At 42.4% G+C, this 230,686-nt stretch carries 227 protein-coding genes and 2 tRNA genes (1 of these 229 cut by a window edge); 128 read left to right on the forward strand and 101 right to left on the reverse strand.

All coding sequences use genetic code 11. The features are described from left to right. From dnaA to ureG, 18 genes are all read left to right on the forward strand, one after another. The gene (dnaA, locus tag Q91_RS00005; RefSeq protein ID WP_015004814.1) at window positions 1-1,326 is read left to right on the forward strand and encodes a chromosomal replication initiator protein DnaA; all 1,326 of its coding nucleotides are present in this window, start codon (window positions 1-3) and stop codon (window positions 1,324-1,326) included. A 172-nt stretch (window positions 1,327-1,498) separates the two neighbouring features. Beyond that, window positions 1,499-2,599: a DNA polymerase III subunit beta gene (gene dnaN / locus Q91_RS00010; RefSeq protein WP_015004815.1), complete on the forward strand. Its 1,101-nt coding sequence runs from the start codon at window positions 1,499-1,501 to the stop codon at window positions 2,597-2,599. A gap of 24 nt (window positions 2,600-2,623) precedes the next feature. Next, a complete protein-coding gene (gene recF, locus Q91_RS00015; RefSeq protein ID WP_015004816.1) occupies window positions 2,624-3,703 on the forward strand; it encodes a DNA replication/repair protein RecF in 1,080 nt (359 codons plus the stop codon). Beyond that, window positions 3,704-6,118, forward strand: a complete 2,415-nt coding sequence (gene gyrB, locus Q91_RS00020; protein ID WP_015004817.1) for a DNA topoisomerase (ATP-hydrolyzing) subunit B — start codon at window positions 3,704-3,706, stop codon at window positions 6,116-6,118. Between the two features lie 652 nt (window positions 6,119-6,770). Then, on the forward strand, window positions 6,771-7,931 hold the full coding sequence (locus Q91_RS00025) for a hypothetical protein (RefSeq protein WP_015004818.1): 1,161 nt from the start codon (window positions 6,771-6,773) through the stop codon (window positions 7,929-7,931). A gap of 35 nt (window positions 7,932-7,966) precedes the next feature. Continuing rightward, the gene (urtA, locus tag Q91_RS00030; RefSeq protein WP_015004819.1) at window positions 7,967-9,253 is read left to right on the forward strand and encodes an urea ABC transporter substrate-binding protein; all 1,287 of its coding nucleotides are present in this window, start codon (window positions 7,967-7,969) and stop codon (window positions 9,251-9,253) included. A 140-nt stretch (window positions 9,254-9,393) separates the two neighbouring features. Next, window positions 9,394-11,004, forward strand: coding sequence for an urea ABC transporter permease subunit UrtB (gene urtB, locus Q91_RS00035; protein ID WP_238538334.1), 1,611 nt, complete (start codon window positions 9,394-9,396; stop codon window positions 11,002-11,004). An 18-nt stretch (window positions 11,005-11,022) separates the two neighbouring features. Next, a complete protein-coding gene (gene urtC, locus Q91_RS00040) occupies window positions 11,023-12,114 on the forward strand; it encodes an urea ABC transporter permease subunit UrtC (protein WP_015004821.1) in 1,092 nt (363 codons plus the stop codon). After that, on the forward strand, window positions 12,111-12,941 hold the full coding sequence (urtD, locus tag Q91_RS00045) for an urea ABC transporter ATP-binding protein UrtD (protein WP_015004822.1): 831 nt from the start codon (window positions 12,111-12,113) through the stop codon (window positions 12,939-12,941). Before urtC ends, urtD begins: the two co-directional genes overlap by 4 nt. A 2-nt stretch (window positions 12,942-12,943) precedes the next feature. After that, window positions 12,944-13,639: an urea ABC transporter ATP-binding subunit UrtE gene (gene urtE, locus Q91_RS00050; RefSeq protein ID WP_015004823.1), complete on the forward strand. Its 696-nt coding sequence runs from the start codon at window positions 12,944-12,946 to the stop codon at window positions 13,637-13,639. After that, window positions 13,636-14,484 carry an urease accessory protein UreD gene (locus Q91_RS00055; RefSeq protein WP_015004824.1) on the forward strand — a complete coding sequence of 283 codons (849 nt, stop codon included), beginning with the start codon at window positions 13,636-13,638 and terminating at the stop codon, window positions 14,482-14,484. The genes urtE and Q91_RS00055 overlap by 4 nt, the downstream gene beginning before the upstream one ends. Window positions 14,485-14,495: 11 nt before the next feature. Then, window positions 14,496-14,798 carry an urease subunit gamma gene (ureA, locus tag Q91_RS00060; RefSeq protein ID WP_015004825.1) on the forward strand — a complete coding sequence of 101 codons (303 nt, stop codon included), beginning with the start codon at window positions 14,496-14,498 and terminating at the stop codon, window positions 14,796-14,798. Between the two features lie 24 nt (window positions 14,799-14,822). Next, window positions 14,823-15,140, forward strand: a complete 318-nt coding sequence (locus Q91_RS00065) for an urease subunit beta (RefSeq protein ID WP_015004826.1) — start codon at window positions 14,823-14,825, stop codon at window positions 15,138-15,140. Further along, on the forward strand, window positions 15,137-16,840 hold the full coding sequence (ureC, locus tag Q91_RS00070; RefSeq protein WP_015004827.1) for an urease subunit alpha: 1,704 nt from the start codon (window positions 15,137-15,139) through the stop codon (window positions 16,838-16,840). The genes Q91_RS00065 and ureC overlap by 4 nt, the downstream gene beginning before the upstream one ends. Further along, window positions 16,840-17,289 carry an urease accessory protein UreE gene (ureE, locus tag Q91_RS00075; RefSeq protein ID WP_015004828.1) on the forward strand — a complete coding sequence of 150 codons (450 nt, stop codon included), beginning with the start codon at window positions 16,840-16,842 and terminating at the stop codon, window positions 17,287-17,289. Before ureC ends, ureE begins: the two co-directional genes overlap by 1 nt. Before the next feature lie 15 nt (window positions 17,290-17,304). Further along, a complete protein-coding gene (locus tag Q91_RS00080) occupies window positions 17,305-17,487 on the forward strand; it encodes a hypothetical protein (RefSeq protein WP_015004829.1) in 183 nt (60 codons plus the stop codon). A 3-nt stretch (window positions 17,488-17,490) separates the two neighbouring features. Then, window positions 17,491-18,168, forward strand: a complete 678-nt coding sequence (locus Q91_RS00085) for an urease accessory protein UreF (RefSeq protein ID WP_020931757.1) — start codon at window positions 17,491-17,493, stop codon at window positions 18,166-18,168. Window positions 18,169-18,190: 22 nt separating this feature from the next. After that, window positions 18,191-18,805: an urease accessory protein UreG gene (ureG, locus tag Q91_RS00090; protein ID WP_015004831.1), complete on the forward strand. Its 615-nt coding sequence runs from the start codon at window positions 18,191-18,193 to the stop codon at window positions 18,803-18,805. A gap of 130 nt (window positions 18,806-18,935) precedes the next feature. Here ureG and Q91_RS00095 read toward each other — a convergent pair whose 3' ends face one another. From Q91_RS00095 to glyQ, 4 genes are read right to left on the reverse strand one after another with little or no spacing between them, the layout of a single operon-like run. After that, the gene (locus Q91_RS00095) at window positions 18,936-19,685 is read right to left on the reverse strand and encodes a 1-acyl-sn-glycerol-3-phosphate acyltransferase (protein WP_015004832.1); all 750 of its coding nucleotides are present in this window, start codon (window positions 19,683-19,685) and stop codon (window positions 18,936-18,938) included. Then, on the reverse strand, window positions 19,657-20,205 hold the full coding sequence (gmhB, locus tag Q91_RS00100) for a D-glycero-beta-D-manno-heptose 1,7-bisphosphate 7-phosphatase (RefSeq protein WP_015004833.1): 549 nt from the start codon (window positions 20,203-20,205) through the stop codon (window positions 19,657-19,659). The genes Q91_RS00095 and gmhB overlap by 29 nt, the downstream gene beginning before the upstream one ends. 10 nt (window positions 20,206-20,215) lie before the next feature. Next, window positions 20,216-22,282 (reverse strand): glycine--tRNA ligase subunit beta, encoded by a 2,067-nt coding sequence (glyS, locus tag Q91_RS00105; RefSeq protein ID WP_041230461.1) that lies wholly within the window; start codon window positions 22,280-22,282, stop codon window positions 20,216-20,218. After that, a complete protein-coding gene (gene glyQ, locus Q91_RS00110) occupies window positions 22,282-23,262 on the reverse strand; it encodes a glycine--tRNA ligase subunit alpha (protein WP_015004835.1) in 981 nt (326 codons plus the stop codon). Before glyQ ends, glyS begins: the two co-directional genes overlap by 1 nt. Before the next feature lie 95 nt (window positions 23,263-23,357). On the opposite strand from glyQ, the gene Q91_RS00115 reads away from it, so the two are divergent. The 7 genes from Q91_RS00115 to ntrC all read left to right on the forward strand — a co-directional run bounded on the left by Q91_RS00115 (window position 23,358) and on the right by ntrC (window position 30,653). Further along, a complete protein-coding gene (locus Q91_RS00115; RefSeq protein WP_015004836.1) occupies window positions 23,358-24,398 on the forward strand; it encodes a tRNA (5-methylaminomethyl-2-thiouridylate)-methyltransferase in 1,041 nt (346 codons plus the stop codon). After that, the gene (locus tag Q91_RS00120; protein WP_015004837.1) at window positions 24,395-24,619 is read left to right on the forward strand and encodes a sulfurtransferase TusA family protein; all 225 of its coding nucleotides are present in this window, start codon (window positions 24,395-24,397) and stop codon (window positions 24,617-24,619) included. The genes Q91_RS00115 and Q91_RS00120 overlap by 4 nt, the downstream gene beginning before the upstream one ends. Window positions 24,620-24,636: 17 nt before the next feature. After that, complete coding sequence (locus Q91_RS00125) at window positions 24,637-25,761, forward strand: cation diffusion facilitator family transporter (RefSeq protein ID WP_223253200.1); 1,125 nt, start codon at window positions 24,637-24,639, stop codon at window positions 25,759-25,761. Window positions 25,762-25,936: 175 nt separating this feature from the next. Then, entirely contained in the window at window positions 25,937-27,346 is a 1,410-nt protein-coding gene (gene glnA, locus Q91_RS00130; protein ID WP_015004839.1) for a glutamate--ammonia ligase, read from the forward strand. Between the two features lie 107 nt (window positions 27,347-27,453). Next, window positions 27,454-27,954, forward strand: coding sequence for a DUF4124 domain-containing protein (locus Q91_RS00135; protein WP_015004840.1), 501 nt, complete (start codon window positions 27,454-27,456; stop codon window positions 27,952-27,954). Between the two features lie 146 nt (window positions 27,955-28,100). Further along, window positions 28,101-29,171 carry a nitrogen regulation protein NR(II) gene (gene glnL / locus Q91_RS00140; protein ID WP_015004841.1) on the forward strand — a complete coding sequence of 357 codons (1,071 nt, stop codon included), beginning with the start codon at window positions 28,101-28,103 and terminating at the stop codon, window positions 29,169-29,171. Between the two features lie 69 nt (window positions 29,172-29,240). Further along, a complete protein-coding gene (ntrC, locus tag Q91_RS00145) occupies window positions 29,241-30,653 on the forward strand; it encodes a nitrogen regulation protein NR(I) (protein ID WP_015004842.1) in 1,413 nt (470 codons plus the stop codon). On the opposite strand, the gene Q91_RS00150 is transcribed toward ntrC, so the two are convergent. Continuing rightward, window positions 30,650-31,579, reverse strand: a complete 930-nt coding sequence (locus Q91_RS00150) for a dihydroorotate dehydrogenase (RefSeq protein WP_015004843.1) — start codon at window positions 31,577-31,579, stop codon at window positions 30,650-30,652. The genes ntrC and Q91_RS00150 overlap by 4 nt on opposite strands. 62 nt (window positions 31,580-31,641) lie before the next feature. Between Q91_RS00150 and Q91_RS00155 the strand changes: the two genes are divergently transcribed. Further along, entirely contained in the window at window positions 31,642-32,100 is a 459-nt protein-coding gene (locus Q91_RS00155; protein WP_015004844.1) for a tRNA (cytidine(34)-2'-O)-methyltransferase, read from the forward strand. Window positions 32,101-32,103: 3 nt separating this feature from the next. Here Q91_RS00155 and Q91_RS00160 read toward each other — a convergent pair whose 3' ends face one another. The 4 genes from Q91_RS00160 to Q91_RS00175 are packed head-to-tail and all read right to left on the reverse strand — an operon-like array spanning window position 32,104 to window position 34,373. After that, entirely contained in the window at window positions 32,104-33,114 is a 1,011-nt protein-coding gene (locus Q91_RS00160) for an NAD(P)H-dependent glycerol-3-phosphate dehydrogenase (protein WP_015004845.1), read from the reverse strand. 11 nt (window positions 33,115-33,125) lie between these two features. Further along, entirely contained in the window at window positions 33,126-33,587 is a 462-nt protein-coding gene (gene secB, locus Q91_RS00165) for a protein-export chaperone SecB (protein WP_015004846.1), read from the reverse strand. A gap of 21 nt (window positions 33,588-33,608) precedes the next feature. Next, window positions 33,609-34,034 (reverse strand): rhodanese-like domain-containing protein, encoded by a 426-nt coding sequence (locus Q91_RS00170; RefSeq protein WP_015004847.1) that lies wholly within the window; start codon window positions 34,032-34,034, stop codon window positions 33,609-33,611. A gap of 30 nt (window positions 34,035-34,064) precedes the next feature. Then, on the reverse strand, window positions 34,065-34,373 hold the full coding sequence (locus tag Q91_RS00175; RefSeq protein WP_016390261.1) for a helix-turn-helix transcriptional regulator: 309 nt from the start codon (window positions 34,371-34,373) through the stop codon (window positions 34,065-34,067). 118 nt (window positions 34,374-34,491) lie between these two features. On the opposite strand from Q91_RS00175, the gene gpmI reads away from it, so the two are divergent. From gpmI to Q91_RS00195, 4 genes are read left to right on the forward strand one after another with little or no spacing between them, the layout of a single operon-like run. After that, the gene (gene gpmI / locus Q91_RS00180) at window positions 34,492-36,030 is read left to right on the forward strand and encodes a 2,3-bisphosphoglycerate-independent phosphoglycerate mutase (protein WP_238538379.1); all 1,539 of its coding nucleotides are present in this window, start codon (window positions 34,492-34,494) and stop codon (window positions 36,028-36,030) included. A gap of 23 nt (window positions 36,031-36,053) precedes the next feature. After that, window positions 36,054-37,220: a murein hydrolase activator EnvC gene (locus tag Q91_RS00185; RefSeq protein WP_015004850.1), complete on the forward strand. Its 1,167-nt coding sequence runs from the start codon at window positions 36,054-36,056 to the stop codon at window positions 37,218-37,220. Window positions 37,221-37,243: 23 nt separating this feature from the next. After that, window positions 37,244-38,533: a S41 family peptidase gene (locus Q91_RS00190; RefSeq protein ID WP_015004851.1), complete on the forward strand. Its 1,290-nt coding sequence runs from the start codon at window positions 37,244-37,246 to the stop codon at window positions 38,531-38,533. A 35-nt stretch (window positions 38,534-38,568) separates the two neighbouring features. After that, the gene (locus Q91_RS00195; protein ID WP_041230462.1) at window positions 38,569-39,336 is read left to right on the forward strand and encodes a divergent polysaccharide deacetylase family protein; all 768 of its coding nucleotides are present in this window, start codon (window positions 38,569-38,571) and stop codon (window positions 39,334-39,336) included. A gap of 78 nt (window positions 39,337-39,414) precedes the next feature. On the opposite strand, the gene Q91_RS00200 is transcribed toward Q91_RS00195, so the two are convergent. The 3 genes from Q91_RS00200 to Q91_RS00210 form a co-directional block, all read right to left on the reverse strand. Further along, window positions 39,415-40,905 carry a choice-of-anchor I family protein gene (locus tag Q91_RS00200; protein WP_015004853.1) on the reverse strand — a complete coding sequence of 497 codons (1,491 nt, stop codon included), beginning with the start codon at window positions 40,903-40,905 and terminating at the stop codon, window positions 39,415-39,417. 184 nt (window positions 40,906-41,089) lie between these two features. Next, window positions 41,090-41,542 carry a DUF934 domain-containing protein gene (locus tag Q91_RS00205; protein WP_015004854.1) on the reverse strand — a complete coding sequence of 151 codons (453 nt, stop codon included), beginning with the start codon at window positions 41,540-41,542 and terminating at the stop codon, window positions 41,090-41,092. Next, the gene (locus tag Q91_RS00210; protein ID WP_015004855.1) at window positions 41,529-43,172 is read right to left on the reverse strand and encodes a nitrite/sulfite reductase; all 1,644 of its coding nucleotides are present in this window, start codon (window positions 43,170-43,172) and stop codon (window positions 41,529-41,531) included. Before Q91_RS00210 ends, Q91_RS00205 begins: the two co-directional genes overlap by 14 nt. 114 nt (window positions 43,173-43,286) lie before the next feature. Between Q91_RS00210 and Q91_RS00215 the strand changes: the two genes are divergently transcribed. From Q91_RS00215 to Q91_RS00225, 3 genes are read left to right on the forward strand one after another with little or no spacing between them, the layout of a single operon-like run. Continuing rightward, on the forward strand, window positions 43,287-44,426 hold the full coding sequence (locus Q91_RS00215) for a homoserine O-acetyltransferase (protein WP_015004856.1): 1,140 nt from the start codon (window positions 43,287-43,289) through the stop codon (window positions 44,424-44,426). Next, window positions 44,423-45,037 (forward strand): methionine biosynthesis protein MetW, encoded by a 615-nt coding sequence (metW, locus tag Q91_RS00220; protein ID WP_015004857.1) that lies wholly within the window; start codon window positions 44,423-44,425, stop codon window positions 45,035-45,037. Before Q91_RS00215 ends, metW begins: the two co-directional genes overlap by 4 nt. Further along, entirely contained in the window at window positions 45,027-45,467 is a 441-nt protein-coding gene (locus tag Q91_RS00225; protein ID WP_015004858.1) for a DUF4426 domain-containing protein, read from the forward strand. The genes metW and Q91_RS00225 overlap by 11 nt, the downstream gene beginning before the upstream one ends. A gap of 39 nt (window positions 45,468-45,506) precedes the next feature. Here the strand turns inward: Q91_RS00225 and Q91_RS00230 are convergent, their stop codons facing one another. Then, window positions 45,507-47,054 (reverse strand): MFS transporter, encoded by a 1,548-nt coding sequence (locus Q91_RS00230; protein ID WP_015004859.1) that lies wholly within the window; start codon window positions 47,052-47,054, stop codon window positions 45,507-45,509. A gap of 2 nt (window positions 47,055-47,056) precedes the next feature. Continuing rightward, window positions 47,057-47,833 (reverse strand): exodeoxyribonuclease III, encoded by a 777-nt coding sequence (locus tag Q91_RS00235; protein WP_015004860.1) that lies wholly within the window; start codon window positions 47,831-47,833, stop codon window positions 47,057-47,059. A gap of 148 nt (window positions 47,834-47,981) precedes the next feature. On the opposite strand from Q91_RS00235, the gene rpmE reads away from it, so the two are divergent. From rpmE to Q91_RS00250, 3 genes are all read left to right on the forward strand, one after another. Further along, the gene (gene rpmE / locus Q91_RS00240; protein WP_015004861.1) at window positions 47,982-48,188 is read left to right on the forward strand and encodes a 50S ribosomal protein L31; all 207 of its coding nucleotides are present in this window, start codon (window positions 47,982-47,984) and stop codon (window positions 48,186-48,188) included. 81 nt (window positions 48,189-48,269) lie between these two features. Then, a complete protein-coding gene (locus tag Q91_RS00245) occupies window positions 48,270-49,721 on the forward strand; it encodes a M48 family metalloprotease (protein WP_015004862.1) in 1,452 nt (483 codons plus the stop codon). A 95-nt stretch (window positions 49,722-49,816) separates the two neighbouring features. Next, complete coding sequence (locus Q91_RS00250; protein ID WP_015004863.1) at window positions 49,817-51,109, forward strand: citrate synthase; 1,293 nt, start codon at window positions 49,817-49,819, stop codon at window positions 51,107-51,109. A 75-nt stretch (window positions 51,110-51,184) separates the two neighbouring features. On the opposite strand, the gene Q91_RS00255 is transcribed toward Q91_RS00250, so the two are convergent. Continuing rightward, window positions 51,185-53,671: a penicillin-binding protein 1A gene (locus Q91_RS00255; RefSeq protein ID WP_041230463.1), complete on the reverse strand. Its 2,487-nt coding sequence runs from the start codon at window positions 53,669-53,671 to the stop codon at window positions 51,185-51,187. A gap of 259 nt (window positions 53,672-53,930) precedes the next feature. Between Q91_RS00255 and Q91_RS00260 the strand changes: the two genes are divergently transcribed. From Q91_RS00260 to Q91_RS00315, 12 genes are all read left to right on the forward strand, one after another. Beyond that, window positions 53,931-54,992: a pilus assembly protein PilM gene (locus tag Q91_RS00260; RefSeq protein WP_015004865.1), complete on the forward strand. Its 1,062-nt coding sequence runs from the start codon at window positions 53,931-53,933 to the stop codon at window positions 54,990-54,992. Beyond that, window positions 54,992-55,546, forward strand: coding sequence for a PilN domain-containing protein (locus tag Q91_RS00265; protein WP_015004866.1), 555 nt, complete (start codon window positions 54,992-54,994; stop codon window positions 55,544-55,546). The genes Q91_RS00260 and Q91_RS00265 overlap by 1 nt, the downstream gene beginning before the upstream one ends. Next, window positions 55,547-56,131 (forward strand): type 4a pilus biogenesis protein PilO, encoded by a 585-nt coding sequence (locus Q91_RS00270; protein WP_015004867.1) that lies wholly within the window; start codon window positions 55,547-55,549, stop codon window positions 56,129-56,131. Further along, window positions 56,128-56,661, forward strand: coding sequence for a pilus assembly protein PilP (locus Q91_RS00275; RefSeq protein ID WP_015004868.1), 534 nt, complete (start codon window positions 56,128-56,130; stop codon window positions 56,659-56,661). The genes Q91_RS00270 and Q91_RS00275 overlap by 4 nt, the downstream gene beginning before the upstream one ends. A 44-nt stretch (window positions 56,662-56,705) precedes the next feature. Then, a complete protein-coding gene (gene pilQ, locus Q91_RS00280; RefSeq protein ID WP_050999764.1) occupies window positions 56,706-58,847 on the forward strand; it encodes a type IV pilus secretin PilQ in 2,142 nt (713 codons plus the stop codon). A gap of 135 nt (window positions 58,848-58,982) precedes the next feature. Next, window positions 58,983-59,501 (forward strand): shikimate kinase AroK, encoded by a 519-nt coding sequence (gene aroK, locus Q91_RS00285; protein WP_015004870.1) that lies wholly within the window; start codon window positions 58,983-58,985, stop codon window positions 59,499-59,501. Continuing rightward, window positions 59,498-60,601 carry a 3-dehydroquinate synthase gene (gene aroB / locus Q91_RS00290; protein WP_015004871.1) on the forward strand — a complete coding sequence of 368 codons (1,104 nt, stop codon included), beginning with the start codon at window positions 59,498-59,500 and terminating at the stop codon, window positions 60,599-60,601. The genes aroK and aroB overlap by 4 nt, the downstream gene beginning before the upstream one ends. Then, on the forward strand, window positions 60,591-62,030 hold the full coding sequence (locus Q91_RS00295) for an SPOR domain-containing protein (protein ID WP_015004872.1): 1,440 nt from the start codon (window positions 60,591-60,593) through the stop codon (window positions 62,028-62,030). The genes aroB and Q91_RS00295 overlap by 11 nt, the downstream gene beginning before the upstream one ends. Window positions 62,031-62,209: 179 nt before the next feature. Beyond that, window positions 62,210-66,679, forward strand: coding sequence for a glutamate synthase large subunit (gene gltB / locus Q91_RS00300; RefSeq protein ID WP_015004873.1), 4,470 nt, complete (start codon window positions 62,210-62,212; stop codon window positions 66,677-66,679). A gap of 29 nt (window positions 66,680-66,708) precedes the next feature. Further along, the gene (locus tag Q91_RS00305; protein ID WP_015004874.1) at window positions 66,709-68,127 is read left to right on the forward strand and encodes an FAD-dependent oxidoreductase; all 1,419 of its coding nucleotides are present in this window, start codon (window positions 66,709-66,711) and stop codon (window positions 68,125-68,127) included. 61 nt (window positions 68,128-68,188) lie between these two features. Continuing rightward, window positions 68,189-69,247, forward strand: a complete 1,059-nt coding sequence (gene hemE / locus Q91_RS00310; RefSeq protein WP_015004875.1) for a uroporphyrinogen decarboxylase — start codon at window positions 68,189-68,191, stop codon at window positions 69,245-69,247. Between the two features lie 39 nt (window positions 69,248-69,286). Next, window positions 69,287-69,583, forward strand: coding sequence for a SelT/SelW/SelH family protein (locus Q91_RS00315; protein WP_148271117.1), 297 nt, complete (start codon window positions 69,287-69,289; stop codon window positions 69,581-69,583). Between the two features lie 32 nt (window positions 69,584-69,615). On the opposite strand, the gene Q91_RS00320 is transcribed toward Q91_RS00315, so the two are convergent. Continuing rightward, window positions 69,616-71,583: a tetratricopeptide repeat protein gene (locus tag Q91_RS00320; protein WP_050999765.1), complete on the reverse strand. Its 1,968-nt coding sequence runs from the start codon at window positions 71,581-71,583 to the stop codon at window positions 69,616-69,618. Window positions 71,584-71,911: 328 nt separating this feature from the next. Further along, window positions 71,912-72,622, reverse strand: coding sequence for a transposase (locus tag Q91_RS00325; protein ID WP_041230464.1), 711 nt, complete (start codon window positions 72,620-72,622; stop codon window positions 71,912-71,914). A 113-nt stretch (window positions 72,623-72,735) separates the two neighbouring features. Here Q91_RS00325 and Q91_RS00330 point away from each other — a divergent pair, with 113 nt between their 5' ends. Both Q91_RS00330 and Q91_RS00335 read left to right on the forward strand, forming a co-directional pair. Further along, a complete protein-coding gene (locus tag Q91_RS00330) occupies window positions 72,736-72,999 on the forward strand; it encodes a type II toxin-antitoxin system PrlF family antitoxin (RefSeq protein WP_238538335.1) in 264 nt (87 codons plus the stop codon). Continuing rightward, window positions 72,971-73,336 (forward strand): type II toxin-antitoxin system PemK/MazF family toxin, encoded by a 366-nt coding sequence (locus tag Q91_RS00335; protein WP_238538336.1) that lies wholly within the window; start codon window positions 72,971-72,973, stop codon window positions 73,334-73,336. Before Q91_RS00330 ends, Q91_RS00335 begins: the two co-directional genes overlap by 29 nt. A gap of 121 nt (window positions 73,337-73,457) precedes the next feature. Here the strand turns inward: Q91_RS00335 and pilV are convergent, their stop codons facing one another. From pilV to Q91_RS11680, 4 genes are read right to left on the reverse strand one after another with little or no spacing between them, the layout of a single operon-like run. Then, window positions 73,458-75,464: a type IV pilus modification protein PilV gene (pilV, locus tag Q91_RS11395; RefSeq protein ID WP_015004881.1), complete on the reverse strand. Its 2,007-nt coding sequence runs from the start codon at window positions 75,462-75,464 to the stop codon at window positions 73,458-73,460. Between the two features lie 28 nt (window positions 75,465-75,492). Further along, window positions 75,493-76,806 (reverse strand): PilX N-terminal domain-containing pilus assembly protein, encoded by a 1,314-nt coding sequence (locus tag Q91_RS00345; protein ID WP_041230466.1) that lies wholly within the window; start codon window positions 76,804-76,806, stop codon window positions 75,493-75,495. A 5-nt stretch (window positions 76,807-76,811) separates the two neighbouring features. Beyond that, window positions 76,812-77,471 (reverse strand): PilW family protein, encoded by a 660-nt coding sequence (locus Q91_RS00350; protein ID WP_015004883.1) that lies wholly within the window; start codon window positions 77,469-77,471, stop codon window positions 76,812-76,814. Next, the gene (locus Q91_RS11680) at window positions 77,462-77,986 is read right to left on the reverse strand and encodes a GspH/FimT family pseudopilin (RefSeq protein ID WP_015004884.1); all 525 of its coding nucleotides are present in this window, start codon (window positions 77,984-77,986) and stop codon (window positions 77,462-77,464) included. The genes Q91_RS00350 and Q91_RS11680 overlap by 10 nt, the downstream gene beginning before the upstream one ends. A gap of 174 nt (window positions 77,987-78,160) precedes the next feature. Here Q91_RS11680 and Q91_RS11820 point away from each other — a divergent pair, with 174 nt between their 5' ends. Beyond that, entirely contained in the window at window positions 78,161-78,559 is a 399-nt protein-coding gene (locus tag Q91_RS11820) for a type IV pilin protein (RefSeq protein WP_015004885.1), read from the forward strand. Between the two features lie 243 nt (window positions 78,560-78,802). Here the strand turns inward: Q91_RS11820 and Q91_RS00365 are convergent, their stop codons facing one another. Together Q91_RS00365 and Q91_RS00370 are read right to left on the reverse strand one after the other, a co-directional pair. Next, a complete protein-coding gene (locus Q91_RS00365) occupies window positions 78,803-79,930 on the reverse strand; it encodes a PilT/PilU family type 4a pilus ATPase (protein WP_015004886.1) in 1,128 nt (375 codons plus the stop codon). Window positions 79,931-79,954: 24 nt separating this feature from the next. Then, entirely contained in the window at window positions 79,955-80,992 is a 1,038-nt protein-coding gene (locus tag Q91_RS00370; RefSeq protein WP_015004887.1) for a type IV pilus twitching motility protein PilT, read from the reverse strand. 123 nt (window positions 80,993-81,115) lie between these two features. On the opposite strand from Q91_RS00370, the gene Q91_RS00375 reads away from it, so the two are divergent. From Q91_RS00375 to Q91_RS00390, 4 genes are all read left to right on the forward strand, one after another. Then, the gene (locus Q91_RS00375) at window positions 81,116-81,805 is read left to right on the forward strand and encodes a YggS family pyridoxal phosphate-dependent enzyme (RefSeq protein ID WP_015004888.1); all 690 of its coding nucleotides are present in this window, start codon (window positions 81,116-81,118) and stop codon (window positions 81,803-81,805) included. A gap of 33 nt (window positions 81,806-81,838) precedes the next feature. Then, window positions 81,839-82,666: a pyrroline-5-carboxylate reductase gene (gene proC / locus Q91_RS00380; RefSeq protein WP_015004889.1), complete on the forward strand. Its 828-nt coding sequence runs from the start codon at window positions 81,839-81,841 to the stop codon at window positions 82,664-82,666. After that, entirely contained in the window at window positions 82,666-83,220 is a 555-nt protein-coding gene (locus Q91_RS00385; protein WP_015004890.1) for a YggT family protein, read from the forward strand. The genes proC and Q91_RS00385 overlap by 1 nt, the downstream gene beginning before the upstream one ends. A gap of 234 nt (window positions 83,221-83,454) precedes the next feature. Further along, window positions 83,455-85,386 (forward strand): dynamin family protein, encoded by a 1,932-nt coding sequence (locus Q91_RS00390; RefSeq protein WP_015004891.1) that lies wholly within the window; start codon window positions 83,455-83,457, stop codon window positions 85,384-85,386. Here Q91_RS00390 and trmB read toward each other — a convergent pair. Genes trmB through Q91_RS00405 form a run of 3 tightly spaced genes read right to left on the reverse strand, consistent with a single transcriptional unit; the run spans window position 85,379 to window position 88,161 of the window. Beyond that, window positions 85,379-86,077, reverse strand: coding sequence for a tRNA (guanosine(46)-N7)-methyltransferase TrmB (gene trmB, locus Q91_RS00395; protein ID WP_015004892.1), 699 nt, complete (start codon window positions 86,075-86,077; stop codon window positions 85,379-85,381). The two genes, Q91_RS00390 and trmB, sit on opposite strands and share 8 nt — an antisense overlap. Window positions 86,078-86,090: 13 nt before the next feature. Then, window positions 86,091-87,065, reverse strand: a complete 975-nt coding sequence (gene thiS / locus Q91_RS00400; protein WP_015004893.1) for a sulfur carrier protein ThiS — start codon at window positions 87,063-87,065, stop codon at window positions 86,091-86,093. Between the two features lie 16 nt (window positions 87,066-87,081). Further along, on the reverse strand, window positions 87,082-88,161 hold the full coding sequence (locus Q91_RS00405; protein ID WP_015004894.1) for a 3-deoxy-7-phosphoheptulonate synthase: 1,080 nt from the start codon (window positions 88,159-88,161) through the stop codon (window positions 87,082-87,084). 147 nt (window positions 88,162-88,308) lie between these two features. Here Q91_RS00405 and Q91_RS00410 point away from each other — a divergent pair, with 147 nt between their 5' ends. The 8 genes from Q91_RS00410 to Q91_RS00445 all read left to right on the forward strand — a co-directional run bounded on the left by Q91_RS00410 (window position 88,309) and on the right by Q91_RS00445 (window position 98,022). Then, window positions 88,309-89,151, forward strand: a complete 843-nt coding sequence (locus Q91_RS00410; protein ID WP_015004895.1) for an HDOD domain-containing protein — start codon at window positions 88,309-88,311, stop codon at window positions 89,149-89,151. Window positions 89,152-89,236: 85 nt separating this feature from the next. After that, a complete protein-coding gene (locus Q91_RS00415; protein ID WP_015004896.1) occupies window positions 89,237-91,132 on the forward strand; it encodes an AsmA family protein in 1,896 nt (631 codons plus the stop codon). A 23-nt stretch (window positions 91,133-91,155) separates the two neighbouring features. Further along, window positions 91,156-92,205 carry an A/G-specific adenine glycosylase gene (gene mutY / locus Q91_RS00420; RefSeq protein WP_015004897.1) on the forward strand — a complete coding sequence of 350 codons (1,050 nt, stop codon included), beginning with the start codon at window positions 91,156-91,158 and terminating at the stop codon, window positions 92,203-92,205. Between the two features lie 13 nt (window positions 92,206-92,218). Then, window positions 92,219-92,479 (forward strand): oxidative damage protection protein, encoded by a 261-nt coding sequence (locus Q91_RS00425; protein WP_015004898.1) that lies wholly within the window; start codon window positions 92,219-92,221, stop codon window positions 92,477-92,479. 68 nt (window positions 92,480-92,547) lie between these two features. Next, window positions 92,548-92,623, forward strand: a tRNA-Phe gene (locus Q91_RS00430). A gap of 212 nt (window positions 92,624-92,835) precedes the next feature. Then, window positions 92,836-93,414 (forward strand): YceI family protein, encoded by a 579-nt coding sequence (locus Q91_RS00435; RefSeq protein ID WP_015004899.1) that lies wholly within the window; start codon window positions 92,836-92,838, stop codon window positions 93,412-93,414. Between the two features lie 125 nt (window positions 93,415-93,539). After that, a complete protein-coding gene (hrpA, locus tag Q91_RS00440) occupies window positions 93,540-97,436 on the forward strand; it encodes an ATP-dependent RNA helicase HrpA (protein ID WP_015004900.1) in 3,897 nt (1,298 codons plus the stop codon). Between the two features lie 148 nt (window positions 97,437-97,584). Next, window positions 97,585-98,022 (forward strand): OsmC family protein, encoded by a 438-nt coding sequence (locus tag Q91_RS00445; RefSeq protein ID WP_015004901.1) that lies wholly within the window; start codon window positions 97,585-97,587, stop codon window positions 98,020-98,022. A gap of 173 nt (window positions 98,023-98,195) precedes the next feature. On the opposite strand, the gene Q91_RS00450 is transcribed toward Q91_RS00445, so the two are convergent. Next, a complete protein-coding gene (locus Q91_RS00450; protein ID WP_015004902.1) occupies window positions 98,196-98,492 on the reverse strand; it encodes a DUF2288 domain-containing protein in 297 nt (98 codons plus the stop codon). Between the two features lie 121 nt (window positions 98,493-98,613). Between Q91_RS00450 and Q91_RS00455 the strand changes: the two genes are divergently transcribed. Both Q91_RS00455 and Q91_RS00460 read left to right on the forward strand, forming a co-directional pair. Continuing rightward, on the forward strand, window positions 98,614-99,042 hold the full coding sequence (locus Q91_RS00455; RefSeq protein WP_015004903.1) for a YeeE/YedE family protein: 429 nt from the start codon (window positions 98,614-98,616) through the stop codon (window positions 99,040-99,042). Window positions 99,043-99,044: 2 nt separating this feature from the next. Then, window positions 99,045-99,455 carry a YeeE/YedE family protein gene (locus Q91_RS00460; protein ID WP_015004904.1) on the forward strand — a complete coding sequence of 137 codons (411 nt, stop codon included), beginning with the start codon at window positions 99,045-99,047 and terminating at the stop codon, window positions 99,453-99,455. Here Q91_RS00460 and Q91_RS00465 read toward each other — a convergent pair whose 3' ends face one another. Continuing rightward, a complete protein-coding gene (locus Q91_RS00465) occupies window positions 99,456-100,256 on the reverse strand; it encodes a sulfite exporter TauE/SafE family protein (RefSeq protein ID WP_238538337.1) in 801 nt (266 codons plus the stop codon). It abuts the gene before it with no gap. Between the two features lie 57 nt (window positions 100,257-100,313). On the opposite strand from Q91_RS00465, the gene Q91_RS00470 reads away from it, so the two are divergent. Further along, window positions 100,314-101,540: a multifunctional CCA addition/repair protein gene (locus tag Q91_RS00470; RefSeq protein ID WP_041230467.1), complete on the forward strand. Its 1,227-nt coding sequence runs from the start codon at window positions 100,314-100,316 to the stop codon at window positions 101,538-101,540. 74 nt (window positions 101,541-101,614) lie between these two features. On the opposite strand, the gene Q91_RS00475 is transcribed toward Q91_RS00470, so the two are convergent. Next, entirely contained in the window at window positions 101,615-102,307 is a 693-nt protein-coding gene (locus Q91_RS00475) for a hypothetical protein (protein WP_015004907.1), read from the reverse strand. Between the two features lie 53 nt (window positions 102,308-102,360). Here Q91_RS00475 and Q91_RS00480 point away from each other — a divergent pair, with 53 nt between their 5' ends. After that, entirely contained in the window at window positions 102,361-103,095 is a 735-nt protein-coding gene (locus Q91_RS00480) for a pteridine reductase (RefSeq protein ID WP_238538338.1), read from the forward strand. Here Q91_RS00480 and folK read toward each other — a convergent pair. Genes folK through tsaD form a run of 3 tightly spaced genes read right to left on the reverse strand, consistent with a single transcriptional unit; the run spans window position 103,092 to window position 104,985 of the window. Beyond that, entirely contained in the window at window positions 103,092-103,583 is a 492-nt protein-coding gene (folK, locus tag Q91_RS00485) for a 2-amino-4-hydroxy-6-hydroxymethyldihydropteridine diphosphokinase (protein ID WP_015004909.1), read from the reverse strand. The genes Q91_RS00480 and folK overlap by 4 nt on opposite strands. After that, on the reverse strand, window positions 103,580-103,939 hold the full coding sequence (gene folB, locus Q91_RS00490) for a dihydroneopterin aldolase (protein WP_015004910.1): 360 nt from the start codon (window positions 103,937-103,939) through the stop codon (window positions 103,580-103,582). Before folB ends, folK begins: the two co-directional genes overlap by 4 nt. Window positions 103,940-103,950: 11 nt before the next feature. Next, the gene (gene tsaD / locus Q91_RS00495) at window positions 103,951-104,985 is read right to left on the reverse strand and encodes a tRNA (adenosine(37)-N6)-threonylcarbamoyltransferase complex transferase subunit TsaD (protein WP_015004911.1); all 1,035 of its coding nucleotides are present in this window, start codon (window positions 104,983-104,985) and stop codon (window positions 103,951-103,953) included. Window positions 104,986-105,199: 214 nt separating this feature from the next. Between tsaD and rpsU the strand changes: the two genes are divergently transcribed. The 6 genes from rpsU to Q91_RS00525 all read left to right on the forward strand — a co-directional run bounded on the left by rpsU (window position 105,200) and on the right by Q91_RS00525 (window position 112,527). Continuing rightward, window positions 105,200-105,427, forward strand: coding sequence for a 30S ribosomal protein S21 (gene rpsU, locus Q91_RS00500; RefSeq protein WP_015004912.1), 228 nt, complete (start codon window positions 105,200-105,202; stop codon window positions 105,425-105,427). A 26-nt stretch (window positions 105,428-105,453) separates the two neighbouring features. Further along, window positions 105,454-105,912 carry a GatB/YqeY domain-containing protein gene (locus Q91_RS00505; RefSeq protein WP_015004913.1) on the forward strand — a complete coding sequence of 153 codons (459 nt, stop codon included), beginning with the start codon at window positions 105,454-105,456 and terminating at the stop codon, window positions 105,910-105,912. A 168-nt stretch (window positions 105,913-106,080) separates the two neighbouring features. Continuing rightward, entirely contained in the window at window positions 106,081-107,805 is a 1,725-nt protein-coding gene (gene dnaG, locus Q91_RS00510; RefSeq protein WP_015004914.1) for a DNA primase, read from the forward strand. A gap of 85 nt (window positions 107,806-107,890) precedes the next feature. Continuing rightward, on the forward strand, window positions 107,891-109,693 hold the full coding sequence (gene rpoD / locus Q91_RS00515; RefSeq protein ID WP_015004915.1) for an RNA polymerase sigma factor RpoD: 1,803 nt from the start codon (window positions 107,891-107,893) through the stop codon (window positions 109,691-109,693). Window positions 109,694-109,699: 6 nt separating this feature from the next. After that, window positions 109,700-109,776: transfer RNA gene (locus Q91_RS00520), tRNA-Ile, on the forward strand. Window positions 109,777-110,016: 240 nt separating this feature from the next. Beyond that, complete coding sequence (locus Q91_RS00525) at window positions 110,017-112,527, forward strand: RND family transporter (protein WP_015004916.1); 2,511 nt, start codon at window positions 110,017-110,019, stop codon at window positions 112,525-112,527. Window positions 112,528-112,558: 31 nt separating this feature from the next. Here the strand turns inward: Q91_RS00525 and hemN are convergent, their stop codons facing one another. Continuing rightward, window positions 112,559-113,944, reverse strand: coding sequence for an oxygen-independent coproporphyrinogen III oxidase (hemN, locus tag Q91_RS00530; protein WP_015004917.1), 1,386 nt, complete (start codon window positions 113,942-113,944; stop codon window positions 112,559-112,561). 334 nt (window positions 113,945-114,278) lie between these two features. Between hemN and Q91_RS00535 the strand changes: the two genes are divergently transcribed. The 7 genes from Q91_RS00535 (at window position 114,279) to Q91_RS00565 (ending at window position 121,379) form a co-directional block, all read left to right on the forward strand. Further along, a complete protein-coding gene (locus Q91_RS00535; protein ID WP_015004918.1) occupies window positions 114,279-115,670 on the forward strand; it encodes an MBL fold metallo-hydrolase RNA specificity domain-containing protein in 1,392 nt (463 codons plus the stop codon). Between the two features lie 176 nt (window positions 115,671-115,846). Next, window positions 115,847-116,464, forward strand: a complete 618-nt coding sequence (locus tag Q91_RS00540; RefSeq protein ID WP_015004919.1) for a 2-hydroxychromene-2-carboxylate isomerase — start codon at window positions 115,847-115,849, stop codon at window positions 116,462-116,464. Further along, window positions 116,464-117,102, forward strand: coding sequence for a glutathione S-transferase family protein (locus Q91_RS00545; protein WP_015004920.1), 639 nt, complete (start codon window positions 116,464-116,466; stop codon window positions 117,100-117,102). Before Q91_RS00540 ends, Q91_RS00545 begins: the two co-directional genes overlap by 1 nt. Before the next feature lie 66 nt (window positions 117,103-117,168). Further along, window positions 117,169-118,311: an efflux RND transporter periplasmic adaptor subunit gene (locus Q91_RS00550; protein ID WP_015004921.1), complete on the forward strand. Its 1,143-nt coding sequence runs from the start codon at window positions 117,169-117,171 to the stop codon at window positions 118,309-118,311. Further along, complete coding sequence (locus Q91_RS00555) at window positions 118,304-118,963, forward strand: ABC transporter ATP-binding protein (RefSeq protein WP_015004922.1); 660 nt, start codon at window positions 118,304-118,306, stop codon at window positions 118,961-118,963. Before Q91_RS00550 ends, Q91_RS00555 begins: the two co-directional genes overlap by 8 nt. Window positions 118,964-118,965: 2 nt before the next feature. Beyond that, entirely contained in the window at window positions 118,966-120,189 is a 1,224-nt protein-coding gene (locus Q91_RS00560; RefSeq protein WP_015004923.1) for an ABC transporter permease, read from the forward strand. Next, window positions 120,186-121,379 carry an ABC transporter permease gene (locus Q91_RS00565; RefSeq protein ID WP_041230468.1) on the forward strand — a complete coding sequence of 398 codons (1,194 nt, stop codon included), beginning with the start codon at window positions 120,186-120,188 and terminating at the stop codon, window positions 121,377-121,379. The genes Q91_RS00560 and Q91_RS00565 overlap by 4 nt, the downstream gene beginning before the upstream one ends. Here the strand turns inward: Q91_RS00565 and Q91_RS00570 are convergent, their stop codons facing one another. From Q91_RS00570 to Q91_RS00665, 21 genes are all read right to left on the reverse strand, one after another. Continuing rightward, on the reverse strand, window positions 121,380-122,555 hold the full coding sequence (locus tag Q91_RS00570; RefSeq protein WP_041230469.1) for an MFS transporter: 1,176 nt from the start codon (window positions 122,553-122,555) through the stop codon (window positions 121,380-121,382). It abuts the gene before it with no gap. Beyond that, window positions 122,552-123,478 (reverse strand): AEC family transporter, encoded by a 927-nt coding sequence (locus Q91_RS00575; RefSeq protein WP_016390320.1) that lies wholly within the window; start codon window positions 123,476-123,478, stop codon window positions 122,552-122,554. The genes Q91_RS00570 and Q91_RS00575 overlap by 4 nt, the downstream gene beginning before the upstream one ends. Before the next feature lie 5 nt (window positions 123,479-123,483). Next, window positions 123,484-125,001, reverse strand: a complete 1,518-nt coding sequence (locus tag Q91_RS00580; RefSeq protein WP_041230470.1) for an MFS transporter — start codon at window positions 124,999-125,001, stop codon at window positions 123,484-123,486. A gap of 142 nt (window positions 125,002-125,143) precedes the next feature. Then, window positions 125,144-126,223, reverse strand: a complete 1,080-nt coding sequence (arsB, locus tag Q91_RS00585; protein WP_015004928.1) for an ACR3 family arsenite efflux transporter — start codon at window positions 126,221-126,223, stop codon at window positions 125,144-125,146. Window positions 126,224-126,470: 247 nt separating this feature from the next. Continuing rightward, window positions 126,471-126,665, reverse strand: coding sequence for a DUF3147 family protein (locus Q91_RS11700; protein WP_020931813.1), 195 nt, complete (start codon window positions 126,663-126,665; stop codon window positions 126,471-126,473). 64 nt (window positions 126,666-126,729) lie between these two features. Then, on the reverse strand, window positions 126,730-127,170 hold the full coding sequence (locus Q91_RS00595) for a YqaA family protein (protein WP_015004930.1): 441 nt from the start codon (window positions 127,168-127,170) through the stop codon (window positions 126,730-126,732). Between the two features lie 54 nt (window positions 127,171-127,224). Continuing rightward, window positions 127,225-127,905, reverse strand: a complete 681-nt coding sequence (locus tag Q91_RS00600) for a hypothetical protein (RefSeq protein ID WP_015004931.1) — start codon at window positions 127,903-127,905, stop codon at window positions 127,225-127,227. A 76-nt stretch (window positions 127,906-127,981) separates the two neighbouring features. Beyond that, a complete protein-coding gene (locus Q91_RS00605; protein WP_015004932.1) occupies window positions 127,982-128,641 on the reverse strand; it encodes a YoaK family protein in 660 nt (219 codons plus the stop codon). A gap of 57 nt (window positions 128,642-128,698) precedes the next feature. Continuing rightward, entirely contained in the window at window positions 128,699-129,313 is a 615-nt protein-coding gene (locus Q91_RS00610; protein ID WP_015004933.1) for a MarC family protein, read from the reverse strand. 169 nt (window positions 129,314-129,482) lie between these two features. Beyond that, window positions 129,483-130,178, reverse strand: a complete 696-nt coding sequence (locus Q91_RS00615; protein WP_015004934.1) for a type 1 glutamine amidotransferase — start codon at window positions 130,176-130,178, stop codon at window positions 129,483-129,485. A 72-nt stretch (window positions 130,179-130,250) separates the two neighbouring features. After that, window positions 130,251-130,730 (reverse strand): hypothetical protein, encoded by a 480-nt coding sequence (locus Q91_RS00620; protein ID WP_015004935.1) that lies wholly within the window; start codon window positions 130,728-130,730, stop codon window positions 130,251-130,253. A 234-nt stretch (window positions 130,731-130,964) separates the two neighbouring features. Then, window positions 130,965-131,678: a ZIP family metal transporter gene (locus Q91_RS00625; RefSeq protein ID WP_015004936.1), complete on the reverse strand. Its 714-nt coding sequence runs from the start codon at window positions 131,676-131,678 to the stop codon at window positions 130,965-130,967. Window positions 131,679-131,724: 46 nt separating this feature from the next. Next, a complete protein-coding gene (locus Q91_RS00630; protein ID WP_238538339.1) occupies window positions 131,725-132,345 on the reverse strand; it encodes a GGDEF domain-containing protein in 621 nt (206 codons plus the stop codon). Between the two features lie 37 nt (window positions 132,346-132,382). Continuing rightward, complete coding sequence (locus Q91_RS11705) at window positions 132,383-132,655, reverse strand: PAS domain-containing protein (RefSeq protein WP_238538340.1); 273 nt, start codon at window positions 132,653-132,655, stop codon at window positions 132,383-132,385. Between the two features lie 318 nt (window positions 132,656-132,973). Continuing rightward, entirely contained in the window at window positions 132,974-133,261 is a 288-nt protein-coding gene (locus tag Q91_RS00635) for an encapsulin-associated ferritin-like protein (protein WP_015004937.1), read from the reverse strand. A 77-nt stretch (window positions 133,262-133,338) separates the two neighbouring features. Continuing rightward, on the reverse strand, window positions 133,339-135,495 hold the full coding sequence (gene katG, locus Q91_RS00640; RefSeq protein ID WP_015004938.1) for a catalase/peroxidase HPI: 2,157 nt from the start codon (window positions 135,493-135,495) through the stop codon (window positions 133,339-133,341). 364 nt (window positions 135,496-135,859) lie between these two features. Next, the gene (locus tag Q91_RS00645; protein ID WP_015004939.1) at window positions 135,860-136,570 is read right to left on the reverse strand and encodes an NYN domain-containing protein; all 711 of its coding nucleotides are present in this window, start codon (window positions 136,568-136,570) and stop codon (window positions 135,860-135,862) included. 90 nt (window positions 136,571-136,660) lie between these two features. Then, on the reverse strand, window positions 136,661-136,969 hold the full coding sequence (locus Q91_RS00650) for a hypothetical protein (RefSeq protein WP_015004940.1): 309 nt from the start codon (window positions 136,967-136,969) through the stop codon (window positions 136,661-136,663). Window positions 136,970-137,267: 298 nt separating this feature from the next. Next, window positions 137,268-137,927, reverse strand: coding sequence for an NADPH-dependent FMN reductase (locus Q91_RS00655; protein WP_015004942.1), 660 nt, complete (start codon window positions 137,925-137,927; stop codon window positions 137,268-137,270). A 170-nt stretch (window positions 137,928-138,097) separates the two neighbouring features. After that, window positions 138,098-138,598, reverse strand: a complete 501-nt coding sequence (locus Q91_RS00660; protein ID WP_015004943.1) for a hypothetical protein — start codon at window positions 138,596-138,598, stop codon at window positions 138,098-138,100. Window positions 138,599-138,933: 335 nt separating this feature from the next. Beyond that, window positions 138,934-139,515, reverse strand: coding sequence for a YqaA family protein (locus Q91_RS00665; RefSeq protein ID WP_015004945.1), 582 nt, complete (start codon window positions 139,513-139,515; stop codon window positions 138,934-138,936). Between the two features lie 381 nt (window positions 139,516-139,896). Here Q91_RS00665 and Q91_RS00670 point away from each other — a divergent pair, with 381 nt between their 5' ends. Both Q91_RS00670 and Q91_RS00675 read left to right on the forward strand, forming a co-directional pair. Then, window positions 139,897-140,286 carry a DUF6627 family protein gene (locus Q91_RS00670; RefSeq protein ID WP_015004946.1) on the forward strand — a complete coding sequence of 130 codons (390 nt, stop codon included), beginning with the start codon at window positions 139,897-139,899 and terminating at the stop codon, window positions 140,284-140,286. A gap of 6 nt (window positions 140,287-140,292) precedes the next feature. Beyond that, window positions 140,293-141,261, forward strand: a complete 969-nt coding sequence (locus tag Q91_RS00675; RefSeq protein WP_015004947.1) for a PA2778 family cysteine peptidase — start codon at window positions 140,293-140,295, stop codon at window positions 141,259-141,261. A gap of 278 nt (window positions 141,262-141,539) precedes the next feature. On the opposite strand, the gene Q91_RS00680 is transcribed toward Q91_RS00675, so the two are convergent. The 3 genes from Q91_RS00680 to Q91_RS00690 form a co-directional block, all read right to left on the reverse strand. After that, a complete protein-coding gene (locus tag Q91_RS00680; RefSeq protein ID WP_015004948.1) occupies window positions 141,540-141,839 on the reverse strand; it encodes an antibiotic biosynthesis monooxygenase in 300 nt (99 codons plus the stop codon). A 137-nt stretch (window positions 141,840-141,976) separates the two neighbouring features. After that, window positions 141,977-143,068 carry a DNA cytosine methyltransferase gene (locus Q91_RS00685; protein WP_015004949.1) on the reverse strand — a complete coding sequence of 364 codons (1,092 nt, stop codon included), beginning with the start codon at window positions 143,066-143,068 and terminating at the stop codon, window positions 141,977-141,979. Next, window positions 143,065-143,907: an NgoPII family restriction endonuclease gene (locus Q91_RS00690; RefSeq protein ID WP_015004950.1), complete on the reverse strand. Its 843-nt coding sequence runs from the start codon at window positions 143,905-143,907 to the stop codon at window positions 143,065-143,067. Before Q91_RS00690 ends, Q91_RS00685 begins: the two co-directional genes overlap by 4 nt. Before the next feature lie 186 nt (window positions 143,908-144,093). Here Q91_RS00690 and Q91_RS00695 point away from each other — a divergent pair, with 186 nt between their 5' ends. The 6 genes from Q91_RS00695 to Q91_RS00720 all read left to right on the forward strand — a co-directional run bounded on the left by Q91_RS00695 (window position 144,094) and on the right by Q91_RS00720 (window position 148,224). Continuing rightward, complete coding sequence (locus tag Q91_RS00695; RefSeq protein WP_148271118.1) at window positions 144,094-144,333, forward strand: hypothetical protein; 240 nt, start codon at window positions 144,094-144,096, stop codon at window positions 144,331-144,333. A 104-nt stretch (window positions 144,334-144,437) separates the two neighbouring features. Next, window positions 144,438-145,460, forward strand: coding sequence for an integron integrase (locus Q91_RS00700; RefSeq protein WP_020161663.1), 1,023 nt, complete (start codon window positions 144,438-144,440; stop codon window positions 145,458-145,460). After that, window positions 145,453-146,262 (forward strand): cobalamin-binding protein, encoded by an 810-nt coding sequence (locus Q91_RS00705; RefSeq protein WP_015004953.1) that lies wholly within the window; start codon window positions 145,453-145,455, stop codon window positions 146,260-146,262. The genes Q91_RS00700 and Q91_RS00705 overlap by 8 nt, the downstream gene beginning before the upstream one ends. After that, window positions 146,255-146,863 carry a DsbA family protein gene (locus Q91_RS00710; protein WP_015004954.1) on the forward strand — a complete coding sequence of 203 codons (609 nt, stop codon included), beginning with the start codon at window positions 146,255-146,257 and terminating at the stop codon, window positions 146,861-146,863. The genes Q91_RS00705 and Q91_RS00710 overlap by 8 nt, the downstream gene beginning before the upstream one ends. A 33-nt stretch (window positions 146,864-146,896) precedes the next feature. Next, the gene (locus Q91_RS00715; protein WP_238538341.1) at window positions 146,897-147,355 is read left to right on the forward strand and encodes an NfeD family protein; all 459 of its coding nucleotides are present in this window, start codon (window positions 146,897-146,899) and stop codon (window positions 147,353-147,355) included. Between the two features lie 20 nt (window positions 147,356-147,375). After that, window positions 147,376-148,224, forward strand: coding sequence for an SPFH domain-containing protein (locus tag Q91_RS00720; RefSeq protein ID WP_015004956.1), 849 nt, complete (start codon window positions 147,376-147,378; stop codon window positions 148,222-148,224). 3 nt (window positions 148,225-148,227) lie between these two features. On the opposite strand, the gene Q91_RS00725 is transcribed toward Q91_RS00720, so the two are convergent. The 4 genes from Q91_RS00725 to Q91_RS00740 are packed head-to-tail and all read right to left on the reverse strand — an operon-like array spanning window position 148,228 to window position 150,432. Further along, entirely contained in the window at window positions 148,228-148,692 is a 465-nt protein-coding gene (locus Q91_RS00725) for a hypothetical protein (RefSeq protein WP_015004957.1), read from the reverse strand. Between the two features lie 57 nt (window positions 148,693-148,749). After that, window positions 148,750-149,241, reverse strand: coding sequence for an LEA type 2 family protein (locus Q91_RS00730; protein WP_015004958.1), 492 nt, complete (start codon window positions 149,239-149,241; stop codon window positions 148,750-148,752). A 55-nt stretch (window positions 149,242-149,296) separates the two neighbouring features. After that, complete coding sequence (locus Q91_RS00735) at window positions 149,297-149,947, reverse strand: glutathione S-transferase (protein ID WP_041230471.1); 651 nt, start codon at window positions 149,945-149,947, stop codon at window positions 149,297-149,299. Window positions 149,948-149,949: 2 nt separating this feature from the next. Then, window positions 149,950-150,432, reverse strand: coding sequence for a peptidylprolyl isomerase (locus Q91_RS00740; protein WP_015004960.1), 483 nt, complete (start codon window positions 150,430-150,432; stop codon window positions 149,950-149,952). A 72-nt stretch (window positions 150,433-150,504) separates the two neighbouring features. Between Q91_RS00740 and Q91_RS00745 the strand changes: the two genes are divergently transcribed. Then, window positions 150,505-151,326, forward strand: a complete 822-nt coding sequence (locus tag Q91_RS00745; protein WP_015004961.1) for a PHP domain-containing protein — start codon at window positions 150,505-150,507, stop codon at window positions 151,324-151,326. A gap of 4 nt (window positions 151,327-151,330) precedes the next feature. Here Q91_RS00745 and Q91_RS00750 read toward each other — a convergent pair whose 3' ends face one another. The 9 genes from Q91_RS00750 to Q91_RS11450 all read right to left on the reverse strand — a co-directional run bounded on the left by Q91_RS00750 (window position 151,331) and on the right by Q91_RS11450 (window position 159,566). Then, complete coding sequence (locus Q91_RS00750; protein WP_238538342.1) at window positions 151,331-151,987, reverse strand: energy transducer TonB; 657 nt, start codon at window positions 151,985-151,987, stop codon at window positions 151,331-151,333. A gap of 18 nt (window positions 151,988-152,005) precedes the next feature. Further along, window positions 152,006-152,689, reverse strand: coding sequence for an electron transport complex subunit E (locus tag Q91_RS00755; RefSeq protein ID WP_015004963.1), 684 nt, complete (start codon window positions 152,687-152,689; stop codon window positions 152,006-152,008). Beyond that, window positions 152,682-153,323: an electron transport complex subunit RsxG gene (gene rsxG / locus Q91_RS00760; protein WP_015004964.1), complete on the reverse strand. Its 642-nt coding sequence runs from the start codon at window positions 153,321-153,323 to the stop codon at window positions 152,682-152,684. Before rsxG ends, Q91_RS00755 begins: the two co-directional genes overlap by 8 nt. Before the next feature lies 1 nt (window position 153,324). Further along, entirely contained in the window at window positions 153,325-154,350 is a 1,026-nt protein-coding gene (gene rsxD, locus Q91_RS00765; RefSeq protein WP_015004965.1) for an electron transport complex subunit RsxD, read from the reverse strand. Between the two features lie 3 nt (window positions 154,351-154,353). Beyond that, window positions 154,354-155,880 (reverse strand): electron transport complex subunit RsxC, encoded by a 1,527-nt coding sequence (rsxC, locus tag Q91_RS00770; RefSeq protein WP_015004966.1) that lies wholly within the window; start codon window positions 155,878-155,880, stop codon window positions 154,354-154,356. Next, window positions 155,877-156,422, reverse strand: coding sequence for an electron transport complex subunit RsxB (rsxB, locus tag Q91_RS00775; protein ID WP_015004967.1), 546 nt, complete (start codon window positions 156,420-156,422; stop codon window positions 155,877-155,879). The genes rsxC and rsxB overlap by 4 nt, the downstream gene beginning before the upstream one ends. Before the next feature lie 3 nt (window positions 156,423-156,425). Beyond that, window positions 156,426-157,007: an electron transport complex subunit RsxA gene (gene rsxA, locus Q91_RS00780; protein ID WP_015004968.1), complete on the reverse strand. Its 582-nt coding sequence runs from the start codon at window positions 157,005-157,007 to the stop codon at window positions 156,426-156,428. 166 nt (window positions 157,008-157,173) lie between these two features. Next, window positions 157,174-159,207, reverse strand: a complete 2,034-nt coding sequence (metG, locus tag Q91_RS00785; protein WP_015004969.1) for a methionine--tRNA ligase — start codon at window positions 159,205-159,207, stop codon at window positions 157,174-157,176. Between the two features lie 182 nt (window positions 159,208-159,389). After that, window positions 159,390-159,566: a DUF3012 domain-containing protein gene (locus Q91_RS11450; protein ID WP_020931845.1), complete on the reverse strand. Its 177-nt coding sequence runs from the start codon at window positions 159,564-159,566 to the stop codon at window positions 159,390-159,392. Window positions 159,567-159,796: 230 nt separating this feature from the next. Between Q91_RS11450 and apbC the strand changes: the two genes are divergently transcribed. Both apbC and dcd read left to right on the forward strand, forming a co-directional pair. Beyond that, the gene (gene apbC / locus Q91_RS00790; RefSeq protein ID WP_015004970.1) at window positions 159,797-160,882 is read left to right on the forward strand and encodes an iron-sulfur cluster carrier protein ApbC; all 1,086 of its coding nucleotides are present in this window, start codon (window positions 159,797-159,799) and stop codon (window positions 160,880-160,882) included. 11 nt (window positions 160,883-160,893) lie between these two features. Continuing rightward, window positions 160,894-161,460 (forward strand): dCTP deaminase, encoded by a 567-nt coding sequence (dcd, locus tag Q91_RS00795; protein ID WP_015004971.1) that lies wholly within the window; start codon window positions 160,894-160,896, stop codon window positions 161,458-161,460. A gap of 15 nt (window positions 161,461-161,475) precedes the next feature. On the opposite strand, the gene Q91_RS00800 is transcribed toward dcd, so the two are convergent. Genes Q91_RS00800 through purM form a run of 3 tightly spaced genes read right to left on the reverse strand, consistent with a single transcriptional unit; the run spans window position 161,476 to window position 163,901 of the window. Beyond that, window positions 161,476-162,210, reverse strand: coding sequence for a DUF3108 domain-containing protein (locus tag Q91_RS00800; RefSeq protein WP_015004972.1), 735 nt, complete (start codon window positions 162,208-162,210; stop codon window positions 161,476-161,478). Window positions 162,211-162,219: 9 nt separating this feature from the next. Further along, window positions 162,220-162,858: a phosphoribosylglycinamide formyltransferase gene (gene purN / locus Q91_RS00805; protein ID WP_015004973.1), complete on the reverse strand. Its 639-nt coding sequence runs from the start codon at window positions 162,856-162,858 to the stop codon at window positions 162,220-162,222. Window positions 162,859-162,863: 5 nt separating this feature from the next. After that, window positions 162,864-163,901 (reverse strand): phosphoribosylformylglycinamidine cyclo-ligase, encoded by a 1,038-nt coding sequence (purM, locus tag Q91_RS00810; RefSeq protein ID WP_015004974.1) that lies wholly within the window; start codon window positions 163,899-163,901, stop codon window positions 162,864-162,866. A gap of 117 nt (window positions 163,902-164,018) precedes the next feature. On the opposite strand from purM, the gene Q91_RS00815 reads away from it, so the two are divergent. Genes Q91_RS00815 through Q91_RS00825 form a run of 3 tightly spaced genes read left to right on the forward strand, consistent with a single transcriptional unit; the run spans window position 164,019 to window position 166,701 of the window. After that, window positions 164,019-165,095: a DUF2066 domain-containing protein gene (locus tag Q91_RS00815; RefSeq protein WP_015004975.1), complete on the forward strand. Its 1,077-nt coding sequence runs from the start codon at window positions 164,019-164,021 to the stop codon at window positions 165,093-165,095. Beyond that, window positions 165,096-165,650, forward strand: a complete 555-nt coding sequence (locus tag Q91_RS00820) for a CDP-alcohol phosphatidyltransferase family protein (protein ID WP_020931848.1) — start codon at window positions 165,096-165,098, stop codon at window positions 165,648-165,650. It abuts the gene before it with no gap. A 1-nt stretch (window position 165,651) separates the two neighbouring features. Continuing rightward, a complete protein-coding gene (locus tag Q91_RS00825; RefSeq protein ID WP_015004977.1) occupies window positions 165,652-166,701 on the forward strand; it encodes an AI-2E family transporter in 1,050 nt (349 codons plus the stop codon). A gap of 44 nt (window positions 166,702-166,745) precedes the next feature. Here Q91_RS00825 and Q91_RS00830 read toward each other — a convergent pair whose 3' ends face one another. The 7 genes from Q91_RS00830 to arsC form a co-directional block, all read right to left on the reverse strand. After that, window positions 166,746-167,318: a superoxide dismutase gene (locus Q91_RS00830; RefSeq protein ID WP_015004978.1), complete on the reverse strand. Its 573-nt coding sequence runs from the start codon at window positions 167,316-167,318 to the stop codon at window positions 166,746-166,748. A gap of 169 nt (window positions 167,319-167,487) precedes the next feature. Further along, window positions 167,488-168,321, reverse strand: a complete 834-nt coding sequence (locus tag Q91_RS00835) for a mechanosensitive ion channel domain-containing protein (RefSeq protein WP_015004979.1) — start codon at window positions 168,319-168,321, stop codon at window positions 167,488-167,490. Between the two features lie 23 nt (window positions 168,322-168,344). Further along, window positions 168,345-169,091, reverse strand: a complete 747-nt coding sequence (locus Q91_RS00840) for a DUF4197 domain-containing protein (protein ID WP_015004980.1) — start codon at window positions 169,089-169,091, stop codon at window positions 168,345-168,347. Window positions 169,092-169,163: 72 nt separating this feature from the next. Continuing rightward, window positions 169,164-169,850, reverse strand: coding sequence for a DnaA regulatory inactivator Hda (hda, locus tag Q91_RS00845; RefSeq protein WP_015004981.1), 687 nt, complete (start codon window positions 169,848-169,850; stop codon window positions 169,164-169,166). Further along, window positions 169,850-170,203 carry a DUF2069 domain-containing protein gene (locus Q91_RS00850; RefSeq protein ID WP_015004982.1) on the reverse strand — a complete coding sequence of 118 codons (354 nt, stop codon included), beginning with the start codon at window positions 170,201-170,203 and terminating at the stop codon, window positions 169,850-169,852. Before Q91_RS00850 ends, hda begins: the two co-directional genes overlap by 1 nt. Beyond that, on the reverse strand, window positions 170,203-170,799 hold the full coding sequence (gene wrbA / locus Q91_RS00855; RefSeq protein WP_016390370.1) for an NAD(P)H:quinone oxidoreductase: 597 nt from the start codon (window positions 170,797-170,799) through the stop codon (window positions 170,203-170,205). Before wrbA ends, Q91_RS00850 begins: the two co-directional genes overlap by 1 nt. Next, window positions 170,800-171,147 carry an arsenate reductase (glutaredoxin) gene (gene arsC, locus Q91_RS00860; protein WP_015004984.1) on the reverse strand — a complete coding sequence of 116 codons (348 nt, stop codon included), beginning with the start codon at window positions 171,145-171,147 and terminating at the stop codon, window positions 170,800-170,802. It lies immediately after the preceding gene. A gap of 121 nt (window positions 171,148-171,268) precedes the next feature. On the opposite strand from arsC, the gene hldE reads away from it, so the two are divergent. Genes hldE through Q91_RS00880 form a run of 4 tightly spaced genes read left to right on the forward strand, consistent with a single transcriptional unit; the run spans window position 171,269 to window position 176,121 of the window. After that, window positions 171,269-172,702, forward strand: a complete 1,434-nt coding sequence (hldE, locus tag Q91_RS00865; RefSeq protein ID WP_015004985.1) for a bifunctional D-glycero-beta-D-manno-heptose-7-phosphate kinase/D-glycero-beta-D-manno-heptose 1-phosphate adenylyltransferase HldE — start codon at window positions 171,269-171,271, stop codon at window positions 172,700-172,702. A gap of 6 nt (window positions 172,703-172,708) precedes the next feature. Continuing rightward, entirely contained in the window at window positions 172,709-173,668 is a 960-nt protein-coding gene (gene rfaD / locus Q91_RS00870; protein ID WP_015004986.1) for an ADP-glyceromanno-heptose 6-epimerase, read from the forward strand. A gap of 4 nt (window positions 173,669-173,672) precedes the next feature. Next, complete coding sequence (waaA, locus tag Q91_RS00875; protein ID WP_020931853.1) at window positions 173,673-174,944, forward strand: lipid IV(A) 3-deoxy-D-manno-octulosonic acid transferase; 1,272 nt, start codon at window positions 173,673-173,675, stop codon at window positions 174,942-174,944. Continuing rightward, window positions 174,916-176,121, forward strand: a complete 1,206-nt coding sequence (locus tag Q91_RS00880; RefSeq protein ID WP_232228506.1) for a YbfB/YjiJ family MFS transporter — start codon at window positions 174,916-174,918, stop codon at window positions 176,119-176,121. Before waaA ends, Q91_RS00880 begins: the two co-directional genes overlap by 29 nt. A gap of 47 nt (window positions 176,122-176,168) precedes the next feature. On the opposite strand, the gene Q91_RS00885 is transcribed toward Q91_RS00880, so the two are convergent. Genes Q91_RS00885 through Q91_RS00900 form a run of 4 tightly spaced genes read right to left on the reverse strand, consistent with a single transcriptional unit; the run spans window position 176,169 to window position 178,870 of the window. Continuing rightward, window positions 176,169-177,503: a TolC family outer membrane protein gene (locus Q91_RS00885; protein WP_015004989.1), complete on the reverse strand. Its 1,335-nt coding sequence runs from the start codon at window positions 177,501-177,503 to the stop codon at window positions 176,169-176,171. Window positions 177,504-177,557: 54 nt separating this feature from the next. Next, entirely contained in the window at window positions 177,558-178,010 is a 453-nt protein-coding gene (gene dtd, locus Q91_RS00890) for a D-aminoacyl-tRNA deacylase (RefSeq protein WP_015004990.1), read from the reverse strand. A gap of 7 nt (window positions 178,011-178,017) precedes the next feature. Continuing rightward, window positions 178,018-178,545, reverse strand: a complete 528-nt coding sequence (locus Q91_RS00895) for a mismatch-specific DNA-glycosylase (protein ID WP_015004991.1) — start codon at window positions 178,543-178,545, stop codon at window positions 178,018-178,020. Between the two features lie 4 nt (window positions 178,546-178,549). Further along, a complete protein-coding gene (locus Q91_RS00900) occupies window positions 178,550-178,870 on the reverse strand; it encodes a rhodanese-like domain-containing protein (protein WP_015004992.1) in 321 nt (106 codons plus the stop codon). A 99-nt stretch (window positions 178,871-178,969) separates the two neighbouring features. Here Q91_RS00900 and thiC point away from each other — a divergent pair, with 99 nt between their 5' ends. Continuing rightward, window positions 178,970-180,835 (forward strand): phosphomethylpyrimidine synthase ThiC, encoded by a 1,866-nt coding sequence (gene thiC / locus Q91_RS00905; protein WP_015004993.1) that lies wholly within the window; start codon window positions 178,970-178,972, stop codon window positions 180,833-180,835. Window positions 180,836-180,970: 135 nt separating this feature from the next. Further along, window positions 180,971-181,801: a sterol desaturase family protein gene (locus tag Q91_RS00910; protein WP_015004994.1), complete on the forward strand. Its 831-nt coding sequence runs from the start codon at window positions 180,971-180,973 to the stop codon at window positions 181,799-181,801. A 22-nt stretch (window positions 181,802-181,823) separates the two neighbouring features. Here Q91_RS00910 and Q91_RS00915 read toward each other — a convergent pair whose 3' ends face one another. Next, window positions 181,824-182,441 (reverse strand): bifunctional 2-polyprenyl-6-hydroxyphenol methylase/3-demethylubiquinol 3-O-methyltransferase UbiG, encoded by a 618-nt coding sequence (locus Q91_RS00915; RefSeq protein WP_015004995.1) that lies wholly within the window; start codon window positions 182,439-182,441, stop codon window positions 181,824-181,826. 136 nt (window positions 182,442-182,577) lie between these two features. Here Q91_RS00915 and uvrD point away from each other — a divergent pair, with 136 nt between their 5' ends. Then, window positions 182,578-184,743 (forward strand): DNA helicase II, encoded by a 2,166-nt coding sequence (gene uvrD, locus Q91_RS00920; RefSeq protein WP_015004996.1) that lies wholly within the window; start codon window positions 182,578-182,580, stop codon window positions 184,741-184,743. 51 nt (window positions 184,744-184,794) lie between these two features. Here uvrD and Q91_RS00925 read toward each other — a convergent pair whose 3' ends face one another. Next, window positions 184,795-186,252 carry an aldehyde dehydrogenase gene (locus Q91_RS00925; protein WP_015004997.1) on the reverse strand — a complete coding sequence of 486 codons (1,458 nt, stop codon included), beginning with the start codon at window positions 186,250-186,252 and terminating at the stop codon, window positions 184,795-184,797. A 386-nt stretch (window positions 186,253-186,638) separates the two neighbouring features. Between Q91_RS00925 and Q91_RS00930 the strand changes: the two genes are divergently transcribed. Next, on the forward strand, window positions 186,639-186,911 hold the full coding sequence (locus Q91_RS00930) for a hypothetical protein (RefSeq protein ID WP_015004998.1): 273 nt from the start codon (window positions 186,639-186,641) through the stop codon (window positions 186,909-186,911). 52 nt (window positions 186,912-186,963) lie between these two features. Here the strand turns inward: Q91_RS00930 and Q91_RS00935 are convergent, their stop codons facing one another. After that, complete coding sequence (locus Q91_RS00935; RefSeq protein WP_015004999.1) at window positions 186,964-188,004, reverse strand: aldo/keto reductase; 1,041 nt, start codon at window positions 188,002-188,004, stop codon at window positions 186,964-186,966. 16 nt (window positions 188,005-188,020) lie between these two features. After that, window positions 188,021-188,509 (reverse strand): TIGR00645 family protein, encoded by a 489-nt coding sequence (locus tag Q91_RS00940; RefSeq protein ID WP_026362537.1) that lies wholly within the window; start codon window positions 188,507-188,509, stop codon window positions 188,021-188,023. A gap of 348 nt (window positions 188,510-188,857) precedes the next feature. Between Q91_RS00940 and Q91_RS00945 the strand changes: the two genes are divergently transcribed. Together Q91_RS00945 and Q91_RS00950 are read left to right on the forward strand one after the other, a co-directional pair. Continuing rightward, window positions 188,858-189,946 (forward strand): TRAP transporter substrate-binding protein, encoded by a 1,089-nt coding sequence (locus tag Q91_RS00945; RefSeq protein WP_015005001.1) that lies wholly within the window; start codon window positions 188,858-188,860, stop codon window positions 189,944-189,946. Window positions 189,947-190,054: 108 nt separating this feature from the next. Then, window positions 190,055-190,498, forward strand: coding sequence for a group III truncated hemoglobin (locus tag Q91_RS00950; RefSeq protein ID WP_015005002.1), 444 nt, complete (start codon window positions 190,055-190,057; stop codon window positions 190,496-190,498). 24 nt (window positions 190,499-190,522) lie between these two features. Here Q91_RS00950 and Q91_RS00955 read toward each other — a convergent pair whose 3' ends face one another. The 7 genes from Q91_RS00955 to Q91_RS00990 form a co-directional block, all read right to left on the reverse strand. Then, on the reverse strand, window positions 190,523-191,080 hold the full coding sequence (locus Q91_RS00955; protein ID WP_015005003.1) for an antibiotic biosynthesis monooxygenase: 558 nt from the start codon (window positions 191,078-191,080) through the stop codon (window positions 190,523-190,525). Between the two features lie 2 nt (window positions 191,081-191,082). Continuing rightward, the gene (gene ovoA / locus Q91_RS00960) at window positions 191,083-193,218 is read right to left on the reverse strand and encodes a 5-histidylcysteine sulfoxide synthase (RefSeq protein ID WP_015005004.1); all 2,136 of its coding nucleotides are present in this window, start codon (window positions 193,216-193,218) and stop codon (window positions 191,083-191,085) included. A gap of 94 nt (window positions 193,219-193,312) precedes the next feature. Continuing rightward, window positions 193,313-194,689, reverse strand: a complete 1,377-nt coding sequence (locus Q91_RS00965; RefSeq protein ID WP_015005005.1) for a TRAP transporter large permease subunit — start codon at window positions 194,687-194,689, stop codon at window positions 193,313-193,315. Then, a complete protein-coding gene (locus Q91_RS00970) occupies window positions 194,679-195,101 on the reverse strand; it encodes a TRAP transporter small permease subunit (protein ID WP_015005006.1) in 423 nt (140 codons plus the stop codon). Before Q91_RS00970 ends, Q91_RS00965 begins: the two co-directional genes overlap by 11 nt. 354 nt (window positions 195,102-195,455) lie before the next feature. Further along, window positions 195,456-196,400 carry a homoserine kinase gene (locus Q91_RS00980; protein WP_015005008.1) on the reverse strand — a complete coding sequence of 315 codons (945 nt, stop codon included), beginning with the start codon at window positions 196,398-196,400 and terminating at the stop codon, window positions 195,456-195,458. Between the two features lie 22 nt (window positions 196,401-196,422). Beyond that, window positions 196,423-196,764: a DUF2782 domain-containing protein gene (locus Q91_RS00985; RefSeq protein ID WP_015005009.1), complete on the reverse strand. Its 342-nt coding sequence runs from the start codon at window positions 196,762-196,764 to the stop codon at window positions 196,423-196,425. Window positions 196,765-196,845: 81 nt separating this feature from the next. Next, window positions 196,846-197,523 carry a TIGR00730 family Rossman fold protein gene (locus Q91_RS00990; protein WP_015005010.1) on the reverse strand — a complete coding sequence of 226 codons (678 nt, stop codon included), beginning with the start codon at window positions 197,521-197,523 and terminating at the stop codon, window positions 196,846-196,848. A gap of 145 nt (window positions 197,524-197,668) precedes the next feature. Here Q91_RS00990 and polA point away from each other — a divergent pair, with 145 nt between their 5' ends. Then, a complete protein-coding gene (gene polA / locus Q91_RS00995; RefSeq protein ID WP_015005011.1) occupies window positions 197,669-200,386 on the forward strand; it encodes a DNA polymerase I in 2,718 nt (905 codons plus the stop codon). 228 nt (window positions 200,387-200,614) lie between these two features. Here the strand turns inward: polA and yihA are convergent, their stop codons facing one another. Next, window positions 200,615-201,217: a ribosome biogenesis GTP-binding protein YihA/YsxC gene (gene yihA / locus Q91_RS01000; RefSeq protein WP_015005012.1), complete on the reverse strand. Its 603-nt coding sequence runs from the start codon at window positions 201,215-201,217 to the stop codon at window positions 200,615-200,617. 157 nt (window positions 201,218-201,374) lie between these two features. Between yihA and Q91_RS01005 the strand changes: the two genes are divergently transcribed. The 5 genes from Q91_RS01005 (at window position 201,375) to Q91_RS01025 (ending at window position 206,220) form a co-directional block, all read left to right on the forward strand. Further along, on the forward strand, window positions 201,375-201,677 hold the full coding sequence (locus Q91_RS01005) for a cytochrome c (RefSeq protein WP_015005013.1): 303 nt from the start codon (window positions 201,375-201,377) through the stop codon (window positions 201,675-201,677). 15 nt (window positions 201,678-201,692) lie between these two features. After that, entirely contained in the window at window positions 201,693-202,304 is a 612-nt protein-coding gene (locus Q91_RS01010; RefSeq protein WP_015005014.1) for a cytochrome c, read from the forward strand. Window positions 202,305-202,392: 88 nt separating this feature from the next. Further along, the gene (locus Q91_RS01015; protein ID WP_015005015.1) at window positions 202,393-204,381 is read left to right on the forward strand and encodes a cytochrome c biogenesis protein ResB; all 1,989 of its coding nucleotides are present in this window, start codon (window positions 202,393-202,395) and stop codon (window positions 204,379-204,381) included. 9 nt (window positions 204,382-204,390) lie between these two features. Next, the gene (gene ccsB, locus Q91_RS01020; protein ID WP_015005016.1) at window positions 204,391-205,566 is read left to right on the forward strand and encodes a c-type cytochrome biogenesis protein CcsB; all 1,176 of its coding nucleotides are present in this window, start codon (window positions 204,391-204,393) and stop codon (window positions 205,564-205,566) included. Between the two features lie 24 nt (window positions 205,567-205,590). After that, window positions 205,591-206,220: a thiol:disulfide interchange protein DsbA/DsbL gene (locus Q91_RS01025; protein WP_015005017.1), complete on the forward strand. Its 630-nt coding sequence runs from the start codon at window positions 205,591-205,593 to the stop codon at window positions 206,218-206,220. Between the two features lie 17 nt (window positions 206,221-206,237). Here Q91_RS01025 and Q91_RS01030 read toward each other — a convergent pair whose 3' ends face one another. Then, on the reverse strand, window positions 206,238-206,687 hold the full coding sequence (locus tag Q91_RS01030; protein WP_015005018.1) for a DUF4124 domain-containing protein: 450 nt from the start codon (window positions 206,685-206,687) through the stop codon (window positions 206,238-206,240). 178 nt (window positions 206,688-206,865) lie between these two features. Between Q91_RS01030 and Q91_RS01035 the strand changes: the two genes are divergently transcribed. The 16 genes from Q91_RS01035 (at window position 206,866) to Q91_RS01110 (ending at window position 223,989) form a co-directional block, all read left to right on the forward strand. Then, window positions 206,866-208,596 carry an acetolactate synthase 3 large subunit gene (locus tag Q91_RS01035; RefSeq protein ID WP_015005019.1) on the forward strand — a complete coding sequence of 577 codons (1,731 nt, stop codon included), beginning with the start codon at window positions 206,866-206,868 and terminating at the stop codon, window positions 208,594-208,596. After that, window positions 208,593-209,087, forward strand: a complete 495-nt coding sequence (gene ilvN / locus Q91_RS01040) for an acetolactate synthase small subunit (RefSeq protein WP_015005020.1) — start codon at window positions 208,593-208,595, stop codon at window positions 209,085-209,087. The genes Q91_RS01035 and ilvN overlap by 4 nt, the downstream gene beginning before the upstream one ends. A gap of 63 nt (window positions 209,088-209,150) precedes the next feature. Then, complete coding sequence (gene ilvC / locus Q91_RS01045; protein WP_015005021.1) at window positions 209,151-210,167, forward strand: ketol-acid reductoisomerase; 1,017 nt, start codon at window positions 209,151-209,153, stop codon at window positions 210,165-210,167. A 110-nt stretch (window positions 210,168-210,277) separates the two neighbouring features. Continuing rightward, a complete protein-coding gene (gene pssA / locus Q91_RS01050; protein WP_015005022.1) occupies window positions 210,278-211,012 on the forward strand; it encodes a CDP-diacylglycerol--serine O-phosphatidyltransferase in 735 nt (244 codons plus the stop codon). Next, window positions 211,009-211,677: a uracil-DNA glycosylase family protein gene (locus Q91_RS01055; protein WP_015005023.1), complete on the forward strand. Its 669-nt coding sequence runs from the start codon at window positions 211,009-211,011 to the stop codon at window positions 211,675-211,677. The genes pssA and Q91_RS01055 overlap by 4 nt, the downstream gene beginning before the upstream one ends. Continuing rightward, window positions 211,677-212,177 carry a ribosomal protein S18-alanine N-acetyltransferase gene (gene rimI / locus Q91_RS01060; RefSeq protein ID WP_015005024.1) on the forward strand — a complete coding sequence of 167 codons (501 nt, stop codon included), beginning with the start codon at window positions 211,677-211,679 and terminating at the stop codon, window positions 212,175-212,177. The genes Q91_RS01055 and rimI overlap by 1 nt, the downstream gene beginning before the upstream one ends. 129 nt (window positions 212,178-212,306) lie before the next feature. Next, the gene (locus Q91_RS01065; RefSeq protein ID WP_015005025.1) at window positions 212,307-212,489 is read left to right on the forward strand and encodes a helix-turn-helix domain-containing protein; all 183 of its coding nucleotides are present in this window, start codon (window positions 212,307-212,309) and stop codon (window positions 212,487-212,489) included. Window positions 212,490-212,496: 7 nt separating this feature from the next. Further along, complete coding sequence (locus Q91_RS01070; protein ID WP_015005026.1) at window positions 212,497-214,506, forward strand: N-6 DNA methylase; 2,010 nt, start codon at window positions 212,497-212,499, stop codon at window positions 214,504-214,506. After that, on the forward strand, window positions 214,503-215,717 hold the full coding sequence (locus Q91_RS11405) for a restriction endonuclease subunit S (protein WP_015005027.1): 1,215 nt from the start codon (window positions 214,503-214,505) through the stop codon (window positions 215,715-215,717). Before Q91_RS01070 ends, Q91_RS11405 begins: the two co-directional genes overlap by 4 nt. Continuing rightward, the gene (locus Q91_RS01080) at window positions 215,714-218,932 is read left to right on the forward strand and encodes a type I restriction endonuclease subunit R (RefSeq protein ID WP_015005028.1); all 3,219 of its coding nucleotides are present in this window, start codon (window positions 215,714-215,716) and stop codon (window positions 218,930-218,932) included. The genes Q91_RS11405 and Q91_RS01080 overlap by 4 nt, the downstream gene beginning before the upstream one ends. 62 nt (window positions 218,933-218,994) lie before the next feature. Continuing rightward, window positions 218,995-219,384: an antirestriction protein ArdA gene (locus Q91_RS01085; RefSeq protein WP_238538382.1), complete on the forward strand. Its 390-nt coding sequence runs from the start codon at window positions 218,995-218,997 to the stop codon at window positions 219,382-219,384. Window positions 219,385-219,710: 326 nt separating this feature from the next. Then, window positions 219,711-220,496, forward strand: a complete 786-nt coding sequence (locus tag Q91_RS01090) for a type IV toxin-antitoxin system AbiEi family antitoxin (protein ID WP_015005030.1) — start codon at window positions 219,711-219,713, stop codon at window positions 220,494-220,496. Then, complete coding sequence (locus Q91_RS01095) at window positions 220,493-221,392, forward strand: nucleotidyl transferase AbiEii/AbiGii toxin family protein (RefSeq protein WP_015005031.1); 900 nt, start codon at window positions 220,493-220,495, stop codon at window positions 221,390-221,392. Before Q91_RS01090 ends, Q91_RS01095 begins: the two co-directional genes overlap by 4 nt. Window positions 221,393-221,488: 96 nt before the next feature. Further along, entirely contained in the window at window positions 221,489-223,075 is a 1,587-nt protein-coding gene (locus tag Q91_RS01100) for a peptide chain release factor 3 (RefSeq protein ID WP_015005032.1), read from the forward strand. Window positions 223,076-223,098: 23 nt separating this feature from the next. Continuing rightward, window positions 223,099-223,803, forward strand: a complete 705-nt coding sequence (locus Q91_RS01105) for an MBL fold metallo-hydrolase (RefSeq protein ID WP_015005033.1) — start codon at window positions 223,099-223,101, stop codon at window positions 223,801-223,803. Then, a complete protein-coding gene (locus Q91_RS01110) occupies window positions 223,804-223,989 on the forward strand; it encodes a (2Fe-2S)-binding protein (RefSeq protein ID WP_015005034.1) in 186 nt (61 codons plus the stop codon). It begins immediately after the preceding gene. Window positions 223,990-223,993: 4 nt separating this feature from the next. Here Q91_RS01110 and Q91_RS01115 read toward each other — a convergent pair whose 3' ends face one another. The 3 genes from Q91_RS01115 to Q91_RS01125 form a co-directional block, all read right to left on the reverse strand. Continuing rightward, window positions 223,994-224,650: a thiopurine S-methyltransferase gene (locus tag Q91_RS01115; protein ID WP_015005035.1), complete on the reverse strand. Its 657-nt coding sequence runs from the start codon at window positions 224,648-224,650 to the stop codon at window positions 223,994-223,996. A gap of 10 nt (window positions 224,651-224,660) precedes the next feature. Then, complete coding sequence (locus Q91_RS01120) at window positions 224,661-226,373, reverse strand: proline--tRNA ligase (protein WP_015005036.1); 1,713 nt, start codon at window positions 226,371-226,373, stop codon at window positions 224,661-224,663. Window positions 226,374-226,464: 91 nt separating this feature from the next. Then, entirely contained in the window at window positions 226,465-227,415 is a 951-nt protein-coding gene (locus Q91_RS01125; RefSeq protein WP_015005037.1) for a sigma-54-dependent Fis family transcriptional regulator, read from the reverse strand. Window positions 227,416-227,622: 207 nt separating this feature from the next. Between Q91_RS01125 and Q91_RS01130 the strand changes: the two genes are divergently transcribed. Further along, entirely contained in the window at window positions 227,623-228,981 is a 1,359-nt protein-coding gene (locus Q91_RS01130; RefSeq protein WP_015005038.1) for an OprO/OprP family phosphate-selective porin, read from the forward strand. A gap of 71 nt (window positions 228,982-229,052) precedes the next feature. Beyond that, window positions 229,053-229,865 carry a substrate-binding domain-containing protein gene (locus tag Q91_RS01135; protein WP_015005039.1) on the forward strand — a complete coding sequence of 271 codons (813 nt, stop codon included), beginning with the start codon at window positions 229,053-229,055 and terminating at the stop codon, window positions 229,863-229,865. Window positions 229,866-229,933: 68 nt separating this feature from the next. Here Q91_RS01135 and Q91_RS01140 read toward each other — a convergent pair whose 3' ends face one another. Next, window positions 229,934-230,686, reverse strand: partial view of a bile acid:sodium symporter family protein gene (locus Q91_RS01140; RefSeq protein ID WP_015005040.1) — the 3' portion only. Its footprint extends 153 nt past the window's final position; only the last 753 of its 906 coding nucleotides appear in the window; its start codon lies off the right edge, out of view; it ends in the stop codon at window positions 229,934-229,936.

A 230,686-nucleotide genomic window follows, 5' to 3' on the forward strand; every position in this document is an offset into this window, starting at 1 on the left:
GTGTCATCTCTCTGGGAGCAATGTTTACAACGATTAGAGGAAGAAATTCCCCCTCAACAAATAAATACCTGGGTTCGCCCTCTTCAAGCTCAAACTAATAATGATGAATTGCTTTTATTTGCGCCAAACAAATTTGTTTTAGATTGGGTTTCAGATAACTATATTGAAAATATAACTAATATAATCAATAAGTTAACTGAAAATAAAATTAAGCTTCATCTAAAAATAGGCAGTTCAAAAGTACAACCTTCGCCCGCTACTGTCAGTAAAAAAACGACGACTAAAGCTAATAACACACCCAGTGTTTCCCATAATCTTAATAGTGCCTTTACTTTTGACTCTTTCGTTATGGGTAAATCTAATGAGTTAGCCAAAGCCGCGGCTATACAGGTATCGGAGAACCCGGGTGTTTCATACAACCCGCTTTTTATCTATGGGGGAGTAGGGCTCGGTAAAACGCATTTAATGCACTCCATAGGCAATGCCATTCTTCAAAAGAACAAAAACAAACGTGTGTCTTTTTTATCATCCGAGCGCTTTGTATCCGGTATGGTCCAATCTTTACAGAAAAACACCATAAATGATTTTAAAAACTACTATCGTTCATTAGACCTATTACTTATTGACGATATCCAGTTTTTTGCAAAGAAAGAAAGGTCTCAAGAAGAATTCTTTCATACCTTTAACACTCTCATTGAAAACAATAAGCAAATCGTCCTAACCTGTGATTGCTATCCAAAAGAGATCAATGGTTTAGAAGAACGGCTTAAATCTCGTTTTGGTTGGGGCTTACCAATTCCCATCGAACCGCCAGACCTAGAAACACGCGTGGCTATTTTAAAAAGTAAAGCCGCGTTAAGTGGCGTTGACCTAGCTGATGAAGTTGCTTTTTTTATGGGCAATAGAATTAAATCCAATGTTAGAGAACTAGAAGGGGCCTTACGCAGAGTTTTAGCAAATGCGAACTTTACCGGTAAACCTATTACCTTAGATTTTACTAAAGAAGCACTCAGAGATTTGATTGCTCTACAAAACAAACGTATTAGCATTGATAACATTCAAAAAACGGTTGCTGAGTACTACAAAATAAGGACATCTGACTTATTGTCTGCTAAACGAACAAGATCAATCGCTCGCCCAAGACAAATAGCAATGGCTCTGGCAAAAGAACTTACTCAATACAGCTTGCCAGAAATAGGGAATCAATTTGGTGGCCGGGACCATACGACCGTTCTTCACGCAACACGAAAAGTAAAAGAGCTAAGAGACTCTGATCAATTGATTGATGAAGATTATATTAACCTGTTAAGAACCCTATCGCATTAATTAGGTGTAAGCTGTGGATAAAATTTGAGATGTTTTTACAAACAAGTTATCCACAATAGTTTTTATATTTAACAACACCTTTCAAAATAACGTAGGTTATTGATTTAAAATGAATAATTAAAAATACTAACCGATTTTTAATTCCTTATAATCATAATAAGTATTAAGAGATATGAAATTAAATATTAATAAAGAAGATCTATTAGAGCCATTACAGAAGGTTTTTGGTGTTATTGAAAGAAGACAGACCTTACCGATTTTATCGAATGTTTATTTATCGATTAACAATGGTACGATCAAATTCACAGGCACAGATTTAGAAGTACAGGTCAGCGCTAAATCCATATTGATAGGGGAAGATAGCTTTAATATAACGATTCCTGCAAGAAAGTTATTAGACATCTGTCGATCTTTACCTGATCACTGTGAATTAAATTTATCTTTCAATGATGGTGTTCTTATTATTAAATCAGGCAAAAGCAGATTTACACTTAGGACACTGCCATCAGATGAATACCCTCTTTTCGATGAATCAAGTTACCTAAATCAAATAAGCATTAACCAAGAGGTTTTATTAAAAGCCTTTAGTAAAACTATTTTTTGTATGGCACAACAAGATGTTCGTTATTATCTAAATGGTTTAATGATGGAAATTGTTGATGGTGAATTACAAACTGTCGCCTCCGACGGTCATCGGCTAGCGCTATCTAAAAATAAAATTGATAATGAAAACCAATCCATTGACCAGGTTATCATTCCAAGAAAAGCAGCCCAAGAACTACTCAGACTAATGGATAAATTTGAAGGTGCTGTTGAGATAAAGATCGCTAAAAACAGTATTAAATTCTCGTTGGGTGATGTTGAACTTAATGCAAAGTTGATTGATGGACGCTTCCCTGATTTTAATAATGTAGTCCCTGAACAAAGTAAACATAGCTTTAATATCAATAAGTTATCTTTTAAATCCGCTTTATCTCGTGTTTCCATTTTATCCAATGAAAAATATAAAGGAATACGTTTAGACTTATCAAACCAATTAATGACTATTAATGCCAATAACCCTGAACAGGATGAAGCCGAAGAAGAAGTAGTGGTTGATTACAATGGTGATGAGATGAGTATGGGCTTTAATTCAAGTTATTTAATGGATGCCCTAAATGTAATTGAATCGGATAATGTGTTAGTTTCTTTTACTGATACAAACAGTAGTTGCTTGCTTGAAAACCCAGAAGATAAGAGCAGTCAATTTATTATTATGCCAATGCGTATATAAACATTTTTACTGTAATTATTTTTCTTGTCTTTAGTCGATGTTCAAATTAAAGATGTTAGGAATATTGAAAATATAATATTCCAACCATCTCCTAAGCTTAATATTATTGTTGGGCCTAACGGGAGTGGAAAAACATCAATTCTAGAGTCGCTTTACATACTAAGTAGGGCGCGCTCTTTTAGAACGCAAAATATTACTAAGGTTCTCTCACATAATAAAGATAGCCTTATTGTTTTTGCCCAATTAGCTTATGTAAACGTTTCTCATAAGATAGCGATTAAAAAAAACAAACATAAAACCATTATCAGGATAAATGCTCGATCAGAAAAAAAATCTTCTGAATTATCCCGTCTGTTTCATGCACACCTTATCAGGCCTGAATCCCAAACATTATTAGAAAATGGTGGGGTTGATAGAAGGGCTTTTATTGATACCGGTGTGTTCCACGTGAAACACTCATTTTTGAATATATCGAAGCAATATAACCACTTATTGAAACAGAGGAATAAGTTATTGAAAACCAAACAATTAGATACATTAACTGTTTGGAATAATAAACTGATTGAATACGGTACAATAGTCAGTCATGAAAGAGAGAAGTATCTTGAATTGTTAGATAAAGAACTTAAAGGTATTGCCTGTCAGTTTATTGGTGATGCAGAGGTTACTTTAAATTACTTAAAAGGCTGGGATAAAAGCTTATCGTTTGAGGATGCGCTTAATAAAGCAAAGGACCGAGATATCTTGTATGGCTTCACCACAGCAGGCGCGCATAAAGCAGATATTAAGGTTCTGGTTAATGGGAGGTTAGCACAGGATTATTTATCCAGAGGGCAGATGAAGCTGCTGGTCATTGCGATGTATTTAGCGCAAATTAAGTTAATGCGTGATCGAGTATCTAAGTCGGTTTGTGTGTTATTGGATGATTTAGGTGCTGAGCTTGATAGGGAGAATGTAAGAAAAGTAATGTTTTTTTTACAGAAACTAAATATACAGACTTTCGTGACGACAACAAATATAGATTTGTTTTTAGAGTTTATTGATGCGAAAGAAACTAAGGTGTTTCACGTGAAACGTGGAGTTATGCAGATAGAGGATAGTTAAGTGAGCGAAGAAAAAAACAATGAGACTTATGATTCATCAAATATACAAGTTCTAAAGGGCTTAGATGCGGTTAGAAAGCGCCCAGGAATGTATATAGGTGATACCGATGATGGTTCAGGCTTACATCATATGGTGTTTGAGGCGGTTGATAATTCTATTGATGAGGCTTTAGCAGGCTACTGCACAGAGGTTGGTGTAATTATTCATGAAGATAATTCGGTTACTATCACAGATGACGGTCGTGGTATTCCTGTTGATATCCATCCCGATGAGGGGAGATCAGCTGCTGAAGTCATTATGACGGTGCTCCACGCAGGCGGTAAGTTTAATGATAACGCTTACAAAGTGTCCGGTGGATTGCATGGTGTGGGTGTGTCTGTTGTTAACGCGCTATCTGACGAATTAGAGTTAACTATAAACAGGGAAGGTAGTCAGCATTATCAGCTTTATAAAAAAGGTGAACCTGTAGAGCCGTTAAAAGTTGTAGGACCAACTGAAAAAACAGGAACAAGTCTGAGGTTTAAACCAAGTATCGGTACCTTCAGTAATATTGAATTTCATTTTGACTTATTAGCAAAAAGGCTACGAGAATTATCGTTTTTGAATTCTGGTGTAAGAATTAGGTTGTCGGATGAGCGCACAGCAAAAGAAGAGATCTTTGAATATGAAGGTGGGATTAAAGCGTTTGTTAATCACCTAAATAAAAATAAATCTCAAATCCATGAAAATATTATTTATATCAACGTAGATAAGAATGATGTGAATGTGGAGGTGGCTTTGCAATGGAATGATTCTTATCAAGAGAATATTTTTTGTTATACAAATAACATTCCTCAGAGAGATGGGGGGACACATTTAGCAGGTTTTAGAGCAGGTCTCACTCGAACATTAAATCAATATATAGAAGGTAGCGGCCTAGCAAAAAAACAGAAGGTGACAACATCGGGTGATGATGCGCGTGAAGGGCTGACGGCAGTCTTATCAGTTAAAGTACCAGATCCTAAGTTTTCATCACAAACGAAAGACAAGTTGGTGTCTTCGGAAGTGAAATCCATTGTTGAATCATCCTTAGCTGAAGCACTACAAGAATTTTTGTTAGAAAACCCAACAGAAGCAAAAGAAATAGCTGGCAAAATGCTAGAAGCAGCCAGGGCGAGAGATGCGGCTAGAAAAGCAAGGGAGATGACACGACGTAAGTCTGCTTTAGATATTGCTGGTTTGCCTGGGAAATTAGCTGATTGCCAAGAAAAAGACCCTGCATTATCAGAAATATTTCTAGTGGAAGGGGACTCGGCTGGAGGCTCAGCAAAGCAAGGCAGAGATCGAAGAACTCAAGCGATATTGCCGTTGAAAGGAAAAATACTCAATGTAGAAAAAGCTCGGTTCGATAAAATGTTATCGTCGGATGAAGTGGGAACCTTAATAACAGCATTGGGTTGTGGTATTGGTAAGGAAGAGTATAAGCCAGAAAATCTTCGTTATCATAAGATCATTATCATGACAGATGCCGATGTGGATGGCTCACATATACGAACATTGTTATTAACTTTTTTCTATCGCCAAATGCCTGAGTTGATTGAGAATGGTAATGTCTATATTGCGCAACCGCCTTTATATAAGGTAAAAAAAGGTAAACAAGAATATTATGTTAAGGATGATAATGAGCTGAATAGTTACCTTCTACAATTGGCTTTACAAAAAGCAAGTTTAGTTATTAATGAGACAACACCAGCTATTACAGGGCTTGCGCTAGAAGAACTTGCAAAAGAACATATTCAAATTGAAGGAATGATTGCGAGACTGGCGGGGCGTTATGATGAGTTGATTTTAAACGAGCTATTGGTTTCTACTGAAATAACAGAATCTGTTAGTGAAGACGAGTTAAATGATTGGTTACAAGACTTAGAAAAAAACCTAAACGGAATAGAAAGTTGCCCAACCCAATATAGTTTGTCATTAAAGTACCAACAAGATAATTGGTCGGTTCACTGTATAACCATGTCTCATGGAGTAGAGAAATCTTTTGAAATGCCACGTCTATTCTTTAAATCAGGTGAATATAAACGCTTAGTCAGTTTTGGTAAAACATTAGTGGGTATGTTTGAGGAAGACACGCACCTTAATATTGCTGATAAGAAACATACTGTGACTAGTTTTAAAGAAGTTTTTGAATTATTAATGAAAGAAGCAAGAAAAGGTCAACAAATCCAGCGTTATAAAGGGCTAGGAGAAATGAACCCAGATCAACTATGGGAGACAACATTAGATGCAGACTCAAGACGTTTATTGCAGGTAAGAATAGAGGATGCCATTGCAGCTGATGGAGTGTTTACAACATTAATGGGAGATGAAGTAGAACCTAGGCGAAACTTTATAGAAAAAAACGCATTAGAAGTAGCAAACTTAGATGTGTAGTTTTTTATGAAAAAATCACACACATAAACCAGAAGGGTTATGAGTCGTTTAAAAGTATCAAAGGCGGAAATTAAATTTCCGCTTTTTTTTGAAAAATCGGAAATGAATTTCACTAAAGGCTTTATCCTTTGCTGTAGAGCTTAAAAATAAAAAACGCATACAAACGGGTTGCTTTATGTGAAAAGGCTTCTTAAATAAGCTTTCAGGAGCTTATTTTTACCCTGGATTTAAAAAAATTTATTGAAGCCGTGTGAAAAACAAATTAAATAATTACAAGATAGGTATATTTAAGGTATGTATTAATTGTCGAAACATCTGTTAGCAGAGGTTTAGATAGTTTGATTCCTTATAAGAAATAAAAGCAATGGTTAGCTTTACCAATATAAGCCTGTATTTATTCATCGAATGATGCAAGATCACAAAGTAAATCAGGTCTAGGTTTGTTTAAGAGAGGGTTCTTTTATTTTAGCGATTAGTTTATATCTGGAAATCGCACCAAATTAATTCATTAATTTTTTTAGGCTCATTTTTATGAGCTTTTTTTGTGCAATAATTCTAAATATATAGTCATTATCCATTAAAAACAAAGGGTTATATTCTGGCATGATATTCGCATTTTAGTACCTTCCATTGACAAGATAAAAGGTAATGAATGATGAAATATTCAGGAAAAGTGACAGGGATTGCGGCATTAATTGCTGCTCAAGTCATGACTGGTTCTGTATTGGCTGGTGCAAAATTTGAAGGTTCAGATGGTAAATGGATAAGTTTCGGTGTGGGCGTGAGAACAAGTTTCACTGCAGTAGAGGATGCGTCGCCTAGTGGGGATGATTGGTCAAATGATTTTAACTTGGATAGCGCGCGAATCTATATTAATGGTCAAATTTCTGAAAATATCGGGTTTGAATTAAATACCGAGACATTTTGGAGTAGTTCTAATGCACCATTTGATGAGGAGTTTGGAATTTTAGATGCTATTGCAAAGTTTAAAATTAACCCTGCACTAAATATATGGGCTGGCCGCATGCTAGTGCCTGCTGATCGTGAAGAAATGAGTGGTCCATACTACGCCAATATATGGAATGCTTTTAAAACCCCATTTGGCCCTGCTGATCAAGGAGAAGATCATGGAAAAGGTAATGCAGGTCTATATGGCCGTGATGAAGGTGTAACGGTATGGGGTCGTTTAGGAGCTGAGGAGCGTTTTACCTATGCTGTCGGTGTTTTTGAAGGCTATGAAAGTGCAGGGATGGGTGATGCGGACCCAGATGATAACTTTTTATATGCAGCGAGGTTCAGTTATAACTTCTTAAATGTTGAAAAAGCACCTGGTTATTACACAGGTAGTACATCATACGGTGCAGCGGGCGATATTTTTACTGTCTCAGTGGCTGCTCAATTTGAGGAAGATGCTACCGGTATTGTTGGTGATTTAGGTGATTTCACAGCCTTATATACAGATGTTTTATATGAAAACGTGTTGGAAAACGAAGGTGTTTTGACCATTGAAGCAGCCTATAAAGACTTTGATTTAGACGGAAAAACAAATGCATTTGGTTTATTTGAAGGTGATTCATGGAAAGCAACAACACTTTACTTGTTTCCAAACAAGTTAGGTATAGGCAAGGTTCAACCATACTTTTCTTACTCAGAAGTAAACCCAGATAACGGCAGCGATTCTGAAACAATTGATGCTGGTTTTAATTATGTTATCGATGGGTTTAACTCTCGAATTTCTGTGGCTTACTCAAGCACAGACAACGGAACCAATGATATGGATGCTTTTGTTATCGGTTATCAATTCCAGTATTAATAATTAGCTCAACACTATTAAATAGGGAAATCAAAATGAATATAAAACGAAAATTAGTTACATCATTAGTTTCAGCAGGTGCCTTAATAGCAAGTAATGTCTATGCGGCAGAAGATACAATTAAGGTAGGGGTATTGCATTCATTATCAGGCACCATGGCAATCAGTGAAACGACCTTAAAAGATACGGTTTTAATGTTAATTGAAGAGCAAAATAAAAAAGGTGGTTTGCTAGGGAAGCAACTAGAACCCGTTGTTGTTGATCCTGCTTCAAATTGGCCATTATTTGCTGAGAAAGCGAAGGAGTTAATTGATAAAGATAAGGTATCAGCGGTATTTGGTTGTTGGACTTCAGTGTCACGTAAATCAGTATTACCTGTATTTGAAGAATCAGATAGCATACTTTTTTATCCAGTACAGTACGAAGGCGAAGAGTCTTCTAAAAATGTTTTCTATACAGGGGCTGCACCTAATCAACAAGCCATTCCAGCGGTAGATTACCTGATGAATGACATTGGTGTTGAGCGTTGGGTATTAGCCGGAACTGATTATGTCTACCCACGAACAACAAACAAAATTCTTGAGGCGTATCTGAAATCAAAGGGTGTTGCAGCAGAAGACATTATGATCAATTACACTCCCTTTGGTCATTCAGATTGGCAGTCAATAGTCTCTGATGTGAAGAAATTTGGTTCAGCAGGGAAGAAAACAGCAGTGGTTTCTACCATTAACGGTGATGCTAATGTTCCTTTCTATAAAGAGCTTGGAAACCAAGGTATTTCAGCTGAAGATATTCCTGTTGTAGCCTTCTCAGTTGGTGAGGAAGAACTATCAGGTATGGATACTAAACCATTAGTTGGCCATTTGGCGGCATGGAATTACTTTATGAGTATTGAAGCTGAGACTAATGATAAGTTTATTTCAGCCTGGCATGATTTTACTAAAGATGAAAAACGGGTAACGAATGACCCAATGGAAGCGACGTATATCGGCTTCAATATGTGGGTTAAAGCCGTAGAAAAAGCAGGCACAACTGATTCAGCGGCTGTACAAGAGGCCATTATTGGCATATCAGTTCCAAATCTTACAGGTGGTTATTCGTCGATGATGCCAAATCATCACATTACTAAGCCAGTTGTCATTGGTGAAATCCAAGATGATGGTCAGTTTGGTACTGTTTGGGAAACATCTGGTTTAGTGGCAGGGGATGCATGGTCAGATTACTTAGAAGGATCGAAAGACCTTATTTCAGATTGGCGTAAACCGCTTTCATGCGGCAATTACAATGTGAAAACGGCAAAGTGTTCAGGTCAAAACTTCTAATCATTTGTAATCGCAAAATTTTTGGCCAGGCACAAGTAAGTTGATGTTGTGTCTGGCCATGTATTTAAATTAAGAGATTAAATTGTACTTAATAACAGCAGACCTTTTCAGAAACACAATAATACATAAGAGTGTGATTCATGACATACGTAACTAGGATGGTCGTACTAATACTAATGGTAATGATACCCATTAGTTCTTCGTCTTTTGCTGATGATGGGGTATCAGCCGATTTTGAAATTGTGTTAGCAGATTTAACATCATCTAAATTTAAAAAAAGGACGCAAGCGATAGAAAAACTCGTCAAAATTAATGACAAACGCTTGCCACTAGTAATTGATGCCTTACTACATAGCCAGCTTCATTACCGAAAAGCAGATAAATTGGTGGCTGTATTAACTGAAAAAACAGGTAAAGACTACGCAAGTGCAGTATTAACAGGTGAATCGCTGGGTGTTGCTATTTCATCAGAGTGGAAAAAAATAATCATCAGTAATCGTTTGCGTACAACGTTACGTGATGCGTTGGCAATGATCCAACTTAATGATGAAAATGCAACGATAAGGAAAACAGCTGTTGATCAGGTGTTAAGTCAAATAGATGTCAAGCAATTAGCCGCATTAGAAAAACGTTATAAGGTAGAGCAGGATGATGACGTTAAAGAAAAATTAAATGTAGCTATTTCAACGCTAAAGCTTAAAAAGAATGAGGGTGATACACGAAACTTGATTGCAAATGTGAAAGACAGTGTTAACCCGAGTGTGCGTCAAGTATTGGCAGAAGTTATAGACAATGTAAACGATAAAGAAACGAAAAATCTTGCGACGAAAACATTAGCCAAGATTGATCAACGAGTTAGCCAGTATGCCAAAGTTGAAACCCTGTTTTTTGGTTTAAGTCTTGGATCAGTGTTAGTACTTGCCGCTATTGGCCTAGCTATAACCTTTGGTGTGATGGGTGTTATCAATATGGCTCATGGCGAATTAATTATGTTAGGTGCTTACACAACATATGTTGTGCAACTTTGGTTTCCAAACCTAATTGAATATTCAGTATTAATTGCTATTCCACTGGCTTTTATTGTTTCAGGATTGGTGGGAATTCTAATTGAACGAGGTATTATTAGGTTTTTATATGGCAGACCGCTTGAAACATTATTGGCTACATTTGGTGTCAGCTTAGTTTTACAACAAGTTGTACGATCAATTTTTGGACCCTTAAATCGAGCAGTAGAATCACCAACATGGATGAGTGGGGTGTGGCAGGTTAATGATGCTTTAGCACTAACGTGGAATCGGCTCTATATTATTGTTTTTGCAATATTAGTGTTTTTCATTTTATTGTTTATTTTAAAAAAAACCACACTCGGTTTAAAGGTAAGGGCCGTTTCCCAAAACCGGACTATGGCCTGTGCAATGGGTGTTAAAGCAAACTGGGTGGATGCAATGACGTTTGGTTTAGGCTCTGGTATTGCAGGTGTTGCAGGGGTAGCACTTAGTCAGTTAACAAACGTAGGCCCTAACTTAGGGCAAGCCTACATTATCGACTCATTTATGGTGGTTGTATTTGGTGGGGTAGGGAATTTATGGGGTACGTTAGTTGCTGGACTAAGCCTGGGTATCACTAATAAATTACTCGAACCTTGGGCGGGTGCAGTGTTAGCGAAAATTATCGTCTTGCTATTTATCATTTTATTTATTCAGAAACGACCTAGTGGGCTATTCCCACAAAAAGGTCGGGCAGCAACTTAAAAGTGGGGGATAAATAAAATGTATATGAAGAAAATTTTAAAAGATGATGTCGGTGGTCAAGTTTTTCTTACTATTTTACTGCTCGTTAGTATTATGGTGCCGCTATTAAATTTAGTTGTACCAGAAGGAAGTGCCTTTCACTTAACAACCTATACAGTCACTTTATTAGGCAAGTATCTTACTTATGCATTATTGGCGATAGCTGTCGATTTGGTTTGGGGAGTGCTAGGCATTTTAAGTTTAGGACACGGGGCTTTTTTCGCACTGGGTGGTTATGCGATGGGTATGTACCTTATGCGTCAGATAGGTGATAGAGGCGTGTATGGGAACCCCGAGTTACCAGATTTTATGGTTTTTCTTAACTGGACTGAATTACCGTGGTTTTGGCAAGGCTTTGATCAGTTTTGGTTTGCAGCGATTATGGTTATGTTAGTACCGGGTTTATTAGCCTATCTGTTTGGCTGGTTAGCTTTCCGTTCTCGTGTAACAGGTGTTTATTTATCAATCATGACTCAAGCATTAACTTATGCACTAATGTTAGCGTTTTTTAGAAACGAGCTTGGTTTTGGTGGGAATAATGGTTTAACGGATTTTAAAGATATTCTCGGTTTTTCACTGCAAAGTGATGCAACTAGAGTGGGTTTATTCTTTGCTTCGGCAGTGGCGCTAGCTTTTGGTTATTTAGCTTGTCGAGCGATTGTACAATCTAAATTAGGTCGCGTTGCAATAGCGGTACGAGACTCAGAAGATAGGCTTCGCTTTATTGGTTACCGAGTTGAAAATGTAAAACTGTGGATATTCACTTTTTCTGCAATTCTTGCAGGCATTGCTGGTGCCTTGTATGTACCACAGGTTGCGATTATTAATCCAGGTGAATTTTCACCATTACTCTCTATAGAAATGGTCGTTTGGGTAGCGATTGGTGGACGGTCAACACTATATGGTGCGGTAATAGGGGCGATTTTAGTGAATTTTTCAAAAACATACTTTACCGGTGCATTTCCTGAGGTTTGGTTATATGCACTAGGCGGGTTATTTATCTTTGCAACCATGTACCTACCGCAAGGAGTAGCCGGCTTATTCAAAAAAAGCAAAGAGGCTACGGTATGAGTACATTAGATATGGTGCGTGATGTATTGCGCCGAGATGAGGTGTTTGATTTATTAAAGCCGGATATAAATCCTAACCTAGAGGTTAGTAAAGACATTATTTTATATATGGAAGATGTCAGTGTGAGCTTTGATGGCTTCAAAGCCATTAATGATCTTAACTTATATATTAATGATGGAGAGTTACGTTGTATTATCGGTCCAAATGGTGCTGGTAAAACAACGATGATGGATATTATTACCGGCAGAACTAAGCCGGATAGTGGAACTGTTTATTTTGGCCAAACGATGAACCTGCTTAGAATGACAGAGCCAGAAATATCGAATGCTGGTATTGGTCGTAAGTTCCAAAAACCAACAATATTTGAAAACCATACTGTATTTGAAAACCTTGAGCTATCGATGAAAGGTGATAAAGGTGTTTGGGCGACGCTATTTGCAACATTAACGGGCGAGCAACGGGATACTATTGACCAAGTACTTGAGAGAATTGGTTTACTTGAAAAAGCAATACTGCCTGCGGGTTTATTGTCTCATGGTCAAAAACAATGGTTAGAGATTGGTATGTTATTAATGCAACGGCCTAGGCTGTTATTAGTGGATGAACCTGTAGCAGGAATGACACATCAAGAAATGGAAAAAACCGGGGAACTACTGACCTCACTGGCAGGAGAGCATTCTGTTGTAGTTGTAGAGCATGATATGGATTTTGTTCGTTCAATTGCACGCAAAGTGACCGTGTTACATCAAGGGCGTGTGCTTTCAGAAGGAACCATGGATGAAGTGCAGAATGATGAGCGTGTTATTGAAGTCTATTTAGGTGCTTAGCGATGTTAAAAATTGAAAAATTAAATCAATTCTATGGTCAAAGTCATACATTGTGGGATTTAGATATAGAAATACCTAAAGGGAAATGTACCTGTTTGATGGGGCGCAACGGTGTTGGAAAAACCACTCTAGTCCAAAGTGTGATGGGAATTTTGCCAACAAAATCTGGAAGCATGATGTTTGATGGTCAAGAGCTATCTAAATTATCTGCGGAAAAACGAGCGAGTTTAGGGATCGGTTATGTACCTCAAGGGCGACAAGTTTTTCCACTGTTAACGGTAGAAGAAAATTTAAAAATTGGATTATCATCACGCCGAGATAAGGTGCGAACAATTCCTGAGTCTATTTATGAAATGTTCCCGGTATTAAAAGAAATGTCACAACGCCGTGGAGGAGACTTGTCGGGTGGCCAGCAACAACAATTAGCTATTGGGCGTGCCCTAGCGCTTGATCCTGTTATGTTAATTCTTGATGAGCCTACAGAGGGTATTCAGCCAAATATAGTTCAAGAAATTGGCGATATTATTAATAAATTGAACAAAGAAGCTGGGTTAACCGTATTGCTTGTTGAGCAAAAGTTACCGATAACTAAAAAAGTTGCTGACCAATTTATCATTATGGAACGCGGGTGCGCAGTAGCTAAGGGTGAAATTGCTGAATTAACGGATGATTTGGTCAGTGAATATTTAACCGTATGAGTTCAGCATTAACGTCAACAATAGAGACAGAAACAGTGTCTGGTTGGGAGGCTCAGCTGGATTTAAAGTTTGCAGTGCAAGTGAATAAAACGGTGTTGTCTGCACGCCAACAACGTGGGCCCTTAGCTGTTCAGCGTGCATTTTATCCCGAAGGTGATGTATGTCACTTGTATATATTACATCCACCGGGTGGAGTGGTAGGTGGTGATCGCTTGTATATAAATGTGAATGTGGGGCAGCAGGCTAATACGCTATTAACTACGCCGGGTGCAACGAAGTATTACAAAAGCCAAGGCGATACAGCACACCAACAACAAAGGCTAACTGTAGATGAAGGGGCAGCATTAGAGTGGTTTCCTCAGGAAAATATTTATTTTCCTGGCGCGAAAGTTCATTTGAGTACTCATATCGACCTTACGCCAACAGCACAATTTATAGGCTGGGAAATGCATTGTTTTGGTTTACCAGCTAATCAACAAAAATTTACCGAAGGTCGCTTGCAGTTGGATTTTATGCTTAGTCGTAATGAGAGACCGCTATTAATAGAAAAAATGAACGTTGAAGCAAATAAATTGGAGTCACCAACCGGTTTACGTAATAATTCGGTGATGGCTATTTTTTTGGCAACGCCTGTAAACTACAGCATGCTAGAGATGGTGCGAACATTATTGACAGATGATAATAACGTATTGATTGCCGCAACCTTAGTCGAAGACTGTTTATTGGTGCGATATTTAGGTGATTCTACGGAGCAATGTAGGAAAATATTCACTCGTCTATGGGGTGAATTAAGGCCATTGGTACTCAAGCGTAAAGCCTGTTCACCACGCATCTGGGCTACTTAGTAGGATTAATTATGAATTTGACCCCAAGAGAAAAAGATAAGTTATTAATTTTTACCGCAGGATTACTAGCTGAGCGGCGCAAAGCGCGAGGTGTAAAGTTAAATCACCCTGAAGCCATTGCTTATATCAGTTCGGCCATACTAGAGGGTGCGCGAGATGGACAAAGTGTATCTGAATTAATGAATTTCGGTCGCACACTATTAACACGAGATGATGTAATGACAGGCATTGCCGAAATGATTCAGGAGGTACAAGTTGAGGCAACATTTCCCGATGGTACAAAGTTGGTAACTATCCATGATCCAATTGTTTAATAAAGTACGACAGGAAGGTGCCTTATGATTCCAGGTGAAGTAAAGGTTCTAGAGGGCTCGATTAAGCTTAACGTTGGCCGTGAAACAGTCCTTGTTAGTGTGGCTAATACGGGTGACCGCCCGATTCAAATTGGTTCTCACTATCACTTTTTTGAAACCAATCCTGCTTTAACATTCGATCGAAAAAAAACCTATGGGTTTAGATTAAATATAGCGGCCGGTACAGCGGTGCGTTTTGAACCAGGGCAAACGCGGGAAGTGGAGTTGGTCGCCTATGCGGGAGATCGAAAAGTGTACGGCTTTAATGCCGAAGTAATGGGTACTTTGGAGACGGACTCATGACCAGTATTAGTAGACAAGCTTATATGGAGATGTACGGGCCCACGACAGGGGATCGTGTTCGATTAGGTGATACCGAGCTTTGGATTAAAGTTGAAGATGACCGAACCATCTATGGTGATGAAGTAAAATTTGGTGGTGGTAAAGTTATTCGTGATGGAATGGGGCAGAGCCAACGTGTAGATGCGGAGGTCGTTGATGTGGTCATTACCAATGCATTAATTCTAGATCACTGGGGTATTATTAAAGCGGATGTTGGTATTAAACATGGACGTATTGTTGGTATTGGTAAAGCCGGTAACCCTGATGTACAGCCCGGTGTTGATATAGTCGTTGGGCCAGGTACCGAGGTAATTGCCGGAGAAGGCCAAATATTAACGGCCGGTGGTGTGGATTCGCATATTCACTTTATTTGTCCTCAACAGGTTGAAGAAGCTTTGATGTCAGGTATCACCACCATGTTAGGTGGTGGTACCGGCCCAGCTACTGGAACTAACGCCACCACGTGTACACCGGGTATTTGGAATATGCATCGAATGCTGGAAGCAGCAGAAGAATTGCCGATGAATATCGGTTACTTAGCTAAAGGCAATGCCAGTAGTGAAGAGCCACTAGTGGAACAAATAACAGCCGGTGCGATTGGCCTTAAATTACATGAAGATTGGGGGACGACACCGGCTTCAATTGACACGTGCTTGTCAGTAGCTGAAAAAATGGATGTACAAGTCGCAATTCATACAGACACGTTGAATGAGTCCGGTTTTGTAGAACATACCTTAGGTGCAATGAAGGGGCGCACAATTCATACGTACCATACGGAAGGCGCTGGCGGTGGTCATGCGCCAGATATTATCAAGGCCTGTGGTGAATCGTTTGTATTACCATCCTCGACGAACCCAACAAGGCCCTATACGATCAATACGGTGGATGAACATTTAGATATGTTGATGGTTTGCCATCATTTAGACCCTAATATTGCTGAAGATGTGGCTTTTGCAGAGTCTCGTATTCGCCGGGAAACCATAGCAGCAGAAGATATTCTGCATGACCTAGGCGCATTTTCAATGATTGCGTCTGATTCGCAAGCAATGGGACGGGTTGGCGAAGTTATTACGCGCACATGGCAGACAGCACATAAAATGAAAGTACAACGGGGTGCATTAGAAACAGATGATGAGTTGTCGGATAACTTTAGAGCAAAACGCTATATTGCTAAATATACAATTAATCCTGCAATAACACATGGCATGTCCCATGAATTAGGCTCAATTGAGGTCGGTAAATTAGCTGACTTGGTTTTATGGTCACCCGCATTTTTTGCCACAAAACCAAGCCTGATTATTAAAGGTGGCATGATAGTAGCCGCTCCAATGGGCGATCCAAATGCATCTATTCCTACACCTCAGCCAGTGCATTATCGAACTATGTTTGGAGCACTCGGCGGTGCACGGCATGCAACTCGTATGACGTTTGTGTCACAAGCTGCAGCGAAAGATGATATTGCAGGCAAGTTAGGCTTAAAAAGCATGATTGGGGTAGTCAAACATTGCCGTGATGTATGTAAGTCGGATATGCTGCTTAATGATTATCAGCCTAATATTCAAGTTGACCCTCAAACCTATCAAGTGTTTGCTGATGGTGAGCAGTTGACCTGTGAGCCAGCAACAGAGTTACCGTTAACGCAACGATATTTTTTATTTTAATGATGCTGAAGTTAGTAAAAAAACTGAAAGAAGCGGCTGATGCGCAAGCAAGCTTAACCCTGCCACTGGCAAGTAGGGTTAAAAGTCGGCTACGATCAACCCTCGATGATGGTCGAGAAGTTGGCTTATTTTTAGAAAGAGGCCAAACTCTTTATCATGGAGACTTATTAGTAAGTACCGATGGGTTGGTTGTTAAGGTCATTGCTGCGGATGAAACCGTGTCGACAGTAAATTGCGATGATTATCTATTACAGGCAAGAGCAAGTTACCACTTGGGTAATAGGCATGTTGCCCTACAGATTAAACCCGGACAGCTGCGCTACCTTCATGACCATGTTTTAGACGACATGCTTAAGGGGTTTGGGTTAACCGTTAAGGTCGAAAAAGCGCCATTTGAACCTGAGCCAGGTGCTTACCAAAGTACTGGATTACATCACCATGAACATTAAGTAGGAGCTTTCTTCATGAATAAATTACTCGTAGTGATCGTCACTTTATTTCCAGCTTTAGCATATGCCCACCAAGAGCATGGGCACAACCTATCAGAAAATATTTCGCATATATTTTCAAATCCAGAACATGTGTGGCCTTTATCGTTGGGCATTGTTTTGATTGTTGTTATTGGAGCCGCTTTTAGTAAAAAGTAATTAATGCTGGAGTCTAATGTTAGTTTAATACGGCTATTACAATTGTGTAGTAGTGCGTTGCCGATAGGCGGATTCACATACTCACAAGGCATAGAATGGGCTGTTGAAGGACACTGGGTGAATAGTGAAAACGATTTGCGAGCATGGTTATTAGATCTCATAAAAACTAATCTGCAACAGCTTGAAATTCCAGTTTTTTTGAGAATGCTTAGAGCGTGTGAAGATAATGACGAATTAGCATTAAAGCGTTGGTCAGATATTTTATTGGCCTATAGAGAAACCAGTGAGCTGAGATTAGAAGAAAATAACCGTGGCCGAGCAATGACGCGATTATTAATAGATTTAGAGGTGGAGGCTTCTATTGATTTACAGTCAACACTGGCGAAAACGCAAACAGCTGGGTTTGCGTTAGCTGTCAATCAATGGGGTATTCCTGTCAATATAGCTGCTCATGGTTTTGCTTGGACTTGGCTGGAGAACCTAGTTATTTCTGGTGTAAAACTAATACCTTTAGGTCAAGTTTCTGGCCAACGTATTTTACGTGATTTAGCAAAGCCGTTAGCTACAGCAGTGGAGCAGGGGTTGGAAATTCTTGATGAAGATATAGGTAGCTCATCGCCAGCGTTGGCTCATGCTAGCGCACGCCACGAAACACAATACACACGATTATTTAGATCTTAACATTTGGGTAAAAAAGAAAATGATGAATAGTTCAAAAAAAATACCTTTACGAGTTGGAGTGGGTGGCCCGGTTGGGTCAGGTAAAACAGCTTTATTGGACTCCCTTTGTAAAGCGATGCGTGCTGATTACCAGTTAGCAGTGGTTACGAATGATATTTATACAAAAGAAGATGCGCAATTCTTAACTAAAAGTGAAGCGCTTGCAGCTGATCGAATTGTAGGAGTTGAAACGGGTGGCTGTCCTCATACAGCTATTCGTGAAGATGCATCAATGAACCTTGCTGCTGTTGAGGATTTGAGTGAGAAATTTCCAGATTTAGATCTAATATTTATTGAAAGCGGTGGTGATAATTTATCGGCTACATTTAGTCCTGAATTAGCCGATATTACAATTTATGTTATTGATGTTGCTGAAGGAGAAAAAATTCCTAGGAAAGGTGGCCCTGGTATTACGCGCTCAGACCTTTTAGTGATTAACAAAATTGATTTAGCACCCTATGTCGGCGCATCATTGGATGTAATGGATAAGGATACGAAGCGAATGCGAGTAGATAAACCTTATGTTTTTACAAACCTTAAGACAGGTGAAGGTCGCGCCAGCATTATCGACTTTCTAGTTAAAGAAGGTATGCTTTAAAGCCGAAACTTTACTCTGGATAGGTCAACTATACCTAATAAAACCTATTGCTAATGGGGTTATTAGTGATCACTTGAAAGCTATAAGAGTTGATTTAATAGCATGATAGTTAAGGGACACTAATAACGTTTTAAGGCGATTTGTTTGTTATTTCTTCCATCTGCCCTTCAATCCAGTTTTCTGCTTGTTGATTGAGCTCTTTGGCAGACATGGCGTTACTGTCGATCATTTTTCCAATTCGAACTTGAATCGTACCTGGGTGCTTTATGAAAGCATTTTTTTTCCAAAACTCGCCGGCATTATGTGCAACAGGAATAACCGGGTAACCAGACTTTTCCGCTAATAAGGCACCGCCTACCATGTACTTTTTTCGTTCACCAGGGGCTGTTCGTGTGCCTTCTGGAAAAATAACAACCCACCGACCAGATTGAAGTCGTTGGCTGCCTTGTTTGATAATTTGTCGAAACGATTTACTCTTTTTTGAGCGGTCTATTGCAATAGGTTGCGTTAGTGCAAGCGCCCAGCCAAATAAAGGGATCCACAGCAGTTCTTTTTTTAAGACCCAGCATTGCTCTGGAAACATGACTTGTAACGCAAAGGTTTCCCAAGCAGATTGATGTTTACAAAAAATAATGCCATTACCTTTTATGTTTTCTAAACCAGTTACCTGAAAATCCAGCTTACAAATAACTTTAAGGCCTTTAATAACCAGTTTAGCCCAGGTGCTAGCTATGGCGTATCTTATGTTATAGGAGAACGGAAAAGACAGTAGAACCAGTGGTGCAAATATAAACAAAGTAGTGACTTGGAATATAAAAAAAACAACCGATCGTAATCCGGGAATTAACAGTTTAAATAAGGATGTTTTGGCTTGCGTCATAAAGTGTCTCAAAAATAGGGTAAGGGAGCTCAGGGTTTTCTTGTTGAGTTTTTTTTCCTTTTCCGGTCAAAACAAGTATGGCTTTTGAACCAACTTCAGTTGCGGCTTGTAAGTCCCTTAGGCTATCGCCAATGACAATAGCGGTGTTTAAATCAATATTGAATTTTAGGGATAAATCATGCAATAAGCCAGGCTTTGGTTTGCGGCAAGTACAATGATCATCAGGTGTGTGTGGGCAAAAGGCTATCCCAGTAATTTCACCGCCGGCTTGATGTATTAAATCGAGCATTTTGTTGTGCATGGCGGTTAAGGTATCTAAGCTAAAGTACCCACGACCTAAACCGGATTGGTTGGTTGCAATAAAAATTCGATGACCTGCTTTGTGCAAGTTAGCAATCGCAAGAATGCTACTTTGAATTGGGAGCCATTCATTAACACTTTTAACGTAGCTGTCACTGTCGATATTAATAACACCATCACGGTCTAAAATAATGTCTGGCTTGTTTATTTTAGTAAGCATTACTGTCTATCTAACAAATTGATATATCAGCTATTTTAATAAAATTAGAGTGAATTTTGTTAAGCAAAGCCAACCGCGAATGTTTAAGCTGTTCATCTTCGGCCATAATAAAAACGTGTTCAAAGAAATCATCGATGGGCGTTTTCAGCTTAGATAATACTTTTAGCGCTTCAATATATTGTTGTTGCTCGATTAATGGCTGAGTCTGTGTTTCGATCAGTTGTAATTGTTCATATAGGTAGATTTCTTGCTGATCGACTAAACGCGAGGCATCAAAAAGCGCGCTGACATTGTCCGGTGCTTTCTTTAATAAGTTTTGAATCCGTTTATTGGCCTCAGTTAAGCTCATGGCTTCGTCTAGTTTAGAAAAATCTTTGACCGCACGAATACGATTCATAAAATCTACAGGTCGAGTACAGTCAACAGAGGCAACGGAAACGAATTGCTCAGGAGAGTAATGATTTGACAAACAATAGCCTTTTAAACGGTCGAGCATAAAATTTAAAACGAGTTCTTTGATCTTATTTGTGTCAAACGTGTGGCTAAATTGCGCACAAGATAGGCTAATGAGTTCTTTTAGGTCAAGTTCGAGTTGACCTTCAATAATAATCCTTAAAATACCTAAAGAGGCGCGACGTAAAGCAAATGGGTCTTTGTCGCCGGTAGGTAATAAACCGACACTGAAAATCCCCACAACGGTATCGAGTTTATCGGTAAGGGCAAGAAGTTGACCTGTTTTGCTGGTCGGTAGCACACCACCCGACTGTTTCGGCCAGTATTGTTCTTGTAAGGCTTCGGCGACTTCATCTGGTTCGCCATTTTCTTTGGCATAGTAACGGCCTATAACGCCTTGTAGGCTAGCAAATTCGCCAACCATATCCGTTACCAGGTCTGTTTTACTGAGAAGTGCGGCGCGTGAGGCTAGTGCTGTATCACGCCCGAGTTGATCGGCAAGTTGAATAGAGAGTTTTTCAACGCGACGAGTTTTTTCACCAATAGATCCCAACTTTTGCTGAAAAATGACGTTATCTAATGAGCTGATTCGTTCAGCAAGTGTCTTTTTCATATCTTGTTGCCAGAAAAACTCAGCATCGGATAAGCGCGGGCGAATAACTCGCTCATTACCATGACTAACAGAGCTTGGGTTGTTGCTATCAATATTACTAATGGTAATAAAGTATGGAAGCAACTCGCCGTTCTCATCCAAAATAGGGAAGTATTTTTGGTTGATTTGCATGGTGGTAATGAGGACTTCTTTGGGGAGTGCTAAAAAATGGTCGTCAAAACTACCTGTTACGGCAACAGGGTATTCTACTAATGCAGTAATTTCATCTAACAAGCTAGGTTCGATGTGCGCTTGACCATTGACCGCGTTAGCAGCTTGAATGGCTTGCTGTTCAATAAGGGCTTTGCGGTCTTCAAAAGAAGCGATCACGTGGGCATTAGCGAGCTTATCATTGTATTGGCTGGCCTCTTCAATGGTAATAGGGCCAGGTGCATGAAAGCGATGACCGAATGAAGTATTTGAGGCGTTAACAGCAAAAAATTGAGTATTAATGACCTCATCACCTAAGAGCAATAATACTGAATGTACAGGCCGTACAAATGCATCGTTAGAATGACCCCAGCGCATACGTTTTGCAATTGGTAAGCGAGTCAAGGCTTTTTCTATAATGCTAGGAATAAGCGCTTTAGCCGATTGACCTTTTTCAAGCTTTTTATACGAAAGCCACTCGCCTTTATCTGTTTTCAGCGTGCCAAGGTCATCAAAACTAGCGCCACAGCCACGTGCGAACCCTAAAGCAGCTTTAGATGGGTTGCCTTCAGCATCATAAGCAGCCGCTATAGCGGGGCCACGCTTTTCAACATGAATATCTTCTTGAGTTGTTTCGAGTTCTTCTATCCATACAGCTAAACGGCGGGGTGTGGCAAAACTATGAGTACGAGTAAAACCTAATTTTGCCTCTTCAAGGCCACTGCATATTGCAGATAGCAGGTGGTCGCGTAAGGTTTTTAATGTTGATGGTGGAAGTTCTTCACAACCGAGCTCAAACAATAAATCTTTTGTTTCGGCCATTACGGTGTCTCCTCAGTTTTTAGCATGGGGAAGCCTAGCGCTTCTCGAGAGGCAAAATATGTTTCAGCGACCATTTTAGAAAGGCTGCGGACACGTAAAATAAAGCGCTGCCGTTCAGTCACAGAAATGGCGTGACGAGCATCTAATAAGTTAAAGGTATGCGAGGCTTTTAAAACTTGTTCGTAAGCAGGCAGTGGCAAACCTTTTTCAATTAAAAGGTTGCAAGCCTGTTCGCATTCATCGAATTGTTTAAACATGGCGTCTATATTGGCATGATCAAAGTTGTAAGCCGATTGTTCCACTTCATTTTGGTGAAATACATCACCGTAAGTAACGACACCCTTATTGGTCTTAGTCCAGACAAGGTCATACACACTTTCAACGCCCTGTATATACATGGCAATGCGTTCTAGACCATAGGTGATTTCGCCACTAACGGGGCGGCAATCTAAGCCGCCGACTTGTTGAAAATAGGTGAATTGGGTGACTTCCATACCATTTAACCAGACTTCCCAGCCTAAGCCCCAAGCACCTAAGGTAGGAGACTCCCAGTTATCTTCAACAAAGCGTATATCATGTTCAAGCATGTCTAAACCAAGATGACTGAGTGAACCTAAATATAAGTCTTGAATATCAATGGGCGATGGTTTGATAAGCACCTGAAACTGATAATAATGTTGTAGACGGTTTGGGTTTTCACCAAAGCGGCCATCGGTTGGGCGGCGCGAGGGTTGTACATAGGCCGTTGACCAAGGTTCAGGGCCTATGGCACGCAAAAAAGTGGCAGGGTGGAAAGTTCCAGCGCCCACTTCAAGGTCTAGCGGTTGAAGAATAGCACACCCTTGGTTAGCCCAATATTCTTGTAAAGCAAGGATAAGGCCTTGGAACGTCATAAGGTCTTGAGTAGATTTTGACACAGTAGTTTCGGCGGTTGTTTGAATAAAAAAGAGAAGTATATCTAATAAGCCTACACTTATCATTAAAGCAAGCTTAAATGCATAAGCTATTTAAGCATTTATACGAAACTTGAGGCCCTTTGGGTATAATGATCAATCAATGTATTTAAGAGAAGATTATGGCAACGCAACGTAAAGCGGTCGCACTGATATCAGGTGGTTTAGATTCACTATTAGCGGCAAAAGTTATGCTTGAGCAAGGGGTTCATGTAGAGGGTATAAATTTTTATACAGGGTTTTGTGTGGAAGGGCATACCCATGCAATTCGAAAAAAAGATAAAGCAAAACCGAAAAGAAACAATGCATTATGGAGCGCTGAAAAGCTAGGCATTAAGCTTCATATTATTGATATTATTGAAGAATATAAAGATGTTTTGCTTAACCCAAAGCATGGTTATGGCGCCAATATGAACCCTTGTTTAGATTGTAAAATCTTTATGGTGGGAAAAGCCAAAGAGTGGGCAGAAGAAAATGGCTTTGACTTTATTATTACCGGTGAAGTTATTGGTCAACGTCCGATGTCACAGCGTAAGGAGACTATGCCGGTAATTTCTGAAGAGTCGGGCGCGGATGATTTGTTATTGCGCCCTTTGTGCGCGCAAAATTTGCCAGAAACGCTGCCCGAGCGTGAAGGCTGGGTTAATCGTGACCAATTGTATGACTTTAGTGGGCGGACACGTAAACCTCAAATGGCGCTGGCTGAAAAATTTGGCTTTGATGATTACGCCCAACCTGCTGGTGGTTGTTGTTTCTTAACCGATAAAGCGTATTCCGTTAAGTTAACTGATTTATGGGCTTCTCGAGGCAAACGAGATTATGAAATAGACGACATTATGTTGTTAAAAGTAGGCCGGCATATTCGACCAAAACCAAACTTTAAATTGATAGTGGCTCGTGAAGAAGGTGAGAATAATTTCTTACAGGGTTATAAAAAGCAGTTTATAACGCTAAGAACCATGAGTCATAAAGGGCCATTAACGTTGCTGGATGGAACGGCCAATGATGAAGACCTTAAACTAGCGGCACAAATTGTCGCACGGTTTAGTCAAGGTAGAGATGCAAAAACTGTTGATGTTGAAGTGACTGAGAACGGGGTTAATAAAAACTTTACCGTAACGCCTTTAAAGGCGGATCAGATTCAAGACGCTTGGCGCGTATGATAGAGCTAGATGCACGCCGGTTAATGTGCCCTATGCCGGTTATAAAAACGCAAAATATAATAAAGACACTGTCTTCAGGTGATAAAGTAAGAGTCAGCTGTACAGATCCTGGTGTTATGCAAGATATTCCTGCTTGGTGTAGAATCAATGGACATACTGTTTTAAGCACAGAAGAAATTGATCACGAATATATCCTAATTATCAAAGTTGGAAGCGATTAAATAATATGTCTCAACTGATGACTGAAACCAGGGCCAAAAAGAATATCACCGTGATTGGTGGCTTGGCTAATTTAGTATTGTCCGTTTTCAAAATTGGTTGTGGTTGGTTCGCTCAATCACACGCATTGGTCGCTGACGGTTTTCATTCTCTGTCCGATTTATTAACAGATGGCTTGGTGTATTACGCATCGCATCATGCCGGCCAAGAGGCGGACGAAAAACACCCGTACGGTCATGCAAGGTTTGAAACATTAGCAACCGTCATTTTAGGTGCTTTGTTGGTGGCTACGGCTGGGGGAATTATTTGGAATGCAATAGCCGGCTTCTTTAATGATGATGTATTGCTGCATGGTTGGTTGGTTATTACTATTGTAATGATCTCTGTCTTATCTAATGAAGTCATGTATCAGCTGACGATGAAAATTGCTCGGGATACAAAATCTGAGTTGATGAAGGCTAATGCGTGGCATCACAGGAGTGATGCGATTTCTTCTTTAGTTGTATTAATAGGTGTTGGTCTTGATATGGCCGGCTTTCAATACTTTGATTCTATTGCGGCAATTATCGTGGGTCTAATGGTGGCAAAGGTTGGGGTTGATCTAGCATTGAATGCGAGTAAGGAGTTAGTCGACACTGCATTGGATGAAGAGGTTGTAGAAAAAATTAAGCAAATCATATTAGACGCCAGTGGCACGAGAGAGCTACATTTTTTACGTACTCGAAAAATGGGGGATACAGCTCTTGTAGATGTGCATATCTTGGTGGACCCTAAAATAAGTGTTTCTGAGGGACATTTAATTAGCGAAAGGGTACGCTTGTCATTAATAAAGGGCGTTGAAAATATTGGTGAGGTGACGGTCCATATCGACCCAGAGGATGACGAGATTTATTCGCCAAGTGTCGATTTACCCTTAAGGCATCGTCTTATAGGTCAGCTTAATGAGTCATGGGAAGGCATTGCTGAAAAAGACGGAGTGTCAAATGTCACCCTTCATTATCTGGATGGTAAGGTAGAGGTTGAAATAGAGCTTCCTTTAGAGGTCATTAATAATATTAGTGAAGCACGGGATGTGTCAGAAAAATTTAAAAAGAAAACGTTAACACTTCCAGAGGTGACGGATGTAAAAGTGTTATTTGTTTAAATTGCCCAAAATTGGTGCGGCTAGTGTAAATGATGCACCAATGTTGGGATTTTAAGCCGTGAAAAAGGTAAATATCCGTAAAATACAACAAGTTATGTTTTGGCATATTATGTGCAGAAAATGTCGAGCTAACTTAAATTTAGAAGCAATCATTTTAAAAACTTTAGGAGTAATCATGTCAGCACAAGATGTATTAGATTTGATCAAAGAAAAAGAAGTCGCTTTTGTTGATTTCCGTTTCGTTGATACTATTGGTAAAGAACAACACGTAACAGTTCCATCACATACGGTAGATGCTGATGTGTTTGAGGACGGCAAAATGTTTGATGGATCTTCCATTCTAGGTTGGAAGGGTATTAATGAGTCAGACATGATTTTGATGCCAGATCCATCAACAGCTGTTTTAGACCCATTTTTTGATGACGTAACGCTGATTATCCGTTGTGATGTTGTTGAGCCTAGCGATATGTCTGGCTATGAAAGAGACCCTCGCTCAATTGCTAAAAGAGCAGAAGAGTATCTTCAGTCAACAGGTATTGGTGACGCGGCTTATTTTGGTCCAGAAAATGAGTTTTTTGTATTTGATGATATTCGTTGGAAAACAGACATGTCGGGGTCTTTTTATAAAATAGACTCTGAAGAAGCGGGCTGGAATTCAGAAAAAGATTATGAAAGTGGCAACATGGGTCACCGTCCTGGTACAAAAGGCGGTTATTTCCCAGTCCCTCCTGTTGATTCTCTTCATGACATGCGTGCGGCTATGTGTTTAACGCTTGAAGAAATGGGTCAAGAGACTGAAGTTCATCACCATGAAGTAGCAACAGCGGGCCAGTGTGAAATTGGCACAGTGTTCAATACATTGGTGAAGAAAGCAGATGAGGTCTTAGAGCTTAAATATGTAGTTCAAAACGTTGCTCACGCCTATGGCAAAACAGCTACTTTTATGCCGAAGCCAATCGTTGGTGATAACGGTAATGGTATGCATGTTCACCAATCAATTTTTAAAGACGGCAAAGCATTATTTTCTGGTGATTTATATGGCGGTTTATCTGAAATAGCCTTGTTTTATATTGGCGGTATTATTAAACATGCTAAGGCAATTAACGCCTTCGCAAATGCTTCAACAAACAGCTACAAACGTTTAGTACCGGGTTTTGAAGCACCTGTTATGTTGGCTTATTCTGCACGTAACCGTTCAGCATCTATTCGAATTCCTTTTGTAGCAAACCCTAAAGGTCGTCGAATTGAAGTGCGTTTTGCTGATTCAACGGCAAACCCATACTTATGTTTCTCAGCCATGTTAATGGCGGGTCTTGATGGTATTAAGAATAAGATCCACCCTGGCGAAGCTATGGATAAAGACCTTTATGATTTGCCACCAGAAGAAGAAGCTGCAATTCCACAAGTAGCGACTTCATTTGATGAAGCACTAGTTGCATTGGATAAAGACCGTGCATTCTTAACTGAGGGCGGTGTGTTTACTGATGATATGATTGATGGCTACATTAAATTAAAAATGGAAGAAGTGACTCGCCTAAGGATGAGCACTCACCCGATTGAGTTTGATATGTACTACAGCTTGTAAAATTGCATTAATGTAATGAAAAACCCCGCTATTGCGGGGTTTTTTTTGCACAAATTTTAAGAAATATGGTCTTATGGTTGCATAGCACAGTCATAAAGGAGCAGGGTATGAAGCGAAGTATTATTTTAATCACAATTTTTTTAGCGGGTTTTGTGCAAGCCGATGTTTATAAATATATCAATAAACAAGGGAAAACAGCCTACTCCGACACACCTGTTAAAGGTGCAGAGAAAGTGATTGTGCCGCCGATTATGACTTATGAGGCACCTAATATTCCTACAAAAAAAATAGTGACTTCAGAAGAGCGCAAAGAGTTAACTGAAGCCAATATTCCTTATGATCATATTAGTATTATTTCACCCATTGAGCAGGGAACGGTTAGGAGTAATCAAGGTATTGTGAATGTTACATATGATTTGCAGCCGGCTTTGCAAGAAGAAGATACGGTTGAATTATTACTTGATGGGGTGGTTCAAGAAGGCTTCAATCTTGAGGGGGTGGAGCGTGGTGCGCATGTTGTTCAGGTGCAAGTAATAGATAAGAATGGTGAGGTAAAAATAACTAGCCCCAGTGTGACTTTTTATTTACAAAGAAGCACAGCATCATAAAGATATAAAGCGTTTAACAATGGGACGTTAAAATAAAAATGCACTGTACTGGTGCATAAAATTTCTGTTAACGAGTATGATGAGACCTATGTTTATTAAAGAGGGCGCCTCATACTACTTGGCGCATTAATTGCTAGGTATCTAGAATGAAAAAACACACCTTTATGCCAAATTCTGTCATGGAACAACTGTCTGTCGGTATATTGCTGTTTAACGAAAAAAATGCGTTAGTTTATATAAACAATGCAGCTGAAGAATTACTTGATATCAGTGAACGTAAAGCAATTGGCGCGAAGGCAGAAAACCTGTTTGAAACCGCACGCTTTGATATCAATAAGGTGTTTCAGCGTAGCCGGCAACTAGGGTCAAAAGTGACTGAGCACTTGGTTCCCATCGGCCACCCCGTTGGAACAAAAAGAAGCGTAAGTTTATCAGCAACACCATTATCAAATAATAGTAATGACGATGAAGAAGAGCTGCTCGTTGAAATCGTTGATTTTAATTACTATTTACAGATCGATCATGATGAAAAATTATTAGCGCAAAATGAACTAGCGACCAATATGTTACGAGGGCTTGCGCATGAAATTAAAAACCCATTAGGTGGCATTAGGGGGGCTGCTCAGTTGCTATCAAAAGAGTTAAATGGTGATTTTTCTGACTATATACACGTTATTATCGAAGAGGCGGATCGCTTAAGAACGCTAGTTGATCGAATGTTGGGTTCATCAGAGTTACCGAATCATCAATACATTAATATACATGTGATTTTGGAACGTGTAAGGCAATTAGTGGAAGCCGAGGTTAATGAAAAAGTCATCATAAGAGCAGATTATGATCCTAGTCTTCCAGATATCAAGGCAGATAAAGATCAGCTTATTCAAGCATTACTAAATGTAGTTAGGAATGCAACGCAAGCAGTTCAAGATGGTGGTGAAATTATCCTTAGAACGCGAATACATCGAAATTTTACGATAGGTGATGAGACTAGAAAGTTAGCGGTAAAAATTGATGTAATTGATGACGGGCCTGGCATCGAGAAAGAGATGCAAACAAAAATTTTCTACCCAATGGTGACTGGGCGAACTGACGGAACGGGGTTGGGCTTATCAATAGCTCAGACAAATGTGCAGCGCCATAGTGGCATTATAGAAGTAGCCAGTGAACCGGGCCACACGGTTTTTTCAACAATATTACCGCTAGAAAAAGCAGGATAACTAGGGAGTGTAATACCTAATGGGTTGTCGAGTAAAACGTAAGCATCAGATAAATGGATAGTATTAATTATGGGTGAAAAGATAAAAGCATGGGTGGTCGATGATGATCGTTCTATTCGATGGGTGTTGGAAACAGCATTAAAAAGAGAGGGGCACCAAGTCACATGTTTTGAAAGTGCAGAGGGTATCCTAAACCTTATGCGTAAAGATAAGCCGGATGTGTTGCTAACTGATATTCGTATGCCCGGCAAAAGTGGCATTGAACTCCTTGCAGAACTACAGAAACATTATCCAGATTTACCTGCGATTGTGATGACGGCTCATTCAGATATGGACAGTGCGGTGTCTGCCTATGATGGTGGTGCTTTTGAATATTTGCCTAAACCTTTTGATGTTGATGAGGTTGTTAATCAAGTTGAACGAGCCTACGAGCACCTTAAAAAGAAAACAAGTGCTGTTGAGCAACCTGATACTCAAGATGAGGCCAGTGAGTCGGGCATTATTGGTAGTGCTCCAGCTATGCAGGTTGTTTTTAGGGCGATTGGGCGCTTGTCAAAGTCTAATATTACGGTGATGGTAAATGGAGAATCAGGCACCGGTAAGGAATTAGTTGCCAAGGCCCTTCATCAACATAGTTTAAGAAGAGATAAACCGTTTATAGCGTTAAATATGGCGGCGATTCCTAAAGATTTATTAGAGTCTGAGCTATTTGGGCATGAGAAAGGGGCATTTACTGGCGCAACGAGTCGTCGAAAAGGGCGTTTTGAGCAAGCCGATGGTGGGACGCTGTTTTTAGATGAAATTGGTGATATGCCAGCAGATATGCAAACACGTTTATTGCGGGTACTGTCAGATGGAGAGTTCTTTTCTGTCGGTGGTCATCAACCAATAAAGGTGGATGTGCGTATTATTGCGGCAACACATCAGGGGCTAGAAAAACTTGTTGAAGAAAAACTTTTTAGAGAAGATTTATTCCATCGTTTAAATGTGGTGCGTATCAAAATTCCTCCGGTTAGAGAACGTCGCGAAGATATTCCATTACTTCTAAAACATTTTTTAGCCAAGGCTGCCAGTGAGCTGGAAGATGATGTGAAGTTGTTGGATGACGAATCCATGCAGTATCTGTCAGGCTTGCCTTGGTTGGGTAATGTTAGGCAAATTGAAAATACCTGTCATTTATTAACGGCAATGTGCCCGAGTAACATCATTCAGTTAGATGACCTACCTGATGAGTTGAAAAATATCACCTCGACAGACACAGTGATGGTTGAGGGTGACTGGTTAGACGCTGCAAAAGCCGATATTCTTAAAAGATTATTAGCAGGGGAAGCAGATGTGGCGAAAAGGGTGGTGGCTTCGATAGAAAAGGTACTAATTATGCAGGCATTGGATGTTACCAAGGGGCGCCGGCAAGAAGCGGCAAAATTACTAGGCCTTGGGCGAAATACTTTAACTCGGAAAATTAAAGGTTTTAGTGCTTAACAGTCGAGGCTACCGATTAATTCAGAAAAATGGTTAAGTTGGTGTGTATCGAGATAATCGACTATCCCATCATTAACTTTTTTACTCAGTAAGGGGTCATAGAATAGCCCTGTACCAAGACCAACTGCGCTAGCTCCAGCAATAATAAACTCAAGGGCATCATTAGCGGTAGTGATACCGCCTTGGCCAATAATAGGAATATTATGTGCTTTGCAGACTTGATAGACTTGATGAACTTTCAATAAAGCAATGGGTTTAATTGCCGGGCCAGAAAGCCCGCCTTGTACATTACCAATAATGGGGGTTCTTGTGTTGGTGTCGATAGCCATGCCCATTAAGGTGTTGATGACTGAAAAGGCATCGCTACCGGCGTCAATACAACGTTGTGCATTGTCAGCAATATTTGTTTGATTGGGGGATAGTTTAGTAATTAGTGGTTTGTTGGTAACGGATCGACAGGCTTCTACCACGCGTGCAGACATGTCAGGATCGTTGCCAAATGTCACACCACCTTCTTTTACATTCGGGCAAGAAATATTAATTTCTATGGCATCAATAGCAGATTGATCAAAAAGCCGTGTTACCTCAGTGTATTCTTCGATGGTGGAGCCAGAAACATTCGCAATAAAACGAGTTTCTTGGAAATTTAGCGAAGGAAGTATCTCATCAACAACCTTATTGGCACCGGGGTTTTGCAGGCCAATCGCGTTTAACATGCCCGATGGGGTTTCGTAAACGCGGTGTGTTGGGTTTCCAGGGCGGGCGCTCAACGTGGTGCCTTTAAGACAAACAGCGCCAATATCTCGATGAGAAAAACCCTCTACGCGGGTGTATTCTTGACCAAATCCAACACAGCCAGAAAGTAAGACAACGGGTGTTTGGAATCGCATTCCACAAAAGTAAGAGGCTAATTTAGGGTGTAACATTTGCTGACTGATAGTGAGATAATATGCTCAATTATACCAGTTAACCTAAGGTTAATATCATCATGATCCATGTCGTTTTATTTGAACCAGAAATTCCTCCTAATACGGGTAATGTAATGCGCCTTTGCGCTAATGCTGGGGTGCGTTTAAGTTTGATTCACCCGCTCGGTTTCGAAATTAACGATAAACAGTTAAGGCGAGCAGGGATGGATTACCGAGACGTGGCGGATGTGAAGGAATATCAAAATTTTGATGAATTTTTAGACGGCGAAAAACCAAACAGGGTGTTTGCTTTTTCTAGGTTTGCAAAAAGTAATTATTCGCAGGTCAGCTATCAAGCTGGCGATGCCTTGGTTTTTGGTCCTGAAACGAGAGGCTTGCCAAAGGCATTTATTGAAGCCTTGCCAGAGCAGCAGCGACTTTTAATTCCAATGAAGGAGGGTAATAGAAGTCTTAATTTATCAAACTCAGTTGCTGTAGCGGTGTATGAGGCATGGCGACAACATGATTTCGAATGGTAAAAACTAGTCTAGCTGAGGTTCGGCCAATTGAGCGCGGCTGAGCAAATATCTAACGGCTACGTCAGGGGCTAATCCTTCATACAAAATTCGGTATGTTTGAATGCAGATGGGCATATCGAGTGACCACTTTTCACAAATAGCATGCACTTCACGAGCAGCATGGATGCCTTCTACTTCTTGGCCAATCGTTTGTTTTGCGTCATCAATTTTTTTGCCCTGTCCAAGCTGTAAACCAAGACGTCGGTTACGTGATTTATTATCGGTACAAGTCAACACTAAATCACCGACACCGGCTAAGCCAAGAAAAGAACTTTCCGAGCAATTATAGACATGGCCGAGTTGTACCATTTCAGTTAAGCCTAGAGTGATTAATGCGGCTCGAGCATTGGCTCCGTAACCTAAACCATCAGAAATACCGGCAGCAATGGCTAAGATATTTTTCATGGCGCCACCTATTTCTGCGCTAGCAAGGTGCTTAGTTGGGAAGGTCAGGAAGTTAGCGTTTCGTATTATATCTGCAACCTCAGTGGCAACCTCGATATCTGTAGAAGCTACTACAACGGCTGTGGGCAGATTATCTGCAACTTCAAGTGCAAAACTAGGCCCAGAGATTAGGGCTAACTTTGTATCCTTGCCTAGGGTTTCTATGACGATTTCATGTGCTAATAGCCCTGTGCCGGTTTCAAAGCCTTTTGTTATCCAGCTCACGATAGTATCTTTTTTAAGCTGAGGCTTACATTTAAGTAGCGTTTGTCTAAATGCATGACTGGGAACAGCAAGCATTAAAAAATCGTGTTCTTCGACGGTTTCTTCCAGCTGATCTGTAACGCTTAAGGTGCTGGGGAAGTCGGTGCCAGGAAGAAATTCAACGTTACTATTATCAATCTTGAGTTGCTTAATATGGCTCGGGTTATGTCCCCATAATGTAATGTGGTGACCTGCTCTGGCCATCATCACAGCCATGGCGGTACCCCACGAGCCAGCACCAAGAACAGCTATTTTTTTAGGGCTCATCTGCGTATTAGTTAATTGGCTTTGGAGATATCGTTTTGTTGGCTATGCTGAGCGTATAAAGCATCAAAGTTAACAGGGTTTAGTAACATTGGAGGGAAGCCGCCTTTGGTGACAACCTCAGAAACCACTTCACGTAAATAGGGAAATAAAACACTTGGGCAAAAGCTACCTAAGAGTGGGCCTAACTCAGGCTCTGAGAAACCTTTAACACCGAAAATTCCTACCTGGGTCGCTTCAACTAAGTAGGCCACGCTGTCATTATTTTTTACGGTGACGGTAACAGTGATTGAGACTTCAAAAAGGTCTTGAGGTGCTTTTTTGGCATTACTGTTTAAGTTTATATCAACATTGGGTTCCCACTTTTCTGTAAAAACAGTGGGTGTGTTAGGCGATTCAAAAGATAGGTCTTTTACATATAGTTTTTGAATTGCAAATTGTTTGTCAGATGAAGCGGTTTGTTCGGTAGAGGCCATATGGATTCCAGATGAAAAGGGTTATTTTTTAACGAGTGGCATGCTGGCGGCTTCCCAAGCTTGGATCCCACCGCTTAAAGCATGCACATTAGTTCTGCCAAGCTTGCTGAGTGTTTTGCAAGCTTCGTCAGAACGTGTTCCTGACTTACAGTAAAGTATTAGCGGGCGTTCCTCGTATTTATTTAACGCATCAGCGTTATCTTTTATCTCAGAGATCGGCATCAATACGGCGCCTGAAATGTGACCACTTTTAAACTCGTCTTTAGTACGTGTATCAATAACGACAGCGTCTTCACGGTTAATCAGGTTGATCGCTTCAGATGGGGAAATGAGTTTATATTTGCGGGTAATGTCGCTAAAAAAAGACTGTAACAATAAAATAATAACAAACAGCAAGGCAATAAAAAGCAGGCTGTGATTGCTGATAAATTCCAAATAAATATCCATCTTAGGGTGAGCCTTAAAGTATTAGATTAATTAGCAGTAGATTTTTTTTAATAAATGTACGACATCTATAGAGGCCTTTTCAGCCACGCTATAGAGGACTTGAGTGGCATTTTTACGGTATTGTAAAACGCCATTATTTCGCATAATTGCAAGATGTTGTGAGACGTTGCTTTGGGTAGAGCCAACACTGTCTAATAGTTGTTGTACAGTTTTTTCGTCATGCCCTAGCTGACAAATGATTTTTAGCCTAATAGGGTGAGAGAGCACTTTAAGAAGATCAGCGGCTTTGTTTATTTCCTCATCACTTTCGATGAGTTTGTCCATAGCTAGGTTGCTCATAGGGCTTGTCTTTGCATATAGTTAAAGTATTAAAAGGGCATATATCGTAAAATGGATGACATATATTAACCCATTATAACAAGCAAACTGTGGAGATAGCATTTTGAAGCAACATTTAATTAAACGCCCTATTGTGTTAATGATTTTAGATGGCTTTGGTTACGCTGAGGCAGGAGAATCTAACGCCATTAATGCGGCGAACACGCCAACCTGGGACAGACTATGGGCAACCAAGCCTAAAGCTTTATTAGATTGTTCAGGCTCGGTAGTGGGGTTACCAGATAGGCAAATGGGTAATTCAGAGGTTGGGCATTTGCACTTGGGTGCAGGACGCTTATTGCCGCAAACGTTTACGCAATTAAATGATGATGTTCATTCGGGTGAATTTAAAAACAATCCAGTACTTTGTGATGTAGTAAAGGATGTGATTGAAGATGATAAGGCGCTACATGTTGTAGGCTTATTATCGCCTGGTGGTGTACATAGCCATGAAGATCACCTTAAAGCAATGATAGAAATGGCTGCTGAGAAAGGTGTTAAAAAGCTTTATTTGCATGCCATCTTAGATGGCAGGGACACACCGCCGAAAAGTGCTAAGGCGTCATTAGAAAAAATGGAGCTTTTATATAAACAGTTAGGTGTTGGCAAAACGGTGTCTTTAGTAGGTCGTTTTTATGCGATGGATAGAGATAATCGTTGGGATAGAGTCCAACTGGCGTATGACCTATTGAGCCAAGGGAAAGCAGAATATTCTGCTGAAGATGCAATTAGTGGATTAATGGCATCTTACGGACGCGAGCAAACAGATGAGTTCGTCTTGCCAACCAGCATACACCCTACCAGTAGCCAGGCTATTAAAATAGAAGATGGCGACAGCGTTGTTTTTATGAATTTTAGATCAGATAGAACACGTGAATTTACCAGGGCATTTACAGAAACTGGCTTCAATGAGTTTGAGCGAGCTGAGGTGCCGTTATTGAATAAATTTGTGTGTTTAACACAGTACCATGAGGATTTTGATTTGCCCGTTGCCTACCCTCCTATAGAGGTAAATAACGGCTTTGGAGAGGTGCTTGCCAGTAAAGGTCTAAAGCAGTTGCGTATTGCTGAAACTGAAAAGTATGCACATGTTACGTTCTTTTTTAATGGTGGTGATGACGCACCAAATGAGGGTGAGGATCGAGTTTTAATTCCATCGCCAAATGTTAAAACATATGATTTACAACCAGAGATGAGTGCGCCAGAACTCACAGATAAATTGGTTGAGGCTGTTTTATCAGAAAAATATGATGCCATTATTACCAATTATGCAAACTGCGATATGGTTGGCCATACAGGTAATTTTGATGCAGCGGTGAAAGCTGTTGAAACGATTGATGCCTGCATTGCAAGGTTGTTGGAAGCACTTGAAAAAGTAGGCGGTGAGGTTTTTATCACGGCGGATCATGGTAATGCCGAACAAATGACGGATCCAGATTCTGGTCAGACGCACACAGCGCATACCACCAACCCAGTGCCCTTTGTTTATGTTGGCCGTTCTGCACAGCTTGATAGCAGCGGTGATTTAGCAGATGTCGCGCCTACGATGTTGGCCGCTATGGGGCTTAGTCCATCAGCCGAGATGAGTGGGCATAGTTTGCTTCATTTAACCAGTTAAAGTAGTACCTCTAGCCAATAAGAATGTTAAAGCAACGACTTATTTTAACGACGCTTATATTAGTTTCTTTACTGGGTTCAGGGTCCTTATTTGCATCGCCTGAGAGTGAGAAAAAGAAACAACTGGCTTTGTTGCGCGAGCGGATGCAATTGGTGGAAAAAAACATCGCTTTAACGCAGCAATCAAAAACTAAAGAGGAAAAGGCGCTTAAACAACTGGATAAACGCTTGGCTGAGTCTTCAAAAAGGCTTCGTTTGCTGAATGAAAAGCTTGATGAAACAGACAAAAAAATTAAGCAATTGCGAGCCCAGCAAGCTAGGCTAAAAGAACAGACTAAGGTGCAAAAACAGTTATTGGCAGAGCAATTAAAGTCGGCGTATTTAATGGGTAAGCAACAGCGTGTGAAGATGTTACTTAATCAACAGCACCCAGATCGGATGAGTCGAGTAATACAGTACTATGACTATTTCAACCAAGCGAGATTGGACAATGTAACGGCACTGGACGCGGGTATTAAACAATTACTCGATGTTGAAGTGGCGCTAGATGATCAGTTGAGTGAGTTAGCCACCTTTATTGACGCAAAAAAAATGGAGAACGAGCAGTTAATGGCGGCTAAGAGTCAACGTAAAAAGGTGTTGGCTCAGTTAGGTAAAGAGATGAAATCAGCGGCCGATGAATTGGCTGAATTAAAAGAAAATGAAAAACGCTTAACAACGCTATTAGCTAGTATTCGCCAAGTCATTATTGATACGCCTGTGTTGGCCCAGCAAAATAAACCTTTTAAGAGCTTAAAAGGTCGATTGCCTTGGCCTATAAAAGGCTCGATACGTAAGCGATTTGGTAGTGCAAGACAATCTGGTCGCTATGACGGGGTTGTTATTGCTGCAAGCGAAGGCACCGCCATTAAGGCTATCTCGCATGGTAGAGTAGTGTATGCGGATTGGTTAAGAGGCTATGGTTTGTTGATTATCGTCGATCATGGTTCAAACTATATGAGTTTATATGCCTTCAATGAAGGGTTGTACAAAGAAGTGGGTGACTGGGTTGAAGCGGGTGAAATGATAGCAACGGTTGGAGTGAGTGGCGGACAACAAAAAGCCGGTCTATACTTCAGCATTAGAAAAAATGGAAAGCCGGTGAATCCTATTCAATGGTGTCGAGCGGTTAAAAAAGGTCGCGTTGGGTAATTTTGTAAGTTAATGGAGTTGATATGAATTTTTTACGTAAAACATTGCCAGTGTTAATGGTAGGTGCTGCACTGGGTATTATGTTGAGCATTGGCGGGACCGTGTTGGCTGAGAAAGAACGGGTTAACAGTTCGTTACCATTAGAGGATTTAAAGGCATTTTCAGAAGTATTTGGCCAAATTAAAGCGTCTTATGTTGAAGAGGTGAGTGATCACGACCTATTAGAGAATGCGATAAAAGGGATGTTAACGGGCTTGGACCCTCACTCAACCTATTTGGATAAAAAAGCCTTTAAAGATTTGCGTGAAGGTACACGTGGGGAATTTGGTGGTTTAGGCATCGAAGTAGGTATGGAAGATGGTTTCGTAAAAGTTATTACGCCAATTGATGATACGCCTGCTTTTAAAGCAGGGATAGAAGCCGGTGATTTGGTGATTCGTTTAGATGAAAAACCAGTAAAAGGCATGACTTTGTCAGATGCAGTAAAAATAATGCGCGGCAAACCAGGGACCGATATTCTGTTAACGATTATAAGAGAAGGTGAGCCGAAGCCACTTAAAATTAAGATCACCCGTGCAGTTATTAAAGTGGTTAGTGTGAAAAATCGTCTTTTAGAACCCGGCTATGGCTATGTAAGAATTGCCAGCTTCCAAACAAGGACTGGAGAAAACCTAAATGACGCGATTTCTGAGTTAAAAAAAGAATCTGAAGGTAATGAGCTAAAAGGTCTGGTATTGGATTTACGTAATAACCCTGGTGGTTTATTAAATGCGGCTGTGTCAGTGAGTGATGCTTTCTTAAGCGATGGTTTAATTGTTTACACAGAAGGCCGTATTGAGCATTCTAAAATGAGCTTTAAAGCAGGCCCCAATGATGTTTTAAAAGGTGCTCCAATTGTTGTGTTGATTAATGGTGGTTCTGCGTCGGCCTCAGAAATTGTTGCTGGTGCGTTACAAGACCATAAGCGTGCAGTGATTATGGGGCAGCAAAGTTTTGGTAAAGGTTCGGTGCAAACGATTTTAGAAAACAATAAAGGCGGAGCGATTAAATTAACCACAGCGCGTTACTTCACGCCATCAGGTCGCTCAATTCAAGCTGAAGGGATCACGCCTGACATCACTTTATCGGCAGTAAAGTTAGAACAATTAGAAGATGATTTTGTTGCAATTAAAGAAAAAGATTTAACAAAGCATTTAGTGAACCCCGAAGGCGAAGAAGAAAAGGAAGAAAAAATAGTAGAGCAAGTGAGTACAGATTACCCCTTGCACGAAGCGCTTAATTTGCTTAAAGGCATCAATATTTTAAGAAAGTAAGCGATAGGCACGAGCGACCGGTGGAAAAGTTAATTATGGCTCGGACTTTTTTATTGATCGCTTGTTTTTTTTTGATAGGGCCCAGCCACGCCGAGGAAGTAAAACCAGAGGCGGTTATCAGTATTATTATTGATGATATTGGTTATCGTTTAGAAGAAGGCAGGCAGCTGATTAATCTATCGGCCAACTTAACGTATGCGGTTTTACCCAATGCACCAAAAGCCAGACAGTTGGCCAATCTTGCGCATCAGCATGGGCACGAAGTTATGCTGCATATGCCAATGCAGTCAACCCTTGGAGAAGCTGCCGAAGAGGGTGCCTTAGCCATTGATATGAAAGAAAAAGAGGTGGAGCAGGCCCTGTTGCAGGCGTTTAATAAAGTACCTCACGCAATCGGTATGAATAATCACCAAGGGAGTTTGCTAACACGGCATCCTGGCCATATGGAATGGGTGATGAAAACAATGCGGCAGGGAAATTATTTTTTTGTTGATAGTCGTACTGCTGGGCAGTCTATTGCCGCGCAAATTGCCGTTGAACAAGGTGTGCCCGTCCTTAGTCGTGATGTTTTTCTCGACCACACTATTGATGAAGAAAAGATTAAACAACAGTTTGATATATTGATTAAACAAGCTTTAGAAAACGGTTATGCCGTGGGCATTGGTCACCCATATCCAGAAACATTAAGTGTATTGCAAGAAATGTTACCCACATTAGCCTTACGGGGGGTGAAGCTTGAGCCTATTTCATATCAGCTTCGGAAAAGATCGGCACAAATGGTAGTGGGTAAGATCATTAACTAAATTGCACGCTGTTTCAGCAATGAACACAAAAAGTCCCTGCTGGTTTTATCAGCAGGGACTTTTTAACAAAGCATTGTGTTAATCAATGCTTATTTCGTAAATACTAATCGTGTTACTAATCTCATTAGTAACAATTAGCCAACCATGAGACTCAGTTTTTTTAATAAAAATTAACCCTTCTGGTCCAATGTCACCTTGCTTCTCAATGTTGATATAACCGGCAGGCTTTGGTTTGCGCGGATTAGAGATGTCATATATAAAAATACCATTAGCTCTTTCTAAGCCAATAAAGGCATAAATTTTACCGCGTAGCTCACCGGTAGTAATAGATTCAGGTTCAGGCCCCTTGTCGTCACTACGTCCTTCTTCCCATGGTTCATTATCAACGTTGTTATCAGCATAGGTGGCTAAGAAGCGTTCAAAGTCAGACCCAGAGTCATAGATTCGAGACCCTTTTTCATCCCAGATAGAAAAAGAGCGTGCGCCATAAGAGTAAATCTTTTCATGTGCCCCATCATTGTTTATATCGCCATTGGCAGTGGTGGTTTTTAATCGCCCCAGGTTCTCTATTTGTTGAAGCTCTCTAGCATTTTCGAATGCGTCAGGGTTTAATATTAGGTCTTCAACGCGCACTTCTTCGCTGTAACCGTCATAGTCTCTAGCATCGCCCTCATTGGCAGATAAAATGAAAGTTGAACCTTTATACTCGAAACTTGCAATAGCATCGGGTTGATACATGCCGTATGTTGGCCATGTTTGAATGTTTATTGCATTATCTTTGTTGCTGGCATCAAAGGCATTTTTATTTTGTTGATGTTTTTTGTAACCTAAGCCATAAATATCGGTGATAGTCGCTGACGCAATGTCTAGTTTTGCTAAAGCATTGTTTTCTTGCAGGCTAATCCAAGCCGTACTGGAGTCGGCTGAAACAGTAATATATTCAGGTTCTAGGTCTTGGGCAATTGACGCATCTGGGCCAAAAATACGCACGTTTTTTAATTTAGTACTGTTAAACGTATTAAAATCAGCCGTTGCAGGCATCCAAGTGTTTGTATTGATAACAGTTACCGTACCTTCAGGGTCATTTTTATACTCATCGTCAGGCTCTCCTTCGTTAGCAACAATTAAAAATTGACCGTTCGGGGTAAATGTCAGCATGTCGGGTAATGCGCCAGCTTTTATGATCCGCTGTAAATTTCCTTCAAGGTCATAGATAAGAACGTTGCCATCATCTTGTTTATTGACAGCCTCTACGGCTACAGCAACCCAATTCCCGTAGGTAGTAACACTGTTTGGGCCGCCACCAATCAAAGTCAGAGTGCTGTGCTCGGAGAGCCAGCCGTTACTATCTACATTAAGAATTTTGAGTTCATTCTCTTCGGCATTGGTGGTGTAAATCCTATTCGACACAGGACTAAAAGCTGAAATCTCGGTGCAACTTTCTTCGCCGCCACATTCCTCGGTATATTGACCTTTTTTAACGATATTAATATCAGCAAAAGAAAGTGTAGAGAATGATATGCCAAGCGTTAAGCTGACGCCGAGAGTGAGCTTTATTAGTGAATCCATTGGATGTCCTTATGCATTGAAACGGGACATCAAATGTACCAACAGGTTATGACGCTTGTGTGACGGTTAGGGGGTGTTTTAGTTACAGCCTGGCAAGGGAGCTAAGAAGCGAGCTAGTGGTGTAATATGTTTTTTTGCGTATCTTGTCGTTATTTTGATAAAAATAACGATAAGGGCAAGGCTGCTAGTTGGTAGCAGCCTGATAGAAAACGCTAAACTCATTTAATTTTTCTAAGGCAAGCGAACCAGCTTCTTTAGTTGAGAATTCAAGTGTATCGAATCCTACACGTGTTAAATAAAGAGCCTGATCGGGGAGGACATCACCAACGGCTCTGATTTCTTTGGTGTAATGGTGCTTTTCACGTAATATTTTCGCTAGTGAGTAACCACGACCGTCAACAAATGTTGGAAAGTGTATAGCGATAAGCTCAAAGTATTGTAAGTCATCTGCAAATTGTTCTGCACTTTCATCGCCTTGAACCCATAAGCCAAGATGTCCTTTGCTAGCGATTAAGGAATCTTTATTGGCATTCCAATAGGCAAGATCGATGATGTTATAGTCTGCTTGTAGAGCTTGCTCTTCGTCTAGCTTGGTCCAACGGTCTTGAACGATTTCGTTGTTTTTAATGAGCGTCATACACTTTATCCTTAAACGGTTGTAATCCGATGCGTTGCAGTGTGCTTGCAAAGTTTTCATCATCTATTCTGTTGGCTTTATAGACCTGAACAATGTCGTCAATAGCATCTACTACACCATCTTTGGCAATGGCTTTTCCAAGCCTGTCCCCTAATTTACTTTGATGGCTATCGGAACCACCTAGAGTTAATTGATACCATTGCTCGCCTTTTTTATCGACACCCAAAATACCAATTTCACCGATGCTATGGTGGCCACAGCCATTCATGCAACCAGACATTTTGAGGCTGATATTGCCAGCGTCAATGGCGCTGTCAGTAAAACGGTCAGTAATACCTTGTGCGATATCAATAGAGCTGGCATTTGCTAAGCTACAAAAATCGAGACCGGGGCAGCAAATCATATCGGTAATCGTGCCAATATTTGCTGTTGCAAGGTCATGCTCGGCTAATTGCTGCCAAAGGGCATATAAATCACTGGATTTTACATCGGTTAATGCAAGGTTTTGGTCGTGAGTGGTTCTGATCTGGCCAAAACTATATTGGTCAGCCAAATCGGCGATGAGTTCCATTTGCTGTTTGGTTACATCGCCCGGCGGACGCTTTGGTGATTTAAGCGAAACAAAGGCAATACGGTAACCGGATTGTTTGTGCGCTTTAGTATTTTGTTGAAACCACTGACGAAAAGCACCGCTATTAGCCAAGTGTTGCTCTAAAGCCTCATCGTTAGCTGTTTCGTAATTTAGTGGTGTGAAGTAACGTTTTACACGTTGAATGTTATCGTCGGTTAGCGTTAATTGACTGTCTCGGATGGAAGCCCATTCTGCTTCGACCTGTTCTTTAAAAGTATCTAAGCCTGTTTCGCGAACGAGTATTTTAATACGGGCTTTGTATTTATTATCTCTGCGGCCAAAGCGGTTATAAACGCGAAGAATCGCTTCAAGGTAGGACAAGAGGTCTTTTTCAGCAATAAAGTTGTTAATTGTTTGACCAATAACGGGGGTGCGCCCAAGTCCTCCACCAACTAAAACTTCAAAACCGATGTTGCCATCAGCATTTTTTTTAAGATGTAGACCAATATCGTGTACTTGCGTAGCGGCACGATCTTTTGGTGAACCGCTTACGGCAATTTTAAATTTGCGTGGCAGGTATGAAAACTCTGGGTGTAAAGTTGACCATTGACGAATTATTTCGCAATAGGGTCTTGGGTCTTCAATTTCATCTGCACAAACGCCGGCTAGTGGGTCTGCAGTCGTGTTTCGGATGCAATTGCCACTACTTTGAATAGAGTGCATTTGCACGCTTGCTAAGTCAGCAAGAATATCGGGCACCCGTTTTAGCTCTGGCCAATTAAACTGAATGTTTTGGCGAGTCGTAAAGTGTCCGTAGTCTTTGTCATACTTATGAGAAACGTGGGCAAGCATGCGAAGCTGTTTACTTGATAATAAGCCGTACGGTATATTGATGCGCAACATTGGCGCATGTGTTTGAATGTATAAACCATTCATAAGGCGTAAGGGGCGAAATTGTTCTTCCGTTAGATCGCCATTTAAGAACCGCTTTGTTTGATCGCGAAATTGTTCAACGCGTTCGTTGACAAGAGTTTGATCAAATTCGTTATACAGGTACATGTTATTATCGTCGCTTAAGGCGCAGTAAATTCATACTAGGCCGGTGAATATAAAGGGTTTTTGATATAATTAAAAATAATATTAACTGATATTATTATAACTTAAAAGAATAAATTGTCTAATATTAAAACAAATTCAGTGGGTATTGTTGAGCCACAAACCCTTCATTTTGACGAGCCGTTATCGTTGGAGAGTGGTAGGCTCATTGAGCAATACGATATTGTTTATGAAACCTATGGCAGGTTAAATTCGGCAGCAGATAATGCGGTTCTAATTTGCCATGCCTTATCGGCAGATCATCATGCCGCTGGGTATCATCATGAAGGCGACTCAAAGCCAGGCTGGTGGGATATATGCATAGGGCCGGGAAAAGCAATTGATACGAACCGGTTTTTTGTGGTCTCGCCCTGTAATTTGGGCCACTGCAGTGGTTCAACAGGGCCGCGAAGTATTGACCCGAAAACCTCGCAAGCTTACGGTCAAGACTTTCCAATAGTGACCGTTGTTGATTGGGTTAACTATCAAAAAAGACTGGCAGATAAGCTCGGTATCAGTCAATGGGCCGCTGTAGCGGGCGGCAGTTTAGGAGGTATGCAGGCGTTGCAATGGGCGATTCAATTTCCAGATATGATACGCCATGCCATCGTCATTGCGTCTGCCCCTAAATTATCAGCACAAAATATCGCCTTCAATGCGGTCGCGAGACAGGCTATTATGAGTGACGCTGATTTTCACGGCGGTCGTTATTATGATCATAATACGGTGCCGGCTAATGGTTTAAAGGTCGCAAGAATGTTGGGGCATATAACCTATTTATCTGATGATGCAATGGGTGATAAATTTGGTCGAGAACTAAAAAACGATCAACTTAAATATGATTACGGTGTTGAGTTTCAAGTAGAAAGCTATTTGCGATATCAAGGAGAATCTTTTGCTAACCGTTTCGATGCGAACACTTATTTATTAATGACCAAGGCGTTAGATTATTTTGACCCTGCTGAAAAAGAGGGGGGCGATTTATCTGCTGTATTTGAGAAAGTTCAAGCAAAATTCTTTTTAGCCTCGTTTACTACAGATTGGCGTTTTTCACCTGCTCGTTCCAAAGAGATTGTCAGTGCATTAACCGAGGCGGGTCGAGATGTTAGCTACTTAGAGTTTGAGTCGAATTATGGGCATGATGCATTTTTAGTGCACAATGACGACTATCTCGATGCATTTGGTGCCTATATGCGAAATATTGAGGTGTCGCCGTGAGTGAACTTAGACCCGAACTAGAAAAAATTTGCGATTGGGTAGAGCCGGGCTCTAGGGTGCTAGATTTAGGTTGTGGTGATGGTGCGTTACTCGATTGGTTGCAAAGAAATCGGCAGGTGACGGGCTATGGGGTAGAGATAGACCAACAGAATGTCTTGAGTTGTTTAAAAAAGAACGTCAATATTATTCAGACAGACTTGGATGCAGGTTTAACTGATTTTGCTGATGGATCATTTGATTACGTGATTATGACCCAAGCATTACAAGCGCTGCATCGACCAGATAAAACACTGGAGGAAATGCTGCGGGTAGGACGAAAAAGTATAGTGACGTTCCCAAACTTTGGTTTATGGCGCTGTCGCCTTTACCTTTCGCTGAAAGGGCGGATGCCCGTTTCTAAGGCTTTACCGGCTGAATGGTACGATACAAAAAACATACATTTATGTACAGTGAGTGATTTTGAACAGTTTTGTCATCAACGTTCAATGGTGATTTCTAAAAAAGGGATCATGGATTATGATCATCGACCAAGTACATTAATGAAGCTATGGCCTAATTTATTTGGCGAAGTGGCACTCTATCAACTTGATGGAAAAAAAGATGCGATTTAAAAAATACTTTTTATTACTTTTATTGTTATGCCCAACATTGAGTACAGCAGAAAATGCTTACGATTTTGGTGATTATATTGTGTATTACAACGCGTTTACTGCTGATACCTTGCCGCCACAAATGGCTACGGCTTATGGCATTTTGCGGAGCCGTTATAAAGGGGTGTTAAACCTGTCGGTTCAAAAGAAGCCCCACCCGGGCCAGTTGCCTCAAACAGTTAATGCAGACGTTAAAGTAATGGCCGTTAATCGTGCGGGTCAGTTAAAGACTCTTGAATCAAGAAGAGTAGCGGAAGGAAAGGCTATTTATTATTTGAGTGAGTTTAGAGTGTCGAACAAAGAAGTGGTGACATTTAATATCAGCCTAAAACCAAAAGGTGTAATAAAACCGCTGGAATTGAGTTTTAAACAACAGTTTTATGTTGATTAGCCAGCTATTCATCAAGGTGCCGTAGTTTTTTACGTCCCTTTAAACGTTTAGTTTAATGTGTTTATTAATCCAACTGATCAGCACAAGGACAGGGACCCCCATTAACGCGGTGATTAGGAAAAATTGTTCATAGCCAAATAATTCAACCATCGAACCAGAGTAGCCACCTAATATTTTGGGTAGCAAGGTCATCAAAGAACTAAAAATGGCGTACTGTACGGCGGTGAATGAAACATTGGTGAGGCTCGATAAAAAAGCAATGAAGGCAGCGCTAGCAAGACCAGCAGACAAATTATCAGCAGAAATCACAAGGTAAAGCATAGGCATATTGTGACCTATTTGTGCTAACAGCATAAAGAGCAAGTTAGTCAGTGCAGACAGTAAGGCGCCGATAAACAAGATTCGTATCACGCCGAAACGTAAAACAAGTAAGCCGCCAATAAAACCGCCCAGAAGAGTCATCAGTAGTCCGAATGTTTTTACCACGCTCGCGATCTCGGGCTTACTGAAGCCAAGGTCTTGATAAAAGATGTTTGAAATGACGCCTAGAACAATATCAGATATTCGATACAAGCCAACCAAAGCCAGTAGCAGCCAAGCGACTGAATAACCATAACGTGAGAAAAAGTCTTTAACGGGTTCTATGTAAGTTTTGGTGACCAGTGTATAAGAAATAAGCCCACTTGATATCAGCAGGCGGGTGACAAGGCTTGCACCTGCCAGTGCCAGTCCAAGGCGGAAGAATTCGACTAAAACACTGGCCAGGGGTCTGTTTGAGAAAAGCGAGGTGAGCTCTGCCTTGAGTTGGTTTGCCGTATCGGCGCTAAAAAAATAAACAGCAATAAAACCCGTAACAGCCAAGGTGAAAAGCGTTAATAGCTGGACATGCTCACGGGTGTCGTGGAAAAAATTGGAGTGAATTTTTTGACGGGGCTCAGATATCAAAAGTGTTGTGATAACGCCAATTAACATGATGCTGGCCATACATAGGTAGGTCCACTGCCATGCACTATAGCTGTAGCTGTCTATACTGGACCCTAAGTGGTTGGCTAGCAATAACGCGCCAGCACCAGAAACAATCATGCCAATCCGATAGCCGGCAATGTAGCTAGATGACATCAGCGCCTGTAGGCTGCTCTCGGCTGATTCAATGCGATAAGCATCAATAACAATATCTTGCGTCGCTGAAGAGAAACCGAGCAAAATAGCGGCAAAAGCCATGAGAACTAGGTCATCTTGGTGCGGATCTATGAACGCCATCAAGCAAATCGAGATGATAATCATTAGCTGTGAAAATAAAATCCAGCTTCGTCGATAGCCGAGCCAAGTGGTTAAAAAAGGCAGTGGTAATTTATCAACCAAGGGTGCCCAAACAAACTTAAAAGAATAGCCCAAAGCAGCCCAACTAAAATAAGTAACAGTAGCACGCTCAATGCCAGCTTCGCGCAGCCATAAGCCTAATGAAGAAAAAATTAATAGGAGTGGAATGCCTGCAGACAGGCCCAAAAATAGCATCGCTATGACGGGTGGTTGGCAGAAGGCACGAATAGAGCCTAGCCAACTTCCTTGGGCGATAGAGATCGGCATAATTAGGCTGTAGGGATGTCGTAATCAACAATCAAGGGGGCATGGTCAGAAAACCGCTCATCTTTATAGATGGATGCATTGGTAACCGTATTTTTTAAGTTTTCTGAAATAACTTGGTAATCTATCCGCCAGCCAGTGTTATTGGCCCACGCCTGTCCTCGGTTGGACCACCATGTATATTGTTCGGCTTCTTGGTTCACAAGGCGAAAGGCATCACCCCAGCCTTCTTTGCCAAATAGCTCGTCTAGCCAAGCGCGCTCTTCGGGTAAAAAACCAGAGTTTTTTTGATTGCCGCGCCAGTTCTTAATGTCTATTTTTTTATGTGCAATATTCCAGTCCCCACAAATAATATGTTGTTTGCCATCTTTTTGTTTTTCTTGTAGCACGGGCATTAATCGATCCATTAAGTCGTACTTAAAGGCTTGGCGGGATTCTTTTGAGGACCCCGATGGCATGTAAATAGATGATACCCTTAGGTTGCCAAAGGCGGCTTCAATAAAGCGACCCTCGGCATCAAAGTCTTCCCAACCAATACCTTTAGTTACATTGTCAGGCTTTTGCTTGGAAAAAATGGCGACGCCGCTGTAACCTTTCTTTTCGGCAGGATGGTAGAAACAATGGTAATTAGCGGGCCAGAAGGTATCGGCAGTTAGTTGATCTTCTTGGGCCTTTATTTCTTGTAAGCACAGTACATCAGCATCGAGTTGTTGTACCCAGTTAAAAAAGCCTTTTCTTTCGCCAGCGCGAATGCCGTTAATATTGATTGAAACAATTTTCATGAGGGGTTTTCTGAACAATTAATAAAATTAGACATCATACCGAACAAAGGTAACAATGAAAGGACTTGCTAAAGGCTAACATTTTTCGTATGATGCGCGACCAAGCTTAAGGACAGTACTGTCCTGCCACAGATTTTTAGAGAATACTATGAAACCAGATACACACCCAGAATATAACGAAGTAGCCGTTACTTGTAGTTGCGGGAATGCTTTTAAAACTAGTTCAACACTCAGTAAGTCTGAACTGCATATTGAATCTTGTTCAGAGTGTCATCCATTTTATACCGGTAAACAGCGTATTGTTGATACGGCTGGCCGTGTTGATAAGTTTAATAAACGTTATCAGCGTGGATAAGTTGACGCTAAAGCGTATAGTTGAAAAAAATGCTACCTTATAGGTAGCATTTTTTTTGCTTAAGTGTTTTAGGGAGGAGGCATGGTAAGTCGTTATAGTATTGTCATAATCGTATTACTCTGTGTTGGCTGCTCGGTTAACCCAGTAACCGGAGAGCGTGACTTTGTCTTAATGTCAGAGCAAGAAGAGCTGGCCTTAGGTCGGCAGCATAGTCAGCAAGTAATGAAGGCATATCGTCGCTATGATGACCCAGAGCTTCAGCAGTATGTGCAATCGGTGGGTGATCGGGTTGCACGTGTTAGCCATCGACAAAACTTAATTTACCGATTTACCTTATTAGATAGCACTCAAGTCAACGCTTTTGCATTACCCGGCGGCTATATTTATATTACTCGAGGTTTATTGGTGTACCTTAATAGTGAGGCTGAGTTGGCTGCCGTGTTGGGTCATGAATTAGGTCATGTCACAGCGAGACACTCTGTTCGTCAGCATAGCCTAGCAACGACAACAAATATCATTGGAAGCCTTATTGCGGCTGCATCTGGGGTGCAGGGGGCTGGACAATTAACGAATATGTTAGGCACGGGCATAGTCAGAGGTTATGGGCGTGAACACGAGTTAGAAGCCGACGGTTTAGGGGTTCAGTACCTGATTAATGCGGGGTATCGTGCCTCTGCCATGCGACAAGTCATCTCAACGTTAAAGAATCAAGAGTTGTTCGATAAAAAACTAGCTATTGAGCAAGGCCGTGAGCCACGAGCTTATCACGGTGTGTTTTCAACCCACCCCGATAATGATACCCGTTTGCAACAAGTGTTAAGTGGAGCAGGGGCTTCATCAGTTGTTTCAGGAACGACTGGTCAAGACACTACGTTTTTAAAAAAAATAGAGAGCTTAACATTTGGCGACAGCGAGAAAGATGGAATCATTCGTGGGCGTCACTTTTATCACCCTGAGATGAATTTTAAACTGACGTTTCCTAGTCAGTGGCTTATTTTGAACAAGCCGAACGCAATTGCTGCATCAACCCCTAACAACGATGCGTTGATGCAATTAACGTTAGAAGATTTAAATAAAAAAATAACCCCTAAGGAGTTTCTAAGAACTCGCTTAGGAATAACAAAAACACTCAGTGAAAAGCCTTTTTCAGTGGGTCAGTTAGCTGGCTATCAGGCGATAGTTAACGGTAAAACACCATATGGGCAAGGCAAGGTTCGAATAGCCGTGGTATTTGATGGCTTAAGGGCGTTTGTCTTTTTTGCGACAACAAAACGAGCTGATAGATTTGTAGAGGTTGATAAGCAAGTGCTTACGAGCATTAAAAGCTTTTCAAGGTTGAATGCTAAAGATAGAAAAGTCGCAAAAGAGTTAAAGGTGGTGTTAGTGAAGGTTGGCCAACATAATAAAAGTATAAAGCTGCTGGCTAAAAACTCGCCGATCACTCACCATGTAGAAGACCAACTGAGGCTTTTGAATGATCTTTTTCCGAATCGTGAGCCCAAACTAGGTGACCTGATTAAGATAGTTCGTTAAAATCATGAGTAAGTTTTCAAATTATTTTTAATGAGTGCATGTTTTTATTGCGCGTAAGTAGTGAGATAGCACTATTTATAGATAGGGAGTTATAGATGTCGTCAAAAAATTTAACGCTAACAGATAATACAACTGGGAAAAGTGTAGAGCTGCCATTACTTGAGGGTACGCTTGGTAATTCAACCATTGATGTTAAAGGGATACCGGGTGAACTAGGGTACTTCACACACGATCCTAGTTTTGGAACAACGGCAAGTTGTGAAAGTGAAATTACGTTTATTGATGGCGATAAAGGCGTGTTGTTGCATCGCGGCTACCCCATTGAGCAGTTGGCTGAAAATAGTAACTATATCGAGACAGCGTATTTGTTAATTCATGGTGAATTGCCAAATGCGGAAGAGTTTGCAACTTTCAGTAATATTATTCGCCGTCATACGATGATTAACGAGTCGTTGAAAAAGTTCTTTGATGGTTTTCGTCATGATGCTCATCCTATGTCCATGATGATGGGTGTGGTAGGGTCGTTAGCGGCTTTTTATCATGATGGTTTAAACATGAATGATGAAGAGCACTTGATGGTTTCGGCGCACAGGTTGATTTCTAAATTACCTACGATTGCTGCGGCTTGTTATAAGCACTCAATCGGTGAGCCAATTGTCTACCCGCGTAATGATTTAGATTATTGTGAAAACTTACTGTACATGATGTTTTCAGTACCTTGTGAGGATTATGTCGTTAGCCCGATTGCAGCAAAAGCCCTGAATCTATTGTTTATTTTGCATGCTGACCATGAGCAAAATGCGAGTACTTCAACAGTTAGGTTGGTAGGCAGTACAGGTGCAAACCCATTTGCTTGTATTTCAGCGGGTATTGCAGCGTTATGGGGGCCTGCCCATGGTGGTGCTAATGAAGGGGTGCTGACAATGCTGGACGAAATTGGCAGTGTGGAAAATATTCCTAAATTCTTAGAAAAAGCCAAAGATAAGAATGACCCATTTAAACTCATGGGTTTTGGGCATCGTGTATATAAGAATTTTGATCCTAGAGCAACGATTATTAGAAAGGTATGCTACGAGGTGCTTGAAGAGACGGGCACGCAAGATCCGATGTTTGAATTAGCAATGAAGCTTGAAGAAATTGCATTGAAAGATGAGTATTTTGTTGAGCGTAAGTTGTATCCAAATGTTGATTTTTATTCGGGTGTTATTTATAAGGCACTTGGTATTCCTGTCAGTATGTTCACGGTGATGTTTGCACTTGCTAGAACATCTGGTTGGGTGTCACATTGGTTAGAAATGATGGCTGATCCAAAAGGTAGAATTGGTCGTCCACGTCAGCTATACAAAGGTTCTCCAAAACGTGATTATGTGTCACTGGACGAACGTTAATAGCCGTAACGTTTAATAATTGCTACAAAAAACGCACTTAAAAGTGCGTTTTTTTTGGTAGTTAGATCACGTGTTTTAGAATAACTCTTCGATGGAGGGTTGTTTTCCTAGGGACGAGTTACTGAATTCATTATTTTTATTATCAGCTGGCGGTGTATTTTCTTCTCGGAAATATTCAAAAATAGCTTTTGGGTTTGAAGGGTTTGTTTTTAACCCTGTCTCAGAGTCAATTAATAATCCAACAATGCCATCGGGCTGTGAGAGGGGGATATTAGGTGTGTTTTTAAGTGCCTCCCTCATAAAGTCAATCCAAATAGGTAAGGCGGCGCGGCCACCTGTTTCTCTATTGCCTAATGGTTTGCCGTTATCAAGGCCAACCCAAGCAACGGCAACCAATGAAGGGTTGAATCCATTGAACCAAGCATCCCTTTGATCATTGGTCGTGCCCGTTTTACCTGCTAGGTCTGAGCGACCTAAAGAAAGGGCTTTTCTCCCGGTTCCTCGGTTGACAACATCCCTTAATAAAGAATTAATAAGAAAGTGAAGTTGTGGGGAAATAACACGAGGAGCTTTTCTAATAGGAGGTTCAACGATGGGGTCAATGGGTGTGTTGTTATCTAATAGCGTAGGCGTTATTAGCGGCGTTGTCACTGCTGAGTCGGCAAGTAGATTTTTGCTTTGTGGCGTTTCTTGCTTGTCGATGATGGCGACAGCTGGATTAGCTTGGAAGAGTATTTCGCCAGAGGCAGAAGTAATTTGTTGGATAAAATAAGGGCTTACACTGAAGCCGCCATTAGCAAAGACAGAATAAGCGGTTGCCATTTTGTATGGGTTAGCGCTACCGCTACCAAGGGACAAGGAGAGGTTGTTTGGTAGTGAGGAGGGGTTAAAGCCAAAACGTCCGGCAAAGTTTCGTACATATTTTGTGCCGATGTCCCGTAGAATTCTTATTGAGACTAGGTTTCTTGAGTGAATAAGCGCTTCACGTAAACGGGTAGGGCCAAAGAACTTGCCGCTATAATTTTCTGGTCGCCATTGCTGTTCGAGGCCTGCATCATCAAAAACGACAGGAGCATCATTAATCAACGTAGCCGTTGTATAGCCTTTAGATAGGGCAGCGGAGTATAAAATAGGTTTGAAGCCAGACCCCGGTTGGCGTTGAGATTGAAAGGCACGGTTAAATTTACTGGAGTAATAATCATAGCCCCCAACAAGAGAAGTGAGAGCACCATCGTTTGGGTTAATTGAAACGAGCGCGCCAGAAACGTTAGGCACTTGGGCAAGCTCAAAAATATCAGTATTAGGTTGCTGACGAACCCGGATAATATCACCAACAGCCAAAATTTCAGCGGCTGAGGTTGGCTTTTTCCCTTGCTTATTTTCGTTGATATATGGCCATGCCCATTTCAGGTTTTCCCAAGTAATTTCGACTAGTACTTTATCTGAGGTGATGGCAGTAACGCTCTTGTCCGTTAAAGCGGTCACAATGGCGGGTTCTGTTTCACCAATTTTTTTATACGATGATAAAGGACTTAAATCTAAGTCGTTGGTGTCGATATTATCTAAGTCAATATGGTCTAAAATACCGCGATACCCGTGGCGCCGATCATAGGCGTGTAAGGCCTTTCTAACGGCATGATTGGCAGCATTTTGGTGAGTGCTGTCGAGAGTGGTGACAACATGCATGCCGTTGGTATAAATTTCATCACCATATATTTCATAAACTTCATTGCGCACCATTTCTGCAACATAAGGTGCTTCAAGTTCCACAGAAGCAGAATGTAAGCGAGCGGTAATGGGTTCGGCAATGGCGGCATTAAACTCCGGTTGACTAATGTAGTTAAGACTTAGTAATCGGTTAAGAACATAGTTACGGCGAAGGAGCGCTCTGTCTGGGTTGGAGATTGGGTTGAAGGCGGAAGGTGCCTTTGGAAGTCCAGCAATCATTGCTTGCTGGGCTAAAGAGAGATCTGAAAGTGTTGAGTCATAATACACTTGAGCGGCTGCTGCTATACCGTACGAGCGATGGCCAAGGTAAATTTTATTTAGATAAAGCGTTAGAATGTCTTGTTTGCTTAGCTCTCTTTCAATAATAAAAGATAAGAGGATTTCACGTATTTTTCTCGAATACGTTTTTTTCTTCGTGAGAAAGAAATTTCTGGCGACCTGCATGGTAATGGTGCTGCCTCCTTGTTTCTTCTCGCCAGTTAATAGAAGCTGGCCTGTGGCACGCAGAAGCCCAATAAAATCGACACCTGAGTGTTGAAAGAAGTCTTTATCTTCAGCGGCAAGAAAGGCATTGATTTGGGTCGCTGGAATGTCTTCGTAACGTGTAGGAATGCGTTTTTTTTCACCAAATTTAGCAATGAGTAAGCCGTCTCGGCTGTAGATGCTCATAGGGGTTTGGAGCTGGATATTTTTTAAGAGATTGACATCAGGGAGGTCGGGTATTATTGAAAACTTGATGTATAAACCGAGGGCACCAATAAAAATCACACCTATCAAAAAAATAGATATGCTGACTTTTTTAAAAAGTGATGAAGAGCTGTGCTGTTGATTCATTCCGTTTTTAGCTGCAAAAGTAGGGGGTGGATTAAGTAATGGTGTACTATTGTATTAGCATTATGAAGAAAATCACATTAACCGTGGCTTAATGGTTTTTTTTTAAAATGAAAACACATATATCTAAAAGTAAGGCTATACTCAAAGAAAACGTTGTTAGTTATTGATTTTATGCTTGATTTTGTTGTTTAGTTGTATTTAAATTATTGAGAGTTCTCTGTGTGGTCACAGGAACGACTAAAGAGAAGGGAAATACAGGATGTCTTTTTTCAAACGTAATAACCCTAATGTTTTGGGTATTGATGTCAGTTCATCAGCGATTAAGCTTATAGAGCTCAGTCGACATGGTTCACGTTACCGAGTGGAGAGCTATGGTGTTGCAGCGTTACCTGAAAATGCGGTTATTGATAATAATTTTGCAGACCTTGAGGCTATCGGAAATACGCTGTCTACCGTTATTGAGCGTTCAGGCACAAAATTAAAGCAAGCTGCGTTGTCGGTTTCTGGCTCCGCTGTTATCACCAAAATTGTTACTATCCCGAAACCTGAAAGTGATGAAGAACTCGAAGCGCAGGTTGAGATGATTGCTGATCAATACATTCCTTATGCTTTGGACGAGGTTAATCTGGATTTTAGTGTTATTGGTCCAAATGAAAGAAATGCAAGCTTAATAGATGTACAGCTGGCAGCGTCAAGGCGTGAAAATATAGACGATAGGGTGGCGGTATTAGATCTGGCCGGGTTGAAAGCCAAAATAGTGGATGTCGAAGCCTATGCGCTAGAAAATGCCTATGGGCTTTTACAAAGCGGACTGCCCGACTATGGCCCCGAGGCAACGATTGCTATTGCTGATACAGGCTCTACGGTAACAACGCTTAATGTTATTCATAAAAATAAAGTCATCTACTCTCGAGAGCAGGGCTTTGGCGGTAAACAATTAACAGAAGAGATTCAACGTCGGTTCGGGCTTTCGTATGAAGAGGCTGGCATGGCCAAAAAACATGGCGGCTTGCCAGACAGTTATATAACAGAAGTGTTAGACCCCTTTAAAGAGGTCATGTGCCAACAAATTGGGCGTTCATTGCAGTTCTTTTTCTCTTCTAGCGCTCAACATAGCGTAGATCACATTATTCTTTCTGGGGGTACTTCATCTTTACTAGGGATTGATGCGTTGGTAGAGGAAAAGCTAGGAACCCCTGCAACGGTAGCAAACCCATTTTCTCAGATGACATTGGCCGGGAAAGTAAAAGCTCAGGCGCTTAGTAATGATGCGCCCGCAATGATGATTGCAACGGGTCTTGCATTAAGGAGTTTTGATTAATGGCTAAAATTAACCTTCTTCCATGGCGCGAAGAACTGCGAAAGCAGCGCCAAATTGACTTTTTAATGTTTTTGGGTATGGGTGTATTGGCATCAATCATCTTGATGGCGACAGTGCACTTTTCGATTGAAGGGCTTATTGAAACTCAAAATAACCGTAATCGATTTATTCAAAATGAGATATCTGTTTTAGATAAAAAAATTAAGGAAATTGAAGCGTTAGATAAGACAAAAAGTAAGCTGCTGGCTCGGATGGAAGTCATACAACGTTTGCAAAGTAGCCGGCCTGAAATCGTACACATGTTTGATCAATTGGCAAAAACAGTGCCTGAAGGTGTGTACCTTACTAAATTTAACCAAAGCGGAAAAAAACTGGCCATCGAGGGTAATGCCCAATCGAACACAAGGGTCTCGGCTTATATGCGTAGTTTGGAGCAGTCGCCTTGGTTGAAAGGGACTGACTTGAATGTGATTCGCTCAAAAGGTGTTGATGCAAATAGTTTTACCCTGAAAGTTGCTCAGGCAAAAGTTGGGGAGCCCACGGAGGGAAAATAAATGAATTTAGATGAGATTAATTGGGATTTTAATGAGGCGGGTAATTGGCCCACCGCTATTAAAATAGGGGCTATTGTTTTAGTAAGTGTTATTTTGCTCGGTGCTTGGGTTTATTTTGACACGCTTGATCAGTGGGATGACTTAAAGAAAGTAGAGCAAAAAGAAACGGCCTTAAAGAAAACGTTTGAGCGAAAACAAGCAAAAGCCGTCAACCTAGATGCCTATAAGCAACAACTTAGTGATATGCAGGAGCAGTTCGGTGCAATGTTGCAGCAGTTACCTAATAAAACACAAATAGCCGATTTATTGGTTGATGTTTCCCAAGCAGGCTTAGCAAGTGGTTTGGAGTTTAGCTTATTTCAACCGTCGGGCGAAAAAAGAAAAGATTTTTATGCTGAAAAGCCGATTAAATTAACCGTAGTGGGAAATTATCACGAGTTTGGAGAGTTTGTTAGTAATTTAGCAGCCTTACCACGTATTGTAACGTTACATAATGTGTCACTAACACCGGCTGGAAAAGGTGGGCAGATGACAATGAATGCAACTGCAAAAACTTATCGTTACTTAGATGAGGATGATAAATGATGGCTCGCTTAAAGCTAAATAAACTGCTGATTCTTATCATGTTGACGCTATTGATGGGGGGCTGTGTTAGCGAGGAATTTGATGATTTAAAAGCCTATATTTCACAAGTAAAGTCTAAACCAGCAACGCCAATTGAGCCGATGCCTGTTATCAAGTCGTATGAGTCGTATAGTTATGTTGCTGATGGCTTGCGTAACCCCTTTGAAAAACTTGATGAGCCTCAGGCTATTGAGAAAATGATGAGTGTAGAAGGGCCTGGACCTGATTTGGAAAGAGAAAAAGAGGAACTGGAAGCTTACCCGCTAGATACATTAAGGATGGTTGGTACGCTGTCTAAAGACAATGAACAGTGGGCCCTTGTAAAGGCAAATGATGGAGTTATACACCGCGTTCAGGCAGGTAATTATTTAGGTCAAAACTTCGGCAAAATTATAAGAATACAAGATCAACAAATTGATCTTGCAGAATGGGTAGCTACAACAGCTGGTAAGTGGCGCGAAAGAGAAGCTTCTTTGGCTCTTGTTGAATAAAGAAGAGAATATTGATAATGAAACATGTAAATAAGGGAAAATTCATGCACAAGTCAAATGCAAGTGGATGGGACATAGCAAAGCAAAAAGCTCGGCTAATAAAAGGAATGTTTGCTATGGCATGTTGGGCTTCGATGTCAATGATGCCTGCGCAAGCAGCCATTCTGAAGGATATTCAATTTTCCGGTTTGCCTGGGAATAAAGTACAGCTTGAACTATCGTTGGATTCTGCGCCAGATCAGTTGAAAAGTTTTAGTACTGATAACCCAGCTAGAATAGCCATCGATCTTATGGGGGTAAGTAATGGTGTTGGTAAAACAACTATTCCAATTAATATCGGTAAAGCCATCAGCGTTAGAGCGTTAGAGGCAGGTGGTAGAACACGAGTTGTGCTTAACCTTAATGATGCTGCGCCTTATGCAACAAAAATAGAGGGGCAGAGTGTCTTTATAACGTTAGGTAATGTGACAAGTGCTCCTGTGATTAGCAGTCCTAGTGCAACAACAGCACCAGCAAAAGCGGCAGATAAATTAGTTAGTGCAGTGGATTTCAGGCGCGGTGAAGAAGGTGAAGGGCGTGTTTTAGTGAGCCTTACAAATACCTCTTCGGTTGTAGATGTTAAGCAGGAAGGTGGTAAAGTCATTGTAGATATTAAAGACACTTCGCTACCCCCAGAGCTTGCTAATAGATTAGATGTATTAGATTTTGCAACACCTGTAAAAACTATTGATGTGATGCCATCTGGTAATGATACAAAGTTATCAATTGCAGCAATTGGCCACTACGAATTTTTGTCATATCAGATGGATGAATTGTTAACGGTTGAATTCAAACCATTAACAAAACAAGAGCAAGAAGAATTGGTAGCTGATAAATTTCCCTATACAGGTGAAAAGTTATCTCTAAACTTTCAAAGTATAGAAGTTCGATCTGTATTGCAACTGCTTGCCGATTTCACAGATATGAATTTAGTGGCTAGTGATTCTGTCGGTGGCAGCGTGACTTTGCGATTGAATAATGTTCCATGGGATCAGGCATTAGACATTATTCTTAAAAGCAAAGGTTTGGCGAAGCGGATTACAGGCAATGTGATGATGGTTGGCCCACAAGCAGAGGTCGCGGCTCAAGAGAAATTAGAACTTGAAGCCAAAAAGCAAGTGGTGGAATTGTCGCCATTATTAACGGAGTTTTTTGAGGTTAGTTATGCCAAGGCTTCTGACTTGGTGACAATTTTAAAATCTACAGGCGGGCGTAGTGGAAATGCTAATTCAAATACAAAGTTAATTTCCAATAGAGGCGGGGTTTCAGTTGACCAAAGAACTAATACTTTATTGGTTCAAGAAACCGCTGAAAAATTGGTTGAAATTCGTAGAATTATTGAGCGTTTAGATCGCCCAGTGCGACAAGTGATGATTGAATCGCGAATTGTGATTGCGAATGATGACTTTACACGTGACTTAGGTGTCAGGTTCGGTTTGTCTGGCATAACGGGTGGTGGCGTTGCTACAGGGGATTCAACAACAGTCGTGGGTGGAGCATTAGAAAATGGAATAACGGTGGGAGCCGGAAATATTTTTGATGTTGGTGGCAGCGAAGGTTTGATGGTTGATTTGCCAGCGGCCAGTCCAGCGGGTGCGATACAGTTTATAATGGGTAAAATTGGAAGCTCTTTATTACAATTAGAACTGTCAGCGTTACAAACAGAAGCAAAAGGTGAAGTTATTTCAAGCCCCCGTGTTATTACGTCTGATCAAATTGAGGCTGAAATCAGTCAAGGTGTTGAAATTCCATTTCAAGAGGCATCCTCTTCAGGCGCTACTTCAACGAGTTTTGAAGAGGCAGAGTTAAAGTTATCGGTGACGCCAAGAATTACACCAGATGACCGAATTAACTTAGAGTTAAATATAACGAAGGACTCGCCAGATTTCTCAAATGTTCAACCGGGTGGTGTGCCAATTAATACACAGGAAGTAGATACGACAGTACTGGTAAATAATGGCGATACAGTTGTCTTAGGGGGTATCTATGAGCGTTCGAAAGACCACAGTGTTCGTAAAGTTCCTTTCTTTGGAGATTTGCCAGGTGTTGGGGTGTTGTTTAAGAAAGACTTTAAGCAAGATAATAACAGAGAGCTTTTATTCTTCATTACACCTAAAATATTAAAAGATAATTTAGCGGTTAATTAAAAACGATAGATTGATAAAAAAACGGGGCTAAGCCCCGTTTTTTTATGTGCTTGTACTTGTTGTAAGCAATACATTGCACGCGCTATGAAATGCTCGTGATATAGTTCTAGCAAATTTCAGAATAAGATAAAGTTCATGCCAGAAAAAAATAATATCTATCTTGTGGGCCCAATGGCAGCCGGCAAATCAACGATTGGTAAACTGTTAGCGCGGCGTTTGAATAAAGCATTTTATGATACAGATGCAGAAATTATTAAATGTACAGGGGTAGAAATATCCTTAATTTTTGAGCTTGAAGGGGAAGAAGGTTTTAGGTCTAGAGAAACCGATAAACTTAAGTTACTGTCGGTATTGGATGGCGCTGTCATTGCAACAGGTGGTGGTATTGTCTTAAGCGAAGAAAATCGTAAAGTGTTAACGGAAACAGGCTGGGTTATATACTTACAATGCTCTGTTGAGCAGCAGTTAAGCCGAACAAAATTTGATACAAAAAGGCCTTTATTGCAAATTGACAACCCACGGAAGAAGCTGGAAGAATTAATGCGACTTAGAGCGCCGATTTATGAATCAATTGCAGACATCGTTGTTAGCACAAACAAAACAAGTAGTAAGAAAGTAATCTTAAGTATTCTTGAGCAACTAAAGAAAAAATGAATAATAAATTAGAGATATTGAATGTTGACCTTGGTGATAGAAGCTACCCTATTTACATCGGTGAGGGTTTATTAACGCAGCCAGCATTCGTTGAAAAGCACATTGTCTCTAACCAAGTATTGATTGTCACGAATGAAACGATTGCACCAATGTATTTAAGCCAGTTGGTCGATCAGCTACCAGTAGGTGTAGACGTTAGAACCGCTATTCTGCCAGATGGTGAACGGTTTAAAACGCTAGAGTACCTAAATAAAATATTTGATTCATTATTAGAAAACAGATGTAACCGGCAAGTCACGTTGATCGCTTTGGGTGGTGGTGTGATTGGAGATATGACCGGCTTTGCAGCTGCAAGCTATCAAAGAGGAGTTAGTTTTATTCAGCTGCCGACTACTTTGTTATCTCAGGTTGATTCCTCTGTGGGTGGAAAAACAGGGGTCAATCATCGTTTGGGTAAAAATATGATTGGGGCGTTTTATCAGCCTAAAGCTGTTTTGATCGATACGACAGTGCTCTCAACATTGCCAGCCAAAGAACTAAGTGCTGGTTTGGCGGAAGTCATAAAATATGGTGCGATAAATGATGTGGATTTTTTTGTCTGGCTGGAAAAAAATATAGAGTATTTATTAGCACAAAAAGCGGACGCATTAATTTATGCAATTAAACGATCGTGTGAGAAAAAAGCTGAGATCGTCGAGAAGGATGAGAAAGAGTCTGGAATACGCGCAACACTAAATTTTGGGCATACATTTGGTCATGCCATCGAGACTCATATGGGATATGGCGAGTGGTTGCATGGTGAGGCGGTAGCCGCTGGAATGTGTTTAGCAGCAGAATTATCTGTGGAGTTGGGTTGGATGAGCTCTGATGAGGCTGCCCGGATAAAGGCCTTATGTATAAAAGCTAGCTTGCCAGTAAAAGCACCTGAAGAAATGGACGGTGCCGATTTTATAAAGCATATGAAAGTCGATAAAAAGAACACCTCAGGTTCTATTCGACTAGTGCTGCTAAAAAATCTTGGTGAAGCCGTTATTTATGACTGCACTGATGAGTCGTTAATTAAAAAAGTGATTGACGGAAAAGACAGAGATGTCTCTTAATCGCCTAAATGAAGAGGTGGGGCTGGAGGAGTTTTTCCCAGCAGAAAGGCAGCAGCGGCTTGATCTAATGCTTCACCTTATTCCAAATACAAGGCAAGCTATTTTATTAAGAGGGCCAGAACAATCAGGGAAGTCTTTTTTTCTTAGGCAATTCGACAAACAAAGGGATAAGCGTTGGCAGTTTTGCTTAATACCAGCGAAATCGCTAATGGATACAACATCTCCATTGGAGGTATTAACTCAAGCTTTTGATGAATTGGAAGGCAATAATAAACAGCTTCTTGTGCGATTGGCAGCCGCGTCAAAAGCAGAAAAAAAAGTCATTATCTGTATTGAAGATACACATCAACTAGGCGAGGCGCAGTTCGATTTTTTGTTTAAATTGGCAGACAGCTATGATTGTTTGCAAGTTTTATTAAGCTCTGCGGATAATCTAGGAGAGGCCGTTGAGTCGCGTTGCCAGTTGATTGACCTAGAGCCATTTACGCAACGGCAGACAACAGAGTATGCGCGAAAGATAATACAAAAAAACGATCCAGGCCTGACTAATTTGGCAGGCCTAGATGAAGTGGTGTTATTTATTGAAACAGGTGGTTTGCCAGGGCGAATAAATGATGTCTTAGCGCAAATGAGCACCTCAGCTATGGGGCATGAAAAGCCTACACTTGTGAAATCAGGATCCGTAATAGGGTTAATAGCACTAGCTATTTTATTGCTGGGTGTTTCAGTTTTTATCTTTTACCCTCAAGAAGAAAGTGAGGAAGTGCCTTCTACTGTTGTGCAGGCTCAGTCGGCAGGGCGGATACATAGCCAAACGCTAGAAACTCCTGCTAAAACAGCGATTACTGAGCAGCCAAGAGTAAGCGGCTTTAGCGAGATAAAAGAGTTCAAAACGCCTTCTTCAACGTTAGACGCTCCTTTAGAGACGGCGAGTAAAACAAAGGTGAGCGGCCTGAGAAATACAGATGAAAAGGTAGAGGCCGTTAAGGTAGAGAGGAGCGTTAATGCTCAAACGGTGGTTCTAGCTAACATCAAAGCAGAGGAGGCAGGTAGCGATAGCAAGGAGGTCGTATCTATAAAAGAAAATAGTAACCCTAGCGCCAAAGCACCCGCAGCATTAACAGCTATTCAGTTGAATCACCAATGGCTTGAAAGTAGAGATAAAAAACATTTCACTTTGCAATTGTTGGGTGTGTCCACAGAAGAGTCTGCAAAAAAGTTTATTCTTAAATATAACACCCTTAAACCATTATATTTTTTTCAACATAAAAGAAATGCAGGGCAATGGTTTGTGGTTATCTATGGTGATTTTGAAAATAAAAAGTTAGCAGAAGAAAAAGCGAATAAGATGCCGGCTTCTTTGACGGGATTAAAGCCTTGGGTTCGTACGTTTGAAGCCGTTCAAAGAGATGTTCTAGTTAAAGAGTGAGCTAGGTGCTAAAAAGCTGATATTCAGTTAAGCGTGTGTCGCGTAGGTCTTGAGAGTATGGTATTTGTTAATAGATATGCTCTTCAAAATTGAAAATAATCTATCTGATTGGTATAATTATTAGCCGACTTGCGTAAGTAAGTTGTCTATTCAATAACTAAGCACATAAGGTTAACCGAGTGAAACATACCTCAATCCCTCAAGCGGGTTTATATGACCCTGCGTTTGAAAAAGACAGCTGCGGATTTGGACTCATTGCGCACATTGATAACAAACCGAGCCACTGGCTGATTAAGACGTCCATCGATTCGTTAGCTCGATTAACCCACCGTGGCGCCATCGCAGCAGACGGCAAGTCAGGTGATGGCTGTGGTTTGCTCCTTAAAACGCCAGAAAAATTCTTTCGTGCAAAAGCACAAGAGCTTGGCGCGACACCGACAGAATTGTTCGCTGTTGGCATGGTTTTTTTAAGCCAAGATGCGTCTAAGGCTGAGCAAGCAAAACAAATCCTTAAAGAAGAAATAGAAAAAGAAGGGCTCACTGTTATTGCTTGGCGAGCTGTGCCAACCAATACAGAAGCATGTGGTGAACAAGCCTTAGCAACCTTGCCTTGTATTGAGCAGGTATTTGTCAATGCCAAAGAGGGGATGAATAATGCAGCAATGGATTGTTGCCTATATATTGCAAGACGTCGTGCTGAAAAGCGGATAGAACAAAACGACGAGATGTTTTATGTGGCGAGTTTGGCTTCAAATGTCATTTCTTACAAAGGCTTGGTAATGCCAGAGTTTTTACCGGTTTTTTACCCAGACTTAAATAATCCAGAACTGGAAAGTTCACAATGTGTTTTCCATCAGCGATTTGCAACGAACACATTTCCACAATGGCGTCTAGCTCAACCGTTTAGGTTTCTGGCACATAATGGTGAAATTAATACTATTCGCGGTAATAGAAGCTGGGCGCAAGCACGTAGCTATACGTTTGAAACGCCTTTAATACCTAATATGGATGATATTCGACCTTGGGTTTCGTCCGTAGGCTCAGACTCAAATAGTCTGGATAATATGGTGGATGGTCTGATTGCTGGCGGCATGGATATTTTCCGTGTTATGCGCCTGCTCGTCCCACCAGCATGGCAAAATGTTCACACTATGGATCCTGAACTGCGTGCTTTCTATGAATATTCATCGATGCATATGGAGCCTTGGGATGGCCCTGCAGCTATTGTGCTGACAGATGGTCGTCATGTAGCGTGTTGTCTCGATCGAAATGGCCTACGCCCTGCTCGTTATGTGATTACTAAGGACCGTCATATCACCCTGGCATCTGAAGTGGGCGTGTATGATTATAAGCCAGAAGACGTTGTGCAAAAAGGTCGCTTAAAACCGGGCGAAATGTTAGCTGTGGATACAGAAAAAGGCGAACTGATTACACCGAAGGAAATTGATGACCGTTTAAAGGCTCGTCAACCGTACAAGGCATGGTTAGCTGAGCACACTAAAAAACTATGTACAGAAAGAGATGATGATCCACTGACTTTGGCGCCATTAGATAAAGCAACTTTACAGGTGCATGAAAAACAGTACCAGTTGACTTTTGAAGAGCGAGATCAAGTACTTAAAGTGTTGGCAGAAGCAGGCCAAGAAGCAATTGGTTCAATGGGTGATGACATCCCCATGCCTGTTTTATCAACTAAAATTCGTAGCTTGTATGATTATTTTAGACAGCAGTTTGCACAAGTAACGAACCCGCCTATTGACCCTTTGCGTGAGCAAGTGGTTATGTCATTGATGACAAGCTTTGGTCGGGAAAAAAATCTATTTGAAGAGTCGGCCGAACATGCGCACCGCTTAGAAGTGGGTTCACCGGTCTTATCAGCATCAAAATTTGATGCACTGCTGTCAATGACAGATTCGTCATATAAAAGCGCGGTTATAAGTTTGCAATATGACTTATCTGTGTTTAATTTAGAAGGTGCTATTCAGCATATATGTCAGCAAGCTGAGGAAAAAGTTCGTGAAGGTAATGTTGTTATTGTCTTAAGTGACAGAGGGTTAGCAGCGGGCTTTTTACCAGTACATGCCTTATTAGCGACGGGTGCTGTACATCATCATTTGGTCAACGTTGGTTTGCGTTGCCAGTCAAATATTGTTGTTGAGTCGGCTACGGTCCGAGATCCACACCAGTTTGCAACGCTTATTGGTTACGGTGCAACGGCTGTTTGTCCGTATCTTGCCTATGAAACGCTGAACGACATGCTGGAAACGGGCGATATAACTGGTATTGAAGAAGATGTGTTGGCTCAGAATTACCGTAAGGGTATCAATAAAGGGCTGTACAAAATACTATCTAAAATGGGTATTTCAACAATTGCTAGCTATCGTGGCTCGCAGTTATTTGAAATTGTTGGGCTGCAATCGGCAGTTGTTGATACCTGTTTCAAAGGAACCACCAGCCGCATTGAGGGGGTTGGTTTTGAAACGCTAGAAAATGAGCAAAAACAACTCTCTAAAGTAGCTTGGAACCCACGAAAAAGTACTGAACAAGGCGGTTTGTTGAAATATGTTCATGGGGGGGAGTATCACGCGTATAACCCAGATGTTGTCAACTCTTTACAACAAGCGGTCCGTTCAGGTGATATTAGTAAATACCGTCTGTATGCTGATGAGGTGAATCACCGTGCACCTGCCTCCATTCGCGATATGTTTAGCTTGAAGTTAGATGAGAAAAAAGCTATTTCTATCGATGAAGTAGAGCCCGCAGAAGGCTTGTATACACGTTTTGATACAGCTGCAATGTCATTGGGTGCGTTGTCACCTGAGGCGCACGAAACATTAGCTATTGCGATGAATCGTTTGGGTGGTCGTTCAAATTCTGGTGAAGGGGGTGAAGACCCTGCAAGATTTGGCACTGAAAAGCTGTCAAGAATAAAACAAATTGCATCAGGGCGCTTTGGTGTAACACCACATTATTTAGTTAATGCCGATGTCCTGCAAATTAAGGTTGCTCAAGGTGCTAAGCCAGGCGAAGGTGGGCAGTTGCCGGGGGATAAAGTTAATAAAATGATTGCAACGCTGCGCTACTCTAAGCCAGGCGTTTCACTTATTTCACCACCACCACACCACGATATTTATTCAATTGAAGATTTGGCTCAGCTTATTTTTGATTTGAAACAAGTGAACCCAGAAGCCCTTGTGTCGGTTAAATTGGTTTCAGAAGCGGGTGTTGGAACGATCGCCGCGGGTGTTGCTAAATGCTATGCCGATTTAATTACGATTGCGGGTTATGACGGCGGTACAGGTGCCAGCCCACTAACCTCAGTACGTTATGCTGGAGCACCGTGGGAGTTAGGGTTAACTGAAACGCATCAAACATTGCTTGCAAATGATCTAAGAGACAAAGTTCGTCTGCAAACAGATGGGGGGCTAAAAACTGGTCTAGATGTTATTAAAGCGGCTATCTTAGGTGCCGAAAGCTTTGGTTTTGGTACTGGCCCAATGGTTGCTATGGGGTGTAAATACCTTCGTATTTGTCATCTTAATAACTGTGCGACAGGCATTGCGACACAAGATAATGTACTTCGCATGAAGCATTATCACGGAGAAGTAGAGTATGTGATGAACTACTTCCGCTTCCTTGCTCAAGAGGTGCGCGAATGGTTAGCGAAACTGGGCTTTAAAAAACTTGAAGACATCATTGGCCGAACAGATTTGCTTGAGCAAATTGAGGGACTAACAGATAAGCAAAGTGGCTTAAAACTACAGCCTATCTTGGATTATATTCCGGGCAATGAAACGAAAGCACAGCACTGCATTACGCCACAAAATGATCCGTTTGACGATGCCGCATTTGCTGAAGGAATAGTGGTAGATGTGCTGCCAGCAATCGAAGCAAAAGCGGGTGGTTCGTTTAGATATACGATTAGTAATATTCACCGGTCTATTGGTGCTCGCGTATCAGGTGAAATCGCGAAACGTTATGGCAATAATGGCATGAGCGATGCCCCTATTGATATTCACTTTAGCGGTTCAGCAGGCCAAAGTTTTGGTGTGTGGAATGCGGGTGGTCTAAATATGACACTTGAAGGCGATGCGAATGATTATGTTGGTAAAGGTATGGCCGGTGGTAAACTGGTTCTAAAAGCACCAGCAAATAGCATGTTCGATAGTCATGATTCAACCATCATGGGTAACACCTGCTTATATGGCGCTACCAATGGTAAATTATTTGCAGCTGGCCTAGCAGGAGAGCGTTTTGCTGTTAGAAACTCTGGCGCAATAGCGGTTGTTGAAGGCATTGGAGACCATGGTTGTGAATACATGACAGGTGGTGTTATTGCTGTCTTAGGAGAGGCCGGCATTAACTTCGGGGCAGGAATGACGGGTGGCTTTGCATTTGTATTGGACGAGTCACGTACGTTTGTCGACAGATATAACCATGAATTGGTAGATATTCATCGTGTGTATACAGAGTCAATGGATGCACATTGTGGCTATTTACGCCGTTTAATAGAAGAGTTTACAGTCGAAACAGGCAGTAAAAGAGGTCAAGATATACTTGATAATTTTGCTGATTATATACAACACTTCTGGCTGGTTGCACCTAAAGCGGCTGACGTTAAATCGCTATTAGATTCAATAACCTCATAAGAAGTTTAACGTAGAGAAACACAGATAAAATGGCTAATAATTTTCAATTTGTTGACGTACCTCGCATTGACCCAATAAAGGTGCCTGCGAATCAAAGAAAACAAGAGTTTAAAGAGATTTATGGTGAGTTAGATGCAGAGCAAGCAGCCGATCAAGCTGATCGTTGCCTACACTGTGGAAACCCATATTGTGAATGGAAATGCCCCGTGCATAATTACATTCCAAATTGGCTTAAACTGATTTCAGAAGGTAAGGTTATTGAAGCAGCCGAGTTGTCGCATAAAACTAATTCATTGCCGGAAATTTGTGGACGCATTTGCCCACAAGATAGGTTGTGTGAAGGCTCCTGTACGCTAAACGATGAATTTGGTGCTGTTACTATTGGCTCTATTGAAAAATATATTTCTGATGAGGCTTTCAAACAAGGCTGGCGTCCAGACCTATCAACGGTCAAACAGACGGGTAAACGCGTAGCGATTATTGGTGCAGGACCGGCTGGTTTAGGTTGTGCCGATATTCTTGCTCGTAATGGTGTAAAGCCGGTGGTTTATGACCGTTACCCTGAAGTAGGCGGACTATTAACTTTTGGGATACCTCCGTTCAAATTAGAAAAAAGCGTGGTGAAAAACCGTCGTGAAATTCTAGAAGGTATGGGTGTTGAGTTTATATTAGAGACAGAAATTGGCAAAGATGTGCCATTTCAGCAATTACTAGACGAGTACGATGCTGTTTTCCTAGGGATGGGTACTTATAAATTTATGAAAGGTGGTTTTCCGGGTGAAAACTTAGAGGGCGTGCATGAGGCACTTCCATTCTTAGTGTCTAATATCAACCGCTTGATGGACTTAGAAGGCGTTAATACCATCATGGGCGATGAGTTCATCGACATGAAAGGGAAACGAGTTGTGGTGCTCGGTGGTGGAGATACGGCGATGGATTGTAACCGTACAAGTATTCGTCAAAATGCACAAGAAGTGACTTGTGTTTACCGTCGTGATGAAGAAAATATGCCGGGCTCTCGTCGTGAAGTAGCAAACGCAAAAGAAGAAGGTGTTAACTTTCTTTGGAATCGTCAACCGGTAGAAATTATTGGTAAGGACAAGGTTGAAGGCATTAAATTAGTGACCACCGAGTTAGGTGAGCCAGATGCACGCGGCCGACGTAGCCCTGTTGTAATACCAGGCACGGAAGAAATCGTACCGGCTGATAGTATTATTGTGGCTTTTGGTTTTCAGCCAAGTCCAATGCCATGGTTTGCAGATTTTGGTATAGATCTTGATGAGCGTGGCCGTGTGATAGCACCAGAGCATAATGAATTTGGTTATCAGACCACCAATGAAAAAGTATTTGCTGGCGGCGATATGGTTAGGGGGTCGGATCTTGTTGTTACGGCTGTTTACGAAGGTCGTGAGGCCGCCCAAGGCATCCTTGATTACTTAAACATATAGTCTTCATTACCCTATTTTAGCAACGCCAATACACGGCTTTTACACTTAAGAGTATTAAATAATGACCACGTTAAAAAATGATTTAATGTTAAGAACATTGCGTGGTGAAAAAACAGAGCGTACGCCCGTTTGGATGATGCGTCAGGCGGGCCGATATTTGCCTGAATACCGTGCGACACGCGCTCAAGCGGGTAGTTTTTTAGATCTGTGTAAAAATGCAGAGCTTGCTTGTGAAGTCACTTTGCAACCGTTGGAACGTTATCCAATGGATGCAGCGATCCTATTTTCCGATATTCTGACAATCCCAGATGCTATGGGATTAGGCCTTTATTTTGAAGAAGGCGAAGGCCCTCGGTTCGAACGTACTGTGCAAACGGCAGCGGATATTGACAAGTTATTTGTACCCGATCCGAATCAAGAACTTCAGTACGTAATGAACGCTGTTTCAACCATTAAAAAAGGGTTGAATGGTGCTGTTCCATTAATTGGTTTTTCCGGTAGCCCATGGACCTTAGCTTGTTACATGGTTGAAGGAAGTGGGAGCAAGAACTTCGCAAAAATTAAACGCATGATGTACGACACCCCCGAGTTGATGCATCGTTTGCTCGACATCGTTAGTCAATCGGTAATAAGCTATCTACAAGCTCAGATTGAAGCGGGCGCACAAATAGTCATGGTGTTTGATACCTGGGGCGGTAACTTATCAACAAAAGATTATGAAACATTTTCTTTAGCCTATAGCCGAAAAATTTCACACGCCCTACAAGCAACAAACCCAAGCGTACCACGATTATTATTTACTAAAGGTGCGGGTGTTTGGCTAGAGACTATGGCGGATGCTGGCTATAACGGCTTAGGAGTTGATTGGACAACAGATTTAAAGCTAGCACGAGAGCTCACGAAAGATAGCGTTGTACTGCAAGGGAACCTTGACCCAACAAGCTTGTATGCTAGCCCAGAAAAAATCCGTCAAAAAGTACGTGACGTATTGGCCGATTATGGTCACGGGCATAAACATATCTTTAACCTAGGGCACGGAATACTACCTGACATTAATCCAGAGCACGTGAAGGCGATGATTGATGAAGTACATCAAAGTAGCCCCGCGTACCATCAATAATATTATTTTTGGTTTATAGTTTACTGACGGGTGACTAAATTGGACTACGACGATAAACCCAGAATAGAAATACAGTATTGCACCCAATGCAGGTGGTTGTTACGTGCGGCCTGGTTAGCACAGGAGTTACTGACAACGTTTGAAGAAGAGCTTGGTGGTGTTACTTTAATACCAGCCAGTGGTGGTACATTTGAAATCACAATCAATGGCAAGCAGTTATGGTCACGAAAATTAGCACAGCGCTTTCCAGAAGCTAAAGAAATAAAGCAGCGAGTGCGTGACGAGCTATGTCCTGATAAGTCATTAGGGCATTCAGATATTAAAAAGCCTAGCTAGACAAAAGGGCCACGGTTAACTGGCAAGTCGTTTTAAGTTTTTTTATTACGTATTAGCCCAATAGTTTGTTTTAATTGAATGATACGCTGAGCGTATTTTGGTACTCGCCCAGCAGAAGACCGTTGAATATTGTCCAACAGCTTTTCAGATTCATCCAATCGGTTTAAGCCAATTAATGCATGGGCTTGCATCAGCACAAAACGAGGGTTGTTCGGGTTAAGTTTAATACCTGTATTAGCGGTTGCTAAAGCATCAGCAAAACGATTTTGTTTCATTCTAATCGCAAACAAATGCACTAACGAATAATAGCGGTGTGCAGATTTACCCTTTGGTTTGTCAATTAAAGCTTGTAGCCAGCTGGCCACATCATTTGCTTTAGATAAACAACGTTCATTACCAGACATCACACACTTAATGGCCACGTCTAAGGCTCGAATGCCCCATGCACCCATTGGTTTTTGATGGATAATGTTAACAATATAATCTGAGCGGGCAAGTTGTAGAGAGTCTAGTTGGGTTTCAAGTTGAGTAAATGAGTCGGGTGTTACCATGCTTAAACTGATTAAAAACCCAGCTTCTTCAGGTGATAACTCAGCAGCGCGTAAGTAATAGGCATAAGCACCCTCAAAGTTTTTTTCGCGTTTACGTAAAATTTCGCCACGCAAATATTGGCTACTTGGTGAGTCGGGGTGATTGACCGCAAGGCTTTCAATTAAGGTAGATTCACTACTCCAATAATGTGCACGCTGGAAGGTACCAAAACCAAGGCAAAAAATAACAAGAAAAATCATGCAGATCCTTAAACCGTTCGGTATTTTGCTTGGTAACGCAAATAACAATAAATAGCTAATGGCTAACAAAGGCCCTAGAGCAGGCAAATAATTTCGGTGTTCATGGATAATCTCTAGTGGAAAAACGCTAGACTCGAGACTATGACCTACTAAAAACCAAAGTACAGCAAAGGCAAACACAGGGAAGCGTTTTCGCCAAGCAATGGATAGTATCAATAAAATAATAATGCCAATAATGCTAGGCAAGGTGGTCCAAATTGAAAATAAATCTGAGCTGAGCTTAAAATCATCATGAAATAAGCCCATGGTTTGTATATCTGGAACAATAATCATTGACAGGTAAAACCATAAAACACGTGGTTCGGTTAATACCCGTTCATAAAAAGTGAAAGGGCGTCCTCCATAACCGCCTGTAATAAAACTGGGATGTTGAAACCAATATAAAAGTCCGGCTAAGATTGGTAAGCCAAGGAAAATAATAAAAAACCAACGGACTTTTTTAATTGTTTGTTGGCTAGAATGTAATTGAGTCAGTAGCGTGAACTCTAAAGCCCCAATATAAACAGGCAGTAACGCAGCATTTTCTTTACATGCTACGCCTAGCACCGTACCAGCAATTAAACCCAGACACATCAGGGATAGGCCCTGTGCAGGTTGTTTCTCGAGCGAGAGACGGCCTACTACATAAAGACAGGTGCCCATCAACATAAACATACTGGCCATACTGGTCATGCGCTGAACAACATATAAAACACTGGTTAGTAAAAAAGCATGTAATGCCCAAATCAATGTGCCGCTAATGGCAAAGGCCACGCGAGGGTTAGATAAGCGGGACTGTTGTGCCCAGCTCGTATGGCAAACACTTGGCCATAATAAAGTGAGTAGCCAGAAGACAAGGCCGGAATTTATGCAGTGAATAGCAATGTTAAACAGCTTAAAGTGAATAGACTTGAAACCATCGGCAAAGTAATAATTTAATCCAAAAGAGAGAGCAGGGATGATGCGCTTTAAAGGCCCGCTTTCATTCGATAACGTTGAGCGAATAATATTTTGTTCGTTGAGATCATGAATAGGAACATTAGGGTTCTCAAGAATATTCAGTTGATCATCAAAAACAAATGGACCATTCCAGCCAGGCGCATATGCTATAAAAATAACCAGGCAACAAATGCTCCATAACACAAGCGGTGAAGCTAAGGGATTAGACATTTTAGTTTTTATGGTGTTCAATTTTCTTGTTTTCTCCGTGAAACGAGAATGCTCTATGTATTAATGTGTCTATACGGTAGTCAAACGATAAGTTTCACTTTTAAAGGTCGCGGTTATTATTTTAGTTGTTTGTTAATATCAAACTGAATAATTAGCCTCATTTTTCATGTGTTTTATATTTTAAAAAAGATCAGATAAAACTGGTGGAGTATGATTTATAGTGCCCTTTAAATAGGTGATTATTCAGTTAGGTGATGAAAAATTACAAGGTATGTGGCAGGGTTAAGAAACAATATAGCGAGCAAAGGACACCTGAAAAATCAAGGGGTCAGCCAGCTTGATTTTTAAAAGATTCACTTTTCCTATCTCCTCCGTGAGTGCTAAGTTTCGTTGTTCTAGAAACTAATGGTCTGATTTTTTTATGAAAGTTTTCGCTGCCATAAGCTTCACCGGCAATAGTTGCTCTCGTGATTTTTTCTTCTTGGTGGGTTATATCGAGTCGATTAAATAATTCTTTATAGCGCTTGCATCGTATATTGGGGTTGTAACCTAACGAGCTATATAAGCTGTGCTCAGTAATTAACTTATCCTCCTCCGCTAATGCATTATGTGAGTAGCTTGACCATCTATAGTCACAAGGGTTGGTCACAATATCCGCTTTAACAGGGTTCATCTCAATGTATTTGTATAAACTAAAAAGATAAGAGTCACTGTCTACTAGGCAAGACTTATAGCGGCCCTCCCATAACGTGCCAGTTCGTTTATGTAACGCATTGTAATAACGAACATACCGGTTAGCCATCGCCTGCATAAAAACAGCTAATTGCTCCTTGCTATCAGGTGTAATTAGCAAATGTAAATGATTTCTCATAATGACGTAAGCATGCAAAGAACAACCTGATTTTTCCAAACCATGGGCAATATCATCCTTAACTCTCAACATATCATCTTCAGAATTAAAAATATCTTGCCGGTTATTACCACGGTGCATAATATGCAATGGTTGATTGGGGATAACGAGTCGAGGAAGTCTTGCCATAAGTTGACTCTAACGGATAAGAGGGTTTAAATCAAGCTGGCTGACCCCTTGATCTCTTGATTACTTGCAAGATTTGATGAATGGATTATAATTAACCAATATAGTAATGGGTAATGCTAGTATTACCAGCAGGCAAAGGAGCTATTATGCAAACAGCGACGAGTAAACTAACAAAGAAATACCAAGCAACAATACCAGAACCAGTAAGAAAGCTACTGCATTTGAAAATGGGTGATGAAATTGCCTTTGATATAAAAAAAGACGGTGTTCACTTACGTAGAGCAAGAGCAGTAGATATAGCCTTCACGCAAAGCCTAGAAAACACATTGAGCGAGTGGATGACGGAAAATGATGAAGAGGCATATAGTGACCTTTAAGGCATTTGATGTCGTCGTTGTACCGTTTCCATTTACAGACCGGACAACAACAAAAAGGCGGCCAGCGTTAGTCCTATCAAATGAAAATACATTTAATCGCAAGGTGGGGCAATCTGTGTTAGCCATGATAACTAGCGCTAATAACTCAGATTGGCCGTTAGATACTAATATTCAAGATTTAGATGCAGCAGGCCTACCATCGGATTCAGTAGTACGAATGAAGCTGTTCACATTAGACGATAGACTGGTTCTTCGTAAAGCAGGGCAATTGAGCAGCAGGGATAAACAAGCAGCTCAAGCGGCTCTTCAAGAATTACTAGATGTTGAGTATAGCTGATGGTTATTACTCCTAAGCATTACCACCATGAGTTAGGCAAGAACCTTAGGATCAAGCTGGCTGACCCCTTGATTCTTTAATTTAGGCCGGCCGACTTTTTTGATTTCCTGTTGCTTGTCCTTTACAAAGGAGGTTGATCACATGCGAAGCTAGCGAAATTATGAGTGGTGTTTGTAGTTAACCCAGAAGCGCCAAAAGCAACAGAAGACCCGCTACACCTCTTGGTTTTTTGTCCTGTTGTGATATTAACAGCTATTTGGATAGTCCCTGTCCATGGGGAATTAAAGGAGCAGGTGTATGTGCTTGGGTTGCCCTGTAAATTACAATCACCAGCAGGACTAATAGTAGGCGAGCCTGTATTGCCTAGTGGGTAAGTGATTTCATAAGTGCCAGAAACTGTAATGGCGCCAGCGCTTGCGCCGACATTGACAGTTAAAGTATCGTCAAGGTTATTTGGAGAGGGTGATGTCGCAACGACTTGTGTTAAGCCGTGGTTATCATCGCGCATAGTTGTTGTAATATCAGCTCCTGGTGTCGCTTGGTTTAACGCTGAAGCCCAGCCACGACTGAATGTTCCGTAATAATCATTGACAGGGTCTACTACTGTATCAGCGTCTTCGTTTGTTACAGTAACATTTGTTGGCGTATCTGATGCCCAAGCGGCTAATAGTGTTAAATTAACTTCAGCAAAAGGGATGACTTCTAAGCGGTCTGTTTTACTGGCGCTTTGTACGTAAGTTAAATAACTGGCTGGATTTGGGTTGCCGCCTACATCATAGACGTTATCAATATAAATACCCCTAGCCTCTAGTTGTTGTTGTGCCCCAAGGGTCATGCTGACGGGTGATCGTAATGCTGGCTTTGTTGGAGTGCCTCCTACAGATGCAACATTGTTAAGTATAAAGTTTTTTTGATAATCAACGTAGTCGGTTTGAAGTTGGTTACCATCAGCCAAGCTTGCTCGATCCATAACGGTGATATCTTTTAAATTCCAATCTTGAAAGGCTCTGAAAACGCCATCGATACGCTTTAACCGGCAGGACTCGACGTATTCTTCTCCTACAGTCGCTATACTTCCATCGGCTTTATAATGTGGGTGGTTACCGCTAGTGGTTCCTTCAACATATTTAATGGGTGATGAGGTGTGATCGTGGTGGTCTCTACAACAAACAACACATAAATTGGTGGCTGCGCTGTCATTATTAGTTTCTGTAGCAGTATCTTTGTTGAGTTGGTTGCCTAGTTGGTCGCTTCGGGTAACACCGTCCCAAAGTGCGTGAGCTGGCGTATAACCTATGCCAGTGCTTAACATGTCAGAGCTGGTGGCATCGGAATTGGTTAATTCACAGTTGCAGCTAGCTGTTATAAACTCTTCTTTGCGGTCTGCAATAAAGTCACTGCCATCTTGGTGGTAAGTGACTACTTCAAATTGTACAAGCGTATTTTCATCGGATACCACGTCAGGCAAAGGTTTGCTTGTTTGACGCAATTTTCCTGTGTCAACATCAATATCGATAACATCTGGCGCACCTAAAGGGTCATATTTAGCGACAGGGCCCGGGGTGCCGGTCGAGGCAGGTGAACCGCCTAAAGCTGTGTTAGTCAAGTCGTAGGCGTGGATAAAGGTATCAAATGACACTACATTATTAGTATCATCACCGATACCATCCCAGCTTACTACAACATGGGCGAGCTTAAATGAAACATCTGGTGCGACAGCGGCTGTTGTGGCAATTTGATTTAAACCATTGTAATAGTAGTTATCTGTTGTCCAGCTTAAATTAAAAACATCGTTTCCACTACTAATGGGGCCAGGTTGTATTCGGCCTCCCTCATTATCGGCAATGTTGTTAAATGCTAATGATATTGGGTATTTTAAGCTAGTGACTGAGTTCACAGTTAAGTCATTCCAGTCGTCTAAGGTGCTTATTTCTACAAAGCGGCGCAAGTCGTCAATCTTTTTTTGAGCAATGTTGGCAGCTATAGAGCGTTTATTGGCATCGCTACCACTTCTGACTAAGCTGGTCTGTAGCTTTGATACGGCTAAAATACCAATGGCAAGTACAAGTACGGCAATCATTACTTCAATTAGGCTAAAGCCACGGCTTTTTGATGTGTGTAAAGTCATAATGTAATTCCTAATCAGGTACTCTTAATTATGGTTGTATATCTGTCCAACTGTATTTTTGTTTAGCTAGCCCAAGGTTAGAGAGGTCCTCTACTATAGAGCCGAGAACAAACTCATCGTAGACTTGTGCATATCCACCAGTCGTAAGCTTTGTGGAGTCTTCAGCTAATAAGGAGCCGTGGACCTTAACACCACCATTTAGTGTAACGTCACTAAGGCCAAGAGCAATGCCGTAAAAATCTGAGTTAGCGTTTATTTTTAAATGACCACTGACAACAAGAATAAGAGGTCCATCTCGGCTACCAATGATAGAGTTCGATGGCATAGTGCAGTCACCATCGACGGTTACAATTTTCGATGTGCTCCAACCGCTGGCAAGTGCTTGGAGTCCAGAGCAGTTTGTCAGTTCTACGTCGGCTATATTTACAACGTCTTGAAATGAATCGAAGTTGGGGAACAGGTAGCTGAGAACAGATGCTGGGAAGTCACCAGGGTCTGCTTGGACAATGTCGTTGTTAACTTTGCCAGGTTCGCTTAGTTTATCGCCATCGCAATCACAAAACTTCCATGAATCGGTGTCATCTAAAGTTTCTGAGCAAATATCACCGCTGTTGTCTAAGAATGCGTCCAATTGGCAAGTCTGCCACGAGCCTAGGCCGCCCGAAGTGTCAAAGGTAGCGACCCATGCTGAAACAGGAACGCCTTTTCCACCTCCGTTGGGGTCAGCAACAATAGTGAAAGTACCGCCCAGCTCAATAATTGGGGTCATAATCGGGGGAACCTCTTCTGAGGTTAGCAGTGTTATTTGAGTATAAGAGATTTGGGCGTAGGCATTACCTGTGCCGTCTAGGCTCTCACCTGTTCCAATGGCGGTCATAACATTGCCTGAATTGGTGTAGGTTAAATACGTGTTTGAAACAACGCCGCTACTCAAATCGACAGCCGTTGGTGTGGCCCCGAGTTGTAAAGGCTCAATGGTTGTTAGCGTTGTTAAGTCGTTATCGTAGGCTAAATTATAAGTGTCACTGCCATTTGTGCAAGGGAAAAGGCTGGTATATCCACCTACGCACTCAACCCAAGGGTAAGTGCCGCCAACAGTACCGTCATATAGCCCTGTATTCTCATTTATAAAGGCTGCAGCTTGCTCTAAAGCGGCATCAGCAGCAGCCTGTGCCTCTTTATGTCTATATTCATTTGCTGATATACGTTGATCCATTACGCCAACTCGTGCTGCAAATACTGTAATGAGTGTCACGCCAATAAGGAGAATAATAGAAACCAGAAGTGTGGCAACGCCTTTTTGGTTATTTAATGAGGGCTGGATCTTGTTGAGTTTCATCATAAGCCTCAGTCTTTAGGGTCTTCATTTCTCACGCGAATGGTTTCGGTGATTGTGCGTCTTGGGTCATTAGCATCGGAACTGTGGGGCAAGTCTGTTGTGCCTGTTAAAGTAATAGTTACATCGTATACGCTAACGCCGCTAGTTGTCGTTAGGGCCGTTATGCCACTGACCCCGTTAGTATTTGCGCTACCGGAAATATCAAAATTCAACGTTGTAATCGTGGCAATATTATTATCTGTAATGGCCTGCCAAGTACCCGTTGCACAACCTGGGGTATCTAAAGTAAGCCCTGTTCCCCAGTCAATCTCATTATCTGTTTCGTCTAAACGGAAACCGAAATGTTCCGAGGTGTCATAAGAACTGTTCGAGTTAATGTCGTATGAATAATTGGCACAGGTGGAGGTGAAATTAGTTTGCTGCATGAAGGTGGGTATGACCGCTGAGGCCGAATACCCGTTTCTTTTTAGCTCGTCGGAAATGAGCGTCATTGCGGCCCTTAATTCCTGATTTAATCGAATCATTTTCATGTTTTCGTTATTGGAACGAACATTCGTCGAAAAGACGGTGATGATAACGGCGGTTACAAACAAGCCTAAAACCATAGCGATTAGCATTTCGATAAGCGTTAAGCCTGTCTGATACCTTGGATTTATTTTTATAGGCATGATTCATACCCCCAAGACGTGACATCAGAACACAGCCTAACTCGTCCCAAAGGTGAAACCGCGGCACCGAGTTGTTTGCTGGATGTGGAGGAAAATTTCAAATGAAGTCCGTTTGCAAACCCGCGTAAGGGGGTAAATGATATGGAGCTGCCATCCAAGGTCGAAGACGCAACGACGTCTACATTTGGGTAATCAAGGTTAGACACGACTTTCTCTACACCATCTATTTGGCAGCTATTTGCTGTTGTGCAGTCACAGGCAATAGTTTCGTTAAGTCCATAACACCAAATAGCCCCAGTGCCGGTTGCGGAGATTGTAACGATTTGGTTTTTTTTGATAGCTTCAGTTTTAGCGAACATCATGTCAACGAATAAATTCTCGGCGGCACCTTTTAATCTTCTGTCGTCGATGAGTTTCCCAAAAGATGGTGCTGCTATAGCCACAAGAATACCCAATATAACCACTACAATTAGCAGTTCAATAAGCGTAAAACCTTTTTGTGTATTTCGATCCATCTACAAAGTTCTCCTAGTTGTGGTTAATTATAGTTGTGATACTTGGGTTGGCAAGGGATATGATATACCGCTTGTCTTGATAAAATAGCCGTTTGTCGCTTTGTGTGTTATTTTTTAAGAAAATCACATACTTTTTATTAAACTACACGCAATTGAATGCACGGGAGCTACGCTATGATTAAAAAACCTTTGTACGGATTCACCTTAATAGAGTTGATGATTGTAGTGGTAATTATTGGTGTGTTGGCAGCGATTGCGTTACCAGCCTACAATGGGTATGGACAAAAGGCGCGGCGCTCAGATGCTAAGCATGCGTTGTTGGATATTCAGTTAGAGCAGGAGAAATGGCGAGCAAATAATATAACGTATTCTTCTTCATTAACAGAATTAAATTGGGCTGGCGGGGAGTCTTTAGATGGGTATTATGATGTAACACTATCTAATATTACCACTAATACTTATACACTTACGGCAACGGTTGATGGGACGGATTTACAAGCGAATGATACAGCTTGTTTGACGATGACGTTAGATCAAAACAATGATAAAACCCCAGCATCTGGCTGTTGGTAGATAAAAAGCTAATTAAGTAGAAGTGCCGCTGCTCTATTTCAATAAATGATGCCTAACAGTATATTTGGTAAGCTCTACAGTGCTTATAAAACATTAATATCGGGTGGCGAGCGAGCCGTAGCAGAGCAGACACGGTTGGCTGCTCTTGCAATGTAAAAATAAGCACCTACGCAGTTATTACTGGGCTCCTTTTATTCTAAAGTTGGCCTACGATAGTAAGTTATTTGTTGGGGAGCAGTCAGGCTAACCGTCATAATTATCAATCAACTCCATACCACTGTCGTTGTCATCATCGGGGTTTTTAGCTTTTGCATCACCCAGCTTGATCATTAAGCGTACCTCGTTGCTGGAGTCGGCGTAATTAATGGCATTTTCGTAGCTGATGTCGCCGCTGGCATAGAAGCCGTACAGTGCCTGGTCAAACGTTTGCATGCCTTGTTCGGTAGAGTTTTTCATCAGCTCTTTTAGTTTATGAATATCACCTTTTCTGATGAAGTCAGAGGCTAACGGTGTGTTAAGCATAATTTCAATCACTGCTTTTCTGCCTTTGCCATCGATGGTGGGTACAAGTTGCTGCGCGATCATGGCCTTTAGGTTGAGCGATAAATCCATAAATAATTGCTTGTGCGCTTCTTCAGGGAAGAAATGAATAATACGATCAAGTGCTTGGTTGGCGTTATTAGCGTGCAAAGTGGACAGGCATAAATGCCCCGTTTCAGCGAAGGTCATAGCGTGCTCCATGGTTTCGCGACTACGAATCTCACCAATTAGGATGACATCGGGTGCTTGACGCAACGTGTTTTTAAGCGCAACTTCATACGATTCGGTATCTATGCCTACTTCGCGTTGCGTAATGACACACCCCGCGTGTTCATGTACATACTCAACAGGGTCTTCAATGGTAATGATATGGCCGGAACTGTTTCTATTACGGTAGCCAACCATCGCAGCTAAGGACGTTGATTTACCGGTGCCGGTTGCGCCCACGAAGATAATGAGCCCGCGTTTTGTCATTGCCAATTCGTCTAAAATTGGTGGAAGGTTGAGTTCTTCAGAGGTTGGGATGGTGGTTTCGATTCGACGTAAGACCATGCCAGCATCGTCTTTTTGTATAAATGCGCTGACACGAAAACGGCCAATATCTGGGCGTTGAATGGCAAATTGGCACTCTTTGGTCTCTTCAAACTCTTTTTTCTGATCATCGGTCATGATGCTTTTTACGATGTCTAAAGACTGGCTAGCGCTTAAGCGTGTTTTTGATACTTGCTGTAGCGCTCCATTGACCTTAATGGTGGGAGCCCAACCAGATGTAATAAATAAGTCAGATGCTTTTTTATGAACAACGAGTTGTAAAAGTGCATCAAAATCCATATTAAATTCTCCTTTATATACTATCTAGCTAAATGCTTTTTTGTCGGCGGCTTTCATTCGGGCATCTTGTCTTGTAATGACACCGGCTTGAACAAGCTCTGTTAAGTGTTGATCGAGGGTTTGCATACCATCTTTACGACTGGTTTGTATGGTGGAATACATTTGTGCAATTTTATCTTCTCGAATGAGGTTTCGGATAGCCGCAGTGCCGGTCATGATTTCCCATGCGGCAATTCGTCCACCACCAATTTTTTTCATTAAGGTTTGTGCAATAACAGCACGAAGTGACTCGGATAACATGGAGCGAACCATGCCTTTTTCACCCTCGGGGAATACATCAATAATACGGTCAATGGTTTTGGCAGCAGAGCTGGTGTGTAAAGTGCCGAAGACCAAGTGGCCTGTTTCTGCCGCGGTTAACGCAAGGCGAATGGTTTCAAGGTCTCGCATTTCGCCGACTAGAATAATGTCGGGGTCTTCACGAAGCGCAACACGTAAGGCTTCACTAAACCCATGTGTATGCTTGTGTACTTCACGTTGATTAATAAGGCATTTTTTACTTTTATGTACGAATTCGATAGGGTCTTCAATGGTGAGAATGTGTTCGTATACATTATCGTTTTTATAATCCATCAAAGCCGCTAGTGTGGTCGATTTTCCTGACCCTGTTGGCCCTGTTACCAGCACAATGCCACGAGGAACATTGATGATTTCTTTAAAAGATTGGGGGCAATTTAAGTCTTCTAGGGTAAGAATATCAACGGGAATAGTTCTAAATACAGCAGCAGCTCCACGGTCTTGATTAAAGGCATTAACACGGAAGCGAGCAGTGCCGGGCAACTCGAAGGAAAAATCGACTTCAAGAAACTCTTCAAAGTCACGGCGCTGTTTATCGTTCATGATGTCATAAATCATCGCATGAACTTCTTTATGCTCAAGCTCAGGCATATTGATTCGTCGAATGTCGCCGTCCACTCGAATCATAGGAGGTAAACCAGCTGAAAGGTGTAAGTCAGAGGCGTTATTTTTGGTGCTAAAGGCTAATAAATCTGAAATATCCATGTGTTAAATCCGTTTGCCCCAGAGAGCTCAGTTATTTGTATAATGAAACGTCTAGAAAATACTACTATCATTAGTGCAAGTAAATCTAGTACGTATTCTAAGTATAGGCACGAATCTTAAATAATGCTTCCTTTATTACAACGATACTATACACAACAGGCGCTGATTGCAGATTTAGAGCAAACGCATTGTTCATCGGTTAAATTATTAGCAGTTAGTAAAACTCGCCCTGCGTGTGATGTAGCAGTGCTGTACAGTGCAGGGCAGCGTGATTTTGGTGAAAACTATTTACAGGATGCGCTGAAAAAACAACAGGTATTAGCGCATTTAGATATTTCATGGCACTTTATTGGGCCTATTCAGTCAAATAAAACTCGCGACATTGCGCGCTATTTTAGCTGGGTACACAGTGTAGACCGGTTAAAAATAGCGACTCGTTTAAATCAGCAGCGACCGGCTTATCTGCCACCGCTTAATATTTGTTTGCAAGTGAATGTTGATGAAGAAGAAACCAAGTCAGGCTTTTATTTAGATGAGTTGTTAGACGTTATTGAACCAATATTATCATTGGAAAACATTCGGTTACGAGGGCTTATGGCTATTCCCAAAGTAGATAAGCCGATAGCTGAGCAGCACGCATCGTTTAGGAAAATGGCACAGGCAAAAAAAGAAATTGAGCAAACATTTGATATTAGCTTGGATACGCTTTCGATGGGAATGAGCGGCGATTTACAGGTGGCCGTTGCAGAAGGAGCAACAATGGTGAGAGTAGGCACCGCTATTTTTGGCGAAAGACTAAAAAATACGGTTTAATGGCGTTTATAAAATTTAAGATTAAGTGAGAGTATGAATACAAAACAGATTGGATTTATTGGCGGTGGCAATATGGCCAGCAGCTTAATTGGTGGGCTTGTTAGTAATGGTTACCCAGCCGATAAGCTAACCGTTGTTGACCTAGATAGTGAAAAACTGAGCTATTTAAACCAAACATTTGGGGTTAATACCTTACAAGACAGCAAAGAGCTAGCCACTAAAGCAGATGTTTTGGTATTAGCAATAAAACCCCAACATATGCAATCGGTTGCACAAGATTTAGGGCAGGCGATACAGGATAAATCCCCTGTTGTGGTATCTATTGCAGCCGGTATCCGAGTGGAGGCTCTTGATCGTTGGTTAGGTGGCCATTTACCGATTGTTCGTTGTATGCCTAATACGCCAGCGCTGGTTAAAACAGGGGCGACAGGGCTTTATGCAAATGCTCAAGTGACGGAAAACCAAAAAGACTTGGTGGAATCCCTGTTACGTGCAGTTGGAGTGACTGTGTGGGTGGAAGAGGAGCATGAGCTGGATGCGGTGACAGCCTTGTCAGGTAGTGGGCCAGCCTACTTTTTTATGATCATGGAAGCGTTGGAGGCGGCAGGAATAAAGGCGGGTTTGAGCCAAAAAACAGCGCAATTATTAACACAAGAAACAGCTCTAGGTGCGGCAAAAATGGCGCTAGAGTCGAGTGAGCCAGCAAGTGTATTGCGTCAACGCGTGACCTCACCTGGGGGCACAACGGAGCGTGCTATAGGTATTTTGGAAGAGCAGGGGCTAAGGGATATTTTGCAGGCTGCGCTGTTGGGAGCAAAAGAACGCTCAATCGAGTTATCTGACGAATTGGGAAATAACTGATGCCAGAAGGATATTTGTCAAACCCATTGATGCTGATTATAAATTCGTTGGTAGGTGCGTATATTTTCGTGTTAGTACTTAGGGTGCTACTGCAATATACAAATGCGGACTCAAGAAACCCGGTGTCGAGCTTTATTATTAAAGCAACACAGGTACCGCTGAAAGTACTAAAGCCGATTTTCCCTACCGTTAAAGGGCTTAACCTATCGGCTATTGTGTTGATGTTGGTTTTGCAGATGCTAATAGGTTTTTTAGCCATGAGAGGGCAACCGGATGTTTGGGTGGTTTTTATTTGGAGTTTGACAGAACTCATTAGCACCATTATTAATGTTTTTATTTATAGTATTTTCGCAACCGTTATTTTAAGTTGGATAAACCCGGGTGCCCATAATCCGGTGGTCAGCTTGTTATATAAAATAACAGAGCCCGTATTGACGCCTTTTCAGCGCTTGATTCCACCAATGGGCGGTATAGATTTTAGCCCGATAGCGGCCTTGTTAGCGCTGCAGGTATTAAAAATGTTACTACTACCACCGCTTTTTGCTTTGATATAGCAAGGGACGCACTTGGGAGAATACGCGCGGCTAGTGCTACTGCCGAGTTGGTACGTGCTTGCCGCTAATGTATCGATTATCTTGGCAGTTTTCCCTCAAGGTATAAAAGATTATTAGCGCAAACGCCCTAGTGTGCATCGGCAGCCATCGTGCTGTCAGAACTTTTCAAATAATCATCTATACTTTTAAGAAAGCTTTATGGAATAAGCCGGCTAAATAAAGGGTGGTTAACAAATGAACCTTGATGCACAACTTCGCAGTTATGACCTATGGAAGCAGTCAATGACTGACTCTATAAAGGTTTATCAGCATTGGTTAGATGAAATGAGTCTTACGGATACAGAGACAGAGTTGATGTTGATTAAAAATTTGCGATTGATAGAAAAAGATACGATTACTATCGCTTTTGCAGCTGAGTTCTCGCGAGGCAAAACAGAGTTAATTAATGCATTATTTTTCTCGTCTGCGGGGATACGTTTATTACCATCGAGTCCAGGCCGGACAACAATGTGCCCGACGGAGCTTTTTTATGACCGCAAAGCGGCACCTTATCTTAGGTTGTTAGATATTGAAACGCGTGCCAACGACACCTCGATAGAAGATTACAAAAGAGACCCAAAACACTGGGTGCATATTGAGCTTGACGACGATTCGCCTGAAAAAATGCAAGATAGTTTTTTGCAGTTATTAAAAACAAAAACGGTGTCAGCAGCACATGCAAAAGAGCTAGGACTGGCGACTGAAGAGGTTGAAGGTGAGGTGACGATTCCTGCTTGGCGTCATGCGTTGGTGAGTTTTCCGCATCCGATATTAGAAAAAGGGTTAACCGTGCTCGATACCCCCGGTCTCAATGCATTAGGCAGCGAGCCAGAGCTAACCTTAAGTATGTTACCGAATGCTCAAGCAATGATTTTTGTTTTAGCTGCGGACACGGGTGTGACACAAAGTGATATGGCGATGTGGAAACAATATGTTCAAGGGTATAGTAATAAGCATCCACATAGTTTGGCGGTGGTGCTGAATAAAATTGATACGTTAAGCGATGAATTAATGAGCGATGATGAATGGACTCAGTCGATTCATAAGCAAACATTGGAAACGGCAGGTTTATTAAATCTAGAAGAGCAAGTCATTTTTCCCCTATCAGCCAAACAAGGGCTGATAGGCAATATTAAAAAAAACCAACAGATGATTTCAGCAAGCGGCATACAAGGCTTGGAAATCTTTCTGTCAGATAGAATACTCAGCTCACAAAAAGAGATTCTTCAGCATAAGGTCATTAGTGATGTTGTCGACAGCATGAAGTTAGCAAACAGTGTACTCACCAGCCGATTACAGCATGTTGTGAACCATACCAATGAGCTGAACGGGTTTTATAGTAAGAGTGAAGAAGCAACGGCGGAATTATTATTAGAAACGCGAAAAGAGCAAACGGCTTATAAGCAAAACTTAGCGCACCTAAAAACCAGCCGGCATATTTTTTATACGCAAATAGCGGACTTATTAGAAGTGGTTAACCCAAAACGTGTGTCGTATCTTATTGATGAAGGACGCGAGCAAATGAGTAAAAGCTGGACCAGTGTTGGTATTCGTCAAGGTATGAAAAGTAGTTTTGAAGGGTTAAATTCGCTGTTGAACGAAACACTGAGTACCACACAAGCGAGTATTAAATTACTGGATGCTATCTATAAGCGTTTTAAAGATGAGCATAACCTCGATGTGGAGCAAGCAGCGCGATTTGATATTAAGGTCTATCAACAGCGATTGGATAAATTGCTTCGAGATGGCTTAGAGTTTAGTAGTAGTTCGGAGGCTGCGTTAACCGAACAAAATACACTTACAAAACGTTTCGTTAATACCGTTGGAGCGCAGGCGATATCAATCTTTGAACAAGCGCAAGCTGATATTAATCGCTGGAAGTCGATGGCGCTGGCTAATTTAATTAGGGAAGTAAGTGAGCAAAAAAAACTGATGGAAAGTAAGTTGGACAGCTTGCGAAGTGTATCGGCAGGAAAAAATGAGCTAGACGACAAGATTGCTAACAACAGAGCATTAGAAACGGAGATAAAGGAACGACAAGCGCAGCTTTTGCATATGATGGATCAAATTAATATATCGGCAGAGAGCTTGGAGGTAGAAAAAAGCGTACGTCAGGAGGCTATTTAAGGGTCTTTGTGATAAAAATCATATCCCACACGCCATGGCCTAAACGTAAGCCTCGGTTTTCAAATTTCGTTAATGGCCGAGAGTCCGGACGTTCAGCATAATTTGGCTCAGTGGAATTAATAAATCCTGGATGAGCGTTTAACGTTTCCATCATGTGTTCGGCATAGTTTTCCCAGTCTGTTGCAGCATGAAATCGCCCGCCTGTTTTCAGTTTAGAGTGAATCAGGGTTAAAAAACTTGTTTGAACAATGCGGCGTTTATGATGCCTTTTTTTGTGCCAAGGGTCGGGAAAAAAAAGCTGCACGCAGTCGAGACTATGGTCAGGAATAGCGTGCTGAAGTACCTCAATAGCATCGGTATCAAAAAGACGAATATTAGTCAGCTTCTTCTCTAAAACGATGCGCAATAAATGCCCAACACCAGGCCTATGCACTTCAATACCGATAAAGTTTCTGTCTGGGTTATTCTCAGCCATGGTGGCTAAGCTTTCACCATTACCAAAGCCTATCTCTAGTGTTACAGGGTGGTTATTAGCAAACAGTGAATTTGGCTCAATAAGAAGGGCCGGGTCCAAGCCATATAATGGCCAGCCTGTTTTAATGGCGCTGTCTTGTCCGGGCGTCAAACGGCCTTCACGTTTTACAAAACTGCGAATGCGGCGTAAGAAGTTGGGGTTGGTTTCGTTGCTCATGAATAAAGCTCGGTTAAATTAAACCATCCAACGGTGAGGAGGCCGACGCATATCGGCGGCGAGGCATACGACCAGCCAAGAAGGCTTCACGTCCGGCCTGCACGGCTTTTTTCATAGACGATGCCATTAGTACAGGGTTATTTGCGTGGGCAATAGCTGTGTTCATTAGAATGCCATCGCAGCCCAATTCCATACCAATGGCAGCATCAGACGCGGTACCGACGCCAGCATCAACAATAATGGGTACCTTAGCATTTTCGATGATGGTGAGAATATTGTATGGGTTACGAATACCCAAGCCTGAACCGATTGGAGCGGCAAGTGGCATAACGGCTACACAGCCCATCTCCTCTAGCCGTTTAGCAATAATAGGGTCGTCGTTGGTATAAACCATTACGTCGAAACCTTCCTTAACGAGAATGTCAGCAGACTCTAAGGTGGCAGTAATATCAGGAAATAGGGTTTTTTCGTCGCCTAATACTTCTAATTTGACCAGTTTATGCCCACCCAATAGTTCACGTGCAAGGCGGCATGTTCTAAGAGCATCTTTAGCGGTATAACAACCGGCTGTATTGGGTAAAATAGTGTATTTATCAGGGGAAATAACATCGAGTAAATTAGGCTCGCCAGGGTTTTGACCAATATTCGTCCGGCGAATGGCTACCGTGACGATCTCAGCGCCGCTCATTTCGATAGCCGCCTGGGTTTCTGCCATATCTTTATATTTTCCCGTGCCCACTAGTAATCTAGAGGAAAAAGATTGGCCAGCAATAACAAGGTCATCGGGTTGACCGCCACCAATGGCTTGTACGACTTCCACAGTATCTCCTTCTTTAAGTTGAATGGTATTAAACTGGTCGGCGGGCTTTATTTCTTCATTCAGTTCAATAGCAATACGCTTGCCGAACAGGCCCATTTGTTGGATCAGTTGCTCTAAGGTTGTTTTATCGTCACAGCTAAAATTTTCGCCGTTAAGTTGAATATTCATCAGCAGTTATCAATGATTAATCGTTTGCACTATCTAGTTTGCTTTTGCGTCTTGAACGCACAGCGGCCGCTAATTCTTCTAGCAACTGCACGCTGCTATCCCAGTCAATACAAGCATCGGTAATGCTTTGGCCATAAACTAGTTCTTGGCCGTCAACTTGATCCTGGCGGCCAGCAACTAAGTGGCTTTCAATCATAACGCCGCTAATACGCATGTCACCACCGGCTATTTGTTTCGCCACATCCTTACCTACAAGCATTTGGCGTTCGTGTTGTTTACTGCTATTGGCATGGCTAAAGTCAATCATCATGTGTAGGTTAACGCCGGCTTTCCCAAGCTCTTTAGCGGCAGCATCAACACTGTCGGCATCATAATTCGGCGTTTTGCCACCGCGTAAAATTAAGTGACAGTCGTCGTTGCCAGCGGTTTGAAAAATGGCCGACTGGCCTTTTTTGGTAACCGATAAAAAGTGATGTGGGCGAATGGCTGCTCCAATTGCATCAATCGCTACTTTAACAGTGCCATCAGTGCCATTTTTAAAGCCGACTGGGCAGGATAGGCCGGATGATAACTCGCGATGCGTCTGGCTTTCAGTGGTTCTCGCACCGATAGCGCCCCAAGCGATCAGGTCGGATACGTATTGTGGCGTGATTAGGTCTAAATACTCCGTGGCAGCAGAGACACCTTGAGAATTAAGGTTTAGTAATAATTCGCGTGCGGTATACACACCTTTGTTGATGTCAAAGCTATTATCAAGGTTGGGGTCGTTAATTAGTCCTTTCCAGCCAACCGTGGTGCGTGGTTTTTCAAAATATACTCGCATCACGATGATCAGATCGTCAGATAAATTATCAATGTAAGGCTTTAAACGGGCGGCATATTCGAGTGCTGCTTTCGTATCATGAATTGAGCATGGGCCAATAACAACCAGTAAACGATCATCTTCGCCATGCAATACTTTATGAATAGCGTTCCGGGTTGAGGCGGTAGTTTCAGCAGCCGTATCTGTAATAGGCAAGTCTTTGTGTAATTGTTCAGGAGAAATAATTTCCTGCATACCAAGAATTCTTGTGTCGTCTGTTTGAATTGAGTTCATGATCAGTCCGTTCTATGCTGACGCTAGTGATAGCCTAAATCAGCAAATTAATAAAAGACTGGAAATAATACATCTAATCGGTTGAATTTGCCTGCCCCTTGACCAAAAATAGATCAAATACTTTCAAATTTACAGGGAAACTTAACGATGGAAGAGGGATATGAAGAATATGATGAGGTTTTTGAAAAAATTCTTGCGAATAAGTCTTTATTGCCCGTAATACCAGATGCTGGCCTGAAAATTTTATCAGCGTTAAATCACCCTAAGGGTAACGCTAAGATGTTTGCGAAGGTTATCGAAAGTGATATGAGCTTGTCTGGGTTTATTCTTAAAACTTCTCGCAGCTTAAGGTATTTAACTCGCGTCCCGCCGAAACGTGTTGAGCAAGCAGTTGCCCGAATGGGGCTGCGTGAAACCTATCATCTCTCACTTAGTTTCTTGTCAAAATCTATTTTTCATTCGTCAAATAAGCAAATTGAAGGGTATATCAAAAAGGCTTATCGGTTTTCTACAAAGGTGGCTGTGATATCGTATTTTTTAGCCGGTAAAACACAAAACTTAGCGCCGGGCGATGCAATGTTGGCGGGCCTGTTTCAAGATATTGGTGTGCCCTCTATTTTAGCGACATTGGATGAATATCCGAATATTTTGCAAAATGACCTGAACAGAACAAAGTGTATTGATGTATTGGCGCCTAGGGTAGGTGCGCTGATCATAAAGAAATGGGGCTTAAACGAAATGCTGGGTGTTGTAGAAAGTCGGAAAAATTGGTGGTTAGATAAGGAACAGCTTGGTTTGGCGGAGTTGGTGTTGATTGCACGTGTGCATGCAACAATTGGCACACCTGAGTTTAGGGCGTGCCCACCGTTACTTGAAATACCTGCGTTTCAAAAGCTTCAACTAGGGGAGCTTGGCCCCGACAACACATTGCAAATACTCAGTGAATCAAAAAATGAATTGGCTGAAATAGAACGCTTGTTGGCCGCTTAGCTTAAATCGATCATTCATACAGTTTTAATAAAAGGCTGATATCATCTAAGGATATAAAACGAATACTCAAGGGGGAGTAAAAGTTATGAGAACATTATTTAAAATTTTGGGTGGTTTAGTATTGTTATTGGTTGTGACTATTATAGTTGCGCCAATGCTGATTGACCCAAATGATTACCGAGAAGAGATTCAGGCGGTTGTTAAAGATAAGACCGGCCGTGATTTGTCCATCAATGGTGACCTTAATTTATCTATTTTCCCTTGGGTGGGCGTGGGTATTAACGAGGTGAGTTTAAGCAATGCAACAGGTTTTAACGCCGAATACTTTGCAGAGATTCAAGAGGCAAACGTTAAAGTTAAGCTGCTACCGTTGTTAAGTCGGCAGGTAGAAGTGAGCACAGTTGTTCTAAAAGGCATGCGGTTAAACCTAGCAAAGGATAAACGCGGCAAAACTAACTGGGAAGATATGATCCAGTCATCGGCTGAGGGCGATAAAAAACCAAGCGATACGAATGCTGATCAAGCATCAGGGGCTGCCTTAGGTGCGATAGCAATTGGTGGTGTGCAAATTGTTGATGCAAGCATCTCATGGGATGATGCCAGCAAGGGTGAAAGCTACAACCTGACTGATTTAGGTTTGAGTACAGATGCGTTATCTTTAGGGTCGCCAATGGGTGTTGAGTTAGCCTTTACCGTAGAAAGTAGTAAACCAAAAGCGACAATACGTTTGAAGCTTGATGGTGATGTGGTGATTAACGAAGGGTTAAATAAATTTGATTTTCAAGACTTAGCGTTAGCAATTGATGCGGCCGGAGAACCTGTTCCAAATGGTGCAATGAAAGTTGATATAGCCACTCACTTGGTGGCTGACTTAGCAAAATCAGGGAGCTTAACGCTAGATCCTATGACGATTAAATTCGATGATTCAACGTTATCGGGTAAGGCATCTGTTAATAATTTTGATAAGCCAGCGGTCACTTTTGATTTAGCGGTAGATACAATAAATATTGATCGTTATCTGCCAAAAACAGCCACAGAGGGGAGCCAAAGCAGCGCAGGTAATAGCACCTCTGTTCCTCCGCCAGCAGCAGTTGCGTTAATTCCTATTCAAACAGTCCGTGATTTAAATATCAATGGTTTGTTTGCAGTGCAATCGCTCATTGTTAATGGTTTAACGGCACAGGAGGCGAGTGTAAAAGTTGTCGCTAAAAATGGTGTTTTAAATTCACAGCAGAGCGTTAAAAAGTTTTATAACGGTAGTTATGAGGGTAAAACAACAGTTGATGCGCGCCAAAATACACCACGTATTAGCGTTAAAGAACAGGTAACGGGGGTTGATATTGAACCGTTGATGGTAGACCTGATGGGAGAGTCTAAGGTGTCTGGCGTGGCGAATATTAAAGCAGCGTTAACCACGCGCGGGAATACGGTTGCTGCGTTTAAGTCGGCATTAAATGGTACTGCGCAGTTTAGTTTCGAAGACGGCACGGTAAAAGGCATTGATGTTGCTGCATTAATTAAACAAGGTGAGGCTGTGCTGAAAGGTGATGTATCTGCGCTGGCAGCTCAAGGCACGGGTGAAACAGCCTTTGCAAATATGTCTGGTACTGCGCAAATAACTAATGGCTTGGTTAACAACCAAGACCTCTTGATGGCCTCACCTTTGATTAATATCAAAGGGGCAGGGACAGCAAATTTAGTCAGTGAGGTGTTGGATTATCGACTAACATTACAGCGGACAAAGGCACTTAGTGAGGCCGAGCAAGCCGATGCTGAAGACCTTAAAAACATGTTAATTCCGGTGAATGTGTCTGGAACATTTGCAAAACCAAGTATTAAGGTTGACACCAAAGCGATCGTACTCGAGACGCAAAAAGAAAAAATTGAAGAAAAGAAAACAGAGCTAAAAGAAAAGCTCGATGAGAAAATTGGCGAGAAATTAAAAGGCCCAGCGGGTGACTTATTAAAAAGCCTATTTTAATAAAGCAACCTCAGCAACTGTCCGTGGGGCCTGAATATTTTCAGGCCCTTGTTTTTAGTTGGTTTGAGTTGTACGGCAGAAAGAGTTTGCCTTGGCAATTACCGCCAGAGCCTTACCGTGTTTGGTTGTCTGAGATCATGTTGCAACAAACCCAGGTAACAACGGTTATACCGTATTTTGAGCGATTTATTCAGCACTTCCCAAGCGTTGAAGCGTTAGCAAAAGCGCCGTTAGATGATGTGCTGCATTATTGGTCAGGTCTTGGGTATTATGCACGGGCAAGAAACCTTCACAAAACAGCAGGCATCATTGCTAATCAGTATGGGGGGCGTTTTCCTCAAACGCTCGCTGAGCTTGTTGAGTTGCCGGGTATCGGGCGCTCTACGGCTGGGGCGATAGCAAGCTTATCAATGGGGCAGTCAGAAGCGATACTTGATGGCAATGTGAAACGCGTGCTCTGTCGTTTTTTTGCGATACAGGGCTGGTCTGGGAATAGTGCCATTTTAAAGCGTCTATGGGCTATTTCAGAGCAGTTAACACCTAAGCATAAGGCTGGTAACTATAATCAGGCCATGATGGATTTGGGCGCAACGGTTTGTAAGCGTTCAAACCCCGACTGCCCGCAGTGCCCATTAAAGGAGGACTGTTTGGCACTAAAGAAAAACTTAGTTTCAGAATTACCGACACCAAAAAAGCGAATGAGTTTGCCGGTTAAAAAGCGGTACTGGTTAGTCTTTAAAAATGCTCAGGCGGTTTTACTCAATCAACGACCGCCAACAGGATTATGGGGTGGGCTATGGGCTTTTCCAGAATTTGAAACGTATGACCAACTGGTTGAGTGGTGTGAAAAAAATGACACTGACATAACTGGGGCGAAAACAATAGCGGAGAAACGTCATACATTTTCTCATTATCATTTGGATTACACGCCTATTGTTTGCTCGACGCCAGCGGTTAGCTCGAAAGTTGCAGAAGATAATAGATCTAGCTGGTATGAAATAAACAGCCGTGTGAAAATAGGTCTCCCAAAGCCGGTGAGTGAATTAATTTCCCAGCTAACGAATGAATCATAAGAAGGTTAATACTATGTACTGCCAAAAATTAAAACGCGAAGCCGATGCGCTAGAAAAGCCGCCTTTTCCGGGTGAGCTTGGTGAAAAAATCGTACAAAATATCTCAAAAGAAGCCTGGCAGATGTGGCTAGCGCAACAAACGATGCTTATTAACGAAAATAGACTAACGCCTTTTGAGCCTGAAGCGCGTGCTTTATTAAAGGCAGAAATGGAGAAATTTTTATTTAGTGATGACGCTCAAGCACCAGAAGGGTACGTTCCGGTCGATAAATAAGGTCATTTCTAACATCTTTCTTGACTAAAGTTGCCTGCCGCTGTTTAATACGCGACCACATCTTAGATGCCCAGATAGCTCAGTCGGTAGAGCAGTGGACTGAAAATCCTCGTGTCGATGGTTCGAATCCGTCTCTGGGCACCATTTGTTATAAAGCCCCAGCTACTATGTAGCTGGGGCTTTTTTATGCGTGAAATAAAATTTAGCCTACCAAACGTCGCGCTTTATGAAAAATAGTGTCTATGAGCTGGGTAGCTTGTTTGGGCGGGTATTTTCAATACCATTGTATGAGGTTCATTAAAGGGTTAAAAGTTTGTTATCATCGGTCGTACATTTAATGCCAAGTGGATATTGTTATGAGAATAAAACAGCTTATTTTACTTATTTCATTATTGTGTTTGTCGCTAGCCGCGCAAGCAGGTTATCAACTGGATAATACCGCCTCATCACTTTATTTCGTTTCCATTAAGAAAAATACTATTGGCGAAGTGCATAGCTTCGACTCTTTGAGTGGTTCTGTTGATAACAATGGCGCTGCAAGCGTTACGATTAATTTGACCAGTGTTAAAACGAATATCGAGATTCGTGATGAGCGTATGAAGTCGTTATTATTTGAAACGGCAGCTTTTCCGACAGCTGAAGTGTCTACGAATATAGAGGTGGACGCGATAACATCCCTAAATATCGGTGAAAGGCTTGTCATGCCAGTGGCGTTGACACTTAATCTGCATGGGCAGTCAGTGGCGGTGCAAACACAGCTACAAGTGATCGCTGTGAATGGCGGAATATCGGTGAGTACAATTAAGCCAATCATGTTGAATGCTATGGATTTTGGCCTAACGGAAGGGGTTAAGGCGTTAATGGAGATTGCAAGCCTTCCCTCTATTGCAACAGCCGTTCCCGTCTCGTTTAACCTTGTATTTAAAGCGGACTAAAGTTAGCGCGTAACGTTGAGAGAGTGATGTTGCACGACTGCTGGGCCTGAAAAAGGTGGCTAGTTGAGTAAACTTTTTTAAAACCACAGGGCTCACGTAAACGTGTTAGAGGCCCTTTAGGTATAATGCCACTTTGCCTAGCGATAGTTTTTATTTACATGCCTTCATCCATTCGCGAGATTCGCGCATTAATCCCTAATTGTTTAACCAAAGACCGGCATGCCTTTCGTACGCAGTTAAAAAGAGCGAGTTTAAAACGCTCGCTAGAACAGCAAGCGCTGCTAGACACGCTGGCTGAAAAAGTAGCAGTGTCTATTAGTCAGGTAGAGCTGCGTGAGGGAAGTTGCCCAACAGTGAACTTTCCTGATTTACCGATTAGTGAGAGACGGGAGGAAATTTCCAAGCTGATTGATAAGCACCAAGTTATTATTCTTTGTGGTGAAACGGGGTCAGGAAAAACCACCCAATTACCTAAAATTTGCTTGGAACTGGGTCGTGGGTTTAAGGGACAAATTGGCCATACACAACCGCGACGATTAGCCGCGATCAGCGTGGCGCAACGCATAGCTGATGAGCTGAAGTCAGAGCTAGGGCAAGCGGTTGGTTACAAAATTCGTTTTCAGGGTAAGGAGAATCAACAAACCCTTGTTAAGTTAATGACAGACGGTATTTTGTTGGCAGAAATTAAGTCGGATCCATTTTTAAGCCAGTACGATACCTTGATATTAGATGAGGCGCACGAACGTAGCTTAAATATTGATTTTCTCTTAGGTTATATGAAATGGCTGCTACCAAAGCGACCAGATTTAAAATTAATTGTTACCTCGGCAACGATTGACCCCGAGCGTTTCTCTAGGCACTTTGATGGCGCACCTATTATCAATGTTTCCGGTAGAACCTATCCGGTTGAAATGCGTTATCGGCCAGTCGGTGTCGATTCGCAGCAAGGCGACGAGGATATCGTTCAGGGGATTGTTAATGCGGCTGATGAATTACATCGCGAGAGAGCGGGTGATATGTTGGTGTTTTTAAGTGGTGAGCGAGAAATTAGAGAGGCGGCAGAAGCGCTTAGGAAACATCACCCAGCAGGCTACGATATTTTGCCCTTGTATTCACGGCTCAGTAGCAAAGAACAGGCGGCTATTTTTAAGCCGCATAAAAAACCACGTATTGTGCTGGCGACAAACGTCGCCGAAACTTCATTAACAGTACCGGGTATCCGTTGCGTGATAGATACCGGCTTGGCACGGATCAGTCGCTTTAGTCAGCGGAGCAAAATACAGCAGCTACCAATAGAAGCTATTTCACAAGCAAGTGCGAATCAACGAAGTGGTCGCTGTGGGCGAGAAGCGGCGGGAATTTGTATTCGCTTGTTTAGCGAAGATGATTTTAACCAACGGCCTGAATTCACTGAACCTGAAATTTTACGTACCAATCTGGCATCGGTTATTTTGCAAATGAAATCGTTGAGGCTGGCAGATATTAATCAGTTCCCATTTTTAGAGCCGCCTGCCGACAAAATGATTCGTAGTGGCGTGCGTAGTTTGCATGAACTAGGTGCGCTAGATAAAAATGAAAAATTAACTCAAATTGGCCGGCGGTTAACGCATTTCCCGCTCGATCCTCAATTTGGCAGGATGTTATTAGCCGCTGAGCAATTTCAATGCTTAGACGAGGTCTTAACCATAGTGTCGGCCTTGTCGATCCAAGACCCAAGAGAACGGCCTGGTGATAAGGCGAAATATGCCGATGAAAAACATAAAGCGTATCAAAATGAGAGCTCGGACTTTCTATCCTTTTTAGTGTTATGGCGTGAAATACAACGCCAGAAAAAGACACTATCGAATAATCAGTTCCGTAAATATTGTCGAGAAAACTTTCTTGCGTATATGCGAATAAAGGATTGGGAAGATATTCGTCGTCAGCTATTAGATTTAGTGAAAAAAAACTTGGCGTTGAAGATAAACAACACGCAGGCCGACGATGATGCGATTCATCAGTCTTTATTGGCAGGCTTGGTGACTCGGATTGGTTTTAAACACGAACAAGCTGAATATTTAGGTGCACGGAATTTAAAATTTTACATTCATCCCGCCTCTACGTTATTCAAGAAGCCGCCAAAATGGTTGATGGCCGCAGAGCAAGTAGAAACAACGCGTGTTTATGGTCGAACGGTTGCGTCAATAAAACCCGAGTGGATTGAAAAAGCCGCTGGGCATTTGATTAAGCACCATTATTATGAACCGCATTGGTCAAAAAAATCGGCGCAAGGGATGGTGCATGAACAACTTTTATTGTTTGGTTTAACGATTAGCAAAGGGCGGAAAGTACCGTTGGCTCGAACAGAACCAGAGCAAGCCCGTGACATGTTTATACGCCATGGGCTGGTTGATAGAGATATGGTTTGTCATGCGGCGTTCTTTAGAAAAAATGAAAAACTGTTGCAGGAGATTGAGTATGAACAGCAAAAAGGCCGCCGTGTAGACCTGCTTGTAGATGAGCAAGCCTTGTTTGAGTTTTATGATCAAAAATTGCCAGCGCAAATCAACAGTTTGGCCGCTTTAAATAAGTGGATAAAAAAGGATGAAAATCAGGCGATTCTTGAATTAACGCCAGAGGATGTTTCTTCGCAAGATGAAACAGCGGTTGATGCAAATAAGTTTCCCGATATGCGTCTGATAAATGGTGTGCCGATAAAATTAAGTTACCGTTTTGAACCAGGCCATAATGAAGATGGTGTAACGGCGCAGATCCCATTGGCGCAGCTGAACCAGCTCACAGATGATGGGTTTGAGTGGTTGGTGCCGGGCTTGTATGCGGAAAAAATACAGGCATTGATAAAGGGGTTGCCAAAAAATTTACGTAAACAGTTTGTGCCTATTTCAAATTCTGTTGAAGCCTGCTTAGAGGAAATGGATTATGCGAATGGGCGTTTGTTAGACAAATTGGCTGCTTTTTTAAATAAAAAATTTGGCTCAACCTTAAAAGCAGCAGATTTTGAATTAGATAAATTATCACCCCACCTGCGAATGAATTTTCATATTTTGGGTAAAAAATCTAAAACTATTGCTGTATCTAAAGATTTTAATGCCTTAAAGCGGCAGTATGCTGAGAAGGCAGGTATGCAATTTCAAACGGCGTTAACCAGTGCGTTATCGTCATCGGGGTCAAAAAATTGGCAATTTGATGATATCCCCGAACATCAAACGATTCAGCATGAAGGTCAAGAACTGAAGGGTTTTCCGGCCCTAGTAGACGAAAAAACTAGCGTAGGTTTAACGCTGATGGACTCTGCCGAAGAAGCGCAAAAAGCGCATAAGGATGGTTTGATACGGTTGTTTCGTTTGAAATTTGCAAAAGAATTAAAAAAATTAAGTCGCCAATCTGCGATAACAACGTCGCAAGCGTTTAGTTATCAGACATTAAAGCCTCATCCTTACATTCAGCGGCATGTGGGTGAGGATGTATTTGATGATTTGGCTCATCAGCTGATGTCTAGTTTTTTTGCAGATCAAGATATTCGCTCTGAAGCGGAGTTTGACCAAGCGGCACAGCAAAATGATGTCTCGCTCTATGCGAAAGGCTACGAACTCTCTGAGACCATAGCAATGCTCTTGTCGTTGTATCAGCAGGTGGTCGTAGAGTTGCAGCGCTGGCAGAATGAAAAGGCGCTTTACGAAGACATCTCAAAACAACTGGCTTGTTTGTGTTTCCAAGGCTTTGTTCGATACGTCCCAGCCGATCAATTAAAGCTTTATACCCGGTATTTAAAAGCGATGAAAATTCGCTTGGAGAAAGTGGGGGGGCAAATACAAAAGGATCTAGATAAAGCGCGACAGGCGCAAAAATTTGAAAAAAAGTTCTGGTCATTTGTGTCATCAACCAATACAGAGCCTGAGACGGAAGCCTTTAGGTGGTTGCTGGAGGAATTTAGAATATCGCTGTTTGCCCAGCAGATTAAAACGAGGCAGCCTATTTCAGAAAAGCGGCTTGAAAAAGCGTGGGCGGCTATGTTGACCTAGATCAAAATCAAAGGCGATAGCTATTAAGCTCTAATGACGAGTTGTGCTAATCACGTTATAAATGCCCTTTTTACGATATTGAAGCTTTGTCTAGCTGGCGTTTTTGGCGCTATTTATAAGCAAATAGTTGAATAAATAAGGAAAGAGAATGGAACAATTACCTCACAGATACACCGTTAACGTGATCAGTGCTCCGGATACGTCATTAAGTGTGTTCTCTAATGATTTGCCGGTTATAAAGGTGGCAGCACCGAAAGAGTATGATGGCCCAGGCGATCAATGGTCGCCTGAAGAATTGTTAATGGCGTCTTTATCAAGTTGCCTTATTTTGTCATTCAAAGCCATTGCGCGTGCCTCAAAACTAGAGTGGGATGACTTACAATGCGACTCGGTCGGAACTTTAGATAAGGTCGATGGGGCGGTGCTTTTTACTAAAATAAATACAAAAGCAACGTTGTTAGTGAACGATAGTAATGTTGTTGAGAAAGCTGAACGGTTATTAAGAAAAGCTGAAACAACGTGTTTTATCAGTCACTCATTGTCTTCGGAATTACATTTTGAATATCAGATAAACATTAAAGCGTAAGTTGTGTTTGATAAGGCTAATACGACAGTGTAGGGCTATTTTGCATCTTCTGACCGTACTTAAACAGCAAGCTTAGTTTGTTGATATCATCATTGTTACTAGGCTCCTTGGTGAGCCTAATGAACCTCTAGCTGGTATAGAGCCGCACAATAACAGCAGTTTGGTCGGCAGAGTTACTGGCGCTGCTGAACTAAAATCCAAGGTAATACAATAACAGACCAAAGGTTGCTATCACCTTTTGACCATAATAAAGCCTCTTCATTTGAAACGGCTGATAAACGGTTCTCAGCGATCCATTGTTCAATAACTGGTTTATTGTCATTAGCCATTTCCACAGCGGCATCCACAAGATTAAGCTCACTGGAAACACGTAATAAATTACCGCGAGCAAAAAAACGCTCTAAGTCTTTCCACTCAATGCTGGCTGTTTCGGCATGTAAGGTATGCCATTGGTCGGTTTTGTTTTTCATGGCGTGTATTTTACACAAGATTTATCTTCTCAGCAGGGTCTAGGGGGTTAATATGTTTTTGATAATATGCTTATAATATTTAATAATATAAATTTATTCATAACATAAGAGAAGTGACACTATGGAGAACTTTACCCCCTATTTATCGTTAGCAGGCGGTGTATTAATTGGTATCAGTGCGAGTATTTTAATGTACTTAAATGGTCGTATTGCAGGCATTAGTGGCATTGTCGCCGGTGTCTTTAATGCGCCTTCGTTTGAAGAAAAGGCATGGCGCTTTGCCTTTGTTGTGGGCCTTGTTTTAGGAGGTGCGGTTTATATGCACTTTTTCCCAATCACAATAGCGGCTAGGGAATCGATGTCTACAATATTATTAATTGCCGGCGGGTTGGTGGTTGGAATAGGCACAGCAATGGGTAGTGGTTGTACTAGGGGGCATGGAATTTGTGGTATTTCACGTTTTTCTCTGCGCTCATTAGTGGCAACAGCGACGTTTTTGTTAAGTGGCATTGTAACAGTGTATGTTTTCAAACAAATTACGGGGGGTTAATAATGCTTAAAATACTCAGTGCGTTAGTTGCCGGTGTTATTTTTGGCGTCGGTTTGGCGTTATCGCAAATGGTAAACCCTAATAAAGTAATCAATTTTTTAGATATCACCGGTCAATGGGACCCCAGTTTAATGTTTGTTTTAGGGGGCGCTGTTTTAACAACAACGCTTGCTTACCGTTTTATTTTTTCAAGAGGTAAACCTCTTTTGGCTGACGACTTTCAATTACCAACCGTATTACAAATAGATCGTCCGTTAATTATAGGCGCAGCGTTATTTGGTATTGGTTGGGGCGTTATTGGTTATTGCCCAGGTCCTGCGGTTGCAAGTTTAGGGTTTGGTTTTCAAGAACCGTTGCTGGTCGTGGTATCCATGTTGGTGGGTATGTTGCTCTATAAGGCAGCTGTTAAATAATTAAAAAATTGCGCTGATAAACATTTTTAAGCCAACAAAAAGCATGATGACGGCAAACGTTTTCTTCATTGCACCGGTAGGGATTGTGTGTGCTAGATGCACACCAATGGGTGCGGCGAATAAGCTGGCTACACTAATGCCCAGAAAGGCAGGTATATTAATATAGCCAATATTGCCTTCCATGGGGATAGTGTTTTTTAGGCCGAGAATAATAAAACTAATGGCACCAAAAATGGCAATAGGTAGGCCAAAGGTGCTTCCAAACGCAATAGCTTTTTTCATCGGTACGTTGTGCAATAACATGTACGGAACAGTAAAAGTACCGCCACCAATACCAATCAGCGTGGAAAGTATGCCTAAAACACTACCGGCGAGACTCAAGGGTAGTGGCGAAGGCAGTTTGCGCTCAGGATTCGGTGTTAACTTTAGTGCCATACGAAGGCCATTCAGTAATAAAAACCCACCAAACACCATAGAGAGCAGCTCAGTCGTCAGGTAATGCACTAAGTGGGCGCCAAAATAAGCGCCAATAGCAATACCTGGGGTGAAATATTTAACAACTTTCCAGTCAATGGCGCCACGCTTGTTTTGCGCATAAATGGCGGAAAGGGAGGTGATAATAATAGTGGCTAAAGAAGTAGCAATCGCAGTTTGCATGCTGGTTTCTACTGGCATACCATGGGGGGGTAATAGCCAAGCTAAAAATGGCACAATAGCAATACCGCCGCCGATACCTAAGAGGCCTGAAATCAGTCCTGTGAAGGATCCAAACAGCAAACAGTACATGAAAATCTCTAACACAATAAAACTTTGGGTTGAAAAAAAGCTTAAAATCATAACATATATTAGACTATGGTAATGGAGATATATCTGGTAGGCGGTGCCGTCAGGGATAAGCTGCTTAACTATCCGTCAAAGGATAGGGATTATGTTGTTGTTGGCTCATCGGTAGATGAAATGCTACAACAAGGCTTTGAGCAAGTAGGTAAGGATTTTCCTGTTTTTCTTCACCCGGATACAAAAGCGGAATATGCCTTAGCAAGAACAGAACGCAAAATTGGCGGTGGTTACAAAGGGTTTGAAGTGCATGCGTCACCGGAAGTAACATTAAAGGAAGATTTGCAACGGCGTGATTTGACGATCAATGCGATGGCACAACGTGCCGACGAATTGATTGACCCATATGGTGGCAAAGTTGATTTAGAAGCTCGAATATTGCGTCACGTGTCTCCACACTTTACAGAAGACCCGTTACGCATCTTGCGGGTGGCACGATTTGCTGCACGTTATGCGCATCTGGGTTTTAGCGTGGCGCCAGAGACCATGAAACTGATGCAAGAAATGGTTAGTAGTGGTGAGCTTGCCTTGTTAACAGCGGAGCGTGTTTGGCAAGAAATTAGTCGCTCATTGGGTGAGCAATCACCAGATATATTTTTTGAAGTATTAAGGCAATGTGACGCCTTAGCGGTTATTTTGCCGGAGTTGGACGTATTATTCGGTGTTCCTCAGCCAGCAAAGCACCATCCTGAAATTGACACCGGTATTCATACAATGATGGTGCTACGTCAAGCCGCTAAGTTATCGGACAGTGCTGTCGTGCGTTTTGCGGCATTGGTGCATGACCTTGGGAAAGGGCTGACGAAAGCGGATAACTGGCCGTCTCATCATGGTCATGAGGAGATGGGGTTAACGGCTTTAAAGAAGATGGCAACACGTTTGCGAATTCCCAATGAATTTGTTGATCTGGCAGAAAAAGTGATGAAATATCATACGCATTGTCATCGGGCATTTGAGTTAAAAGCAGCGACCTTATTGAAAGTGTTGGAGGCATTAGGGGCTTTTCGCCAACCGCAAAAATTAACCTCATTTTTATTGGCTTGTGAGGCAGACGCCAGAGGTCGAAAGGGTTTTGAAAACAAGGACTATCCACAGGCTGATTGGATTAAACAGGCTTACTTTGCAGCGAATGAAGTTGACCCTAAAGAGTTTGTTAAACAGGGTTTAGTGGGTAAGAAAATTGGTGAGGCCATTCATAAACGGCGGCTTGAAGTCATTCAACAATTAAAGCATGCAAGAGCAGACTAAAGTCGTTGGGCATAAAGTCTGCCAATGATGTTGTTGTGTGTATTTTATAATACTGAGCATGCATATTTAGAGGCTTAAACGGGTAAAAAGACAAACCGGGCAGCCGACTGAAAAACATTTTTTATAGTGCGATGGTTTTTAGTCGCAATAACCAGTGCGAGCAGATCCTGTTGACCAATGAGCTTGCCAAATAACCGATCATAACTTCGGTTTGTTGCGGAGAGGCCTTTACCAGAACTGAGTAAAAAAAGTTCTCCATTTTGTTTTCTTTTGGTTTGCAGTAACCACGAAGCGACTTCAATATTGCGTGCGCCGTTATACACTTTTTGAGCATCTAAGCTATCGAATAAATAAAACTGGCTTTTACCGTTATATGACAAAGTAAGCATGCTAGCTAAGCCTGATACATAAGCAAGTACACGGTCACCTTGATATTGTTCGTTAAAAGCGAGTCGAATACTGTCCACGCTACTTTTGCCATTTACGGTTGGAAAGGGTTGTTTAAAAATACGTGCTACAGCGGCTTCTCTTGATTTTAAATTGGTTTTCTTCCATTCTCGTGGGTTACGTTTGTAGAGTTTTGTTGCTAGTAGCCTTAGGTGTTTGATAGTTTGTTTTACGTGGGTGTCAGCGACCATGTCGATATCAGTCTTGGCCATGGCGTTAAGATTAAAGTATTCGTAATGGTAACCTTTTTGGTCGGGGACTTGAGCGCAAGCACTTAATAGAAGGGCCAAAAATAGCAACAAAAAGAATCGGTTTTGCATATGTTATTCAGTAGTATGTTCTCATTGAAAGTCTAGTTTAATTCGAGGGTGGTGTGTCCAAATTGCAGAAAATAGTGTTAATTACTGGTGCGGCAAGGCGAATTGGCGCGCAAATGACGAAAACGTTTCATGCGGCAGGGTACGGCGTTGTGGTTCACTATCGTTATTCACGCAGCGAAGCGGATGAGCTTGTTCAGCTATTAAATAATAAAAGAGAGCACTCTGCGTGGGCTATAAAAGCGGATTTACAGTCGGTGCAGAAAATTGAGCAGATGGTCGATCAGGTGATTGCTAGATATGGGCGTTTGGACGTATTGATTAATAATGCGTCTACATTTTACCCAACGCCAGTTGGCGATGCTAATGAGAGTGAGTGGAATGATTTGATGGGGAGTAATTTAAAAGCCCCATTTTTTGTCAGTAAAGTGGCGTTCAAGGCATTAAAAAAAACCAAAGGTTGTATTGTTAATATTGTTGATATTTATGCTAAACGTTCATTAGTAGATTACCCGATTTATAGCACCGCAAAAGCGGGGTTATATGCGTTAACAGAATCGTTAGCTAAGGAGTTGGCGCCAGGTGTGCGGGTGAATGGTGTATCGCCAGGGGCGATTTTATGGCCAGAAAGTCAGGCAACTGAATTGACCGACAGCATTGTTGAAAAAATTCCTTTGCAGCGACAAGGTGCACCCAGCGATATTGCCGAAACAGTGTTATTTTTAGCCCAAAATGCGGCTTATATTACCGGTCAGGTGATTGCGGTTGATGGCGGTAAAAGCCTCGTCTAATCCCAACTAAAATCAATGCGTTTTTGTACGATGTTAGATTTGTCGAAATGTTGCCAGAGCTGCTGGTAAGAGGTCTGTAAAACAGGATGTTGTAGGTTGCCAGCAATTTCAGCCAGTGGCTCTAAGACGAATGCGTACTGAGTTATTTCACCACGCGGAATATCGAGAAGAGGGTCTTTGCTGATGAAGTTGCCATACAGGATTAAATCTAAATCCAGTGTTCGCGGGTTAAATTTTTTCTGATCAAGGGTGCGGCCATTGTCTTTTTCAATCGTATCAAGAATGGTATCTACTTGTATTGCGGACAGGTCTGTTTCAAAAGCAGCAATTAAATTTAGAAAGGGTTGACCATCAAAACCAACCGCGTCGGACTCATAAACGCTGGATAAGGTGAGGTTGCCGAATTGTTTTTTTAAGGCATTTATACCGGCACGGATATGTTTTTCGCGCTCAATGTTGCTGCCAATGCTTAGGTAAACAGTGGTCATTGGGGTTTTGATCCACGCTCAATAATAATGCCAACGTCATCGGCATGGCGTAATGCTCCTTTCTTGTTCAAGGTTAGCTTTAGCCAAGGGACATTGAAATCATGAATAATCAGTTCGGCAACTTTTTCGGCTAATGTTTCAACTAACTGAAACTCACTTTTTTCGACAAAATCAATCACTGCTTTCGATAGAGATTTATAGTCTAAAGTGTCGTCAATATGATCACTAGCAGCAGCTTTTTTTATGTCCGCGGCCATTTCGATATCAAAAAAAACGGGCTGTTTTACTTTGCGTTCCCAGTCAAAAATGCCAATGATGGCTTCAATTCGTAAGTTTCGTAGAAAAATAATATCCATAAGGTCTTTGTTTACTTTGTTTGAGGCGTATTAAGTGCAGATAATGGCCAGCGAGGTCGAGCTTTAATGCTGAGCTCGTCGAATTCCCCAGCTAATAGACGTTGATAACCAGCGTAAGCGATCATGGCGCCATTGTCAGTACAAAATTCATGGCGGGGATAAAATACCTTGGCGCTGATTTCTTTGGCCATTTGGTCCAGTGTTTTACGTAAACGTTGGTTGGCGCTGACGCCACCAGCAACCACTAGGGTAGAGAGCCCGGTTTGAGTTAAAGCGCGTTTGCATTTAATCGCCAATGTGTCAGCCACGGCATCTTCGAAGGCTCTGGCGATATCAGCACAGGTTTGCTCGTCTAAAGCATGTTGCTGGCTGGTTGTTAAGGCAAAAGTTTTGAGCCCGCTAAAGCTAAAATCAAGCCCTGGCCGGTTGGTCATAGGGCGTGGAAAATTAAACCTTTCCGGATTGCCATTTTTGGCGCAAGCGGCCAAGGCAGGTCCCCCTGGGTAGCCTAAATTGAGTAATTTTGCTGTTTTATCAAAGGCTTCGCCGGCAGCATCATCTAAGGATTCGCCGAGTAGTTGATAGTCACCTATTTGATTGACCTTAATTAATTGTGTGTGCCCACCTGAGACCAATAAGGCAACAAAAGGAAAGCTAGGTGGTGTTGTTTCAAGCATGGGGGCTAATAAATGACCTTCCATATGGTGAACGCCGATAGAGGGGATGTCCCACGCATAAGCCAAGCTTCGAGCAACGCTAGCTCCAGCAAACAGAGCGCCAACAAGTCCCGGCCCAGATGTGTAGGCAACGCCGGACAACTCACGACTAGTTACGCTGGCATTAGCAAAGCATTGTTTAATAAGTGGAATTAGTTTACGGACGTGGTCTCGTGAAGCCAGTTCAGGCACAACGCCTCCGTACTCCGCATGCATGTCAATTTGGCTATACAGCGCATCAGCGAGTAAGCCGCGTTCGCCATACAAGGCAACGCCTGTTTCGTCACAGGATGTTTCAATACCAAGAACAAGTGGTGGCTGGGTAGTCATTGATGGCGATGGTTTAGCAAGGTTTTAAAGCAGGCTATTATACGCAAACAAGGCGCTTTCTGCCTAAACGATATGAAGCTCACGTTAATCATTAACAATAGATTTTCGTTAAAGGTGTTGTTATTAGGAGAGTATGGGTGTTGGCATATGGCTTTGCTGCGTGTATAATCCGCCATCCTTTTACACCATTTAACTTTTAAGAAGAGAGAAATACATGCCTTCAGTTCGCGTTAAAGATAACGAACCATTTGACTTTGCTCTACGTCGTTTTAAGCGTACATGTGAAAGAGCCGGCGTTTTGGCTGAATCACGTAAACGTGAGTTTTATGAAAAGCCAACTGCTGAGCGCAAGCGTAAAGCAGCTGCAGCGGTTAAACGTCATTTGAAAGGGTTGTCTCGCACACGTCGCGCATTGAACAACCTTCGTCGTGGCCGTAGCTAATATTTGCTACTCGCGTCGTTAACATAATGAGCGAACAAGCTACGCCTTTATTGCACCGTATCCGTGAGGATATGAAGTTAGCAATGAAGGCTAAAGAAAAAGAAAAGCTGAGTGTTATTCGTTTAATACTCGCTGCTATTAAGCAAAAAGAAGTCGATGAGCGTATCGAATTAGATGATACGCAAGTCCTCCAATTGCTCGATAAGATGGTCAAACAGCGTCGTGATTCAATAGAGGCGTTTGACAAAGCAGGTCGTGACGATCTATCACTGATAGAGCAAAAAGAAACAAGTATTATCCAGCAGTACTTGCCCCAACAATTAACTGAATCAGAGGTCGATCAACTGATCGATCAGGCGATTACCGAATCTGGTGCGCAAGGCATGAAAGATATGGGTAAAGTGATGGGTATTCTTCGTCCTAAATTACAAGGTCGTGCAGACGTTGGTGCGGCAAGCGGTAAAATAAAAGCCAAGCTTTCTTAATTTGTTTTTATTTAGTGGTCCGCATGATCACTGTATGACAAATTGGTAGGCATGGAGAAGCGCATCAATTTCACTGGGCACTTCCGGCTCGTATAGAAAAGTATTAACGCTTGTTAATGTTGTCTATGCTTCAAGCAAGAATCATAGGGTAAATAAAATACCATAATCATGGCAGGTCGAATCCCCCAGCATTTTATTGATGACTTATTGGCAAGAACCGATATTGTCGAGGTGATTGATAGCTTGCTACCGTTGAAAAAAAAAGGTGCAAACTACTCTGCTTGCTGCCCTTTTCATAACGAGAAAACCCCCAGTTTTACTGTCAGCCAAGACAAGCAGTTTTATCATTGTTTTGGTTGTGGCCAGAGTGGTTCGGTGATTGGCTTTTTAATGGATTACAGCCACTTTAGTTTTGTAGAAGCAATTGAAGAATTAGCAAGCCGCGCTGGCGTGGAAGTTGTACGCGAGCAAGGGTTTGAAACGGAGAAACCGAAACGGGATTTATCGCCACTGCTGCGTATGAATGAGAAGGTGAGTGACTTTTACCAGCAGCAACTGCGACAGCATGGGGCCAGTCATATTGCGACGGAGTACTTGAAAAATAGAGGGCTGACAGGCGAAGTGGCTAAAACCTTCCAATTAGGTTTTGCACCACCAGGTTGGAGTAATTTGCTGTCGTCGTTGGGCCAAGATAACGATTCGCTCCATCAGTTAGGTGAATTAGGGCTTGTGGTGACGAATGAAAATAATAAAACGTATGACCGCTTTAGAGAGCGAATTATTTTCCCTATCCGTAATAAACGTGGGCAAACTATCGGGTTTGGTGGTCGAGTTCTAGATGGCGGCGAGCCAAAGTATTTAAATTCTCCAGAAACGCCGCTCTACCATAAAGGCCGTGAAGTATATGGTTTATATGAAGCGCTAAAATCGTCTACTAAAATACAGCAAATTATTGTGGTTGAAGGCTACTTAGACGTTATTTCGCTTTATCAGCAGGGCGTTACAAATGCTGTTGCTGCCTTGGGTACCGCAATCACTCGCGAGCACGTTGATTTATTATTTCGCTCTGTGTCCACCTTGGTGATATGTATGGATGGTGACACAGCGGGACAAAAAGCAGCATGGCGTGCTGTGACGAATGCTTTGCCAGCTTTGCGCACTGGACGGCAAATAAAAGTATTACTGTTAGCTGAGGGTGAAGATCCTGATAGTTTAATTCGTGAAAAAGGGGCCTCACACTTTGAGCAGTTGGTAGAGCAGGCGACGCCGTTGTCCAGTTATTTTTTTGATTACTTAGGTAAACAGCACCCGTTGACGACAATTGAAGGGCGGGCTGGTTTTATGGAGCAAGCGAAACCATTGCTAGATACATTACCTGCGGGTGCTTTTGCAGAATTAATGAAGAAACAATTAGCACAGCTAACTAAAATGGAAAAGCAAGGTGCGGCTGCTTCCTTCAAACCTCGGTTCGGTGCGCGACAAGTTGTTAAAAAAACTGGGGCCGCCCCCCTTTCGGCTATGAGGCATTTAATAATGCTGATTCTTCATGAGCCTGCGTTGGTGCAAAGAATTAATACACAAGACGCTTGGTTACAATTAAATGTGCCAGGAATGCCGGTATTAAATGAAATTATTTCGGTGTTAAATGGTCATATAGAGGTATCGCCAGCAATGCTGCTAGAACGGTTTCGTGGGCACGAACATGAAAAAATTATTAGAGCATTGTTTGCCGAAGAGCGATTAATCGAAGGGGAGTCGACTGAGCAGGAGTTTTTAGGCGCGATTGAGCGCTTGAAAGAGCAGGCAAAAAAGAGTCGTTATGAAATATTATTGGCAAAAGCAGAAGATTTAAGTGAAGAAGAAAGAGATGAGCTTAGAGAATTAATGAAATAAAAGAACATTCGTAGATAAATTAAGAATATCTGCTAAAATACTCGGTTCAGTTGGCGAAAATTTGTACTTAGTTCACGGGAACATAATGGATAAAGAACAACAGAAAGAACAAACCTCTAAAATCAAAGCATTGATTAGTAAAGGGCATGAGCAAGGTTACTTGACGTATGCGGAGGTGAACGATCACCTACCACAAGACGTGGAGCCAGAGCGTATTGAAGAAATCATTACAATGATTTCAGATATGGGCATTAGTGTCAGCGAAGAGGCGCCAGAGTCAGATACTGTATCCGATGGCACCGTTGCTCAAACGGTTGATGAATCTGCTGCGGCTGAAGTAGCGGCTGTTGCTTTAGCAACCGTTGATAAAGAGTTAGGCCGAACGACAGACCCTGTCCGTATGTACATGCGTGAAATGGGCACGGTTGGCTTATTAACTCGCCAAGGTGAGCTTGATATAGCTAAGCGTATTGAAGAAGGGCAAAACGAAATGTTGGCGGCGATTGTTCGTTACCCAGCTGTTGTGGATCGCTTTTTTGATGTGTTCGAAAAAATTAAGAGTGATGAACTTCGCCTAGCAGACTATATTCCAGATTTTGTTGATTTAGAAGACGACTATGATTACACGCAGCCTGCGGCAGCGAAAGATGAAAGTGCGCCTGAAATTCCAGCATTAACCATCGAAGATGTCGAAGTTCGTATTAACGAAATTGCGGCTAAGTACAAAGAATGTACTAAGGTGATTAAAAAAGAAGGTTATGCCTCAGAAAAAACTCAAAAAGAGTTTGATGAGTTGGCCTTATTGTTTATGGCGCTTAAATTTACACCGCGTTTCTTTACATTGCTTTCAAATGAAATGAAACAATGTGTTGAGTTGGTTAGAGCTCAAGAAAAAACCATTATTGACATCTGCGTTAAACAAGCAAAAATGCCGCGTAAGTTATTTATCGCAGGCTTTGTTAAAAATGAAAGTGACATAACATGGTTAGAAGAGCACTTAAAAACAGACGAGCCATTTGTTGCTGTTATTAAAGAAAATTTCCATGAAATTAAAAAAGCACAAGTTAGGCTGGCTAATGTAGAAAGCGAAAGCTCTTTAGTCACGACAGAAATCAAAGACATTAACCGTCGCTTATCGATTGGCGAAGCCAAAATGCGCCGTGCTAAAAAAGAAATGGTTGAAGCCAATTTACGATTGGTGATCTCCATTGCTAAAAAATACACAAACCGAGGGCTGCAATTCTTAGACCTTATTCAAGAAGGCAATATCGGCTTAATGAAAGCGGTTGATAAGTTTGAATATCGTCGTGGTTATAAGTTCTCTACCTATGCAACATGGTGGATTCGTCAGGCCATTACGCGTTCCATAGCCGACCAAGCAAGAACGATTCGTATACCAGTGCATATGATAGAAACGATTAATAAATTGAATCGTATTTCACGTCAAATTTTGCAAGAAAAAGGTCGAGAAGCATTACCAGAAGAGTTAGCGATAGAAATGGAAATGCCAGAAGACAAAGTCCGCAAAGTACTTAAAATTGCAAAAGAGCCTATCTCTATGGGTACACCGATCGGTGATGATGAGGATTCAAGCCTAGGTGACTTTATTGAAGATGCTAACGCAGTGTCACCAGTAGACTCAGCAACAATTGAAAGCTTGAGAGAGTCAACACAAGACGTACTTGCTGGCTTAACCGCTCGCGAAGCAAAAGTGATTAGAATGCGATTCGGTATTAATATGAATACTGATCACACACTGGAAGAAGTGGGCAAGCAATTTGATGTGACTCGTGAGAGAATACGCCAAATTGAAGCAAAAGCATTACGTAAATTACGTCACCCTTCACGAACAGAGCATTTACGTAGCTTTATAGATACGTCAGAATAGAACAATGGGCCTATAGCTCAGTTGGTTAGAGCAGTGGACTCATAATCCATTTGTCCAAGGTTCAAGTCCTTGTAGGCCCACCATATAAAAAGCCTCAATTCCCGTTTAGGGAGTTGGGGCTTTTTTATTTAAATAAGGTTTTTCAATGCGCTAGATTTACTTTATTCGGTAACCGTATAAAGCCTATAGCGGGTGGGTGATAAAAAGAAGGTGTTGCTGGCCTTTTAAAAAAGCTTTAAGTGAAAAAAATCACAAATTAAATTTAGTAATATGCTGTTTACCCGTATGCTTATAGACAATTCATTAATGAATCTATAAATAATATGTCGACAACATTATTAGCCATTTATAACCGGACCGTTTTAGGTCGACCTATTTTTACAATGGTCGTAATGGTGCTTTTAGTCATTTTTCTGGGGACTCATGCTACTAAGTTTAGACTAGATGCCTCTGCTGATTCGTTAGTCCTAGAAAATGATGAATCATTGGAACTTTATCGGTCAATAAAGGCGCGCTATGGTTCAGATGATAGTTTAATTCTTACCTATACACCTCAGTTGGATATGTTTTCAGATGAGGTGCTACAAGACATAAATCAGTTACGGTCAAAATTAAAAAAGATTGATCGAGTTGAGTCAGTAACTACTTTATTAGATGTGCCTTTAATTAATAGCCCTCCGATGACGTTGTATGAGTTAAGCGAGGAGGTTATTACGTTAGAAAGCCCTATGGTTGATCGTGAGCTAGCTAAGCAAGAGATAATTTCTAGTCCGCTTTACCGTAATCTATTAATCAGTCCTGATGGGGAAACGACTGCCCTGCAAATAACGTTTAAATTTGATGAAAAGTGGGAGAGTTTGCTAAAAAGTCGTGATGCTTTGCGTACCAAGCAGTTAGAAAATAAGCTTTCTGTAAAAGAGGCTAACTTACTGCAAAAAATTTCAGATGAGTTTGATGCTTATAACGCATTGTTACAGGTCCAACAAAGTAAAGATATTGAGACAGTACGTAATATCATGGATCAACACCGAAAGTCCGCGCACTTGTTTTTAGGGGGCGTGCCGATGATTGCCAGCGACTCGATAGACTTTATTCGGCATGATTTATTAACGTTTGGTATTGCTGTTTTTGTGATTCTCATCATTATTTTAAGTGTTATTTTTAGACGCTTACACTGGGTTATTCTGGCCATGATGACCTGTTCAGCATCAGCAATGAGTGTGATTGGTATCTTGGGTCTTTTAAATTGGCCGGTGACGGTTGTTTCATCAAACTTTGTTTCATTGCTTCTTATTTTAACGTTATCGTTATTGGTTCATTTAATTGTCCGGTATAGAGAATTACATCGAACACTGGCAAATTATGATCAGCGAGAATTAGTGCTTGAGACGGTAAAAAGTAAATTTATTCCCTGCTTGTATACATCGATCACCACGATGGTGGCCTTCGGTTCGCTACTGGTTAGCGGTATTCGCCCAGTGATTGATTTTGGTTGGATGATGGTAATAGGTATTGGCATCGCGCAGCTGATGACGTTTACATTATTTCCTGCGGCAGTGGTGTTATTAAATAAGGAAAAGCCGACGCAAGAACATGATATTACCGAGAAGCTGACACAGTTTTTGGCAGATAAGAATAAGCAATATGGTCGTGGAATTATGTTGTCTTTTGTTCTCTTGGCGGTGTTAAGTGTTTGGGGGCTTGCTCAACTGACCGTTGAAAACCGTTTTATAGATTACTATAAAGAGTCGACAGAAATTTATCAGGGTATGGAGCTGATAGACCAAAAGCTAGGCGGTACAACCCCCATGGATGTGGTTATTGATGCACCGGCTTATTTTTACGAAGAAGAGGCTGAAGAAGAAATATATGAGGAGGACGATGAGTTCTTTGATGATGAGTATGGTGATGCTGCTGTTGGAATAACCGGCTCAAGTTATTGGTTTAACAGTCAGATGCTAGGGAAGATTGAGGAGATACATAATTACCTTGATGCCTTTGATGAAACAGGGAAGGTAATCTCCATAGCAACAGCAGTAAGTTTGCTAAAAACGCTCAATGAGGAGATTCTAAATAATGATTTTGAGCTGGCGATTCTTTATAAAAAGTTGCCCCCTGTTATTAAGGAATCGTTAATTGAGCCTTACATGTCTGCCGATGGCAATCAATTACGTTTTAGCATCAGAATTTTTGAATCAGACCCGTCACTACAACGCGGAGAGTTATTGGCAGAAATTAAACAAGGTCTAAACCGTGACCTTGGGATAGATGAGGAGCAAATTAAAGTTACCGGCATGGTCGTTCTCTATAATAATATGCTTCAAAGCTTATTTCGCTCACAAATTTTAACCTTAGGCGTTGTGTTTGTTGCTATTTTGATAATGCTGGCAATACTTTTTCAAAACATACGCTTAGCAGCCATCGCCATCATCCCCAATATAATGGCCGCGGGAATGGTGCTTGGGCTAATGGGCTGGTTAGCAATTCCACTGGATATGATGACAATCACCATCGCCGCTATTTGTATAGGCATAGCCGTCGATGACACGATTCACTATGTACACCGTTTTATAGATGAATATAGCCAACATCAAGATTATTGGTTGGCGGCTCAGCGAAGCCATAGTTCGATTGGTCGAGCAATGTATTACACCTCGTTGACGATTACGATAGGTTTTTCAATTTTAGTATTTTCTAATTTTATACCCACTATATATTTTGGTCTTTTAACGGGGTTTTCAATGATTGCAGCCTTACTGGCGAATATGACGCTCTTGCCATTACTTATTATTCGTTTCAGGCCACTGGGTAATCAACCAAAAATTAATGTTTAATAAGGCTTGTTAGTGTGGGGATTTAAGGGGGCTAAATCACGCTCGAAAAAAGATGTTTAGCTTTTTGTTGGCTATAAAAATCAAATGCCATGCAAATATTTCTAATCAACAACTGCCCAGAGGCTAAGACCTTAATTTCATTAGTATCGTAGCGTATCAACCCATCACGCGAAAATTGATCGAGCTGTGGGTAGGCGTCAGCAAAGTAAGTGGCAAAATTAATATTAAGTTCTTCTTCAATAGTCCTAATATCTAGCGTGAAATGGCAAATAAGCTGAGTGATCACAGCACGGCGAATTTTATCGTCGGCATTCAGAGTAATGCCCTGATAAATAGCTAGTTCATTATGCTTCAAGCTGTTTGCATAGTCGTCTAATGTGCGTTGGTTTTGGGAGTAGGAATCTGCAATACGCCCAATAGAAGTAACGCCAAGGCCAATCAGGTCACAATCTGAACGTGTGGAGTAGCCTTGAAAATTTCGGTAGAGTTTGCCATTGTGTTGGGCAACAGCCAGCTCATCGTCAGGCTTTGCGAAATGATCCATGCCAATGTATACATACCCAGCGCTGGTCAATTGATCAATAGATTGGTGCAGTATTTCTAGTTTTACTTCGGGCGTGGGTAACTCGTCCTTGTTCATTTGGCGTTGAACTTTAAAGCGCTCAGGCATATGTGCATAATTAAAAATAGACAGTCGGTCAGGGTTCGCGCCATGGATGACTTTATCAAGCGTTTGTGAAAAGCTACGAGGCGTTTGATGGGGTAAACCATAAATCAGGTCGAGGCTAATAGAACGAAAATTATTTGCACGGGCGGCATCAACAACCGCCAATGTTTCGGTTTCACTTTGAATGCGATTAACGGCCTTTTGAACAAAGGGGTTGAAATCTTGAACCCCTAAACTGATTCGATTGAAGCCAATCTCTCGTAATAAAGCGATGGTTTTTTCATCGGCTTCACGAGGGTCTATTTCAATGGAAAACTCGCCGTTATTATCATCTGCTAATGTGAAATGTTGGCGTGTAACAGCCATCAGTTCGCGCATTTGTTGATGATTAATAAAAGTGGGCGTGCCACCGCCCCAATGTAGTTGTTCGACGGTGCGTTTAGAATCAAATAAGGCTGCTTGTAGGGCGATTTCTTTGTGTAAATTATTTAAGTAGGGAACAGCATGCTGACGATTTTTGGTAATGATTTTATTGCAGGCACAATAAAAGCAGACCGTGTCACAAAAAGGCAGGTGAAAATATAGAGATAGCGGCCCACCTCGTTGATTGGATAGGTCAACTTGCTGCTGATAACTTTCAGCTGTGAAATTTTCATTAAATTCAACAGCTGTTGGATACGAGGTGTAGCGTGGCCCAGCTTTGTTATAACGCTGAATAAGGTCGAGGTCGAAAGTTACGGTTTGTTCCAAGGCTATAGTGATGTGCAAATGTTCAAGGCACTATAGCACTTCAATATGGGTTGATATGAGGAAATGAAGTCAGATCTGATGCGGATCAAGTTAACGTTATATCAATTAAAGTAGGTGCGATTTGCTGATATTTACGCACCCAAGTTTGTGATAAAACAAGGCAATGGGGTTGCTCGATGATGGCGCATGATATAAGCATTCAAGCCTGTCTGAGCTCGCCAATCGTTTAGAAAGTTGGTACGTAACGCGATGTATTTTTAGATGATATGATGAAGTGCATAGGACTTTATTTTTATCGGCGTGCTCAGAAAAATTTGAAGTTAAAGGAGACAAGTTGAATATTACATTCCACGGTGCTGCAAAGGGAGTAACCGGCTCCTGTCATCTTATTGAATGTGCCGGTCAGCGCATTCTCATTGATTGTGGGCTGTATCAAGGCAGTCGAGAAATTATTGAAGAAAATGCTGAACCGTTTGGCTTTGACCCTGCTTCGATTGATTTTTTATTACTGACGCATGCTCATTTAGACCATTGCGGGCGAATCCCGCTGTTGGTGAAACGCGGTTTTAAAGGGGTTGTTATCACCACGGCAGCCTCATTGGAGTTGGCTCGGTTGGTTATGCTGGATTCTGCTGGCCTACAAGAAGAAGAGGCGCGCTACCAACAGCGTAAAGCAAAACGACAGCAAAATAGTGAAAAGGACATTGAGCCGCTATATAGTATTTTAGATGCGCTCAATAGTTTAGAGTTTTTTGGCAGACAAGCCATTTACGGGCAATCTGAACAGCTAGCAGCGGGGATACAAGCAACCTTTTTTGAGGCAGGGCATATTCTGGGGTCAGCGTCTATTCTTCTGCAGCTTGAAGAGAAGGGCGAGGTTCGACGAGTGCTCTTTTCAGGTGATCTTGGTTACGGTGGACGGGCCATTTTGAACGCACCAGACAGGCCGCCAAAAGTAGACACGGTTATTATGGAAACAACCTATGGTGATAGGGTGCATAAGCAATTACAACCCTCTATTAAAGAGCTTTATGGGGTGATTAATGAAACGATAGGCCGTGGCGGAAATGTCATCATTCCGACGTTTGCGATGGAAAGAGCGCAAGAAGTGCTCTATTTTTTACGAGAAGGTATTCTTAGTAAAAAGATAAAACATTTTATTAATGTGTTTCTTGATTCACCCATGGCAATTTCTGCAACGCAAATTTTTGCGCGGCATCCTGAATGCTATAACACAGAAGCTCTAAACCTGTTTAATGAAGGCAAAGACCCTTTTGGGTTTCCAGGGCTACATTTTACGCGTGAAACGACCGAGTCAATGGCAATCAATCAGGTGGGTGGTGGTGCTGTTATTATGGCAGGATCGGGTATGTGTACGGGCGGACGTGTGCGGCATCATTTGAAACATAATCTATGGAATCGGCGCAGTAGTATTGTATTTGTTGGTTTTGCAGCTCAGGGAACGTTAGCAAGACGTATTATTGATGGTGCAAAAACAGTAAAAATATTTGGTGAAGAGATGCCTGTTCAAGCCAGTATTCATACGATTGGTGGTTTTTCTGCGCATGCTGACCAAACTGAATTAATCGCATGGCATGCAAAAACAGGGAACCCTAAAACGACGTACCTTGTTCATGGTGAAGAGAAAAGCATGAAAAGCTTTGCTGCAAAAATTCAAGCAACAGATGTGAGAATACCAACGCTGCATGAATCGTTTGAACTATAAAGACGAGCATTAGCATTTAGGCTAGTGTATGTATGCGATAGCGATGCACTATAAAACAAACGGTTAATGTCGTTATATCTGCAATACTGCATGCCTGAGCAGTATTTTTAGGGATGTTAATAGCACAATAGTGGTCTATACTAATAAAAAAAATGTAAGTATGGAGGGGTGAGGGGATGAACGATAACACAGCAAGTAATGCGCAGGCAGTGACCAAGGTTAATGTCTATTTTAATTTTAGAAGTCCATATTGTTATTTAGCGTCTAAAAGTATGTTTTCTGTCGTTGATCAATACCGCGTAAAGTTTTTATGGAAACCTTTTGGCGGATGGGCCGGTCGATCATCGCCTGAGCGAGTAAAGAAGAAAATACATTTAGTACGCCAAGACGTAGCACGTAGTTGCAAGAAAATGGGTATTCCATTTTCTCCACCACCGATTGAAACGGACCCAACATTGGCAGGCGCAGTCTCGTTTGCAGCGGAAAAAGAAGGCCTGTTGAAGCCTTATATCATTGAAGTGATGAGGCAAGAGTGGGCAGAAGGCAGTAATATCGGTGAAATAGATACTTTGTTTGAAGTGGCAGAAGTAATAGGTTTATCACATGAATGTGTTGAAGCAGCCAGTAGTGATGAGTCTTATCTTGTTAAAATGGATGAGAATTGGCAAGAAGCACAATCAAAAGGGGTTATTGGTGTGCCATCGTTTACAGTTGACGATCAAATCTTTTGGGGAAATGATCGGATTGATTCGTTGAAAGATCATTTGCATGACCTGAGATTGAGAAATATCTAATGGTAACAACAGAATCGTCAATAACACTTTATCAACGGCCAGATTGCCCCTTTTGTTGGAAGGTACGGTTAGTTGCTTTTGAAACCAAGCTGACCATTAGAGAAATTGTTGTTCAATTGGATAAAAAACACCCTGATGTCGTGTCTTTAAACCCAAATGCGACAGTGCCCGTTTTGGTAGACGGTGATTTGGTGATAACTGAGTCAGCACAGATTATTGAATACCTGCTTGACCAGTGTCCAGAAATACAGCTGATGCCTAGCTCGCCTAAAGCACGTGCGAAGGCCAGACTGCTACATCACTACAGTGATAGCAAATTAGGAAAAGTTCTATTTCCCTATATCAAGCAAAAACGAGATAGCCCAACACACGAAGCCAGTGCCGAGGTTAAGGAATCGACTCGGTTAGCCTGGTTTGATGAGCAGCTCATCTTATCGGAGCAATTGGGTCAGAGTGAGTTTTTTGCTGGGCATTTCTCAGTGGCAGAATGCGCCTTAATACCGCGCTTTTGTTTGGCCATCACACATGGCTTAGCAATCGATGAGTCATTCCAAAACTTGCATGATTGGTATGCACGTTGTGCCGCCCGGTCCTCTTTTCTTAAAGCACTGCCTGAGCAATTTCCGGGGCTTGCTTAGTGCTCTGGTGCGACTTACGTTTCGTCGCTGTTAACATAAGTTTAATGGTTATCTACGAGGGGTTGTATGACAATCCTTAAGGTTATAACGGGTTTAATTTTATTGCTGTTGCTGATATCGGCATGGTTTTATTTCAGTGCTGAAGAGCCAGTGCCGGTACGCTTAGTGTCCGTTAGTAAAGGGCCAGTAGATTTAACGGTTTCTAATACTCGGGCAGGTACCATTAAAGCTTGTAACCGATCACATTTATCATTACCCACCGGTGGGCAAATTGCAGAGTTGTTTGTTAACGAGGGTGACCACGTTAAGAAAGATCAAGTGCTTATTCGACTATGGAATAAAGATCATCAAGCTCGTTTTGAAGAGGCGATTGCCAGAGTGGAGGCGGCCAAACTCACGGTAATTGAAAGCTGCCGTATGGCGAGCCTTAATAAACGTGAACATAAGCGATTAACAGGGTTAGCGGCTAAAAAATTGGTGTCTGTGGAACGTTTGGATGCTGCCGAGACGAAAGAGACTATCTCAGCGGCAAGTTGTAAGAAGGCTCAAGCTAGTAAGGACAGTGCTATTGCCGGTATGAAATTACAACAGGCGATGATAGAGAAAACCGAATTAATAGCGCCCTTTTCGGGTGTGATTGCTGAAATTAACGGTGAAGTGGGCGAGTACATTACGCCATCTCCATCAGGTGTGGCAACGCCGCCGGCCATTGATTTAATTGGCGAAGGTTGTTTGTATGTCCAAGCCCCTGTCGATGAAGTGGATGCCTCTTCAATTCAACCGGGTATGCTTGTGCACGTGACATTAGATGCGTTTCGTGGGGAACGGTTTGAGGGAAAGGTTTCGCGAATTGCACCGTATGTAAAAGAGCTTGAAAAACAAGCGCGTACGGTAGATATAGATGTTAATTTAGTAGATAAAGAACATTATCAAAAAATGCTTATCGGCTATAGCGCCGATGTAGATGTGGTTATTGAGCAGCAGAAAAACACCCTTAGGTTACCGACAGAAACGATTATTGATGGCAATAAAGTATTGGTATATCAGGCATCTAATAAACAGTTGGCCTTAACGGAGTTTACCCCGGGCTTGAGTAATTGGCGTTATACAGAAATTAAGGCGGGCTTAACGGATACTGAGCAAGTGCTGATATCGCTTGATGTAGAAGGCGCTGTGGATGGAGCCTTAGTGACCATAGACGATGATTGAATTAGATCATTTAGAAAAAAAGTTTCAAATCGGTGATCAAGTTGTTCATGCTCTGGACGATGTTTCTTTAAAGATTGAACAAGGCGAGTATATAGCTGTGATGGGGCCGTCAGGCTCAGGTAAATCAACCTTAATGAATATTTTGGGCCTGCTTGATAGGGCTAATTCGGGTGATTATATGCTCGATGGTATTAATGTATCGACCTTAGAGGAAGCCGAGCGGACAACGTTAAGAAGTCAAAAAATTGGTTTTGTTTTTCAGTCTTATCATTTAGTACCCCGACTATCGGCACGAGAAAATATTGAGTTGCCGATGATGTTATCGGGCATCCCAGCGCAGCAACGTAAGCAGGCAGTGGATGATATTCTTGATAAATTGCACCTAATGGATCGAGCGCATCATAGCCCGAATCAATTATCAGGTGGGCAACGACAACGTGTCGCGATAGGCCGAGCAATAGTGATGAAGCCGAGCATTTTATTAGCAGATGAACCGACGGGTAATTTGGACTCAACATCTGGAGAGGGTGTGACGCAGTTGCTCGAATCACTAAACGCAGAAGGTATTACTTTAATGGTAGTAACTCATGACGCCACACTGGGTGCACGAGCGAAAAGGCAGTTGAATATGTTAGATGGGCGTATAGTTTAACGATGTTTTGGTCAGACATTGTGGGGTTTATAACGCATGTCTTAAGTCGACACCGGTTTCGTACGATAACGTTATGGCTTGCCATTGCCATTGGTGTTGTTGCAGTTAACTTGTTAACAGCATTGGGCGAAGGGGCCAAATCATTTGTCCTTAAAGAGTTTAATGTACTCGGCCGTAATACGTTAATTGTTTTACCTGGGAAAAAAGAAACCACCGGTGGTATGCCGCCTCTGACAGGTGAATCACCAAGACCGTTGACATTGAAAGATGCCATATCAGTCTCTCGGCTATCAGGTGTAAAAGCAGTGGCGCCCATAGTGGTCGGTAATATTGAAGCCTCGTATGACGGTAAAATTCGTGAAGTATTAACGATTGGCACGAGCCGAGATTTTTTCCTTATTCGTCAATTAAAGGTATCTCAAGGTCAAATGCTACCGACTTTAGACCTCGATAAAGGCGAAGCAGTGTGCGTTATCGGCAATAAATTACGACAAGAGCTATTTCAAAATAAGCCGGCGCTTGGCGAACGGATACGGCTGGCAGACAGTCGATTTCGAGTAATAGGGGTATTAAACCAAGGCGGTACTAGTTTTGGTTTTGATATGGATGATGTGATTATTATTCCGGTCGCAAATGCACAGTCTGTGTTTAATGTAGAAGGGCTGTTTCGTTTATTTGCAGAGGTGCGGGTTTATCAACAGCTCGATAATATAAAGCAAGCCATTATAGAGCTGTTAAAAGAGCGACATGAAGGTGAAGAAGACGTTACGGTGATTTCTCAAGATGCTATGTTGACCTCGGTTCAAGAAATATTGGATATATTAACAATAGCGGTGGCAGGCATTGCCTCTATCAGCATGTTAGTCGCCGGTATTTTGATTATGAATATGATGATGATAACGGTTTCTCAGCGGGTTAAGGAAATTGGCTTACTCAAAGCATTGGGGGCAACCTCATCAACAGTACGGGTGTTGTTTTTATCTGAGGCTGGGCTGATAGCAGCAGTGGCCTCTATGTCGGGTTTAGCGTTGAGTCAGCTGATTGTTTTACTGGCGAATATATATTTTATAGAGCTCCAATTTCACTCACCTTGGTGGGCGCAAGTGGGTTCTATATTATTGGCGATATTACTGGCGCTTATATTTGCATGGTTGCCAGCTCAGCGAGCATCAATGCTTTCGCCCGTTGAAGCGCTGCAAGGTAAGCAGCAAAAGGAAGTGTCTTGAATTGGGTCGATAGTGGACGCTGGATCTTTAGCTCGGTATTGAGCTATCGGTCGAGAAGTTTATTAACGGCTTTAGGAATGGCCGTTGGCATTGTCTCGGTGACCTTGTTAACGGCTATCGGCGAAGGGGTTCAACAGTATGTATTAGACAGTTTTTCACAGTTTGGCGCTCGAATTATTGCCATTAACCCTGGTTTAAAAGAAACGCATGGCGCTGGTGGCCTGCTGTCTTCAGTGCGACCGTTAACATTGCGAGATGCACAAGCGCTAAAGCAGTTAACGGGTGTTGAAAAGGTGGTGCCTGTGGTTCAAGGCTCGGGCGTTGTAGAGTTTAATAATCTGCAGCGCAGTGGGGTTATTTTGGGTGTCGGGCCGGATATGAGTGATGCCTGGGACTTTAAAGTGGCTCAAGGGAATTTTTTCTCCGGTAATTTGGAAGATGCGCGCTCGACAGCGGTATTGGGTTACACCATGAAAAAAGAATTGTTTGGTGACTCAAACCCACTCGGCCAGCATATTCGTGTGGGTGGTCAGCGGTTTCGGGTCATTGGCACTATTGAAAAAAAAGGCCAGATGCTTGGGGTCGATATGGACGATACGATCTATATTCCAGCGCAAAATGGTTTGCAGATGTTTAACAGAGAGTCGTTGATGGAAATTAATGTAGTGTTTTCAGCAAATGTAACATTAAAGCGCATTGAAACGCGTATTAAGGATCTTATGATTAAGCGTCACGGGCGAGAAGATGTCACGCTAACCACACAAAATGATATGTTGGAGTCAATGGGCAAAATACTCTCTATTTTAAAATTATCGGTGGGTGGGCTAGGCGCTATTTCATTGCTCGTTGGTGCAGTTGGTATTTTGGCGATTATGACAACAACGGTAAGAGAAAGAACAGCCGAAGTGGGGTTGCTCCGAGCGCTTGGTGCGGATAAAAAAACGATATTAATATTATTCTTGGGTGAGGCTGCCGTGTTAGCGTTAATGGGCGGCCTGTTAGGCTTAGTATTGCTGTTTATGCTAACCGGCTTGTTACAGCTTTTTTTACCGGGCTTACCGATAACGTTTAATCTACTTTTTTTAGGGCTGGCATTAGTGATGTCAGCAGTAATTGGCCTAATAGCCGGTGTTGTCCCAGCTGGGCAAGCGGCAAACTTAAACCCGATTAACGCACTTCATGAAGAGTAATTAATGCGCAGGCTGATGTGTCTTTAAGCGCTGAGTGAAGAGAATAATACTGATCGTTAATAGTATGTAAAAAGGATACAGGTTTTGCCAATGGTGATGATTGCCGATTAAAAACCCGGCCAGTGGAGGGCCAAATAATATCCCTGGGCCTTGGCCAGTAATAACAATGCCTATAACACGGCCTGTATCAATCGGCTTATCGGCTAAACGAGGGCTTTGGGCAAAAATAGCAGTGGGTATCATGCCTAAGAAAAACCCCAGTAAAGCCAATAGTATTAAACCCAATTGGTCTGGATAGCTTGTGTGTAGCAGTAGAGTGATTACGATAGTGAGCGCGACGGCGGGGAACGTCAGCATTTTAAACCAAGGGATGCCCCGATGAATGAGAAAGCCGCTGACTAAATTTCCAGGGATAATAAAAGCGGGCAAAATAGTCGTAATAAAAAGTGCGTTGCTCAAGCTAACTTGATAGGTTTCAATGAGGTATGTGGGAAGATAGGTGAGCATGCTAAAGAAGGTGCCAGTGAAACAGGTAAAAATGAGCCCCATAATAATAGCCTTATAGACAACGGACCGAGAGAGTTTCTTATGAACGGTGTCAGAGGCGGTACGTGTTGGGTCAACAAGTTTTATTGATAGTATAAGTAAGGGTAGGGCAAGAAAAAACGCCGTGCCCCACAGCCAACGCCAGTTAAAAAACTCTAAAATCACAGGGGCTAATAAAAAGGTTAGCACACTTCCCGCGGGCATCCAAAGTGCCCAAACACCCATTGTTAAGCCCATATCGGAAGGTTTCGATAAATGTGAAATTAAAGTTGGTGCAGCAACAGACACAAAGATAACTGCGATGCCTTCAATGATACGGCTTAATATTAATTCGTTAGCAGAATTGATAATGATGCTAAAGCCGGCGGTAATAATAATCAGGCTTAATGCGATTTGTAACACTTTTTTGGGGCCGTACCGATGCGATAAGGCGCCAACAAATATGCCCAGTAGGACACTGGCTAAGGCAGCCGAAGACATAATCCAACCAATTTGGATAACACTCAACGGTAACTCTTTTTTTATCTCTAATAAAGCAGGGCTAGCTTTGGTAACAGTAATGGCCGACGCTATACCGGTTAGGAAGCTTAAGCAAACACCACTCCATTGGGTTTTCATAACTGTGTTCATATTAATTGTGTTAAATAATCTGAAAGGCTAGGGGCTATTAAAAGGTAAGCCGCTGTGCCTAAGGTTAATGCGGTACAAAAAAGTGCAGAATCCAGTTTAAATCGATCAGCTAAAGCAATACCAACGATAACGGGGGGGGCAGCGGCTGTAATGCTGGTGATAATTAACACCTCACCGCTTAAGCCAACAGGAACCCCACTACTAAACGCGATGGCTGGGCTAACAATCAGCTTAATGAACATAGCTGGTATTGTCAAAAGAACATATTTAAAGCTGCTTATTTTAAAGTTTACGCCCACCATTAAAAGTAACATAGGCACAGTTGCCAGCCCCATCATTTTAAATGCCTGAATAATGCTTTCGTGCGGGATCCATTGAAAATACCGAAGGGTTAACGCTATAACGATTGCCCAAACGGGCGGCATCAGCAGTAATTCACGACCTAAATGACCACCGGCAATGCGCGTTCCAAAGTGCGCTGCAACCAGCACGGCAATTATCCAAACAAAAGGGACGGTGGCGAGCAGGTCATAAATTAATGGAATGCTGGCCATTTCAGCACCAAATAAGGCCTCAACGGCAGGCAAGGAAATCCCCATGCCATTGCCAAAACTAGCCGCTAAAACTAAAGCACCGGCTTGAGGGCGGGAAATATACCCTGCACGAAGCAGTCCAGAAAATAGGATTAGGCTTAGACCCAAGCACAGGCTGATGGTGATAATGCCGGTCATGGGTACCTGATAAAGCTCTTCTTTTAGTGGCGTTGTAAGAATGATATATAAAATCAGGGTAGGTGCTAACAGGTTAACCACCAAGGCACTTAGGGTGCTTCTTAGTTGTTGTGTTGTAACACCGCCGGGTTCAAATTTATGCCAAGCCACGCCGGTGGCGAGGATTAAAACCATGGGTATTAAGCTACTCATTGAGGTTATGCTTTTCCTGCAATTTGAATGGAAGTGGCCGGTGCTTTTTCACCAACGTGCATGGCCATAACTTGATCACGAATAGACATTTCCGAATAGGTCATTCGGTCTCGTTGACGCAAGACCTCAAACCAGGACTCAGACATATACACTTCAGAAAAAAGCTGGTGGTCATTCGCATCATGAAATATTTGCCAGAAATACGCGCCATTCCTTTTGCGAATAACCCGTAATTTTTTCATTAGAGAGAGAAACTCATCTGTTTTGTCCTGAGGAATACAGTATTGAATAGATACCAAAACGGGGCCTCTATCACCGGGAACTGAGCCTTCATCAATAGCGATGGGCCATTGAGTTGTGGGAGAGGGGTCTAAACTATCATTTGCGATGGCAAAACGGCGGCTTAACAATAAAGTGAGCAGTAGCCCAGTGGAGGCGATGAATATTGAAATGCTAGAGCCATAATGGTCAGATAAGCTCCCCCATACCAAGCTGCCAAACCCCATGCTGCCGCCAAAGGTAAGCATGACAAGAGAAATGGTGCGTGCACGTACCCAGTTAGGTACGATCATTTGAGCAGATAAAATAAAAGATGAAAAACTAGAAATCCACGCGCAACCCAAAGCAACTAAGGTTAAGCCTAAGGTATACAAATTAGGTTTATAAGCGAGCAGTACCAAGGGTAAAGATAAAATGACGGTGGATAATGAAATAATTTGGTTACGTGTGAGTAAACGATGAAACCGCGGTAATAAGAACGCACCCAAAATTGTTCCCAAGCCCACGACAGCCATTGAAATACCGAAACTTTGAGCGCCCATGTTCATTTCACGAATAACAATAATGGGTAATAAAGCCCAAGAAACACTGGCGAAAAAGAAAAACATCGAACTACGGAATAATACGATACGTAATGAACGGACATTTCGTGTGTAGCGTAAACCAGCTTTAAAAGCACCCATAAATCGTTCAACGGGCAAGGCAGACTGATTATCTGGTTTTTTGGGTTTCCAAATAGCTAAGGCCACAATTAAGCCGGTAAACGAAACTGCGTTAAAGATAAAAACCCCAGTTGGGCCAGATTGAAAAATAATAAAGCCACCAATGGCCGGACCAATGGCGCGGGTAACATTGGTACTTAAGGTGTTTAAAGTAATCGCGTTTGGCAACTGTGCTCTGGGCGCAAAATCGGGCACGCTGGCTGCCCAAGCGGGCCTCATCATCGCATTGCCAGCACCTAAGGCAAAAGTAAATAGCAACAAACTTAAGGGCGTAACGGCATCAAAATAAGTACTGATCGCAAGGCCGCTTGCTGTTAGAAACAGCGCGATATGTAGGCCCAGCAACATTCGACGGTGGTCAATTAAGTCAGCCAACGTGCCGGATGGGTAGGCTAAAAATAAAAATGGTAGGGTGATGGCCGTTTGGATTAAAGCGATATAAAGGTCGGATGTTGGCATGGAAGCCATCAGCCAGGTGGTGCCAATTTCTGTCATCCAGGTGCCAACATTTGAGATGGTCATAGCGATCCACATCATCCTGAAAACAGGCGATTTAAAAGGAGTCGTTAACGAAGATGAGTTCAATGATTAGTTTGAGGCAAGTTTTATTAATAGGCGATTATAACAGGTGTTACTTATCATCTTGTTATTCGGTTATTACCGTTTAACGTTGAAATAAATAAGACGTTCTTTTGCATAAGGCAACTAACATTAACATTAAAGGCACTTCAATTAAAACACCCACAACAGTGGCTAAGGCTGCTCCAGATGAAAGACCAAACAGTATAACTGCGGTAGCAATCGCCACTTCAAAGTGGTTAGAGGCACCAATCAGTGATACCGGTGCCGCATCTTGATAAGAGAGTTTAAACAATCGAGACAAGACAAAATAACCTAATGTAAATATGAATACCGTCTGTACTAATAAGGGGATGGCTATCCATAAAATAGTTAAAGGGTTTGAAACAATAACCTTGCCTTTGAATGAAAACAGCAAAACAAGGGTCATTAACAACGCTAAGATGCTCACCGGTGTCAGCCAATGTAAAAACTTTTCATTAAACCAATCCATGCCCTTATGTTTGATGATTAATTGCCTTGAAAAATAACCACTGATCAATGGCAAGGCGACATAGATAGAAACAGAAAAAAGCATCGTTTCCCAAGGGACTGGCATTGCGTTTACATTCAGTAGTACCGTGCCTAATGGCCCATAAAGGAAAAGCATCATGAGTGAATTGATAGCGACCATCACTAATGTTAAGCCGCCGTTTCCTTTGGCTAAGTGGCTCCACATTAAAACCATGGCAGTACATGGTGCAATCCCCAGTAAAATCGTCCCAGCGATATAACTTCGCCATAACTCCACCTCCTCACCATTTACGAGGACTTCTGTACCCGGTAAAAAATCTCTAAATAAGTAGCCTAAAAAGAAATAGGAAATGGCAAACATCGTGAACGGTTTAATAGCCCAGTTTATAAATAGGGTTAATAAAACGGGTTTTGGTGTTTTTGCAGACTTAAGCACCTGAGCAAAATCTATTTTAACCATGATGGGGTACATCATAAAAAACAAGCACACAGCAATGGGGATGGAGACTTGGTAAATAGAAAAGTCATTAAGTACAGTTGCAACGCCTGGCGCAGCTTTACCTAAGAATATGCCACCGCCAATGCAAAGAGCGACCCAGAGACTTAAATAACGTTCAAAAATGGATAGTTTTTTCTCTGTTACATCAGTCACAGTTATCTCCTGATTCATATCGTGAGTCTAATGGCGAGCTAAATGGTGAGGAGTTCGCACGCCGAGCCTAGCTAACAACCCTTATGGTCATTTATAACTTAACGCCATAATGGTTTAGAGCCACCATCATAAGCCAATAACTGCCAATTGTAAGCGCAATAGAAAGGCTAAGGCTGGTGTAAAAATGTAAGCCATACCTTAACAAAAAGGGGAGGGTTATAAATAAAACAAAAGATGGCAAAATAAGCTAAAAAACACTGCTTGATAATGCGCTGACCTTATCCACATCTTTTGTGTCAATGTATAGCCAAATCATTGCTAGTACCGAAATGAGAGGCATAGATGCCAGTAAAGCGCCCATTAAAGAGCTTCGCTTTGCTAGCTCTGAGACAGCTACAATAAGAACTGTTGTGATAACAATTTTTGTTATGTAGTAGATCACTTAAGGTACCTTTATTTTGCCTTTATAACACTTGATTGAATCGATGGTTAAGCATTGTATCAGCTCAATTTACTTGTAATAACATATAACTAACGGCGATATAACGCAGGAGTTTACCTGCCGTAACCAATATAAGAAACCAGAGTAAGTGAACCCTTAAAACACCGGCAATAACGGTTAACGGGTCGCCAATGATTGGAACCCAGGCAAAACATAAGGAAAACAAACCGTATTTAGTAAAACGCTGTTCTGCTCGAATAAAATCAGCTTCCGACATTCGTAACCATTTTTTTATTACAAGCAAGCTAGCCCAGTAGCCTAGGGCATAGTTTGTCAGTGATCCGAGCACATTGCCTATTGTCGCAGTGATAACTAGCGTAGTGGGTGATAAACCGCTTAGTAATAAAGCATTTAAAACAATTTCTGAGCTTAACGGTAAAACTGTGGCGGCTAAAAATGCAGCAATGAAAAGGCCAAGATGTCCGAGTTCTGAAAAATAGTCCATGAGGCTTAACGGTCGAGTTAAGTGACCGCTTTAGTCATGGTAAAGGTTTCTTTGTTAGACATGTTTAACTACCAACATTTCGCTAGCGCCTTTTTGAAACTCATACGGCACGGCACTAAGAGAAACCTCAAAACCAGATTCTTTTAAAGCAGTCATTACTGGTTTTAAATGTGGTGAAACTTGATTATCGCCTAATGAAAGTAATGGATAAACCCGAACCTCGGTGGCTATACGACAAAGCTCTTTCATCGATAGAAGGTGCTGCGCTCGATCGACATGCCCACTGTATAAAAATAAATAATGCGAACATAAGGCCAGCTCAAACGCATGATCTTTAAAAGGCAACATGGGTAGTGCAGAATTTACATAACGGCCGGATTTTTTACCGTGCTCATAGTCGTTTAAGAATATTTGCATGGCACCCATTCTAGTTTTACCCATGGCTTCAACGTTTGCGATGTCTTTCCACACATAATCAATTGTATTGTTGGCAACCTGCTCCATAACCTGCGGGTAAACCGTATTAATTCTTGAGCGTATTTCCTCGGCAGTAAATTGATAGATAGGGTCTATAGACACAACCTGATCATTGGTGCGTGATAATTCGGCATTAAAGCTGGCTGGGCCATCTCCACAGCCAACAATGCTTTTTTTAAGATCAGATTCTGATAACGAAAACATGCCCCTGTATTCGCTTAACGACCTTCCCCATGGGATGACTTCAGAAAGCTGCATTATGATTCCTTTTTTGTATCGAATTTATTTTCGCAGGGTTTGCGTGTAGCAAGAAATAGACAGGTGGTTATTAATATTAATGGTGTTGTTTAGAATATAAACGATAAACCAAAGAAATTAACAGGCAGATACTCGCTGGAAACAATAATGCCATGAAATGGTATTTTAAGAATAGTAATGAGCCTAAGGTACCACCCAATATAAAGCCAATAATGATCGTTAAAAAAAGTTTTGCTTTACGTTTATCCAGTTCGTTACCTTTAACAAGCTCTCCAAGCATGATGCCTAAATCGGTGAAAATTCCTGTTAGGTGGGTGGTTCTAATGATCGCTCCACTATAGGTTGTTGCCAATGCATTTTGTAAACCGCAAGCCATCGAAGCAAAAAAATGGCCATAAAATGAGCCTTTAGTTAGCAGCAATAGGGTTACTAGTAACAAGGCAGACTCTAAAAATAATGCAGTATCGTAATGCTTTCCAAGCTTTAGCGTTGAACCATGTAATAAAAATCCAGCTATCGACGAGCCAAATAGAAATGACAATAAAATACCCAGTAAATGAAGGGTATGTTGAAAGGGCAATGTTAAAAAGCCGGTACCTAATAAGGTAGCGGTGCCTGACAAGTGCGAGACTGATTGATGCTCAAAACTAAGTAATCCGACTGCATTAACAAAGCCTGCTACTAGTGCCAGAATGAAGGCACCAACTTCAACCCATTTTGGTAACGTTGAAATCAATCCTCAAAGTCCTGTGTAGTTAGTGGCTCAAACAATGGCATAAGGCGAGCGAAACTGTCATGACATTGTCTGTACCCAATTTGCGACTCCGATGGCCTCCATAATAAACTCAACCGATAAAGCGGCTAATATCATGCCCATGATTCGTGTTAAAAGAGAGGCGCCGCCGTGGCCAATTATTCTGATGATCCTGCCTGAAAAAAGAAGTAGAAGCAGCGTAATCACCAAAACAACAAGCACCGTTGCTGTAGTCATCATCTGTTCTTGAACGGTGTATATATTATTGTCAGTTATTAGGATAACCGCCAGAATTGCCCCAGGTGAGGCGGTGGTAGGAATCGCCAGCGGAAACACAGATATGTCGTGCATAGGCTCACCTGTTTTTTCGGGCGTGTTATTTGAAAAAACCATCTGTAAACCAAATAAAAATAGAATGACCCCGCCAGAAACCTGAAATGAAATAAGGCTAATTCCCATTGCGCTAAGTAAGACTTGGCCGACCAAAATGGCGCCGACTAAAATTAGCACGGTATAGACAATGGTTTTGTAGGCCGTTTTTATCCGTTCCTTGCTAGAAAGCTTTGCGGTTAGTGCAGCAAAAAGCGCCATTGTGCCTATAGGGTCGATTGTCGCCCAAATAATTAAAAAGTCGTGCAGTAATTTATCTATCATTTGTACTCGGTTTAATTGTCATCATATTTTAAATAGCTGTCGTATCTTTTTGCTTGAGTCGATGTGCTTGAAAGCAATGAATTTAACATGGAAGCGCTAGGCGTACTAAATGCAATTTTAGTGGAAATCAAACGGCATAGTGGTGCGGTTAAGTTAAAGCATACAATGGTTAAGCATGGTTTGTGTGTAAATAGTTAAGCATACGGCCCATTAAGTGGTTGATTGAAAGAAACCGTTCTTCAGGTGCGGATAAAATTGTATCCTCCGTTTGAATGTATTTAGCTTCTACAAGCTCATCACCACAGTTATCGACAAGAGCTTGTGCAGATTGAAGCGTAGTTTCTAGGTGAAATTGCAAACCGATGGTCTTAGTGCCAATTTGAAAAGCTTGGTTTTCGCAAGCTTCACTTTTTGCAATGTGAATGGCAGCTTTAGGTAGCGTAAAGGTTTCGCCATGCCAGTGGAATGCATTAATGTCATCGGGAAATTGGAAAACGGTGCTTAGCTTTGGTTGTATGGCCTTTACTGGAAACCACCCAATTTCTTTTTCTGGCTGTGGATAAACTTTGGCGCCCATGGCGCTGGCAATAAGTTGTGCGCCTAAACAGATACCAAGAACAGGAAGGTCTGATTTAACGGCTTTTTGTATAAATTGTTGTTCCGCTTCTAACCAAGGGTATTGTTGATAGTCGTTTACACTCATTGGCCCGCCCATCACAATAAGAAAGTCAATATCTGTTAAGTCGGGTAATGCCTCAGAATTATAAAGCTGTGTGCTGGATATGTTGTAACCCGCCTGTTGAAGCCAAGGCGCAATACTGCCCAAACCCTCAAATGGAACGTGCTGTAAGTAATGTGCTCGCATGGTGTTGCTTACCTTTTTATGCCAACGTCTTTAAATAAGGGTGAAAAAAAACACGGCGAAGGGGCGTTTAGCTTATCCATCTGCATGAACAGGTGATGTTCCATTATTTTTGCGAGTTAAGTGTAAGAAAACACCCAGTGAAGCGAGTAATAAAGCGGTGCTTGTAATAATCGCTACGGGGTAATATAAATTACCAGCCAGCTCTAATTGGCTATATTTAATCACCATAATCAACGCCTCTAAAGACAGTGCAATACAAACCGTTCCAATAAATCTTGGAATGGTTCTACGTAAACTTTCAACAGCATCTTCATGTTCTTCTTCGCCGGAATACTCTTTATTAATGACCAAGGCGAGTTCAAAAACAGCTAAAGCGATAATCCCTGTATTAACTCCGCTCAAAAATATTTGCATAATATCTTTGCCTGCAAGAATGCCTTGAATAATTGTTTGCGCGAGCGAAAAAATGATAGCTAAAGCCATCCCAAAAAATATAAAAGTAAAGAGTTTTGCAACAAGAAAACGCATGATATGGCTGATGTCTTTTTTCATTTAAAACTTCCTATGACATTTAACGACCGCGCTTAGTGACTGTGCTATGTTGCTTGGTCAGATTAATTTATTGGTGAGTTGGCCCCCATTTATACCGCAGTGTAGTTACTATTTAAATATTGTTAGCATTTTAATAATGCTTATATTGCTTTAAATCGAATGGTCAGATTGTGCAAAAAGGCTCCGTTTAGATAAACACAGCAAGGTGCGATTTTTACAGAGTAACTTCATGGTTTATGTCGTTATCATTAAGCCTAACATACCAAACATAAAGCCCAAAACGGCTCCCATGGGTGGTGCCCAATGTTTTTCTAAAGTCACTTGTGGCGCCAAGTCTTGAAATATTGAATAAAGAATGCCCCCAGAAGCAAAAAGCATAATACCAGCGATAATAATTATTTCGTCAGACAACCAAAGATAACCGCTCACTCCAGCAATCGGGCCAAGCAAGGCCATCACAGCAAAGGTAATGATAATTTTATAAGGCTTATAAATAGCTGTGGCGTTTAATTCGCGATAGGCATTAAAGCCTTCTGGCATATTTTGTAAAGCGATTAAGCCAGCCAGTAACAGGGCGTTGCTACTGCCCGTTGCAAAGGCTGCTCCTAACGCTATGGATTCAGGAATAAAATCAGACAGCATAGCGGCTAATTGACTTGCTGAAGTGTTGGTTTTTTTAAGATAAATATCAAGAAATAAAAAACTGAACCCGCCCATTAGCAAGCAAAGGCAGGCAGACAAAGGGGGCAGTACCTCTATACTTTCGGGGACTAAAACAAAAGCAACTGCGGATAATAATGCGCCTGCTCCAAAAGCGATCACACTGTGCCTGAGCTCTTCTTCTAACCATTTGTTTGCAATTTTTTCAAAGCAGGCAATAGCAGCGCCTAAGGCCATCGCTAGCCCAGCGAATAAAGTTGAGGTAATAACAGTCAGTAAAGAATCCATTCACCAAAAGAGCGAATCTTTATTGCACTGTTTTCTAAACAGCTGATTATGGACGTGCAATGTGCTTAAAAGAAACTTGGTTTCTACCATTGTTCTTTGCAGAGTAAAGAAGTTCATCCGCTTCTTTAATGAGATCGTTCTCGTTATTTTCCTTGTTTGGGTGCATTGTTGATAATCCTATGCTGGCAGTTAAGATAGGAAGCGTTGGTGCTTTTTTATTAGGAATATTTAAAGAAAGAATCTCATCAAGTAATTTACTAAGCAAAACCTGTGCTTTATCTAAACTAGTGTTTCCATACACTATCGCAAACTCTTCACCACCATACCGAGCACATAGATCACTTGGCCTTGTGGCAAAGCTTTTTAGGACTTGGCCGATTGATTTTAAACAGCTATCGCCGGCCTGATGTCCGTAAGTGTCATTTAGTAATTTAAAATGGTCAAGATCAACGATGGCCAGTGAGATGGGCATCCCGAGGCGGCGGCATCGCTTCCATTCACTATCTAGAAATTCATTAAAGTATCGGCGGTTTGGAATATCCGTTAAGCCATCAATACGCGATAAATTGAGAACTTCTTCTTCGGCCAGTTTTCGTTCGGTAATATTTTGGTGTGAAATGACAAAACATTGATCACCCTCTACAGTGAAGGGGGTCACGCGCATCATAAACCAGCGTTCTTCATTAGGGCTATGGCATGGGTATTCAAAGTAAAACTCTTTTTTTATCGGCTGCTATAACCGATCTAATTCCGCTGGCAGCTTTGACGCCAAAGCCATCGCCCATAGCCGCTGCTTTATCACATTCGCTTAAATAATTAACGCCGTTCCATTTTTCGTCTATCAAGCAGGCATTGTTTTGCCCAAACGCGCTCCAACTTTCATTGACAAATAAGATGTTACCTTGGATATCGATCACAACAATGTGTTCTGTAATGGTATCGAGAACAGATTTTAGGAAATCATAGGATTCAATCATCTGTTACCCCTATTTTTTTATAAGATGAAAACCAAATAAGGCATGTCATGTAGCTGCCTTGTTATGCTTTTTTGTTGCTATGTTTCCCGAAATAGTGCCCAGGTAGCGCACCAACGAGTGTCCCTGAAAAAATGAGGCTTATAATGATGGCAAAACCTTTGCGTGATTGCATGATCATGCCTCTAAGTAGTGTGCGTAGTTATGTAGGTGATACTCTTCATTATTCATGTTCGATCATTCCTTAATCAACACGCTGTTTAAATTAACAGACGGCGCATTTTTGCGCCGTCCAAGTTAAATCATCCAGTTAGGCGTTGCCTATTTATGTGCGATGGGTTTGTCGGTAAATAAGTAATCTTTTAGTTCTTTATCCATTCTTGGGTCTTTTCTTCTAATCCATTCAAGAACCATGGCAGCATGCTCTTTCTCTTCATCTCGGTTGTGAGCAAGAATGGCTTTTAACTCTTCATCTTTGCATGCATCAACTCGTTGGTTATACCAATCTACCGCCTCAAGTTCTTCCATAAGGGAGGTGATGGCTCTATGCATATCTCTTGTTTCATCTGTAATTTCACTAATAGGTTCGTGATAGCCTTCATTTGACATATTTTTAATCCTTTTTTATTTCCTTAGTTTATACGGCTCCCCGTTAAGGGGTTTAACGTGGAGCCGCAATATAAATATCACGCTAGATCGAAGCGATCTGCATTCATTACTTTAACCCAGGCCTTGATGAAATCAGCAACAAACTTTTTCTGGTTATCATCTTGCGCATAGACTTCAGCGTAAGCACGCAGAATTGAGTTAGAACCAAACACCAAATCAACGCGTGTTGCTGTCCACTTTACCTCGCCAGACTTACGTTCCTGTATTTCATACAGATTTTTACCCGCTGGTTTCCAGGTATAACGCATATCCGTTAAATTCACGAAAAAGTCGTTACTAAGGGCGCCGACGCGGTCTGTAAACACACCATGTTGGCTATTGCCGTAGTTGGTGCCCATCACGCGCATGCCGCCTAATAGCACGGTCATTTCTGGTGCGGTAAGCCCCATCAATTGAGTGCGATCGAGCATCAATTCCTCAGCGGAAACAGCATAATCTTGTTTCAACCAATTACGATAACCGTCATGAATAGGTTCAAGGTCGGCAAATGAATCCGCGTCAGTCATTTCCTCTGTGGCGTCACCTCTGCCCGGCGCAAAAGGAACAGAAGCCTCTACACCGGCGGCACTGGCAGCCTGTTCAACACCGACATTACCCGCCAATACGATTAGATCCGCAATGCTTGCACCGGTTTCGCTAGCAATTGGCTCAAGCACAGATAGTACTTTATTAAGTCGTTGAGGCTCGTTACCTTCCCAATTTTTTTGTGAAGCAAGGCGAATCCGCGCACCATTGGCACCGCCACGTTTGTCTGATTGGCGGAAAGTACGCGCACTGTCCCATGCTGTTGCCACCATTTCGCTGATACTTAGGCCGCTATCTGCAATTTTTGCTTTAACAGCCTCAACATCGTAGTTGCTGTTGCCAACAGGAACAGGGTCTTGCCAAATTAAGTCTTCTTGTGGCACTTCAGGGCCGATATAGCGTGCTTTTGGCCCCATGTCACGGTGTGTTAGCTTAAACCAGGCACGAGCAAAGACCTCAGAAAAGTAAGCAGGGTCTTGGTAGAAGCGCTCAGATATTTTGCGATACTCAGGGTCCATTTTCATGGCCATATCGGCATCGGTCATAATAGGGTTTAGTCGAATAGAGGGGTCTTCAACATCAACAGGTTTATCTGCTTCGTCAATGTCAATCGGTTCCCATTGCCATGCACCGGCTGGGCTTTTTTTCAATTCCCAGTCGTATTTTAGAAGCAATGAAAAGTAACCGTTGTCCCACTCAGTTGGCTTGGTTGTCCACGCACCTTCAATACCACTTGTGACCGTGTCACGTCCAATACCGCGTGTTGTTTTGTTGTTCCAGCCTAAGCCTTGCTCGTCTACATCAGCCGCTTCAGGTTCCGCGCCCAACAAGGCTGCATCACCGTTCCCATGGGTTTTACCAACGGTGTGACCACCGGCTGTTAAGGCAACTGTTTCCTCATCATTCATTGCCATCCGCTCAAAAGTAACACGTACATCATGTGCGGTTTTTAACGGGTCAGGTTTACCATCGACACCTTCAGGGTTAACATAAATTAAGCCCATCATAACTGCGGCTAATGGGTTTTCTAGATCTCGCTCACCTGAATATCGGCTATTTTCGTTGTCACTAGGAGCAAGCCACTCTTTTTCTGACCCCCAATAGGTATCTTTTTCTGGATGCCAGATATCTTCACGGCCAAAGGCGAAACCAAAGGTTTTTAGGCCCATCGATTCATAAGCAATAGTGCCAGCGTAAGTGATTAAATCCGCCCAGCTTAATTTGTTACCGTATTTCTTTTTGATGGGCCAAAGCAGACGCCGCGCTTTATCTAAATTAACGTTATCTGGCCAAGAGTTGATCGGTGCAAAACGTTGATTACCGGTGCCAGCACCACCACGACCATCAGCTATTCTATATGTACCAGCTGCGTGCCATGACATGCGGATCATCAATCCACCATAATGCCCCCAGTCGGCCGGCCACCATTCTTGGCTATCGGTCATTAACGCTAGCATGTCTTGTTTAAGTGCAGCGAAGTCAAGAGTTTTTACTTCGTGAGCATAATCGAAACTCTCGTCTAACGGGTTTGTTTTGCTGTCATGTTGATGCAATATGTCCAGATTAAGGGCATTAGGCCACCATTTCATATTTGATGTGCTGACCTCTGTTGCACCACCGTGCATGACGGGACATTTATTTTCTGACATAAAGTATTCCTCAAGTTATTGGTTAGTCGTTACCACCTTAGGAGGTGGCGTGAACAAGCATCTAATAAATCCATCTATATGTATAGTCGATTGATTATATGATCACGATAGCTTTTATCTATTTGACGCATTAATTAAATAGATTCCTGCATAACCCAATGTCTTGCATAAGCTTTAATTTACAAGATACGGTTTTCTCCCCTTCGTTTTACAAGAATTTTCAGTCATATATTTACCAGCATAGACCTTTAATTATTTTTTCAACAGTAAAGATACTATTTTTTTTGTCATCCTGTGCGCGTTTAGTCATAATTTTGCAGGGCAATAACACAAGGGCGTTATTGTTTTTAGCCGATTGTTATATTTATTTTTTCTTTCGTAGGTCTTTTACTAAATATGAATTGCCCGGCCCTCGTTTGAGTTGAAACAAATCGATGGCTTTAAGAAGGCTGCTGAGGTTTTTATAACCGTAGTTTCTTGAATCGAATGATGTTTTATTAGAAATATGTGCGCCGACGGGGCCAAGGGCCGCCCATCCATTATCTTCTTCAGTGGCCTCAATGGCCTGCCGAAGTAAATTTATTAACTTGGTGTCAGACTTAATAGTCTTTGTTTTTGTTTGTGCGGTATCGTTGTTATCAGGTTTTTGATCTAAAAATAAAAACTTAGAGCACGCGTTAACGAAAGGAGAGGGTGTTTTTCGCTCACCAAATCCTAATACCACTTTGCCTTCTGCTAGGGCACGAGTAACCATTGGTGTAAAGTCGCAATCAGATGATACAAAGCACATAACATCTATATCTTTCGTATACATGACATCCATTGCATCAATAACCAAGGCTATATCAGACGCGTTTTTTCCTTTCGATAAATCATATTGTTGAACTGGCTGAATAGCATATTCATGTAAAAGGTCCTCCCATGCCTTTATAGAGGTTTTTTTCCAGTTACCATATGCTTTTCTTATGGTGACTACGCCGTATTTAGCAACCTCACTAAGCACATCTTCAAACTTGCTAGCGGGCGCATTATCAGCATCTATAAAAAGAGCAATTTTTTGTTTTGAATCATCCATTCTTTTTACCTTGTTAATAGTTTTTTAATAGCTAGTACTGCCAATAAAGTTTGTTAGGCTTAGTTAGCGTCGTGTAGCAATCGCTTGTCATTAGCGTGTATGCTCGGGAAACAGTATTGGCCAAGAATCTTGAGAACCGGCAAACAAACTTAGGCTGTTTGCTGAGGGTTTTTCGCATGGTTCTGCAGCAAGCTCTTTAGCTACGTGTGCAGACACTGGGGAGAAATAAATGTTCACGTCGCAATGCAGGCGACCTTCCGATTCATGTCGAATAAAGGCAGCCATTTCTTTTGGTTTGCCAGCCTGAGTATACGCTAACAATAGGTGTTGGTTGATTAACTCTAGTTGATCATAGGCCAACATGGCATCACCAAGGTTTTTTTTGAACCAGTTTTTCATAAGGGTCTTGAGGCTAATGTATTGTTGTGCGTTAGGGTTTTAGGGTATACCTTTTCTCTTAAGTTCAGGAGCTTTTGACGTATTGGTAAACTCAATTTTAACGTCGAAAAAATTGGGCCTTTTTAATGCCTGCTTGATAATGGATGAAGGCATTAGCTATGCCAACAAACCTCAAGCAGACGAGGTGGCTCAAATAAAAAAAACTGCATAGCCTTGAAGGTAGTATTTAGCAAACCATTTGTAGTGTTGCTTTAGGTTTTACGGAGAGCGAAGCCAAATACGAATCGAGCCTATCACGTCAAGGAGCGTTTCGCTGTGAAGGTTTTGTTTTGAAATCAGTGATTAAATGATGAGGGTCAATGTAGGCACGTTGTTCCCTTGCGGCTTCGGCCCACCAAACTAATTGTTTGATGGTTCGGTCAAAATAATCGAACCATGAGTTATTATCGACCTCTGCTTGCGCAGCCCCGGTTTTGGTGAAGACTTCTTGTGCTTTAGGTACATGTATCATTGCGGAAACAGGCAAACAGCCCAGTTCTGATAAATACGTACGCATTCCAATGGCTGCACGCATACCACCCCATTGTCCTGCGGAATAGGTAGCGATCGCACTTGGTTTGTAGGCAAACAAAGAGCTGCCAAAGTGATTCAACAGGTTAGCAAGTGCGGGGCTCATAGAATGGTTATATTCAGGGCTAACCATAATAAAGCCATCAGCACTCTCAATTTTTGTCGCTAAATCATTGAGTTCACCAGGGGCCTTGTTTTCTGGGTAAGCAAAATGAGGCTTAAAGATAGTATCAAGCGAATAATCTAAAACATCGATCAACTCTATTTCATGTTTTTCATATCGGCTTTGCAGGCAGGTTAGCACCGCCTTTGCTACTCGAACACCCAAACGCGCAGGCTTCGGAGGCGTGCTATCACGAACTGTGCCTAAAAAAACTAAGAATTTCATATCAACCTCTACTTGATGCTAGCTATGGAGCATAACGCTTGGTTAAACAGGGCGTGCGAAAATCGTTTGTGAGATTATTTAACTTAAACATACAAAAGCATAAGCCGCCAGCGCAACGAGCTGACGGCTTATGTGGTTGCTGTTTTAATCGGGTAGGCTGGTTAACTAGCTTAGTATTTACCCATTTCCAACACGGTGGATGCAGTCACTTTGTCGTCTTTAACTGCTTTGATGGTTACGTAGTATTCATTATTCTTGCCTCCAGAACATGGTGGCATATAAGCGCCTGCTTTATCCCAACTTGGGCTGCGATGCGCTTCGATTAATGTAAACTCTTTAGGGATATCGAACGTATGGCCAAGAACAGAGGGGACTTCCACCTGACTTTTTTGTGGATCAATTATGAATTTCATTATTCCATGTCCACCGTTATCCATTACCTCGTAATTACGATCACTGTACTCCAGAACCAACGCGTTAGATTCCGCAGGGATTTCGCTAACAATTAGCTTAGGTGTTGCTGGGTTAATACCACCAAATTTCTGACATTGTTGCCCTGTAGGCACTGTAACGCCATCCCATGATTCATCAGCAAACTTGGCATCCAGAGCGAATGCGCTAGTGCTGGCTAAAAAAGTGACTGCTAAAGCGTTGAAAAATTTAAATTTCATAATAATGTTTGCTCCTAGTGTTGAGTGTAAAGAGTGCAGAAATATTTTTTTCTGTCTTCTGCCTTTGTGACGCTAACTGCCGAATTTGATGCACCCACTTAAGATAAATGAAATTGTTGCCGCTCCACTTGGTCATTCACAGGCGGCGTGTATTGAGGAGCACCATCAGTTAGGTTTATCACAAAAAAAGATGTGTGTCTACCCATCGTAGTTTGCTGTATAGGCAGTGCTAAGTACTTACGATTAGCGACAGATGAGGTGCACAATGGCGTCCATTAGTAGGCGTAAGCTGACTTAAAACTTCACTTGGAAAATTTTGGAACAGAACAATTATTTTAAACGTTGGATAACCACCACAGCAGTAAAATTACTAGCATGATAGCAATAATGGCTTTCGTTCTATAATGCTTTATAAGCGCTTCAGCTTTATCCCCCGCATAATAAACAACGGCGGCTAAACCAACATATCGTAACGATCTGGCTATTACTGTGGCTAGTAAAAATAAAGCCAGGGAATATTGCATCGCTCCTGCAGCGAGCATGGCCACTTGAAACGGAATAGGGGCAACACCAAGGGACATAACAAACCAAAAACCCTGGGTTTGCATATGTTGTTTTACATTATCGAATTGCTGCTGGTTAAAAAAGGTATCAATAATCCATTGTCCGGCTATATCAAAAAGGTAGTAGCCTAGTGCGTAGCCAAAACAGGCTCCAATAACACAGCCAATAGTAGCCATCAGTGCAATTTTCCACAGCGAATCTCGTCTGGCCTGCATCAATGGCGCCATAACAGCTTCAAGAGGGATAGGCACAATCGTCGATTCTAAAAACGAGGCAAACGTAATGCTTTTAAGCATGTGTTTTGAATCGACTAACTTCTGAGTTTTCTGTTCAACTTTTTTACTAAAAGGCATGTAGTCCTTTATGCGGTTGTATGGAGATCCTTGGGCCTTTATTAATAAAAAGACTAAGCTCTATATAACAATAACACTAAGCTCTATATAACAATAACACTCTAAACCAAAAGGCTCATATCAATTAAAGCTGCTTTATAGCGACCCTTTCATCGTATTTCGTTCGCTAATAGCTATGGTAAAAATACTAAATCTAGGTCATCAATACATAAGCACGAACATCACAAACGTGTTTATTACAGGCGTTTTAATGTTTTGAAACTGAACGAGGTAACACCGCCATGATAAGTGGAAGCTGTAGACACCCCAGAGCCAAATATGTAATAGTAGAAATGCAAAGTCTACAATAATGTAAGACTTAAACAACAAGGTATTTTTATTATGAAAGCACTTAAACGTACGTTTTCACTAATTCTCGCGATTGCTTTAATTGGCATCTCTATTGGCAATGCTCAGGCGTCTATAATTACGAATGATCAAATTATTCATAAGACGGTTCAAGCCAATGATAGGGTTGCTTTAATGCAAACGATTAATCGAGCAGACGTGCAGGCGCAATTGTCTAGCATGGGTGTAAGTTCTGCTGATATAGAGGCTCGTATTGACCAAATGACGAATGAAGAAATTGCACAACTTAATCAACATATAGCTGAGCTACCTGCAGGTGCAGGCATATTAGGCGCGGCTTTGACGGTGTTTATAGTGTTAGTAATTACCGATATGCTTGGTGCAACCGACGTGTTTTCATTCGTTCATTCTATTAACAGATAATAGTGGATGAAAGTATTATGTCTGCTGATCTGTTCGCTTGTACTCAGCAGTTGTGCATCAACACCACAAAGTAGACAGATACGACTGAAGCTAGCGGATTCACTGCCTTCAGCAGTTGAGCTGGTAGATACACCATTTTATCCACAATCAGCGTACCAGTGCGGCCCTGCCGCACTGGCTACACTGTTACAGTTCCATGGCGTTAAACTAACACCAGAAGAATTATCGAGCCAGGTTTATATCCCCGCTCGAAAGGGTAGCCTGCAAGTTGAAATGGCAGCAACAGCGCGACGCCATGAGATGTTGCCATATCAAATAGAACCGCAGTTGCTCGATCTTTTCGCTGAAATAGCAGCGGGCAACCCCGTGTTAGTTTTGCAAAACCTCAGTTTTGACTGGTATCCAACATGGCATTACGCAGTGGTTATTGGTTACGATATGGACCGACAGAAAATCATTCTTCGTTCCGGTACCACACGACGGCGGGTCACGCCCTTTGAGGTGTTTGAACGCACTTGGCAACGGGCTGATTTCTGGGCGTTGGCCATTATGCCGGTTGGCAAAATACCCAAAACAGCAAAGCCTCAACGATACCTGAAAACAGCTTATGCTTTCGAGGAGACAAAACAGTTGAAATTGGCATTAAAAGCCTATCAGTCAGCAAGCGAACGGTGGCCAGACGCGACTGATGCATGGATGGCACTGGGAAATGTAGCCTATCAAAAGCAGGATTGGGCCGAGGCGATTAAAGCATTTAGTACCGCTTCAAGTCTCGAACCAGAGTTGGCCGCTGGGTGGAATAATTTGGCTTATGCGTTACAGGCTTATGGTTGTGGCGACCAGTCTCAGGCGGCTCTACAATGCGGTTTGAAGTATGCGCCTGCAGATAAAAATCTGCAGGACTCATGGCAAGAGCTAACAGCTGACCCTATTAACAACAGTTCTGTCGAATGTCCGGTGGTGCGATGTAATTAGACGTTTGTTTGTCTAAAACATAGGCAAATAAAAAGTGAGCTGGTTAAGCATTTTTAGGTATGTGCGATGGATTTATCTGTAAATAAACAATCATCTAGTTCCTTATTAAATCTAGGTCATCAATACATAAGCACGAACATCACAAACTTGTTTATTGCGGGGGGTTAATGTTTTGAAACTGAACGAGGTAGCAACGCCATAATAAATGGCTATTAATTTTAAGAGTAAAGCGTAAGACAACTAGTTTATGTGATCAATCGAGTCCGATCCCATTGGTTTTAGGCATTGCTAAATACACCTTCGTAATGCTCTACTTCAGGAAGTGGGTCATAAAAATGATGAAGCAATGTACGCCATTCTTGGTATTGCTCAGATTGTCTGAACCCAACTGTGTGATTCTCTAGTTCTTCCCAGTTCACAAGCAGGATGTAGCGGTTGTCTTTCTCAATGCATTTTTGAAGTTGATGCGAAACATAACCCTGCATACTTGAAATTATTTTTTGAGCAGTGCCGAACGCAGCCTCAAACTCATCTATTTGATTGGGTTTTATATTTAGAATTGCGACTTCCAGTACCACTCAAGCCTCCTATGCCTTATAACGCCTTGCTAACTTGCAGCCAACTCAACGCGGTTTTTGTGTGATAATGAGCGGTAGCGAATACACAAAAACCGCGTTGAGTTGGCTGTCAATGTTGAGCAATTTGTTAGGAGTTTTTACGCTACCACTTCCGCTAAGTCAAACTCTGAATAGGTGTTGCTGGCAAGATAACTTGATGCGATTGCTGGTTCTCTTACCTCATATTTCTGGGACTGAATTTTATTGGCAAAAGCTAAATCTGAATATATTTGCTTTGCAAGAAAGTAGGCAAGGTTTGGAGGAACGGCATTACCAACCATTTTATACCCAGCTAACAAAGTTTTATAATAAAAAATGTGATTATCAGGAAATGTTTGAATTCTTGCACATTCTCTAATACTAAGCCGCCTGTATAAATGTTCTTTTTCTGGAACAAAAATCCTTTTATTTTGCTCAATAAATTCCATTTTAGGAGCTTGTGGGTGAATAGGAGCGTGTCGCCCCCCAGCCTGTATAGTAAAAGAATGTTCATCCCAAGCACGTACTCGGTTTCTTGACATATAAATCGATGAAAAACTTCCTGTTAAATACTCATGATTTGGTAAAGTACACTTACTGCCATTTGTATGATTTTTACCAACAGAAGGTAAAGCAGTATCTGCTAGCTCCCAAATAATATCTTTGAGGTATCTTTTTTTCCCAACAGGGTTAGGAAATTGAAACTCCATATTTATATCATCTCGATAACCAATAAAAAAAACTCTTTTTCTATCTTGAGCTACCCAATAATCAGAAGCGTTTAAAAGCTTGAAAGAGAGTGTATAACCGCTCTCTTTAAACAGCTCTTGTATATATTTGATTGCATCACGGTGTCTTGGGGCTAACATACCTGATACGTTTTCAGCCAAGAAAAATTTCGGCTTTTTATCACGCAAAATGCGGATAAACTCGAAAAACAACTGACCTCTTTTGTCTTTTATTCCTCGAAGCTTACCTGCTTCACTCCAACTTTGGCAGGGAGGGCCGCCTATAATTCCATCACACTCTGGAATTTCATCTAATTCAACATCACGAATAGATTTTTTATTTAATTCTGTATGGGGAAAGTTTTTTTCGTAAGTTTCCCATATATCTTTATCGAACTCATTAGCCCAAGTAACATTAAAGCCTGCTTTTTCAAAACCTAGATCTAAGCCTCCTGCACCTGAAAATAAAGAAACAATTTTCATGATACCTCCAATGTTATTAGCTTAGCATTGAGAAGTTTTGCCGGATTATCAGGGTCTTTTATTTCTATATCTTTAATAGCAATGTCATTATGACTATATAAGCTATCTATATCACTTGAGTTAAATGAAAGAAATTTATCTTCTCGTATAATGCAAGCTAGACTAAATGTTTTTGTTTCATTAGCTTCGTAATAATCTTTATATACCTTTAAGGGATTATCAATGTGCCACATTCCCCTTATTCGTAGATTTGTAATACCCAAAGGATCAACACGATTTACCCTGCCTAACTCTTTTGTTTCTGAAAACTCAATATCTTCTATTTCCTTTACACCCTCCTTAATGGTCTTTCCTATCCGAGTATATATCTCACGACTTGCTGCATAACAATCTCCATAAACAAGCCACAAATGCTTTAGGTTTTGATCGCTTGTGACCCCAATGGCATAAATAATATCTTTGGCTGTCCAATCCTCACAATCCCTGCAAGCATCCGTTATTTTTGAATCATCAGAATGTAATTTACTTTTTGGGTAGGAGCTATTTAAGGCAATTGCAGCCCCCTTGCTCTGAATTTTTTTAACTTCTATAGCATCGCCATCTTTTAGAATAATATCTGGAGGATTGTTCTGGTTACCTAGATATGAAAATACTTCATTTATGCGTTCATTTCTTTTTTGAGGGCTTGGTTCACTTATAGTATTCGCAAACGCATCCTGCATGTATGCCTCAAGTGCTTGACCGATGTTATTTATTGTGTTCCTACTCGTATAGCTGTCCCTGAGTTGGACTATTGGTTCATTTGCTATGTTTATGATTGCTTTGATAATATTCGACATCTAATTCTCTTGTCCCATACTCAATAAGTTTTCATATTATTTGGTTGGGTACATGATACCAATAATTATTAAGATAGTCTGAAGAGTTTAGAGGATGAGTGTTTTTTACTCCTAACGCCAAATTAACCGGCGAGCGTAGCGAGTCCGAGTTGACTTGCTTGTTATGACTAATTCGGAGAAAAGACAATGATTACTGTAAGGCGAGACAAAGACAAAAAGGAATTTACTACCGACATGAGTAAGGAGGAAGGTATTTATGAAATGCACTTTTGCACCTCATACACGCAGGTGATGATTCAAGAGCTTGATGAAGACGGCAAACTGACAAGCGGCGAGATTATCTGCCTACCAGAAGGCACGAAACCTAACTGGGTTGATTTGATTGCCACGCAGAACGATGACACTGGCGTATTTGTGCAGGCATAACTAGTTATTAAGGGGAATAAAAACTCCCTGTAATTTCTTTACTTATAAGGAATATAATTCCCTGTAATGCGATAATCAAGAAAAAACAGGAGGTAATTTACGTTATGTCCAATTTCAATAGCCCTTCAGAGAATAAGTCAATTTTTCGACCACAATCCAAACGTTTAATGGATCAGGTTCGAGAAGTTCTTCGGTATCATCATTATGCCTTGCGTACTGAAGAGTCGTATATCAAATGGATCTTAGCTTTTATCCGTTTTAATAATAAAAGGCACCCTAACGAATTGGGTAAGGCTGACATTGAGGCATTTTTGTCAGATATGGCACTGAATAAGAACTATTCGGCCTCTTCTCAGAATCTTGCAATGAATGCGATTGTTTTTTTGTATAAAAAGGTTCTTGATATGCCTGTGGCGGAGAATATTTCGGCGGCACGATCCAAAAAACCAGTGCGAATTCCTGTTGTTTTGAGTAAAGGTGAGGTGGTTGAGCTTTTAAAACATATGCGGGGAGTGAGGGGTTTGATGGCTCGTTTAATGTATGGCGGCGGCTTAAGGGTATTGGAGGTGTCGCGCTTACGGGTACAAGATATAGATTTTGCTAATGGCTATCTTATGATTAGAGATAGCAAGGGTGGTAATGAGAGAAAAACACCTTTGGCGGCTACGGTTGTAACGGATTTAAAGTTACAGCTAGAAAAAGCCAGGTCATTATTTGAGAAAGATCTTGCAGCGGGTGAAGCGAATGTTTACTTACCGGGTGCGTTGGCTAAAAAATACCCTAAGGCAGCTTCAAGTTGGGAGTGGCAATATGTATTCCCATCTAAGAATTTATCAGTCGACCCACGAGATGGTGAAATAAGGCGTCATCACCTTAATGAGTCGGGTATTCAAAAATCTATTCGTGAGGCAAAGCAAAAAGCCAATATCAATAAAAGAGTAACGAGTCATACCTTAAGGCATTCGTTTGCGACACATTTGTTGGAAGCCGGTACAAATATTCGTGTGGTGCAAAAATTATTGGGCCATAAAGATGTTAAAACCACTGAAATTTACACCCATGTATTGCAAGAAAACATGGATGGGGTGATCAGCCCCTTAGAACGTTTAGAGGGATTGAATGAATAGAAAAAACACCGGCGCACAACGCATTGTGTGCCTAACTGAAGAAACCACCGAAGCCTTGTATTTAATTGGTGAGCAACAGCGCATTGTGGGTATTTCGGGCTTTACTGTACGCCCGGCGATTGCGCGTAAGGAAAAACCTAAAGTGTCGGCATTTACTTCGGCTAAAATTGATAAAATTTTGGCCTTAAAGCCGGATTTGGTGCTGGGTTTTTCGGATATGCAGGCGGATATTGCAGCTGAACTTGTTAGGGCTGGTTTGCAGGTGCATGTGTTTAATCAGCGTTCAGTGGCTGAAATTTTTACCATGCTACATACCTTAGGCGCGTTGATTGGTGAGCCTGAAAAAGCGGCGGTGCTGGTGAACCAATACCAGCAAAATATTAAACAGTGTGTTGAGCAAGCTAGTGGTTTTAAGAAAAAACCGAGCATTTATTTTGAAGAATGGGACGATCCATTAATTTCTGGCATTCGATGGGTGTCTGAGCTGGCTGAAATAGCAGGGGGTGTGGATTGTTTCCCCGAGTTATCAAAACAAGCGGGGGGTAAAGATAGAATTATTGCCGACCCTAAGACCGTGATTGACCGCGCGCCGGATATTATTATTGGTTCATGGTGTGGTAAAAAATTTCGACCAGAGCGAGTGGCTGAGCGCGAGGGCTGGGATGTTATTCCTGCGGTAAAAACGAATCAACTGTTTGAGATTAAATCGGTGGATATTTTACAACCCGGGCCAGCTGCGCTGACCGATGGTTTGCGCCAGCTACAAACTATTATTAACAACTGGGTGATGCTATATGGATAAGGTGCTTTATTACGTACACGACCCAATGTGTAGTTGGTGTTGGGCATTTAATAAAACATGGGCCGTAATACAGTCTAGTTTGCCCAGCTCTATTGAGGTGCGTTATTTATTAGGAGGGCTTGCGCCGGACAGCGATCAGCCAATGGCTACCGACTTGCAAGAGAAAATTAGTGATGGCTGGTATCGCATTCAGCAGCATGTTCCAGGTACCGAGTTTAATCACAATTTTTGGACGCTGTGTAAGCCACGTCGCTCAACGTATCCATCATGCCGTGCCTTAATTGCTGCAAGAATGCTGGATAGAGCAGCGGAAAAGCCGATGCTATTGGCGATTCAACAGGCGTATTATTTACACGCTAAAAACCCAGCCGATGACGAGGTGTTAATTGAATGTGCTGGCGAGATAGGGCTTGATGAAAGCGAGTTTTCGGCCTTATTGAATCACTCAAGTACTCAGCAGCAATTATTGATGGAAATAAAATTGGCTAGAAGTATGGGTGCCAGTAGCTTTCCAAGTATCGTGTTACAGCAGAGCGAACAGAACCGGTTGTTACGCTATGACTATAACGACCCACAGGTACTATTAAATCAGTTAAGCTAACACGGTAAAGCCGAATAAATAAAAGGAACAGTGATGATGGAGCTTGAGTTGGTTTATTGGCACTGGTTAGTGCTGGGTATGTTGCTGGTGGGGTTTGAGATTTTTGTGCCCAGTTTTACAGTGCTATGGTTTGGTTTGGGTGCTGTTGTTGTGGCTGCTTTTTTGGCCTTAGTACCCTCGTTAACGCTCGGTTGGCAATTGTTTATTTGGACCATTTTTTCGGTTGTTTTTGCTGCGGGCTGGTTTAAATTTTTGCGCCCCAAAATGATCGATCGTACTAAGGCGGGTATTACGCAAGAAGCGATTGCAGGTGAAACGGGAATGGTGATTAAAGCGCCCAGTGAAGCATCGCGTGGGCATGTACGTTTTACGACCCCTATTTTGGGTGATGATGAATGGGAGTTTATCTGTGAAGACCCTGTGGTAGTCGGCGATAAAGTGATGATTAAAGAAGCCTCGGGTAATACGCTTGTGGTTAACAAAGTAACGTAATTTAAAAAAAGGAGTTAACAATGGAAGGACTTATTGTAGCGGCGGTATTTTTTGGGCTAGTGTTCTTAACGGTTGCGATGGGGGTTAAATTGGTGCCTCAAGGGTCTAAGTTTGTTGTGCAACGCCTTGGTAAGTTTCATAAAACATTAGGGCCGGGGTTAAATTTGGTGGTGCCATACATAGACCAAGTTGCCTATCGTGTTACCACGAAAGACATTGTGTTGGATATTCCCTCCCAAGAGGTGATTACGCAAGATAATGTAGTGATTATTGCTAATGCGGTTGCGTACATTAATATTGTGGCGCCAGAACGTGCTGTGTATGGCGTGGAAGACTATGAGCTAGCCATTAGAACCTTGGTACAAACGTCGCTTAGGTCTATTGTGGGTGAAATGAAGTTGGATGATGCATTAACCTCTAGAGAATTAATTAAAGCACGTTTAAAAGAAGCTATTTCAGATGATATTTCAGACTGGGGGATTACGCTTAAAACCGTTGAAATTCAAGATATTACCCCATCTGGCACAATGCAAAATGCAATGGAAGAGCAAGCGGCTGCAGAAAGGCAACGTCGCGCAACGGTGACTCGGGCAGAAGGTGAAAAAGCCGCTGCCGTTTTGGAAGCGGAAGGTCGTTTAGATGCATCAAGACGAGATGCAGAGGCGCAAGTAGTATTGGCAGAAGCGAGTAAGTTGGCTATTACTAAAGTGGCTGAAGCGATTCAAGATAAGGAATTGCCGGTGATGTATATTCTGGGTGAGAAATATGTCGATGCAATACAAGATATGTCAAATTCAGATAACGCAAAAACCATTTTGCTACCGGCAGATTTGCCGGCAGCAATTAAAGGCATGTTGGGTGGGCGTTAAGGCTTATTGAATAACGCGAACTTTGCCCGAGGCGCTGCGAATCAGTTTGACGTGGTCGCCTTTTCTAAACATAACGTTTTCGTTAACTTCTTGTACAACGGATTGTACTTGGCCGTTATCGAGCTGAATAGTAATTTGCACGCCATTGGCCTTGTTATACATAGCCTCGGCTTTGTTGCCGACAATACCACCGACAACTGTGCCCGCCACGGCTGCGGCAGCACTGCCTCGACCGCTACCAACACTGCTGCCACCAATGCCGCCAATTAAACCACCGGCAATTTTACCGACGGCGTTGCCTTCTGAATCGATGGTGACTGACTGAAGATCAAGGATGATGCCATTTGTGACGTGTAAAGTTTGATTAGCTTCACTACGGGTGTAGCCTTCGCTGGATGGGCCATATGGGTTGGGACCGGCACAAGCGATTAATAGTAAAGATAAGGTGATTGGAAGTAGCAGCTTCATGATGTCTCCTTTTTTTAAAGGCTGTTGCAAGTTGGAGTACAAAGATCTCTGGTTGGTTCATTTCTTTAAGAGCGTATTAAGGTTTAAGGTGCCTTCTTTTACAAAGGGTAAGCTGTACATAGAGGCAGGAATGTTAACGGTGCCATGGCTGACTTTACCGGTTAAACGAAAGTGTAAATCAGTTTTGTTAGTGCCAGAGAGTGTTTCTAGTTGTTTGATTACGCCCAATGTATTGCTGATCAGAGAGACCGTTAGGTAGGCTTCTTGATAAGGTAATATATTGACCGATTGGCTGCTGACCCCGTGCGCAAATTCTGATCCATTAATTTCTAATTGATAACTAAGCCCTTTAATGAAAAACGGGAAGTCGTTTGTATTTTGAATGCGTAAGGTTAATGCGTATTCTTGCTCTAGCAGTTGTGCGTTAACCAGTTGAATATTATTAAGGCTGATTTGCGGTGGTTGTGCATGATAGGTAATACCGGCGCAACCTGCCAAGGTTAGTAGAACTATAAATGGAACTAGAAGTTGGTGTGTAAGGAAACGCATGGTTATCTCCGTGGCGGGTTTTAATCTTATGCTAGGCAGAAGCTAAAAGAAAGGGTTAGAACAAAAGAGTATCTTGGCCTTCTTCCCAAGCTGGGTATTTGTTCATAATGCTAGTAAACAGTTCAGAAGAAAGAAAGTGTTCAAACCAGCGCTGCAAATACGGGTAAGGGGTTTGCTTGAACCAATTAATGTCTACATGCGCAAACTGGCGAATAAAGGGAAAAATGCCAATGTCTGCAATCGAGGGTTCATCGTCCAGTAGAAAAGAATGCGCTGCTAATCGTTGATCTAAAAGGCTAAGAAAAGCCTCAGCTTGTGTACGATAGTGCTCTGCTGAGAAGTCGGGAAACCGATCAGCATATTTATAGTGATCGAGGTGTTGTTTAAATTCATTATCATTCAGCGATACTAGGCGGTTAGCGTCTAAAACCCGCGCCGAAGAACCCCTTAGGGACTGGCTATCGTTTATTGATGTTGCCCAGTGCACAATTTCCCAGCTTTCATCAATGACTTCACCAGTGGGTAACTGAAGCACAGGCACAGTTCCTTTAGGTGAGATCGCTAACATGGCAGGTGGCTTGTTGCGCAAGACAACTTCACGCAAGATCACCTTAATACCAGCGTGCTTTATTGCTAAGCGGGCTCGCATGGCATAGGGGCAGCGACGAAATGAATATAAAATGGGCGTGTTGGCTGTAGAGGTCACGTTTAGTGGTGGTGGCCGCCTGCGCCATGAGCATGCCCGTGTGAAATTTCTTCTTGTGTGGCGGCTCGAACATCAACAATGTCAATGTCAAAGTGAAGCGTTTGCCCTGCTAGGGGGTGATTGGTGTCTACCTTAGCCATAAATTTCCCCACTTTTACGACGTTGACTTGGTGCTGACCTTTTTCAGTTTGCACGGTGGCAATCATGCCTGGACGCCATTTTTTAGCGCCCATTAAATGTTTGACTGGAACGCTTTGAATTGAATTATCTAGACGTTCGCCATAACCATCTTTTGGTTCAACACTGACGCTAAACTTATCACCTGCTTGTTTGCCTTCAAGTGCTAATTGAACACCACGAATCATGCCGCCATGACCTTGTAAATACGCGATGGGTTCTTGAGCCGAAGAGCGCTCAATAATTTCTTGTTCGTCATTTTTTAAGATGTAGTTAAATCGTACAACGGTGTCTTTAGTAATCTGCATGGTTAAAAAGTTTGTGGTCAATAAATAACAATTTTAACATTCAAGTTTGCCTCACGGTGTAAACTTCATGGCATGAAAAAAATTGATCTTCATTCGCATACCCTTATTTCTGATGGGACATTAACCCCCAATGACTTGGTTGAACGGGCGAAAGCAAAGGGTGTTGAGATGTTAGCCATTACTGACCATGATACGGTAGATGCTTATGAGCAATTATCGCCAGCCAGTTATGACGGCTTGAAGATTATTCCTGGTGTTGAACTGTCAACGCAATGGCGAGGGGTGGGTGTTCATGTTGTCGGTTTGAACTTAAGCCTCGATAGTGCATCGATTAAAGAAGGGGTCGCTCGGCAGGAAAAAGCACGGGCTGATCGAGCACAGATTATTGCCAAACGGTTAACTAAACTGGTTGGCCCCATCGATTTTAATCGGGTCAGTGAAATTGCTAACCATAGCCAGATTGGGCGGCCCCATTTTGCACAGCATCTTGTTGAACTCGGTGTGGTTAAGAATACCTCCACGGCGTTCAAGAAATACTTGGGAGATGGAAAGCCGGGCGATGTAAAACAATGCTGGGCAGAGTTACCGAACATTATCGACTGGATAGTAAAGGCAGGCGGGGTGGCAGTATTAGCGCACCCACTGAAGTATAAAATGACATGGACTAAGCGGTCGGCGTTATTGGATGATTTTATTGCAGCAGGTGGTAGAGGGATGGAAGTTGTCTCTGGCCAGCAAAGCAAGCAAGAAACGGACAGATTGGCTAGGCTGTGTGTTGAAAAAGGCTTACTGGCTTCGTGTGGCTCGGATTTTCATCAATCGAGTCAGTGGAGTGATATTGGTGCAATGTCAGCATTTCCAACGGTATGCAAACCGATTTGGCTAGACTGGTAAGCGCTTAGTAACTGTTCAGTCGAAACTCGATTTTTTGCTTATAGGTGGAAAGAGAGTTGAATTTGCTAGCAGGAAATCGCCACGTTTGAATTGTTTTTAAGGCAGATCGGTCAAGGGCAGATGAGCCAGAGCTTTGAATAATAATTGCTCGGGTAACACGCCCATCATTAGCCACTGAAAGATCAAAAATAACCGAACCTTCAACGCCTCTTCGCCTTGCAACGCTTGGGTATTTTGGCTTAGGTTGATAGGTTGGCTGTGGCGACATAAAAAGGGCTGGTTTTTTAACTGGCGATGGCAGGGGAGAAGCGACCTTTTTGGGTGTTACTTTAGGCGTTGCAGCGGGTGCCTTTTTTTTGACCACTTTCTTGGGCTTTGGGCTTACTTTTTTTGCCGTAGCTGCCTTTGTGACAATTTTTTTTGGTGTTACTTTCTTTGGCTTAGGTTCAGGCGGTTTAATGGGTGTTGGCGGAGTAATAGGCGTTGGCACAGCCAAAGAAATACTTATTTTCTTAGTGGCAATGCTGTCAATATCATCGTTTGAAAAAATACCGGTTTGATAGGCAAGAGCCACAACAATGGCATGGGCTATAAACGAAATAAAGACAAATAGCAGCACTGACTTTGGCTTGTAAATAACCGACCCCCATGACTGTGCCACGCTACTCACGAATTATAATCAGGCTTTTTCAGGGTCCATTGATAAAGTGACTGTTTGAGTACTTGGTTTTGCAAGTCGCTTATCAATAACATTTTTTAGCGCAATAAGTAGGCCTAAACCAATAAAGGCTCCTGGCGGTAAAATAGCGAGCAAGAAGCCTTCGTAATCGCGAATGACATAAATGACCATGTCTTTAGCCGCGTCTCCAAACATTAAATGAGCGTTTGCAAATAAAGTTCCAGAGCCAAGAATTTCACGTGCGGCGCCTAGAATAACTAAAGCGGCAGTAAAGCCAAGCCCCATAGCTAAACCATCTACCACGGATGTACCAAGAGGGTTTTTGGATGCAAAGGCCTCTGCGCGGCCAATAATGGAACAATTGGTCACAATCAGTGGAATAAAGATGCCAAGTATGAGGTATAGCTCATAAAAGAAGGCGTTCATGAGCAGCTCAATGGCGGTGACAATGGAGGCAATAATGAGTACAAAAACGGGCAGCCTAATTTCGCTACCCACTTGTCGCCGAATAATAGACACAATAGCATTGGATAATACGAGGGTGAGGGTGGTTGCCAGCCCAAGCCCTAAACCGTTAATAACGGTATTACTCACTGCCAGCAAGGGGCATAGCCCTAGTAGAGCAACGAAGGCTTGGTTGTTATCCCAAAGACCATTTTTTAAAATTTGTTTGTAACTATCCATTGTTAGTTGCTTGGGTAATGGTTGTTAATGTTTCTTGATTGGCTTGATAATATTGTAAGGTTCTTAACACTGCTTTAACGACGGCTCTAGGTGTAATAGTAGCGCCAGTAAATTGGTCAAAACGACCTCCGTCCTTCTTAACCTGCCATAAACGGCTTACAGGGTTGTTTAATGAACGTCCATTAAAGCCGTAGATCCAATCACTCTTGTTGGTATCAATGGCATCGCCTAGCCCCGGTGTTTCGTGATGTGAGACCACGCGAACACCAATTAGTTCGCCATTCGCTCGAATAGCCACCAATAGTTTGATAGAGCCATTGTAGCCATCCGCTGCGGTCGGTGAAGCAATGATGGCCATCAGTTTGTTGTTTTTGATGGCTTTATAAATAGTGACTTCGTGTTTATTTCCAAAGGCACTTGGGTCTACGACTTGAAGTGTATCTGTTAGCAGATCGTTATCATGAAGCGTTTCAGGGACTAGTTCACGTAGGTTTTGTAAAATAAATAAGCGCTCATTATCTGCAATTTTTTCATGTGTTATCGAATAAGTAAGCGAGACAAGCCCAATGCCAATTAGCGAAAACAAGCCGAGCACCCAGCCAGACTTTAGAATTGATGTTTTATTATTAGCCATATTAGTGGTGCCCATAAACGCGTGGAGGCGTGTAATGGTCGATCAGTGGAACGGCCATATTAATAAGGATAACTGCAAAAGCAATGCCTTCGGGGTAACCACCCCATGTACGAATAATGTAAGTGAGTAAGCCAATTAAAACGCCATAAATAAAGCGGCCCTTTAAGGTCGCGGCAGCGGTAACCGGATCGGTAGCGATAAAGAAAGCACCGAGTATGGCGCCACCGCTAAGCAAGTGAAACAACGGTGATGGTGTCACGCTAGGTTCCAGTAGGTAGAAAGCAAAGCTGATGGTGAACAAGCCACTTAACAAACCGACAGGAATATGCCAGCTAATGATTTTTTTAAATACTAATAGAAGGCCGCCCACAAGGTAAGCAATAGACACCCATTGCCAGCCTTCACCTGACAGACTACCAAATATAGATGATGAGCGTATTTCACCGATGGTTTGATTCAGGCTGAGCTGCGTCTTCATTTCATCGAGTGGTGTTGCCGCGGTTATTGCGTCAATTAGTGCTTGTTTAGGTTGTTGATCTAGAATAATGGGTAGTAGATCAGTAAAGCTGCTATCGGCAGGTAGCATTGAATAGGGCAGCATCCAAACGGTCATGCTTTTTGGAAAAGAAACCATTAAGACGGCAAAGGCAACCATTGCTGGATTGAACGGGTTATAACCGAGCCCGCCGTATAAGTGTTTGGCAATAACAATAGCAATAAAAGCACCTATGCACGGAATCCACCATGGTGCGATGGTGGGTAAGGCAAGTGCTAAAAGTACGGCAGTTACTACGGCGCTTAGGTCAGACAGAAAAGGGAGTACAGGCCTGTTACGAAGGTTCAACATGACCGCCTCAGTGATAACGGCGGTGGAAACACAGATAATAATATTGCTTAAAACGCCTAGGCCAAATTGCCAAATCATCGTAATGATGCCCGGCACTAATGCAATAAGAACCCAGAGCATCATTTTCTGAATACTATTTTGCGGTTCAATAAAGGGCGCGTTAGAGGTTAAAAAATGCACAGTTTAGCCCTCGTCTGGTGTTGGGTTTTTCTTGGCTTTTGAGCGACTAACAGCAGCATCAATTTCTTCCTTAGCAGGTTTATTTTTTAACGCTGCTTTCTTTTTGCGAGAACGTTCTGCGCGTTCTGCTTTCTCACGAGCGATACGTTCTTCTCTTGCTTCAAAGCGTTCACGGGCCACATTGGATAAATGCTTTTCATGCTTTTGTACTTTTAAGGCACTTTTTGCATATCGAAAATGTTGTACCAATGGAATATGGCTTGGGCACGCGACATCGCAACAGCCGCACTCAATACAATCAAATAAATTTAGTTTTTCAGCCTTTTCTAGCTGCTCAGAACGGCTATACCAATACAGCTGTTGTGGGAGTAGTGAAACCGGGCATACGCTGGCGCATAAGCCGCAGCGAATACAGGGCATGGCTTGTTTTTCGGTGACTACCTCTTGTTTGCTGGCAACTAGAATACAGTTGGTTGCTTTGATAATGGGGATATCGTCGTTTAACAACGCAAAGCCCATCATTGGGCCGCCCATAATTAAGCGTTCGGCAAATTTTGTGTAGCCATTGCAAATATCAATCAGTGCTTTAATAGGCGTGCCTAATCTAACCTCAAGGTTATGAGGCTTATTAACCCCTTCTCCGGTGACGGTGATAATTCTTGATGTTAGCGGTTTGCCTTCAATAACCGCCTGTTGAACTGCGTAAACAGTACCAACATTAATAGATACAATGCCAATGTCCGCAGGAATTTTGCCGCTGGGAACTTCTTTACCCGTTAGGGTTTGAATCAGTTGTTTTTCGCCACCTGTTGGGTAGATAGTTGGAATTTGAACGGCGCTAATAATGCTGTTTTGGTGCTCGGCTATGGTGCGTTGAACGGTCTTAAACGTGTCGGGTACATTGTCTTCAATAGCAAGAATCGCACGCTTTGCGCCGGTCATATGTAGCAGAATTTCAATGCCTTCTACGATGCGATCGGAGCGCTCTTTTAATAGCCGATCATCGCAGGAGATATAAGGTTCACACTCGGCACCGTTTAAAATTAAAGTGTCGATTTGGATAGCTTTGCTTTGCGTGTTAAGTTTGATCGCGGTAGGAAATGCGGCGCCACCTAGGCCAACAATCCCAGCTTCACGAATCAGTTGAACCAGTTTCTCAGCCGATAACTGTTTGAAGTCAGCCTGAGGTGTTGGTGTTACTTCGGTATCGAGGCCATCAGTTTCTATTGTTATAGAGGGCGCAGAAAAACCAGAAGGGTGGGGGATTAGGTGGTCGGCAATGCTTATTACAGTGCCAGAGCTGCTGGCATGAATCGGTGCGCTGATCATGCCTTGCGCTTCAGCTATTTTTTGTCCACGTAGCACAGTGTCGCCAACGTTAACCAGCGGTTTTGCAGCATTACCAATGTGCTGGCCTAAGGGGTAAATTAAGTGCTTTGGTACAGGTGCTATTTCAATGGGTAAGTTGACCGACTCATTTTTATGGTCGGCAAGCGATGGTAGACCACCTTTAAATGACCATAGTTTCATGAGTTTTTCTCTTCAGAAGATTTAGGTTTTTCCCACTCCCAAAGGGACAAGGTTGTTGCCACAGGCTCCATTGTTATGCACTCAACAGGGCAAGGGGATACGCACAATTCACACCCCGTGCATTCTGCTTCGATAACGGTATGCATATGTTTGGGTGCACCTAGAATAGCGTCTACAGGGCAGGCTTGAATACAGAGTTTGCAACCAATACAGGTATTTTCATCAATAACCGCCACTAAGTTTGCTTTCTCAACGCCGTTTTCTTCGTTGAGTGGTTTGGGTTCAACCCCTAATAAGTCTGCAAGGGCGATAATGCCTGCTTCGCCACCGGGTGGGCATTGATTGATGTCAGCATCACCATTGGCAATAGCTTGTGCGTATGGTCGGCAGCCAGGGAAGTTACATTGACCACATTGAGTCTGTGGTAAGACAGCATCAATTTTATCAACCAGTGGGTCACCTTCTACCTTAAAGCGAATAGCGGCATACCCAAGAAGGATACCAAGTGCGGCGAATAAAATAATGAGTATAAAAAAAGACATGAGTTAGAATTTAATCAAGCCTGAAAAGCCCATAAAGGCAACTGACATTAAGCCCGCAGTGATTAAAGCAATAGCATTACCTTTAAATGGCTCGGGCACGTCAGACACTGTAATGCGTTCTCGAATGGTGGAAAATAACACCAACACCAAAGAAAACCCTAAAGCGGCACCAAAGCCATATAAGCCAGATTCTATAAAATTATGCTCTTCTTGAACGCTTAATAAGGCGACACCTAAGACAGCGCAATTAGTGGTAATAAGCGGCAGATAAATACCTAAAACCTGATGCAGTAAGGGGCTTGTTTTATGGACGATAGCTTCGGTCAATTGCACAACGACAGCAATAACAACAATAAAAGTAATGGTCCGCAAATATTCTAAGCCTAAAGGAGCCAGTAAATAATGATTGGCTAAATAACTGCAAATGGACGCTAGGGTAAGTACAAATGTTGTCGCAAATCCCATGCCCATAGCAGTTTCCAGCTTGTTTGAAACACCCATAAAGGGGCACAAGCCGAGAAATTTCACCAACACAAAGTTGTTGACTAGTATGGTGCTGACTAAAATGAGTAGGTATTCAGACATAGGGTAAATAAAGGGTTTTGACTAGTATATAGCCATTAGTTCAAATCGTATGGTTGATTGTTAGCGCCTCATATAACCAGATAGAATGAAAATTGTATTTAATATTCAATTTAAGAATTATAGGGGCTTTTTATTAAATGCTCAACTTTTTGCACCATACTGGTTTTTATTTAATGCGCATTCCGGGTTTTGCGCCATTGTCTGGCGATAAGATCCATAATTCATCACCACCTGGACCTGCGGCTAGAACCATGCCTTCGGATACGCCAAAGCGCATTTTACGTGGTTTAAGATTAGCGACCATAACAGTGAGTCGGCCTTCAAGTTGCTCAGGCGTATAGGCAGATTTTAACCCTGCTAATACTTGCCGGCTTTCATCACCCAAACTTAGTGTTAAACGAAGTAATTTGTCAGCCTCTTCAACGTGCTCGGCTTTTTCAATAAGGGCAACGCGCAAATCAATATTAGCAAAATCGTCAAACTCGATAGTATTGGCTATCTTTTCAATTTTTTTAGTCGCTGGGCTTTTTGCGGCAGTAGGGGTTGAGAGTAAGTTTTCTTTCGATGCTTCAATTAAAGCGCTGAGCTTATCTGCGTCAACACGGGCCATCAAGGGTTTGAATTTATTGATGGTGTGAGCGGTTAGAGGCGATAACCCATCTGGCCAAGCAAACTCGCCGGCGTTGATAAATGTTTCAGCTTTAGCAACCATCGTTGGTACAACGGGTTTTAAGTAACTGGCAATAACATAAAATAAATTAATGCCGACACTGCAAATGTCGTGTAATTCAGCATCGCAATTGTCTTGCTTAGCAATGACCCATGGCTGTTTTTCGTCAATATACTGGTTGGCTTTATCGGCCAAGGCAGAAATGGCGCGCATGGCTTTGCCGTATTCGCGTGACTCGTACAGTTCAGCAATAGTGTGGTTTTCCTCAACAAATGATTGAAATAGCTCAGGCTCGGAGCACGTAGCGGATAATTCATTATTAAACCGTTTTTTAATAAAGCCACTGCAACGGCTCGCAATGTTTACCACTTTATTTACAAGGTCAGTGTTGACGCGCTGGCTAAAGTCTTCGAAGTTAAGGTCGATATCTTCAACCCGGTTGCTCAATTTTGCTGCAAAGTAATAGCGTAAATACTCAGGGTTTAAGTGCTCTAAATAAGTGCGAGCTTTGATAAAGGTGCCGCGAGACTTTGACATTTTTTCACCATTAACGGTTAAAAAGCCGTGAGAAAATATTGCGGTTGGGGTTCTAAACCCAGCACCTGTTAACATGGCTGGCCAAAATAAGGCATGAAAGTAGACAATGTCTTTGCCGATAAAGTGATAAAGCTCGGTGTTACTGTCTTTACCCCAGTACTCGTCAAAAGCAAGCCCATTTTGGTCGCATAAATTCTTAAAGCTGCCCATGTAGCCAACCGGCGCATCAAGCCAAACATAAAAGAATTTGCCTGGTGCGTTAGGGATTTCAAAACCGAAGTAAGGCGCATCCCGAGAGATATCCCAGTCTTGCAAGCCCACTTCAAACCATTCGTTTAGTTTGTTAGATACTTGTTCTTGTAGATGACCAGATTGAGTCCAGTCTTTTAACATGGTTTCAAATTCGCCCAGTTTAAAGAAAAAATGCTCTGACTCTTTATCAATGGGCCTTTCACCTGAAACAGCTGAAACAGGGTTAATTAAATCGGTAGGGGAATACGTTGCACTGCAGACTTCACAGTTATCACCGTACTGATCGGCGGCACCACATTTTGGGCATTCGCCTTTGATAAAACGATCAGGAAGAAACATTTCCTTAACCGGGTCATAAGCTTGGGTGATGGTTTTGCTGTGAATATGCTGCTTTTCATGTAAGCGGTTGTAGATCAGTTCGGCAAAGTCACGTGTTTCGTCTGAATGGGTTGTATAAAAATTATCGAAACCAATATTAAAGTCTTGGAAATCGGCGTTGTGCTGAGTCCATGTGTCTGCAATTAATTGCTCAGGTGTTATGCCTTCTTGTTGTGCCCTTAACATAATGGGTGTGCCGTGTGCATCATCGGCGCAAACATAATGACAGGTATGTCCTCGCTGTTTTTGAAAACGCACCCAGATATCAGTTTGGATATATTCAACTAAATGGCCAATATGAATAGGGCCGTTAGCGTAAGGTAAAGCACTGGTAACAAGAATTTTTCTTATTTCGTTTGACATAAATAAAGGTGATAGTGTTGAGCAAGTAAGCCTAACAATAAATGGTGTTGTATAGGCGTTGGTTTATTTGGCTGTATTGTCCCATAAAATAAGCACAATGCCTTCGGCATTGTGCTTATTCTTTACACGGTATGTTTTAAGTTTATGAAAAAAGTTGTCCGGTTTGTGAATTTAAAATGACGTTATTTAAAAACGCAGTTTTTTGCAAAATCAGATGTTTGGTTAGCGGTCCAATCAGCTTTAGATTTTTCTTTCATGTCTGTGCACCAAGCGTCACTTCCAACTTCTGGCGTACATGCTGTAAGGGTGAATAATGTGATGACAAGGGCGCTAAGGGCGCTTTTTTTAATGATGCTCATGGGTGTCCTTAAAAGTGTTGATGTTAGACGTGTTGTGAAAACGAGATACGGAGATGCTACTAAAATTAGTCGTGTAGGTGTTAATAATTTTATCAACCCTTGTCGATGATGTGAGGCTGGCTTATAAATGGTTGCTTGGTTTGCGCTTTTAGTCGGTGCCTAAAATTCGCAAAAGTTGCGAATAAACGTATAGAATAGAGTGTTTTATTGCAGGGCTATTTGGAGCACAAATGAGTGAATTGTCAGTAACAGGTATAGAGCAGCACCTAAAAGAATTTATTGACCCGTTAACGGGTAACAGTATCGTGTCTAATAAGGCGTTGAAAAACTTAACACTGGTCAATGGTGAGCTTCGAGTTGAGCTCATATTGGGGTACCCAGCTGCGGGCGTTAAAGAGCAGTTAGAGGCTGAGGTTACGGCGCATCTTCAGCAGCTCGATGGCATTAACAGTGTTGAGGTAACGATTAGCTGGATCATCAAACCACACGCTGTTCAAAAGGGCGTTAAATTAATGAATGGTGTAAAGAATATGGTGGCTGTGGCTTCTGGAAAAGGAGGGGTCGGCAAATCAACAACATCGGTTAATTTAGCGTTGGCGCTTGTTGCAGAAGGTGCACGTGTCGGCATTCTTGATGCGGATATTTATGGCCCAAGTCAACCGACCATGTTAGGTATTAGTGGTCGCCCTAGTTCGCCAGATGGCCGAACCATACAGCCAATGGAAAGCCATGGTCTGCAAGTGATGTCAGTTGGTTTTTTAGTTGACGAAGATACACCGATGATTTTGCGTGGGCCGATGGTTACGCAAGCCTTAGGTCAATTGTTAAATGATACAAATTGGGATGATCTTGACTATTTAATTATTGATATGCCACCGGGAACCGGCGATATCCATTTAACCTTGGCACAAACTGTTCCTGTAACAGGTTCTGTCGTGGTGACAACACCGCAAGATATCGCCTTGATTGATGCTAAGAAAGGCCTAAAAATGTTTGAAAAAGTGGATATTCCAGTGCTCGGAATCATTGAAAATATGAGTCTGCATATCTGTTCAAACTGCCAACACGAAGAAGCAATTTTCGGGCAAGGCGGTGGCGAGGCGATGGCGCAACAATATGGTGTTGAATTTTTGGGAGCGCTGCCGTTGGATATCTCTATTCGAACCAGCACAGATACTGGAACCCCCACCGTTGCGTTAGACCCGGACAGCCAAATTTCTGTGATTTATAGAAAAATGGCTAGGAAACTGGCCGCATCATTGTCAGTAAAAGCAAAAGACTTTAGTGGCAAAATTCCAAACATTGTTATTAATTAATTAGGTTCGCTATGGGTATTAAATCAGACAGCTGGATTCGCCGTATGGCGAATGAAAAAGGGATGATCGAGCCTTTTGAGTCGCATCAGGTGAGACACTCAGATGAGGGGCGAGTTATTTCTTATGGTACATCGAGTTATGGTTACGATATTCGATGTTCTGATGAGTTTAAAATTTTCACGAATATTAATTCGGCAGTGGTTGACCCTAAAAATTTCGATGAAAATAGCTTTGTTGATATTAAGTCGGATGTTTGCATTATTCCACCTAATTCATTTGCCTTGGCAAGAACGGTTGAATACCTAAGGATCCCACGGGATGTGTTGACAATTTGCTTGGGTAAATCAACATATGCGCGTTGCGGCATTATCGTTAATGTCACCCCATTGGAGCCAGAGTGGGAAGGGCATGTTACTTTGGAATTTTCGAATACCACACCTTTGCCAGCCAAAATTTATGCTAATGAAGGCGTCGCGCAAATATTGTTTTTAGGTGCCGACGAAATATGTGAAACATCATATGGCGATCGCGGTGGTAAGTATCAAGGACAAACTGGCGTTACATTACCTAAAGCTTAACGAGGCGTTGTGTTGCTAGTTGTCAAAATGAGCACTTAGCAGGCGCATTTCAAAAGTCCCATAGGTTTTTTTACGTTGTAAAAGAATGGGGAGGTTATGTAATTCCTTTGCGCACCAATAATAGGTAATCAAGGGTTTATCGTCTTTTTTACGCGCAAGTTTAATGGTCTGGTATTGTTTTCCGGCTACTTTAATTTGCTCGTCGCCTAGTTGGGTAAAGGAGTAGGTTTTTAATTTTCCACCATCGGCAACTTGGTAGCTCAACGACTTTTCGGCCGGGTTTTTTAAGTCCTGCATTAGGGCTAATTGTAAAAGCGCTTTATCTAAGACGCCGTTGCTTAGCGTTAGCCTCCAATCGTGCCCTTTTGACGAATTTGTAAGTGTTTTTGTCTGCCAATCAAAGTGCAATTTTATGTTTTTCTTGTCATCGCCAAGAGTTTGTTGGTATTCGTAGGATAAAGGCCTTACTTGCTGTTCAGTGAACTCAAATCGACTGCTTTCAAGTACGATATCGTCACGTACGAAGGCAAGCAAGCCGCTTGTTTCAGTGGATGAGAGAAGCTGATATTGGCCATTGGCTAACATTTTAACGTTTAATGAAACGTGGCCAATTTCAATATTATTATGGCTTAGTTTGTACTCGGCTTTAAAGGTGGGAAGGGTTTGGTCAGCTGCAAAAGTATGAGTAGATAATAGACTAAAAAAAACGACGACAATGAATAGGCTGGTTTTTTTTAGTAATATATTCATCTGCTTACATTACATGTAATCCATGACGACTGGGCCGCTCATTTTTTTTCCATCCATATAGACTTCGTTGCCTTTTAGTTCAATTCGCCCCTCGGCAAGCCAGCTAATGGCGGTTGGGTAAATAAGGTGTTCCTTCGTTTTAATTCGAAGCTCAAGGCTCTCGGGGCTGTCGTTGGGAAGAACCGGTAAGCGTGCTTGCAAAACCACGGGGCCGCCATCGAGCTCAGTATTAACAAAATGTACGCTGCTACCGTGAAGTGGCTCGCCATCGTCCATAACCCGTTGGTGTGTGTGCATGCCTTTGTATTTTGGCAGCAAAGAGGGGTGAATATTGATGAGTCTGCCGTAATAATGGTTCACAAAGTCATCGCTAAGAATGCGCATGAACCCAGCTAAAACCACTAAATCAGGTTTGTATTCATCAATTTGTTGTTGCAAGTCTTGATCGAAGGCTTCACGTGATGAATAAGTGGTGTGATCTAAGACATGGGTTGGAATATTGGCTTCTTTGGCACGGTTAAGTCCCATAACCCCGGGCTTGTTACTGATAACCGCCGAAATAGTGGCGGGTAGGCCAGTATCTATAATCGATTGGAGCGTTGTGCCAGAGCCCGATAGTAAAACGACAATACGATAGTCGGAGTTCATTATGATTAAAGGTAGTTAACCTTGGGTTCGCCCTCGGCTTGGGCAATATCGCCGATGATGAATGCAGACTCTCCGCTTGATTCAAGTTGAGCGAGAACAGCGTCTACATGGTCTTTTGCGACGCAAAGGACCATGCCGATGCCGCAATTAAAAGTTTTAAGCATTTCCTCATCGCTAATATTACCTTCTTCTTGAAGCCAATCGAACAACGCGAGCGTTGGCCAGCTACCTAGTTTTACATTGGCTACTGTATTGTCAGGTAAGACGCGGGGCAAGTTCTCGGTGATGCCGCCACCGGTAATATGAGCGATGGCATGAATGGGTTGTTTGCTGATTAAATCAAGTAGGGTCTTAACGTAAATACGCGTTGGTTCGAGTAAAACATCGGTAAGAGGTTTGTTGTCCAATGTTTGATTTAGGTCGTCTTGTAGTTCGATTACTTTGCGAATTAATGAGTAGCCATTTGAATGTGCGCCTGATGAGGCAAGGCCAATTAATATATCGCCAACGGCAACTTCGGCGCCATCAATGATGTTGTCTTTTTCAGCAATACCAACACTAAAGCCTGCTAAGTCGTAATCTTCGCCATGATACATTCCGGGCATTTCGGCGGTTTCACCGCCAACCAGTGCGGCACCGGCCAATTCACAACCCTTTCCAATGCCTGCAATTACGTCACTGGCCACGTCTACATTGAGTTTGCCTGTTGCGTAATAGTCGAGAAAGAATAAAGGTTCAGCGCCGGTTACGATGATGTCATTGACGCACATGGCAACAAGGTCTATGCCGATCGTGTCATGCTTGTTCAGCATCATAGCCAATTTAAGTTTTGTTCCAACACCATCGGTGCCGGAGACAAGCACGGGCTTTTTATAACGATCGAGTGGTAGCTCAAATAAAGAGCCAAAGCCGCCCAGCCCTGACAGGACGCCTGCGCGCTGGGTTCGCTTAGCAATAGGCTTTATTCGTTCGACGAGTTGTGTGCCGGCATCAATATCAACACCTGCGTCTTTATAGCTTAGGCTATTCTTTGAATCGTTCAAAATAAACTGTATTCGGTTATAAAAAGTTAGATTATATCAGTTGAGTTAATTGTTGGCAGTAATAGGGCTAACTATATTATGCTATAGCTTATTATTAATTAAGGTTGTGTGGGCGTAATGATGCGTTTTTTAGTGAGTATTTTATTGTTACTGTTATCTGTGCCGGCATATGCGGTGCAGCTAGAGGGCCTATACACGGCGCAAGTAGAAGTTGATGACCAGTCTCAGTCTGTGCGTAATCAGGCCATTAAAAAGGCGCTTCATACAGTAGTACGTAAAGTCTCTGGCCGTCGTAGTACATTGAATAATTCGCCGTTACTGGAAGCCTTATCGAATGTTGGCTCCTATGTAGAGCAGTTCCAGTATAAAAAAAGAGATCAAGATAACGGATATTGGTTGATCGTTAGGTTTCAAAAAGCTGCACTAGATCGAACTTTGCAACAGTTTGATGTGCCTGTTTGGGGCGCTAATAGGCCGGATGTGTTGTTATGGTTAGCAGTGGATGATGGTAATGATCGTTATATACTCAATAGCAGCACAGGCAAAGAATTGGCTGATGCGCTGAAACAAGAGTCGTTAGATGCTGGCTTAGCAGTGACCCTACCTTTGTTAGATTTGGCAGATCAAAGAGCCGTTAGTTTTAACGATATACGGGCAGGTTTTTCAGAGCAGATAGCGCTCGCTTCTCAACGTTATAGTACAAATCAGGTAATCTTTGCTCGGTTGTTAAAAACCAACGGGATATGGCAGCTTAACTGGACCTGGCTAAGTGAAGGTCGGCAATACGATGGGGTGGAAAAATCCTCCGGTGTTAGTACTGTTTTTCAGCCGGTATTTATTGAAATGACAGAAAAGCTAGCAGATATTTATGCCCCGATGGGTATTGTCAGCTTGGAAAAAAAGCTGACAATTGAGCTGATTGGAGTTGATGACCTGCTGGCATTTACTCGCGCTACAGGCTATTTATCATCGCTTGATATGGTAAAAAAATTAAACTGGGAGCAATTACAGGGAAATAAGGTGGTGCTGAACCTAGTTATCACAGGTGATGAGTCGGTATTGATACAGACCATTGCATTGAACGATGTTTTGTCACCGGGTAGTTCTCAAAGAATAGTTGCCCCGGTTAGTGCCGATATCAATAGCTTGCCTGCTCAACCATTGGAAAAAGTTCTTTACTACCGAGTCAACTAAATGAATAGGCGCGATATTCCTAACCTGATCAGTGTCATTAGGATTGTATTAGTTTTACCAATCATCTATTTGTTATGGAACAAGCAGTATCAGATGACCTTGGCGCTTTTTATTATTGCTGGGTTGTCAGATGCATTAGATGGTTTTTTAGCTAAGCGATATGACTGGACGAGCCAGTTGGGGTCTTTTCTAGACCCATTAGCTGATAAGTTGCTATTGGTGTCCTGCTTTTTAGTATGCGTCTTAACAGGCTTAATGCCTGCTTGGCTATTTATTGTGATTTTGTTGCGTGACGTCATTGTGTCTTTTGGCGCTCTAGCGTATCACTTGATGATTGAGACGTTTCAAGGCACGCCACCATTTTCTAGTAAGTTAAATACGACATTTCAGATAGTTTATTTGGTGTTGTTAATAGCCAGCCAAGGCATCGTGCCTATACCGCACAGTTGGATTGAGTTTGCGCTTTATTCGGTTGCTGCAACTACTGTCATTAGTGGTTTAGAGTATGTTTGGAGCTGGGGGTTTAAAGCATGGGAAGCGAAGGTTCGGGAGTAGTATGAAAAACGATAACACTAAGTACTATTTAGTTGCCATTGCCTTTATTGGTCTGGCTTACGTGTTATTGCCCATTTTAATGCCATTTGTTTGTGCGGCATTATTAGCCTACTTAGGTGACCCACTGGCAACGTGGCTGGAAAAACATAAGTGGCAGCGATCATGGGCGGTCAGCTTGGTGTTTGTTGTAATCTTTACTCTTTTGGCAGGCGTGACCATTGTGCTTGTGCCGCTGATAGAACAACAGTTTGCTAGTTTGGTTGAAAAAGTACCGGCTATTATCAGTTGGGTAAAAGAAACGGTGCTGCCGTGGCTGCAAGTTCGTTTAAATCACTATGGCTCCGTGAATGTAGATGAAATTCAACAGACTCTGCAAGACAATATTGGCAGTGCAGGTAGTGTCGTGGCAAGCATCTTGAGCTCTGTCAGCTCGTCTGGAATGGCTTTCTTGTCGGCGCTGACTAATCTGCTGTTGATTCCACTCGTCACGTTTTACTTTTTACGCGATTGGAATGCGATATTAGAACGCATTCAACATTCGTTTCCACGTCGGCTAGAAGAGAAGTTAACGGGTATTGCGCACGAAGTTGATGCTGTTCTTGGCGCTTTTTTCAAGGGACAACTTTTAGTAATGGCTAGCCAGTCAGTTATTTACTATATTGGATTAAGTCTAGTGGGGCTGGAGTTTTCCTTGTTAATCAGCTTAATTATCGGGCTGGTCAGTTTTGTGCCTTATCTAGGTTTGATTGTGGGGCTTGTATTGGCCTGCGCTACGTCTGTTTTTCAGTTGCATGATGTCAGTGGTGTTTTGCCAATCTTCGTAGTGTTTGCAGTAGCACAGGTTTTAGAAAGCTTCGTGTTAACCCCTGTGTTGGTCGGCGATAAGATCGGTTTGCACCCGGTAACGGTCATATTTTCGGTGATGGTTGGTGGTCAGTTTTTTGGAGTGACCGGGGTCTTATTGGCTTTGCCGGTGGCGGCGGTTTTATTTGTACTATTGAGACACGTCAATGATCAATATAAAAGCAGTGAGTTATACAAGCAAACATAAAAAAAGGCACCGATTCGGTGCCTTTTTATAATTATGTCTAGTGACTATAGGTTTTGTGCAACAAAATCCCAGTTCACTAATGCCCAAAATTTATCCATGTAGGCAGGGCGAGCGTTACGACAGTCGATGTAGTAAGCGTGCTCCCATACGTCACAAGTTAATAATGGTGTTTGGCCAGCGGTTAACGGTGTGCCCGCATTGCTGGTTTGAACGATTTCAAGTTTGCCATCAGCATTTTTAACCAACCAGCACCAGCCAGCGCCAAATAAATTAACAGACTTGTCTGTAAACTCTGCTTTAAATGCGTCAACAGAACCGTATGCTTCATTGATGGCAGCCAATAAATCACCTGTTGGCTCAGTGCTGTTTGGCGTTAAACAGTTCCAATAAAATGTGTGGTTCCAGATTTGTGCTGCATTATTAAAAATAGGGCCAGAAGAGTTTTTGACAATCTCTTCAAGACTTGCGTTCTCAAACTCTGTTCCAGGGATTAAACCATTTAATTTAGTAACATAGGTTGCGTGATGTTTACCGTGGTGAAACTCTAGTGTTTCTTGAGAGATATGAGGTTCCAATGCGTCAATTGCATAAGGAAGAGCGGGTAATTCATGTGCCATGATAATTGCCTTTGTAGTTAAGTGATGCGCTAAGCGCGTTAAAAAGTACGTACATCACAATAGTAAAGTTTATGATATAAATCAATATTAAATGAGACTTACCGTTATTTTTTTGCAAAAAGCAAAAGGGCTGGTAAACCAGCCCTTTTGGTAAGCGTTTTAAATGACGTTACTTGTCGTCGCTTGTATTGTGTACGTGGAGGTCTTGTTGTGGGTAAGGAATGCTAATGCCTTCGCTATCAAAGCGTAATTTGATGCTTTCGAGTAAGTCGAAATGCACACCCCAATAATCAGCAGAGTTGACCCAAGGGCGTACGGCGAAGTTTACGCTGCTATCGCCTAATTCGAGTAAGCCAATGGTTGGAGCGGGGTCTTTTAAGATGCGTGTTTCATTTTGCATGAGTTCGTCTAATACGGATTTTGCTTTCTTAATATCATCATCATAACCAATGCCAATAACTAAATCTAAACGTCGTGTTGGCTTGGTTGAGTAGTTAACAATATTTCCGCCCATTAAACTGCCGTTAGGAATGATAATGGTTTTATTATCGCCAGTACGCATCACGGTATTGAAGATATGAACCTCTTCGATGATACCTGAAGCGCCAGCACCTTCAATAAAATCGCCTTTTTTGAAGGGACGAAAAATAATCATTAATACGCCAGCGGCAAAGTTTGCTAATGAGCCTTGAAGGGCTAAACCAATCGCTAGACCAGCAGCACCAATGATGGCAATAAATGAAGTGGTTTGTATGCCCAGTTGCCCCAGTGAGGCAATGATGACGAAAGCCAGTAGAGCGGTATAAATAATGTTAGTAGTGAATGAAATAAGGATCGGGTCTGAGCCGCCTTTTTTCATTGCTTTAATGACGCCGGACTTAATCGACTTAGCAATCATCTTACCAATAATAAATATTGCGAGTGCAGCGATGATTTTAAGCCCGTATACGGTGAGTAGCTCTTGAACTTGAAGAAGGGTTTCTTCGGATAATACGTTTTCCATTTTATACCTCGGTTAGTTTTTGGTTAGGGGGTGAAGACTTTTTTTAGTAAATCGGTTGTTCGGGCTGCAGGGTTTTCACGGATGAGCTTTTCTTGCTCGGCAATTCGTAAAAACATAGCGTCAACCGCTTTTTGTGCAACAAACGTGTCAAGATCCGGTGTTTGTGAGGAAACTAATTGGCCGATCGAGCCTGAGTTAGCGATAAGTTGCTTGTAACTGGCGGTAACACCAGCACTATCTGTTGACTGTTTAACAATGGGTAGGAACTTGTTAAGTAATTGCTCGGAGCTGTGTTGTTTGAAATAGTCAGTTGCAGCGGTATCTGATCCATTGAGAATCTGTGCCGCATCATCAATACTCATGTTTTGAATGGTGTTTGCAAAAATAGTAGCCGCTTCAGGGGCTGCTTGTTCGGCGGCCTTGTTGAGCGTGGCTTGGAAGCTGTCTACTAAACGACCTTGGCCAAGCATTTCCAGTGAAGAGGCAATGGGTTGTAAGCTGCTTGGAATGGGGACCTTTACATCCTCATGGTTCAAGAAACCACCTTCTTGGCTTAAATTGTTAACAGCAACGGTCGTGCCTTTTTTAAGGGCTTCTTTTAGTCCTGCAATAACATCAGTCTGACTTAAATTTGCGGGAAGTTGGCTGGATGTTGGAATGCTGAGCTTGCTGGTATCGATGTCTTTAATAAAATCAAAAAGCCCTGCGTTGACAAGAGGTGTTGTTAATAAAGCGATGATAAACGTCGTTTGTTTTAGCCAATTGTTCATGGAAACGTCTCCTTGTTTTTAAAAACGATATCATATTTCCCCGAACTGAACACAGCCTTAATCAATAATGGCTTATATCGATTTTGATAACGTGGACTTTAAAAAAGGAATGGTCAACTTTCGCTGGGCTGCTAGGCTTGCTTTGTCTAATGTGTTAAGCAAGTTCCAGAGCGTATGCAGATTTCTAGGAAAGTGCGTCATTAAATAGTTAGCGGTTTCACGGTTAAGTTCTAAGCCGAGTTTTTGAGCACGTGCTTGTAAGGCTTGTAGGGTGCTTTCGTCGCTAAGAGGGGCCAAGTTAAGTGGAAGGCCGCTATTTAATCGGCTTTGCAAATCGTTAAGGCTGATCTGAAGATGTTGTGGCGATACCGTGGCGCTTACAATTAAACGCCCAGTTTGCTGTTTAATTTGATTAAACAGGTTAAATAAGGCCTCTTCCCAATCAGCCTTTTCACATAGGATGTCGATATCATCTATACAAATTAGGTCGAGGTTCGCCAAGCCCTCCAGTATTTTTGCCGAGGTGCCCAGTAGCTCTTTTGCTGGCAAATAGCTGGCTGTGCCACCTAGTTGGCTTTGGCGTTGGCAAGCCGATTGTAATAAATGAGACTTACCGGTTCCTATGTCGCCCCAAAGAAAAATAAACGGTTCATCGGCATCTTTTAGGGACTTAATGACCAGTTGATTCTCAGTGGCAATAAAGCTCTCAAAGTTAAACGCTTCTTTTAACTTGAAAGGCAGAGGCAGTTGGGGGTGCATTAATGTTTGCTAATGTGACGAATATATAGAGAGGCGCTAAAAAATACCGTTAAGCTGATGACAATTTCAAGAAGGCCAAGCAGTCGAGTAGTTGAGCTTGCAAACGCTTCGGTTGTGCCATGTATAAAGTACAGCAGGCTTAAGTAAGCCGCCCAGTTAACGGGCTTTTCTTTACCATGTAGAACACCCCTTAATGGTAATAATAATGGGATAACACAGGTGATAAGCACCAAGGCTACTGGGAAGGTTTGCGGTGGCGCGAGTAGGGTGATCCAAGCGGTTATGAAGCCAATTAAGCAAAGGTAGCTGAGTAGTTGCAACCAGTACGCTGCTTTTTTACCGGGTAAAGTCATTATGAATTAAGTTTTTTTGCGAGTAGGGCGATTCTTTTGCCAAGAGCAAGGCATAAGTCAGATTCGTGTTGATCTAGTTTTCGCGAGTTATCAGGGCCTGCTAGATGACTGGCGCCGTATGGTGTGCCACCAGATTGTGTTTCTAACAATGATGGTTCAGAGTACGGTAGCCCGGCCAGCAACATGCCGTGGTGAAGCAACGGTAGCATCATTGATGTGAGCGTTGTTTCCTGCCCCCCGTGAAGACTACTGGTTGAGGTAAAAACGGCAGCAGGCTTGCCAATCAGCGCGCCAGATAGCCAAAGGTTGCTTGTGCCATCAAGAAAGTATTTTAAAGGTGCAGCCATATTGCCAAATCGAGTCGGGCTACCCAAGATGAGCCCGTGACAGTTTTTAAGGTCGTCTAAGTTGGCGTATAAAGCACCGTCAGCTGGAATATTGTCTTCAGTTGCTTCACAAACGCTAGAAATGGCTGGCACGGTACGAATTTTAGCTTGTACGCCTTCTATGCTTTCCACGCCCCGAGCAATCACACTGGCCATGTTAGCTGTTGCGCCATGGCGACTATAAAATAGAACCAGGACCTCGGTGTTCATTTATAAAATTTCCAGAACGGTTTCAGGTGGGCGGCCAATTGCTGCTTTGCCATTCGCTAAGACGATAGGCCGTTCAATTAAAATAGGGTTCTCCAGCATTGCTGTGATTAACTGTTCATCGCTAAGGCTGTTGTCCTTTAGGTTTTGTTCTTTATAAATGGCTTCGCCTTTGCGCATTAAGTCGCGTGGCTCCATATTGAGCATGCTTAATATGGATTCTAGTTCGGCTCGGCTAGGTGCTTTCTTCAGGTACTCGATAACGTCTGGTTGAACGCCTTTTTCTTCAAGTAGTTGGAGTGTTTGGCGAGATTTGCTGCAACGTGGGTTATGATAAATTTTAATGCTCAACAGAGTATCCTCATGCGTGTTTTCTTGAATTATAAATTATCTGTTAATTTAGGGCAGGCTTTTTCTGCTTTGTGTGCTGCGTGATATGATGGGCGGTAGATTATTAAATAAGAATTCGAAGATGAAATTACCTGATTTTAGCCAAGCGTCAGTACTGGTTGTTGGAGACTTGATGCTGGATAGAAACTGGCAAGGCGATACCTCGCGTATTTCTCCAGAAGCGCCAGTGCCTGTTGTGCACGTTAAAAATGTAGAAGATCGCCCAGGCGGTGCCGGAAACGTTGCGTTAAATATTGCGGGTTTGGATGCGGCAGTGTCAGTTCTTGGTTATACCGGTGATGATGACGCAGCAAGATCGTTAAAAAGTCAGCTAGAAGAAGCAAAAGTAGTGTGTCAGTTTATGACACTGGCTAATCAGCCAACGATTACCAAATTACGCATTTTAAGTCGTCATCAGCAATTGATTCGTTTGGACTTTGAAGACAGTTTTCATGATTTGCCGGCAGAGGCCTTACTAGAACACTATACAGCGGTACTTGCCTCGCATGATGTGGTGATTTTGTCAGATTATGGCAAAGGAACGCTGGCGTCTGTAACACAACTTATTGCTGCGGCAAAAGCAGCAGGTAAAAAAGTATTAATAGACCCGAAAGGAACAGACTTTAGCAAATACCGAGGGGCCACGTTAATTACCCCAAATTGGAGTGAGTTTCAAGCCGTGGTAGGTGAATGTGAGAGTGATGAGGATGTCGTTATTCGTGGCGCTGCCTTGCTTAATGAGCTAGAGCTGGAGGCGTTATTGGTTACCCGTGGTGACAAAGGCATGACCTTATTGCAGCCGCAACAGCCGCCGATTCATTTACCAACGCAGGCGCAAGAAGTGTTTGATGTGACGGGCGCAGGTGATACGGTTATTTCAACATTAGCAGCATGCTTGGCCGCGGGCTCAAGTTTTTCAGAAGCCACCGTATTGGCTAATCAAGCAGCCGGCTTAGTGGTGGCTAAATTAGGCACGGCATCGATTACTCAGCAAGAGTTGCAGGCGACTTTGCACACCTTAGAAGACATGCCTCGCGGCTATGTTAGTGCAGATGAGTTGTCAGAAGCGATTTCAACAGCGCGCTTGAATGGGGAAAAAATTGTACTAACAAACGGTTGCTTTGATATTTTACACCCAGGACATGTGCGGTATTTGCAGCAAGCAAAGGCGTTGGGTGATCGGTTAATTATTTTAGTGAATGATGATGCCTCGGTGTCTCGCTTAAAGGGCCCTGAGCGGCCGATTAATAATTTAGCAACACGTGCAGAAATGTTGTCCGCATTAGCGTGTGTAGATTGGGTTTGCGCTTTTTCAGAAGATTCACCACGCGAGCATATTTGTCGCATTTTGCCTGATGTGTTGGTGAAAGGTGGCGACTATCAACGAATTGAAGATATTGAAGGACATGATTGTGTTGCCAAGGCAGGTGGTTCTACCTATGTGTTGGATTATGTGGATGGTTGTTCAACGACCAATTTGATAAAAAATATACGCGATACAAGCGATAAAAGGTAAACGAAGATGATAATCGTAACAGGTGGTGCAGGGTTTATTGGCAGCAATATAGTGCAAGGTTTAAACGCTAGAGGTATTAGCGACATCTTAGTCGTTGATGACTTAAAAGACGGCACAAAATTTAAGAACATCGTGGATGGCCGGATTGCCGACTATATGGATAAAGATGATTTCTTAGGCAGTGTATTAGGCGGGGACCTCGACGGGGATAAGATTGAAGCGCTTTTCCATCAAGGCGCCTGCTCATCTACAACTGAGTGGGATGGTCAATTTATGATGGAAAACAATTATGAATACTCGAAAACCCTTTACCATTTTTGCCAAGAAAATAAGGTGCCGTTTATTTATGCATCCAGTGCCTCGGTTTATGGCGGTGGGCGCGTTTTTAAGGAAGACTTATCCAACGAAGCGCCACTGAATGTGTATGGTTATTCTAAATTCTTGTTTGATCAATATGTCAGAGCACAAGAAGCATTGAGCCCGCAAGAGGCTAGAAGTCAAGTAGTTGGTCTGCGTTATTTTAATGTATATGGCCCCCGTGAACAGCATAAAGGCAGCATGGCGAGTGTAGCGTTTCACTTAAATAATCAACTACTTGAAAAAGGTGAAATCAAACTTTTCGCTGGTTGTGATGGTTATGCAGATGGTGAGCAAGTACGTGACTTTGTTTATGTGACGGATGTGGTTGACGTGAATTTATGGTTTTTGGATAACCCAACGGTGTCTGGAATTTATAATTGTGGCACGGGTAAGAGCCAACCTTTTAATGATGTAGCGAAAGGCGTACTGGATTATCACCAAAAAGGCAGCCTAAGTTACATTCCTTTTCCCGACCATTTGATTGGACATTATCAAAGCTTTACAGAGGCAGACTTAACGGCGTTAAGGGCGGCCGGTTGTGATGTTAGATTCAAAACCGTGGCTGAAGGAGTAAAGTGTTACATGGAATGGTTAAACGCCGGTTAGTTTAATGCGACTGGCGTACTCAGTCTTATTGTACTTACTGACCCCGTTTTTTATTTTACGGCTGTTAATCCGTGGGCGCAAAGCACCGGCATACTTAAACCGTTGGGCAGAACGTTTTGGTTGGTATAAAAAAGGTCAGCCGCAAGGGGTTATTTGGTTCCATACCGTGTCTGTCGGTGAGGCAGAGGCAGCTTTTGCACTGATTGATAAAATTGCAGCTGCTTATCCAGATAAGCCAATTTTGGTTACTACAACCACGCCAACGGGCTCCGCGCGAGTGAAGGCATTTTTAGGTTATCGTGTTCATCATGTGTATTTGCCTTACGATTTGCCGGATGCGATGTGGCGCTTTTATCGGTGTTTTAAACCAGCCATAGCGATTATTCTAGAAACAGAAATTTGGCCAAATATGCTTCACCAAGCGCAGAAAAATGCTGTGCCGTCTATTATTGTTAACGCACGACTTTCTGAAAAGTCTGCAAAGGGGTATGCAAAACTAGGTGCTTTTATGGTGCAAACATTGGCGAATATTACGCATGTCTGTGCGCAAACTGAGGCGACCTTAGAGCGGTTCGTTGATCTCGGTTTAAATAAAAATAATATTAGTGTGCCAGGTAATATTAAGTTTGATCTAGAAATGTCAGCCCATCTGTTTGAAGAAGCAGAGGTCATCAGGCGAGATTGGTTTCAACAGCGCCCTAGTTGGATAGCTGCCAGTACGCATGAAGGCGAAGATGAAATAGTATTGGATGCTTTTTCTCAAATAAAAAAACAGTTACCGAATAGCTTGTTAGTTTTGGTGCCTCGGCACCCAGAGCGATTTAACACCGTTGCAAAATTGTGTGAAAAGCGTGGTTATACCGTGACGCGACGAAGCGAGCAAAAATCATCGCCAGTAAAAACAGACGTGTTTTTACTGGATACCTTGGGTGAATTGAAACTGTACTATGCAACCGTTGATGTTGCATTTATTGGTGGTAGTTTCGTGCCAACTGGTGGGCACAATATGCTTGAGGCGGCGGCTCATTCAGTGCCGGTTCTTTTTGGTCCATTTGTACATAACTTCACCGAAATTAGTGAGTGCTTATTAAAAAAAGGCGCTGCGATTCAAGTGATGGGTGCGGACGAACTTGCATTACAAGTGGTTGACTTACTCGAGCACCCTGAGCAACGAGATCAGATGGGAATGAAGGGCCTTCGTTTTGTTGAGCAAAACAAAGGCGCGGTGGATAAAGTGGCAGAGCGTATTGTCAGTATGGTTAATGCGTCTCGTTAGTAGTCGCTTTAAAGTACTTTCATCAGGTATTTTTTGCCTGATCTTAACAATGAGTATCGCGCGTTTTTCCTACACGCCAATGATCCCTATCATGTTTGAACAGGCTGGATTAACCAAGGTGCTAGCGGGTTGGTTGGCGACTATAAATTATCTGGGCTATATGTTGGGTGCGTTAACAGCGACATTAGTTGGAAACCTCGTTGTTAAAGACCGGATTTACCGGCTAGGCTTACTGCTTGCGATTATGACAACAATAATGATGGGGCTGTCTGATAACCCTTGGGTTTGGGGTGTTTCGCGCTTTGTTGCGGGTTTTAGTACGGCCGCCGGGTTGTTAATTGGCGCAGGCCTAATGTTAAATTGGTTGATTAGGCATCACCATCGAAGCGAGATGGGTATTCACTTTTCTGGGATAGGGTTAGGAATAGTACTTGTAGCTTTATTACTTGAATACTCGAAGTCAGTCAGCTGGTCAGCGCAATGGTTGCTGCTCGGTTTTGTTGGGATGGGGTTAGCTATTCCTGCATGGCGATGGTTACCGCCTCCAGCTACAAGCAAGCTAACAGAAAAAGGGCAGCTTCTTGATGATAAACCACCCAGTAAGCGGTTCTTGGGGCTTATGTTGTTGGTGTACTTTTGCGCAGGTTTTGGCTTTGTTATTAGCGCAACGTATATTGTGGCAATAGTCGAGAATCAGCCTGCTTTGAAGGGGCAAGGTGAAATTGCATTTCTTGTATTGGGCGCCTGTGCCGCGCCAGCGTGCATTATCTGGGATTTAATTTCAAGAAAAACGGGTATTTTGAATGCGCTGCTATTTGCATTTTTGATACATGCGGTAGGTATTGTGCTTCCAGCGTTGAGCGATACATTGCTGTTTGCTTTATTAAGTGCTGCTTTGTATGGTTTTACTTTCGTGGGTATCGTAAGCATTGTGTTGACAATGGCGGGCCGATTTTACCCGACAAAGCCGGCAAAGCTGATGGGTATGTTAACGATGAGTTATGGTGTTCCGCAGATTGTAGCGCCCACTATCGCAGGCTATTTAGCAGCATCAACGGGTGATTATAATGCCTCATTATTTATGGCGAGTGGCTGCGTTTTGTTCGGTTCTGCTGTTATTTGGCTGATCAAAAAATGGGCTATTAAAGACATGGCGTTACTTAATGCAACGCCATGATGCTTATGTAGCTAGTGTTCTTTATTACGGCTAATAATGAGCGGTATCTAGTGTGCTAGCCAGTTATTGACTATGCCAAGGTCGGCCTCAGAAAGGGTTCCAGCATTGTTTTTAAGGTTTAAAATATTAAGAATATAGTCTTTTTTCGCAATGCTTAGTTCAAGTTTTGCTCGTGATAAGTTACTTTGCGCATCAAGCACATCAACGATGGTACGGGTCCCTACTTCTAAGCCAACTTCATTTGCGTCTAAAGAGCTTTTGTTTGAAACAATGGCCTGCTCTAAGGCATGGATGCGTTTTAGGTTGGCCGTAACGCCCCTAAATGCGTCACGCGTTTTTCTTAGAGTGGTGCGTTGTAATGATTGTAAGATATCTAACGATTGTTGATGGTTAAACGCTGCTTGCCTTGTTAGTGAGCTGGTTCTTCCGCCCGCAAATAAAGGCACATTTAGTTCTACGCCAATGCTATCGGATTCATTTCTTAAGCCAGTTCCAAAGCTGCCACCGCCGGTTTCAGCATATTGGTGAGAAGCGACTAGATCTACAGTAGGGTAGTGGCCTGCGCGCTGTAGCTCTATTTCTTTTTTAGCAATGTTGACATCGTATTTAGCTACTTCCAGCGATAGGTTTTGCAGGGCAGCAAACTCTTCCCAGCGATTGATATCATTCGGTTCAGGCGCAGATAAGGGGAAACTAGAGGCTAAATGAGCCAGTACTAATTCGTCGGTTTGGATAATCTCTCGAAGTGACTCTTGTGCAGAATACAGGTCATCTTGTGCAGCAATTTGAGTTGCAATAGACAAATCATATCGAGCTTGGGCGTTATGTACGTCAGTGATCGCGATAAGGCCAACTTCAAAGCGAGCTTGTGCTTGCTCAAGCTGACGGGTGAAAGCATTAACATCGTCGTTTGCTAAGTTCAAGGCTACTTCGGCTTGAAGGCTGTTAAGGTAACGTTCGGTTAAACGTAAAATTAGTGCTTGTTGCGCAATTTCATATTCTACTTCGGCTCTAGAAACCTGCTTATTAGCTTGCTTGTAGCGAGTGTAGTTGGCCCAATTAAAAAGAGGCTGTCTTAGGGAAACTGCAAAGCCCTCATCACGGAATTGGTCTGTACTTTTCCCCGTTCCCGAAAAATTACTTTCACTTTCTTGGCGGACATCGTTAGACAGCGCCGATGCGTTAATGCTAGGTAGTAACCCAGCTAAAGCCTGTGGGCTTGCTTCTTTTGAAGATAGCAACTGGTTATAAGCAGCATGAATGTCAGCATCATGTTGAAGAGCACGTTTGTAGGCCGTCATCAAATCGATAGGTTGGGCGATGCTTAAAACAGGGAAAATACAAAGAGCGAGACTTGGAAGAAGTTTTTTCAAAAAAATCATGTTGGTAAAGAGACTAGTAGTAACAGCCAACATTTTAGCATGTTGGGCAGGTTCTTAACCATCTTCATTCCGTGTTTTTAATGTAAATGTGACGGGTCCGTCATTGCATAAAGTAACTTGCATATCGGCAGCAAATTCACCGCATGAAACAGCGGCATATTGTTGTTTTGCATAACGCGTAGTAAATTCGAACAACGGCTTTGATAGTTGAGGTGCTGCAACGCAGCTAAAACTGGGGCGAGCGCCTTTTTTGGTATTGGCCGCTAAGGTGAACTGTGGGATCAGTAATAAACCACCGTTAATATCTTTTAAGCTTAAGTTCATTTTACCGTCTTTATCGGCAAAAATCCGATACGATAAAATACGATCAATCAATTGCTTTGCTTCGGTTTCGCTATCGTTTTCCTTAATGGCGACAAGGGCGACGATGCCTTGGCCAATTTCACCAATGAGGCAATCATTAACGGTAACCTTGGCATAAGTGACGCGTTGAATAACGGTTAGCATGAGCAGGTTATGATAAGTGTTTAAAAAAATCTGCATAGCTGTCGCTAATAACAGCTAGTGAGAAAGCGGCATTTGCAGGGCTAGGATTGGGTGATACGTAAACGGGTTTGGCGTTAATCGTCCAAGATTGCAGGCCCCAGCTGGTGGCAGATGGTTTGACTTCGCTGTATTGCAGGTATTTTTGACAGGTTAATTTACCGTGGAACCAAACTATGTCGGGCTGTGTATCGTCGATGAGTTGCTGTAGTCGAGAGCTACCGTTACGGTAGTCAAGGGCTTTTAAGTCGCCACAGCCAGCGGTTGGGCGCTTTACTAGGTCAGTAAAGCCAATTCGGTATTTAGTGTGTAGGTATTGGCAGCCATTAAAACTGGCCTCGATATGTTCATCAAAAAAACCGCACTGATTGAGTGCTTTCCAAAATCGGTTTCTGGGGTTGGCAAAGTAAAACCCTGCCTTAACAGACGGAATAGAAGGGTTTAACCCAACTGACAAAGCGGCTAATGGGGCGCTAAGTAGGTCTGGCAAGGTTTCCATTAGCTTAATAAGTTGGCATAGAATTATCGACCTGAGCGGCCCAAGCATTAACACCGCCGGTCAAGTTAATAACATCGGTAAAGCCATTTTGGAGCAAAAACTGAGCTACTTGTTGGCTTCTCATTCCATGATGGCAGATAGTAATAATAGGGCTGTCTTTTGGCAGTTCATCTAGACGATTAGGGATGCTCTGCATTGGTATTAAATGGCTGTTTGGTAGATGACAATATTCAAACTCGTTAGGCTCTCTAACATCAAGCAAAAATAAGGAGTGATTAGGTTGCTCAAGCAGTGAGCTTAGTTCAGTAGCAGAAATTTTTTTCATATGGGTAATAAAGCCTTTTTTATTGGAAATTAATTATAGCAGTGTGTGATAAGATGAAGGCTACCCTAATATCAATACACGTGCATCAAAGAGGTCGTTATGAGCGCCATTCCAGAAGAATTCCAGAAGAAAACCGAAGCATTGCAGCAGGCAGCTATAACGCCTTTGCCAAATTCAGAAAAAGTTTATATTAAAGGCTCGCGTGATGATATCAACGTGCCGATGCGTAAAATATCATTAGCGGATACAGCGTCTAGTTTTGGCGCAGAAAAAAACCCAGATGTGTATGTTTATGATTGTTCGGGTGTCTATACAGATCCAAATGCAACGATTGATTTGCGTAAAGGGTTGCCGAATGTGCGTTTACCGTGGATTTTAGATAGGAATGATACCGAGCTGCTAGAAGGGCCCAGCTCAACTTTTGGCCAAGAACGGCAAAACGATCCAGCGTTAGCAAGCTTACGTTTTGAGCATATCCAAGCACCTCGACGAGCGAAAGCGGGCGCAAACGTTAGCCAAATGCATTATGCGAAAAAAGGCATTATCACGCCTGAAATGGAATACATAGCGATTCGTGAAAACATGAAGCGTTCTGAAATTAACGCAGAGCAACACCCCGGCGAATCCTTCGGCGCAAGTATCCCTGAGCAGATCACAGCAGAATTTGTGCGTGACGAAGTTGCACGTGGCAGAGCGATTATTCCAGCGAATATTAACCACCCTGAAGTAGAGCCAATGATTATAGGCCGTAACTTCTTGGTTAAAATTAACGGTAATTTAGGTAATTCAGCGGTGACTTCTTCGATTGAAGAAGAAGTTGATAAGATGGTATGGGGCATTCGATGGGGCGCGGATACCATCATGGACTTATCAACCGGTAAAAATATACATGAAACACGTGAGTGGATTTTGCGTAATTCCCCTGTGCCGATTGGTACGGTGCCGATTTATCAAGCCCTTGAAAAAGTAAACGGTAAAGCAGAAGATCTAACGTGGGAAATTTTCCGCGATACTTTGATTGAACAAGCAGAACAAGGCGTTGATTACTTTACAATCCACGCAGGCGTTTTACTACGTTATGTACCGATGACAGCTAAGCGGACGACCGGCATTGTGTCACGCGGTGGTTCTATTATGGCGAAATGGTGTTTAGCACACCATAAAGAAAACTTTTTATATACGCATTTTGAAGATATCTGCGAAATTATGAAAGCGTATGATGTGTCATTTTCATTGGGCGATGGGTTGCGCCCTGGCTCCTTGGCCGATGCAAACGACGAAGCTCAGTTTGGTGAACTAGAAACGTTAGGTGAACTGACGAAAATAGCTTGGAAGCACGATGTGCAAACAATGATCGAAGGTCCTGGTCACGTTCCTATGCATATGATCAAGGAAAACATGGATAAGCAGCTAGAGTGCTGTGATGAGGCGCCTTTTTATACCCTCGGCCCTTTAACAACCGATATTGCACCGGGCTATGACCATATTACATCGGGCATTGGTGCTGCGATGATTGGCTGGTTTGGTTGTGCGATGCTCTGTTATGTTACGCCTAAAGAGCATCTGGGTTTACCGAATAAAGAAGATGTTCGAGTGGGGATTATTACCTATAAAATTGCTGCACATGCGGCGGATTTAGCCAAAGGTCACCCCGGTGCACAAATACGAGATAATGCCTTATCAAAAGCGCGATTTGAATTTCGTTGGGAAGATCAGTTTAATCTTGGTTTAGACCCGGACAGAGCACGTGAATATCACGACGAAACCTTACCTAAAGACTCTGCCAAAGTTGCCCACTTCTGCTCCATGTGTGGGCCACATTTTTGTTCGATGAAAATTAGCCAAGATGTGCGCGATTATGCAGCGAATAAAGGCATAGATGCTCAAGATGCATTGGCTGAAGGGATGGCTGAAAAAGCAGGCGAGTTTAAAAGCAAAGGTGCCGAGCTATATAAGAAGGTTTAACATCTTCTCATAATAGCGCAGAGATCCTGAGCAATCAAAATTCGGCTAGCTTTTTGAAGGAGCTAAATGTTTAGGCTGGCGTTGTTATTAGCTGGCCTAACCAGAGTAAGTTGATTAATCGCTTGAGGCTGAGTCATGGCTGAAATGGATCTTGCTGCTAAGCCGGTTCTTGTTGCTCTGGTATTAGCAACGCTGGTAATGCTAGAAATGCTAGCGCCGATGTTTCGATTTTATGATGCTGTCAAACCACGGTTGAGGCATGATGCGGCTAATATTTTATTAGGTGTTTTAAATGCGGCTATAGCGAGTGTTTTGTTCACGGGTTTGGTGTTGTCAGTCACAACATGGGCAGTGGGCCATTCGTTTGGCCTATTGAATTGGCTGACATTAAACCCCTACCTTGAGTTATTAATTGGTCTATTGTTATTCGATTGCTGGCAATATTGCTGGCATAGACTCAATCATGCAATTCCCTTTTTATGGCGATTTCATGCTGTCCACCATTCGGATGCAGCAATGGATGCCAGTTCAGCGGTGCGGTTTCATAGCGTAGAGATAATATTTTCAAGCGCTCTGCGTTTATTGGTGTTGCCAATCATTGGCTTAAGCGTAGAGCAGTTGCTAATTTATGAGTTGATAGCGTTACCGATTATTTTAATTCATCATAGTAATGTTGCTGTTCCAGCTACGTTGGATAGATTATTACGTGTCATTATTGTTACGCCTCATGTTCATTGGGTTCACCACTCGCACTTGCAAAACGAAACAGATTCCAATTACGCCAGTGTGTTGTCCATTTGGGATAGGGTTTTTGCTAGCTTTTGTTTGCGAGATGATCCTCAAAAGATACGGTTTGGTTTAGGCGATAGATTTGATCAAACGCGGTGGGATCAATTTATTGGGCAGTTAAAACAACCCTTTAATTCAGCCTTATATGAACAAAGAGAAAGCAGTCTTAAAAAGTAATTTGAATAAGTGCTTGTTTGGCTTAGCGAGGGATTTGTCGGCTAACAATAGCCAGCCAAGGTTGTTGTTCTTGTGGTTTCCCTTCGGGGCGATAGTAGTGCGTTAATATCTCGAACCCGGCTTGCTCCAAAAAAGCTTTACTGTCCTTTAGCTCTTGGTAATGCCCGTAACGCTGACCTTGCCAGCCTTCAGCGTTACCGCGTGGATTAGACGTAAATAAAATGCCATTTGGGCGTAAGCACTGATGCAACTTATTCAATACATTTAAAAGTTGTGAGCTTGGCACATGAAACATTGATGCATTGGCGAAAACTCCATCAAAATGTTCAAAGGGCAACGTCATCGTGGCAAAGGTTTGATTAAGTGTTGGGCAGCCGCTGTACTGTGTGGCCATTTTGCAAAAGGTTGGCGAGCCATCTAGGCCTATTGGAACGTGCCCTAAGGATTTAAAGTGTTTTAAATCTCTGCCGGGACCACAGCCAAAATCAAGGATATTAAGGGTTTTGTCTTTTGGAAGGGCGGCTAAGAAGGCCTTAATGTTTTGCGAAACATCATGATCTTTTGTGCCACTCCAAAAAGCGTCTGCATTATGTTCGTAATGCTTTATGGTTGTGGTTTCTTTAGCGCTGATGTCGTCCATTTGTTTATTCCAAAGTTTTTGCTGTCATTTGTCAGTCGAGGCAACTTAAATAACGAACGGGGCGTTGGTTTATGAAAGGTTGTTATTTTTTGTCTGTTTCAATGAAACTGGTGTCGGGTCAGTATAAAATATTCACATGGATATTACACATATATTAGATGGGCTTAACGATGCTCAGCGAGATGCAGTGAGTGGCCCACAAAAGGCCGCACTTATTTTAGCAGGGGCAGGCAGTGGTAAAACGCGTGTGCTGGTGCATCGAGTTGCCTGGCTGATGCAGGTTGAAGGTGTTTCGCCGTATAGTATTTTGGCGGTAACGTTTACTAATAAAGCGGCAGGTGAAATGCGTGAGCGTGTGCAATCGATGCTAAAAACACCGGTTGGTGGCATGTGGATTGGCACCTTTCATGGGATCGCCCATCGATTATTAAGAATGCATGCTCAAGAACTGGGCTTACCAGATGCGTTTCAGGTACTAGATTCAGATGATCAATTTCGGATGATTAAGCGTCTGCTTAAATCAATGAATGTGGATGATTCACGCTGGCCACCTCGCCAAGTCCAATGGTTTATCAATGCACAAAAAGACGAAGGTAAACGAGCGAAACATATTGCGCCGTCGAGTGATCATTTTGAGCAAAAAATGTTAGAGATTTATGCAGAATATGAACAAGTTTGTCAGCGCTCTGGGCTGGTCGATTTTGCTGAATTATTACTTAGAGCACATGAGTTATTGCGTGATAACGATGCGGTAAGAGCACATTATCAGCAGCGTTTTAAACATGTGTTAGTCGATGAGTTTCAAGATACCAATACCATTCAATATGCTTGGTTACGGCTACTCACAGAAGAATCTGAAAACTTATATGTAGTGGGTGATGACGATCAATCTATTTATGGTTGGCGTGGTGCAAAGATTGAGAATATTCATCGTTTTCAAAAAGATTATGCTGAACATAAGGTGGTGCGTTTAGAGCAAAATTACCGTTCCACCAGTACCATCCTAAAAGCAGCCAATGCCATTATTGTTAATAACGATGGGCGGATGGGTAAAGAGTTATGGACCGATGGTGAGGAAGGCGAGTTAATCTCTTTGTATTCGGGCTATAACGATCAGGATGAAGCGCGCTTTGTTGTTGATAGAATTAAAGACTGGGTGACGAATGGGCACAGTCGTGAAGAAGCCGCTATTTTATATCGCTCCAATGCTCAGTCGCGCTTATTTGAAGAGTATCTAATGGCTGCCGGTATTCCTTACCGTGTGTATGGTGGTTATCGTTTCTTCGAACGGTTAGAAATTAAAAATGCATTAGCCTATATGCAACTGGCGACTCATCACGATAATGATGCGGCATTTGAGCGCATTGTTAATACGCCAACACGCGGGCTAGGTACGCGTACGCTAGATATTATTCGTGAGCAAGCTCGTGGGAAAAGCATAAGCCTTTGGCAGGCAGCAAATGAGTTATGTGAGGAAGCGGCGTTAACTGGTCGAGCATTAAATGCATTGACGGGCTTTTTAGCCTTGATTCGTCAACTGGTTGTTGATATGGCGTCGATGAGCTTACATGAAAAAGTTGAACAGGTAATTAGCCGTTCTGGTTTGATTGAACATCATAAAAAAGAAAAAGGCGAGAAGGGCGAAGCACGAGTAGAAAACTTAGAAGAGCTTAGCAATGCAGCGCGTCAATTTGCCTATGAGGCCGATGAAGCTGAAGAGTTGAGTGAGTTAGACTCATTTTTAGCCCATGCTGCTTTAGAGGCTGGTGAAGCTCAAGGTGATAAATTTGAAGACTGCGTTCAATTGATGACCCTGCATTCGGCAAAAGGCTTGGAGTTTCCACTGGTCTTTATGGTTGGTATGGAAGAAGGCTTGTTTCCTAGTCAGCGCTCGGTTGATGATGCAGCGAAACTAGAAGAAGAGCGACGGCTAGCCTATGTTGGTATTACACGAGCAAAGGAGAAGTTGTATTTGACCTCTGCAGAATCGCGTCGTTTACATGGGCAAGAAAGCTATCCGATGCCGTCTCGTTTCATTAGGGAAATTCCTGCAGAGTTAATGCAGGAGGTTCGTTTAGGCGCTCGTGTAACACGCCCCGTAGTAAGCAATCAACAAGCTAGTTTTAGTGATGAATCAGCCGTTGGTTTTAAAATGGGCGAGCATGTCGTGCATGCAAAATTCGGCGAAGGTGTGGTGTTGAATATTGAAGGCAGTGGTGCGCAAGCGCGAGTGCAGGTTAATTTTTCTTCAGCGGGTAGTAAATGGCTAATGCTTGCCTATGCGAAATTAGATAAAGTTTAGCCTTAAAACGCCCCAGCTTATGTTCAATAAGCTGGGGGAATAGCTATTAATTTAAAATGGGTAGTGCACGTGGTTTGGTGCAACTGTAACCCAGCGTAATTCGGTAAACTCATCAATCACTGCACGGCCATCGAAGCGTCCATAACCGGTTGCTTTAGTACCGCCGTACGGCGCTTGAGCTTCGCCATTAACAGTTGCGCTGTTAATGTGACAAATGCCCGATTCAATATGTTTTGCCATTTTCATCGCTCTTGGGAAGTCGCGGCTGAAGACAGAGGCCGATAAACCGTATTCCGTATCATTTGCAACAAACAGTGCTTGTTCATCGTCTTTAACGCGAATAATAGAAATAACCGGACCAAAAGACTCCTCGTGATAGGCGCGCATGTCAGCAGTAACATTATCTAAAATAGTGGCAGGCATCGATGCGCCCTCTGCTGTTCCGCCAGAAACTACGTTGGCGCCTTTGTCTACTGCATCTTTAACAATACTGTTTAAGCGCTCACCGGAGGACGAGTCAATCAGTGGGCCAACAATGCACATTTCGTTGCCGGGTTCCGCTGGATTGCCCATGGTCAGTTGTGCGGTAGCGGCAGCAAATTTTTCTATAAATTCATCAGCCACTTTTTCATCTACGATGATACGGCCTGTTGTCATGCAAATTTGACCTTGATATAAGAAGCAACCAAACACAGCCGCTCTAACCGCTTCGTCAATATTGGCATCGTCTAGAATCACTAGCGGAGACTTTCCACCTAACTCAAGCAAACAGCGTTTTAAATGCTTTGCTGCTTGCTGAGCAATAATGCTGCCGACACGAGTAGAGCCTGTGAAGTTAATGCGGCGGATGGCTGGGTGTGCAATCAATGCTTCAGTGATTTGAGGTGCATCTTCAGAAGCATGTGTGATAACGTTTAAAACACCTGCTGGTAAACCTGCCTCAAACAGCGCTTCGCAAACCAATAGATGCGTTTTTGGGCTGACTTCAGAAGCGCGAAAGACAACCGTATTACCAAATGCAATAGGGTAGGCAATGGCTCTAGCTGCTAACGCTACAGGGCCATTCCAAGGTGCCATACTTAACACAACACCAACGGGTTGGCGGAATGTCATAGACAGTGTGTCAGGCTTATCCGTTGGGATTGTTTCACCCTGTACTTGGGTTGTTAAGCCTGCGGCTTCACGGAATAAACCCGCTGCCATCATTACGTTAAAGCCAGACCATAAGGCGGATGCACCCACTTCGGCCGCCATGGCTTGAATAATATCATTCGTTTTGCTTTCTAGGATGTCGGCTGCTTTGAGTAATAAAGCGCGACGCTCGGTTGGGCCAGTTTCTGACCAAGTTTTAAAAGCAATAGCAGCGGTTTCAGCTGCTTTGTTTGCATCGTCAATGGTTGCAGCAGCACCTTGAGAAACAACGTTGCCAGTGAGTGAATTTAGGCGTTCAAATGTTGCGCCATTTGAGGCGTCTACGGCCTCATTATTGATGATAAGTTGGGTTTTCATAGTGTTCCGTTGTTATTATATAAGCATTTAATTATGAATGTTTTTTTCAATGACTACAAATGAATTTCGAGAAAAAGATAGCTAATCGATATTCATGTGGTTGTATGCTCGCAAAGGCTTAGTGCTTATGCAAGAGCAATCTTAAGATTAAGCTGACGAATACATGACATAACAAGGGCTTGCCCGTAAACCTGGAACTAGACCGTTGTTTTTGTGTGTTGAACGACGCGCCCAATGCTCAATAGGTGGGATATTATGTGGAATATATGATTGAGATCAAGAAATACATGATTGTTAGCACTTTAAGGGTGTTTTTCTTGAGAGAAAATTAGGATTATTTGTCTACATTAGTGGGTATGGAATGAATATAGAAAAAGGAGTTAATCATGCTTACATATGAAGATTGTGTCGAATTGAGTGGTCTCACCAACGAAGAAATAGAGGCTATCGCAGAGCATGAACATGTGCCAAACATTGTAGCGTTAGAGCTAGGGCATTACTTGCTTGAAACTGAAGCTGGCGTTCCAGCAATTAAAGAGATTATCTTAGACGATATCCATGAGGCAGAAGCGTGTGCTAACCTTGTGCAAAGTGCTAAGCTCAAGTTAGTGCTTCAACACTTTGTTAGCCAGCACCCTTATCATGAAGTTGGGCAATAACCCGTTGGTTGGGCACTGGCATAAAAGGTCGTTTTGATACGTCAGATATGGCCTAAAAAGGCATAGGGTATTGTCTTCTAATGGTTTTAATTCCCTCGTTAACTTCATCAGATAGCGTTAGGTCAATAGACGCAATATTGCTTTTTAATTGCTGCATACTGGTAGCGCCAATTAAATTAGAGCTAACAAAGGGTTGCTGATTAACAAAGGCTAACGCCATTTGGCAAACATCAAGCTGATGTTTTTTAGCTAGCGCGATATAGGCTTCAATAGTGGCATCTGTTTGTGCGTTAGCACGATGTTCAACACGCGAATCAATAGCCAAACGGGTGCCTTCAGGCATAGCGCCGTTAAGGTATTTCCCGCTGATTAAACCACGAGTTAAAGGCGACCAAGCGAGTAAGCTGCAATCTTCATGTAGACTAATTTCACTAAGGTCTGGCTCAAAGTGCCTAGCCATTAATGAGTATTCATTTTGAATCGATACCATACGTGGTAATTGATGTTTTTCAGACAACTCTAGCCATTTAGAGATGCCCCAAGCAGTTTCATTTGATAGACCCACATGGCGGATTTTGCCTGCCTTGATAAGCTCATCCATGGTTTCAAGAACTTCAATGAAGTTGTCTTCAACCGCTTGTTTGTCAAAGTTAGGAGCGTAGTCCCAAATTTGACCAAAGTGATAAGAACCGCGGTTTGGCCAATGCAGTTGATAAAGGTCGATGTAGTCGGTTTGTAAACGTTTTAAACTGTCTTCAACGGCTAATAGAATATTTTTACGGTCAATAAAGTTGTTGCCCTCACGTACCCACTCCATACCTGGCCCGGCAATTTTTGACGCAAGGATCACCTTGTCGCGATTTTTACGTGAGGCAAACCAGTTACCAATAATAGTTTCAGTTTTGCCGTAGGTGTCAGGTGTTGGTGGAACAGCATACATTTCAGCGGTATCAAAAAAATTGATGCCCTGAGTGAGAGCATAATCCATTTGCTCAAAGCCTTCTTCTTGCGTGTTTTGACGGCCCCATGTCATGGTGCCAAGGCCAATTAAACTAACGTTAAGATCGGTTCTACCCAGTTGTCTGTATTGCATAGTGAGGTCCTGTTTTTTAATGTCTATTCATCTTATCGACCCAAGCCATGCCAATGGCTGATAGGACGAAAGTAATATGCAGAATAACGTACCACATCAGTTTATCGTTGGCGATATGCTCGGCATTCATAAACTTTTGAAGTAAATGGATTGAAGAAATTGCGACGATTGAGGCGGCTACCTTTTGCTTCAAAGAGCCAGAATCTAATTTGCCAAGCCAAGACAGCTTTTCGGCACCTTCTTCAATATCAATTCGCGAAACAAAGTTTTCGTAACCACTGAGCATCACCATAATAATTAGCCCACCCACCAAAGACATATCAACTAGCGAAAGAATCACCAGCACCATGTCCGATTCTGTAGTGGATAAAATAATGGGGAAAAAGTGAAAAGCTTCTTGAAAAAACTTGATAGATAATAAAATTAGAGCAAGGCTTAAACCAAGGTAGATAGGGGCGAGTAGCCACCTTGAGGCATAAAGTATTTTTTCTAGGCGTTGTTCAATACGCTGCATAAGATTGAATTGGGATCAGTGATAAAAAAGTTAGTATACATGGATTAAGTCTAGTTTTTAACACTTCTCTCTATGGTGTATTGTCGGTAATATAGATAGCTAGTGGGTTCAATTTTAGGGGGTTAAAAGCGCCATTATTTTGTGCGTTTTTTAGCGAGAAAAGCCCCATTACACTAAAATATCGTACACTGGGCAGATTTGGTGTTTATATTCAAAAAAACGCTTGTTAAATGATAGATGGCAAAACAGGGTGCTATTGTTATTAAGATGAATATCTTGGCAGTTAATCAATAAAAAGCAGTCGCAAGCTGCATTAAAGAGTCAATGGAGAACATATAAATGAAACGTCGTGATGTACTGAAATCATTTGGCAGCGGTATGGTCGCAGCCACGTCACTCGCTGTGGGTGGAAAGGCCTTAGCTGCCAAGCCAGAATTTAAATGGAAAATGGTAACAACATGGCCCAAAAACTTTCCTGTATTAGGCACAAATGCTAATTATTTAGCAAAAACCATAGAGGAAATGACTGGGGGGCGTATTCGTATCAAAGTGTATGGTGCCAACGAACTGGTCCCTGCTTTTGAAGCCTTTGACGCAGTGTCTCGTGGCACTGTAGAAATGGGTCACGGTGCGCCGTATTATTGGAAAGGCAAGAGTGAAACGGCGCAATTCTTTTCCGCCATCCCTTTTGGAATGACAGCACAGGAAGTTAACGGTTGGTTGTATTACGGCGGCGGCCTTGCGTTATGGGAGGAACTGTACGACCGATTTAACCTAGTGCCTATGGCAACGGGTAATACGGGTGTTCAAATGGCCGGCTGGTTTCGTAAAGATATTAACTCTGTGGATGACTTGCAAGGTTTAAAAATGCGTATTCCTGGTCTAGGTGGCGAAGTGTTAAGCCGTGCAGGTGGAACGCCCGTCAGTATGCCAGGCGGTGAAATCTTTACCTCACTGCAATCAGGTGCTATTGATGCAACCGAATGGATTGGGCCTTATAACGACTTGGCCTTTGGTTTGTATAAAGCAGCAAAAAACTATTATTACCCTGGTTGGCATGAGCCTGGCTCAACGCTAGAAACATTTGTTAATAAACAGACCTTTGAGTCGTTACCGAAAGATTTGCAAGCCATTGTAAAACACGCATGTAAAGACGCTAGTATGGACATGATTTCAGAGTTTAGCGCAAAAAATAATGCAGCATTAGACACCTTAGTAAATAAGCATCAAGTCAGTGTTAAAGCCCTACCGGATGATGTGCTGAAAAAACTTCACTGGCTATCCAATGAAGTGGTACAGGACATTGTAGATAGAGATGCGTTCTCACAAAAAGTTTATGCCTCGTATAGTAGCTTTCAGCAGCAAGCGATTAAATGGTCGGATGTGTCAGAGTATGCATACATGCGGGCTAGGGGGTTAGGAGCTTAACGTTTCATACATCAACTGAGCTGAAAGAATGAAACTAATTTTAAAAACTTGCGCCGCATTTTTTAATGCACTGTTTGAGTAATGTTTTAACGAAAAAGGCTAATGATTATGAATGATTCGTCTGAAAATAAAGAGTCTGATAAACGAGCAGGGGAGATAAATGCTGATAGGGCTTATCGAGAGTTGCATTTGACGCTTGGTAAAGAAACCATTCAGCAGGTGGTTAGCAGTTTTTATGACCTTATCAAAGTGCATCCAACGCTTGGTGGTTACTTTTCTGAGGTGAAAGATTGGGACGAGCTTAAACAACGAATAGGTCATTTTTGGTGGATTGATTTAGGCGGTAAGCGTTATCGTGAAGATATTTATAACCCCCATGCCGTACACCGCTATTTAAAAATTCCACCAAGCCTGGTTGATGATTGGGTGGCGTTATTCTCGCGTAATTTATATGAGCACTTGCCAAAGAAGTACGCAGACATTTGGCTTGTCCGTGCTACTAAAATGGCAGAGTGGATTCGTACTGATTTGCAGCAACATCAAGAGTCTTAGTGCTCGTTTAGGGCGTTAACCTCCTTAGCGATATAACCAGTTTTTAAGCAAGCGTGTGACTGCTGGCATAACAAGGTAAGTCATCAGTAAGACTTGTCCCACCACCATAATGGCAAGTTTTAGTATAGGCGTTAAGGTTGACAACCAAGGCGCAAATACTTGGTTAATGGTTACTAATAAAGAAAATACCACGACCATTAGCACTAGGGCCATTTTGTGCCGGTTAGGTGGGGCGCTACTGGGCACTTCTGGCAAGGTAAACCAAAATTCTAACCCAGAAACTTTCTTTATTTTTGTACTGCCTTCAATAAGCCCTTTTTCATCAAGTTCATCTAAAAAGCGCTGCCTTTGTTCAGACTCTTCCCATTTTTTTTGGTGTGCATAGGAATTAAAACCAACAATAAGCACATAATCACCGCCTGTTTGTGCAGATGGCTTTAGGATGTGCACACCTTGGTGCCCGGGAAATTTAGTGGCCACCTCAGAAAGCCGGTGTAGCCAGTCTTCATACTGTTGTTCTGCGCCTTTTTTTACCTTGCGTGCAATTGAAACGGTAACGGCGGTATTGTCTGTGTCAGCCATTATTAACTAGTACGTTGCCAAATACTCAGCTGACTAAAGCTGTGCTGAAATTTTCGACTGGTATCGCGAATAACAAAGGGCACATCGGTGGGGTCGTTAACTAATTTAAAATGCTCACCTAAGTGATCTTTTAAGCCTTCTAAGGTGGAATATGGCTCGCCATCCTTACGAATGCCGCCTAACCAGTTTTCTTTAGGCGTGAACTCTTCCAGCCATGTGTATGGTGAAGCAATGGCCAATAGGCCGCCGACGTTAATTCTGTGGCGAATATCATTTAGGAAAACGGCGGGTGTGCGTAAACGGTCAATAAGGTTAATGGCCAGTACTAAGTCATAATTGGTAAATTGTGGTTTTAGGTTGGTAGCATCACCTTGAAAAAACTCAATATTGTCGCGATTGTTGCTAAGGCCAATGTGCTCTAAAGTTTGTTCATGATAGGAGACTATTTCACCTTCTTCGATTAGCTCATAATGAATTTTGCCTTTTTGCTGCATTTGATGAGCAATGCGGATAAAGCGCGCAGAAAAGTCGATGCCAGTGACCGCATCAAAATGTTGTGCCAGTTCAAAAGAAGCCCTGCCAACGGCGCAACCTAAATCAAGTGCGCGAGTGGTGGGTTTATCTTGCAGTTGTTCCAAACATAATTGAACACAATGAGCAGAAAGGTCTTTTACATCAAAGTAAGTCGGGCCGTAATGAAAGTGGCAATACTGAGAGACAGCGGTATCGGTTTCGTACATAGCAGATGGTTTTTCCATAGGTTGTGTTGATTCTACATAGCGGAATCCCGCATGTTGATAAAAGTGGCGCCTAAAGGCATAGCGTGCGTGTTTGGTGGCCTCGTTGCCGGTTGAAATCCAACAGCCGCCTTTAATTAAATTATGTTGTGTGTCAAAGGTGGGGGTGGAAAAATCGTCATATAACGGGTGAACTTCAAAGCCATCAAAGCCACTGATGGGTGTTTCTGTCCATTGCCATGCGTTGCCGATTAAGTCGTGAAATTCGCCAAAGGCAAAGTGATCAACTGGGCAGGCAGATGCCCAATGTTCCAGATTAATGTTGCCGGGTGCTTGTTCCCACTCTGGTTGGTCAGGAATATTGTGAAGCTGGTGTAAGTGTTGCCATTGCTCCTCGGTGGGTAGGCGAATAGGTTTTCCTTTCTTTTCGCTAAGCCAGTTACAAAACGCTTTTGCTTCTAAGTAATTGACCTCTGCTGGCCAGTTCCAAGGCATTTCTTGCTCTTCTAATAAGGTGCGAAGAAGGTAGCGATCATTTTTTTGTATCCAAAAAAGCGGGTGTTCGGGTTTTTTATATTGCACCCAGTTCCAGCCTTCTTCGGTCCAAAATCTTTTTTGATGATAGCCGTTGTCTTTTATGAAGCTGAGAAACTCAGCATTAGAAACAAGGTACTTACTGGCGGAAAACTCCTCAATATCGACAACTTTTTCACCGTATTCGTTATCCCAGCCATAGGTTTTGTGGTTTTTATCTTTACCAAGTTTAATGCGCCCACTTTCAACATTAAGCAGTTCATTACTAGGGGCTTCTCCTACATGAGGGCAAACATTCCAAGTGCTATGTTGCTGCAAATGTTCAAGCGGCATTTGGCGAATAATAGCGGAAGAGGTTTCAATATGGATACGTTGGTGCTCAATGCCCATAAGAATAGGCCAAAACGGGCTTTCCCAAGTAATCGGAAGTTCGAGCGGTAGGGTGCTTATGAGTGAGTCAATCAGTGTTAAGACGGTTTGTCGGTACGTCTGTACCTCGCTAATGATAGGCCAATCGTAATTGGCCTCATTCAAGTCATCCCACGACATTTCATCCACACCGACGGCGAAGATTGATTCAAAGCGCGGGTTAACACGCCTTTGGATCAGCGAGGCAAGGCTGAGTTTATTGATGAAAAAAGTAGCAGTATGGCCGTAATAAAAAACAAGAGGGTGGCGGAGAGATTCAGGCCTTAAATAAAAAGCCTCATCATGTTTTAGTGTGCTGTATAACTGTTCTTCTAGCTGAAATGTTTTGTGTAGGTAGTCGCGAATTTCTTCTCTTTTTTGTTCAACGGACCCTGTGTTCAGCAAAACTGTTTTAGTTATTTTTACGTCATGATTAATTTCTTCTGCTACGGATGACATGTTTCCCCTCGTTGGTTACATTCCTTTTATTCTATTACTGGCTTTGAAAAAAGCAAAGGTATTACACATAAGATTTGTTAATAGGTGATTAAAGTCAATTATTGTAAATGATGCTGGGGAGCCAGGTCGTTAGCTCTGGCCAAACAGCTAATAAGGCTAATAGGACTAGTTGTATTAATATAAATGGTAGAACGCCTCGGTATATTTGACTGGTTTTAATAGCCGCCGGTGCAACACCGCGTAAGTAAAATAATGCAAATCCAAAAGGTGGTGTAAGGAACGAAGTTTGTAGGTTTAACGCAATCATAATACCCAGCCAAACTGGGTTGATATCCATTGCTAATAAAATAGGTGCAACAATGGGTACGACAACAAAGGTTATTTCAATAAAATCTAACACGAAGCCTAAAAAAAACATAACCAGCATGACCACCAGCATAGCGCCGAATACCCCACCTGGTAAGTCAGACAGTAATTCTTCTATCAGTTCATCTCCGCCAAAACCTCTAAAAACTAACGAAAATAGCGAAGCGCCAATCAATATAAAAAACACCATACTGGTAACCTGAGTGGTGTCCTGTGTTACAGCTTTTAATTGGGCAAGGCTAAGTTGTTTTTTTAAATAAGCGAGAAAAGTTGCGCCTACCGCGCCAACAGAAGCGGCCTCGGTTGGTGTTGCGATGCCGGCAATAATAGAACCCAAGACGGCGATAATTAAAACCAAGGGCGGCATTAGGCCGGTTATTAAGCCTAAATAAAGTGATTTATCGACCTGTTGGCTGGGTAAAGCCGGGCAGCTGGATGGTTTAAAAAAAGCCAGGCCAGCTAAGTATATTAAATACAAAGCCACTAATAAAATACCTGGAATTAGGGCGCCAGCAAACAGGTCACCAACGGAAACAGTGTCTGGCGAAAAAATGCCCATATCGAGTTGAGCTTGCTGATAGGCAGACGAAATAACATCGCCAAGTAGCACTAATACAATGGAAGGGGGGATAATTTGACCCAGTGTGCCAGAGGCACAAATGGTGCCGCAAGCCAGCGCCGGGTCATATTGACGTTTTAGCATGGTCGGTAAAGACAATAACCCCATGGTTACAACGGTGGCCCCGACAATACCGGTGCTTGCAGCCATTAACATACCAACTAATACAACCGAGAAACCTAAACCGCCCGGTAGGGTGCCAAATAGCTTAGACATGTTTTCAAGCAGGCTTTCGGCAATTTTAGCCTTTTCTAGCATCACGCCCATAAATACAAATAAGGGAACGGCAATTAATGTGTCGTTTTCTATAATGCCAAATAATCGATTCGGTAAGGCGGCTAAAAAAGCAGTGTCAAAGGTGCCAAAGTAATCACCGGCAAAGGCAAAAATTAAAGCGGTTCCTGCCAAACTAATGGCAACGGGGTAGCCCATTAGTAAAACAAGAAAGACAACGGCAAACATCCATAAGGCAATACTACCGTCCATGATTAGCCTCGCGTAAGGTGCAAATTGATTTCATGATTTCGGATAAGCCTTGCAAGAACAATAAAAAAGCCATCAGTGGAATTAACGATTTAAGTAAGAAGACGCCGTCTAGTCCACCTGCTTCTCTAGAGCCTTCAAAGTAAGCCCACGAAGTAGATACGTAGTCCCAGCTGGCATGTGCGATAAAGATACTTACGGGGAGCAATAAAAACACTGAGCCCAGCAAATTGACGATAGCGCGACCTTTCGGCCCTAGGCGTTGATAGAAAATATCTACACGTACATGACCATTTATTTTAAGTGTATGTGCAATGGCCAACATAAATACTAAGCCATGTAGGTAGGTTATGGACTCTTGTGCGGCGATCGAGCCGATGTTGAAGCCGTAACGTAAGGTTACAATGCCAAACATAACGACAACCATCAAAGCAACGAACCAAGAAACGGTATTAAAAATAACCCTGTTAATAGAGTCTATAAGACAGATCAGCGTATTGAACATGTGGTTTGAGTTTCATAACGAAGAGGCTATATTACAATGTGTTGTCAACTGAATACAGGCTTATGCGTTAAATTAGGTTGGACAATAAAGGATGATGGTTTAGCGAGGCTTTTGCAGAAGACGGCCAAGCTGGATAAGTTTCTAGCGGGCTTAAAAAAGAAAAAATATGGTCATGTAGAGTTTGCAAAGAAACAAATGAGGAGTGTTAGGCCTTGTTCAAAAAATAAGGCTGCTTGTTTACTTAGCGCAAGGTCGGATTAATAATTATTCTAAACAGTAATTGTTAGGAAGCTCCCGGCGGGCTAATAAAATTTGTTTCATGGCATCAGGGTCCTTTAGGTGAGTCATTTCGCCTTCTTTTGGAAAGTGCACGTCTCTTAAGCGCGATAACCAAAATCTAAAAGCAGCTGCACGTATTACAATAGGCCAGTGTCTAACTTCGTCTTCTGTCAGCGGTCTAATAGCTTGGTAAGCAGACATAAAGGCTTTAAAGCGAGTGTTGTCTAAGGAGCCATTAGTGTTGATGCACCAGTCATTTACAGCAACGGCTATATCGTAAGTAAAATAGTCATTACAGGCATAATAAAAGTCAATAATGCCGGATAGCTGGTCGCCAGAAAATAAGGCGTTGTCTCTAAACAAATCGGCATGGATAACGCTTTTAGGTAGACCTAATGTGTCATAGGGGGCCTGAAAAGCCAATTCGCTGTTGATAAGTTCAGCGGAATCTTGGTCAACTAATGGTAACAGTAATTCTGCCGCTTGTTGTCGCCAGTGAGCGCCTCGACTATTGTCGCGATAAATGTCTAGTTCTAAGCTGGCTAAGTGTAAATTTGCCATTGCCTGACCAATAACGGCGCATTGGGTCGAATTGGGGCTGTCAACATCAGTGCCGGCTAACTTTTCTACCATGGCTGCCGGTTTACCATTTAAGGTAGATAGGTAATTGCCTGCTTTATTGAGGATCGGTTGTGCACTAGGGACATCCTTGGCTGAGACAAAAGCCATGATCGTTAAAAAGTAGGGTAACTCTTCTGCTTTTAATTCCTCAAACAGCGTTAATACATATTGGCCGCGGGTGGTTGTTACAAAATAGTTGGTGTTTTCAATACCGGAACTAATACCTTGAAAGCTAACAAGGTGGCCCAAATCGTAATGCGTTAAATGAGCGACCAGCTGGGCGCGCTCAACGACCGTATAGACAGACATAACTTAGAAAACCGCTTTGGAACTACCAGCTAAACAGTAACCATTGGGGAATGTTCATGCCTTTTTCTAAGTCTGAACGGCGCGTTTCCAAATTGCCATCACCGTCGGTATCCACCATATAATAAGCCGGTGCGTTTTTAGGTGAAATTTTCACCATGTAAACATTGCCGTTAACACTGTACTCAGTAATCGTTTCTTTCTCTTTACGGGTGATCGTAATGTCAGGTGACATATTCTCACCGCTGACAATTTGTGAAGGCAGTTCGGGCGGCTCAGGGACAACAGTCGGTCTTGCATCTTCTGCCGTAGCGTTTGATAAATACATCAGTAGTAGGGCTAGAATAATGGGTAAGCAGCGGCGCATGATTTTCCTTTGGAATAAAGTGTTTCTCCAATTATGACACTAACTGGTGAGTTTTTACAATTTGGCTTTGTTTTAGCGGTTTTAAAGCTCTAGCAGTATTTCTTCTTCTTCGGCAGAAGGCGCAAATCCACGCTGCTCGTAGAAGTCAAAAATAGCTGTTAGCACCTCATCGGGTGTTTCACAAAGCTGAAATAGATCGAGGTCTTCTTTTTTAAGGGTTCCTGTTGCCACTAAGGTGTTTGAAAACCAATCAATTAGGCCGTTCCAGAATTCTTTATTAACGAGAATAATGGGTATCTTTCGAGTCTTGCCTGTTTGAACCAAGGTTAAAATTTCAGCCAGTTCGTCTAAGGTGCCGTAGCCACCCGGTAAGACAACGTAAGCGGTGGCGTATTTGACAAACATGACTTTACGGGCAAAAAAATGTCTGAAATTTAAGCTGACGTCTTGGTAAGGGTTGGACTGTTGTTCATGTGGTAACAGAATATTAAGCCCTATACTTGAAGACGGGCCTTTAAAGGCGCCTTTATTGGCAGCTTCCATAATGCCAGGGCCGCCACCGCTAATAACAGAAAAGCCGGCGTTGGATAAGGCAAGGGAAATGGCTTCGGCGCGTTGGTAATCAGGGTGATCTTCATTGAGCCGTGCAGAACCGTAGACACTGACGGCAGGCTTAATGTGTGAGAGCTGTTCAAAACCATCGACGAATTCGGCAATAATTTGAAAAATTTTCCATGCTTCGCGTTTTTGATCGCTCATCTGCTGCTCCTGTTTTTTATAACATGGTAATCGGTTTGCGCAGTATAAGGCTAAATTAAAGGATCGTTGTTGCCTGAGTGAAACTTATGTTCTTTGCTCGATACCCTTGGGTATAATCTTGCGTATATAAATATTGGATAGGTTCATGGCTGAAAAAACATTGGTATTGGTAGATGGCTCTTCTTACTTATTTCGTGCCTATCATGCACTGCCATTATTAACAAACTCAAAAGGTGAATACACCAACGCCATTTTAGGCGTAACAAACATGCTTAAAAAACTGGTTGAGACGTACCCAGAGGCATATTTTGGTGTCATATTTGATGCCCCAGGAAAGACGTTTCGTAATGATATGTATCCTGAGTATAAAGCCAACAGGGCGTCAATGCCTGACGAGTTGCGAGAGCAAATTAAGCCATTACATCAGTTAATAAAAGCAATGGGGCTGCCTTTAGTTATGGAGCCAGGTGTTGAGGCGGATGATGTGATTGGTACATTGGCTAAGCAGGCCGAAGAGGAAGATCTTAATGTTGTTATTTCAACAGGCGATAAAGACATTGCGCAGCTAGTCACCAATAAAACGTCGTTAATTAACACAATGAATAACCAATGGCTGGACGAAGAAGGCGTGAAGGAAAAGTTTGGTGTGTCGCCTGACATGATTATTGATTATTTAGCCTTGATGGGCGATACCTCCGACAATATTCCGGGTGTGCCTAAAGTGGGACCAAAAACGGCTGCAAAGTGGCTCAATGCATACGGTTCACTGGATGAAATTATCGCAAGGGCTGATGAAGTAAAAGGCAAAGTGGGTGAGAGTTTGCGTGATCACCTTGATGCGATTCCGTTATCAAAAGAGCTCGTAACGATTAAATGTGATGTACCGTTAGATAAGGCTCCGGCGGATTTAATAAGAACGCAGCCGGATACAGAAACCTTAAAGGAGATGGTAAGCCATTATGAGTTTAATTCATGGTTAAAACAGTTGGGTGGAACAAAGGCGTCGACCGTTGCCAGCGAACAGGTGGATGAGAAACCGTTACCGGCAAAAACTGAATTAACCGTAGAAACGATTCTAGATGAAGCAACATTTAACCAATGGTTGGCAAAGCTGACAGAGGCAGAGTTGTTTGCCTTTGATACCGAAACAACACATTTAGACTATACGAAAGCATTGGTCGTGGGTGTTTCATTTGCTATTGAAGCAGGTCATGCGGCCTATGTTCCGTTGGCTCATAGCTATCCCGGTGCGCCACAACAACTGTCTAGGCAATGGGTGTTGGATCAATTAAAACCCTTGTTAGAGTCAGAAAGTGCTCGTAAGGTCGGTCAAAATCTTAAATATGATGCGAACGTGCTTGCTAATCACGGTATTAGCTTGGCGGGAATTTGTCACGATACTATGCTTCAGTCTTACGTTTTAAACAGCACTGCGTCGCGGCACAATATGGATGCCTTGGCTGAAAAATACTTGGGGCAAGAAACTATTCATTACGAAGATGTGGCGGGTAAAGGCGCAAAACAAATATGTTTTGATCAAGTGTCTATTGAGCTGGCAGCACCTTACGCAGCGGAAGATGCTGATATTACGTTACGTTTACATCAGCATATTTTTCCTCAGTTAAAGCAAATAGACAGTTTGGCAACGGTCTATGAAACGATAGAAATGCCACTGGTGCCTGTGTTAGCCAGAATGGAGCAAACAGGGGTGTTGGTTGATGAGCAAATGTTAAGTCAGCAAAGTGGCGAATTAACCGCCAGCATTAAAGCCTTGGAAACGCAGGCCCATGAGGCTGCGGGCCAACCATTTAATCTGGGGTCGCCAAAGCAAATCCAAGAGATTCTGTACGATAAATTAGGCTTGCCAGTCTTAAAGAAAACACCCAAGGGTCAACCTTCGACGGCAGAGAGCGTTTTGCAAGATTTGGCCGTTGATTTTCCCTTGCCGCGCTTGATTCTTGAGCACCGTAGTTTGAGTAAGTTACGCTCAACCTATACCGATAAATTACCAAAACAAATTAACCCAGTAACTGGGCGTGTGCATACTTCCTATCACCAAGCGGTTGCGGCAACGGGACGATTATCTTCATCTGATCCGAATTTACAGAATATTCCGGTACGCAGTGAAGAAGGTCGAAGGATTCGCCAAGCATTTATTGCAGAGGAAGGCTTTACTGTCATGGCAGCTGATTATTCACAAATTGAGTTGCGGATTATGGCGCATTTATCGCAGGACACGGGTCTTTTGCAAGCCTTTAAAGAGGGTTTAGATGTGCATAAGGCAACAGCAGCAGAAGTGTTTGGTGTGCCCGTTGATCAAGTTGAGACTCATCAGCGCCGTTCGGCTAAGGCGATTAATTTCGGCTTAATTTATGGCATGTCTGCGTTTGGTTTAGCGAAACAGTTAGATATTGATCGCGGCGCTGCTCAAGGCTATATCAATTTGTATTTTGAAAGGTATCCAGGCGTAAAACAATATATGGACGAAACACGTGAGTTGGCGCGTGAGCAAGGGTATATTGAAACGTTATTCGGTCGACGTTTATACCTGCCTGATATTCTGGCTAAGAATGGACAACGTAGGCAGTATGCCGAAAGAACGGCTATTAATGCGCCCATGCAAGGAACAGCGGCAGATATTATTAAGTTAGCCATGTTATCGGTGGATAATTGGTTGCAAGTTGATAAACCTGCTGTGCGAATGGTGATGCAGGTGCATGATGAATTAGTGTTTGAAGTCGAAAACAGTTATTTAGATCAGGCCGCGAGCATTATTCAACAAAAAATGAGTGGGGCAGCATCTTTGGATGTGCCATTAGTCGTGGATGTTGGTATGGGTAAGAACTGGGATGAAGCGCATTGATCGGTGATATGTTTGCTGTAACTGAACAGAGCTTTGAAGGATAGGCGCGTGTTGAAAAAATACTTAATGTTGAACTTTTTTTAAAACGCGCAGTCTATTTAGTTGTATCTGTAAAGATATACTTGCTCATAAACTTCCCCTCCCCTTGAGCAAGTTTCCGGTTAGCAATAACCGGGGTTTTATAAGGCTCTAGGCTATTTGTATGGTTCTAGAGCTTTTTTTTGCCTATTATTTTTGTACATTAAGGTGCTCATCCAACCAGTTATGTAGTTGTTCGACACCTTCTTTTTTTAGCGAAGAAAATAGCTCAACTTGTACATTTCCAGGTGAATCTTTAAGTTGTTTTTGAACGGCAAATAAAGTGTTTTTAGCGTTATTTCGATTAAGTTTGTCGGCCTTGGTTAGGGCTACAAAGACGTCCAAATTTAGATGAGTAGCATAGTCAATCATTTGCCTATCGTACTCACCTAAAGAGCGGCGGATATCGACGAGTAAAACCAGACCGTGCAGTGCCTGCCTTTTTTCTAGGTAGCGCTCAAGCTCAGTTTGCCACTGTTGCTGAATTTTAGGCGGGACTTTAGCGAAGCCATAGCCGGGTAAATCAACAAGACAGCGCTGATCATCAAGCTTAAAATAGACAAGTTGTTGAGTTCTGCCGGGCGTTTTGCTGGTTCTGGCGAGGCTTTTTTGATTGGTCAATGTGTTGATGGCGCTGGATTTTCCAGCATTAGATCTACCAGCAAAGGCCACCTCATATTCAACCCCTTTAGGAGTTGTTTTGAGGTTGGGAGCGTTTAGTAAGTATTCTGCGCGGTGATAAAGAGGGTTCATGTTACAAGCCAAGCGATAAATTTGTTTATTGTACCGGAGCAAGCAATTTGCAGTGGGGATAACAACAAATCACTTAGAAAAATACTAAATTCAATTAAATTTATTGTAAAATTACGCGCTAGTCTAGCGTTAAGCTAAATATATTGGAGAAATAAAGATGAATAAGGTGTTACTGGCGATAGCCGTTTTACTGCTATCAATTACTGGTCAATCATGGGCGGGTGATGCGGCAGCAGGTAAAGCAAAATCAGCGCAATGTGCGGCTTGCCATGGTGTGGCTGGCATTAGTCCTATGGGTATTTACCCTAATTTAGCGGGTCAAAAAGAACAGTACTTGGTAAAGCAAATAAACAACTTTCGTTCAGGCGTGCGCAAAGACCCTTCAATGCAGGCGATGGTTAGTGCTTTAACTGACGATGACGTGGCGAATCTTGCGGCATATTATGCTGGAATTAAATAAATAAGTAGGCTTGGAATGATGATGAAATTGAACATATTATTGGTTTGTTTTTTTACTGCCTTAGTATCAACGAATGCTTTTGCCGTTGGTGATATTGAAGCCGGCAAGGCGAGTGCAGCAGTTTGCGCGGCTTGCCACGGTCAAAATGGCATCAGCTCCAATCCGATGTGGCCAAAGTTAGCGGGGCAGCATGCTTATTATATTGAAAAAGAACTGCACGACTTTCGAAGTAAAAAACGAAATGACCCAACAATGGCGCCAATGGTTGCCGGTTTGACAGATGTTGATATTGAAAATTTAGCGGCTTACTTTGCCAGCGTGCCGTCAACGGTTGAGGCGGCTAGCGCAGATAAAATTAAGCTGGGCGAAAAGATATACCGTGCTGGAAAGGTTGATAATGGTTTACCGGCTTGTATTGCATGTCATGGCCCTAATGGGGCAGGTAGTGCGCCAGCGCGTTTCCCACGTATTGGCGGTCAGCACGCAGCTTATTTATCTAAAGCGCTGAAGGATTTCAAAGCAGAAACACGAAATAACGATCATCAAGCAATGATGCGTGACATTGCTGGTCGGATGAACAATAAAGAAATTGAAGCAGTTTCATCATATATTTCTGGTTTGCACTAAACGAACGTTTTTTCTGCAAAAAGGGGCAGTTTGCTGCCCCTTTTTGCTATTAGCTTAGTGCTTGCGCAAGCGCAGCCTAAAATTTCTTATGAAAAATCCACAACCAGCGACAAGTACTTCGTCAGTTAGAACCTCAGCCTTGTTGTTGAAGTTTATGGGGTCGATGAACTTGGCGATAACCCTTTTAGTGGCGCTATCTATAGCGGCCATTATTGGGACGGTTTTACAGCAAAACCAGTCATACACAGACTATATAATAAAATTTGGACCCTTTTGGTTTGATGTGTTTAATCAACTTGGGCTCTATGATGTTTATTCGTCCAGTTGGTTTTTATTTATTTTGCTTTTTCTGGTGCTGTCTACCAGTACTTGTATTTATAAAAACGCGCCAAATATGTTGCGCGAAATGCGTGAATATAGGCAAAACATCCAACTTAAAACCTTGGAGAATTATTCAAACACCTATAGTTGGACGTTACCTCAACCGATGGCTGATGTGCAGCATGTTACGCAAAAGATATTCTCACATAATGGCTATAGTGCTCGGCTGAAAGAGGGTGAGTCTTATACCTTGATTGCTGGTATGAAAGGTGGGGCTAGCAGACTGGGCTATATTTTAACGCACGTAGCTATTGTGCTTATCTGTATTGGCGGCTTGATAGATGGTAATGCAGTCTTGAAAGCACGAGAAATGTTGGGTCAAATCATACCCGAAACTCAAAACATTGTAGCCAATGAGGTGCCTGAGGTCAGTCGCTTAGGTATTAATAATCAGTCTTTTAGAGGCAGTGTTTCGATACCAGAAGGTCGTCAAACAGATGTCTTGTTTCTTAACTATAAAGACGGTTACTTGGTGCAAGAGCTGCCTTTCACGGTGGAAGTTAAAGATTTTAGGATAGAGCATTATGAAAGCGGTCAGCCGAAATCATTTGAAAGTGATTTGGTGATTTATGACGAGCGCTTGGATCAACCCTTAGAGCAAACTATTTCCGTTAATCATCCGTTAATCTACGATGGGTATTCTATTTATCAGGCCAGTTTTTCTGATGGTGGCTCTAAACTAGAAATGCTTGCTTGGCCACTAAACGGCGAAAGTAATGTAGGTAAAAAGGTGGACACTAAGGTTGGTGCGGAAGTACCAATAAATTTATCTGGTGAGAGGTGGATTCTAGAACCATCTGATTTTCGATTATTTAATATCAATCCATCGGCTGAGGCGGATAAAAAGTTTGAAAATGCAGGCCCTAGCGTACAGTTTAAAATGCGTGACAAAACGGGCGAAGCGAAAGAGTATTTAAACTATATGGTGCCAGTAGAAAAAGAAGGTGCATATTATTATTTAAGTGGGGTGCGTAGTTCACCGGCTGAGGAGTTTAGGTATTTGTATATTCCCGCAGACGATAAAGGCAGTATAAAACGGTTTATGAATTATCTGCATGCGCTTGGTAATGAAGAGTTGTTGCGTAGAATAGTAACAGAGCAAAATTTTGCCGGTTCGACCTTACCGTCTACTGATGCTGCGCAATTAAACGAAGCGATGATTAAATTGGTAGGGCTATTTATTGAAAATGGAATGGATGGCGTGATCGATAATGTTGAGAAAAATGTACCAGCTGATAAACGTGAAGAAGTCACCAAACTTTACGTTAGGGTGCTTCAACAAATGTTGGGCGCAGTATATGTTGATGTATTGTTGAATGAAGGCGTAGATGTCAGCTTAGGTATAGATGAAAAAAAGGCTGAGTTTTTTGATGCTGCCTCGGCTGCAATGAGTGCAATTGGCCGTTATGGCTCACCAGTCTATTTTCAACTTGCTAGCTTTGTCCATTTGCAAGCGAGTGGCTTGCAAATTGCGAAGGCACCAGGGAAGAACTTAGTTTACCCGGGCTGTGCGATGCTGATATTAGGGGTGTTCTTAATGTTTTATGCCCCTCAGCAGCGGTTATGGGCACGACTGGAAGAAAAAGATGGCGGGCTAAGGTTTGTTTTGGCCGGTCATGCGATTAGAAATAAATTAGACTTTTCGAAACAATATAAACAGATCCAAGCACAGTTTGATCGTGTTTTAACAGGTTAAGGTAACGATATGAACAGTACACATGCAGCGTTGCAACAAGAATTAGATCAGCAATCTTTTTGGAAAGGGCTCGGTATAGTTGATTGGGTGTGGGCGATTATGGTGTTGCTTGGCAGCGGATATGCCTATGCGAGCTATGCCTCGTTAATGGATGTATATGAGCAGGTTATTTTATTTTCAACCGGTATCAGTTTAGTTGCCTTAGGTTGGCATTGGAAAGAAATTAGGGGGCTGTCACTGGCAGTTTTTTTACTCAGTATTTTTGGCATTAGTCGCTACACAAACGGGCTGACTGATGTGGAGACGGATTTCTTTTTGCGGTTTTTGGTATCAAGTCAATCAGCCATTATGTGGATGAGCGCACTGTATGTGCTTGCAACGGTTACTTACTTTATTGCGTTTTTTGCACGTTCAGACTTTATAGGGAAAGTTGCCAGCGCGATGACCTGGTCGGCAACAACAATGGGTTTGGTTGGGTTAATGGTTCGTTGGAGAGAGTCATACCTTATCGGCTTAGATGTTGGGCATATCCCAGTGAGCAATTTGTATGAAGTGTTTATTTTATTTTCAATTATTACGGCCTTGTTGTATTTGTTTTACGAGCGTCGTTATCAGACACGCATGTTAGGCGGGTTTGTACTGCTAATTATTAGTGCAGCGGTTGCCTTTTTGCTTTGGTATGCGTTTGATAGAGATGCCGCCGATATTCAACCATTAGTGCCGGCCTTACAGAGCTATTGGATGAAAATTCATGTGCCAGCCAACTTCGTTGGTTACGGTGCGTTTGCCTTAGCTGCTATGGTAGCAACTGCCTATTTAATTCGTGTCAGAGCGGAACGACTTAACTCGAATAGTATTGCAATGGCCTTGCCTGCGTTAGATATTCTTGATGACCTTATGTATAAATCCATCGCTCTAGGGTTTGCATTTTTTACCTTGGCGACCATTTTAGGCGCGTTATGGGCGGCTGAAGCATGGGGTGGTTATTGGTCTTGGGACCCTAAAGAAACTTGGGCCTTAATTGTTTGGTTGAATTATGCAGCTTGGTTACATATGAGGTTAACAAAAGGTTGGCGTGGAAAACCGATGGCTGCATGGGCCATTGTTGGTTTGTTTGTTACCTTGTTTGCCTTTTTGGGTGTCAATATGTTCTTGTCTGGTTTGCATTCATACGGCGAACTTTAGCGTTATCAATTTTAGGAGAGAATAATGAATAAACTATTGGTCTTATTGAGTATTTTTTTTATATCAGCAGGTTCTTCTTTTGCCGCAGACGTTGAGTTTAAAGAAGGTGTTGATTATCAGCTGATTAAACCTGCTCAACCCACAGATGATTCAAGCCGCCTCGAAGTATTGGAAATCTTTTGGTATGGCTGTCCGCATTGTTACCACTTTGAGCCTACATTAGATCCTTGGGTAGCAAGCCTTCCTGCCGACGTAAATTTTGCTCGCTTGCCTGCGGTTTTCAATGAACAGTGGGAGCGACATGCACGAGCCTACTTCGCAGCCGATATCTTAGGCGTATTAGATGAGTCACATGGTGCGTTATTTCATGCTATGCATGCAGAAAAGGCAGTCATTAATACAGTCAATCAACTGGCTAACTTTTATACGAAGTATGGAATAGATGAGGCGTTATTTAAAAAGACCTACCATTCCTTTATTGTAAATACAAAAGTAGCAAGAGCGAAGGATATGGTTGACCGTTATGGCGTAACAGGCGTACCGGCTATAGTGGTTGAAGGTAAATACCTTATCACAGGGTCAATGGCGAAGAGTTACCAGAACATGTTGAAGATTATGGATTACCTGTTGGCTAAGGAAAGAAAAACAAAATAAATTCACAGTGCGGTGATTTAGCGACAGTTCTTGTTGATAAAGTCGTTAAGTTGTTCGCGCTGTTTGTTTTTATCTTCGTCAGTGAAGCGAGAATAGTTCCCTTCAGTGTCTTTGTACAAACGGTTACCGCCGTAATCTAATTCAATAAGGCTCTTTTTGCTGGCCTCGCAGCTTTCCTGGAGGCGCTTGTTTTCCTCAGCCTGTTGTTGCAGTTTGTCACGAGCAGCTTGACGTTCAGCATTAGATTTGGCTATTTCATTGGCACTATCTTGAATTGATTGTTGGTTTTTTTTAGCATCGGCGACAGGTTTTTTCGTGACAGTAATGTTTTGAGTTGAAATGGATTTGTCAGCTGGCGGATGCTGGCTATAGTGAGTGTTACCTTGGTGGTCAACCCACTGGTAAATGGCCGAATAAGCAAATTGAGCAAAAAGTAAGCAAGAACAAAACATCAAAGCGCGATACATAGGGAAGTCCTTATGATTATGTAGGATTAGTGTCTTTTGGTTAAGTATATAGCACTGTGTGACTAATGAAAGAGCTTGACCAAATGCACAAAAGTTAGTATTTTGTCCAGTTCGATTTCATGTTGTAATCGAATTTATTTTAGATCGAATCAAATCAGTTGAATTTTGGAGAATCATTGTGGAGCTAAGTGGCGGTGAAATCGTCATCCAATCCTTAAAAGATGAGGGTGTGGAATACGTGTTTGGGTACCCTGGTGGGTGCGTATTACATATATATGATGCTATTTTTAAGCAAGAAGATGTGAAACACGTGTTGGTCCGCCATGAGCAAGGTGCTACTCATGCGGCCGATGGTTATGCGCGCTCGTCAGGTAAGCCTGGTGTGGTACTTGTAACCTCTGGCCCCGGTGCAACAAATGCAGTAACCGGCATTGCTACAGCCTATATGGACTCAATTCCTCTGGTGGTGATCACTGGGCAAGTGCCTCGAGCAGTTATTGGTACCGATGCTTTTCAAGAAGTTGATACGGTCGGTATTACTCGCCCGTGTGTAAAACATAATTTCTTGGTAAAGGATGTTGCCGATATTGCTGAAACGATGAAAAAGGCGTTTTATTTGGCTATGTCAGGTCGTCCAGGCCCTGTTGTGGTTGATATCCCTAAAGATATAACAGACCCTGATATTAAGGTGCCTTACCAGTATCCTGAAGAAGTAGTCATGCGTTCTTATAAACCAATAATTAGTGGCAATATTGGTCAAACAAGAAAAGCAATTGAACTGATTAAAGCAGCTAAACGCCCTGTAATATACAGTGGTGGTGGCGTTATTTTAGGTGAAGCTAGCGAAGAATTTAGACGGCTTTGTAAAACGTTGAATTTCCCTGTTACTCAGACCTTAATGGGCTTAGGGGCTTTTCCAGGCACAGACCCGCAGTCTATAGGAATGCTGGGTATGCATGGTACTTACGAAGCGAATATGGCAATGCATGATAGTGATTTAATTATTGCTATCGGCGCTCGGTTTGACGATCGGGTAACAGGTAAAATTGCCGAGTTTTGCCCAAATGCCAAAATTATTCATATTGATGTGGATCCGGCCTCTATTTCTAAAACCATTACGGTTGATGTGCCTATTGTTGGACAGGTAAAACCTGTTGTATTAGACATGCTTGCACAAATAGAGAGTTTAGGTGAAACCTTTGATCGTGAGCGTATTGCTGATTGGTGGCGACAAATAGACGAATGGCGTGCAGTAGATTGCATGGCATACGATAAGAACAGCGGCACTATCAAACCACAATATGTTATCGAGCAACTGTACAAGGTAACGAACGGTGAAGCCTTTGTAACATCGGACGTGGGCCAGCACCAAATGTTTGCCGCACAATTCTACCCGTTTGATAAACCTCGTCGTTGGATCAATTCTGGTGGCTTAGGAACAATGGGTTTTGGTTTGCCGGCGGCGATGGGTGTAAAGTTTGCTAACCCAGAGGCTGATGTTGCTTGTGTAACCGGCGAAGGAAGCATACAAATGTGCCTGCAAGAGTTATCGACCATGTTGCAATACGATACTCCCGTGAAAGTGATTAACTTAAACAATGGTTATCTAGGCATGGTGCGTCAGTGGCAAGAGTTCACTTATAAAAGTCGTTATTCACATTCTTACCTTGAAGCATTACCAGACTTTAAAAAGTTAGCAGAAGCGTATGGTCATGTGGGTATTCAAGTGACTAAAAAAGAAGATGTAGAGCCGGCGCTAAGGGAAGCCTTTGCGATGAAAGATCGTACGGTTTTTCTAGACTTTTTAACAGATACAGAAGAAAACGTATATCCAATGATTGAGGCAGGTAAAGCTCATAACGATATGGTAATGGCGCCAAACTCAAAGTATAAAAGGATATTGGCATGAGTCGTCAGCATATTATTTCAGTCTTATTGGAAAATGAAGCCGGTGCTTTGTCGCGTGTTTCAGGCTTGTTTTCTGCTAGAGCTTACAACATTGAGTCCTTAACGGTTGCACCGACTCAAGACCCTACCTTGTCTCGACTAACATTGGTAACCGTTGGCAATGATGAGACAATTGAGCAAATTAAAAAGCAACTGAATAAATTAATTGATGTGGTGAAGTTAATTGATTTATCAGAGTCCTTTTCATTAGAACGCGAGCTAGTTTTGCTGAAGGTGAAAAAGAATGATGCCATGTTGCAAAAAATTGACAGTTTAGGCGCCGATTCATCAGCCCGTATTACCGATGAAACGGATGGCTATTTGATTGTTGAATTATCAGGCGAAAAAGCTTGGTTGGATGATTTCTTGTCTTCATTGGAAAATGAAGTTATTGATGTTGTTCGGACCGGTGTCATCGGTTTGTCTCGTGGTGAGAGATCGTTAACGCTGTAACAAGTTAAGTGCGGCGTCTTGCGCAGGCAGGACGGTTAAATTTTAATAAAATTAAGGAAAAAGATGAATATTTACTACGATAAAGACGCGGACCTTTCAATCATTAAAGGAATGACAGTAGCTGTTATTGGTTATGGTTCACAAGGCCATGCGCATGCAAATAACCTAAAAGATTCTGGCGTTAATGTTGTTGTTGGTTTAAGAGCTAGCTCAAGTTCAGTGGCTAAAGCACAAGAAGCTGGCCTAGCGGTTAAAGAAGTGGCTGAAGCGGTAGCATCTGCTGACTTAGTAATGATTTTGACTCCGGACGAATTTCAATCTCAGTTATATAAAGAAGAAATTGAGCCAAATATTAAGCAAGGTGCTGCATTAGCATTTGCACACGGTTTTGCTATTCATTATAACCAAGTGGTACCACGTGCTGACTTAGATGTGATTATGATTGCACCTAAAGCGCCTGGACATACCGTACGTAACGAATTTAAAAACGCTGGTGGTATTCCCGATTTGATTGCTGTTTTCCAAGATGCATCTGGCAAAGCTAAAAATATCGCCTTGTCATACGCATCAGCAATTGGCGGCGGTCGTACAGGTATTATCGAAACAACCTTTAAAGATGAAACAGAAACTGACCTATTCGGTGAGCAAGCTGTTTTATGTGGTGGTACGGTTGAACTTGTTAAAATGGGTTTTGAAACATTGGTTGAAGCCGGCTATGCACCAGAAATGGCGTACTTTGAATGTTTGCATGAGTTAAAACTGATTGTGGATTTAATGTACGAAGGTGGCATTGCTAACATGAACTACTCGATCTCAAACAATGCTGAGTATGGTGAGTATGTAACCGGTAAGAAAGTGATCAATGACGAATCTCGTGAAGCAATGCGTGAAACGTTAAGAAACATTCAAAATGGTGAGTATGCTAAACAGTTTATTGTTGAAGGGGCGACTAACTACCCATCAATGACAGCAAACCGCAGAAATAATGCGGCACACCAAATTGAGCAAGTTGGCGGAAAATTACGTGAAATGATGCCATGGATTACTGCCAATGCTTTAGTTGATAAAACTAAAAACTAGGTCGTTTTTTAAAGACTACAAAAGCGGCCGTTTTAACGGTCGCTTTTTTTTGTCATCATATAGATGATGCTAGGCTATACTAAAAATACAACCAACGGAGTTAGTACTTGATGAAACAAACACCCCCTCCATCCAAAGGGCTGTATTTACTGCCAAACTTATTTACAACCAGCGCCTTGTTTGCTGGCTTTTATGCGATTACAGGCGCAGTTAATGGCCATTTTGAAATAGCTGTTATTGCTATTTTTATTGCCATGGTGCTCGATGGCCTTGATGGCCGTGTTGCACGCATGACCAATACTCAAAGCGAGTTTGGTGCACAATACGATAGCTTGGCTGACTTGGTTTCATTTGGTGTGGCACCTGCAGCAGTTGCTTATTCGTGGGGGCTGTCGTCCTTAGGCAAGTTTGGTTGGATGGTAGCCTTTGTATATGCAACGTGTGGTGCATTACGTTTAGCACGCTTTAATGTTCAGCATAACATTGCTGATAAACGCTACTTTCAAGGGTTAGCCAGCCCAGCTGCCGCTGCCCTAGTGGCCGGCTATGTGTGGTTAATGGAAGACTACCAATTAACAGGCACCGCGGCGACGGCAGGCTTACTAACAGTCACCTTATGTGCGGGTTTATTAATGGTTAGTAACATTCGTTACCATAGTTTCAAAGAGCTTAATTTTACGGGCAAGGTGCCTTTTGTCGTTGCCGTGATTGTTATGCTGGTTTTAGCCTTAATCTATGCTGCGCCTCCGTTAATATTATTTATTATGTGTTTAGTGTATGCCTTATCTGGACTAGTACTAACGATGCGCTTATTGCGCCGAACACAACGCGATAAAACTGAATGACAACATCCAATAGGCAGCTAGCCTACTTGGATCTGATGGGCGTTCAAGTTTGGCAAGAGAGGAGCAGGCAAGAACAGGTAATCGCCGAAGAAGTCAGTGACGACGTTACAGCAAACACCCTTCAAGAGCTTTACGAAATAGCGTCAAACTGCCAACGTTGTGAGGCTTCAGCTGTTAGGAACCAGCTAGTGTTTAGCGATGGCCCAATGCACGCCGACTGGCTCATCGTTGGTGACTTTCCAACACAACAAGATGATAGAGAAGGGCGGCCATTAACTGGTGACGTGGCTCACTTATTATCAGAAATGTTATTGGCGGTCGGGGTTAAAAAATCGACAGTTCATTTAACAAACAGTGTTAAGTGTCGTTCAGCTAATGTTGAAGCGGAAAAGGTCGAGTTATTATCGTGCCGAGCTTACTTGATTCGTCAAATAGAATTGGTAAAACCACAGCTTGTCTTTGTATTGGGTGAAAAGGCAGCACAAAGCTTACTAAAATCAAACGAATCGTTAAGCCACCTAACAGGAACAGTGCATAAGGTTGATGATGTGCCCACACCAATAGTGGTCAGTTGTCACCCACGCGATTTATTAAAAACACCTTCAGCCAAAAGGCAAGCTTGGGACGATATACAACTGGCAAGAACGCTGGTTAACAAGGCTTGATGTTAGCCAAATTAAAATCGTTGCTGAGTTTAACTAACCCTCAAGCGGATTATTTACGCCCATTAAAAACACACGATATTCCCAAAGTTCTGACAATTGAGCGGCAAATGTATAGCTACCCTTGGAGTGAAGGCATCTTCAAAGACTGTTTAAAAATTGGCTATTCAAATTGGGCCTTTATTAAAGACGGTCAGTTCGTAGGCTATGTTATTTTATCAGTCGCAGTTGGCGAAGCGCATATCTTAAATATATGCTTGGACCCTACCTACCAAGGCAAAGGATTAGGTCGACAATTTCTAAAAGAAGTGCTGATTATCGCGAAGAAAAAAAATGCAAACAGTGTTTTCTTGGAAGTACGACCCTCCAATACAGCAGCCGTTCAACTCTATAAAACCGCCGGTTTTAAAAAAATTGGCAAACGTAAAAACTATTACCCAGCCGCCGATGGTAAAGAAGACGCGATCGTGCTGTCATTGGATTTAACCTCAGATTCTGCGTAAAAAAAGCTCGGGGACTTCTAAATTAACGACAGACTTTAGTATGTTACCGAGCCTTTCAGAGTCAGCTTCAGCTTGCTCATTCCCCAATTTTCTCATATTCTCACCTATAACCTCATAGTAGGTAAAACTATGTCCGATGAAATTATGACCTTGAAAGAGGTGGCTGACTATCTCAAGTTAGCAGAGAAAACCGCATATCGACTAGCCGCTGAGGGCAAATTACCTGGCTTTAAAGTCGGTGGAAGCTGGCGTTTTAAAGCAGCAGATATTGAGCGATGGATTGAAGAACAGAAAAAGAAAGAAACGGAGTAAAGGCCTAATGGCACAGCTAGTAAATATAGAAGCAATCGAAAAACGCCTCTGGGGCAGCGCTGACAATCTTCGCGCAAACAGTAACTACGCCAGCAACGAATACTTCATGCCCGTTATGGGGCTGATCTTCCTTCGCCATGCTTACAGTCGCTACTTGTCGGTGAAGCCTGAAATCGAAGCCTCTTTGCCATCGCGTGGTGGTGTGACACGCCCGCTGACCAAAGAAGACTTTTCCAGTAAGGGCGCTATTTTCCTCAAGCCCGAAGCCCAGTTCGATCACCTCGTAAACCTGCCGGATAGCGAAGACCGTGCCCAAGCCGTTATTAGTGCGATGGATGCTATCGAGGATGACTACGAAACCCTAAAAGGTGTTCTACCCAAAACGGAATACCAGGAGCTGGATAACGACGTTCTGGGTAACCTGCTGCGCACCTTTAACGACCCAGCCCTCAAAAAGGCCACTGGCGATATCTTCGGGCGTATTTACGAATACTTCCTCACCCAGTTTGCCAACCAAAGCGCCCATGATGGCGGCGAATTCTTCACGCCTGTCTCATTGGTGCAGATGATCGTGAACTTTATCGAGCCTGATCATGGCTCGGTCATCGACCCCGCTTGCGGTTCTGGCGGTATGTTTGTGCAGAGCGCCCATTTTATCGAAAAGATGCACAAGAGCCCGCAAGACGTCGCCACCTTCTATGGAGCAGAGAAAAACCCCACCACCATTCGTCTCGCCAAAATGAACCTGGCGGTTCATGGCTTAGAGGGAAAAATCCAAAAGGCCATTTCCTATTACGAAGACCCTCACGATTTCCTCGGTAAAGCCCACTTCGTCATGGCGAACCCGCCCTTCAACGTCGATGATGTGGACGCAGAGAAAATCAAAAATGACCCGCGCTTGCCATTCGGCTTACCGGGGGTAAACAAAAAGGGGGCGGTATCCAACGGCAACTACCTTTGGATTTCTTACTTCTACAGCTACTTGAATGAACAAGGCCGCGCAGGCTTTGTTATGTCCTCCCAGGCTTCCAGCGCCGGCGGACAAGAAGCCGAGGTGCGTCGTAAGCTGGTTGAGTCCGGTCATGTTGGCGCAATGGTGGCCATCCGCTCCAACTTCTTTTATACCCGTACCGTTCCCTGTGAGCTTTGGTTTTTAAATAAAAACAAACCAGCAACTATGAAAGATAAAGTGTTAATGCTGGATGCACGCAACGTCTTCACCAAAGTCACCCGCAAGATTTATGATTTTTCCCCCGAGCAACTCGCTAATCTCACCGCTATCGTTTGGCTCTATCGTGGTCAGCAAGACCGTTTCCTGGAGTTGGTAGAAAGCTATCTGCAACGCACGCTGGATGATGCCAAAGCGGCTAAAGAGCCAATGGATGAATTTATCGCAGCACTCGATGGCTTGATGGGAAAATTGCCGGAGATTGACGAAGAAACTACAAAGGCCTTTGAGCTATTGGGTCAAGACATCAAGGCGTTCGAATCCAGCATTGATGCTGAAAACGCAGCTTGGGAAAAATCAAACAAGGACAAAGCAGGCCTTAAAGCCGCCGCCGAAAAACTGGAGCCATTGGCGGAAACCAGCCGTGATCTGATCAAACAAATTGACCAGCTTTACAAATTTGTCGAAAAACAAGCGAAAGACAGCGGAGAGAAGGGCTTAAACAAACTGATCAAAGCGTTGGACGAACAACGCAAAGCCGCCGTCGAACAACTAAAACAGGTGCGCTATATCTTTAAGCAAGCCCACTGGTTGCAAGAGCGTTTTCCAGAGGCCACGCTTTGTGATGTCGAAGGCCTGGTTAAGCTGGTGGATATAGAAGAAATCAAAGCCAATGACTGGAGCTTAACGCCTGGGCGCTATGTGGGCGTTGCGCCAGAGGTTGAGGACGAAAATTTCGATTTTGAAGAAACTCTGCGTGATATTCATATTGAACTAAAAGGACTGAACGAAGAAGCCGTAACCCTCGCAGCCCAAATCCAAAAGAATTTTGAGGAGTTGGGGGTATGAGTTGGGGAAATGTTGCCATAGAAGATATAGCGCAGGTCAAGGGCGGCAAGCGGCTTCCCAAAGGCCATGATTTTATTTCGCACCCAACACCATATCCATACATAAGAGCCAGGGATATTGGTGGAGGCAAAATAGAGTTAAAAGAGCACGTTTACTTATCTGAAGAAACGCATAACCAAATAAAAAGATACATCGTGAACAAGGATGATGTAGTTATCACCATCGTGGGTGCCAATGTTGGTGACGCCGGATATGTGCAAGAAAATTTAGATGGAGCAAATTTAACAGAGAACGCAGCTAAACTTGTAGTAGATAAGTCAAAATTTAACCCTTATTTTTTGAAGTTATATTTATCTACTGAACGATGTAAAAAGCGACTTGCTTTTATTGCTTCTGGTGCTGCTCAAGGAAAGTTAGGATTATATAAAATTAAAACTTTTCCCGTTAGTAATCCCCCCCTAGATGTGCAGAAAAAAATTGTTGATATAGTACAAAGTTACGACGACCTCATCGAAAACAACAAGCGCCGGATTGAGTTATTAGAGGAATCTGCGCGGCAGCTTTACAAAGAATGGTTTGTGCGTTTCCGCTTCCCCGGTCATGAGCATGTCAAAATTATTGATGGCGTACCGGAGGGGTGGGAGAAAAAAACGATATCAGAAATAAGCTCTTTCTTGTCTCGCGGAATGACGCCTAAATATGATGACGAAGGTAAGTACATTGTTATTAACCAAAAATGTATAAGAAATAGAGCATTATCACTAGATTTGATTAGGCGGCAATCAAAAGATTTTAAGAAAGAAAAATTAGTACAAAATGGTGATGTTCTAATTAACTCTACAGGCACAGGGACTCTAGGACGTGTCGCACAATGCTGGATTGATATAAAAGATTGTACCGTTGATACACATGTAACCATAGTAAGACCAAATGCAGATATATGTTCCTACTGGTTTGGTTATTGTTTGATGGAATTGGAAACCATATTTGAAGGTATGGGAGAAGGTGCAACAAATCAGAAGGAGTTAAAGCGTGACTTGGTTGGTGCGCTGAATGTTCTGAGCCCAGCATCTTCATTGCAATCAGAATTTCAAGACATTATTTCATCTAATATCAAGCAAATATCAAACTTAGTAGAGCAGAACAAAAACCTTATTCGTGCTCGCGATCTCCTCCTTCCTAGACTCATGAATGGGGAGATTAAAGTATGATGGCTCCGCTCAATGAAGATACACTGGTCCAGGCAACTACGGCAGATTATCTGGAAGAACAGCTCGGATGGGAAAGTATCTTTGCCTATAACAACGAGACCTTCGGCAATGAAGGTACGCTCGGCAGGTTGAGTGATAAGGAAGTTGTACTCACTCGCTATCTTGGCGAAGCGCTTGTTAAATTTAATCCTGGCCTGCCTGATGCCGCTTATCAGGATGCATTGCGACAAATCACCGAAGCGCCTGTTACCGAAAATACCCTGCAAATCAATTTTGAACAGTATGAGCGCGTTAAAAATGGCGTGCTGGTTCAGTTCCGCAATGCCAAAGGCGAGCTAGAGAAAAAGCGCCTTAAAGTCTTTGATTTCGACACCCCTGAAAACAACCACTTCCTTTGCGTGCGTGAGTTATGGGTGCGGGGCGATATATATCGCCGCCGTGCTGACATTGTTGGTTTTGTAAATGGCCTTCCCTTGATGTTTATCGAGTGCAAGACCATTCACAAAGACATCCGTCATGCTTATGAGCAAAACCTGTCTGATTATAAAGACACTATCCCTCACCTGTTCCACCACAATGCCTTTGTGATTTTAGGCAATGGCGTGGATGCCAAAGTTGGTTCAATCTCGAGCAAGTTTGACCACTTTAATGATTGGAAGCGTTTAGCTGAAGATGATCCCGGCGTGGTGGATATGGAGACCTTGCTCAAAGGTATCTGTAACAAGCGCGATTTTCTCGACCTATTTGAAAACTATACGCTTTTTGATGAAAGCAAAGGCAAGCTGGTCAAGATTGTCGCCCGTAACCATCAGTTTATTGGTGTAAACCGTTCAATCGAAGCCGTGAAGAATCGCGAAGAACGGCAAGGTAAACTTGGCGTGTTCTGGCATACACAAGGCTCGGGTAAATCCTATTCCATCGTTTTCTTTGCCAGAAAGATTCATCGAAAGCTTGGTGGTAATTTTACCTTCCTGATTTGTACCGACCGTGACGATTTGGATAAGCAAATCTACAACACCTTTGCAGGTTGTGGCCTAGTCGATAATGATCAAGACCCTTGCCGTGCGGGATCGGGCAATCATTTAAAAGAATTACTCAATCAGCATAAAGCCTATGTGTTTACGCTGGTGCAAAAATTCAATAAAGACGTTGACCCCAACGAACCCTATTCAGACCGTGACGACATTATCGTCATCACCGATGAAGCCCACCGCACCCAATATGGCCGCCTGTCATTAAACTTGCGCAACGCACTGCCTAATGCCAGCTATATCGGTTTTACCGGAACGCCACTTTTCAAAGATGATGAAATCACCCGCCGCGTATTCGGGGATTATATTTCCACCTACGATTTCCAAAGAGCCGTCGAAGATAGGGCGACCGTGCCGCTTTACTACGATGCTAGGGGTGAAAAACTCGGCTTAGCTACCGAAGATCTCAACGAGAAAATTGCGGCTAAGCTGGAAGAGTTTGAAACAGATGATCAGGACGTTACTGAGCGCTTAGAGCGAGAGTTGAAGCGCGACTATCACCTCATTACCGCCCAAAGCCGCTTGGATCAAATAGCCGAGGATTTTGTCGAGCATTACAGCACCGGCTGGGAAAACGGTAAAGCGATGATGGTTTGCATCGACAAGGTTACTTGCGTTCGCATGCAGGAGATTATTCTCGAAAAGTGGCAGGCAAAAATAGTTAAGTTAGAAAAAGAGCTGAACAAGATATCTGATGAACAAGCAATCATGGATATGGAGCGCAAGCTCTCTTATATGCGTGAAACTATCGTGGCTGTCGTCGTCAGCGAAGAGCAAGGCGAAGTCGATAAGTTCCGCAAATGGGGCTTGGATATTACGCCGCACCGCAAGCTCATCAAAGAAGGCTTCGAAACGGCTGACGGTAAACGCCTGGATATGGAGAGCGCATTTAAGAAAGAGGAGCATCCATTCCGCGTCGCGATTGTTTGCGCCATGTGGCTGACAGGCTTTGACGTGCCTACGATGTCTACCCTATATCTGGATAAGCCTCTCAAAGCGCATACGCTTATGCAGGCGATTGCCCGTGCTAACCGCGTATCAGAAGGTAAAAATAACGGCCTGATTGTTGATTACTGCGGCATTCTTAAAAACCTCCGCAAAGCGCTCGCCACATTTGCAGGGCATACAGGCGTTGGCGGTGGGGATGGCCAACCACCGCCTGAACTTGACCCTGTTAAGCCTGAAGAAGAGCTGTTGGCTGATCTAGAGGAAACCATTGAATCTATTCGCGCTTTTTTAAGTGCTCAAAACTTCAGGCTCGAAGATGTTCTTGAAAAGACAGGTTTTGAGCGCAATAAGGCGATTATAGACGCTAAGGAAGTCGTCAACCAGAATGATGAAACCCGAAAACGCTTCGAGATTATTTGCCGCGAAGTATTCAAGAAATTCAAAGCTTGCTTAACCATCAAGGCCATTAACAATTATCGCGCCGCCTACGATGCTATCAGTATTATCTATAAGAGCTTGAAGGAAGATGTGGAACGGGCGGATATCTCAGAAATTATGCGTGAGCTTCATGCTGTTATTGAGGAAAGCATCGAACTAACTAGCGGTGTTAAAGAACCGACTAAACTATACGATATCAGCAAGATTGATTTTGACCGACTGAGAAAAGAATTCGAGCGATCACCTGCCAAGAACACCACTGTTCAATCTTTAAAAGATATCATCGAGAAAAAGCTGCTAAAAATGCTCATGCAAAATCCAACGCGAACAGATTTTCAAAAGCACTATGAAGAAATTGTTGGCGAATATAACAGTGAGAAAGATCGCGTAACCATTGAAGCTACCTTCGAGGCTTTAATTAAGCTGGTCGATGAACTGAGCGAAGAAGAGCAACGGGCAGTAAAAGAAGGTTTATCGGAAGAGTCTTTGGCATTGTTTGATTTACTACTAAAACCTGATTTAACGAAGAAGGAAATTGACCGTATAAAGAAAGTTGCGGAAGGTCTGTATAAGACGGTGAGTGGAGAACTGGCACGAATACAAAACTTCGCAGCTAAGCAAGGTACTCGCGATGAGATTAAAGTGAAAATTAAAGACTTTTTGTGGAGTGAACAGACAGGGCTGCCTGACAGCTTTGCACCGGATGAAGTGGAACAAAAAACGGAACTTGTATTCAGGCACGTTCTTGTAACACAAAGAAATAAGATCGTTCATAACGACATGAAATCAATTAGTTAGCCGAAGGTATCTCGGGAAAGTTACAAGCTGTTTGGGCTGATGCCACGCAAGCGCTGGATAATATTCAAGAGCAAGTCAATGAGTTATTAGCCAATAGCCCAGAAGACGATGCCGAAGAATATGCCATTCATGATTATGAAGGCTTTGTTGGCTATTCAGTGTCTGAATATGAATGTATTGAGCGCGCGTATGATGTTGCTTGTTTCATTGAAGAACATGGCGAAATTGCAGGCGAGTTATTATCTCACTTTGGCGATAGCATCGACGATGCGCAAAAAGCCATTGAAGAAAATTATTGTGGTTGTTATGCATCACTGGCTGACTATGCCGAAGAGCTGACCGAAGAAACCACACAGATCTCAGAACAGTTAGCCTTTTATATCGACTATGAAAAAATGGGGCGTGATATGGAGCTTGGCGGCAATGTCTTCACCATCGAAGCGGGTTATTAGGGCGTGCATTTTTCTGGAACCATTAAACAGGCGAGCTCTTGCCTTCCTTGTTGAAGTGGCAGAAGCTTACTTTTTATACCGCACTTTTGGAACTCAGAGGTCTATGGCCTTGATTGCCCGTTCTTCTCTTGTATTATCTCTTGTCGAGCCAAACTGAGCCGCAAAAGCAAGCCTTTCGCCGAGTATGTTGCAAGGGTTGGCAGTGTTGATGGCAATATCGCTTTTTTGTTTAAAAAATAATATATTTAGGTATTTAAAATACCTAAATAATAGATAATATAAACCTTTTCGTTGATTTAGTTTATAAAAATAGATATATTGGGAGCATGAATACCGAAAGAGAGTCAAAATTAAACACTCTGCTTAGCACTCAGCCTTCAGGCATAGTGCTCTCTTCGGCATGGTTAACAGCACAGGGCTACAGCCTCGATTTACAAAAGCAGTACAAGAAAAGCCAGTGGTTTGATTCTATCGGTACAGGTGCCTTGATACGTCATGGTGATCAGGTGGATTATCTGGGCGGTATCTATGCGTTGCAGTCCCAGCTAGGCCTGTTTGTGCATCCAGCTGCTAAAACGGCGCTGGCATTGCAGGGGAAAGCCCATTATTTGGAGCTTTCTACCAAGAAGGCACAGCTTTTTGGTGGTAAGGGCGAGAGCTTGCCACTTTGGTTTAAAAAGCGGGATTGGGGGTTAAGTGTAGAAAGCAAGATAACGAGCTTTTTGCCGCCTGAGCTTGGTTTAGTTGAGATCGACTATAAAAGTTTTAAGGTAAAGATATCCAGCCCCGCACGCGCGGTGATGGAGTGCTTGTATTTAGCGCCAAAGTCTCAGCCACTAATGGAAGTGTTTGAGTTGATGGAAGGTTTGAATAATTTGCGCCCAGCGACGGTACAAAAATTATTGGAAGAGTGTACTTCTGTGAAGGTGAAGCGCCTGTTTTTGTATTTGGCGGATAAGGCAGGCCATGAATGGCTCAGCTATATCAACCTTGATAAGGTTGATTTGGGTTCAGGCAAACGCGCCATCGTGACCGATGGTGTCTATGTTTCGAAATACCAGATAACTGTTCCCAAGGCTCTTGATTCAATCAATGGAGAGGCAGAAGCATGAATAACGCCTACACCAAACAAGTGAAGCTGCTTTTGGATGTATTGCCAGAGGTCGCCAAAGAGACATGTTTTGCCATGCATGGCGGCACCGCAATCAATCTCTTTGTCAGGGATATGCCAAGGCTATCGGTTGATATCGACTTAACCTACGTTGAGATAGCTGAGCGCAATGAAACACTGGAGGGCATTAACGCAGCCCTTATGCGGATTAAAGAACGAATCGAAGACTTGCGCCCATCGATTCGTGTTCAACATAAAGAGAAAGTCTGTAAGCTTCAGCTTGATGAGTATGGTGTGATGATCAAGATTGAAGTGAATATGGTGGGGCGTGGCTTGATAGGTGAGGCTATCAAAACGCCGCTATGTGAAGCTGCTCAAGAACAGTTTGACGTATTTTGTGCGATGCCGATTGTGTCATTAGCGCAGCTCTACGGCGGTAAAATTTGTGCAGCCTTAGATAGGCAACACCCAAGAGATTTATTTGATGTAAAGCTTATGTTAGACAATGAAGGTTTTACCGATGAGATTAAACGCGGGGTTTTGTTTGGCTTGGTGAGTAGTAATCGCCCGACCTTTGAGCTGCTAAATCCGCATTTGCTCGATCAGCGCATGGCGTTTGAAAATCAGTTTGAAGGAATGAGCGCTATAGAATTTAGTTACGATGAATATGAAGCCACAAGGCTTCAGCTCATCGAAACGATACAGTCCAGTTTAAATGAAAGCGATAAAGCGTTTTTGCTCAGTCTGACTGGTTTAGAACCAGACTGGTCGATTTATGATTTTCAGGTGTTTCCATCAGTGAAATGGAAGCTCCTGAACTTAGAGAAGTTTAAAACGGAAAACCCAGAAACTTATCGGCAGCAATTGAATGAGTTGGACAAGGTTTTGGCGCAATAATGTATAGCGTGGTGCTTATTCTGTAGAATAGTGCGCTTTCAGTCCCCCAAGGGGGGGGTAACTTTATAAATAAGTAAAAATTAGGATTTTGAAGGTATGGGTGATAGTAATTTTGTCAATGAAATCAACAAGAGGCGAACGTTTGCCATTATCTCCCACCCCGATGCGGGTAAAACGACACTGACTGAAAAACTGTTGTTGTTCGGGGGTGCTATTCAGGTGGCAGGGTCAGTTAAAGGGCGAAAAGCTTCACGGCACGCAACATCTGACTGGATGGAAATGGAGCAAGAGCGGGGTATTTCGATTACTACCTCGGTGATGCAATTTGAACATAATGAAAAATTATTGAACCTGCTCGATACCCCTGGGCATGAGGATTTTTCTGAAGATACCTATCGAACATTAACAGCGGTTGATTCTGCGTTGATGGTTATTGATTGTGCGAAAGGGGTGGAAGCCAGAACCATTAAATTAATGGAAGTGTGTCGTTTGCGTGATACGCCCATTATTAGTTTTATTAATAAGTTGGACAGGGAAGGCAGGGATCCTTTAGAGCTTATTGATGAAGTTGAATCGGTGTTGAAAATTCAATGTGCGCCAATGACATGGCCAATAGGCATGGGTAAGCGCTTTAAAGGCGTTTACCATATCTATAAGGATGAGGTACATGTGTTTAGCCCAACGCATGGTGGTAAAATTGCCACTGGCGAAATATTTAAAGGGCTAGATAATCCTGGGCTCAAGGAGTTAATGGGCCATGAGTTTGAAGACTTTTTTGAGGAGTTAGAGCTTGTTCGAGAAGCCAGTACGCCTTTCGATATAGACGCTTATTTAGCGGGTAAACAAACGCCGGTATTTTTTGGCTCGGCGGTGAATAATTTTGGCGTGGGTGAATTGCTTGACGCGTTTGCAGAATATGCGCCAGCCCCTCAACCAAGACAAGCCGTTGAACGTGAAGTGCTGCCAGAAGAAGATAAGTTTTCCGGTTTTGTATTTAAGGTTCAAGCCAATATGGACCCAGCGCACCGGGATCGAATAGCCTTTATGCGTATTTGTTCCGGTGAGTATTCACAAGGTATGAAAATAAACCATGTGCGTATTAAGAAGAATATTCAGGTTGGTAATGCCATTACGTTTCAGGCGGATAGCCGGAAAAACGTAGAACAGGCTTTTGCCGGTGACATCATTGGGCTGCATAATCATGGCACCATTCAAGTGGGTGATACGTTTACACAAGGTGAGGCTTTAAAATTTGGTGGTATTCCTTATTTTGCCCCAGAGCTTTTTCGTAAAGCCGTTTTGAAAGACCCGCTACGTATGAAGGCTTTACAAAAAGGCCTGACGCAATTAACCGAAGAAGGTGCGACGCAGTTATTTAAACCGCTACGGAATAATGACTTAATTTTAGGTGCAGTGGGTGTGCTTCAGTTTGAAGTGACAGCGCAACGGCTTAAAAGTGAGTATAACGTAGAGTGTGTGTATGATAATGCACCTATTACAACGGCTCGTTGGGTGAGCTGTGATGACCCGAAAAAATTTGAAGAGTTTAAGAAGAAAGCGCACGATAGTTTGGCAGAAGATGGCGGTGGCTATTTGGTATATTTAGCGAAAAGCCGAGTTAACCTATCGTTAACACAAGAGCGCTGGCCAGAGATAACCTTTAGTGCGACACGCGAGCTGTAAAACATAAATGATAGGAGTGAGTGATGACTGAAAAAAACTATTCAATAGAAGCATTAGAACTAGGCCCTGCAGAAAACTTTATTTATCTGATTCACGATCACAAAACTAACCGAGCAGCGGTGGTAGATCCGGCTTGGGATGTGCCTAAGGTAATAGAGTTGGCTAAGCAAAAAGGAGTCGAGATTACCGATATCCTGCTAACCCATAGTCACCATGACCATATTAACGGTATTGGTGATGTGCTGGATAAGTACGATGCGCAGGTACATTTGTTAAAGCAAGAAGCTGACTTTTGGGGCGATCACCCGGCCTCGCCGAGCATTCATTATGGTGGTGATGAAATTATGTTGGGTGATAGTAGTATTAAAGTGTTGCATACGCCGGGGCATACGCCCGGTTCAGCGTGTTATCAAATAGGCGATGATTTGTTAACGGGCGATACGATGTTTGTTTTTGGTTGTGGACGTTGTGATTTCACAGGCGGCGACCCAGAAGTAATGTATAAAACCTTGAATAAAATTCGTACGGAATTACCAAGTTCTACGACGATTCTGCCGGGGCATAATTATGCGGTTAAAAAGACATCAACCATCGCAGAGCAAATAAAAGGTAACCCGTTTTTGCATCAGCATAGCCTGCAAGATTTTGTGCAATATCGAATGAATACGCCAAAACGCAAGAGCCCTTATGAGGCAGAGCCAGAATCGGGCTGTGGGCACGATCACTAAGTGGCGTATGAATTTAAAGATGATGATGTGATTTGCAGTTGCACGGGCGTCACCAAAAAGCACTTTTTAACAAGGATAAAGGCCGACAATATTGAGACACTTGAGCAGGCAAGGGAAAAAACACGCGTTAATGTTGCCTGCGGCATGTGTGTTTATATTGTGGAAAAACTGCTCGATGTAGACTAAAAGGTTATTTTTCTGTGAGCAAAAAAACGTGTTCAAGCATGCGCGATACGCCTTTGGCCTTGAAGCGTTTTGATTGCTCTAAAATATCCTCAGACGCTAAGCGCTGAATCTCATAACGCGCAGAGAAATGTTGCTGTACTTCTTCAGGTGTTACCGAAAAGGGAGGGCCGCTCATTTCATGTTGGGGGTAGTCAACAGTAACGAGTAGGCGCTGCGTTTTATTAGGTAAAAGTTCATTTAGTTTTTCGACATAGCGGGCGCGCATATCCGCTGGAAAAGCAATCAAGGACGCACGATCGTAAACAAGCTGGTAAGCAGCTACGTCGTCGGCTGTTAGTTCGAATAAATCGCCGCAAATAATGGTGAGATTTTCATAACGATACGTTAAAAAGCGATCACCCTGGGTAATACTAGGCGTGAGATTGTTTTCCTTGAAAAAGTCCTCCACGGCTTTTTTGCTTAACTCAATGCCCAATACTTTTTCGGCGTGTTCTGCTAACCAGATAAGGTCTTTGCTTTTGCCGCACAAAGGCACAAAAACAGCGGCGTTTGCTTTTGGTTTGAGTGCAGCAAAGTGCTCGATAAGATACGGGTTAACGTCATTTAAGTGAAAACCAATTTCACTTTTTGCCCAACGTTCATGCCAAAAGTTAGTGTCCATAATGTTTAGTTTATTGTTGAGTGACCGTTTTTAGGTGCGCGATAATTTGATCTAAGGGTATGTCTTGGTTGTCGCTGTCTGTTCTAGCACGATATTCAACCATGCCATTGTCTAAGCCTTTATCGCCCAGCACGATACGGTGAGGAATGCCAATAAGCTCCATATCTGAGAACATAAAGCCGGGGCGTACTTTTCTATCATCAAATAAAACATCAAACCCAGCTTCTTTTAGCTCTAGGTATAGTTTTTCAGCCGCTGCTTTTAGGCGTTCAGACTTATGCATATTCATCGGTAATAAAGCAACTTGGAAAGGGGCTAATGCAGCGGGCCAAATAATACCTTTATTATCATGGTTTTGTTCAATAGCGGCAGCAATGACGCGGGTAATGCCAATACCATAACACCCCATCGTCATCACTTGGTTTTTGCCGTTTTCGTTTAGCACAGAAGCATTCATCGCTTCGCTGTATTTAGTGCCTAATTGAAAAATATGCCCAACCTCAATGCCGCGTGCAATAGTCAAAGTACCTTGTCCATCAGGGCTAGCATCTCCTTCGGCGACTTGACGAATATCTTCAATACGAGCGGGTTCTGCTAAATCGCGGCCCCAGTTTACCCCTGTGTAGTGCATGTCATTTTCGTTAGCGCCACAAATGAAATTTGCCATAGTCGCTGCGCTACGATCAACAATCATAGGGACGTCTAAATCAATGGGGCCGATATAGCCTGCATCACAGCCAGCAGCTTGTGAAATCTCAGCATCGCTAGCCATCGTTAGGGGAGAAGCTACGCCGTCTAACTTTTCGGCTTTAATATCATTCAGTGAGTGGTGGCCGCATAATAAAAGCGCCACAACAGTATCGTCATCTCCTTTTACCAGTAAGCTTTTTAAGCACTGCGCGCTGCTCACGTTTAAGAAGCTGCTGATTTCTTCAATGCTGCGTTGGCCTGGGGTAGGTACTTTTTCTAACTGTTCAGTGGCCTCGGCGCGCGGCTCTGTGGGTGCTAATGCCTCGGCTTTTTCTACATTAGCGGCGTATTGGCTTTCAGTAGAAAAGGCAATCGCGTCTTCGCCAGAATCAGCCAGTACGTGAAATTCATGCGAGGCGTTACCACCAATAGAGCCGGTGTCTGCCAATACAGGGCGGAAATTTAGGCCAAGGCGTGTAAAAATATTATGGTAGGCCTGAAACATGCGGTCATAGGTTTCTTGCAAAGACTCGTCGTCCATATGAAACGAGTAGGCATCTTTCATAATAAATTCGCGTGAACGCATAATGCCAAAACGAGGCCGAATCTCATCACGGAATTTAGTTTGTATTTGGTAGTAATTAACCGGTAATTGCTTGTAACTCTTTATTTCGTTACGGGCCAGTTCGGTAATAATTTCTTCATGTGTTGGGCCTAAGCAAAACTCACGGCCATGTCGGTCATTTAAGCGAGCTAGTTCAGGGCCGTATTGTTCCCAACGCCCCGATTCTTGCCAAAGTTCAGACGGCTGTACAACCGGCATTAAGACTTCTAACGCACCAGCATTGTTCATTTCTTCGCGAACAATATGCTGTGCTTTTTGCAGAATGCGAACACCAAGGGGGAGCCAATTGTATAAACCAGCTGCTAGCTTGCGAACAAGCCCCGCGCGAATCATTAATTGATGACTGACGATTTCGGCATCTGAAGGGGTTTCTTTAACGGTATTGAGTGGGAATTGGCTAGTACGCATAGTTATTTTCTTCGGTTAATGAGGTTCACATGAAGCGAGACATTTTACGCTGAAAAAGGACCACTACCTAGTGGCGATAGAAAAGATATTGTTAGGCAGCTTTTTGATCCCAGCGTTTAAGTTTTCTATCAAGCGTGCGGCGAGAGATGCCCAGGCTTTTTGCGGCTTGAGATTTGTTGCCTTTACTCTCATTAATGACTTTAAGAATATGCTCTTTTTCAAGTGATTTTAAGCAGTACTTGTTTGTAGTCGCTGAGTCAGTGTCAGCCACCGGTAATGTTTCATGTAATGGGATGCTTAGCAGTAACGAGCGTTCAATATGGTTGCGTAGTTCACGAATATTACCGGGCCAGTCATAAGCTTGTAAGGCATTGATTGACTCAGTTGAAATGTGAGGGCTGGTTAATTCGTGTTCCTCACACAATTGGCAAACAAAGGTGCTAGTGAGCGCTTCAATATCATCTGGGCGGTCACGCAGTGGCGGTGCAGTAAAAGGAACGACACTTAAACGGTAATATAAGTCAGCCCTAAATAAGCCTTGCTTAACCAGGTCTTTAAGGCGTTTATTTGTGGCGGCAACGATACGGACAGAGGTGTCATATTCTTTGTCGGAGCCAACGGGGCGAATGGTTTTTTCTTCTAAAAGGTGTAAAAGCTTGGGTTGCGAATCTAGCGGCAGCTCGCCAATTTCATCTAAAAATAATGTGCCATTTTGTGCAGTGGCGACTAGCCCTTTTCGTGCGTCTTTGGCACCTGTAAAGGCGCCTTTTGCGTGACCAAATAGTTCGGTTTCTAATAAGTGTTGACTAAAGGTTGCGCAGTTAATAGATACAAAGGGACCTTTGCGTTGGCTAAGGTCATGAATTTTTCTAGCTAATAGGCTTTTACCAGTACCCGTTTCGCCGTCCAATAAAATAGGTGTGTTTTTAGTGGCGACACGATCAATGTCGTCCAACAGTTTAACGACAAGTGGGTTATTACCAAAAAATGAGTGGCGGTCACGAATGGCTTTACGAAGTGCCGATGATTTGTGGGTAGTCATAGAAAATAGCGTCGTGAGACATTCTGTCAAAAGTCTCTTTATATTGAGACAAAGTGTCGCATAAGTCTAGTGCGTTGTTATGCTTGTTTCAGTGATAATTTTTAAAGTTATTTATTAATCAATGAGTTGATGGTATGCCAAACCCGCTGGCATTAGTTTTGCTGTATGCCAGCGGGTATTTTGATAATCAATAATAAGGAAAAATCAATGAAAATAAATAAATTAGCGTTAGCTGCCGCTGTTTTTATGGGGGGCTCGGTATCGGCTCATGCAGGCTCTGAACTGACAACGCTACTTATGTTGCTGCATGAAAATGGCACGATATCAGATGCGCAATACCAACGCGTATTAGCTGAGGCAAAAGCAACAGAGCAAAAAACGATCGCGCAAACTGAAGACATTCAAGAAAGGCTCGATAAGGCAACCAATGTTGAAGTAAATGTTAATAAAGGTGGCTTGGCTGTTAAATCTCGTGATGGTAACTTCACCACGCAAATTGGTGGCCGCATGCAGTTAGATTCTGCCTGGTATGGAGAAGATGATTCGGCAGCGGGTAGCACGCTGGGCGATGGTACAAAAGTACGTCGAGCAAGGTTATATATTAAAGGCACGGTAAATAAAGATTGGTTCTATAAGTTTGAGTATGACTTTGCGGGTACAGGTGATACACGAAAAGGGATTACGGATATTTGGGTTGGTTACAATGGGTTTGACTTTGAAGGGCTAAGCGTTAAGGCCGGCCATTTTAGAGACCCATTTATGTTGCAAGATCAAATCAGCGACAATAATACGCAGTTTACCGAAAGAGCTTCAATTGATGCCTTTACGGCGAGTAGACATATTGGCGTTATGGGTAGCATTGATCGTAAACATTGGACAACAGCGCTCGGTGTGTTTGGTGATAAAGCCAATACAAATGGTGGCTCAGACGATGAGGGATGGGGGTTAGGCGGGCGCTCTACGTGGATGCCAGTTAATGAAAAAGGCTCGTTGGTTCATTTAGGTTTGGCCGCAAATTACCGCAGCACACGAGGAGGCGAGGTTCAGTTCAAACAACAGCCTGAAACTAACATCTCAGGAGTGGACTTTGTGGATACAGGTAAGTTGCTAGATGTAGATAGCTATCTAACATTAGGTGCCGAAGTAGCTCTTGTTAAAAATAGGTTTTCTGGCCAAGCCGAATATATTCGTACTCAGCTTGAACGCGATACAACTAGTGACCTAACATTTGATGGCTGGTATGCACAAACAGGCTGGTTCCTTACACAAGATACACGCCCATATACGCATAAAGGTGCAAAATTCAAAGCAGTTAAGCCTAATAGCCCGTTTGGTAATGGTGGTATAGGTGCATGGGAGTTAGCGTTACGATATAGCACCATTGATTTAATGGATGGCGCTATAAACGGTGGTGAAATGGACAACGTGACTTTGGGCCTTAATTGGTTCCCAGTAGCGGGCTTACGTTTTTCTGCTAACTATATTAAAGTGCTAGAGGTAGAAGGTGGGGCGCACGATAATGAAGAAGCAGATATTATGCAGCTTCGTGGCCAATGGGCGTTTTAACGCGGTAGGCCATCAAAGGGGCGCATTTGTCGCCCCTTGTTTTTTATAACGGGATAAGTAACGGGTAAATAATGAAAAAAATTGTAAAAATACTTTGGCTGATGGGTGTTGGCGCGCTGATGATGTTTGCGTCAAACAGTTCGGCATTGGATGTTCTTAGAATGTCGACCACAACCAGCACAGAAAACTCGGGGCTTTTAGCGGTGCTAAACCCTGTCTTTGAAACCCAGCACAATGTTAAGCTTGAAGTGATTGCTGTAGGCACTGGTAAAGCATTGGCAATGGGGGCGCAAGGTGATGTTGATGTTGTGTTTGCTCATGCACCAGCGGCAGAATTGAACTACGTCAAGTCGGGTGATTTCATTGATCGCTCGGCGGTCATGCATAATGACTTTGTTATAGTAGGCCCGACCAGTGACCCTGCAAATATAGCAGCCTCTAAAACAATTGAAGAGGCCTTGCGTAGTATTGCTGAAATAGAAGCTAGCTTTATTTCCAGAGGTGATGACTCGGGCACACATAAGAAAGAAAAACTGTTGTGGAAGAAAGCCGGTGTTGCGCCCAGTGGGGACTGGTATGTCGATGTCGGCCAAGGCATGGGCGCGGTGCTTAATATAGCGAATGAAAAACTAGCTTACGCTTTAACAGACCGGGGTACGCAAATTGCTTTTGCCGATAAGATCTCCCTCAAGGTGTTGTTTGAAGGCGATGTTAATTTATTCAACCCATACCATGTGATGGCGGTTAATCCAAAAAAACACCCGGGCTCAAGGTATGACTTAGCGATTAAATATATTCAGTTTGTTACGAGTAAAAGAGGCCAAGAGATTATTGCAGATTTTCGTAAAGGTGGGCAGCAGCTATTTTATCCAGATGCTGAGTAAGTAACGACGACCATTAAAATCTCGATAAACGCCCTTTATAAAAATAGAGGGCGTTTTTTTATGCCTGATTACTTAGCGCGAGACCAATAAGAGGCAAGTAGGGATCCAGTTAAATTATGCCATAAGGAAAACAGCGCGCCGGGCAGTGCCGCAAGCGGAGCAAAGTATTTAACTGCCAGCGCCGCTGCAAGACCGGAGTTTTGCATACCAACTTCAATGGCTAGGGTTTTGCAGGTTTGTCGATCCATACCAAGTGCTCGGGGTAGCCAGTAGCCGGTGAAGAGGCCCAGTACGTTATGCAGAGCAACAGCGCCCACTAATAACAGCCCAATAGAGCCTAAACGAGGTTGGTTGAGTGCAACGATAATGGCGATAATAAGCACGATAGCAAAAACAGATATCAATGGGAAAACCTGCTTGGTTGAGCTTAAAAAACGACCAAAAAGTTGGTTGACTATGATGCCAGCTGTGACCGGTAAAATAATAATCTTTACAATATCCATAAGCATTTTCATGGCCGGTACATCAACCTGTTTACCAAGGTAGAGCAGGCTTAAGGCAGGCATTGCAATCACCGCCAGTAGGGTTGAAAAAGTGGTGATCGTGATCGATAGGGCAACATTTCCTTTTGCTAAGTAACAAATAACATTGGAGGCGGTGCCGCCTGGGCTTGCGCCGACCAGTATCATGCCGCTGGCAAGCGCTAAGGGTAATTGCAACCAAGTGGATATACCCCAAGCAAAAAAAGGCATGCAGAGAAACTGCAATAATAAGCCGAAGATAATAGGCTTAGGCGATTTAAGAATACGTAAAAAATCATG

The organism is Cycloclasticus sp. P1 (assembly GCF_000299965.1).
Lineage (GTDB): Bacteria > Pseudomonadota > Gammaproteobacteria > Methylococcales > Cycloclasticaceae > Cycloclasticus > Cycloclasticus pugetii.

Coding starts and splice junctions, on each gene's coding strand:
- dnaN (WP_015004815.1), top strand. CDS start 1,499: ATGAAATTAAATATTAATAAAGAAGATCTATTAGAGCCATTACAGAAG.
- Q91_RS00025 (WP_015004818.1), top strand. CDS start 6,771: ATGATGAAATATTCAGGAAAAGTGACAGGGATTGCGGCATTAATTGCT.
- urtA (WP_015004819.1), top strand. CDS start 7,967: ATGAATATAAAACGAAAATTAGTTACATCATTAGTTTCAGCAGGTGCC.
- urtB (WP_238538334.1), top strand. CDS start 9,394: ATGACATACGTAACTAGGATGGTCGTACTAATACTAATGGTAATGATA.
- urtC (WP_015004821.1), top strand. CDS start 11,023: ATGTATATGAAGAAAATTTTAAAAGATGATGTCGGTGGTCAAGTTTTT.
- urtD (WP_015004822.1), top strand. CDS start 12,111: ATGAGTACATTAGATATGGTGCGTGATGTATTGCGCCGAGATGAGGTG.
- urtE (WP_015004823.1), top strand. CDS start 12,944: ATGTTAAAAATTGAAAAATTAAATCAATTCTATGGTCAAAGTCATACA.
- Q91_RS00055 (WP_015004824.1), top strand. CDS start 13,636: ATGAGTTCAGCATTAACGTCAACAATAGAGACAGAAACAGTGTCTGGT.
- ureA (WP_015004825.1), top strand. CDS start 14,496: ATGAATTTGACCCCAAGAGAAAAAGATAAGTTATTAATTTTTACCGCA.
- Q91_RS00065 (WP_015004826.1), top strand. CDS start 14,823: ATGATTCCAGGTGAAGTAAAGGTTCTAGAGGGCTCGATTAAGCTTAAC.
- ureC (WP_015004827.1), top strand. CDS start 15,137: ATGACCAGTATTAGTAGACAAGCTTATATGGAGATGTACGGGCCCACG.
- ureE (WP_015004828.1), top strand. CDS start 16,840: ATGATGCTGAAGTTAGTAAAAAAACTGAAAGAAGCGGCTGATGCGCAA.
- Q91_RS00080 (WP_015004829.1), top strand. CDS start 17,305: ATGAATAAATTACTCGTAGTGATCGTCACTTTATTTCCAGCTTTAGCA.
- Q91_RS00085 (WP_020931757.1), top strand. CDS start 17,491: ATGCTGGAGTCTAATGTTAGTTTAATACGGCTATTACAATTGTGTAGT.
- ureG (WP_015004831.1), top strand. CDS start 18,191: ATGAATAGTTCAAAAAAAATACCTTTACGAGTTGGAGTGGGTGGCCCG.
- Q91_RS00095 (WP_015004832.1), bottom strand. CDS start 19,685: ATGACGCAAGCCAAAACATCCTTATTTAAACTGTTAATTCCCGGATTA.
- gmhB (WP_015004833.1), bottom strand. CDS start 20,205: ATGCTTACTAAAATAAACAAGCCAGACATTATTTTAGACCGTGATGGT.
- glyS (WP_041230461.1), bottom strand. CDS start 22,282: ATGGCCGAAACAAAAGATTTATTGTTTGAGCTCGGTTGTGAAGAACTT.
- glyQ (WP_015004835.1), bottom strand. CDS start 23,262: ATGATAAGTGTAGGCTTATTAGATATACTTCTCTTTTTTATTCAAACA.
- Q91_RS00115 (WP_015004836.1), top strand. CDS start 23,358: ATGGCAACGCAACGTAAAGCGGTCGCACTGATATCAGGTGGTTTAGAT.
- Q91_RS00120 (WP_015004837.1), top strand. CDS start 24,395: ATGATAGAGCTAGATGCACGCCGGTTAATGTGCCCTATGCCGGTTATA.
- Q91_RS00125 (WP_223253200.1), top strand. CDS start 24,637: ATGACTGAAACCAGGGCCAAAAAGAATATCACCGTGATTGGTGGCTTG.
- glnA (WP_015004839.1), top strand. CDS start 25,937: ATGTCAGCACAAGATGTATTAGATTTGATCAAAGAAAAAGAAGTCGCT.
- Q91_RS00135 (WP_015004840.1), top strand. CDS start 27,454: ATGAAGCGAAGTATTATTTTAATCACAATTTTTTTAGCGGGTTTTGTG.
- glnL (WP_015004841.1), top strand. CDS start 28,101: ATGAAAAAACACACCTTTATGCCAAATTCTGTCATGGAACAACTGTCT.
- ntrC (WP_015004842.1), top strand. CDS start 29,241: ATGGGTGAAAAGATAAAAGCATGGGTGGTCGATGATGATCGTTCTATT.
- Q91_RS00150 (WP_015004843.1), bottom strand. CDS start 31,579: ATGTTACACCCTAAATTAGCCTCTTACTTTTGTGGAATGCGATTCCAA.
- Q91_RS00155 (WP_015004844.1), top strand. CDS start 31,642: ATGATCCATGTCGTTTTATTTGAACCAGAAATTCCTCCTAATACGGGT.
- Q91_RS00160 (WP_015004845.1), bottom strand. CDS start 33,114: ATGAGCCCTAAAAAAATAGCTGTTCTTGGTGCTGGCTCGTGGGGTACC.
- secB (WP_015004846.1), bottom strand. CDS start 33,587: ATGGCCTCTACCGAACAAACCGCTTCATCTGACAAACAATTTGCAATT.
- Q91_RS00170 (WP_015004847.1), bottom strand. CDS start 34,034: ATGGATATTTATTTGGAATTTATCAGCAATCACAGCCTGCTTTTTATT.
- Q91_RS00175 (WP_016390261.1), bottom strand. CDS start 34,373: ATGAGCAACCTAGCTATGGACAAACTCATCGAAAGTGATGAGGAAATA.
- Q91_RS00185 (WP_015004850.1), top strand. CDS start 36,054: ATGTTAAAGCAACGACTTATTTTAACGACGCTTATATTAGTTTCTTTA.
- Q91_RS00190 (WP_015004851.1), top strand. CDS start 37,244: ATGAATTTTTTACGTAAAACATTGCCAGTGTTAATGGTAGGTGCTGCA.
- Q91_RS00195 (WP_041230462.1), top strand. CDS start 38,569: ATGGCTCGGACTTTTTTATTGATCGCTTGTTTTTTTTTGATAGGGCCC.
- Q91_RS00200 (WP_015004853.1), bottom strand. CDS start 40,905: ATGGATTCACTAATAAAGCTCACTCTCGGCGTCAGCTTAACGCTTGGC.
- Q91_RS00205 (WP_015004854.1), bottom strand. CDS start 41,542: ATGACGCTCATTAAAAACAACGAAATCGTTCAAGACCGTTGGACCAAG.
- Q91_RS00210 (WP_015004855.1), bottom strand. CDS start 43,172: ATGTACCTGTATAACGAATTTGATCAAACTCTTGTCAACGAACGCGTT.
- Q91_RS00225 (WP_015004858.1), top strand. CDS start 45,027: ATGCGATTTAAAAAATACTTTTTATTACTTTTATTGTTATGCCCAACA.
- Q91_RS00230 (WP_015004859.1), bottom strand. CDS start 47,054: ATGCCGATCTCTATCGCCCAAGGAAGTTGGCTAGGCTCTATTCGTGCC.
- Q91_RS00235 (WP_015004860.1), bottom strand. CDS start 47,833: ATGAAAATTGTTTCAATCAATATTAACGGCATTCGCGCTGGCGAAAGA.
- rpmE (WP_015004861.1), top strand. CDS start 47,982: ATGAAACCAGATACACACCCAGAATATAACGAAGTAGCCGTTACTTGT.
- Q91_RS00245 (WP_015004862.1), top strand. CDS start 48,270: ATGGTAAGTCGTTATAGTATTGTCATAATCGTATTACTCTGTGTTGGC.
- Q91_RS00250 (WP_015004863.1), top strand. CDS start 49,817: ATGTCGTCAAAAAATTTAACGCTAACAGATAATACAACTGGGAAAAGT.
- Q91_RS00255 (WP_041230463.1), bottom strand. CDS start 53,671: ATGAATCAACAGCACAGCTCTTCATCACTTTTTAAAAAAGTCAGCATA.
- Q91_RS00260 (WP_015004865.1), top strand. CDS start 53,931: ATGTCTTTTTTCAAACGTAATAACCCTAATGTTTTGGGTATTGATGTC.
- Q91_RS00265 (WP_015004866.1), top strand. CDS start 54,992: ATGGCTAAAATTAACCTTCTTCCATGGCGCGAAGAACTGCGAAAGCAG.
- Q91_RS00270 (WP_015004867.1), top strand. CDS start 55,547: ATGAATTTAGATGAGATTAATTGGGATTTTAATGAGGCGGGTAATTGG.
- Q91_RS00275 (WP_015004868.1), top strand. CDS start 56,128: ATGATGGCTCGCTTAAAGCTAAATAAACTGCTGATTCTTATCATGTTG.
- pilQ (WP_050999764.1), top strand. CDS start 56,706: ATGCACAAGTCAAATGCAAGTGGATGGGACATAGCAAAGCAAAAAGCT.
- aroK (WP_015004870.1), top strand. CDS start 58,983: ATGCCAGAAAAAAATAATATCTATCTTGTGGGCCCAATGGCAGCCGGC.
- aroB (WP_015004871.1), top strand. CDS start 59,498: ATGAATAATAAATTAGAGATATTGAATGTTGACCTTGGTGATAGAAGC.
- Q91_RS00295 (WP_015004872.1), top strand. CDS start 60,591: ATGTCTCTTAATCGCCTAAATGAAGAGGTGGGGCTGGAGGAGTTTTTC.
- Q91_RS00305 (WP_015004874.1), top strand. CDS start 66,709: ATGGCTAATAATTTTCAATTTGTTGACGTACCTCGCATTGACCCAATA.
- hemE (WP_015004875.1), top strand. CDS start 68,189: ATGACCACGTTAAAAAATGATTTAATGTTAAGAACATTGCGTGGTGAA.
- Q91_RS00320 (WP_050999765.1), bottom strand. CDS start 71,583: ATGTCTAATCCCTTAGCTTCACCGCTTGTGTTATGGAGCATTTGTTGC.
- Q91_RS00325 (WP_041230464.1), bottom strand. CDS start 72,622: ATGGCAAGACTTCCTCGACTCGTTATCCCCAATCAACCATTGCATATT.
- Q91_RS00330 (WP_238538335.1), top strand. CDS start 72,736: ATGCTAGTATTACCAGCAGGCAAAGGAGCTATTATGCAAACAGCGACG.
- Q91_RS00335 (WP_238538336.1), top strand. CDS start 72,971: ATGATGAAGAGGCATATAGTGACCTTTAAGGCATTTGATGTCGTCGTT.
- pilV (WP_015004881.1), bottom strand. CDS start 75,464: ATGACTTTACACACATCAAAAAGCCGTGGCTTTAGCCTAATTGAAGTA.
- Q91_RS00345 (WP_041230466.1), bottom strand. CDS start 76,806: ATGATGAAACTCAACAAGATCCAGCCCTCATTAAATAACCAAAAAGGC.
- Q91_RS00350 (WP_015004883.1), bottom strand. CDS start 77,471: ATGCCTATAAAAATAAATCCAAGGTATCAGACAGGCTTAACGCTTATC.
- Q91_RS11680 (WP_015004884.1), bottom strand. CDS start 77,986: ATGGATCGAAATACACAAAAAGGTTTTACGCTTATTGAACTGCTAATT.
- Q91_RS11820 (WP_015004885.1), top strand. CDS start 78,161: ATGATTAAAAAACCTTTGTACGGATTCACCTTAATAGAGTTGATGATT.
- Q91_RS00365 (WP_015004886.1), bottom strand. CDS start 79,930: ATGGATTTTGATGCACTTTTACAACTCGTTGTTCATAAAAAAGCATCT.
- Q91_RS00370 (WP_015004887.1), bottom strand. CDS start 80,992: ATGGATATTTCAGATTTATTAGCCTTTAGCACCAAAAATAACGCCTCT.
- Q91_RS00375 (WP_015004888.1), top strand. CDS start 81,116: ATGCTTCCTTTATTACAACGATACTATACACAACAGGCGCTGATTGCA.
- proC (WP_015004889.1), top strand. CDS start 81,839: ATGAATACAAAACAGATTGGATTTATTGGCGGTGGCAATATGGCCAGC.
- Q91_RS00385 (WP_015004890.1), top strand. CDS start 82,666: ATGCCAGAAGGATATTTGTCAAACCCATTGATGCTGATTATAAATTCG.
- Q91_RS00390 (WP_015004891.1), top strand. CDS start 83,455: ATGAACCTTGATGCACAACTTCGCAGTTATGACCTATGGAAGCAGTCA.
- trmB (WP_015004892.1), bottom strand. CDS start 86,077: ATGAGCAACGAAACCAACCCCAACTTCTTACGCCGCATTCGCAGTTTT.
- thiS (WP_015004893.1), bottom strand. CDS start 87,065: ATGAATATTCAACTTAACGGCGAAAATTTTAGCTGTGACGATAAAACA.
- Q91_RS00405 (WP_015004894.1), bottom strand. CDS start 88,161: ATGAACTCAATTCAAACAGACGACACAAGAATTCTTGGTATGCAGGAA.
- Q91_RS00410 (WP_015004895.1), top strand. CDS start 88,309: ATGGAAGAGGGATATGAAGAATATGATGAGGTTTTTGAAAAAATTCTT.
- Q91_RS00415 (WP_015004896.1), top strand. CDS start 89,237: ATGAGAACATTATTTAAAATTTTGGGTGGTTTAGTATTGTTATTGGTT.
- Q91_RS00425 (WP_015004898.1), top strand. CDS start 92,219: ATGTACTGCCAAAAATTAAAACGCGAAGCCGATGCGCTAGAAAAGCCG.
- Q91_RS00435 (WP_015004899.1), top strand. CDS start 92,836: ATGAGAATAAAACAGCTTATTTTACTTATTTCATTATTGTGTTTGTCG.
- hrpA (WP_015004900.1), top strand. CDS start 93,540: ATGCCACTTTGCCTAGCGATAGTTTTTATTTACATGCCTTCATCCATT.
- Q91_RS00445 (WP_015004901.1), top strand. CDS start 97,585: ATGGAACAATTACCTCACAGATACACCGTTAACGTGATCAGTGCTCCG.
- Q91_RS00450 (WP_015004902.1), bottom strand. CDS start 98,492: ATGAAAAACAAAACCGACCAATGGCATACCTTACATGCCGAAACAGCC.
- Q91_RS00455 (WP_015004903.1), top strand. CDS start 98,614: ATGGAGAACTTTACCCCCTATTTATCGTTAGCAGGCGGTGTATTAATT.
- Q91_RS00460 (WP_015004904.1), top strand. CDS start 99,045: ATGCTTAAAATACTCAGTGCGTTAGTTGCCGGTGTTATTTTTGGCGTC.
- Q91_RS00470 (WP_041230467.1), top strand. CDS start 100,314: ATGGAGATATATCTGGTAGGCGGTGCCGTCAGGGATAAGCTGCTTAAC.
- Q91_RS00475 (WP_015004907.1), bottom strand. CDS start 102,307: ATGCAAAACCGATTCTTTTTGTTGCTATTTTTGGCCCTTCTATTAAGT.
- folK (WP_015004909.1), bottom strand. CDS start 103,583: ATGACCACTGTTTACCTAAGCATTGGCAGCAACATTGAGCGCGAAAAA.
- folB (WP_015004910.1), bottom strand. CDS start 103,939: ATGGATATTATTTTTCTACGAAACTTACGAATTGAAGCCATCATTGGC.
- tsaD (WP_015004911.1), bottom strand. CDS start 104,985: ATGACTACCCAGCCACCACTTGTTCTTGGTATTGAAACATCCTGTGAC.
- rpsU (WP_015004912.1), top strand. CDS start 105,200: ATGCCTTCAGTTCGCGTTAAAGATAACGAACCATTTGACTTTGCTCTA.
- Q91_RS00505 (WP_015004913.1), top strand. CDS start 105,454: ATGAGCGAACAAGCTACGCCTTTATTGCACCGTATCCGTGAGGATATG.
- dnaG (WP_015004914.1), top strand. CDS start 106,081: ATGGCAGGTCGAATCCCCCAGCATTTTATTGATGACTTATTGGCAAGA.
- rpoD (WP_015004915.1), top strand. CDS start 107,891: ATGGATAAAGAACAACAGAAAGAACAAACCTCTAAAATCAAAGCATTG.
- Q91_RS00525 (WP_015004916.1), top strand. CDS start 110,017: ATGTCGACAACATTATTAGCCATTTATAACCGGACCGTTTTAGGTCGA.
- Q91_RS00540 (WP_015004919.1), top strand. CDS start 115,847: ATGAACGATAACACAGCAAGTAATGCGCAGGCAGTGACCAAGGTTAAT.
- Q91_RS00545 (WP_015004920.1), top strand. CDS start 116,464: ATGGTAACAACAGAATCGTCAATAACACTTTATCAACGGCCAGATTGC.
- Q91_RS00550 (WP_015004921.1), top strand. CDS start 117,169: ATGACAATCCTTAAGGTTATAACGGGTTTAATTTTATTGCTGTTGCTG.
- Q91_RS00555 (WP_015004922.1), top strand. CDS start 118,304: ATGATTGAATTAGATCATTTAGAAAAAAAGTTTCAAATCGGTGATCAA.
- Q91_RS00560 (WP_015004923.1), top strand. CDS start 118,966: ATGTTTTGGTCAGACATTGTGGGGTTTATAACGCATGTCTTAAGTCGA.
- Q91_RS00570 (WP_041230469.1), bottom strand. CDS start 122,555: ATGAACACAGTTATGAAAACCCAATGGAGTGGTGTTTGCTTAAGCTTC.
- Q91_RS00575 (WP_016390320.1), bottom strand. CDS start 123,478: ATGAGTAGCTTAATACCCATGGTTTTAATCCTCGCCACCGGCGTGGCT.
- Q91_RS00580 (WP_041230470.1), bottom strand. CDS start 125,001: ATGACCATCTCAAATGTTGGCACCTGGATGACAGAAATTGGCACCACC.
- Q91_RS00595 (WP_015004930.1), bottom strand. CDS start 127,170: ATGGACTATTTTTCAGAACTCGGACATCTTGGCCTTTTCATTGCTGCA.
- Q91_RS00600 (WP_015004931.1), bottom strand. CDS start 127,905: ATGCAGCTTTCTGAAGTCATCCCATGGGGAAGGTCGTTAAGCGAATAC.
- Q91_RS00610 (WP_015004933.1), bottom strand. CDS start 129,313: ATGATAGATAAATTACTGCACGACTTTTTAATTATTTGGGCGACAATC.
- Q91_RS00615 (WP_015004934.1), bottom strand. CDS start 130,178: ATGCGAGCACATTACTTACAGCACGTTCCATTTGAGGGTTTGGGCAGT.
- Q91_RS00620 (WP_015004935.1), bottom strand. CDS start 130,730: ATGAAAAAAGACATCAGCCATATCATGCGTTTTCTTGTTGCAAAACTC.
- Q91_RS00625 (WP_015004936.1), bottom strand. CDS start 131,678: ATGGATTCTTTACTGACTGTTATTACCTCAACTTTATTCGCTGGGCTA.
- Q91_RS00630 (WP_238538339.1), bottom strand. CDS start 132,345: ATGATGCGCGTGACCCCCTTCACTGTAGAGGGTGATCAATGTTTTGTC.
- Q91_RS11705 (WP_238538340.1), bottom strand. CDS start 132,655: ATGATTGAATCCTATGATTTCCTAAAATCTGTTCTCGATACCATTACA.
- Q91_RS00635 (WP_015004937.1), bottom strand. CDS start 133,261: ATGTCAAATGAAGGCTATCACGAACCTATTAGTGAAATTACAGATGAA.
- katG (WP_015004938.1), bottom strand. CDS start 135,495: ATGTCAGAAAATAAATGTCCCGTCATGCACGGTGGTGCAACAGAGGTC.
- Q91_RS00645 (WP_015004939.1), bottom strand. CDS start 136,570: ATGGATGATTCAAAACAAAAAATTGCTCTTTTTATAGATGCTGATAAT.
- Q91_RS00650 (WP_015004940.1), bottom strand. CDS start 136,969: ATGAAAAACTGGTTCAAAAAAAACCTTGGTGATGCCATGTTGGCCTAT.
- Q91_RS00655 (WP_015004942.1), bottom strand. CDS start 137,927: ATGAAATTCTTAGTTTTTTTAGGCACAGTTCGTGATAGCACGCCTCCG.
- Q91_RS00660 (WP_015004943.1), bottom strand. CDS start 138,598: ATGAAATTTAAATTTTTCAACGCTTTAGCAGTCACTTTTTTAGCCAGC.
- Q91_RS00665 (WP_015004945.1), bottom strand. CDS start 139,515: ATGCCTTTTAGTAAAAAAGTTGAACAGAAAACTCAGAAGTTAGTCGAT.
- Q91_RS00670 (WP_015004946.1), top strand. CDS start 139,897: ATGAAAGCACTTAAACGTACGTTTTCACTAATTCTCGCGATTGCTTTA.
- Q91_RS00675 (WP_015004947.1), top strand. CDS start 140,293: ATGAAAGTATTATGTCTGCTGATCTGTTCGCTTGTACTCAGCAGTTGT.
- Q91_RS00685 (WP_015004949.1), bottom strand. CDS start 143,068: ATGAAAATTGTTTCTTTATTTTCAGGTGCAGGAGGCTTAGATCTAGGT.
- Q91_RS00690 (WP_015004950.1), bottom strand. CDS start 143,907: ATGTCGAATATTATCAAAGCAATCATAAACATAGCAAATGAACCAATA.
- Q91_RS00695 (WP_148271118.1), top strand. CDS start 144,094: ATGATTACTGTAAGGCGAGACAAAGACAAAAAGGAATTTACTACCGAC.
- Q91_RS00700 (WP_020161663.1), top strand. CDS start 144,438: ATGTCCAATTTCAATAGCCCTTCAGAGAATAAGTCAATTTTTCGACCA.
- Q91_RS00705 (WP_015004953.1), top strand. CDS start 145,453: ATGAATAGAAAAAACACCGGCGCACAACGCATTGTGTGCCTAACTGAA.
- Q91_RS00710 (WP_015004954.1), top strand. CDS start 146,255: ATGGATAAGGTGCTTTATTACGTACACGACCCAATGTGTAGTTGGTGT.
- Q91_RS00715 (WP_238538341.1), top strand. CDS start 146,897: ATGATGGAGCTTGAGTTGGTTTATTGGCACTGGTTAGTGCTGGGTATG.
- Q91_RS00720 (WP_015004956.1), top strand. CDS start 147,376: ATGGAAGGACTTATTGTAGCGGCGGTATTTTTTGGGCTAGTGTTCTTA.
- Q91_RS00725 (WP_015004957.1), bottom strand. CDS start 148,692: ATGAAGCTGCTACTTCCAATCACCTTATCTTTACTATTAATCGCTTGT.
- Q91_RS00730 (WP_015004958.1), bottom strand. CDS start 149,241: ATGCGTTTCCTTACACACCAACTTCTAGTTCCATTTATAGTTCTACTA.
- Q91_RS00740 (WP_015004960.1), bottom strand. CDS start 150,432: ATGCAGATTACTAAAGACACCGTTGTACGATTTAACTACATCTTAAAA.
- Q91_RS00745 (WP_015004961.1), top strand. CDS start 150,505: ATGAAAAAAATTGATCTTCATTCGCATACCCTTATTTCTGATGGGACA.
- Q91_RS00755 (WP_015004963.1), bottom strand. CDS start 152,689: ATGGATAGTTACAAACAAATTTTAAAAAATGGTCTTTGGGATAACAAC.
- rsxG (WP_015004964.1), bottom strand. CDS start 153,323: ATGGCTAATAATAAAACATCAATTCTAAAGTCTGGCTGGGTGCTCGGC.
- rsxC (WP_015004966.1), bottom strand. CDS start 155,880: ATGAAACTATGGTCATTTAAAGGTGGTCTACCATCGCTTGCCGACCAT.
- rsxB (WP_015004967.1), bottom strand. CDS start 156,422: ATGTCTTTTTTTATACTCATTATTTTATTCGCCGCACTTGGTATCCTT.
- rsxA (WP_015004968.1), bottom strand. CDS start 157,007: ATGTCTGAATACCTACTCATTTTAGTCAGCACCATACTAGTCAACAAC.
- metG (WP_015004969.1), bottom strand. CDS start 159,207: ATGTCAAACGAAATAAGAAAAATTCTTGTTACCAGTGCTTTACCTTAC.
- Q91_RS11450 (WP_020931845.1), bottom strand. CDS start 159,566: ATGAGCATCATTAAAAAAAGCGCCCTTAGCGCCCTTGTCATCACATTA.
- apbC (WP_015004970.1), top strand. CDS start 159,797: ATGAGTGAATTGTCAGTAACAGGTATAGAGCAGCACCTAAAAGAATTT.
- dcd (WP_015004971.1), top strand. CDS start 160,894: ATGGGTATTAAATCAGACAGCTGGATTCGCCGTATGGCGAATGAAAAA.
- Q91_RS00800 (WP_015004972.1), bottom strand. CDS start 162,210: ATGAATATATTACTAAAAAAAACCAGCCTATTCATTGTCGTCGTTTTT.
- purN (WP_015004973.1), bottom strand. CDS start 162,858: ATGAACTCCGACTATCGTATTGTCGTTTTACTATCGGGCTCTGGCACA.
- Q91_RS00815 (WP_015004975.1), top strand. CDS start 164,019: ATGATGCGTTTTTTAGTGAGTATTTTATTGTTACTGTTATCTGTGCCG.
- Q91_RS00820 (WP_020931848.1), top strand. CDS start 165,096: ATGAATAGGCGCGATATTCCTAACCTGATCAGTGTCATTAGGATTGTA.
- Q91_RS00825 (WP_015004977.1), top strand. CDS start 165,652: ATGAAAAACGATAACACTAAGTACTATTTAGTTGCCATTGCCTTTATT.
- Q91_RS00830 (WP_015004978.1), bottom strand. CDS start 167,318: ATGGCACATGAATTACCCGCTCTTCCTTATGCAATTGACGCATTGGAA.
- Q91_RS00835 (WP_015004979.1), bottom strand. CDS start 168,321: ATGGAAAACGTATTATCCGAAGAAACCCTTCTTCAAGTTCAAGAGCTA.
- Q91_RS00840 (WP_015004980.1), bottom strand. CDS start 169,091: ATGAACAATTGGCTAAAACAAACGACGTTTATCATCGCTTTATTAACA.
- hda (WP_015004981.1), bottom strand. CDS start 169,850: ATGCACCCCCAACTGCCTCTGCCTTTCAAGTTAAAAGAAGCGTTTAAC.
- Q91_RS00850 (WP_015004982.1), bottom strand. CDS start 170,203: ATGACTTTACCCGGTAAAAAAGCAGCGTACTGGTTGCAACTACTCAGC.
- wrbA (WP_016390370.1), bottom strand. CDS start 170,799: ATGAACACCGAGGTCCTGGTTCTATTTTATAGTCGCCATGGCGCAACA.
- hldE (WP_015004985.1), top strand. CDS start 171,269: ATGAAATTACCTGATTTTAGCCAAGCGTCAGTACTGGTTGTTGGAGAC.
- rfaD (WP_015004986.1), top strand. CDS start 172,709: ATGATAATCGTAACAGGTGGTGCAGGGTTTATTGGCAGCAATATAGTG.
- waaA (WP_020931853.1), top strand. CDS start 173,673: ATGCGACTGGCGTACTCAGTCTTATTGTACTTACTGACCCCGTTTTTT.
- Q91_RS00885 (WP_015004989.1), bottom strand. CDS start 177,503: ATGATTTTTTTGAAAAAACTTCTTCCAAGTCTCGCTCTTTGTATTTTC.
- dtd (WP_015004990.1), bottom strand. CDS start 178,010: ATGCTAACCGTTATTCAACGCGTCACTTATGCCAAGGTTACCGTTAAT.
- Q91_RS00895 (WP_015004991.1), bottom strand. CDS start 178,545: ATGGAAACCTTGCCAGACCTACTTAGCGCCCCATTAGCCGCTTTGTCA.
- Q91_RS00900 (WP_015004992.1), bottom strand. CDS start 178,870: ATGAAAAAAATTTCTGCTACTGAACTAAGCTCACTGCTTGAGCAACCT.
- thiC (WP_015004993.1), top strand. CDS start 178,970: ATGAGCGCCATTCCAGAAGAATTCCAGAAGAAAACCGAAGCATTGCAG.
- Q91_RS00910 (WP_015004994.1), top strand. CDS start 180,971: ATGGCTGAAATGGATCTTGCTGCTAAGCCGGTTCTTGTTGCTCTGGTA.
- Q91_RS00915 (WP_015004995.1), bottom strand. CDS start 182,441: ATGGACGACATCAGCGCTAAAGAAACCACAACCATAAAGCATTACGAA.
- uvrD (WP_015004996.1), top strand. CDS start 182,578: ATGGATATTACACATATATTAGATGGGCTTAACGATGCTCAGCGAGAT.
- Q91_RS00925 (WP_015004997.1), bottom strand. CDS start 186,252: ATGAAAACCCAACTTATCATCAATAATGAGGCCGTAGACGCCTCAAAT.
- Q91_RS00930 (WP_015004998.1), top strand. CDS start 186,639: ATGCTTACATATGAAGATTGTGTCGAATTGAGTGGTCTCACCAACGAA.
- Q91_RS00935 (WP_015004999.1), bottom strand. CDS start 188,004: ATGCAATACAGACAACTGGGTAGAACCGATCTTAACGTTAGTTTAATT.
- Q91_RS00945 (WP_015005001.1), top strand. CDS start 188,858: ATGAAACGTCGTGATGTACTGAAATCATTTGGCAGCGGTATGGTCGCA.
- Q91_RS00950 (WP_015005002.1), top strand. CDS start 190,055: ATGAATGATTCGTCTGAAAATAAAGAGTCTGATAAACGAGCAGGGGAG.
- Q91_RS00955 (WP_015005003.1), bottom strand. CDS start 191,080: ATGGCTGACACAGACAATACCGCCGTTACCGTTTCAATTGCACGCAAG.
- ovoA (WP_015005004.1), bottom strand. CDS start 193,218: ATGTCATCCGTAGCAGAAGAAATTAATCATGACGTAAAAATAACTAAA.
- Q91_RS00965 (WP_015005005.1), bottom strand. CDS start 194,689: ATGGACGGTAGTATTGCCTTATGGATGTTTGCCGTTGTCTTTCTTGTT.
- Q91_RS00970 (WP_015005006.1), bottom strand. CDS start 195,101: ATGTTTGGCATTGTAACCTTACGTTACGGCTTCAACATCGGCTCGATC.
- Q91_RS00980 (WP_015005008.1), bottom strand. CDS start 196,400: ATGTCTGTCTATACGGTCGTTGAGCGCGCCCAGCTGGTCGCTCATTTA.
- Q91_RS00985 (WP_015005009.1), bottom strand. CDS start 196,764: ATGCGCCGCTGCTTACCCATTATTCTAGCCCTACTACTGATGTATTTA.
- Q91_RS00990 (WP_015005010.1), bottom strand. CDS start 197,523: ATGAGCGATCAAAAACGCGAAGCATGGAAAATTTTTCAAATTATTGCC.
- polA (WP_015005011.1), top strand. CDS start 197,669: ATGGCTGAAAAAACATTGGTATTGGTAGATGGCTCTTCTTACTTATTT.
- yihA (WP_015005012.1), bottom strand. CDS start 201,217: ATGAACCCTCTTTATCACCGCGCAGAATACTTACTAAACGCTCCCAAC.
- Q91_RS01005 (WP_015005013.1), top strand. CDS start 201,375: ATGAATAAGGTGTTACTGGCGATAGCCGTTTTACTGCTATCAATTACT.
- Q91_RS01010 (WP_015005014.1), top strand. CDS start 201,693: ATGATGATGAAATTGAACATATTATTGGTTTGTTTTTTTACTGCCTTA.
- Q91_RS01015 (WP_015005015.1), top strand. CDS start 202,393: ATGAAAAATCCACAACCAGCGACAAGTACTTCGTCAGTTAGAACCTCA.
- ccsB (WP_015005016.1), top strand. CDS start 204,391: ATGAACAGTACACATGCAGCGTTGCAACAAGAATTAGATCAGCAATCT.
- Q91_RS01025 (WP_015005017.1), top strand. CDS start 205,591: ATGAATAAACTATTGGTCTTATTGAGTATTTTTTTTATATCAGCAGGT.
- Q91_RS01030 (WP_015005018.1), bottom strand. CDS start 206,687: ATGTATCGCGCTTTGATGTTTTGTTCTTGCTTACTTTTTGCTCAATTT.
- ilvN (WP_015005020.1), top strand. CDS start 208,593: ATGAGTCGTCAGCATATTATTTCAGTCTTATTGGAAAATGAAGCCGGT.
- ilvC (WP_015005021.1), top strand. CDS start 209,151: ATGAATATTTACTACGATAAAGACGCGGACCTTTCAATCATTAAAGGA.
- pssA (WP_015005022.1), top strand. CDS start 210,278: ATGAAACAAACACCCCCTCCATCCAAAGGGCTGTATTTACTGCCAAAC.
- Q91_RS01055 (WP_015005023.1), top strand. CDS start 211,009: ATGACAACATCCAATAGGCAGCTAGCCTACTTGGATCTGATGGGCGTT.
- rimI (WP_015005024.1), top strand. CDS start 211,677: ATGTTAGCCAAATTAAAATCGTTGCTGAGTTTAACTAACCCTCAAGCG.
- Q91_RS01065 (WP_015005025.1), top strand. CDS start 212,307: ATGTCCGATGAAATTATGACCTTGAAAGAGGTGGCTGACTATCTCAAG.
- Q91_RS01070 (WP_015005026.1), top strand. CDS start 212,497: ATGGCACAGCTAGTAAATATAGAAGCAATCGAAAAACGCCTCTGGGGC.
- Q91_RS11405 (WP_015005027.1), top strand. CDS start 214,503: ATGAGTTGGGGAAATGTTGCCATAGAAGATATAGCGCAGGTCAAGGGC.
- Q91_RS01080 (WP_015005028.1), top strand. CDS start 215,714: ATGATGGCTCCGCTCAATGAAGATACACTGGTCCAGGCAACTACGGCA.
- Q91_RS01090 (WP_015005030.1), top strand. CDS start 219,711: ATGAATACCGAAAGAGAGTCAAAATTAAACACTCTGCTTAGCACTCAG.
- Q91_RS01095 (WP_015005031.1), top strand. CDS start 220,493: ATGAATAACGCCTACACCAAACAAGTGAAGCTGCTTTTGGATGTATTG.
- Q91_RS01100 (WP_015005032.1), top strand. CDS start 221,489: ATGGGTGATAGTAATTTTGTCAATGAAATCAACAAGAGGCGAACGTTT.
- Q91_RS01105 (WP_015005033.1), top strand. CDS start 223,099: ATGACTGAAAAAAACTATTCAATAGAAGCATTAGAACTAGGCCCTGCA.
- Q91_RS01115 (WP_015005035.1), bottom strand. CDS start 224,650: ATGGACACTAACTTTTGGCATGAACGTTGGGCAAAAAGTGAAATTGGT.
- Q91_RS01120 (WP_015005036.1), bottom strand. CDS start 226,373: ATGCGTACTAGCCAATTCCCACTCAATACCGTTAAAGAAACCCCTTCA.
- Q91_RS01125 (WP_015005037.1), bottom strand. CDS start 227,415: ATGACTACCCACAAATCATCGGCACTTCGTAAAGCCATTCGTGACCGC.
- Q91_RS01130 (WP_015005038.1), top strand. CDS start 227,623: ATGAAAATAAATAAATTAGCGTTAGCTGCCGCTGTTTTTATGGGGGGC.
- Q91_RS01135 (WP_015005039.1), top strand. CDS start 229,053: ATGAAAAAAATTGTAAAAATACTTTGGCTGATGGGTGTTGGCGCGCTG.